Annotated in this window: 197 protein-coding genes (2 of these 197 only partly in view); 114 read left to right on the top strand and 83 right to left on the bottom strand. The window is 33.8% G+C overall.

Going from position 1 to position 230,686, the window contains the following annotated elements; genetic code table 11:
- The 4 genes from AC6CH4_RS04935 to AC6CH4_RS04950 form a co-directional block, all read right to left on the bottom strand.
- Window positions 1–353, bottom strand: the start of a protein-coding gene (locus AC6CH4_RS04935) for a sulfurtransferase (RefSeq protein ID WP_498100701.1). 499 nt of this gene lie to the left of the window's left edge; the window shows 353 of its 852 coding nt (coding positions 1–353); the start codon lies at window positions 351–353; the stop codon falls past the left edge of the window.
- An 11-nt stretch (window positions 354–364) separates the two neighbouring features.
- Window positions 365–1,189: a ThuA domain-containing protein gene (locus AC6CH4_RS04940; RefSeq protein ID WP_498100703.1), complete on the bottom strand. Its 825-nt coding sequence runs from the start codon at window positions 1,187–1,189 to the stop codon at window positions 365–367.
- A gap of 14 nt (window positions 1,190–1,203) precedes the next feature.
- Complete coding sequence (locus AC6CH4_RS04945; protein WP_498100705.1) at window positions 1,204–1,593, bottom strand: DUF1398 domain-containing protein; 390 nt, start codon at window positions 1,591–1,593, stop codon at window positions 1,204–1,206.
- Window positions 1,594–1,731: 138 nt separating this feature from the next.
- Window positions 1,732–2,724, bottom strand: coding sequence for an alpha/beta fold hydrolase (locus AC6CH4_RS04950; protein ID WP_498100707.1), 993 nt, complete (start codon window positions 2,722–2,724; stop codon window positions 1,732–1,734).
- 268 nt (window positions 2,725–2,992) lie between these two features.
- Between AC6CH4_RS04950 and AC6CH4_RS04955 the strand changes: the two genes are divergently transcribed.
- Window positions 2,993–3,685, top strand: coding sequence for a hypothetical protein (locus tag AC6CH4_RS04955; protein WP_498100709.1), 693 nt, complete (start codon window positions 2,993–2,995; stop codon window positions 3,683–3,685).
- A gap of 59 nt (window positions 3,686–3,744) precedes the next feature.
- Here the strand turns inward: AC6CH4_RS04955 and AC6CH4_RS04960 are convergent, their stop codons facing one another.
- Window positions 3,745–4,611: a mechanosensitive ion channel family protein gene (locus AC6CH4_RS04960; RefSeq protein WP_498100711.1), complete on the bottom strand. Its 867-nt coding sequence runs from the start codon at window positions 4,609–4,611 to the stop codon at window positions 3,745–3,747.
- Between the two features lie 372 nt (window positions 4,612–4,983).
- On the opposite strand from AC6CH4_RS04960, the gene AC6CH4_RS04965 reads away from it, so the two are divergent.
- A complete protein-coding gene (locus AC6CH4_RS04965; RefSeq protein ID WP_498100713.1) occupies window positions 4,984–7,977 on the top strand; it encodes a LamG-like jellyroll fold domain-containing protein in 2,994 nt (997 codons plus the stop codon).
- Window positions 7,978–8,057: 80 nt separating this feature from the next.
- Here AC6CH4_RS04965 and AC6CH4_RS04970 read toward each other — a convergent pair whose 3' ends face one another.
- From AC6CH4_RS04970 to AC6CH4_RS04995, 6 genes are all read right to left on the bottom strand, one after another.
- Window positions 8,058–8,495 carry an acyl-CoA thioesterase gene (locus tag AC6CH4_RS04970; protein ID WP_133507135.1) on the bottom strand — a complete coding sequence of 146 codons (438 nt, stop codon included), beginning with the start codon at window positions 8,493–8,495 and terminating at the stop codon, window positions 8,058–8,060.
- A 137-nt stretch (window positions 8,496–8,632) separates the two neighbouring features.
- Window positions 8,633–9,658: a saccharopine dehydrogenase NADP-binding domain-containing protein gene (locus AC6CH4_RS04975; protein ID WP_498100715.1), complete on the bottom strand. Its 1,026-nt coding sequence runs from the start codon at window positions 9,656–9,658 to the stop codon at window positions 8,633–8,635.
- Window positions 9,659–9,759: 101 nt separating this feature from the next.
- The gene (locus tag AC6CH4_RS04980) at window positions 9,760–10,992 is read right to left on the bottom strand and encodes an RNA polymerase sigma factor (protein ID WP_498100717.1); all 1,233 of its coding nucleotides are present in this window, start codon (window positions 10,990–10,992) and stop codon (window positions 9,760–9,762) included.
- Between the two features lie 38 nt (window positions 10,993–11,030).
- Window positions 11,031–11,381: a YciI family protein gene (locus AC6CH4_RS04985; RefSeq protein ID WP_498100719.1), complete on the bottom strand. Its 351-nt coding sequence runs from the start codon at window positions 11,379–11,381 to the stop codon at window positions 11,031–11,033.
- Between the two features lie 45 nt (window positions 11,382–11,426).
- Window positions 11,427–11,879, bottom strand: a complete 453-nt coding sequence (locus AC6CH4_RS04990) for a carboxymuconolactone decarboxylase family protein (RefSeq protein ID WP_498100721.1) — start codon at window positions 11,877–11,879, stop codon at window positions 11,427–11,429.
- 91 nt (window positions 11,880–11,970) lie between these two features.
- Entirely contained in the window at window positions 11,971–13,236 is a 1,266-nt protein-coding gene (locus tag AC6CH4_RS04995; protein ID WP_498100723.1) for a Na+/H+ antiporter, read from the bottom strand.
- A 376-nt stretch (window positions 13,237–13,612) separates the two neighbouring features.
- Between AC6CH4_RS04995 and dnaK the strand changes: the two genes are divergently transcribed.
- Window positions 13,613–15,496, top strand: coding sequence for a molecular chaperone DnaK (gene dnaK, locus AC6CH4_RS05000; RefSeq protein WP_171570502.1), 1,884 nt, complete (start codon window positions 13,613–13,615; stop codon window positions 15,494–15,496).
- 187 nt (window positions 15,497–15,683) lie between these two features.
- Window positions 15,684–16,214: a DUF6252 domain-containing protein gene (locus AC6CH4_RS05005; protein WP_498100725.1), complete on the top strand. Its 531-nt coding sequence runs from the start codon at window positions 15,684–15,686 to the stop codon at window positions 16,212–16,214.
- Window positions 16,215–16,598: 384 nt separating this feature from the next.
- On the opposite strand, the gene AC6CH4_RS05010 is transcribed toward AC6CH4_RS05005, so the two are convergent.
- Window positions 16,599–17,015 (bottom strand): transposase, encoded by a 417-nt coding sequence (locus AC6CH4_RS05010; RefSeq protein WP_498100727.1) that lies wholly within the window; start codon window positions 17,013–17,015, stop codon window positions 16,599–16,601.
- A gap of 172 nt (window positions 17,016–17,187) precedes the next feature.
- Between AC6CH4_RS05010 and corA the strand changes: the two genes are divergently transcribed.
- The 11 genes from corA (at window position 17,188) to AC6CH4_RS05065 (ending at window position 37,396) form a co-directional block, all read left to right on the top strand.
- The gene (gene corA, locus AC6CH4_RS05015) at window positions 17,188–18,258 is read left to right on the top strand and encodes a magnesium/cobalt transporter CorA (RefSeq protein WP_498100729.1); all 1,071 of its coding nucleotides are present in this window, start codon (window positions 17,188–17,190) and stop codon (window positions 18,256–18,258) included.
- A gap of 52 nt (window positions 18,259–18,310) precedes the next feature.
- Window positions 18,311–20,404 carry a phosphate acetyltransferase gene (gene pta, locus AC6CH4_RS05020; RefSeq protein ID WP_498100731.1) on the top strand — a complete coding sequence of 698 codons (2,094 nt, stop codon included), beginning with the start codon at window positions 18,311–18,313 and terminating at the stop codon, window positions 20,402–20,404.
- Between the two features lie 161 nt (window positions 20,405–20,565).
- Complete coding sequence (locus tag AC6CH4_RS05025; RefSeq protein WP_498100733.1) at window positions 20,566–21,750, top strand: acetate/propionate family kinase; 1,185 nt, start codon at window positions 20,566–20,568, stop codon at window positions 21,748–21,750.
- A gap of 96 nt (window positions 21,751–21,846) precedes the next feature.
- Window positions 21,847–24,591: a helix-turn-helix and ligand-binding sensor domain-containing protein gene (locus tag AC6CH4_RS05030; RefSeq protein WP_498100735.1), complete on the top strand. Its 2,745-nt coding sequence runs from the start codon at window positions 21,847–21,849 to the stop codon at window positions 24,589–24,591.
- Window positions 24,592–24,835: 244 nt separating this feature from the next.
- Complete coding sequence (locus AC6CH4_RS05035; protein WP_498100737.1) at window positions 24,836–27,841, top strand: SusC/RagA family TonB-linked outer membrane protein; 3,006 nt, start codon at window positions 24,836–24,838, stop codon at window positions 27,839–27,841.
- A gap of 4 nt (window positions 27,842–27,845) precedes the next feature.
- On the top strand, window positions 27,846–29,306 hold the full coding sequence (locus AC6CH4_RS05040; protein ID WP_498100739.1) for a RagB/SusD family nutrient uptake outer membrane protein: 1,461 nt from the start codon (window positions 27,846–27,848) through the stop codon (window positions 29,304–29,306).
- Between the two features lie 72 nt (window positions 29,307–29,378).
- Complete coding sequence (locus AC6CH4_RS05045) at window positions 29,379–30,752, top strand: glucoamylase family protein (RefSeq protein WP_498100741.1); 1,374 nt, start codon at window positions 29,379–29,381, stop codon at window positions 30,750–30,752.
- Window positions 30,753–30,783: 31 nt separating this feature from the next.
- The gene (gene bglX, locus AC6CH4_RS05050; RefSeq protein WP_498100743.1) at window positions 30,784–33,084 is read left to right on the top strand and encodes a beta-glucosidase BglX; all 2,301 of its coding nucleotides are present in this window, start codon (window positions 30,784–30,786) and stop codon (window positions 33,082–33,084) included.
- 94 nt (window positions 33,085–33,178) lie between these two features.
- Window positions 33,179–33,964 carry a glycerophosphodiester phosphodiesterase family protein gene (locus AC6CH4_RS05055; RefSeq protein WP_498100745.1) on the top strand — a complete coding sequence of 262 codons (786 nt, stop codon included), beginning with the start codon at window positions 33,179–33,181 and terminating at the stop codon, window positions 33,962–33,964.
- Window positions 33,965–33,994: 30 nt separating this feature from the next.
- Window positions 33,995–35,923, top strand: coding sequence for a family 43 glycosylhydrolase (locus tag AC6CH4_RS05060; protein ID WP_498100747.1), 1,929 nt, complete (start codon window positions 33,995–33,997; stop codon window positions 35,921–35,923).
- 84 nt (window positions 35,924–36,007) lie between these two features.
- On the top strand, window positions 36,008–37,396 hold the full coding sequence (locus tag AC6CH4_RS05065; RefSeq protein ID WP_498100749.1) for a M20/M25/M40 family metallo-hydrolase: 1,389 nt from the start codon (window positions 36,008–36,010) through the stop codon (window positions 37,394–37,396).
- 105 nt (window positions 37,397–37,501) lie between these two features.
- On the opposite strand, the gene AC6CH4_RS05070 is transcribed toward AC6CH4_RS05065, so the two are convergent.
- The 16 genes from AC6CH4_RS05070 to AC6CH4_RS05145 form a co-directional block, all read right to left on the bottom strand.
- Window positions 37,502–38,179, bottom strand: a complete 678-nt coding sequence (locus AC6CH4_RS05070) for a YiiX family permuted papain-like enzyme (protein ID WP_498100751.1) — start codon at window positions 38,177–38,179, stop codon at window positions 37,502–37,504.
- Window positions 38,180–38,286: 107 nt separating this feature from the next.
- A complete protein-coding gene (locus tag AC6CH4_RS05075) occupies window positions 38,287–39,189 on the bottom strand; it encodes a hypothetical protein (RefSeq protein WP_498100753.1) in 903 nt (300 codons plus the stop codon).
- A 17-nt stretch (window positions 39,190–39,206) separates the two neighbouring features.
- The gene (gene kdsA, locus AC6CH4_RS05080; protein ID WP_498100755.1) at window positions 39,207–40,025 is read right to left on the bottom strand and encodes a 3-deoxy-8-phosphooctulonate synthase; all 819 of its coding nucleotides are present in this window, start codon (window positions 40,023–40,025) and stop codon (window positions 39,207–39,209) included.
- A gap of 263 nt (window positions 40,026–40,288) precedes the next feature.
- A complete protein-coding gene (locus AC6CH4_RS05085; protein WP_498100757.1) occupies window positions 40,289–41,086 on the bottom strand; it encodes an arylamine N-acetyltransferase family protein in 798 nt (265 codons plus the stop codon).
- A gap of 187 nt (window positions 41,087–41,273) precedes the next feature.
- Complete coding sequence (locus AC6CH4_RS05090) at window positions 41,274–41,906, bottom strand: hypothetical protein (RefSeq protein ID WP_498100759.1); 633 nt, start codon at window positions 41,904–41,906, stop codon at window positions 41,274–41,276.
- Window positions 41,906–42,469: a hypothetical protein gene (locus AC6CH4_RS05095; protein WP_498100761.1), complete on the bottom strand. Its 564-nt coding sequence runs from the start codon at window positions 42,467–42,469 to the stop codon at window positions 41,906–41,908. The genes AC6CH4_RS05090 and AC6CH4_RS05095 overlap by 1 nt, the downstream gene beginning before the upstream one ends.
- Before the next feature lie 26 nt (window positions 42,470–42,495).
- A complete protein-coding gene (locus AC6CH4_RS05100; protein ID WP_498100763.1) occupies window positions 42,496–42,948 on the bottom strand; it encodes a 2-dehydro-3-deoxyphosphooctonate aldolase in 453 nt (150 codons plus the stop codon).
- 143 nt (window positions 42,949–43,091) lie between these two features.
- Complete coding sequence (locus AC6CH4_RS05105) at window positions 43,092–43,769, bottom strand: lysoplasmalogenase (protein ID WP_498100765.1); 678 nt, start codon at window positions 43,767–43,769, stop codon at window positions 43,092–43,094.
- A gap of 9 nt (window positions 43,770–43,778) precedes the next feature.
- Window positions 43,779–45,050 carry a sterol desaturase family protein gene (locus AC6CH4_RS05110; protein WP_498100767.1) on the bottom strand — a complete coding sequence of 424 codons (1,272 nt, stop codon included), beginning with the start codon at window positions 45,048–45,050 and terminating at the stop codon, window positions 43,779–43,781.
- 64 nt (window positions 45,051–45,114) lie between these two features.
- Entirely contained in the window at window positions 45,115–45,390 is a 276-nt protein-coding gene (locus AC6CH4_RS05115; RefSeq protein ID WP_294780715.1) for an ATP-dependent Clp protease adaptor ClpS, read from the bottom strand.
- Between the two features lie 35 nt (window positions 45,391–45,425).
- Window positions 45,426–46,259 carry a 50S ribosomal protein L11 methyltransferase gene (gene prmA / locus AC6CH4_RS05120; protein ID WP_498100769.1) on the bottom strand — a complete coding sequence of 278 codons (834 nt, stop codon included), beginning with the start codon at window positions 46,257–46,259 and terminating at the stop codon, window positions 45,426–45,428.
- 146 nt (window positions 46,260–46,405) lie between these two features.
- A complete protein-coding gene (tpiA, locus tag AC6CH4_RS05125) occupies window positions 46,406–47,158 on the bottom strand; it encodes a triose-phosphate isomerase (protein WP_498100771.1) in 753 nt (250 codons plus the stop codon).
- Between the two features lie 58 nt (window positions 47,159–47,216).
- The gene (locus AC6CH4_RS05130; protein ID WP_498100773.1) at window positions 47,217–47,726 is read right to left on the bottom strand and encodes a TlpA family protein disulfide reductase; all 510 of its coding nucleotides are present in this window, start codon (window positions 47,724–47,726) and stop codon (window positions 47,217–47,219) included.
- A 370-nt stretch (window positions 47,727–48,096) separates the two neighbouring features.
- Complete coding sequence (locus AC6CH4_RS05135; RefSeq protein WP_498100775.1) at window positions 48,097–48,765, bottom strand: alpha/beta hydrolase; 669 nt, start codon at window positions 48,763–48,765, stop codon at window positions 48,097–48,099.
- A gap of 151 nt (window positions 48,766–48,916) precedes the next feature.
- Window positions 48,917–50,017: a BT_3928 family protein gene (locus AC6CH4_RS05140; RefSeq protein WP_498100777.1), complete on the bottom strand. Its 1,101-nt coding sequence runs from the start codon at window positions 50,015–50,017 to the stop codon at window positions 48,917–48,919.
- Between the two features lie 80 nt (window positions 50,018–50,097).
- Window positions 50,098–50,637, bottom strand: a complete 540-nt coding sequence (locus tag AC6CH4_RS05145) for a DUF1599 domain-containing protein (RefSeq protein WP_498100779.1) — start codon at window positions 50,635–50,637, stop codon at window positions 50,098–50,100.
- Window positions 50,638–50,789: 152 nt separating this feature from the next.
- Here AC6CH4_RS05145 and folP point away from each other — a divergent pair, with 152 nt between their 5' ends.
- Together folP and AC6CH4_RS05155 are read left to right on the top strand one after the other, a co-directional pair.
- Entirely contained in the window at window positions 50,790–51,614 is an 825-nt protein-coding gene (gene folP, locus AC6CH4_RS05150) for a dihydropteroate synthase (RefSeq protein WP_498100781.1), read from the top strand.
- A gap of 172 nt (window positions 51,615–51,786) precedes the next feature.
- A complete protein-coding gene (locus AC6CH4_RS05155) occupies window positions 51,787–52,437 on the top strand; it encodes a hypothetical protein (protein ID WP_498100783.1) in 651 nt (216 codons plus the stop codon).
- A 34-nt stretch (window positions 52,438–52,471) separates the two neighbouring features.
- Here AC6CH4_RS05155 and rlmH read toward each other — a convergent pair whose 3' ends face one another.
- The 8 genes from rlmH to AC6CH4_RS05195 all read right to left on the bottom strand — a co-directional run bounded on the left by rlmH (window position 52,472) and on the right by AC6CH4_RS05195 (window position 58,354).
- A complete protein-coding gene (gene rlmH, locus AC6CH4_RS05160) occupies window positions 52,472–52,945 on the bottom strand; it encodes a 23S rRNA (pseudouridine(1915)-N(3))-methyltransferase RlmH (protein ID WP_498100785.1) in 474 nt (157 codons plus the stop codon).
- An 85-nt stretch (window positions 52,946–53,030) separates the two neighbouring features.
- Window positions 53,031–53,333: an antibiotic biosynthesis monooxygenase family protein gene (locus tag AC6CH4_RS05165; protein WP_498100787.1), complete on the bottom strand. Its 303-nt coding sequence runs from the start codon at window positions 53,331–53,333 to the stop codon at window positions 53,031–53,033.
- A gap of 103 nt (window positions 53,334–53,436) precedes the next feature.
- On the bottom strand, window positions 53,437–54,852 hold the full coding sequence (locus AC6CH4_RS05170) for an amidohydrolase family protein (RefSeq protein ID WP_498100789.1): 1,416 nt from the start codon (window positions 54,850–54,852) through the stop codon (window positions 53,437–53,439).
- 196 nt (window positions 54,853–55,048) lie between these two features.
- Window positions 55,049–55,357 carry a hypothetical protein gene (locus AC6CH4_RS05175; RefSeq protein WP_498100791.1) on the bottom strand — a complete coding sequence of 103 codons (309 nt, stop codon included), beginning with the start codon at window positions 55,355–55,357 and terminating at the stop codon, window positions 55,049–55,051.
- A gap of 104 nt (window positions 55,358–55,461) precedes the next feature.
- A complete protein-coding gene (locus tag AC6CH4_RS05180) occupies window positions 55,462–55,746 on the bottom strand; it encodes a GNAT family N-acetyltransferase (protein ID WP_498100793.1) in 285 nt (94 codons plus the stop codon).
- Window positions 55,747–55,766: 20 nt separating this feature from the next.
- Window positions 55,767–56,162: an OsmC family protein gene (locus AC6CH4_RS05185; RefSeq protein WP_498100795.1), complete on the bottom strand. Its 396-nt coding sequence runs from the start codon at window positions 56,160–56,162 to the stop codon at window positions 55,767–55,769.
- Between the two features lie 3 nt (window positions 56,163–56,165).
- Complete coding sequence (locus AC6CH4_RS05190; RefSeq protein WP_498100797.1) at window positions 56,166–57,047, bottom strand: pirin family protein; 882 nt, start codon at window positions 57,045–57,047, stop codon at window positions 56,166–56,168.
- A 206-nt stretch (window positions 57,048–57,253) separates the two neighbouring features.
- On the bottom strand, window positions 57,254–58,354 hold the full coding sequence (locus AC6CH4_RS05195) for a DNA alkylation repair protein (protein ID WP_498100799.1): 1,101 nt from the start codon (window positions 58,352–58,354) through the stop codon (window positions 57,254–57,256).
- A 214-nt stretch (window positions 58,355–58,568) separates the two neighbouring features.
- Between AC6CH4_RS05195 and nadC the strand changes: the two genes are divergently transcribed.
- From nadC to priA, 5 genes are all read left to right on the top strand, one after another.
- Complete coding sequence (gene nadC, locus AC6CH4_RS05200; RefSeq protein ID WP_498100801.1) at window positions 58,569–59,426, top strand: carboxylating nicotinate-nucleotide diphosphorylase; 858 nt, start codon at window positions 58,569–58,571, stop codon at window positions 59,424–59,426.
- A gap of 75 nt (window positions 59,427–59,501) precedes the next feature.
- On the top strand, window positions 59,502–60,425 hold the full coding sequence (locus AC6CH4_RS05205) for a YihY/virulence factor BrkB family protein (protein WP_498100803.1): 924 nt from the start codon (window positions 59,502–59,504) through the stop codon (window positions 60,423–60,425).
- A gap of 1 nt (window position 60,426) precedes the next feature.
- The gene (locus tag AC6CH4_RS05210) at window positions 60,427–60,855 is read left to right on the top strand and encodes a DUF2147 domain-containing protein (protein ID WP_498100806.1); all 429 of its coding nucleotides are present in this window, start codon (window positions 60,427–60,429) and stop codon (window positions 60,853–60,855) included.
- An 8-nt stretch (window positions 60,856–60,863) separates the two neighbouring features.
- Entirely contained in the window at window positions 60,864–61,610 is a 747-nt protein-coding gene (gene bla-B1-FLAV, locus AC6CH4_RS05215) for a subclass B1 metallo-beta-lactamase (protein WP_498100808.1), read from the top strand.
- Between the two features lie 26 nt (window positions 61,611–61,636).
- On the top strand, window positions 61,637–64,084 hold the full coding sequence (priA, locus tag AC6CH4_RS05220) for a replication restart helicase PriA (RefSeq protein WP_498100810.1): 2,448 nt from the start codon (window positions 61,637–61,639) through the stop codon (window positions 64,082–64,084).
- Here priA and AC6CH4_RS05225 read toward each other — a convergent pair whose 3' ends face one another.
- Window positions 64,085–64,783: a LytR/AlgR family response regulator transcription factor gene (locus AC6CH4_RS05225; protein ID WP_056185422.1), complete on the bottom strand. Its 699-nt coding sequence runs from the start codon at window positions 64,781–64,783 to the stop codon at window positions 64,085–64,087.
- 177 nt (window positions 64,784–64,960) lie between these two features.
- On the opposite strand from AC6CH4_RS05225, the gene rpsF reads away from it, so the two are divergent.
- The 10 genes from rpsF to AC6CH4_RS05275 all read left to right on the top strand — a co-directional run bounded on the left by rpsF (window position 64,961) and on the right by AC6CH4_RS05275 (window position 88,490).
- The gene (gene rpsF / locus AC6CH4_RS05230; RefSeq protein WP_007810575.1) at window positions 64,961–65,302 is read left to right on the top strand and encodes a 30S ribosomal protein S6; all 342 of its coding nucleotides are present in this window, start codon (window positions 64,961–64,963) and stop codon (window positions 65,300–65,302) included.
- Window positions 65,303–65,307: 5 nt separating this feature from the next.
- Complete coding sequence (gene rpsR, locus AC6CH4_RS05235) at window positions 65,308–65,604, top strand: 30S ribosomal protein S18 (protein ID WP_002987043.1); 297 nt, start codon at window positions 65,308–65,310, stop codon at window positions 65,602–65,604.
- 66 nt (window positions 65,605–65,670) lie between these two features.
- Window positions 65,671–66,111, top strand: coding sequence for a 50S ribosomal protein L9 (rplI, locus tag AC6CH4_RS05240; protein WP_026982307.1), 441 nt, complete (start codon window positions 65,671–65,673; stop codon window positions 66,109–66,111).
- Between the two features lie 100 nt (window positions 66,112–66,211).
- Window positions 66,212–69,382: an outer membrane beta-barrel protein gene (locus tag AC6CH4_RS05245; protein WP_498100813.1), complete on the top strand. Its 3,171-nt coding sequence runs from the start codon at window positions 66,212–66,214 to the stop codon at window positions 69,380–69,382.
- 113 nt (window positions 69,383–69,495) lie between these two features.
- Window positions 69,496–69,969: a DUF6495 family protein gene (locus AC6CH4_RS05250; protein ID WP_498100815.1), complete on the top strand. Its 474-nt coding sequence runs from the start codon at window positions 69,496–69,498 to the stop codon at window positions 69,967–69,969.
- Between the two features lie 1,213 nt (window positions 69,970–71,182).
- Window positions 71,183–82,630, top strand: a complete 11,448-nt coding sequence (locus AC6CH4_RS05255) for an Ig-like domain-containing protein (protein ID WP_498100817.1) — start codon at window positions 71,183–71,185, stop codon at window positions 82,628–82,630.
- Window positions 82,631–82,677: 47 nt separating this feature from the next.
- Window positions 82,678–83,610 carry a PorP/SprF family type IX secretion system membrane protein gene (locus AC6CH4_RS05260; RefSeq protein WP_498100819.1) on the top strand — a complete coding sequence of 311 codons (933 nt, stop codon included), beginning with the start codon at window positions 82,678–82,680 and terminating at the stop codon, window positions 83,608–83,610.
- 11 nt (window positions 83,611–83,621) lie between these two features.
- A complete protein-coding gene (locus tag AC6CH4_RS05265; protein WP_498100821.1) occupies window positions 83,622–85,556 on the top strand; it encodes an OmpA family protein in 1,935 nt (644 codons plus the stop codon).
- Window positions 85,557–85,801: 245 nt separating this feature from the next.
- Complete coding sequence (gene ligA, locus AC6CH4_RS05270) at window positions 85,802–87,808, top strand: NAD-dependent DNA ligase LigA (protein WP_498100823.1); 2,007 nt, start codon at window positions 85,802–85,804, stop codon at window positions 87,806–87,808.
- Window positions 87,795–88,490 carry a lysoplasmalogenase family protein gene (locus tag AC6CH4_RS05275; RefSeq protein ID WP_498100825.1) on the top strand — a complete coding sequence of 232 codons (696 nt, stop codon included), beginning with the start codon at window positions 87,795–87,797 and terminating at the stop codon, window positions 88,488–88,490. The genes ligA and AC6CH4_RS05275 overlap by 14 nt, the downstream gene beginning before the upstream one ends.
- Here AC6CH4_RS05275 and AC6CH4_RS05280 read toward each other — a convergent pair.
- Window positions 88,476–89,387 (bottom strand): bifunctional metallophosphatase/5'-nucleotidase, encoded by a 912-nt coding sequence (locus AC6CH4_RS05280; protein WP_498100827.1) that lies wholly within the window; start codon window positions 89,385–89,387, stop codon window positions 88,476–88,478. The genes AC6CH4_RS05275 and AC6CH4_RS05280 overlap by 15 nt on opposite strands.
- A gap of 52 nt (window positions 89,388–89,439) precedes the next feature.
- Window positions 89,440–90,219 carry a 5'-nucleotidase C-terminal domain-containing protein gene (locus tag AC6CH4_RS05285; protein WP_498100829.1) on the bottom strand — a complete coding sequence of 260 codons (780 nt, stop codon included), beginning with the start codon at window positions 90,217–90,219 and terminating at the stop codon, window positions 89,440–89,442.
- Window positions 90,220–90,265: 46 nt separating this feature from the next.
- On the opposite strand from AC6CH4_RS05285, the gene AC6CH4_RS05290 reads away from it, so the two are divergent.
- From AC6CH4_RS05290 to AC6CH4_RS05360, 15 genes are all read left to right on the top strand, one after another.
- Window positions 90,266–90,778, top strand: coding sequence for a DUF6913 domain-containing protein (locus AC6CH4_RS05290; protein WP_498100831.1), 513 nt, complete (start codon window positions 90,266–90,268; stop codon window positions 90,776–90,778).
- A 15-nt stretch (window positions 90,779–90,793) separates the two neighbouring features.
- Entirely contained in the window at window positions 90,794–91,681 is an 888-nt protein-coding gene (dapA, locus tag AC6CH4_RS05295; protein WP_192185007.1) for a 4-hydroxy-tetrahydrodipicolinate synthase, read from the top strand.
- Between the two features lie 130 nt (window positions 91,682–91,811).
- Complete coding sequence (locus tag AC6CH4_RS05300; protein ID WP_056185383.1) at window positions 91,812–92,606, top strand: outer membrane protein assembly factor BamD; 795 nt, start codon at window positions 91,812–91,814, stop codon at window positions 92,604–92,606.
- 8 nt (window positions 92,607–92,614) lie between these two features.
- The gene (locus tag AC6CH4_RS05305; RefSeq protein WP_007807938.1) at window positions 92,615–92,932 is read left to right on the top strand and encodes a DNA-directed RNA polymerase subunit omega; all 318 of its coding nucleotides are present in this window, start codon (window positions 92,615–92,617) and stop codon (window positions 92,930–92,932) included.
- A gap of 9 nt (window positions 92,933–92,941) precedes the next feature.
- On the top strand, window positions 92,942–94,156 hold the full coding sequence (gene coaBC / locus AC6CH4_RS05310; protein ID WP_498100833.1) for a bifunctional phosphopantothenoylcysteine decarboxylase/phosphopantothenate--cysteine ligase CoaBC: 1,215 nt from the start codon (window positions 92,942–92,944) through the stop codon (window positions 94,154–94,156).
- 68 nt (window positions 94,157–94,224) lie between these two features.
- On the top strand, window positions 94,225–95,109 hold the full coding sequence (gene porD / locus AC6CH4_RS05315) for a type IX secretion system protein PorD (protein WP_498100835.1): 885 nt from the start codon (window positions 94,225–94,227) through the stop codon (window positions 95,107–95,109).
- A gap of 51 nt (window positions 95,110–95,160) precedes the next feature.
- The gene (recN, locus tag AC6CH4_RS05320; RefSeq protein WP_498100837.1) at window positions 95,161–96,813 is read left to right on the top strand and encodes a DNA repair protein RecN; all 1,653 of its coding nucleotides are present in this window, start codon (window positions 95,161–95,163) and stop codon (window positions 96,811–96,813) included.
- Window positions 96,814–96,920: 107 nt separating this feature from the next.
- Complete coding sequence (gene fabV, locus AC6CH4_RS05325) at window positions 96,921–98,111, top strand: enoyl-ACP reductase FabV (protein ID WP_498100839.1); 1,191 nt, start codon at window positions 96,921–96,923, stop codon at window positions 98,109–98,111.
- A 121-nt stretch (window positions 98,112–98,232) separates the two neighbouring features.
- Window positions 98,233–99,231 (top strand): glycosyltransferase family 2 protein, encoded by a 999-nt coding sequence (locus AC6CH4_RS05330; RefSeq protein ID WP_498101552.1) that lies wholly within the window; start codon window positions 98,233–98,235, stop codon window positions 99,229–99,231.
- 1 nt (window position 99,232) lies between these two features.
- Window positions 99,233–99,829: a dephospho-CoA kinase gene (coaE, locus tag AC6CH4_RS05335; RefSeq protein WP_498100841.1), complete on the top strand. Its 597-nt coding sequence runs from the start codon at window positions 99,233–99,235 to the stop codon at window positions 99,827–99,829.
- A 59-nt stretch (window positions 99,830–99,888) separates the two neighbouring features.
- A complete protein-coding gene (locus tag AC6CH4_RS05340) occupies window positions 99,889–101,475 on the top strand; it encodes a sensor histidine kinase (protein WP_498100843.1) in 1,587 nt (528 codons plus the stop codon).
- A 3-nt stretch (window positions 101,476–101,478) separates the two neighbouring features.
- Window positions 101,479–102,195: a response regulator transcription factor gene (locus tag AC6CH4_RS05345; RefSeq protein ID WP_026985497.1), complete on the top strand. Its 717-nt coding sequence runs from the start codon at window positions 101,479–101,481 to the stop codon at window positions 102,193–102,195.
- 560 nt (window positions 102,196–102,755) lie between these two features.
- Window positions 102,756–104,147 (top strand): RtcB family protein, encoded by a 1,392-nt coding sequence (locus tag AC6CH4_RS05350; protein ID WP_498100845.1) that lies wholly within the window; start codon window positions 102,756–102,758, stop codon window positions 104,145–104,147.
- 12 nt (window positions 104,148–104,159) lie between these two features.
- Entirely contained in the window at window positions 104,160–104,849 is a 690-nt protein-coding gene (gene prfH, locus AC6CH4_RS05355; protein ID WP_498100847.1) for a peptide chain release factor H, read from the top strand.
- Window positions 104,836–105,372, top strand: a complete 537-nt coding sequence (locus tag AC6CH4_RS05360; RefSeq protein ID WP_498100849.1) for a tetratricopeptide repeat protein — start codon at window positions 104,836–104,838, stop codon at window positions 105,370–105,372. The genes prfH and AC6CH4_RS05360 overlap by 14 nt, the downstream gene beginning before the upstream one ends.
- 147 nt (window positions 105,373–105,519) lie before the next feature.
- On the opposite strand, the gene AC6CH4_RS05365 is transcribed toward AC6CH4_RS05360, so the two are convergent.
- The 8 genes from AC6CH4_RS05365 to AC6CH4_RS05400 form a co-directional block, all read right to left on the bottom strand.
- Complete coding sequence (locus AC6CH4_RS05365; protein ID WP_498100851.1) at window positions 105,520–106,266, bottom strand: acyl-[acyl-carrier-protein] thioesterase; 747 nt, start codon at window positions 106,264–106,266, stop codon at window positions 105,520–105,522.
- 61 nt (window positions 106,267–106,327) lie between these two features.
- Window positions 106,328–107,248: a tRNA (adenosine(37)-N6)-dimethylallyltransferase MiaA gene (gene miaA, locus AC6CH4_RS05370; RefSeq protein ID WP_498100853.1), complete on the bottom strand. Its 921-nt coding sequence runs from the start codon at window positions 107,246–107,248 to the stop codon at window positions 106,328–106,330.
- Window positions 107,249–107,401: 153 nt separating this feature from the next.
- Window positions 107,402–108,241 carry an ion transporter gene (locus AC6CH4_RS05375; protein WP_498100855.1) on the bottom strand — a complete coding sequence of 280 codons (840 nt, stop codon included), beginning with the start codon at window positions 108,239–108,241 and terminating at the stop codon, window positions 107,402–107,404.
- Window positions 108,242–108,270: 29 nt separating this feature from the next.
- Window positions 108,271–109,632, bottom strand: a complete 1,362-nt coding sequence (locus AC6CH4_RS05380) for an exonuclease domain-containing protein (RefSeq protein WP_498100857.1) — start codon at window positions 109,630–109,632, stop codon at window positions 108,271–108,273.
- Between the two features lie 102 nt (window positions 109,633–109,734).
- Complete coding sequence (locus AC6CH4_RS05385) at window positions 109,735–110,082, bottom strand: four helix bundle protein (RefSeq protein ID WP_498101554.1); 348 nt, start codon at window positions 110,080–110,082, stop codon at window positions 109,735–109,737.
- 46 nt (window positions 110,083–110,128) lie between these two features.
- Entirely contained in the window at window positions 110,129–110,788 is a 660-nt protein-coding gene (locus AC6CH4_RS05390; RefSeq protein WP_498100859.1) for a YggS family pyridoxal phosphate-dependent enzyme, read from the bottom strand.
- Between the two features lie 11 nt (window positions 110,789–110,799).
- The gene (locus AC6CH4_RS05395) at window positions 110,800–111,687 is read right to left on the bottom strand and encodes a 3-hydroxyacyl-CoA dehydrogenase family protein (RefSeq protein WP_498100861.1); all 888 of its coding nucleotides are present in this window, start codon (window positions 111,685–111,687) and stop codon (window positions 110,800–110,802) included.
- A gap of 89 nt (window positions 111,688–111,776) precedes the next feature.
- Window positions 111,777–112,742 carry a Gfo/Idh/MocA family protein gene (locus tag AC6CH4_RS05400; protein ID WP_498100863.1) on the bottom strand — a complete coding sequence of 322 codons (966 nt, stop codon included), beginning with the start codon at window positions 112,740–112,742 and terminating at the stop codon, window positions 111,777–111,779.
- 143 nt (window positions 112,743–112,885) lie between these two features.
- On the opposite strand from AC6CH4_RS05400, the gene AC6CH4_RS05405 reads away from it, so the two are divergent.
- Window positions 112,886–113,527: a protein-L-isoaspartate(D-aspartate) O-methyltransferase gene (locus AC6CH4_RS05405; protein ID WP_498100865.1), complete on the top strand. Its 642-nt coding sequence runs from the start codon at window positions 112,886–112,888 to the stop codon at window positions 113,525–113,527.
- Window positions 113,528–113,553: 26 nt separating this feature from the next.
- Here AC6CH4_RS05405 and AC6CH4_RS05410 read toward each other — a convergent pair whose 3' ends face one another.
- The 3 genes from AC6CH4_RS05410 to smpB form a co-directional block, all read right to left on the bottom strand.
- Window positions 113,554–114,561, bottom strand: coding sequence for a helix-turn-helix domain-containing protein (locus AC6CH4_RS05410; protein WP_498100867.1), 1,008 nt, complete (start codon window positions 114,559–114,561; stop codon window positions 113,554–113,556).
- Window positions 114,562–114,651: 90 nt separating this feature from the next.
- On the bottom strand, window positions 114,652–115,290 hold the full coding sequence (locus tag AC6CH4_RS05415; protein WP_498100869.1) for a putative periplasmic lipoprotein: 639 nt from the start codon (window positions 115,288–115,290) through the stop codon (window positions 114,652–114,654).
- Between the two features lie 77 nt (window positions 115,291–115,367).
- Window positions 115,368–115,823: an SsrA-binding protein SmpB gene (gene smpB / locus AC6CH4_RS05420; protein WP_073393742.1), complete on the bottom strand. Its 456-nt coding sequence runs from the start codon at window positions 115,821–115,823 to the stop codon at window positions 115,368–115,370.
- Window positions 115,824–115,963: 140 nt separating this feature from the next.
- Between smpB and AC6CH4_RS05425 the strand changes: the two genes are divergently transcribed.
- Both AC6CH4_RS05425 and AC6CH4_RS05430 read left to right on the top strand, forming a co-directional pair.
- Entirely contained in the window at window positions 115,964–116,590 is a 627-nt protein-coding gene (locus AC6CH4_RS05425; protein WP_498100871.1) for a hypothetical protein, read from the top strand.
- Window positions 116,591–116,688: 98 nt separating this feature from the next.
- Complete coding sequence (locus AC6CH4_RS05430; protein ID WP_072971103.1) at window positions 116,689–116,910, top strand: VF530 family protein; 222 nt, start codon at window positions 116,689–116,691, stop codon at window positions 116,908–116,910.
- Here the strand turns inward: AC6CH4_RS05430 and AC6CH4_RS05435 are convergent.
- The 3 genes from AC6CH4_RS05435 to AC6CH4_RS05445 form a co-directional block, all read right to left on the bottom strand.
- Window positions 116,907–117,464, bottom strand: coding sequence for a DUF3575 domain-containing protein (locus tag AC6CH4_RS05435; protein WP_498100873.1), 558 nt, complete (start codon window positions 117,462–117,464; stop codon window positions 116,907–116,909). The two genes, AC6CH4_RS05430 and AC6CH4_RS05435, sit on opposite strands and share 4 nt — an antisense overlap.
- A 117-nt stretch (window positions 117,465–117,581) precedes the next feature.
- A complete protein-coding gene (locus AC6CH4_RS05440) occupies window positions 117,582–118,148 on the bottom strand; it encodes a GNAT family N-acetyltransferase (protein ID WP_498100875.1) in 567 nt (188 codons plus the stop codon).
- A gap of 10 nt (window positions 118,149–118,158) precedes the next feature.
- Complete coding sequence (locus AC6CH4_RS05445) at window positions 118,159–119,010, bottom strand: aldose 1-epimerase family protein (RefSeq protein ID WP_498100877.1); 852 nt, start codon at window positions 119,008–119,010, stop codon at window positions 118,159–118,161.
- A gap of 189 nt (window positions 119,011–119,199) precedes the next feature.
- Between AC6CH4_RS05445 and AC6CH4_RS05450 the strand changes: the two genes are divergently transcribed.
- From AC6CH4_RS05450 to argH, 11 genes are all read left to right on the top strand, one after another.
- Window positions 119,200–121,470, top strand: coding sequence for a M1 family metallopeptidase (locus AC6CH4_RS05450; RefSeq protein WP_498100879.1), 2,271 nt, complete (start codon window positions 119,200–119,202; stop codon window positions 121,468–121,470).
- Between the two features lie 594 nt (window positions 121,471–122,064).
- Window positions 122,065–122,706 carry a GNAT family N-acetyltransferase gene (locus AC6CH4_RS05455; RefSeq protein ID WP_498100881.1) on the top strand — a complete coding sequence of 214 codons (642 nt, stop codon included), beginning with the start codon at window positions 122,065–122,067 and terminating at the stop codon, window positions 122,704–122,706.
- A gap of 65 nt (window positions 122,707–122,771) precedes the next feature.
- Window positions 122,772–123,965, top strand: coding sequence for an argininosuccinate synthase (locus AC6CH4_RS05460; protein ID WP_498100883.1), 1,194 nt, complete (start codon window positions 122,772–122,774; stop codon window positions 123,963–123,965).
- On the top strand, window positions 123,958–124,935 hold the full coding sequence (gene argC, locus AC6CH4_RS05465) for an N-acetyl-gamma-glutamyl-phosphate reductase (protein ID WP_498100885.1): 978 nt from the start codon (window positions 123,958–123,960) through the stop codon (window positions 124,933–124,935). Before AC6CH4_RS05460 ends, argC begins: the two co-directional genes overlap by 8 nt.
- A 160-nt stretch (window positions 124,936–125,095) precedes the next feature.
- Window positions 125,096–126,235: an aspartate aminotransferase family protein gene (locus AC6CH4_RS05470; RefSeq protein WP_498100887.1), complete on the top strand. Its 1,140-nt coding sequence runs from the start codon at window positions 125,096–125,098 to the stop codon at window positions 126,233–126,235.
- A 41-nt stretch (window positions 126,236–126,276) separates the two neighbouring features.
- Window positions 126,277–127,470, top strand: a complete 1,194-nt coding sequence (locus AC6CH4_RS05475; RefSeq protein ID WP_498100889.1) for a glutamate-5-semialdehyde dehydrogenase — start codon at window positions 126,277–126,279, stop codon at window positions 127,468–127,470.
- Window positions 127,471–127,555: 85 nt separating this feature from the next.
- The gene (gene proB / locus AC6CH4_RS05480) at window positions 127,556–128,317 is read left to right on the top strand and encodes a glutamate 5-kinase (protein ID WP_498100891.1); all 762 of its coding nucleotides are present in this window, start codon (window positions 127,556–127,558) and stop codon (window positions 128,315–128,317) included.
- Window positions 128,318–128,385: 68 nt separating this feature from the next.
- A complete protein-coding gene (locus AC6CH4_RS05485) occupies window positions 128,386–129,333 on the top strand; it encodes an N-acetylornithine carbamoyltransferase (protein ID WP_056185276.1) in 948 nt (315 codons plus the stop codon).
- A gap of 86 nt (window positions 129,334–129,419) precedes the next feature.
- Entirely contained in the window at window positions 129,420–130,196 is a 777-nt protein-coding gene (argB, locus tag AC6CH4_RS05490; RefSeq protein ID WP_498100893.1) for an acetylglutamate kinase, read from the top strand.
- Window positions 130,197–130,281: 85 nt separating this feature from the next.
- Window positions 130,282–131,352 (top strand): M20 family metallo-hydrolase, encoded by a 1,071-nt coding sequence (locus AC6CH4_RS05495; RefSeq protein ID WP_498100895.1) that lies wholly within the window; start codon window positions 130,282–130,284, stop codon window positions 131,350–131,352.
- A gap of 263 nt (window positions 131,353–131,615) precedes the next feature.
- Window positions 131,616–132,896: an argininosuccinate lyase gene (argH, locus tag AC6CH4_RS05500; protein WP_498100897.1), complete on the top strand. Its 1,281-nt coding sequence runs from the start codon at window positions 131,616–131,618 to the stop codon at window positions 132,894–132,896.
- Between the two features lie 72 nt (window positions 132,897–132,968).
- Here the strand turns inward: argH and AC6CH4_RS05505 are convergent, their stop codons facing one another.
- Window positions 132,969–134,285 carry a T9SS type A sorting domain-containing protein gene (locus tag AC6CH4_RS05505; protein ID WP_498100899.1) on the bottom strand — a complete coding sequence of 439 codons (1,317 nt, stop codon included), beginning with the start codon at window positions 134,283–134,285 and terminating at the stop codon, window positions 132,969–132,971.
- 226 nt (window positions 134,286–134,511) lie between these two features.
- On the opposite strand from AC6CH4_RS05505, the gene AC6CH4_RS05510 reads away from it, so the two are divergent.
- On the top strand, window positions 134,512–135,513 hold the full coding sequence (locus tag AC6CH4_RS05510) for a DUF2157 domain-containing protein (protein ID WP_498100901.1): 1,002 nt from the start codon (window positions 134,512–134,514) through the stop codon (window positions 135,511–135,513).
- The gene (locus tag AC6CH4_RS05515; RefSeq protein WP_498100903.1) at window positions 135,510–136,676 is read left to right on the top strand and encodes a hypothetical protein; all 1,167 of its coding nucleotides are present in this window, start codon (window positions 135,510–135,512) and stop codon (window positions 136,674–136,676) included. The genes AC6CH4_RS05510 and AC6CH4_RS05515 overlap by 4 nt, the downstream gene beginning before the upstream one ends.
- A 77-nt stretch (window positions 136,677–136,753) precedes the next feature.
- Here the strand turns inward: AC6CH4_RS05515 and ytxJ are convergent, their stop codons facing one another.
- On the bottom strand, window positions 136,754–137,143 hold the full coding sequence (gene ytxJ, locus AC6CH4_RS05520) for a bacillithiol system redox-active protein YtxJ (protein ID WP_498100905.1): 390 nt from the start codon (window positions 137,141–137,143) through the stop codon (window positions 136,754–136,756).
- Window positions 137,144–137,349: 206 nt separating this feature from the next.
- Between ytxJ and clpB the strand changes: the two genes are divergently transcribed.
- From clpB to AC6CH4_RS05540, 4 genes are all read left to right on the top strand, one after another.
- Complete coding sequence (gene clpB / locus AC6CH4_RS05525; protein ID WP_498100907.1) at window positions 137,350–139,953, top strand: ATP-dependent chaperone ClpB; 2,604 nt, start codon at window positions 137,350–137,352, stop codon at window positions 139,951–139,953.
- A gap of 372 nt (window positions 139,954–140,325) precedes the next feature.
- Entirely contained in the window at window positions 140,326–141,216 is an 891-nt protein-coding gene (locus AC6CH4_RS05530) for a DUF808 domain-containing protein (RefSeq protein WP_498100909.1), read from the top strand.
- A 385-nt stretch (window positions 141,217–141,601) separates the two neighbouring features.
- Window positions 141,602–142,012 (top strand): hypothetical protein, encoded by a 411-nt coding sequence (locus AC6CH4_RS05535; protein ID WP_498100911.1) that lies wholly within the window; start codon window positions 141,602–141,604, stop codon window positions 142,010–142,012.
- A 205-nt stretch (window positions 142,013–142,217) separates the two neighbouring features.
- The gene (locus AC6CH4_RS05540; RefSeq protein ID WP_498100913.1) at window positions 142,218–143,105 is read left to right on the top strand and encodes a carbon-nitrogen hydrolase; all 888 of its coding nucleotides are present in this window, start codon (window positions 142,218–142,220) and stop codon (window positions 143,103–143,105) included.
- 114 nt (window positions 143,106–143,219) lie between these two features.
- Here the strand turns inward: AC6CH4_RS05540 and AC6CH4_RS05545 are convergent, their stop codons facing one another.
- Together AC6CH4_RS05545 and AC6CH4_RS05550 are read right to left on the bottom strand one after the other, a co-directional pair.
- Window positions 143,220–144,488, bottom strand: coding sequence for an OmpA family protein (locus AC6CH4_RS05545; protein ID WP_498100915.1), 1,269 nt, complete (start codon window positions 144,486–144,488; stop codon window positions 143,220–143,222).
- A gap of 211 nt (window positions 144,489–144,699) precedes the next feature.
- Entirely contained in the window at window positions 144,700–146,217 is a 1,518-nt protein-coding gene (locus AC6CH4_RS05550) for a choice-of-anchor I family protein (protein WP_498100917.1), read from the bottom strand.
- 186 nt (window positions 146,218–146,403) lie between these two features.
- Between AC6CH4_RS05550 and AC6CH4_RS05555 the strand changes: the two genes are divergently transcribed.
- A complete protein-coding gene (locus tag AC6CH4_RS05555) occupies window positions 146,404–147,444 on the top strand; it encodes an agmatine deiminase family protein (RefSeq protein ID WP_498100919.1) in 1,041 nt (346 codons plus the stop codon).
- A gap of 139 nt (window positions 147,445–147,583) precedes the next feature.
- On the opposite strand, the gene fahA is transcribed toward AC6CH4_RS05555, so the two are convergent.
- Window positions 147,584–148,867: a fumarylacetoacetase gene (gene fahA, locus AC6CH4_RS05560; RefSeq protein ID WP_498100921.1), complete on the bottom strand. Its 1,284-nt coding sequence runs from the start codon at window positions 148,865–148,867 to the stop codon at window positions 147,584–147,586.
- Window positions 148,868–148,975: 108 nt separating this feature from the next.
- Between fahA and glyA the strand changes: the two genes are divergently transcribed.
- The 5 genes from glyA to AC6CH4_RS05585 all read left to right on the top strand — a co-directional run bounded on the left by glyA (window position 148,976) and on the right by AC6CH4_RS05585 (window position 153,353).
- A complete protein-coding gene (gene glyA / locus AC6CH4_RS05565; protein ID WP_498100923.1) occupies window positions 148,976–150,250 on the top strand; it encodes a serine hydroxymethyltransferase in 1,275 nt (424 codons plus the stop codon).
- Between the two features lie 113 nt (window positions 150,251–150,363).
- Entirely contained in the window at window positions 150,364–150,957 is a 594-nt protein-coding gene (locus tag AC6CH4_RS05570; protein ID WP_007810758.1) for a MiaE family protein, read from the top strand.
- Window positions 150,958–151,201: 244 nt separating this feature from the next.
- Complete coding sequence (locus AC6CH4_RS05575) at window positions 151,202–152,242, top strand: GMP reductase (protein ID WP_498100925.1); 1,041 nt, start codon at window positions 151,202–151,204, stop codon at window positions 152,240–152,242.
- A gap of 22 nt (window positions 152,243–152,264) precedes the next feature.
- Window positions 152,265–152,765: a GNAT family N-acetyltransferase gene (locus tag AC6CH4_RS05580; RefSeq protein ID WP_498100927.1), complete on the top strand. Its 501-nt coding sequence runs from the start codon at window positions 152,265–152,267 to the stop codon at window positions 152,763–152,765.
- Window positions 152,766–152,831: 66 nt separating this feature from the next.
- A complete protein-coding gene (locus AC6CH4_RS05585) occupies window positions 152,832–153,353 on the top strand; it encodes a hypothetical protein (RefSeq protein WP_498100929.1) in 522 nt (173 codons plus the stop codon).
- A 163-nt stretch (window positions 153,354–153,516) separates the two neighbouring features.
- On the opposite strand, the gene AC6CH4_RS05590 is transcribed toward AC6CH4_RS05585, so the two are convergent.
- Window positions 153,517–154,095 carry a pentapeptide repeat-containing protein gene (locus AC6CH4_RS05590; protein ID WP_498100931.1) on the bottom strand — a complete coding sequence of 193 codons (579 nt, stop codon included), beginning with the start codon at window positions 154,093–154,095 and terminating at the stop codon, window positions 153,517–153,519.
- Window positions 154,096–154,290: 195 nt separating this feature from the next.
- Here AC6CH4_RS05590 and AC6CH4_RS05595 point away from each other — a divergent pair, with 195 nt between their 5' ends.
- The 5 genes from AC6CH4_RS05595 (at window position 154,291) to AC6CH4_RS05615 (ending at window position 159,591) form a co-directional block, all read left to right on the top strand.
- Complete coding sequence (locus AC6CH4_RS05595) at window positions 154,291–155,562, top strand: BamA/TamA family outer membrane protein (RefSeq protein ID WP_498100933.1); 1,272 nt, start codon at window positions 154,291–154,293, stop codon at window positions 155,560–155,562.
- 154 nt (window positions 155,563–155,716) lie between these two features.
- Entirely contained in the window at window positions 155,717–156,391 is a 675-nt protein-coding gene (locus AC6CH4_RS05600) for a response regulator transcription factor (protein WP_498100935.1), read from the top strand.
- Between the two features lies 1 nt (window position 156,392).
- Window positions 156,393–157,796 (top strand): sensor histidine kinase, encoded by a 1,404-nt coding sequence (locus tag AC6CH4_RS05605; protein WP_498100937.1) that lies wholly within the window; start codon window positions 156,393–156,395, stop codon window positions 157,794–157,796.
- Between the two features lie 77 nt (window positions 157,797–157,873).
- Window positions 157,874–158,596 carry an adenine nucleotide alpha hydrolase family protein gene (locus AC6CH4_RS05610; RefSeq protein WP_498100939.1) on the top strand — a complete coding sequence of 241 codons (723 nt, stop codon included), beginning with the start codon at window positions 157,874–157,876 and terminating at the stop codon, window positions 158,594–158,596.
- A gap of 47 nt (window positions 158,597–158,643) precedes the next feature.
- Window positions 158,644–159,591: a bestrophin family protein gene (locus AC6CH4_RS05615; protein WP_498100941.1), complete on the top strand. Its 948-nt coding sequence runs from the start codon at window positions 158,644–158,646 to the stop codon at window positions 159,589–159,591.
- 63 nt (window positions 159,592–159,654) lie between these two features.
- Here AC6CH4_RS05615 and AC6CH4_RS05620 read toward each other — a convergent pair whose 3' ends face one another.
- Window positions 159,655–161,073, bottom strand: a complete 1,419-nt coding sequence (locus AC6CH4_RS05620) for an aminotransferase-like domain-containing protein (protein WP_498100943.1) — start codon at window positions 161,071–161,073, stop codon at window positions 159,655–159,657.
- A 102-nt stretch (window positions 161,074–161,175) separates the two neighbouring features.
- On the opposite strand from AC6CH4_RS05620, the gene AC6CH4_RS05625 reads away from it, so the two are divergent.
- Both AC6CH4_RS05625 and AC6CH4_RS05630 read left to right on the top strand, forming a co-directional pair.
- Entirely contained in the window at window positions 161,176–162,093 is a 918-nt protein-coding gene (locus AC6CH4_RS05625) for an EamA family transporter (protein WP_498100945.1), read from the top strand.
- A 230-nt stretch (window positions 162,094–162,323) separates the two neighbouring features.
- On the top strand, window positions 162,324–164,585 hold the full coding sequence (locus tag AC6CH4_RS05630) for an acyl-CoA dehydrogenase family protein (RefSeq protein WP_498100947.1): 2,262 nt from the start codon (window positions 162,324–162,326) through the stop codon (window positions 164,583–164,585).
- A 267-nt stretch (window positions 164,586–164,852) separates the two neighbouring features.
- Here AC6CH4_RS05630 and AC6CH4_RS05635 read toward each other — a convergent pair whose 3' ends face one another.
- A complete protein-coding gene (locus tag AC6CH4_RS05635) occupies window positions 164,853–165,197 on the bottom strand; it encodes a 5-carboxymethyl-2-hydroxymuconate Delta-isomerase (RefSeq protein WP_498100949.1) in 345 nt (114 codons plus the stop codon).
- Window positions 165,198–165,407: 210 nt separating this feature from the next.
- Here AC6CH4_RS05635 and susR point away from each other — a divergent pair, with 210 nt between their 5' ends.
- From susR to AC6CH4_RS05655, 4 genes are all read left to right on the top strand, one after another.
- The gene (gene susR / locus AC6CH4_RS05640) at window positions 165,408–167,048 is read left to right on the top strand and encodes a SusR family glycan utilization regulator (protein ID WP_498100951.1); all 1,641 of its coding nucleotides are present in this window, start codon (window positions 165,408–165,410) and stop codon (window positions 167,046–167,048) included.
- 206 nt (window positions 167,049–167,254) lie between these two features.
- Window positions 167,255–169,471, top strand: a complete 2,217-nt coding sequence (locus AC6CH4_RS05645; RefSeq protein ID WP_498100953.1) for a glycoside hydrolase family 3 C-terminal domain-containing protein — start codon at window positions 167,255–167,257, stop codon at window positions 169,469–169,471.
- A gap of 161 nt (window positions 169,472–169,632) precedes the next feature.
- Window positions 169,633–170,283: a DUF1349 domain-containing protein gene (locus AC6CH4_RS05650; RefSeq protein WP_498100955.1), complete on the top strand. Its 651-nt coding sequence runs from the start codon at window positions 169,633–169,635 to the stop codon at window positions 170,281–170,283.
- Window positions 170,284–170,455: 172 nt separating this feature from the next.
- Window positions 170,456–171,598 (top strand): acyltransferase family protein, encoded by a 1,143-nt coding sequence (locus AC6CH4_RS05655; RefSeq protein ID WP_498100957.1) that lies wholly within the window; start codon window positions 170,456–170,458, stop codon window positions 171,596–171,598.
- 137 nt (window positions 171,599–171,735) lie between these two features.
- Here AC6CH4_RS05655 and AC6CH4_RS05660 read toward each other — a convergent pair whose 3' ends face one another.
- Both AC6CH4_RS05660 and AC6CH4_RS05665 read right to left on the bottom strand, forming a co-directional pair.
- Window positions 171,736–172,842 carry an NADH:flavin oxidoreductase gene (locus tag AC6CH4_RS05660; RefSeq protein WP_498100959.1) on the bottom strand — a complete coding sequence of 369 codons (1,107 nt, stop codon included), beginning with the start codon at window positions 172,840–172,842 and terminating at the stop codon, window positions 171,736–171,738.
- A 6-nt stretch (window positions 172,843–172,848) separates the two neighbouring features.
- Window positions 172,849–173,151 carry an ArsR/SmtB family transcription factor gene (locus tag AC6CH4_RS05665; protein ID WP_026985435.1) on the bottom strand — a complete coding sequence of 101 codons (303 nt, stop codon included), beginning with the start codon at window positions 173,149–173,151 and terminating at the stop codon, window positions 172,849–172,851.
- 141 nt (window positions 173,152–173,292) lie between these two features.
- Here AC6CH4_RS05665 and AC6CH4_RS05670 point away from each other — a divergent pair, with 141 nt between their 5' ends.
- The 3 genes from AC6CH4_RS05670 to AC6CH4_RS05680 all read left to right on the top strand — a co-directional run bounded on the left by AC6CH4_RS05670 (window position 173,293) and on the right by AC6CH4_RS05680 (window position 174,819).
- Window positions 173,293–173,790 carry a TlpA family protein disulfide reductase gene (locus AC6CH4_RS05670; protein WP_498100961.1) on the top strand — a complete coding sequence of 166 codons (498 nt, stop codon included), beginning with the start codon at window positions 173,293–173,295 and terminating at the stop codon, window positions 173,788–173,790.
- Window positions 173,791–173,806: 16 nt separating this feature from the next.
- Window positions 173,807–174,283, top strand: coding sequence for a hypothetical protein (locus AC6CH4_RS05675; protein ID WP_498100963.1), 477 nt, complete (start codon window positions 173,807–173,809; stop codon window positions 174,281–174,283).
- Between the two features lie 65 nt (window positions 174,284–174,348).
- Window positions 174,349–174,819 (top strand): hypothetical protein, encoded by a 471-nt coding sequence (locus AC6CH4_RS05680; RefSeq protein ID WP_498100965.1) that lies wholly within the window; start codon window positions 174,349–174,351, stop codon window positions 174,817–174,819.
- 179 nt (window positions 174,820–174,998) lie between these two features.
- On the opposite strand, the gene AC6CH4_RS05685 is transcribed toward AC6CH4_RS05680, so the two are convergent.
- From AC6CH4_RS05685 to AC6CH4_RS05700, 4 genes are read right to left on the bottom strand one after another with little or no spacing between them, the layout of a single operon-like run.
- The gene (locus AC6CH4_RS05685) at window positions 174,999–176,159 is read right to left on the bottom strand and encodes a chromate transporter (protein ID WP_498100967.1); all 1,161 of its coding nucleotides are present in this window, start codon (window positions 176,157–176,159) and stop codon (window positions 174,999–175,001) included.
- A gap of 12 nt (window positions 176,160–176,171) precedes the next feature.
- Window positions 176,172–176,672, bottom strand: a complete 501-nt coding sequence (locus AC6CH4_RS05690) for a hypothetical protein (RefSeq protein ID WP_498100969.1) — start codon at window positions 176,670–176,672, stop codon at window positions 176,172–176,174.
- 56 nt (window positions 176,673–176,728) lie between these two features.
- Window positions 176,729–177,595 (bottom strand): chromate resistance protein ChrB domain-containing protein, encoded by an 867-nt coding sequence (locus tag AC6CH4_RS05695; RefSeq protein WP_498100971.1) that lies wholly within the window; start codon window positions 177,593–177,595, stop codon window positions 176,729–176,731.
- A 9-nt stretch (window positions 177,596–177,604) separates the two neighbouring features.
- A complete protein-coding gene (locus AC6CH4_RS05700; protein ID WP_498100973.1) occupies window positions 177,605–177,988 on the bottom strand; it encodes a hypothetical protein in 384 nt (127 codons plus the stop codon).
- Between the two features lie 221 nt (window positions 177,989–178,209).
- Here AC6CH4_RS05700 and galA point away from each other — a divergent pair, with 221 nt between their 5' ends.
- On the top strand, window positions 178,210–181,035 hold the full coding sequence (galA, locus tag AC6CH4_RS05705) for a beta-galactosidase GalA (RefSeq protein WP_498100975.1): 2,826 nt from the start codon (window positions 178,210–178,212) through the stop codon (window positions 181,033–181,035).
- 105 nt (window positions 181,036–181,140) lie between these two features.
- Here galA and AC6CH4_RS05710 read toward each other — a convergent pair whose 3' ends face one another.
- Together AC6CH4_RS05710 and AC6CH4_RS05715 are read right to left on the bottom strand one after the other, a co-directional pair.
- Window positions 181,141–182,121: an SMP-30/gluconolactonase/LRE family protein gene (locus tag AC6CH4_RS05710; RefSeq protein WP_498100977.1), complete on the bottom strand. Its 981-nt coding sequence runs from the start codon at window positions 182,119–182,121 to the stop codon at window positions 181,141–181,143.
- 100 nt (window positions 182,122–182,221) lie between these two features.
- A complete protein-coding gene (locus tag AC6CH4_RS05715; RefSeq protein WP_498100979.1) occupies window positions 182,222–182,809 on the bottom strand; it encodes a Crp/Fnr family transcriptional regulator in 588 nt (195 codons plus the stop codon).
- A gap of 222 nt (window positions 182,810–183,031) precedes the next feature.
- Here AC6CH4_RS05715 and AC6CH4_RS05720 point away from each other — a divergent pair, with 222 nt between their 5' ends.
- From AC6CH4_RS05720 to AC6CH4_RS05735, 4 genes are all read left to right on the top strand, one after another.
- Entirely contained in the window at window positions 183,032–183,904 is an 873-nt protein-coding gene (locus AC6CH4_RS05720) for a helix-turn-helix domain-containing protein (RefSeq protein ID WP_498100981.1), read from the top strand.
- A 183-nt stretch (window positions 183,905–184,087) separates the two neighbouring features.
- Window positions 184,088–184,501, top strand: coding sequence for a (R)-mandelonitrile lyase (locus tag AC6CH4_RS05725; protein WP_498100983.1), 414 nt, complete (start codon window positions 184,088–184,090; stop codon window positions 184,499–184,501).
- A gap of 32 nt (window positions 184,502–184,533) precedes the next feature.
- On the top strand, window positions 184,534–184,938 hold the full coding sequence (locus AC6CH4_RS05730) for a cupin domain-containing protein (RefSeq protein ID WP_498100985.1): 405 nt from the start codon (window positions 184,534–184,536) through the stop codon (window positions 184,936–184,938).
- 203 nt (window positions 184,939–185,141) lie between these two features.
- Window positions 185,142–186,194: an NAD(P)-dependent alcohol dehydrogenase gene (locus AC6CH4_RS05735; protein WP_498100987.1), complete on the top strand. Its 1,053-nt coding sequence runs from the start codon at window positions 185,142–185,144 to the stop codon at window positions 186,192–186,194.
- 143 nt (window positions 186,195–186,337) lie between these two features.
- Here AC6CH4_RS05735 and AC6CH4_RS05740 read toward each other — a convergent pair whose 3' ends face one another.
- A complete protein-coding gene (locus AC6CH4_RS05740) occupies window positions 186,338–186,925 on the bottom strand; it encodes a DUF4142 domain-containing protein (protein WP_498100989.1) in 588 nt (195 codons plus the stop codon).
- A 545-nt stretch (window positions 186,926–187,470) separates the two neighbouring features.
- Between AC6CH4_RS05740 and AC6CH4_RS05745 the strand changes: the two genes are divergently transcribed.
- The 4 genes from AC6CH4_RS05745 (at window position 187,471) to AC6CH4_RS05760 (ending at window position 189,946) form a co-directional block, all read left to right on the top strand.
- Window positions 187,471–187,701, top strand: coding sequence for a Rho termination factor (locus AC6CH4_RS05745; protein ID WP_498100991.1), 231 nt, complete (start codon window positions 187,471–187,473; stop codon window positions 187,699–187,701).
- 142 nt (window positions 187,702–187,843) lie between these two features.
- Entirely contained in the window at window positions 187,844–188,935 is a 1,092-nt protein-coding gene (locus AC6CH4_RS05750) for a DNA topoisomerase IB (RefSeq protein ID WP_498100993.1), read from the top strand.
- 109 nt (window positions 188,936–189,044) lie between these two features.
- Window positions 189,045–189,206, top strand: coding sequence for a DUF1328 domain-containing protein (locus AC6CH4_RS05755; protein WP_194655776.1), 162 nt, complete (start codon window positions 189,045–189,047; stop codon window positions 189,204–189,206).
- A gap of 95 nt (window positions 189,207–189,301) precedes the next feature.
- A complete protein-coding gene (locus AC6CH4_RS05760; RefSeq protein WP_498100995.1) occupies window positions 189,302–189,946 on the top strand; it encodes a DUF5661 family protein in 645 nt (214 codons plus the stop codon).
- A gap of 74 nt (window positions 189,947–190,020) precedes the next feature.
- Here the strand turns inward: AC6CH4_RS05760 and AC6CH4_RS05765 are convergent, their stop codons facing one another.
- A complete protein-coding gene (locus AC6CH4_RS05765; RefSeq protein WP_498100997.1) occupies window positions 190,021–190,533 on the bottom strand; it encodes a hypothetical protein in 513 nt (170 codons plus the stop codon).
- Between the two features lie 192 nt (window positions 190,534–190,725).
- On the opposite strand from AC6CH4_RS05765, the gene AC6CH4_RS05770 reads away from it, so the two are divergent.
- From AC6CH4_RS05770 to AC6CH4_RS05780, 3 genes are all read left to right on the top strand, one after another.
- Window positions 190,726–191,328, top strand: coding sequence for a YciE/YciF ferroxidase family protein (locus tag AC6CH4_RS05770; RefSeq protein ID WP_498100999.1), 603 nt, complete (start codon window positions 190,726–190,728; stop codon window positions 191,326–191,328).
- A gap of 72 nt (window positions 191,329–191,400) precedes the next feature.
- Window positions 191,401–192,132, top strand: a complete 732-nt coding sequence (locus AC6CH4_RS05775; protein WP_498101001.1) for a DNA-formamidopyrimidine glycosylase family protein — start codon at window positions 191,401–191,403, stop codon at window positions 192,130–192,132.
- Entirely contained in the window at window positions 192,129–192,833 is a 705-nt protein-coding gene (locus AC6CH4_RS05780; protein WP_498101003.1) for a DUF72 domain-containing protein, read from the top strand. Before AC6CH4_RS05775 ends, AC6CH4_RS05780 begins: the two co-directional genes overlap by 4 nt.
- 111 nt (window positions 192,834–192,944) lie before the next feature.
- Here the strand turns inward: AC6CH4_RS05780 and AC6CH4_RS05785 are convergent, their stop codons facing one another.
- Window positions 192,945–193,448 carry a pyridoxamine 5'-phosphate oxidase family protein gene (locus AC6CH4_RS05785; RefSeq protein ID WP_498101005.1) on the bottom strand — a complete coding sequence of 168 codons (504 nt, stop codon included), beginning with the start codon at window positions 193,446–193,448 and terminating at the stop codon, window positions 192,945–192,947.
- Between the two features lie 254 nt (window positions 193,449–193,702).
- Between AC6CH4_RS05785 and AC6CH4_RS05790 the strand changes: the two genes are divergently transcribed.
- Window positions 193,703–194,131, top strand: coding sequence for a response regulator (locus AC6CH4_RS05790; protein ID WP_498101007.1), 429 nt, complete (start codon window positions 193,703–193,705; stop codon window positions 194,129–194,131).
- A gap of 67 nt (window positions 194,132–194,198) precedes the next feature.
- Here AC6CH4_RS05790 and AC6CH4_RS05795 read toward each other — a convergent pair whose 3' ends face one another.
- On the bottom strand, window positions 194,199–196,619 hold the full coding sequence (locus tag AC6CH4_RS05795) for a PAS domain-containing sensor histidine kinase (protein ID WP_498101009.1): 2,421 nt from the start codon (window positions 196,617–196,619) through the stop codon (window positions 194,199–194,201).
- 220 nt (window positions 196,620–196,839) lie between these two features.
- Between AC6CH4_RS05795 and AC6CH4_RS05800 the strand changes: the two genes are divergently transcribed.
- Both AC6CH4_RS05800 and AC6CH4_RS05805 read left to right on the top strand, forming a co-directional pair.
- Window positions 196,840–197,178, top strand: a complete 339-nt coding sequence (locus AC6CH4_RS05800) for a hypothetical protein (protein ID WP_498101011.1) — start codon at window positions 196,840–196,842, stop codon at window positions 197,176–197,178.
- Between the two features lie 334 nt (window positions 197,179–197,512).
- Window positions 197,513–198,334: a hypothetical protein gene (locus AC6CH4_RS05805; protein WP_498101013.1), complete on the top strand. Its 822-nt coding sequence runs from the start codon at window positions 197,513–197,515 to the stop codon at window positions 198,332–198,334.
- Between the two features lie 157 nt (window positions 198,335–198,491).
- On the opposite strand, the gene AC6CH4_RS05810 is transcribed toward AC6CH4_RS05805, so the two are convergent.
- Window positions 198,492–198,755 carry a SemiSWEET family sugar transporter gene (locus tag AC6CH4_RS05810; RefSeq protein ID WP_498101015.1) on the bottom strand — a complete coding sequence of 88 codons (264 nt, stop codon included), beginning with the start codon at window positions 198,753–198,755 and terminating at the stop codon, window positions 198,492–198,494.
- A 91-nt stretch (window positions 198,756–198,846) separates the two neighbouring features.
- Window positions 198,847–199,695: an SDR family oxidoreductase gene (locus AC6CH4_RS05815; RefSeq protein ID WP_498101017.1), complete on the bottom strand. Its 849-nt coding sequence runs from the start codon at window positions 199,693–199,695 to the stop codon at window positions 198,847–198,849.
- A 311-nt stretch (window positions 199,696–200,006) separates the two neighbouring features.
- Here AC6CH4_RS05815 and AC6CH4_RS05820 point away from each other — a divergent pair, with 311 nt between their 5' ends.
- The 5 genes from AC6CH4_RS05820 to AC6CH4_RS05840 all read left to right on the top strand — a co-directional run bounded on the left by AC6CH4_RS05820 (window position 200,007) and on the right by AC6CH4_RS05840 (window position 206,720).
- Window positions 200,007–201,221: a hybrid sensor histidine kinase/response regulator gene (locus tag AC6CH4_RS05820; RefSeq protein ID WP_498101019.1), complete on the top strand. Its 1,215-nt coding sequence runs from the start codon at window positions 200,007–200,009 to the stop codon at window positions 201,219–201,221.
- A gap of 14 nt (window positions 201,222–201,235) precedes the next feature.
- On the top strand, window positions 201,236–204,805 hold the full coding sequence (locus tag AC6CH4_RS05825) for a response regulator (RefSeq protein ID WP_498101021.1): 3,570 nt from the start codon (window positions 201,236–201,238) through the stop codon (window positions 204,803–204,805).
- 156 nt (window positions 204,806–204,961) lie between these two features.
- Window positions 204,962–205,327 carry a response regulator gene (locus AC6CH4_RS05830; RefSeq protein ID WP_498101023.1) on the top strand — a complete coding sequence of 122 codons (366 nt, stop codon included), beginning with the start codon at window positions 204,962–204,964 and terminating at the stop codon, window positions 205,325–205,327.
- 8 nt (window positions 205,328–205,335) lie between these two features.
- Window positions 205,336–206,145 (top strand): CheR family methyltransferase, encoded by an 810-nt coding sequence (locus AC6CH4_RS05835; RefSeq protein ID WP_498101025.1) that lies wholly within the window; start codon window positions 205,336–205,338, stop codon window positions 206,143–206,145.
- Window positions 206,127–206,720 carry a chemotaxis protein CheB gene (locus AC6CH4_RS05840; protein ID WP_498101027.1) on the top strand — a complete coding sequence of 198 codons (594 nt, stop codon included), beginning with the start codon at window positions 206,127–206,129 and terminating at the stop codon, window positions 206,718–206,720. Before AC6CH4_RS05835 ends, AC6CH4_RS05840 begins: the two co-directional genes overlap by 19 nt.
- Here the strand turns inward: AC6CH4_RS05840 and AC6CH4_RS05845 are convergent.
- Complete coding sequence (locus AC6CH4_RS05845; RefSeq protein WP_498101029.1) at window positions 206,717–207,490, bottom strand: porin family protein; 774 nt, start codon at window positions 207,488–207,490, stop codon at window positions 206,717–206,719. The two genes, AC6CH4_RS05840 and AC6CH4_RS05845, sit on opposite strands and share 4 nt — an antisense overlap.
- A 12-nt stretch (window positions 207,491–207,502) precedes the next feature.
- Window positions 207,503–208,624: a hypothetical protein gene (locus AC6CH4_RS05850; RefSeq protein WP_498101031.1), complete on the bottom strand. Its 1,122-nt coding sequence runs from the start codon at window positions 208,622–208,624 to the stop codon at window positions 207,503–207,505.
- A 317-nt stretch (window positions 208,625–208,941) separates the two neighbouring features.
- On the opposite strand from AC6CH4_RS05850, the gene AC6CH4_RS05855 reads away from it, so the two are divergent.
- The 5 genes from AC6CH4_RS05855 to AC6CH4_RS05875 all read left to right on the top strand — a co-directional run bounded on the left by AC6CH4_RS05855 (window position 208,942) and on the right by AC6CH4_RS05875 (window position 217,436).
- Entirely contained in the window at window positions 208,942–209,265 is a 324-nt protein-coding gene (locus AC6CH4_RS05855) for a DUF6660 family protein (RefSeq protein ID WP_498101033.1), read from the top strand.
- A 93-nt stretch (window positions 209,266–209,358) separates the two neighbouring features.
- On the top strand, window positions 209,359–212,502 hold the full coding sequence (locus AC6CH4_RS05860; RefSeq protein ID WP_498101035.1) for an efflux RND transporter permease subunit: 3,144 nt from the start codon (window positions 209,359–209,361) through the stop codon (window positions 212,500–212,502).
- 16 nt (window positions 212,503–212,518) lie between these two features.
- Complete coding sequence (locus tag AC6CH4_RS05865) at window positions 212,519–213,769, top strand: TolC family protein (RefSeq protein WP_498101037.1); 1,251 nt, start codon at window positions 212,519–212,521, stop codon at window positions 213,767–213,769.
- 1 nt (window position 213,770) lies between these two features.
- Window positions 213,771–215,009 (top strand): efflux RND transporter periplasmic adaptor subunit, encoded by a 1,239-nt coding sequence (locus AC6CH4_RS05870; RefSeq protein ID WP_498101039.1) that lies wholly within the window; start codon window positions 213,771–213,773, stop codon window positions 215,007–215,009.
- A gap of 438 nt (window positions 215,010–215,447) precedes the next feature.
- On the top strand, window positions 215,448–217,436 hold the full coding sequence (locus AC6CH4_RS05875) for a heavy metal translocating P-type ATPase (protein ID WP_498101041.1): 1,989 nt from the start codon (window positions 215,448–215,450) through the stop codon (window positions 217,434–217,436).
- A 108-nt stretch (window positions 217,437–217,544) separates the two neighbouring features.
- Here AC6CH4_RS05875 and AC6CH4_RS05880 read toward each other — a convergent pair whose 3' ends face one another.
- From AC6CH4_RS05880 to AC6CH4_RS05895, 4 genes are all read right to left on the bottom strand, one after another.
- Window positions 217,545–218,195, bottom strand: coding sequence for a VOC family protein (locus AC6CH4_RS05880; RefSeq protein WP_498101043.1), 651 nt, complete (start codon window positions 218,193–218,195; stop codon window positions 217,545–217,547).
- A gap of 133 nt (window positions 218,196–218,328) precedes the next feature.
- Window positions 218,329–218,763, bottom strand: coding sequence for a DUF1810 domain-containing protein (locus AC6CH4_RS05885; RefSeq protein WP_498101045.1), 435 nt, complete (start codon window positions 218,761–218,763; stop codon window positions 218,329–218,331).
- Window positions 218,764–219,098: 335 nt separating this feature from the next.
- Entirely contained in the window at window positions 219,099–222,017 is a 2,919-nt protein-coding gene (locus AC6CH4_RS05890) for a PQQ-dependent sugar dehydrogenase (RefSeq protein WP_498101047.1), read from the bottom strand.
- 60 nt (window positions 222,018–222,077) lie between these two features.
- Window positions 222,078–222,449, bottom strand: coding sequence for a winged helix-turn-helix transcriptional regulator (locus AC6CH4_RS05895; protein ID WP_498101049.1), 372 nt, complete (start codon window positions 222,447–222,449; stop codon window positions 222,078–222,080).
- 108 nt (window positions 222,450–222,557) lie between these two features.
- On the opposite strand from AC6CH4_RS05895, the gene AC6CH4_RS05900 reads away from it, so the two are divergent.
- Window positions 222,558–223,169, top strand: coding sequence for an FMN-dependent NADH-azoreductase (locus AC6CH4_RS05900; protein ID WP_498101051.1), 612 nt, complete (start codon window positions 222,558–222,560; stop codon window positions 223,167–223,169).
- An 85-nt stretch (window positions 223,170–223,254) separates the two neighbouring features.
- Here AC6CH4_RS05900 and AC6CH4_RS05905 read toward each other — a convergent pair whose 3' ends face one another.
- Window positions 223,255–224,535 carry an acetyl-CoA C-acetyltransferase gene (locus AC6CH4_RS05905; RefSeq protein ID WP_498101053.1) on the bottom strand — a complete coding sequence of 427 codons (1,281 nt, stop codon included), beginning with the start codon at window positions 224,533–224,535 and terminating at the stop codon, window positions 223,255–223,257.
- A 109-nt stretch (window positions 224,536–224,644) separates the two neighbouring features.
- Window positions 224,645–228,595: a hybrid sensor histidine kinase/response regulator transcription factor gene (locus tag AC6CH4_RS05910; protein WP_498101055.1), complete on the bottom strand. Its 3,951-nt coding sequence runs from the start codon at window positions 228,593–228,595 to the stop codon at window positions 224,645–224,647.
- A gap of 391 nt (window positions 228,596–228,986) precedes the next feature.
- On the opposite strand from AC6CH4_RS05910, the gene AC6CH4_RS05915 reads away from it, so the two are divergent.
- Window positions 228,987–230,686, top strand: partial view of a SusC/RagA family TonB-linked outer membrane protein gene (locus tag AC6CH4_RS05915; protein WP_498101057.1) — the 5' portion only. 1,318 nt of this gene lie beyond the right edge of the window; the window shows 1,700 of its 3,018 coding nt (coding positions 1–1,700); the start codon lies at window positions 228,987–228,989; the stop codon falls past the right edge of the window.

Here is a 230,686-nt window from a genome sequence, read left to right on the forward strand (position 1 = left end):
TGAACTTTTTCATGTCCGATTGCTTTCAGCATCCACCAAAATCTTGCTGCAGCATTTGATCCATTTTTGTCATCGTAAATAATGACGTGACTTATTGGAGAGATTCCGAGTTTGGAAAGTACTTGAGAAAATTTTTCCAAAGAAGGCAAAGGATGTCTTCCGCCATTTGCAGGATTATCGACAGTTGCCAAATCCTTATTCAAATCAACATAATGCGCACCTTTTAAATGTTCGTTTTTATAGTTTTCTTCAGCATTGATTCCGGCTCTGGCATCAATTAAAACAAATTCTGATGCAACCTTTAATTGCAATAAATCTTCAGGATTTATAATAGGAGAAAGTTTGTGTGACATTTTGGAATAATTTATTTTTTTGAATTTCCGAATAATTGTAAAGCATTCAGAATTAATTTATTTTGATTCTCATTTTCAAAAGTATTTGAAAGCGTTTTATTTGTTCCGTGTTCGTAATCAATATCATTATGTCCCATGTTTACATAAAGCATTTTGTACTTTTTATTCGTCCAAACGACTGGATAATAACCATTATGCCAAATTTCATGCGCTTTTGGTCCGGTTCCTAAGGGAAAACTGCTTTCATCAATTGCTAATAGAATTTTGATATCTGGATTTTTTGTCAAATCATTGCTCCATCGGTACCATTCATTGGGCTGTGATGAAAAAGTTTTAGGAATTCCTTTTGTTATCGGATCTTGATTTTCAACTCTTAAAACAGCCGATGTTGGTCGCCAGGTATTGCTTCCGTATTCGCCTGAACCGAGAAAAGTATTATGATACCAATCCCAGTTTTGAGGATAGGAAGAATCGTTTAAGGCAAAGGCCGAAAAATGAAAGCCGATGAAAGCGCCGCCGTTTTCCATATATTTCTGGAAAGCTTCTCTTTGACTTGGTGTTTCTGGTCTTGTGTCTAAAAATAAAACGACTTTATATTGCGCCAAAAACTTAGCATTCAGATTGTCCCAATTACTGGTTGAATCGTATTCAAAATGATTCTCTTCAGCGATTTTTGGAAACCACTTATTCGCTTCGTGAACAAAGCTGATATGTGCCTGATCATTTTTACCGGTATAAAAAGCAATGACATTAAATTTTGCATTTGTTTTTTTAGGCTGCGAAAACCCTAAAAAGCAAATCGAAAGAAGAACAATCAGGATATATTTTTTAGACATATTTTTTATTTGGATTACCCAGGAATTTTTTCGATTAATATTTCATTTCCTGCCAAGTCAAAATAAGTACAAGTCATTTCGATAATATCAACTCTCCATTTTGCTATTCCGCATTGCCCACAATGATTACAAAAAGTCATATAATCACTCTGTCCGTCCTGATGGGCCACTAAAAATTCGATAAAACGTTCTTTATTTACGGTTGCTGAAATTGGTATTAAATTATATTTTTCATCAGAAGCGACAGTATAATTGTTTACACCATAATATTCAGTATGTCCGTCATTTACAAATGTATCATAGCCTTTTACACCTAAAATGATTAAGTCTTGTATATAATTTGGGAAATCTGCTCCGCTTTTTACTTTAGCATGTGCTTCTTTGATTTGTTCTATTGTAAACATATATTTTGAGTTTTAAGGTTATTTAAAAAGGTTGCCACGAATTACACGAATTTACACTAATTTTTTATTTTGATGCCTAGAATTAATTCGTGTAAATTCGTGTAATTCGTGGCAAAAAAAAGTTTGTGGCGAAAAAGATTATTGTTTCAAAAATACAATTAATGGTTTTATAAATTGATCGAAAGATTCAATATGAGGTAAATGTCCTGTGTTTGGTACTTCGACTAATTTTGAATTCGGAATCGCTTTTTGTGTTTTTTTACCCAATTCGGCATAGTTTCCCATTGTTTTTTTGACTTCTTCAGAAACCAGGTTTTTGCCTAAAGCGGTTTTGTCTCTTGTTCCGATAATTAAAAGGGTAGGACTTTTGATGTTTTTAAATTCGTATACAACCGGCTGTGTAAAAATCATATCATATAAAAGTGCCGAATTCCAGGCAACACGATTATAATCCGGAGCTGAAGTCCAGCCGGCGCTAAGCTCGGCCCACTTTTGGAAATCGGCATTCCATTTTCCATCATAATAATTTTCCATTTGATATTTTTTAATAGCCTGATAATTTTGTTTTAATTCTGATTCGTACCACCAATCGACAGGTTTGTAAGGAACAACCAATTTCCAGTCTTCTAAACCAATCGGGTTTTCCAAAACTAATTTTTCGGTAGCTTCAGGATACATCAAAGCAAATCTTGTCGCGAGCATTCCGCCCATCGAATGTCCAAGAATAGTTGTTTTTTCAACTCCTAAATGATCCAATAATTTTTTGGTATTTTCAGCCAGTTGCTGAAAAGTATACTGAAAATTATCTGGTTTGGTTGATTTCCCGAAACCAATCTGATCCGGAACAATGACACGGAAACCTTCTTTAGTTAAGGCTTTAATAGTTGATTCCCAATAAGCTCCGTTGAAGTTTTTACCATGAAGGAGTACAATGTTTTTCTTATTATATTTTTCAGGAATTATATCCATATAAGCCATTTTTAAAGATTGGCGTTGATTGCTTAGCTCTATAAATTTTACAGGAAAGGGATATTCGTAATTCGTTAAGTTAATATCTAAAGGTTTAATATTTCCTTCTTGTGAAAAGCAAAAAAATGGCAAAAGCAGTAAAAGCAGTTTTATAATTTTCATTTTCCAGACAGATTTAGGATTAAGAACTATAAAATTACCGTTAACCATTTTGAAATGCAAAAATTAAAGTCTTAAAGTTATCAGAAAATTAAAATGAAAAATGATTCTATAGTTTGAATATTTATTTGGAATTTAAATTGAATGTAAGAAGTTGATTGCTAAAATATTACACTTAATCGAGTAATGTGGTAATTTGTGGAACTTCTTTTATTAACAAGAAAAATATCCGTAAATTAGAGTAAGAATGTTGTCAGCTAAATTTGGTATTATGAAAAAAACAATACTATTACTCTTGCTCACAGTCCCCACATTTGCCCAGGAAATCAACACATTTGATTTCGCCGTTATAAACTCTACATTAATATCTGCAAATATTGACCTGGATAAAGGGCGGAGCGTTGTTGCAGCCAATGAAAATCAATATTCGGCTTATTTTCAGTATGCTCTCAATATGTGTGATGACGATATTATTTTTGGTGCCGGAATTGATAAATCGGAAATTGACCGAACTTATATTAGTTATATCGGGAAAATTTGCGGTAAGTTTAGAGCTACGATTGGCATTGGTTATCTCGAATCTCGAAGTGGTTATGACGGAACCTTTACTGGTTTTAGTATTTCCTGGCATTTTTCAGAAAACACTTATATTGGGGGAAATCTTGAAAACCTGCATTCGACAAGTGTTGATTATGAAACCGATGAAAGTTTTGACTACTATAAAAAATTGGTTCCTAAGGTTTTTGGAAGCTATGAAATTATTCCCAATGTTATTGTTTTCGGACAATTAAGCAGCAGAGTAAATGATATTGCTTTAAAATATCAGGTTCGTCGTTTTTCAGCTGGCGGATTTTATTCCGGACATGGAGTAGGAGGGATTTTTGGAACCGTTAATTTGGGCCGATTTGCAATTTCCTGCAGTACAACTTTTGATAAAGTGAATTTCGGATTGAAGTTTCAGTAATGTATCAGCCCACGGATTTAACTGAGAGAAACGGATTGTCGCGGATTTTTTTCTTTTAACTACTTTGAGGATTCTTCAGTATTTGTTTTATCTTTTTTCAGTGTAACAACCCTTTGAGGATAAGGAATATCAATATTCGCTTCATCAAAACACTTTTTAATGCTTTGCAGCAAATCACAGTACATTACAAAACCGTCGGTAGAGTTTTTTGCCCAGGCCCAGGCTTTTAATGTTACGCTTGAATCTGCCAATGCCACAACACGTGCCACAACCAAAGGTGCTTTTTGTTTTTTGTTTTCTGCCGTTCGGGTATCAATGAAGAGAGGATGTTTGGCAATTTCTTCTTTCATGATTTCTAGTGCTTTTTCGACATCAGAATCATAACCAATTCCAATTTCTATGATTTTACACGATTTCGTATCATGCATATTTGTGTTGACAATAATTTGATTGCTGATGACCGCATTCGGAATAATGATTCGGTTGTTTTCTGCATCTTTCAAAACGACTTGTCGTAAATTGATATCTTCTACAGTGCCGACAAAATTATTGATGGTGATTTTATCATTGATGCGAAAAGGTTTAAAAATCACTAAAAAAATACCGCTTACGATGTTACTTAAAGCTTGCTGAGAAGCCAAACCGGCAACCAAAGAAATCATACCGGCTCCGGCTAAAACGGAATGACCAATGATTTTAAATTCCGGAATTTGTATTAAAGCAAAGGCAAATCCTAAAAGGTAAATTATAGTTATGATGAGATGTTTTAAAAACTTGAATCCGGTTGCATCATAATCTTTATTGCTTTGTTTTCGGTATAAAAGATACCGAAGTAGTTTATCTGTTACAGCTCCTAAAATAATTGTAGTAATAGCAATAATAGCGATGAAAATAAGGATTCTAAAATCTTTTAAGTAATCGATCATAAGTTTTTATTTTGAGAAAAAAATTCAAAAACAGTTAACACTATTTTTTGGATTTGATAATTTATAACAAAATGAGTTTGGAACTACAGAGAAGCAAAGTTATCAATTCCCCTTTTAATATTATAAAAGATTATTCATTCATAATTGTATGATACTATGTTTGCCGTAATTTTTTTTCATCTTATTTGTTAAAGGAAATGTAAGAAAATAATTGATTTTGTGTTTTTATTTTTTCCAATGCGACAAACACATCTCTTTTATTTCGAAATATTTAATGTATTGATAATTAGAAGTGTAAATGCAGGATAGGACAGGATAGTAGCTCTTTTTCTTATAGGTAAATTGGTAATAACCAATCTAACCTCGTTTATTATGAAAAAAAGTACTTTGACATTTAACCATGTGTTTAAAATTTTTATGATTTGTGGCTTATTTGCCCATCTTGGTAATTTAAATGCACAAACATTAGCATTTCCGGAAGCAACCGGTTTTGGGCGATATACTACAGGCGCAAGAGGTGCTGCAAATCCCCAAATTTATTTAGTGACCAATTTAAATGATAATGGTCCTGGTTCATTTCGTGATGCCGTTAGTCAGGAAGGAAGATTTGTGATATTTCGAGTGGGAGGTATTGTTAATTTACTTTCTCAGGTCGTTGTAGCAAGTAATACCACTATTGCCGGACAAACTGCAACTGGAGAAGGAATCGTATTTCTTGGACCAAGAGTAACATTTACAGGAGCCAATAATACTATAGCGAGATATCTGCGTATTCGTTATGGAGGCACAGCCCAAAATCAGGACGCATCCGGACTTGCCAATGGAGCTAATATGATTTTTGACCACATGACCTTTACCTGGGGTACAGATGAAGTTTTTTCCATTAACTGGGATAGTAAAGGAATAAGTCCCGATAATATAACGATTCAGAATTCTATTATCGGTCAGGGGCTGCATCGCCATAATCATTCCGCGGGTGGGTTAATTCAGCCTTCGGGTGGTAAGATCAGTTTAATTGGAAATTTATACATCTGCAATAAAACGCGTAATAATAAAATAAAAGGCATTAATGAGTTTGTAAACAATGTTGTTTATAATTGGGGGAATTACGGCAATACTTATGGACATACAGAATCAGGAGATGCTTATATTATGGGTGGAGATTCTGCAGGAAGTTCTGATGTAAATATTATCAATAATTACTTTATAGGCGGCCCAAACACAAGCACTTCAGTTACGACACCTTTTAACAGAGGAAATGATAATTTTTCTTTATATGGCGCAGGCAATTATTTTGACAATAATAAAGATGGCGTATTAAATGGTATTTTAGTTCCCGCTGATTTAACAGGATATCCTACCGGAGATGCAGCAACGATTCTGTCAACTCCGTATGATTATCCAATGAAAACGCCAACTTTAACGGCTCAGACCGCCTATGATAAAATAGTTTCCGGTGTTGGAGCTTCTTACCCAAGACGAGATCAGGTAGATAACTTAATGATTTCAGATTTGATGTCTAAAGGAACAACAGCTGCATATGTGTATGTTCAAACGGATTTAACGACACAGTTTGGTTTTATAAACGGAGGTGCAGGACATGTTTACGGTGCGCCAGCTCCATTAGATACAGATAATGATGGTATGCCAGATAACTGGGAAGATGCCAATGGCTTAAATAAAAATAGTGCTGATGCCTTAACAGTTAGTACATCGCATGCACCATATCTAAACATTGAAGTATATATTAATGGATTGACAAATGTAACCCCGCCAAATTTTATTATTCCACCATCAAATATAAATTTCACTAATGTGGCTTCAATAGAGACTCCACCATCTAGTTCGTTGACAATTAACTGGATTGATAGCGCAACAAATGAAAACAACTATATAATAGAACGTTCTGCAAATGGTACAGATTTTACAGTAATTAGTACGCAGGCAGCGAATACTACAAGCTATAATGATACAGGTTTACTTCCAAACACACTTTACTATTATCGTATTAAAGCAATAAATAGTACAGAGTCTTCGGTATATGAAACGGCAACGATAACTACGCCACCTATTCCGTTGCCACCAACTAAAGCAAGTAGCCCGGTTCCGGCTTCAGGATTTAATAATGCAGAACTAACAAGTGGTAACTTAACTTTAAAATGGAGTGGGAGTTCAAATACGGTAACTTATGCTGTATATTTTGGTACATCTTCTTCAAACTTAGCCAAATTAGGAGATGTTGCTTACTCAGCAAATCCATCTTATCAGCTTACTGGTTTAAGTCCTGCTATAAATTATTATTGGCGAATTGATGCTGTAAATGATAAAGGAACATCAATGGGCGATGTATGGAGTTTCAGAGCATTGACACCGGCTCTTGTAGGTCATTGGCCATTTAAAGAAGCTCCTCTAGCCGGAGAGCAAATTACTGATTTAACAAGTTATGCAAATTATGGAGTATTAGATCCGGCTTTTGATAATGCCACCGTAAGGGTTTCCGGAAAGGCAAACAAAGCAATAGATTTTTCAACGTCATCAAATAATAAGCCGATGGTTAGTATTCCAAATCAGGACCACTTATTATTTGACAGAAGTTCCTTTACTGTTTCATTTTGGATGAAAGCAGCACCTGAATCATTGCCAACTTCTTCTTCGACGAGTATTTATGTTTTATGTAAAGGCTCGTTTACAAAAAATACGACAACAGGTGCAACTGGTAAAAGATATAACATAGAGATTAAAGGTGGTCTTTTGCGTTTTGCCATAGATGATGATATCACTAAAAAAGAAGTAACTACCGCGGCGGCCAAATATTTTACAGGAGAATGGGTAAATGTTGTTATTATGAGAGATGTAATCGCTCATAAAATGAGGATATATACAAATGGTGTCTTTTCAGCAGAGCTTGATGAGACTGCTGTTACAGGTATCGCCGAAACAAGTGATTTAATAATTGGAAATATTGGAGAAATTGAATTGTCTTCCGGTACGGCACCTGCAGCTTATAAGGGACAGTTTGATGAACTTCAGATCTTTAATTACCCATTAAATACTACTGAAGTTACTGCCTTATTTACGCAGGAGTTTTTGAGTACGGATAAATTCAGCCAAAATAAAAGTACTACTATTATATATCCAAATCCTGTAAAAGATCAAATTTTTATCCAGATTCCGAATTATAATGTATCTGATGTAACAGCGACTTTGGTAGATATAACCGGAAAAATTATTCTTAAAGAAAAAGTTATTTCTAATGGGAATGGAATTTTTGCATTAAACGTTGCAAATAAAAATATATCGGGAATTTATATTTTAAATGTGTCCGGAGAAAATTTAAACAGCAACTTTAAGATTGTAGCAGAATAATTATTTCAATTAATGTAAAAAAACAAAGCAGCTAAATACTTAGCTGCTTTTGGTTTTATAATTAAAAAATTGAGTTAATTTTAAAGTCCGACAAAGTCATCACTTTTCGGGAAAATACTCAAAGCCTCGATCGCAATTTCAGGAGTTGGAGAAGCTAGTTTACGAAGTTTAGTATCCATCCAGGCGCCATCAACCGTAATGACAGCACAAAGCGTATCATCTTCTCTTCTGAATTCGTGAATGATCGACCAACGAGAAGCATCGGCTTTCATTTTGGATGTTTTGGTGTGAATAAATATCTTGTCTGAAAGTTTTAATTCTTTTCTAAAAACGCATTCTTCTCTAAATAAAACCGGTCCAAAACCTTGTGTTTGCATAACTCTTAAAGTTAAACCCAGTTCTTCCAGGATTTCGATACGGTGTTGTGCACCAAAATCGTAATAAGCACTATGACGAACATGAAAATTAGGGTCAAGATCTGACCAGCGAAAGGAAATTTCTTTAATAAATGAAGCCATTTTTGTATTGTATTTTTAATATTATTAAAGGTTGTTATTGATAAAATAAACTTAGTAAAACAACCCACTTTTTCGGAAATCGAAATTACAAATAAAACCCTAACGGTTTATTATAAAAGGAATAATTGGTTGAAATATTAACTTAATTCAGCCTCCTGGACTGTTGAAATTATTATATCATCTTCATTTAAAGACTGTAAAAAGTCAACTGCATCAAATACTTCTCCTATCGTAGTCACTCCCATTTTTTTTGCTTTGCCTGATACGATTCGATTAACAGTTTCTACAACCAAAGGAGCGGTAACAGCATAGATATCCTGTCCCTGAGCTATTATTGTTCTTTTTTTATTGTTTTTGGTCGCTACAATTTCTATACAAAAATTTTGAGAAGATCTGTTTTTTTCGTCCACAGGTTTGGGTTCAGGTGTTTCTTTATTTCGAAGATCATCTAAAGAATTTTGGCTTAGATAGGTATTGATTGTATTAACATTTAAATGGCGGGAAATGGTAATTATTTCAGATAGAGGTAATGCCACAACTTCTTTAATTCCAATAGGGTTTTTAAAATCCCAGTTTATAGGAAGACCAGGTTGAAGATCTTGCAAACGATTGTCCTTTAAGGTCAATCTTGTGTAGTGATTTCTATCGCCTGTTAATCGTGTTCCTTTTGTTGGGTGCCAGGAATCCAGACCGATGTAAATATTTATCTCATCAATTTGATTCCAATCCTGAGTTATTGCTGAGCTTAACAAATCACCTAATCCACCATAGAAAGCAGCAGCTGGTATAATTAAAGTTTTGGCCAGTTTTGCCTGTTCAGAAAACTGTTCAAAAACATCTAATACCGCTTTTTGCTCAGCACTTAAATCAATGTAATGAGCCTGTAATCTTAATGCAGATTGAATGATTGGTTCAGCTGTATCCAAATAAGGTCCGGCACAATTTATAATAATTTTTGCTTCTGAAAATGCTTCATCTAATGCCTTTGCATCGTTAATATCGGCTGGTTTTATTTTAAACTGGGGATATTCTTTATTCAATAGGATTAATTTTTCCTGATCTCTTCCGGAGAGAATTAGATTATATCCTTGTTTGAGTAGGGCAACAACAATAAATTTCCCGGTATGTCCGTAAGCACCATAAACTGCAATAGTATTTTCCATAAAAAAGTAATGAGTTTGTTAGAAATATCTAAAAAGCTAAAATAGGGTGTATTTGTCAAAGTTTAATTTTAAGAGTCGCTTTTTTTAAAACTAAAAGAATTCTATATTTTAATCAAACTAATATTTTTAATTATAGTTGCCTTATCTGCTGGAGAATTGGTGATTTGTAGTGCCTTTTCAAAATTTTCAACGGCTTTTTGATTGTCAATATCTGTATAAAGATTTCCTAATAACGAATAATAAAAAGGATTTTGAGTAAGATTTAGTTTTTCGGCTTCAATAATGGCTTCTTGTTTGCCATTTGTTTTGGCCAAAGCAAAAGTTCTGTTTAAAGCCGCAATAGGCGAATATTCTAAAAAGAGAAGGTGATTATAAAGCTGCAGGATATTTTGCCATTTTTCGGGAGTGTCTTCTTTCTGCGTGTGCCAATAGGCGATGCTGGCTTCCAGATGATATTTTGAAAGTTCATTTCCTTTTGAAGCCTGAACGAGATAATATTGGCCTTTTTCGATTAATTCCTGATTCCACAATGATTCATCCTGGTCTTGATACAAGATTGTTTCGCCATTTTCGTTTGTTCTGGCATCAAATCTTGAGCTATGAAAACACATTAAAGAAAGTAAGGCGTTTGCGGCCGGGAGATTGGTTGTTGGATTTTCGATTAATAAAAAAGTCAATCGCATGGCTTCAGCACAAAGATCTTTACGGAGAATGGTATTTTGCGAAGTCGAATAATAACCTTCAGAAAATAATAAATACAAAGTTGTTAAAACGGTTTCTAAGCGATTATGGATTTCAGAAATTGTGGGCTGCTCAATTTTAATATTGGCTTCTTTGAGCTTTTCTTTGGCCCGATTGATTCTTTTGTAAATGACTTCTTTATTGGTTAAAAAAGCATCTGATATTTCCTGAATTCCAAATCCGCACAATAAATTTAGTGCCAATGCAATTTGCGCTTCGGCAGAATTTATAGGCTTACAAACGGTAAATATCATGGCTAATTGACTATCATTGATGTTCTTATTTGATAAATCAATTTCGATTTCTTCTGATTTATTTGCTGTGTGCTTTATCTCGACAGAAAGCTTTTGTTCGAAAAGGGCATTTCGTTTCAGGTAATTTTTTGTTTTGTTTTTAGCTACTGTATAAAGCCAGGCCGTTGGGTTTTCAGGAATTCCTTTTATGCTCCAAGTTTCGGTTGCCGCCAGAAAGGTATCGCTTGTAATATCTTCGGCAATTTCGATATTATCGATTCCAAACAAATAACAGAGTACCGAAACTATTTTTCGATACTCTGTTCTGAATAAATTGGGTAAAAGCTGACTTTCTTCCATAATTTTATAAAGTGCAATCAGGAAATAAAACTAAAAAATTAATATGTTGCTGTAACGGCCATACGTATTTCTACATTGCCGCCTAAACCTAATATTGGACATCCATTTGCAATAGCAACGGCTTCGTCATAATTCGCTGCTTTTATCATAATTAATCCACCAATTGATTCTTTGATTTCGACATAAGGTCCATTGATTACGCTTTTATTTGTAGTTACAATTTTTCCTTCTCCATCCCAGCGTTGCAAAGGTTTTGCCAGTTTGTCCTGCGCTGCAATTCCACCCAGCCAATCCTGCCATAATTTTAGAGAATCTTGTAATTCCTGTGGTGAAGGTTGCGTTTCTTTAGTGCTAAAATCTCTGCGAAATATTAATACAAATTCGTTCATAATGTTATTTTTTGATGTTATAAATCAGTTTCTTTTTACGTTTAATTAACCAAATTGGCCCACTTTATAAGTTCCTGGTTCATTAGGAAAAGCAAGATTAATACGGTTCCAGGTATTAATGTTTGTGATAGCTAAAGTTAAATCAATTAATTCCTGTTCTGAAAATTCTTTTGCAGTTTCGTTGTAAACTGAATCTGTTACATCACATTTTGTTAAAGCTTCTGCCCAAGCAAATGCAGCTCTTTCGCGGTTGGTGTAATATCCTGCTTCTCTCCAGGCACTTAATCCGTATAATCTTTGTTCTGTTTCACCTTTGTCACGGGCATCTTTGTAATGCATATCAAGACAATAAGCACATTGATTGATTTGAGAAACCCTGAAAAAAACTAATTCCAAAAGAGCTAATTCAACAGGAGATTTTTTTAGATATCCGCCAATTGGGTAAAGTGTTTTTAATGCGTTTTGTCCTTTTTCGTGAATGTTAATTCGATTTTCCATTTTGTTTAAATTTAATGTTTATAAATGTTGTTATAATGGAATAACAATCGAACTTTTAAAATTGGACAAATTATTTTATTTTTTTTTAAAATTATTTTTCTTCCGCTTCTAAATTTAATTTTTTGACAATCCACGGAAGTGAAAGTCCTTGCCCTACAATGGTTAAAAGAACAACAGCGACAGAAATAAATAATATCGCATTTCGTTGCGGAAGAGGTGTTCCGTCCGGAAGTAATTTTGGTAAACCTAAAGCAATAGCCAAAGAAACAATACCTCGCATTCCGGACCATGCAATAATAAAACTGTTTTTAGAATCGAGTAGGGCATGTTCACTGACTTTTCGCTTCTTTTTATCATTCTTTAGAAAAGATTTTTGCAGATTTATTTTCTGAAGAAAGATCCTTACCATTCTGGTCAATAATGCTACAATAGTTATAATGGCTGCATAACCAATATAAGGCAGAATCATATTGTCATCGATATCTTTAAGAATGTATCGAAAATTAAGTCCGATCAGGATGAAAATTAATCCGTTTAGAATAAAAATAATTACATCCCAAAGGTTTTTTGAATTGTTTTTCACACTTTCAGGAAAGATCTTTTTACTGAAACGTGATATAGCCAAACCTAAACATACTACTGCAATTACCCCGGAAACATGCAGATGTTCTGCAATTAGGTAAGTAACAAAAGGCATTAGAAGCATAAAGCTAACCGTAACATTTATGTTTTTACGAACTTTAGTTAGAATGAAAGCGAGAATTTTAGCCATTATAAAACCAACCAGGAATCCACCGCCTAATAGGAGCACAAACTCCAATGTTGCTTTCCAGATTATAAAAGCAGAACCCATTGCAGTTGCTACAGCAAAACGATAAGCAACCAATGCCGATGCATCATTTATCAAACTTTCACCTTCCAGTATTGTAATCGTTTTTTCGGGTATTCCGAGGCCTTTTGTTACGTTTACGGCAGCAACGGCATCAGTTGCAGAAAGTATGGCTCCAAGTACAAAGGATAACGGCCAGGTCATACCCGGAATCATATAATGGGAAACTACGGCAATCCAAAAAGTCGTTAGAAAAACAAGTGGTATAGCTAAGGTGCTTATCGTGCTAAGATTAGTTTTGAAATGTTTTGGAGAAATATTAAATGAAGCATCATATAATAAAGGAGGAAGAAATATCAGGAATATAATCTCCGGATTGATTTCGATTTCTGCCATTGTGGGAATAAAACCAATTGCAACGCCAACAATCACCAAAAGAATAGGATAGGGGATTTTTGATTTGTCAGCAAATGCAGAAAGTCCAATGACAATAGTCAGAATAAAAATGATGATGGTGTAGTTTTCCATTAAATAGATTTAGTAAATTTTAGGAATAGCTAATTTAATTAAAAAAGATTCTGGTTTTAATTGGAATAAATTTTCTTTTGAAACCGGGACCCCTAGCCCTGATAGAAGCGGTATCCTTTTATGGCGGGGTTCGCCATAAAAGATACGAGCGGATAGCAGGAAACAGCTCCTTAAAATAACAACAATAGCTGTTCATAATGACACGTAAAGTACTGATATGCCACGCCTGTCAGGTTTTAAAAATGTCATGTTGTCAGATGATTTTTAATGTGTCGACATGAAAACTGACAATTTACTTTGGTTTTTTATATTGGCACAAAGATTGACTTATGCCACCTGAGTTATAAAATGTATATCAAAATTAAATATATAAAAAATGGGTAAAATAATCGGAATTGACTTAGGTACGACGAACTCTTGTGTTTCTGTAATGGAAGGTAACGAAGCAGTTGTTATTCCTAACGCAGAAGGAAAAAGAACAACGCCATCTATCATCGCTTTTGTTGAAGGTGGAGAAATTAAAGTAGGTGATCCTGCAAAAAGACAAGCGGTAACGAATCCTACAAAAACGATTGCTTCTATTAAACGTTTTATGGGACACACTTTTGCTGAGACTACAAACGAAGCAAAAAGAGTTTCTTATTCAGTTGTAAAAGGTGACAACAATACACCACGTGTGGATATTGATGGTCGTTTATATACTGCACAGGAATTGTCAGCAATGACTCTTCAAAAAATGAAAAAAACTGCTGAAGACTATTTAGGTCAAACTGTAACTGAAGCGGTTATTACTGTTCCTGCTTACTTTAACGATGCACAACGTCAAGCTACTAAAGAAGCTGGTGAAATTGCTGGTCTTAAAGTTATGCGTATCATTAATGAGCCAACTGCTGCGGCACTTGCTTACGGATTAGATAAAAAAGGAACTGATCAAAAAATTGCTGTTTACGATTTAGGTGGAGGTACATTTGATATCTCTGTTCTTGAATTAGGAGACGGAGTTTTTGAAGTATTGTCTACAAACGGTGATACTCACTTAGGTGGAGATGATTTTGACCACGAAATTATTGACTGGTTAGCTAATGAATTTTTAGCTGAAGAAGGTATTGATTTACGTTTGGATCCAATGTCATTGCAACGTTTGAAAGAAGCTGCAGAGAAAGCAAAAATTGAATTGTCTTCTTCTTCAGAAACTGAAATCAACTTACCATACGTTACAGCTACTGCTTCAGGACCAAAACACTTAGTTAAAAAATTATCAAGAGCTAAATTTGAGCAATTAACTGATTCATTAGTTAAACGTTCTATGGAGCCAGTTGCTAAAGCATTAAAAGATGCAGGTTTATCTACATCTGATATCGACGAAGTAATCCTTGTTGGAGGTTCTACTCGTATGCCAAGAATCGCTGACGAAGTTGAAAAATTCTTTGGTAAAAAAGCATCTAAAGGAGTTAATCCTGATGAGGTTGTTGCTATTGGAGCTGCTATTCAAGGTGGAGTTTTATCTGGAGATGTAAAAGATGTATTGTTACTTGACGTTACACCTTTATCTTTAGGTATCGAAACTATGGGTGGTGTATTGACTAAATTAATCGAGTCTAACACAACTATTCCAACTAAAAAATCACAAGTTTTCTCAACTGCTGCTGATTCTCAACCATCTGTTGAAATTCACGTATTGCAAGGTGAAAGAGCTATGGCGGTTGATAACAAAACTATCGGTCGTTTCCACTTAGATGGTATTCCACCAGCACCAAGAGGAGTTCCTCAAATCGAAGTAACTTTTGATATTGATGCAAATGGTATCATCAAAGTTTCTGCAACTGATAAAGGAACAGGAAAATCTCACGATATCCGTATCGAAGCTTCTTCTGGATTAACAGCTGAAGAAATCGAAAAAATGAAAAAAGATGCTGAAGCTAACGCTGATGCTGACAAAATAGCTAAAGAAAGAGCTGAGAAATTAAACGAAGCTGACAGTATGATTTTCCAAACAGAAAGTCAATTGAAAGAGTTAGGAAGCAAATTAGCTGACGACCACAAAGTTGCTGTAGAGTACGCTTTAACTGAATTGAGAATGGCTCACCAATCTCAAGACATTCCAGCTATTCAAACAGCTCTTGACAACATCAATGCAGCTTGGAAAACAGCTACAGAAGCTATGTATGCTCAAGGTGAACAAGGTCAACAAGCAGCTCCACAACAAGAGCAATCGCAAGGTGACAATGTTGAAGACGTTGAATTCGAAGAAGTAAAATAATTCTTCTTTCACAATAATGAAAAACCGGACTAGAAATAGTCCGGTTTTTTTATGCAGAATAATGACCCAGACTATCTCGTAAAGTGTTAGTTAGAATTATTTGCAAGGAATGAGGATTCCCGTACTTTTTTTACAAGTTTTAGTCTTTAATTTGAAAAAAAATAAACCAAAACTTAACCTAAAAACTATGAAGAAAATTCTCGGAGGATTATTGTTATTATCTATTTTGTTTACAAGCTGCAGTAGTGATGAAAACGATGAAAACAGCTCGGTTTCAGCAACTGTAAACGGAGCAGAATGGAAGCCAACTAAAATTAATAGTGTTACCTTAATTAAAGTGAAAAGTGCAAAAGCGCAACGTTTTGATATTAGTATTCAGGATAACTCTCAAATGTTGTCTTTAGCATGCGGAAGCGACTTAACCACGGCTGATGCCATGCCATTAAAAGACTATATTCTTGATGAGGAAAACGACAAAATTGACGCATTATTTGTTAATACTTATTTGATTGATGGAAATACCTACACAGAGCATTTTGCCCAGAGTGGAAAATTAACAATTACAGCCATGGACCCTGTGAAAAAAACGGTTTCCGGAACTTTTAGTTTTATAGCAAAAAAAGAAGGAGTGTTACAAACTAAAATAGTGACGCCTGATGTTTTTGAGGTAAAAAATGGAGTTTTTACAAATTTATCTTATACTGTATTGTCTGAATAAAACTTTGTATTATATAATTGTGAAACCGAACTAGAAATAGTTCGGTTTTTTTATGGATTTATGTTAGGTGTTAAACCCGACAGGTTTTAAAAACCTGTCGGGTTTGCTGTGCGATAAAACAGGACTGTCTAAGAGTTGTTTTTTTTATGAGATTTTGAGCTAAAACATGTCTGGTTTCTATGCGTTTAAAAAGGTTTATTTATAAATTAAGAAATTCCTCTAATGAATCAAAGTTTTCATTTTTAGTATGAAAAGTTTTTAAACCTTCAATATTTTTAAATAATGAAATGACTTTTTCACGTTTTAATTTTGTTGGCTTTTCAGAAAGACAACTTATATATGAACTCCAAGGATATTCAATTGGATGTTCACAAAATCCATGATTTACTGGATTATAATGGATATATTTATAACTGATTGTAAATAAATGGTATTATCAATTAATTTTCTTTTGAATGGTCTTTCAAATAACGCACCATGTCTATAATAGCCTTTATTTATTGCTTTTGTGTAGGCATTAAATAAATTACCAAAGGATTGATGAGCTGCAATTGTTTTGTTGAATTCATTTTGTTTTCTATTTTGAATAATCTCGTCAAAAGTTTTAATTCTAACCAATAAATGAAAATGATTTTTTAGTAAGCACCACGCTAAAGTATCTGCAATTGGATTAATATGTTTAGCATATAAGGTTAAAAAATATTCATGATTCCTATTCTCTTTAAAAATGTTTTCACTGTTAATACCTCTATTGTAGATATGATAATATTTTCCAAATTCAAGTGGTTCAATTATTTGCATGTTTCAATTCGTTCAGCAAACCCGACAGGTTTTTAAAACCTGTCGGGTTTAATTAAGTAGTACAAATATTACAAATAAAAATATTCAATGCGAAATTTATCCCCATCAAAATGACATTTGTCATTTCCCGTTCGAAATCTTTTTTGTAATATTACTATATAAATCATTTTGAATGAGAAAGATAAAATACAAAAAAGGACGCAAACTGCAACATACTAGTTTAGAGTATACTGGATCTCATAAAGATCATGAATCAGAAATGCAGCTTTTTGTATATGACGATGCTGATGTTATCGAATATGAAAAATTTACCGTTTTTGCCTTAAATACCTGTATTGATTACAGTAAAAATAATTGGCTGAATATTCATGGATTAAATAATCTCGAATTAATCAAAACAATTGGAGCTCATTTTAAGCTGGATGATTTTTTATTGGCCGATATTTTAAACACTACCAAAAGAACCAAATTAGAAGAACAGCAGGATGTTTTATTTTTTAACATAAAATCGCTTTTGCCTTCTGAATATTCTGATGGTCTTAAAGTAGAGCAGTTGAGCTTTATTCTGAAAGATGGAATTCTGATTTCATTTCAGGAGAAAAGAAGTGATTTTTTTACTCATATACGCGAGCGTCTTCGCATGCACGCAGGGATTGTAAGAACAAAAAAAGTAGATTATTTACTGTATTTATTGCTAGATGCGGTAATGGAAAATTTTTACATTACGATAGAAGATGAAGAGGATAATATCGAAGAATTAATTGATTTAACCAAAAAAGGAGCCGATCCGATTATTTTAGAAAAGATTGAAAATCATCGTGATAACTTTAATTTTTTAAAGCGTTCTATCATACCGTTACGTGATTCATTATATTATCTGAAGACTATTAAAGACGATGATACAAACAGTTTAATTCAAAAAGAAACGTTTAATTTTTTCATCAGATTGCATCAAAAAAGTTTAGAGCTTTTAGAACAAATTGATTCGGATATGAGTTCATTAGAAAGTGCTTCTAACTTTTATTTTTCGGAACAAAGCCGAAAAATGAATGAAATTATGAAAACACTGACGATCATTTCTGCCATTTTTATTCCGCTTACCTTTATTGTTGGAGTATATGGAATGAATTTCGAATATATGCCGGAGCTTAAAGAGAGAAACGGCTATTTTATGGTCATGGGAGCTATGTTTTTATTGGTGATAGCCTTGATTATCTATTTCAAAAAAAGACGTTGGTTTTAGTACTTTCCTGATTAAAATTTACAATTACACATTAGTTTCAAAATAATAAATTATGAGTAAAGCGATATATATAGCAACAAGTGATCAGAATAGCGGAAAATCGATTGTTACACTCGGTTTGATGAGTATCTTGATTGGCAAAACAGCTAAAGTGGGCTATTTTAGACCTATTGTAGAAGATTTTGTAGATGGAGAATTAGACAATCATATTGAAACTGTGCTCTCCCATTTTAATTTGGATATAAAGTTTGAAGATGCTTACGCCATTACCAAAAGCAAATTAATCAAGAAAAAAAATAAAGGTAAAATAGGCGAGGTTTTAGATTTAATTATCGAAAAATATAAAAAGCTTGAAGAACGTTTTGATTTTGTTCTCGTGGAGGGAACAAGTTTTACTGGTGAAGGAACTTCCATAGAATTAGATACAAATGTTTTAATTGCAAAAAACCTCGGAATCCCAACTATAATCATTGGTTCCGGTGTTGGTAAAACCTTAGATGAATTAGTTGATAGTTTATATCTTGTTTATGATTCTTTCAAAATAAAAGAAGTTGAGGTCTTGTCCGTTTTTGCGAACAAAGTTCAGCCTGAAAATATCGAATTGGTAACAAAAGGATTGCAGAAAAGTTTACCTGCCAACGTTTTGGTAAACACAATTCCGCTGATTTCCAGTTTGAATAATCCAACTATGCAGGAGATCGTTAATGAGCTTGACGCAAAAGTAATGTTTGGTGAAAACTATCTAAACAATGAAATTGGGCATTTTAGTGTTGGTGCTATGCAGCTGCATAATTATTTAGTCCACTTACATGATAATGCATTGGTAATCACACCCGGAGATCGTTCGGATATTATTCTGGGAGCATTACAAGCTAATGAATCTGCTAATTATCCAACAATTTCAGGAATTATTCTGACCGGAAATATTATTCCGGAACAAAGTATTTTAAAGCTTATTGAAGGACTATCGTCTATTGTTCCCATTATTGCAGTTGAAGGAGGAACTTATAATGTAACAAACAAAATTGGATCGATCAAATCGAAAATTTACGCTAATAATACCCATAAAATAGAAACGTCGATTAATACTTTCGAAAAATACGTAGAGGTCGAGGCTTTGTCTCAAAGAGTAATTACGTTTGAAGCGGAAGGAATGACGCCAAAAATGTTTCAATACAATATGGTGAAACGGGCAAAACAGCATCGTAAACATATTGTTTTGCCTGAAGGAACAGATGAACGAATTATTATTGCGGCTTCAAGATTACTGACCATGGATGTTGTTGACATTTCGATGATTGGTGATAAAAAACAAATAGAAAGTAAAGTTGCCGAACTCGGAATAACTTTTGATTTTTCAAAAATAAAAATCATCAATCCAATTGAATCTGAGTTTTATGAAGATTATGCCAATACTTATTATGAGCTACGAAAAGCCAAAAATGTAAGTATTACTATGGCAAGGGATTTAATGGAAGATGTTTCTTATTTTGGAACGATGATGGTATATAAAGGACACGCTGACGGAATGGTTTCGGGAGCGGCACATACCACACAGCATACCATTTTACCGGCATTACAATTCATTAAAACCAAACCAAATTCATCTGTTGTTTCATCTGTTTTTTTTATGTGTTTAGAAGACAGGGTTTCGGTTTTTGGAGATTGCGCCATTAATCCAAATCCAACGGCAGAGCAATTGGCAGAAATTGCGATTTCATCAGCCGATTCAAGTTCGGCTTTCGGAATTGAACCTAAAATTGCTATGCTTTCGTATTCTTCCGGTACTTCAGGAAAAGGTGATGAGGTAGAGAAAGTTAGAACGGCGACAGAAATAGTAAAACAAAAACGTCCGGACTTAAAAATAGAAGGTCCAATTCAGTATGATGCAGCAGTAGATCGCGCTGTAGGCAAAAGTAAAATGCCCGATTCTGAAGTAGCAGGGCAGGCGAGTGTGCTTATTTTTCCGGATTTAAATACAGGAAACAACACTTACAAAGCCGTTCAGAGAGAAACCGGAGCATTAGCAATCGGACCAATGTTACAAGGTCTAAACAAGCCTGTAAACGATTTAAGCCGCGGTTGTACCGTAGATGATATTATTAATACGGTAGTAATCACAGCAATTCAGGCACAGGGATTATAAGTTATGAATTTTGAGTTATAAGTTATGAGTTCAAAAATCAATAAAAATCTACTTTAATCTGTTCTTAATTCACGTATTATATAAATAATTAAAAATTAAAAAAACGGCTTCTATAAAAGCTCCGTAACTTAGAAACTTAGCGTCTTAGCAACTTTGAAAAAATGAAAATACTAATTATAAACTCAGGAAGTTCATCAATAAAATATCAGTTAATGGTAATGCCAACGAATGAAGTAATTTGTTCCGGTATGATTGATCGTATAGGGTTAGAAACTTCAAATATTACTTTTAAAACAGCTTCTGATTCGATAGAAGAAACATCTCCAATTTCCAATCATAAAGTTGGTTTGCAAAAAGTGGCCAATATGCTTTTGGATGTTGAAAAAGGAGTTATTAAATCAACCTCAGAAATTGCGGCGGTAGGTCATCGCGTAGTGCATGGAGGAAGTGACTTTAGTGATACTGTGAAAATTGATGAAAAGGTAAAAGCAAAAATAAAACAGCTTTTTGAACTGGCTCCATTGCATAATCCCGCTAACTTAGAAGGAATTAATGTTGCTGAGGAAATCTTTAGTTCAGCAGAGCAAATTGCGGTTTTTGATACTGCTTTCCATCAAACAATGCCTGAAGTGGCTTATAAATACGCAATTCCAAATTATCTTTTGACAGAAAATAAAGTCCGTGTGTATGGTTTTCACGGAACAAGCCACAAATATGTTTCTGAAAAAGCAATTGAGTATTTAGAAAACAATTCTAAAATTATTACCATTCATTTGGGAAATGGCTGTAGTATGGCTGCTGTTAAAAACGGAAAATGTATTGACACCACAATGGGTTTTTCTCCTTCAAATGGTCTGATAATGGGGACACGTTCAGGTGACATCGACCAGTCGATCGTTTTTTATATGATTAAAAATCTTGGTTATACAGCTGATGAAGTAAACGCAGTTTTATTAAAACAAAGTGGTATGTTAGGACTTACCGGCTATAGTGATTTGCGTGATATTGAATCCGAAGCTGAAAAAGGAAATAAAGAATGCCAATTGGCTTTGTTAATGAATGCCTACCGTATTAAAAAGTTTATTGGTGCATATACTGCAGCATTAAATGGTTTAGACGCCATTGTTTTTACGGCCGGGATTGGCGAAAATTCTTCTTATATGCGTAAATTAGTTTGTACAGAAATGGAATATTTTGGAATTGAATTGGATGAAGAAAAAAATCAAGTTCGTTCGAAATCTATTCGAGAAATTAATAAACAAAATGCAAAGGCAAAAGTTTTGGTAATTCCAACAGATGAAGAATATGAAATTGCAAATCAGGTTTATCATTTGCTTCAAAATTAAATAACATACGAACTGTAATAAAAAAAGCTTCTCATTTGGGAGGCTTTTTTACTTATTAAATATTTGTCAGTATCTTTGACTATAAAACTGAATATTTTGAAATCGATACTTCTAAAATCACTTTTCTTCTTTTTCATCGCTTCTCAAATTCACGCACAAGAATTACTTCCTTTTGTTGAAAATTATAATAAATCAAATTATCAGGGCGATAATCAAATTTGGAATGTTGTTCAGGGAAAAGATAATGCGATGTATTTTGCCAACAATCATTATTTATTGCGATACGATGGCGTAAAATGGGAAAAATATACATTGCCTAATAAAACTATTATTCGTTCAATTTTGATCGAAGGTGATAAGATTTATTCTGGTTCTTATAAAGAGTTTGGTTACTGGTACAGAAAGGAAGGTAAAATGCATTACGTTTCGATTACTAAAAATCTGCGCTTGTTTGATGAAAAAGATAATGAGGAAATATGGAAAATTTTCAGATTCAATGGTTCTTTATATTTCCAGTCATTCAATGATGTTTTTATTTATAACGGAAAACACATTCAGAAAATTAAATTTCCATTTTTAATCTCGTATTGTTTCGTTGTCGATCAAAATCTTTATGTGGCTTCTGTAGCGAAGGGCATTTTTAAAATGAGCGGATCAAGAATTGCAAACCCAAAAGGATGGAATGTACTTAAAAATTGTGTCGTTCATGCGATCGAAAAATACCAAAACAAGACCTATATATTTACACAAAAAAAAGGAATTTTTACCGTAGAAAAAGAGGGTTTAAAGCCCTGGAATAATCCATTAAATGAAATTTTAAAAAGTTCTACAATTAATGTAGGTAAGTTTACTAAAAACAATAAACTTATTGTAGGTACTGGAAATAGAGGTGTTTTTATTTATGATTTTAAATCTGATACCTATAAAAACATTGACAGAAAAAATGTTTTAATGAATAACTCGATTTTGAGTATTGGTTTTGATAAAGAAAACGATTTATGGCTTGGTTTAGATAATGGAATTGCTCATGTTGAAATCAATTCTCCTATTTCAATATTCTATGATAATTCAGGTGTTTTAGGTTCAGTTTACTCGGTTGCTACAACAAATAAAGGTTATTTAATTGCCACAAACCACGGGGTTTTTGAATTTGATTCGGGTAAGTTCAAAATGATGCCCAATACACAAGGCCAGGCATGGAATATTACCGAAATTAATAACAAATATATTATTGGTCATAACGACGGAACATTTTCCTATGAGAATGGTTCTCTTTCTAAAATAAATAACATTAGTGGTGGTTGGAATTTATCTAAAAGCAGTATTAATAATAATTATTTTCAATCGACATATAGTGGAGTTGTAGTGTATGATAATCTTTCAGATTTCACTCAAAAGAGAGTTATTAATGAACTTTCTAAACCCATAAAATATGTAGCCCAGAACAAAAAGAATGAAATTTGGGCAGCCGATAATTATCGAGGTTTATATCGTGTTGTATATGATGACAATTTTAGAACCAGGAAAGTTGAAAATATCACGCAACAAAGCAAGATTAAAAACGATTTTGGGGTTAAGATATTTGAATTCAGAAAGGAAATTTTATTCGTGATCAATAATTCATGGTACACTTATAACTCGATCACCAACAAACTTGAAGAAAATGAACTATTTAATCAGAATTTTAAAAAAGTTTCTGATGTAATAAGCATAGATGAAGATCATTTTATGGTACTTCAGGATGGAATTTTATATCATATTAAAGCTATCGGAAATAAATTTCTCTGGAATATTATTCAGGCGAAATATTATAAAGGAAAATTAATTAATGATAATTTAAGAATTTTTAAGCATGCAAACCATTATTTGCTAAATCTTGATGATGGCTTTATTTCACTACAATTGAAATATGAGAACAAGCAAAATTCTGCTGTCAGGATTGAATCTTTTAATGATGAAAATTTAACGCCAAATGATTCTAAAATCAAATATAATACTGAATTGCAAATAAATGTCATCTCTGGAATTTATGGAGCCAGCAAACCTAATTTGTTTTATAAACTTGATAATGGGAAGGAATTTATTTCAGTTGCAAACGGATTGATTGTTTTAAATAATTTAAGCAGTGGAGACCATTCTGTAAATGTTTTTAAACATGATGGGGCAAATTACGATAATGTTGTAAGTTTTCAATTTAGTGTTGCAAAACCCTGGTATTTTTCATTTTGGATGATTTTGTTATACTTATTAATAATAGGAGCAGTACTGTTTTTCTATTATAAATGGAATAAACTTCGCTACATGCAAAAATTAAGATTGCAGGCAGAAGAATTAAAACATCAGAGAGAGATTCTTGAAATGGAATTAAAAGCAGAAAATGAATTGAATATGCAGGAATACCAGAAGCATATTTTGGAACTTGAATTGCAAACGAAATCATCTGAAGTTGCCGGAAAATCTTTGTCAATTGCCAAGCAAAGTGAAATGATTGAAAATATTCAGAACATTCTTGATTCTGAAAAAGACTTTAACAAACTTAAAAGCGAAATCAAAAAGGCGATTAAGATTAATGAAGTGAATAAACACGAATGGGAAATTTTTGAAACCAACCTGAATCAGATTCACAACGAGTTTATTATAAGCCTTTCAAAAAAATATCCTCATCTTACTCCTAAAGATATAAAACTGTGTGTTTATCTAAAAATGAATCTTTCTTCCAAGGAAATTGCACCCATGATGAACATATCATTTAGAGGTGTAGAATTACATAGATATCGCCTGCGAAAAAAATTAAATCTCTCTCAGGAAGAAAACCTGTCCAAGTTTTTATTAAGTGTGTAAGATTCGCATTCATATTTTACATTTTTTATATTTTTTACTATTGTTTTTTATATAATTCCAATACATCATTACTACATCATAACGTAGTGTTAATTAAATTTATTTAACATTTATAATATTGATTTTCAATACTGTATAATTGAATTTTAACACAATGATGTAGCTATGTAGTAGTGCTGTTTGATGTACTACAACGTTGTAATTGTTTAATTTGGCTCTACTAACTTAAACGATTACGAACTGTATGAAAAATTTTATTTTTAGCTTTTTAGCGCTCTTATTGCTTCCGGCATATATGTCTGGACAGGCAATCACAGGAAAAGTAGTAGACAGTAGCGGAATGGGAGTTCCCGGAGCAGTTATTAGTGCTCCACAATCCCGTACATCTGTTGATGCTGATTTCGACGGGAATTTTACAATTAATGCAAAAGCAGGAGAACTATTAAAAGTTTCAATGCTTGGATTTGATGCTGTTTCTGTGCCAGCTACTGTGGCTCCAATGACAATAACCTTAAAAGAATCAGGTGATACTGCATTAAAAGAAGTAGTGGTCATCGGATATGGTACAAGAAAGAAAATTGATAATACTTCAGCTGTTAGCTCAATTAAATCTGAAGAAATTACGAAAATGAAAGTGTTGAATGCTTCTCAAGCTATACAAGGTAAGGCTGCGGGAGTCCAGGTATCGACCTCAGATGCGCCAGGAAGTACACCTTCAGTCGTGATCAGGGGAGCCGGTACTGCATTAGGAGGAAGAAATCCTTTATATGTTGTAGATGGTATGCCGACTGAGAATATCAATAACATAAATACTAATGATATTACATCTTATGAGATTTTGAAAGATGCTTCATCATTAGCTATTTACGGAACAAGAGGTGCAAATGGTGTAATTATGATTACAACCAAAAGCGGAAAAGGAAAACTTACTGTAGATGTTGAAAGTTTTGCAGGTGTTAGAACTCCTTTGAAAAAAGTAAAAATGGCAAATAGCGACGAGTATGTTCGCTATAGTAATGCTGCCTTCAGCAACGCTTTTCCACAAGGCAGATTTTCTGCTAATCAGCCTTATAACACTGATTGGCTTGATGAGATCACAAGAACAGGATCTTATACTCAAAACAATATTGCGATTTCAGGATCTTCAGAAAATGTAAAGTACTTTTTTAGTGTTGGAAACTATGAAGAAAAAGGAATTTTGAATGGATCTGATTACGGACGTACTACTATCAGAAACAATAATGAATTCAAGGTTTCTGAAAAAGTTAGAATAAGCCAAAATTTTAGTGTAAGTACTATAAAAAATACACCAATGCCTTTGAGTGCCTTTACTAATGCTTACAGACAATCTCCATTAGTTCCTGTACGTTATGCTGATGGAAAATATGGTGTGCCATTTGTTTCAAATGGAGTTGTAGCTGAAACAGGAGCATCTTTTAATAATGTTGGTAATCCCGTAGCTCAATTGGATTATACGAATGAGCAACAAGAAAGCGTTATTTTGCAAGGAGGTTTAAAATTAGATTGGGATATTATTAAATCTTTAAAATTTACCTCACAGTTTAATGGAGAGTATTATACTTACAACCAATATAATTATGTTGATAATCTAGCGCTTTGGTTATCCGCAGACCCTACTCGTGTAGCATCAGGCTACGATACAAAAAGTTTGAACACAAATACTTTAACGAGAGGAAGAGATGAATACTTCAATTGGAATTTATCTAACTATTTGACTTATAATAAAATTTTTGCAGAAATTCATGATGTAGAAGTTACAGCAGGTATTGAGGCTAATGTACAAGGTACCAGAGAGAAATTAACGATTGATAGAAAAAATGTAAATCCAAATTCTAACTATTGGTCTTTAAAAGATGTAAATGTTGCAAGTGCAGTTACAGGTTATAAAGATGAGGCTTTAAATCAAAGAAGATTAGCCTCTTATTTTGCACGTTTTCAATACAAATTATTAGATAGATATTTAGTTACAGGTACTGTAAGACGCGACGGATCATCACAATTTGCTGAAGACAAACGTTGGGGAACATTCCCATCCGTGGGTTTAGGATGGATTGTATCTAAGGAAAGTTTTTTAAGTAATATTGAACCAATTAATTTATTAAAAATTAGAGGATCATGGGGACGATTAGGAAATCAAAATGTACCACTTAATACTCAGGTATTTACTTCTGGATTAGATTACCCGGATCTCGGTTCAGGTACAACAATTAATTCTCAGGTAGATCCTAATTTATCATGGGAAATTGTTGAGGAGCTTTCAGGAGGTTTTGATTTTGAAGTGTTAAATAATAGATTAAAAGGATCTTTTGATTTGTATGACAAAAAAACAACCAATACAATTTTGAATGTTAAACCATATTCAACTTCAGGAATTACATTGGCTACACCTGCACATGTTGGCGAAGTATCTAATAAAGGATATGAAATTGCATTGCGTTGGGATGACAAAATAAATGATAACTTAAGTTACTGGGTAGGAGGGAATTTTTCTCATAATAAAAATGAGCTTACCGGCCTGAAAAATGTTCAGTTAAATCCAGTTATTGGAGGAAGTTTAGGAAATGGTCAAAATACCAAAATTCTGGATAATACTTCAGTAGGACAGCCATTAGGTAGTTTTTATTTGTATGAATATGCAGGTGTTGACCCGGCAAATGGACAAATGTTGTACTATAAAGCAAATGGTGATAAAGTTGCTCAATCAGGGCTTGATGAACTTAATGACAAAAAATATGTAGGTTCACTTTTACCAACTTCTAATTATGGAGTTTCTTTAGGATTGAATTACAAAAACATTGATTTTTCTGTTGATGGTTATGGAACAGGAGGAGCAAAAGTGTATAATGGTAAAAAAGCGCAACGTTTTGGAGGTGAAAACATAGAAGCTTCAATGACACGTGATTTCTGGACACCAACTAATACAACAGCTTCTAATCCTGCACCTTCTAATGAGACTCCGTTTGCTTCAACTTTTTATCTGGAATCAGCAGATTTCTTTAGAATCAATAACATTACTTTAGGATATAAACTTCCTCTTAAAGATGATCAGTTTATTAGCTTTTGCAGAATATATGTAAACGCGATCAATCCGTTTATTTCTCAAAAATTCTCAGGATTCTCACCAGATGTTACTAGCGATGGTAAACTTGTTGAAGGCACTCAGGGGGTTGAGTTAGATGCTTACCCGGCATTGAGATCGTTTGTTATAGGTGCTAATTTAAAATTTTAATATTATGAAAAGATTATATATATCAATATTTGTACTTTCTGGATTATTTCTTTCCGGTTGTTCAGATGATTTCTTAGATGTAAACCCTACAGAATCGATTCCTGCTGATGTGGAGTTGGTCAATAATGATGCAGGAGCTAATGGTTTTGTTACAGCAATTTACAATCAGTTTTTAGGTTGGGATATGTCTTCTTTCGGTTGGAATGCAGTTTCGAGTATTATTTCAGATGATGCTGATAAAGGTTCTGATCCGGGAGATGCTGGTGGTGATAAAGATCTTATGGATGCTTTAACTTATAATGCTTCAACTCCATCATTTCAATCTACATGGAATGCTAATTATGCAGGAATAAACAGATGTAATCAGGCTTTGGATATTTTCCCTAAGTTAGATAAGGTAACACCTGCTTTAAAAGTTAGACTAGAAGGTGAAGCTAAGTTTATGAGAGCCTTTATGTATTTTACATTAGTAAAAGGATACGGCGGAGTTCCTATTGTAGATCATGTCCCTCTTCCGGTTTCAGAGGAAGATAGACTTATGCAGTTAACCCGTAAAACACCGGCAGAAGTTTATGCTTTTATAGAAAAAGATTTAAATGATGCAATAACAAATTTACCAGATAAATCTGCTTATGGGGCTGAAGACAAAACGCGTGTATCTAAAGGTTCTGCGTATGCTTTGTTAGCAAAAGTAAATTTATATCAAAAGAAATGGCAAAATGTAATTGACAATTGTGATAAAGTAACAGGATACAGTTTAGTAGCAGATTATGCTGCACAATTTAAAAAAGAAGGAGAATTTGGCCCAGAGTCTATTTTTGAGATTGATGGAATTGGAGGAACTTCAAGCCCTGGATTCGGAATTGGAAATTATTCAGTTTCTCAGGCACCGCGTGGTGCCGGAGGTTGGGGTTGGGGTTTTAATACACCAACAGAAGGCTTGGCGAATGCTTATGAAGCAGGCGATGTAAGAAGAGCGGCTACTATTATTTTCAGAGGTTCAGTTTTATACGATGGCAGAGAAATACCGTCAACTGTAGCGAATCCAAGATACAATTACAAAGCCTATTCATCATCTTTTTATAATCAGGAATTTACGGATACAAATCTTAGATACTTAAGATATGCAGAGGTAATATTAATGAAAGCGGAGGCTTTGAACGAATTAGGACAAACATCAGCAGCTATTCCTTTGGTAAATATGATTCGTAAAAGAGCGGGTCTGGGTGATACTCCTTTTACTTCTCAGGCAGATATTAGAAAAGCAATCTGGAAAGAAAGAAGATTAGAATTAGCTTTTGAGCACGACAGATGGTTTGATCTTGTTAGAACAGGACAAGCTGCAGCGGCTATGGCAGCAGATGGAAAAACTTTCATTGTTGGAAAGCATGAATTATGGCCTATTCCTACTTCATTCTTAAGAGAAGCGGGAGCACTTTCTCAACAAAACCCTGGTGGTTACTAATTAAAACTTCAAAATTACTCTCTTCTTTTTTGAAGAGAGTAATTTTTTAAAATAATTTTTTAAAATTTTGCAATGATTAGATTATCAATTCTATTTAGTATTATCACCCTTTTTGGTTGTGGTAAACAGGAAAATAAATCAAAAGAAGTTACTTCTGAAAGTGCTTCTGCAGCACAATTGACAGACGATCAGCTTTTAGATACTGTTCAAAAACAAACTTTTGCTTATTTCTGGGATTATGCCGAACCAAATTCTGGTTTAGCGAGAGAACGTTTTCATCCTGATGGTAATTATCCTGAAAATGATGCCCATATTGTTACAACAGGAGGTTCTGGTTTTGGATTAATGGCTCTTGTTTCGGGTATGTCACGCGGTTATATTACCAAAGAAAAAGGTATTGAAAGACTAAAAAAAATTGCTGATTTTCTTGCAAAAGCTGATCGTTTTCATGGTGCCTGGCCGCATTGGATGGATGGAAATACGGGAAAAGTAAAACCATTCGGAATGAAAGATAATGGAGGGGATTTAGTGGAAACTTCATTTTTGGTTGCAGGAATGATTACGGTTCGTGAATATCTAAAATATGGTTCTGAAAAAGAAAAAGAAGTAGCTCAAAAATACGATGAACTTTGGAAAGGGGTAGACTGGAATTGGTTTACTAATAATAAAAATGTATTGTACTGGCATTGGTCGCCAACTTACGACTGGCAAATGAATTTTCCTTTGCAGGGTTACAATGAATGTTTGATTACTTATGTAATGGCAGCATCTTCGCCAACACATACAATTGATGCAAAAGTATATCACGAAGGTTGGGCCAGAAGTGGTGGAATTGTTTCTTCTAAAACCAAATATAATTTGCCTCTAATTTTAAAACACAATGGAGCAGAAGAATTCGGTGGACCTTTATTTTGGGCACATTATTCTTATTTAGGCTTAGATCCGAATCAATTAAGTGATAAATATGCGAATTATTGGGATCTAAATTCAAATCAGGTAAAAATTGATTACCAATATTGTGTCGAAAATCCAAAAAAGTTTAAAGGTTACGGAGCTGATTATTGGGGATTAACAGCTTCCTATTCTAGAAATCCCGATGGTTCAGTGGGATATGATGCACATATGCCAAGTAATGACAAAGGTGTTATTTCACCAACTGCAGCAATTAGTTCAATTGTATATACACCAAAAGAATCTTTGGCTGTAATTCGAAATTTATACGAGAATCATAAAAAAGAAACTTGGGGAGAAGCCGGATTTTATGATGCAGTAAGTTTACAAAACAACTGGGCAGCAAAAAGATATCTGGCAATCGATCAGGGACCGGAAGTGGTGATGATCGAAAATTACCGTTCAGGTTTATTGTGGAAGCTATTTATGAATGCTCCTGAAGTAAAACAAGGCTTGGTGAAACTTGGATTTAAGTCTGCAAAATACGGATTTTAATAAAAAAATATAATTATAATTAAACGACAGAATGAAAAACAAATTAGTCTTACTTTTTTTAGGATGTGCTGTTTTGGGTTATGCTCAAAAAAAGAACACTAAAAACACAGTAACAATTAAACCAAAATCAGAGTTTGTAGCTGAACTATTATCTAAAATGACTTTAGATGAAAAATTAGGTCAGCTTAATTTACCAACTTCTGGAGATATAACGACAGGACAAGCAAACAGTTCTGATGTGGCTAAAAAAATTGCTGAAGGTAAAGTAGGTGGTTTATTCAATATTAAATCTGTTCAAAAAATTAAAGAGGTACAAAAAATTGCTGTTGAAAAAAGCCGTTTAAAAATTCCATTGATTTTTGGTATGGATGTCATTCACGGTTACGAAACAACATTCCCAATTCCGTTAGGATTATCTTGTACCTGGGATATGAATTTAATCGAAAGAAGTGCACAGATTGCGGCTCAGGAAGCAAGTGCTGATGGAATCAACTGGACATTTTCACCTATGGTTGATATTTCTCGTGATCCGCGTTGGGGAAGAATTTCTGAAGGTTCAGGAGAAGATCCTTATTTAGGAAGCCAAATTGCAAAAGCAATGGTAAACGGGTATCAGCAACATGATCTTTCTAAGAATAATTCGATTATGGCATGTGTAAAACACTTCGCTTTATACGGTGCACCGGAGGCAGGTCGTGATTACAATACTGTTGATATGAGTCATATCAGAATGTTTAATGATTATTTTCCGCCTTACAAGGCGGCAGTTGATGCTGGTGTAGGTTCTGTAATGGCTTCTTTTAACGAAGTAGATGGAATTCCTGCAACTGGAAACAAATGGTTAATGACAGATGTTTTAAGAAAACAATGGGGTTTTAAAGGTTTCGTTGTAACTGACTTTACAGGAATCAACGAAATGATTGAACACGGAATGGGAGACTTACAAGCTGTTTCAGCTTTATCATTAAATGCCGGTGTTGAAATGGATATGGTAGGTGAAGGTTTCTTAACTACTTTGAAAAAATCGTTAGATGAGAAAAAAGTAACGATCGAGCAAATTGATAATGCTGTTAAACTTATTTTGGAAGCGAAATACGATTTAGGATTATTCCATGATCCGTATAAATATTGTGATGAAAAAAGAGCTAAAACGGAAATTTTTACATCAGCAAGCAGAAAAGAAGCACGTCAGATTGCAGCGCAGTCATTGGTTTTATTAAAAAATCAAAATCAGGTATTGCCTCTTAAAAAATCAGGAACTATTGCACTTATAGGACCATTGGCAGATGCTAAAGAAAATATGCCGGGAACCTGGAGTGTAGCTACTAAAATGGAAAATGCAATATCATTATTAGCAGGAATTAAAGAAGTAGCAGGACCTTCTACAAAAGTATTATATGCGAAAGGAAGCAACTTAGATTATAATGAAACTTTTGAAACTAACGCAACAATGTTTGGTAAAACTTTGCACCGCGACAGCCGTTCTAAAGAAGAATTATTAGTAGAAGCTTTAAAAGTAGCGAACCAATCTGATGTAATTGTTGCTGCATTGGGAGAATCTGCAGAAATGAGCGGAGAATCTAGCAGCCGTACGAATCTAGAAATTCCACAAGCTCAAAAAGATTTATTAAATGCCTTATTAAAAACAGGAAAACCAGTTGTTTTAGTTTTATTTGACGGTCGTCCGTTAGTATTAAAAGAAGAAAACGAAACTGTTCCTGCTATTTTAAATGCATGGTTTGCCGGAACTGAAGCAGGTTACGCTATTGCCGATGTTTTATTTGGTGATGTAAATCCTTCCGGAAAATTAACTACAACTTTCCCAAGAAGCGTTGGACAAGTGCCAATTTATTATGCACACAAAAATACAGGAAGACCATTGGCAAATACAGAAGGTAAATTCGAAAAATTCAGATCGAATTATTTAGATGAAAGAAATGAACCATTATTCCCATTTGGTTTCGGATTGAGCTATACCAACTTTGACTATTCAAACCTAAAAATTTCATCAGATAAGATGAATGCCGGCGGAAAATTAAAAGTAACTGTTGATGTAGCAAATACAGGAAATTACGATGGTAAAGAAACCGTTCAATTGTATATCAGAGATTTAGTAGGTTCAGTAACAAGACCAGTTAGAGAATTGAAAAATTTCCAAAAAATAACACTTAAAAAAGGGGAAAAACAGACTGTGAGTTTTGATATTACGGTTGAAGATTTAAAATTTTATAATTCTGATCTACAATTCGTAGCAGAACCTGGACAGTTTGATGTTTTCATTGGTGGAAACTCAGCTGCCGACAAGAAAGTTAGTTTTGAATTAACTAAATAGTTGGTTTGTTAGATTTGTAATTAGCCCTTCGTCTGGTTAACGAAGGGCTTTTTTATAAAAGAGACTTTTTTAAAAAATGATAAATTTTGAAATAATGAAAATTCCTAACGCATTTAAAACATTTCTTTTAGTGCTAATAGCAATTATTTTTCATTCTTGTGGAGTGGAAAAAAACGCCATTGTAGCACATCGTGGAGCATGGAAAAAGAACAATCTTCCTGAAAACTCGATAGCTTCTCTGAGACATGCAATTGATTTAAAACTTCCCGGTTCTGAATTTGACGTTTGGAGAACGGCTGATGATTCTCTAGTAATCAATCATGATGCACATTACAACAAATTACTTATTGAAGCAACAAATTATGCTGACTTAATTCAGTTTAAACTTTCTAACGGAGAAAAGTTACCAACGCTACACGAATATATTACCGAAGGCAAAAAAAATAACAAGCATACTCTTTTGGTTTGCGAAATAAAGCCTTCAGAAATAAGTAAAGAAAGAGGAAAAAAGACGGCCTTAAAAACTATTGAAACAATCAAAAAACTACATGCGGATAAAATGACCTGTTATATAAGTTTTGATTACGAAATCTTAAAGCAAATTAGAGAAGTAGATCAAAAAACGGTGTTACAGTATTTGGAAGGGAATAAATCTCCAAAAGAAGTAAAATTAGATAAGATTTCAGGAGTTGATTATCATTTTTCTGTTTTTAAAAAACATCCGGAATGGATTAAAGAAGCAAAAGAGAATAATGTTATGCTGAATGCCTGGACAGTTAACGAAGCTTCTGACATGGATTGGATTATTGATCATAAATTCGATTATATAACTACAAATGAACCTGAATTATTAAAAGAAAGAATAAAGGAGAAAAAATAATCTTTTAAACTTTCCAAATAAAATGAAACTATGAAAAAAGCATATCAATTCACACTGCCAATTCTATTGTTTTTGATGATTGTCAACAACAATGTTTTCGCTCAAAAAGTGAATATTCCAGGGAAAACAGAATGGTTCGATCCAAATAAACCGGCAACAACTTATTGTAATCCAATTAATATTGGCTACAATTATACGACATACAATCATAACGGAATTCCGGAATCTCGCCGTTCGAGTGCCGATCCAGTTATCATTACTTTTAAAGGAGAATATTATTTATTTGCTACCAATCAGGCAGGTTTCTTTTGGAGTAAAGACATGTCAGATTGGAAATTTGTTTACGGCAGTTTTCAAAGAAAGCCCGGTGATGACGATCAGTGTGCACCAGCGGCGTGGGTTGTAAATGATACTTTATTTTATGTAGGTTCAACCTGGAAAAGAGATCATCCAATCTGGAAAACTGCTGATCCAAAATCAGGGCAATGGTTAAGACATGTTGATAAAGCAATGTTGCCAACCTGGGATCCTGCTATTTTTCAGGATGACGATAAAAAAGTGTATATGTACTACGGTTCAAGCGGAAAACTACCTTTAGTGGGTGTTGAGGTTGATTATAATACTTGGCTTCCAAAAGGAAATCAAGCCGATTATGAAAAATTATACAAAGCTACTGAAGTAGAGGATATTCAGCGTCCGTATGGTCAAATAAAGGAAGTTGCTATTCTGGATCCCTCAAATCACGGTTGGGAGCGTTTCGGTCCAAATAATGACATGGAACCTGCACCATGGGGGAATTTTATTGAAGGAGCGTGGATGACGAAACACAATGGTAAATATTACATGCAATATGGTGCGCCGGCGACTGAATTTAAGGGATATGCCAATGGTGTCCATGTCGGAGACAATCCTTTAGGCCCTTTTACATATCAAAAACACAATCCGATGTCGTACAAACCGGGCGGATTTGTAATTGGAGCCGGACACGGAAATACTTTTGCAGATAATTACGGAAATTATTGGAACACCGGAACTTGTAAGATCTCCATAAAAGATCGTTTTGAGCGTCGTATAGACATGTTTCCGGCAGGATTTGATAAAGATGATGTTATGTACTCCATTACAGCTTACGGTGATTTTCCGATCATCCTGCCAACTTCTCAAAGAAGTCAGGAAAAAGGAGCTTCTTCAGGATGGATGCTACTTTCATATAAAAAGCCAGTCAAGGTTTCTTCTTCTGAAGAATGTATGGAAGTAGAAACACACAGAATGGACAATGGTGGAAAAAAAGTCTATGAGAAATTCTGTTACGGTGCTGAGAATTTAACCGACGAAAATATTCAAACCTATTGGTCAGCGAAAACAGATACGCCTGGCGAATGGCTGCAACTTGATTTAGGCAGACAAATGGAAATAAAGGCCTTGCAAATCAACTATGCAGATCATAAAGCGACGCAATATAATAAGGCTATGGATATTTATTATCAGTATAAAATCTTCATGTCTGATGATGCTGTAAATTGGAAATTGGTGGTTGATAAGTCTCAAAATGCAAAAGATGTTCCGCATGATTATGTAGAGTTGGCAAAGTCAATTAAAGGGCGTTATATAAAAATGGAAAACATTCATAATGCCTCAGGATTGTTTGCAGTTTCAGATTTCAGGGTTTTCGGAAATGGATTGGGAGTAAAACCAAAAGCAGTTTCCGGTTTTAAAGTTACCAGAAACACTAAGGATTCACGAAATGCAATGATTAGCTGGAAAAAACAGCCAGATGCAGTAGGCTACAATATTTATTACGGAATTTCTCCAGATAAATTATACAACAGTATTATGGTCTATGACGAAAGTTCATATGATTTTAGAGGCTTAGACAAAGGCACAAAATATTATTTTGCTATTGAGGCTTTTAATGAAAACGGAATTGGTGTACAAAACAAGTTAATCGAGGTAAAATAATTTAAGAAAAGTTGCATTGAAATCTGTGGCAGGTCTAAAGAATTTTGTTCCTTTGTGCAACAACCCAAAAACATAATTAAACCTATGAAAAAAACGATTCTTTTAACTGTTTTAGTTTTAAACGGATTGACATCTTTTGCACAGTCAAATGATGAAAAAAACATTAAATTATTTTATAAAAAAGCTTTAACTGAGGCAAAATGCTATACTTGGTTAGAGTATTTATCTAATGATATCGGAAGCCGTTTATCAGGTTCTCCAAGTGCAGCAGCAGCGGTGCAATACACTAAATCTCAGTTAGAGGGTTTAGGACTAGATAAAGTATATCTTCAGGAAGTTATGGTACCTCATTGGGTACGTGGCGAAAAAGAAACTGCTTTTATTTTAGATAATAAAACGAAGACTACAGTGCCAATTTGTGCATTAGGAGGATCAGTTGCAACACCAAAAACCGGAATTACTGCTGAAGTTATTGAAGTACAAAGTATCAATGAATTAAAGACTTTAGGAGATAAGGTAAAAGGTAAAATTGTATTTTTCAACAGACCAATGAATCCTGAAAATATTGGAACATTTGAAGCTTATTCAGGTGCAGGAGACCAAAGACGCAGTGGAGCACAGGAAGCGGCTAAACTAGGAGCGGTAGGAACAATTGTTCGTTCTTTGAATTTACGTTTAGATGACTTTCCTCATGCAGGAGCTCAATCTTACGGTGATTTACCAAAAGAGCAATATATTCCGGCAGCGGCAATCAGTACTAATGGCGCTGAATTATTGAGTAAATTATTGAAAAATAATCCAGCTTTAAAATTTTACTTCAAACAATCTTGCGAAACATTACCCGATGTATTATCTCATAATGTAATTGGAGAATTAACAGGAACTGTAACTCCGGAGAATATCATGGTTGTTGGAGGTCACTTAGATTCCTGGGATTTAGCAGATGGTTCTCACGATGATGGAGCAGGGGTAGTGCAAAGTATGGAAGTAGTTCGTATTCTTAAAAACTTAAACTACAAACCGAAAAATACAATTCGTGTAGTTTTATTCATGAATGAAGAAAACGGTGGAAAAGGTGGTGCTAAATATGAAGAAGTTTCAAAACAAAAGAATGAGAATCATATCTTTGCTTTAGAAAGTGATTCTGGCGGATTTACACCAAGAGGATTTTCTATCGAAGCTGATGATGCAAATCTGAAAAAAATACAAGGATTTGCACCTCTTTTTGAGCCATATTACGTTCACAGTTTTATAAAAGGACATGCAGGGTCAGATATTGAGCATTTAACTTCTAAAACGATCGTTAAAGCAGGTTTACAACCTGATTCACAACGTTATTTTGATTATCACCATGCAGCAAACGATAAATTTGATGCAATAAACAAAAGAGAGTTAGAGCTTGGAGCAGCAACCATGACGTCATTAATTTATTTAATTGACCAATCAGGAATTGTTCTGCCAACATCGAATTAAGATTCGAAAAAATAGAATAATAAAAAAAGCGATGAGAAAATCATCGCTTTTTTTATTGAAAATATCTGTGTAAATCTGTTCGACCAGTAAAATCTGCAGGCTATATCAATAAGTATCAATTACAGTTTTTAATAAATCAGAATCAACAAGATCAGAAGGAGCAACCACTTTTTCTTCAAGTGGAACTTCATTTCCATATCTTTCTTTTAATATTTTCTGTACTCTTTCATCAGTCAAATTAAAATCCTTCAATTGTTTCAATTTTGACAGTTCTATTCCGGCACCATTTTTATAGATTTTCCAGACTAATTCAGAACAATAGATTCGGTTATCCGTCCATTCAAAATAAGCATCATATTCCTTGCCTAGAAATTGTTTGCCATACCTTTTCATTTTATCAAGAGTTTCTTCCGTTAAAATAGTACCGGCATTTTTGAGTCTCTTAACCACATATTTATGCTCTTTTCCATGAGCGATCCATTCTCCAAGAGGCGTTATTTTTACAGGCTGTACAGCTTCTAAAACAAATTCTCCACCATTCACAAATAAAATAATTCCACAATGCGAAAATTTCGAGTTTGTTGCAATTCGAACCGCTTCACATTGTTTTGATTCTGACGTCTGGAAAATGATGTCCCCATCATGAATTTTATTAGCAGCACTATTTTCTATTTTTGTTCCAGAAAACGGATTGTTTGGAAAAACCTTCATAGCTACAAACAATGCACATCCAAAACTGAGCAAAAATGTAATTATGGGAAATAGATATTTTGATTTTTTCATTGTTTCATTGTTTGACTTTTATGAATAAAGTATGATTTAGCAAATAAATGGCAAAAAAAATAGTTACCAAAATGATAACTATTTTTAAATATATTTTAGGAGAAATATTAGATTCTGAAAATTCCGCCTACAGCAATAATTCTTTGAAAAAAGAAAAAGTCTTGCGAAGCTTTGTCTTCATTACTAACTGTAGTCCTAATATCCTGCATATTAATATAACCGCTTTTTAGCTCACCCTGAAGGTAAAAATGTTTAAAGAAGGTAAAGTTGATTCCTGCTTTTGCAGATAGACCATATCCTGAAATGTGAAAATCGTCATGACGTTCTTTCCCTAAAAGAGTTGTATTGGTTTTAGGATATAAAACTCCGGCACCTAAACCTTCAGTTAAGTTAATCTGAACCTTATCTATATTTGGTAAACCAAACCATTTCGAAATATCATCATGTCTGGAAACCTCAGTATTAATATAGTTCAAACCATCTGTATGTTCGTACATTAAAAAAGCAGTACCACTCTGAGTAGCACCTTTCTCAAAACCACCTTCCTGGGCGCCACCTTGAGACATATCTACAGGTGTATTATTGTACTGTCCATTGTAAATAGATCCAGCCTGATCAGCAGGTAAATTAATATCACCAGTAACATTAGCTATTTGATTTTGTGTCATCACATATTTCATGTGATCCCAACCAATAGAAACGCTGTAATGGTCGTTAAAGAAATATCCCATTCTAAAATTAGTTTGCGGGATTGTCATGTTTGCCGGATTTACATAATCAATATGATATCCTTTTGGCTTATCATGAGCTTTCATATCAGCAACCGTAAAGTTGTAATCTTTTCCTCTGAAATTTACATCAGATTTGGTATAACTATCCCTGTTTCCTCCCCAGGAAACGAAAAATTTACCTTTGTTATGTGCTGTGTATTTTTCTACTGCGATTTCTTCCTGAGCAAAAGTGTTTAATGAAAAACACATCAAGAAGAAAAATAAAATATTTGTTTTCAATGAACGTGTATTAAAAATTAGAATGAATTAACTGTTTTTCTAATGGCAACCAATTTGGTCATTAAACCTTCAAAATAGTCTAAATGAAGCATATTAGCACCATCACTTTTTGCATTAGCAGGGTCAAAATGAGTTTCGATAAAAATACCGTCAACACCCACAGCAATACCCGCTTTGGCAACAGTTTCAATCATATCTGGTCTTCCTCCCGTAACACCGGCAGTTTGGTTAGGTTGTTGCAACGAGTGTGTTACATCCAAAACCGTAGACGCATATTGTTGCATAGTAGGAATTCCTCTAAAATCAACAATCATATCCTGGTAACCAAACATAGTACCACGATCTGTAATCATAACATTCTCATTATGACAATCTAATACTTTTTGTACGGCATGCTTCATGCTTTCCGGACTCATAAATTGTCCTTTTTTCAAATTTACTACTTTTCCTGTGTTAGCTGCAGCTACAACAAGATCAGTTTGGCGTACTAAGAAAGCCGGAATTTGCAATACATCTACATATTGCGCTGCCATATCAGCATCTTGATTTGTATGAATATCTGTTACAGTTGGAACGTGAAAAGTCTCTGAAACTTTTCTTAAAATTTTTAATGCTTTTTCATCACCAATTCCAGAAAAACTATCAATTCTCGAGCGATTGGCTTTTTTAAAGGATCCTTTAAATACATAAGGAATTTGAAGTTTGTCGGTAATACCAACTAATTTTTCAGCAATTCTAAGAGCCATTTCTTCTCCTTCAATGGCACAAGGCCCCGCCAATAAAAAGAAATTCCCACTTTCAGTATGCTTAATTTGTGGAATATGTTGTATGTTCATAATATGATTTTTTGACAGTGCAAAGGTAGTTATGATTTATCAATAGCAGATGAAGATTTAAGTTTTTTTTAAGAAGCTGATCCTGCTATCCATTGCAATCTTTTTCTCCAAATCCTTTTTTTATTGGTCTTTGCAGGAGCTTCCTCCGGTCGCTCTGCAAAAACCATAAAAAATAGGCTTTCTCAAAAAAGGATTTCCACTTCTATCAGGGCTAGGAGTTTAGTGGAATTACGATTTTTTAAGAAGTTTTGATTTTTTAAGCTTTAAGACTTTAACTTCAAATTAAATTCTGACTCCAAAATATCTTGCAATTGATTTTCTTCAAAAGAAATCATTTCTGTAATTCCGTTTATCACAGATTTTAAGGAATTTTTAGATAATATTTTTTTGCCCAACGGATTTTGTAAAACCACAATTAATTTTTGGGTAAAAACCGAATCCGGATGCGAGTAATTGTAATAATTGGCAGGTTTAAAATCGATCCATCTTTGTGGCGTCAAATCAAACGAATATAAATTCGACCATTCTTCTCCGATGAGGATTTGAAGTAAAAACTCATTTTCTTCTGTTTTAATCAAAGTAAAAGTGTCAGAATCATGCTGAACCTCAGTTGCCATTTCGCTTAGTTTCAAAGGTTTTCTGATGCTGTTTCCGCCAAACCCTAAATCAATCAGATATTCCTCATTTTCAATTGTGGCAATAATTCCCAAATGTGTTTTAGCATTTTGTCCCGGATTTACCAACGGACGTGCCGCAACATAATAATGCAGAATCCCGATTTCCTGCAAAGCCAATGAAAACAAACCGTTGATCTGATAACAGTAACCACCTCGTTTTTTATTCACAATTTGATCTACAATAGCATCACCATTTAACGATATAACTTTCCCGGCCTGCACATCAATGTTTTCAAAAGGCACACTGAACAATTGAGAACGCATTAATTTTGTAATACCTTCAATAGTCAATTCAATTTCTTCCGAAAAATTGATTCTGTCTAAGTATTGTGGTAATTCGAAACTTTCTGCTTCAATTTTATATTGATTTTTTGATTGTGTCATTTTAATTTTTTTGATTTTTCAGAAATGCTTCTAGTAAAATCAAAATTAAAGCATTTATATAAGTAGAAGGAAGAGTTTAACTTATTTTTAGGGGATTTCCAAGATTGGCCTTCAATAAATTTGCCCTCTCAATAATCTAAATATCTTGTAGTATAGTAATTTGTTTTGCTTTTAATTTAATAAAACTTTAATCATTATTGATTTCTTTTTTCTTTAAAAGAGTTTTAACAACTCCATACAAAACATTGGTATTCCAATCGTTTAAATAACTATAACCACGATTTACATTAACTGCATCGTCTTTAGAATAAATGGCAAAATAAGTAGTGTAACTTCTGGTTCTAACTTTTTCCCATGGTATAAATTCATTTTTAGGTTTTAAAGATGCAGTACTTAAAATAGTCAAACCGTCTTTAGTAACGATCACTTCACCGATTTTAATGTCTTCTCCTACTTCGTGTTTTTGGATGCATTTTGTTGCTATTTCTTTGAAATAAAGTTCCCATAAAGAGTCTAAAATTTCATTGCAAAGCTTATGATATTCATCTTTCTTTCTCCCAAAATAAGTTTTAAAATTGATCTTAATAATTTGATTATCATTATTACGAATCGAAATAACATATTCTCTCCCGAAAACGAATTTATATCTCATGAATTTTACTCCAAAATTATATTCAGCTATTTCATCTTTTTGAAAAGTGATAAAGGAATTATTTTTTAAATCTTTGCTGTCAAATTTTATTTGATTGTGCTCTAAGATTAGTTTTCTAGGATAATTGTCTGTAATCCCTCTTCGAATTGTAAATTCTTTTGAATCCATTATAAACTAGATTTTCTCCATTTATACAACATTGCTCTTTTGCGATTATCAATATCATTTATTCTAAAACCAGTAACATCTTCAATTTTATAAACTACAGGTCCCTCATCCTGGCCAAGTTTACCAACACAATTTAAAATAAAGTCGCTTTCTGAAACTTCAATAACAAATCCCGAAAAATAATCAGAGTTATTAATTTCAATACTTGTAATAATATCCAAATTGCCTTCCATTTGTTTGATAATTTCATAATCCCAATTATCATTATCAGAAATAGCAATATTAATTTTTTCTTCTTTTTCTATCTCTTTCGAATAATCAATAACGACTTGCATAGCCTTTGCATAATCATCATTAAAATCAACATTTTGAATTGCTGAAATCTGAGCTATGATTTGTCCGTCAGGTTTTCCGAAACTTGTATAATGCTGAATTTTGACAAGAGTTTCATTAAAATCAATAACATAACCACACCAAAACTTATCATCGTCACGATATTTCCAAACTCCTATTAATTCTTTATTTAATTTTGATCTTTCTAATATTTGATTAAAAATACTCACTTTTATTTTTTGTCTTTTTAGTTATTTTACTCTTTCTTCAAACTCAATCCCATCGGAACCATCAAAATACCTTTTTCATACACATTCAAATAAAGCGTAATAGGCTTCTTTTGCCCTTGCCAGGTTAATTCATATACATTCAGGAATCCTGCTCCCATATCGCTTCTTTTGGTTGGAAAAGGACAACAGGTTTCTAATCTTTTATAAGTAATTTTTTCACCATTTGGTCCTGCAAGAGCATTTAGAAAACGGGTTTCATTTAAAGTTTCATTTCTAGTATTTTGATAAAAAATATTCACGGGATAATCAGGATTATAGCCGTACTTTTTGTCTTTGCTAAAAAGCGTAATAGCAAATGTATTGTCTTTCTTCAAAATTAAATCGGGAGCGCTGTCATCTACATTTTTCAATGTCGATTTTGTGCTCACACAGGAAGTTGCAATTATAAGTAAAATGATAAAAAATGCTATTTTTTTCATGGTTTAAGGTATTGGTCGTACAAATGTAAAAGTAAAATAGTTTTTGCTTTAGATAAAATGATTAAAATTAATCAGCGAAATCTGCGTGCAAAAATAAACTAACGAAAATCCGTTTAATGTGTGTCATCTGCATTCCATGAAAGCTATTCTGCTTTTTTAGGATTCAGTTTTAATATACCAACTACAATCAGATATTGTGCCATAAGATAAGTCAGCATAATTAAAAATGAACTTCTTTCGATTGGTGCATAAAATTTATTCATTGCCAAAATACTATCTGAAATAACAAAGGCAATTGCGCCAATGAAAATGTATTTATTTCCTGGGTTTTTCCAAACAAAAAAACCATTAAAAGCAAATAAAACCATGATAGAAATAACGCTCGCATATACAGTAACAGGTATTTTTAAATCGCCCAAAAAAGGTAATAAAACAGAAAGCATTCCAATTAAATAAAGTGCAATTATAAAACTTCCAATTCCGAAAATAATACTGTTTTTTCGAGCCCTAGTTTTTATTTGATTATTAAAAACAACACAAAATATAACATGTGAAATTAAAAATGATATAAGGCCGAGAATAAAATAGATTTCGGCAATATCTGCAAAAAGTAAAATAACGTCTCCTATCCATGAAAACAGCAAAGCTACTAAGAGTGTATTTTTAGTGGGAAACTTTCGATATAGATATACTCCAAAGCCTAAAATTGGAATTAAGGCAGGTTTTAAAAATAAATCAAGAGTTTCATATCCTACAAGTAAAATAAGCAGATAAAGCAAGCTAAATGCGACATAGGTTTTAAAAATGATGGAGTTTCTCATAATTTGGGGTTATGAATTTAATATTTGGTTTTGAATAGTTCTAAAGTCTATTGTAATAAAATAAACAGAAGCTAAAAAAGACAAGCTTAAATAGCTTAAAATAATATAATTTGAGGCAAAGAAAGTTTGATTTAAGCCAAACCAATCTCCGTAATAAGATATAATGGCAATAGCGATCAAGAAACGTAATCCTTCCCAATAGACAGCATATTTGCTTTTATCCATCAATTCTGAGTAGCTGTAGATGGTGACTAAAATAAAAAAGCCATAAATAAAGATATTAGGTAAACCAATTTTGGCAATATTATCAAACAAATAGGTCACAAATAAAAGTGTTATTAATACTTGAGCGACTGACCAAGAAATAAGTTTTTGAGAGTTTTGCGTTCCATATTTTTCAAAATCATAAACATTCTCAATTTTGTGAACAGGATATTTTTCTTCAAAATTTTCCGGACGCCAGCCAGTTGGTTTAAACCAGATCGTAAGCTTGTCTTTCCAGTTTTCTGCACGCCAGGCATCTTTAATCAATAAGGCAAGATGTTGAAAATTAATTTTAATCGGATTCCAGGTATGAGCCGGTCTTGTGATTCCGAAAACCGGTGGAACATGATCTAATTCGGCCTGAAAAGTACCAAAAAGCTTATCCCAAAAAATAAATATCTGTGAGTGATTTTTATCTAAATATTCAGGATTTATGGCATGATGTACGCGATGATGCGAAGGAGTTACCAGAATATTTTCCAGAAAACCCATTTTTTTGATGTGTTTGGTATGGTACCAAAACTGCAGAAATAAATGCAGCGGCAAAGTAATTGCAATTACAGAAGCCGGAACGCCTAATAATGCGGCCGGAATCAATAAAAAAGTAAACAGATTAGCTAAACTCGCAATGGGCTGGCGTAAGGCGCAAGCTAAATTAAATTCTTCACTACTATGGTGAATCGCATGTTTGTTCCAAAAGAAATTAATTTGATGTGCCAGTCGATGACTCCAATACCCATAAAAATCGATGACAAAAAAAGCAATACAATAGGAGAGGATATTAACTTCAAGATGGTAAATAGCAATATTAGAAACCAGCCATTCGTAGGAAATAAAAGTCAGGCTTAAACCCAGGACATCCTTCACAGAATTAGTGATTCCGGAGCTAATACTCGATACGCTGTCTATTACAGGAGCAGTGTCTTCTTTTTTATAGATGCCGTAAATTTTTTCAATTATAATTAAAACCAAAAAAATAGGCGTGGCAATAATTAATATTTTCCCGTATTCTTCCATAAAAAAACATTCTATTTTATTTCAAATATAGAATAAAATAGAATGTTTTTTAAATTATTTACAATTAAACAATTTCGGCGCTAAGTCCAGCTTCCAAAAGCTGTGTACATTGAGGTTTTAGCTTGTCTATTGGCCCGGTTTTTACCGTGCATTTTCCGTTGTAATGTACAATTAAGGAACATTGTTCTGCTTGTTCAGCCGTGTGACTGCAAACACGCATTAAAGTATCAATTACGTGATCAAAAGTGTTTACATCGTCATTATAAACAATGATTTCGTTGTTGAAACCAACTGCTTCTTTTTCACGAACTCTTTCTCTTACTTTCTCTTTAGTACTCATGTTTTTAGGTTTTTGTACTGTTGTAATTACTATAACTAATTTACGTATTTTAATGAAACCCAGTTGTTTCTTTGAAATTTTTTAACATAAGTTAATCCTTTATCGGTGCATGAAGCATCGATAAACGGAATATCTTCTTCATAGAAACCACTAAAAAGAATAATTCCTTTTGGATTCAAACAATCAACATAACTTTGCATATCATTCAATAAGATATTTCTATTGATGTTGGCAATAATCAAATCGTATTTTTTACCAGCTAATAAAGTAGCATCGCCTTCATAAACGGTGATGTGTTTGCAGTTATTGCGTTCTGCATTTTCGATAGAATTCAAATAACACCAATTGTCAATATCAATGGCATCTATTGGCTGAGCACCTTTCATTTCAGCTAAAATGGCTAAAATTGCAGTTCCACAACCCATGTCTAGAGTCTTTAAACCTTCAACATCCATTTCTAGTAAATGCTGAATCATCATGTGTGTTGTTTCATGATGCCCGGTTCCGAAACTCATTTTTGGTTCGATTACAATATCAAATTCAGCATCAGTTTTTGGATGAAAAGGAGCACGAACGTGACATTTTCCGTCTACATCAATTGCTTCAAAATTCTTCTCCCATTCTTCGTTCCAGTTTACCTGATCGATTTCTTCAACCGTATATTCAATTTTAAATTCTTCCGAGTCTAAAATATAAATGTCATCCAGAATGTTTTCATCCCATAAATCTTTTTTCACATAAGCCGAAATTCCAGTTTCTGTTTCTGTAAAAGTCTCAAACGCTTTTTCGCCTAATTCAGCAATTAAAATTTCTGATCCCGGTTCTTTTGGCTCAATCGTAAAATGGTATCCTAAATATATATTTGACATAAATAATTTTTTTGCAAAGGTAACAATAGAAAGCAGAAGTTGCTTATCTCGGAGAACATTATTAATTTAAGAATTATTTAAAGCACAAAAAAAAGCGTTCGCATAGCGAACGCTTTTATATGACAATTAGATATCAAAATCTAAAATTAAATAGCCGTTACAATTGCTAAGAAATCATCTGCTTTTAAAGCAGCGCCTCCAATTAAACCACCGTCTACGTCTGGTTTACCAAAGATTTCTTTTGCGTTGTCTGGTTTTACAGAACCACCGTATAAAATAGAAACTTCGTCAGCGATTGCAGCTCCAAAAGCTTTACGGATTGTTTCTCTGATAAATTCGTGCATTTCCTGAGCTTGTTCCGGCGAAGCAGTTTCTCCGGTTCCAATTGCCCAAACGGGTTCGTAAGCTAAAACAACTTTTGACCAGGATTCTTTTGTAATATGGAAGATACCATCACGCAATTGATTTTCAACAATATTGAAATGATTTCCTGATTGACGATCTTTTAATTCTTCTCCAAAACAGAAAATTAAAGTCATATCATGTTTCAAAGCTGTATCTACTTTGTTTGCGATTAATGCATCAGTTTCATGAAAAATAGCACGACGCTCAGAGTGACCTAGAATTACTGTATTTACACCAATGCTAGTTAACATGTCGGCAGAAATTTCTCCTGTAAAAGCACCACCTTCAGCCTGGTGTACGTTTTGTGCAGCAACTCCAATTGTTGTGTTTTTAACTTTAGCAACTGCTGCTTGTAAGTTTACAAATGTTGGTGCAACAATTACCTGAGCAGTTGTTTGTGCAGGTATTTTTGTAATTAATTCACTTAATAATTCTTGAGTTTGTTCTGCGTTTTTATGCATTTTCCAGTTTCCTGCAACAATCTTTTTTCTCATTTTGGTAGTTTTTATTATTCTTTTAATTTTTGTTTTTTGTGGTAATTTATAAAGCTGTTTAAGCTTGTTTTAAACTTTTTAAAGTTTCATTTATTTTATCAAAATCAGTTTCAATAGCTCGGTATAAAACGATTTTTCCTGTTTTGTCAATGATAATATATCTTGGAATCCAGTCCAGATCAATTGCTTTTCCAAAAACACCTTTCATACCATCATTCATCATAAAATGATCGCCTTTTAATTCGTGTTTTTCAATACCAATTTTCCATTTTTCAGCCGTTTTATCAGCAGAAAGAAATAGGTAAGAAACATCTGGATTGTTGGCTTGTAAGTCTTTTACTTTTGGCATTGCTTTTACGCAGTCTCCACACCATGAGGCCCAAACTTCGATTACCAAAGTTTTTCCTTTATATTTTTTTAAAATGTTTTTGAAAGAAATCTGACCTCCATCAACAGTTAATAACTTTTCAGATAACGCTTCTTTAGAAAAGCTTGTTTTTTCCGTTTTCTGAGCTTGAGAACATGAAAAAGTAATAAATGCAATTACAATCAGGGCTATTTGTTTCATACTTAGATAAATTTTGTTTTTAATAGAATAATATACCGCTCATCATTTCTTGTGATTCAGAAATACGGATAATTCATGCCGAACAAAGTTAAACAAACAAATTGAAAGCTAAATAGAGATTAACAAAATTTGAAGAGTCGTTTATTTTGTAACAAAACTGAAAATTTCGGTTAGAAAAACGCGATTGAAATCGTAATAGTTAGTTTGAAAAATGAAAATTTTTGGAAATGATCTTCTAATGAGGTAAAATTTTGAACGTATTTTTTGTTTTTGAGTAAATTTTAAAATTGAAAAACGTCAGATTTCAACAAAAAAGTCTTCAATAAAATTTTATTTATTGAAGACTTTTAAAATATTTTTTGTGGAATTATTAATTCAAATCATAATTACCATTTGCCCATTTTTTACAAGGAGCAATCCATAAATCTAATGCTTTGTACAAAAAGCCGTGCTTCAGATTGGTATTCAATTCGATTTCTTTAAAATGATTTATTTTGAGTTTGGAAGTTTCTTTTCTTTTAATTGCTGAAACGCCGTAAATATCTGATTTTTCATAAATGGTTAAAATGTTTCCACAGTAATTGATATCCGGAATTTGTTCTATATCGGTATCCATAAAACAACCTATAAAAACAAAATTCATATCTGGATTAGCCACAAAAGTCGAGACATATTGTGCAATATAACCGCCTTTCGAAGTTCCGATTACAGTTATTTTATTTGGAGGTACGCCTTTTTTAAGCAATTTATTAACCTGTTTGGCTATTTTTTCAGCGTAGTCATAAACATTAGTGTTTTTCTTTCTGATTTCACTGTAAACAATAAAATTGTCTTTTCTGAAGGAAGCTAAGATCTCGTTGTATTCTGCTTTCCCATATTCCGGATTTGCGGTATTCAAATCATTTTCTTCAATAAATTTATTGTGTAAAAAGAATATATATAGTTGATTTTGTTTTGGTGTTTTTTCCTGGCTGAAAGATGTAAAAATATAAAATACGGTAAATATAGAAGTAAATAAGAACTTTAGTGATGGTTTCATAGATTGCTTTGCTTTCTTGGGATAATTGTACCAAAAATATAAAACAAAAAACATAATTTAATATTTTTCGTACGAAATGTTTTGACAAAGAAAAACGCCAATTTAACTACAGGAATAGAAAAATTGGCGTTATTATATTTATTTGAAAATATTACAATTTCAAATCATCAACATCATTATAATGCACTTTCTGAATAACAGTTCCGTTGTGTAAAACAACAATACTAGGATTGGCTCTTTCAATCGTTTTTAGAGCCGTTGCATCACAGAAATAAAAATCAACATTTAAGCCGTACTGTTTTTTAGCTTTTGCAATTTCATCAGCTCCTGAAGCTGTCATAGCAACTACTTTGTAGCCTTTAGCTTTTGCTTCTTTGTTTAAACCTTCTAACTTTTTCATTCCCGCTGGTTCAGATAAAGCCAAATCATAAGTAACAAAAAGTAATAATTTTGGCTCTTTTAAAAGTTCCTCTTTATAGTCAGAATCGTCTTTTGTCATCGTGAAATCATGAATTGGCGGAACATAACCTTCTGTAATCACTTTGTCTTTTCTGTCAACAAAAGTCGCTCCTGCAGGAATATTCATTAGATCTTTTTCACCAAATTCTTTATCAACGCCGTTTACTTTGTAGATGAAAATCATTTCAACTACAGACTTTGGAGCACCTTCTGGAATTTCCATTCCTTTTTCTATATTAGTTCCTACTTTGTAAGGACGGAAATCTTTAATCGGATTGTGATTCAAAACCCAAAACGCCATAAATGCACATAAAGCAACGCTTACATAAACGGCAAAATTGGTTTGTGGAGTTGAAAATAATGGTTTTACTAATTTCTGATTAAAGAATAAAATCAAAATAAAGAAAAGCAATACCACATCTTTTGTGAATGATTGCCAAGGCGTCAAATGCAAAGCATCTCCAAAACATCCGCAATCTTTTACCACATCAAAATAAGCAGAGTAGAAGGTAAGGAAGGTAAAGAAAACGATTAAAATCAATAAAGCCCAAATCGTAGTTCTTGTTTTATAACCCACCAATAACATTACGCCTAAAACCACTTCTAAAATTACTAAAAAGATAGCTAAGCCTAAAGCCAATGGCTCTAAAAACGGCATATTGAAAACCGGTTCGCTAAAATATTCAGCCAGTTTATAGGAGAAACCAACCGGATCATTTAGTTTTATTAATCCTGAAATGATAAATAATACGCCGACAAATATTCGGGAGAATTGAGTAATGATGTTTTTCATAGTTTGAGGTTATTAAAAATTCCAATTTTTAAATTCCAAATAGTAGGGATTGGAATTTGGAATTTTATCTTTTGAATTTTTTATTTCAATGGGTTTAAAATCAAAGCAAAAACCGCATAATTAATCATATCCTGATAATTAGCATCGATGCCTTCCGAAACTAAAGTTTTACCTTTATTGTCTTCAATTTGTTTTACGCGAAGTATTTTTTGAAGAATCAAATCAGTCAACGAGCTTACACGCATATCACGCCAGGCCTCGCCATAATCATGATTTTTGGCTTCCATTAACTCTTTGGTCAGTTTAATTTTAGCGTCGTATAATTTGGTTGCTTTTTCAACATCTAAATCTGGCTGATCAGCAACGCCCAATTCTAACTGAATCAGAGCCATAATCGAATAATTGATGATTCCGATGAATTCTCCTTTTTCATCTTCATCTACTTTACGGATTTCGGTTTCCTGTAAACTTCTGATTCTTTGTGCTTTTATGAATATCTGATCGGTTAGCGAAGGCAGTCTTAAAATTCTCCATGCACTACCATAATCTTTCATTTTGTTGATATATAGTGTACGGCAAACCGTAATTACATTATCAAATTCAAGGGAAGTATTCTTCATTTATTGCTGTATATTTGCTAAAATTTCTTCAAAAATAAGGATAATTTTTTAAGAGTTTCAAGTTTCAGGTTTTCTTTGTTTCAAGTTTTTTCTAAACAAAGTGTTAATGCTATAACTTGAAACTTGAAACCTGAAACAAAAATAACTAACAGATGCTGATTAACTGCAAAGGTCAACTTATTGATTTGTCAATTCCTAAAGTAATGGGAATTTTAAATGTGACGCCGAATTCCTTTTTTGACGGAGGAAAGTATAAAAATGAAGAGGAGATCATCGCTCAGGTAGGTAAAATGCTTTCAGAAGGGGCGACATTTATAGATATTGGTGCTTATTCGAGTAAACCAAGTGCCGAATTTGTAACCGAAGTTGAAGAAATTGAACGTATTGTTCCGGTAATTGAATTGATTTTAAAACATTTTCCTGAAGCTTTATTATCGATAGATACTTTTAGGGCTGAAGTTGTAAAAGCAAGTATAGAAAGCGGCGCATCAATTATAAACGATATTGCAGCAGGAGAATTAGACGATAAAATGTTTGATGTAATTGCAGCATACAATGTTCCGTATATAATGATGCATATGCGTGGGAATCCGCAAACCATGCAGACTTTGGCGCAATATGATGATATTGTAAAAGAAATGCTTTTTTATTTTTCTGAAAAAGTAAAAAAGGCAAGGAACCTTGGAATTAATGATTTAATCTTAGACCCAGGTTTCGGTTTTGCCAAAACAACCGATCAGAATTATGAAGTTTTACAAAAAATGGAACTTTTTAATTTATTAGAATTGCCAGTTTTAGCTGGGGTTTCAAGAAAATCCATGATTTATAAAACGTTGCATACTACAGCGCAAGATGCGTTAAATGGAACAACAGTTTTGAATACAATTGCGTTAACAAAAGGTGCAAAAATTCTGCGTGTGCATGATGTAAAAGAGGCGGTGGAATGTGTGACTTTGTTTGAGAAAATGAATTTGTAAAATCTCCGCGTATTTTAAACACATAGAAACATAGATTTTTATGTGTTTAAAAAAGAATACAAAAAGAAACATGTTTCTCACACATAACTTATGTGTCTTAATGCAAATGAAATGCCTTTTCTAAGTTTACAAAATCTATGTTTCTATGTGTTTAAAATTTAAATTTTAGTTTATGAAATACTTAAGTTTCCTGTTAGTGGTTTTTCTTTTTTCATGTGAAGGAAAAAAAGACGTCTTACTCCCAAAAGCAAATGTTTCAATTGTAAAAGACGTTCAAGATTATTCGCCAATTTATATCTTTTTCAAAACAGAAGGCAAAGACACAATCGCCGAAGTAAACAGAAAAAACAGTATCATCTCAACCAACTGGATTTTCAATATTGACAAGCGTTTGCCTTTGAGATTAGTGATTCCGGAAGTAATGAAACTACAGGAAAAAAAGCGAGGAGAGAAAGCCCACAAAAATGAAAAAGCACAAAATTATTATTCTTACGCAGATTCTATTGGAAAGAATTTAGCTTTTTTGCCTTTCACGAAAGTGTACTATAAAATGGAGAATGTTAGCAAAAATATTAGCCAGTTATATTTTAGAAAAAATGGAATGATAGAATATAGAGGAAGAAAAACGTATGATTTTTCTAAAAATAATCTGAAACCTTTTTTGGACAGCTTAGTGATAAATCCGAAAGCTGAAATTATATTTTCATACGATAAAAATATGCTTTATGGAGATTATATTCAGTGTAAAACCTTGGTAAAAACTATAATTGATAAAAAGATTCCATTTGTTTTTATAAGTGAAGAAGAAGAATTTATCTACTAAAACTGAATACTAAAAACTTCGACTCTATACTTTCTTATTGGTGATGATAAGGTTCATTTCTTAAAATAGTAAAACCGCGATACAACTGTTCGATAAAAAACAAACGAACCATTTGATGTGAAAACGTCATCAGCGAAAGTGAAATTTTTCCCTGAGCTTTGCTGTAGACCATATCTGAAAAACCGTAAGGGCCACCAATAACGAAAACTAAAGTTTTAATTCCGGAATTCATTTTCTTTTGTAATTCTTCAGAAAAACCAACGCTGGAGAAGTTTTTTCCGTTTTCATCCAATAAAATCAATTGATCTGTCGGAGAAAGTTTAGACAAAATCAATTCGCCTTCTTTTTCCTTTTGCTGACTTTCAGATAAGTTCTTTACGTTTTTGATATCGGGAATAATTTCCAAATCAAATTTGATATAAAACGACAAACGTTTGGTATAATCGTCGATTAATGTCTGCAACGATTTATTGTCGGTTTTGCCAATGGCGATAAGTTTGATGTTCATCTGATAAATTATTTTTTGCCATGAATTGCGCGAATTTAAAAAAAAAGAATCGGTGATAATCCGTTCAATCCGTAAAATCTGTGGGCTATTTTCTATTCTCAAAAACGGTTTCGAAATGTTCTACAATCGGAAATGGCTCATAATAATTGTGCAAAATCTTCTTCCATTCTAAATAAGGTTCAGAATTTCTAAAGCCTACTGTATGATCTTCAAGTGTATTCCAATCAACTAATAAAAGATACTTGTTTTCTATTTCAAGACATTTCCGTAGTGTGTGGCCTAAATATCCATCAACTGAAGAGATATATTGACTTGCCTTTGCAAAATCAACTTCGAATTGAGTTAATAAATCTCGTTTAATATAAAGAAAAGCGGCTTCCAGGATCATATTTAATAGGATTACAAATTTATTTTTTATCTGCTGAATCTGCTAAATCTGCGTGAGATAATTTTAGCACGCAGATTTAGCAGATTCAGCAGATTTTATTATTTTAGTTTTTAGAAAATTTATCTTCAAAAGTTTTAAATCTTGCATCCAAATCTTTCAATAATTGTTTTTTTACCGATGCATCCTGAATAAAACTATAATTGATGCTATTGTAAACATATTGTTTTATGGTCGCATACGAAACATCAGGATATCTTTTTGTCAATAAAACATATTGTTCTGTCATATTGGTTCTCAAGATTCCAGCATCATCTGTACTAATTACAATTGGCACATTAAATTCTTTGTAAAGCGTGAACGGATGACGACCGTCTTTTACTTTCAAAATAAATTCATTGCTTGCCAGATTAATCTCAATCGGAATATTGTTTTTGGCCATATAGCGCAACAGATCATATGAGTTTTGTTCGTATGCGATATCAACTCCGTGTCCAATTCTGTTTGCGCCCGCAATATGAATCGCATCATTAATATGCCAGGTTAAATCTTCCGGCTGAACCAAACCTAAAGTAAGTTCACCTGCATGCAGCGTGTATTTTACATCTGGAAATTTAGCGTGACAATATTTAAACATAACCATGTGCAACCAATAATCCTTCATAGAATTTTCGCCATGTTCAGGTGAAACGATGTTTACACCGGCAACCAATTTGCTATCGTTTGCCGAGATAAAAGCAATAGTCAAATTCTTGAATAAATCAACCGGATCCATAAAACGAAGGACAAAGTTTTGATAACGCATCGTAAATTTCTCGTCGTCGATTTTTAAGTCTTTGTGCAATTTTGCGATGAAATTAGTATTGAAATCGATCGCATATTTTTTGGCTTCTTTATGCTGAATACTTTTATACAATTCATCTAAAAGTTTTATTACCGCTTTTTCATCTTTTTGAGTGGAAGCCTGACGTAGTTTTGAATTAAAATCGGTTAAGTCAGAAACATTCATATCGCACGGAATCGTTGATAATTGTGTTTCGATGTAACTTACATTTTCTGCAATGGCACGTTTTTTTAATTCGAGCATTCCTTCTGCAAAGTGACCTTGGATAGTAGGCTCGAATTTTTGAAAAGAGTCAAAAAACAAATCATCAGAAGGTACGGAACCATTATAATCTTTAGCTGACCAGGTTTGCATTACTAGTTGCTGATAGAAAGATAATTTTCCTTCGTTTTTGAGAGAAGAGAAAATTTGCCAATTGCCTTTTGAAGGTTTTATTTTAGCGACTTCCATTGTTTCTAAATTCAGATAAAAATCTTCTGCAATGGCTCTTTCCAAAAGCGGTTCTGTATAAATTGATCCCGAAAAATGATGATGTAAATCGCCTCCTTTAGGCATTTGTTGAAAAAAAGCTGTTAAGAGAGCTTCGTTGTTTCTAATTTTTTCTAAATAGTTGTCAACTGTTTGAGAAAAGCCGATTTGCGCTATAAAAAAACAGAAAAGTGTAATTATCCTCGTCATACTCTAAGTTTAAATTACATGCAAATGTAAGGCTTTTCGAGGAGATTTGAAAATGTGTTTTGCTTTGCGTTGATTTTACCGCAAAGTTCACAAAGGTTTTACGCAAAGAGCGCTAAGTTTTTTTTGAGATTTTTGGAGAAGTTCGCTAAGCTATAAGATAATAAATAGGAGTGGTAGAGTCAGAATTAAATATTTATTATAAATCATTTATTTTATTTTCTAGCATTTGAAGTTTTAAATCTTGCGTTTTAATTAGTATTTCTAAAGTTTTAATTTGGGTATTTAGTAATTGTATTTCCATATCTTTCGTCTCAAATCTTATAGTTATTTCTTTCATGAATTCAGCTAAATTTCTAAAAGTTTCAGTCATAGCAATAGTTTTTTCTTTTTCACTTTGGACAAATTCCATTGTACTTTTAAATTGTGAATGAATTGTATTAAACTCTTCTTCAGTTGCAAATTTGAAAATTTTGTAATCTTCTTTCAGTTTTTCTAATTCTTCCATTTGAATGTTTTTATAAAAATATTAAATATTAAAAAATAAGACGTACAGCTGTACGTCTCTATATTAAAATCTCAGAAGCTTAGTAGCTTAGAATCTTAGCGACTTTAAGAAAAAAGTACATCCCTAATTTCCTCAGTCTTATCAAAAACACTTTTTGCAAAAGGGCAAAGCGGAATAATTTTCAAGTTATTATTTCTTGCATAATCTACTGTAGCCATAAGTAATTTTTTGCCAACACCTTTTCCGTTGAATTCTTCGCTAACTTCCGTGTGGTCGATGATGAATTTTGAATCTCCAGCCCAGGTGTAAGTCATTTTTCCAGCTTCTTTTCCGTCTTCTACAGCTTCAAAATGACCTCTTTTTATATCGTTGATTTGTTTTATTTCCATGATTGTTTATTTAAGATTATTTATACTAGAGAAGTTTCTATTTTAATTGTATTTATGAGTGTTTTATGAACCGGACAACTATTTGCGATTTTCAAAATTCGTTGCTTTTGCGCATCGTCTACATTACCTGTGATTAGGATTTTTGTTGAAAGCAAAGAAACGGTATGTTCTTCATTTTTTTCAAAGTCAACCCAAATTGCGAGCTCTGAAACATCCCATCCTTTGCGGTCAATATACATTCGTAACGTAATTAAAGTACAGGAAGCCAGAGATGAAGCCAGAAGTTCAAACGGACTAAACCCTAAATTTTTTCCGCCCATTTCCTGTGGTTCATCTGAAATCAGAATATTGCCACTTTTAGATGTTATTTCAGTACGATATTTTCGTGTATCGATTTGTGCTTTAATGGTATCCATAAATTATTTGATTCTTGGTTCAGGTAATGGGACAAACTCGGTTTCGCCCGGAACTTTCGGGAAAGTTTGTTCTGTCCAGTCTTTTTTTGCTTTTTCGATGAGCTCTTTATCTGAAGAAACAAAATTCCAAAAGATAAAATGTTCTTCAGGAAATGGCTGTCCACCAAAAATATAAACAGTAGAGTTTTCTGCAATTTCAAACTCACATAAAGTACTATCATTGGTTATCAGAATCTGTTTTGGATCGTAAACATGCTCGCCGCTTTTAATGCTTCCTTCCAAAATATACAATCCGCTTTCGCCGAATAAATCTTTTCCAATATTGATTTTTTTAGCCTCTTTACTTTTAATTTCAATAAAATAAAGTGGACTATAAACTGGAACTGGAGATTTTTTTCCGAAAGCTTCTCCGGCAATTAGTTTATACGAAACACCATCTTCTTCCCATTTCGGAATATCATCTGCTTCAACATGTGCAAAATTCGGATCCATTTGTTCCAATTCTTTTGGAAGTGCTACCCAAATTTGTAAACCGTGCAGCATTTTATCAGAATGTCTTAAATACTCCGGAGTTCTTTCAGAATGTACAATTCCTTTTCCGGCCGTCATCCAGTTTACAGCGCCTGGTTTTATTTCTAATTCGGTTCCTAAACTATCTCGGTGCATGATGCTTCCTTCAAACAAAAATGTCAATGTTGAAAGGCCAATATGAGGATGCGGAGGAACATCCATATTTTCATGATCACTTAAATGAGCAGGTCCCATATGGTCGATAAATACAAATGGTCCGACAGCTCTTTTTTCACGGAAGGGCAATAATCTGCCTACCATAAAATTGCCAATATTGGCAGAACGTTCTTCGATAATTAAACTGATATTTGACATGGTTATTTTTGATTTGAAAACAAAATTACAGTGGTAACTGCGATCTGTAACTTAATTTAGATTAAGAAAATTGTTTTTAAGTGTTAACTATAAAAGTAAGAAATAGAATTTTAAAGAATCTATTTGAAATGAAAATATAACACGAATTAAACGAATTAACACCAATAGATTAGTGAAAATTGGTGTAATTTGTGTTTGTTTTTTAATTACCTAATCAATTCAAATTCCAAAGCCTCACTTTCTGTTCCATTAATAATAACAGACAATTGATGCATTCCGGTATGGAAAACACGAGTTGTAATTAATTTAAAAGATTGATTTCTTTCGACTTTGGTTAATTGATTAGACTGGTAGATTTTCTCACTGATTTTAAAGACTTTTTTAGCCAGATGCCCTTTTGATTTTTTATAATGAATCGCGTATTCTAAACGAATGGTTTTGGCTTCACTATTTTTATTATTTAAGTGAAATTGAAACTGTAAATATTCTCCAATTTTGACTTTTGGCGTTTTGATTTCGAAATTTGAAAGTTCGATATTGGTACTTTCTAAACCATAGTGACTCAGTATTTCAGGATGTCCTTGTTTTAGTAAAGTACGGCAACCGTGTTTTATAATTCCATCCGTTTCTTTACTGATGTCTTTCCATTTTTGAGCAATTTCAAGTACAATTTCCGGATTATCTTTTACAATATCATTCAGGTTATTGGCTACGCTTCGGCGAACATATTCTGAAGGATCATTTTTTAAATTCTCTAAAATAGGCAGAATCGAAGTTGGATCTTTCTTTAAAAACGGAATTGCCATTGCCCATGGTAATCTCGGGCGAGAGCCTTCGCTGGACAATCTGCGTACATGATGATTTTCATGCAACGACCATTTTCTCATTTCATCGATCATCTTTTCTTTATATTTTAAAATGAAAGGACGAACAGCAAATTCACAACTGATAAATTGTGTAATGGACACAAAGGCTTTCGCTGAGGTTTTAAAATCGTCTAAACCGTACTTTTCGATATAATCGGCAAAGAAAATGAACGCCAGGTTGCCATCAGTAAAACTGTTTTTCTTTAAGGTTTTAATTATTTTGTCAATTAAAGCAACGGCTTCCGGAAAATTTTCAGGCATAAATTGATGCAAAACAACTGTCGTATGTTTCATGCGGTCTTTCCATTCTTTTTGCGCAAAATCGCCGTCGTAAATCGCTTCAATAAATTTTTGTTTGTTGAACGTCGGGTGCACTTCGGCGACAGCCTGACCAAATTTTTCGTAAAAAGAAACTGAGTAAATATCTTTAATTAATCCCATGATTTTGTTTGAATGAACCTCAAAGATATTTAATGTTCTTTAATTTTTGAACCATTAAGGGATTAAGTTTGGTAACTGTAAATGCTAAATTTTTCTTGATATCTTAATGGTGAAAAAAAGAGATAATTAAGATATTAATTGACTTTTCGTGTTAAAGGAACTTTTAAATCCCCAAAATAAGTCCTACTTTAGCATCTTATAAAATTTAAGAAAAATGATTAGCGAAGCACAATTTCAAACCGAATTACAACTATTGATCAGCAATGCAATTCGAGAAGATGTAGGTCCGGGAGATTATAGTTCATTAGCCTGTATTCCTGATACAGCACACGGACAAGCTAAATTATTGGTAAAAGATCAGGGAATTATTGCTGGTGTTGCATTGGCAAAAATGATTTTTGAATTTGTTGATCCAAAATTAAAAATGAAAACTTTTATTGAAGATGGAACACATGTAGAATATGGCGATGTGGTTTTTGAAGTTTCAGGAAGTTCACAGTCTATTTTAAAGTCCGAAAGAGTGGTTTTGAATACGATGCAACGTATGTCTGCAATTGCTACAAAAACCAGTCAATTAATGCAACTTTTAGAAGGAACTGGCGCTAAAATATTAGATACTCGTAAAACAACTCCAAACTTTAGAGTGGCTGAAAAATGGGCTGTAAAAATAGGAGGAGGCGAAAATCATCGTTATGCTTTGTATGATATGATTATGCTAAAAGACAATCATATTGACTTTGCTGGCGGAATTACGCTTGCTATAAAGAAAACAAAAGATTATTTAAAAGCGAATAATTTGGATTTAAAGATCATTGTGGAAGCAAGAAATTTAGATGAAATTCGTGAAATTTTGCTAAGTGATGGTGTCCACAGAATTCTGATCGATAATTTTAACTATGAAGATACTAAAACGGCTGTAGCATTAATCGGTAAAAAATGCCAAACAGAATCATCTGGAAATATCAACGAAAAAACCATTCGCGAATACGGTCTTTGTGGTGTAAATTATATTTCATCCGGGGCTTTGACGCATTCGATTTATAACATGGATTTGAGCTTAAAAGCTTTTTAAAGAGTTATGAGTTATAAGTTATGAGTTTGAGAATAATCTAAAATCTAAACTCAACAATCTAAAATCAAAAATAATATGTCTCAAGAGATAGAAGATCGGATTGAAAAAGTACCCGTTGTACGTTCGTTAGCCCGGCTTTTAAAGAAAATAAAATTGCCTTGGTTAGAAGGATTCTCGTTATACGATTTGCTTGAAATGTATACGCTCGGAATTCTGGAAGGAGCATTTTCGTATCACGCAAGCGCCGTTTCGTTTAGCTTTTTTATGGCGCTGTTTCCTTTTGCGCTATTTATTTTAAACTTGATTCCCTATATTCCAATTGAAGGTTTTCAGGATGATTTTCTGCAGTTTGTTCAGCAGGGAGTTCCGCCAAATACTTACGATGCAATTAGTAAAATTATCAGTGATATTTTAAATAATAGTCACTCTGGATTACTTTCTTCTGGATTTTTGCTTTCTATTTTTTTGATGTCCAATGGTATTAATGGAATTTTAAGTGGTTTTGAATCATCGAAACATGTTTTTGATAAACGTGGTTTCTTTAGTCAGTATTTAGTGGCTTTGGCAATATCACTTGTAATGACGATTATTTTGTTTGTGACGGTGGCTACAATTGTCGTTTTTGAGGTATTTATTCAAAAAACAATTATTCAGGATGTGTTGAGTGATCGTATTCCGCTCATTATTTTAGGACGATATTTGTTCGTTATTTTAATGATTTTGATAACATCTTCAATATTATTACGTTATGGTACAAAACAGTACAATAAAGTGCCATTTATTAGCATAGGATCTGTTTTTACAACGATCTTAATTGTTATATCTTCGTTCTTTTTTGGGATTTGGGTTATAAAATTCTCAAAATATAACGAACTTTATGGTTCTATTGGGACATTATTAATTCTAATGTTTTACATTTGGATTAACTGTATGATTCTGCTTTTAGGGTTCGAATTGAATGCTTCAATCAGAAAATTAAAACAAAAAAAAAATAAATAGTATGAAAAATTGGATGTTAGCAATTGGTGTTTTTTTTCTAACAATAAGCACTATTCAGGCGCAAAGTGTCATTGGAAAATGGAAAACGATTGATGATGAAACGGGCGAGGCAAAATCGGTAGTAGAGGTTTACGAAAAATCAGGTAAGATATACGGCAAAGTGGTAGAGATACTTCGTGCTGATCATAAAAAGGATGTGTGCGTTAAATGTGAAGGAGCAGAAAAAAACAAACCAATTTTAGGAATGGTTATCATTAACGGACTTAAAAAAGATGGTTCTGAATATAATGGAGGAACAATTTTGGATCCTACAAATGGTAAAAAATACAAATGTTATATTGAGTTAGAATCTGCTGATAAATTAAAACTTCGTGGTTATGTTGGAATTTCTATCATGGGAAGAACACAATATTGGACACGAGTGAAATAAAAAGAAATATGCGAAAATTAGCTTCGATAATTTTATTCTTAGCAATACTATCCAATAGTTTTGGACAATCTAAGAATTCGCCATTACAAATAAGTCATCTTACAGGTGACTTTTATGTTTATAAAACATTTCATGATTATAAAGGAACTTTGATTTCTGCTAATGCCCTATATCTTGTTACGGATAAGGGTGTTGTTTTATTTGATGCGCCCTGGGATCAAACGCAGTTTCAACCATTGTTAGATACTATAAAAGCAAGGCATAATAAAGAAGTTATTATGTGTTTTGCAACGCATTCTCATGAAGACCGTGCAGGAGGTTTGGGTTTTTACGGACAAAAAGGAATTAAAACTTATACTATAAAAGCAACGGATCAAATTCTTAAAGAGAAGAATGAAAAAAGAGCAGAATTTGTAATTTCCAATGATACTACATTTAGAGTTGGACAGTATTCTTTTGAGGTATATTATCCGGGAAAAGGACATGCTTCGGATAATATTGTAGTTTGGTTTGAAAAAGAAAAATTGCTTTATGGAGGTTGTTTTATCAAGAGCGCAGAAGCAAAAGATTTAGGGTATTTGGGTGACGCAAATGTAAAAGAGTGGGAGAAATCCATTAAAAAAGTGCAATCTAAATTTAAGAGCCCTAAATATATCATAACCGGCCATGATGATTGGAAAGACCTGACCTCTTTAAGTCATACTTTGAAATTAGTTCAGGAATATAATGCTGAAAAACTTTCGAATAAAAAATAATTCTCTAAATCCCATAAAAAAAGCACATGTTTTTTGTCGAAGTTATTTTACCACTTTCCTTAGTTAAACCCCTTACTTATCGTGTTTCTGAGGCTGAATTCCATTTTATAAAAAAAGGAATGCGGGTGGCGGTGCCTATTAAAAATAAAATCTATACAGGACTTGTTTTAGATATTCATGAAAATGCTCCGAATTTATATGAAGCCAAAGAGATTCATCAGATCTTAGACGAAAAACCAATTGCTACAGAAACCCAGATTAAACACTGGCTTTGGGTAGCGAACTATTATATGTGCGGTATTGGTGATGTCTATCGTGGCGCTTTTCCAAGTGGATTATTACTGGAAAGTGAAACTATTATTTCGCATAAAGTCGATATTATTGTCAATCAAAATGAACTTTCTGATGAAGAATATCTGGTTTACGAAGCTTTACAACAACAGAGTTCTTTAAAAGTTCAGGAGATTATTTCAATTTTGAACAAAAAGAATATTCTTCCGGTTCTTCAAAAATTAATGGAAAAGGATATCATTATTTTAGAAGAGGAAATAAAAGAAAATTACAAGCCGAAGTTGATTCGATATGTAAAATTGCATTCAAAATATGAATCAGATAACGGTTTAAGTGAATTATTAGAAGAACTGAAAAGTGCCAGGAAACAAAAAGAAATTGTTTTGGCTTATTTTCAAATTAGTGCCTCAGAAAAGAAGCCAATTACAGTTAAGAAATTGACAGAGGTTTCAACTTCAACTTCAACAATTGTAAAGGCATTAGTTGAAAAAGAGATTTTTGAAGAATATTATTTGCAACACGACAGAGTTTCTTTTGATGGAAATGCTTCAGAAAAACAATTATTGTTAAGTGATGCCCAGCAAGCGGCATATATTGAAATTAAAAATAGTTTATTAGAAAAAGAAGTTTGTCTTCTTCATGGTGTTACATCAAGCGGAAAAACAGAAATATACATTAAATTAATTGAAGAATATTTAGAAACAGGAAAACAAGTTTTATATCTGTTGCCTGAAATTGCATTAACAACCCAGTTAGTTTCGCGTTTGCGACTTCATTTTGGCGATAAAGTTGCAGTTTTTCATTCGAAGTACAGTAACAATGAAAGAGTGGAGGTTTGGAAAAAGACGCTGGAAAATTCAGATAAAGCTCAAATTGTAATAGGAGCAAGGTCGGCTTTGTTTTTACCGTTTAATAATCTCGGATTATTGATTGTTGATGAAGAACATGAGCAGACTTTTAAACAAACAGATCCGGCTCCCAGATATCACGCTCGTGATTCAGCAATTGTTTTGGCTAATTTTCATAATGCCAAAGTGCTTTTAGGATCAGCAACTCCAAGTATTGAAACGTATTTTAATACACAAATTGAGAAGTTTGGTTTAGTTACAATTACGGAACGTTATAATAATGTTCGAATGCCGGAAGTTCTTTTGGTTGATTTAAAAGACAAGCATTTTAGAAAAAGAATGACAGGGCATTTTAGCGATCTTTTAATCGAAGAAATTGCGGAAGCTTTGTCTTTGGGCGAACAGGTTATTTTGTTTCAAAACAGAAGAGGATATTCCCCTATAATAGAATGTCTCACTTGCGGCCATGTACCTCATTGTCAGCAATGCGATGTGAGTTTGACTTTTCATAAACATAAAAATCAATTACGTTGTCATTATTGTGGATATTCAATAGCAAAACCAACGCACTGCCATAGTTGTTCAAGTATTGATTTGACCACAAAAGGTTTCGGAACGGAACAAATTGAACAAGAGTTAATTTCTCTTTTTCCGAAAGCCAAAACCGGAAGAATGGATCAGGATACTACGCGTGGAAAATTTGGTTTTGAAAAGATCATTGATACTTTTAAAAACAGAGAAATTGATATTTTGGTCGGAACTCAAATGTTGGCTAAAGGATTGGATTTTGACAACGTAAGTCTGGTCGGAATTATGAATGCCGATAATATGTTGCATCATCCTGATTTTAGGGCTTTTGAACGCAGTTTTCAGATGATGACACAAGTTGCAGGAAGAGCGGGAAGGTCAGAAAAACAAGGAAAAGTTGTGATTCAAACCTACAATCCAAATCACAATACCATTCAGCAGGTTACAACACATAATTATATAGGTATGTATAAGGAGCAATTATACGACCGACAAATCTATAAATATCCGCCTTATTTCAGAATTATAAAGCTAACGTTAAAGCACAAAGATTTCGATAAATTGAAAGAAGGATCGATGTGGTTGTATCAGGTTTTGAGTCAGAATTTAAATATGCCGGTTTTAGGACCGGAAGAACCATTAATCAGCAGAATCAGAAATGAATATATCAGAACTATTTTGATTAAGATTCCGCAGAACCAGAATTTAGGAAACACAAAAAAAACTATTCAGAAAATGTTGAATAGTTTTGAGGCTGTTGCTCAATACAGAGCTATAAAGGTTATTGCCAATGTCGATTTTTATTAATTACGACGATGTTGACAATGCTTTAACTAAATCTTCTTTTTTGTTTCGGCTTAATGGAATTTTTGTGATTCCAATTTCGGCAAATTTGCTGTTAAAGCGCTCTACCTTATCAATATTAATAATATAGGATTTGTGTACACGAATAAATTTGTCTTTTGATAAATCATTTTCAAAAGATTTCATTGTAGAAAGAACTAAGTTGCTATCGTCTTCTGTAACTACTCTTACATAATCCCCAAAAGCTTCAATCCATTTAATTTTAGATGTGAAAATTTTAAGTTTTTTAAGATTACTTTTGATGAAGATATGCTCGCCTTCTTCTTCTTTTACCTCTTTTTTGAGTAAATGCATGTCGATTGCTCTTTTTACAGAAGCATTAAAACGGTCAACGGCAATAGGTTTCTGAAGGTAATCAGTGGCATCATAGTCGAAAGCTTTTAAGGCATATTCAGCTTTAGAGGTAATAAATATAATTTGAGGCTTCGTTTTTAATCCGTCAAGGAAGTCAAAACCATTAATAACAGGCATTTCAATATCTAGGAATATTAGATCGATATTATTTAAAGAGATACAACTTTTTGCTTCTATTGCATTAGAAAAATCCCCGATTAAGTGCAAACCTGGGTGATTATTAACTAATTTTGCAATAATTGTCCTCTGTATAGAACTATCATCTACAACAACACAGTTTAGTTTCATAACATTAAAATTTATAATAAATTCAGGATAGCAATAGTAAATGTATTATTTTTCTAGGAAAAAAACTAAACTTGAGCCTTATTTTTTACATTACATCGAATAAAGCTAAAAAAGTGTTGTATATATAAAAATAATGGTTACTTTTGCACCCAATTTTAACAAATAAATATTGTATTTATGAATCATTATGAAACTGTTTTCATTTTAAATCCCGTTTTATCTGAGGTTCAGGTGAAGGAAACAGTAACGAAATTTGAAGAATTTCTTACTAGTAGAGGAGCTGAAATGGTATCGAAAGAGGATTGGGGTCTGAAAAAAATGGCTTACGAAATCCAAAACAAAAAAAGTGGTTTTTACCATTTATTCGAATTCAAAGTAGCTGGAGAAGTTCTAATTGCTTTTGAAACTGAATTTAGACGTGACGAAAGAGTTATGCGTTTCTTAACTGTAAGTTTAGACAAACATGCTATTTCATGGGCTGAAAGAAGAAGAGCCAAATTAAAATCTACTAAAGCTTAATTATTATGTCTACAATAGAGCAATCTGCAAAAGGAAAAAAAGACGGGGATATCAGATATTTAACGCCTTTAAACATTGAAACTAACAAAACTAAAAAGTACTGTCGTTTCAAAAAATCAGGAATCAAATATATCGATTATAAAGATGCTGATTTCTTATTGAAATTCGTTAATGAGCAAGGAAAAATTCTTCCTCGTCGTTTAACTGGAACTTCATTGAAATACCAAAGAAAAGTTTCTGTAGCTGTGAAAAGAGCGCGTCACTTAGCTTTAATGCCATACGTGGCCGATTTATTAAAATAATATTAAAAGAATAGTTGTTGGTTTCCGGTAAGATGGAACCTAACTTCTCAAATAAAGGACAACAACATGGAACTTATCTTAAAACAAGACGTACAAAACTTAGGTTTTAAAGATGACGTAGTATCAGTTAAAGCTGGTTACGGTCGTAACTTTTTAATTCCTCAAGGATTCGCGCAATTAGCTACACCTTCTGCAAAGAAAGTTTTAGCTGAAAACCTAAAACAAAGAGCTCATAAAGAAGCTAAAGTTGTTGCTGATGCGAAAGCATTAGCTGAAACTTTAAAAGCTCTTGAAATTAAACTTACTGCAAAAGCTGGTGGAGAGAAACTTTTTGGTTCTATCACAAACATCGACATTGCTGAAGCTTTAGAGAAATCGGGTAACGCTATTGATAGAAAATTCATCACTAGTGGTATCGTAAAACGTACTGGAAAATATTCTGCTAGCATCCGTTTACACAGAGATGTTATCGTTGACTTACCATACGAGATTATCGCTGAAAAATAACATTTTGTTAACTTCTTGTTAATAAAATATAAAAACCACTCTTTGGAGTGGTTTTTTTTTGCCTAATTTTGAAAGTAATAACTCACTCAAAATCAGGAAAATGAAAAAAATATTTGCATTATTGTTATGTTTGCTGGCCTTAACCGTGGCTACAGGGCAAACCACGACTTCGAGTATTAAGGGGATAGTAAAAAGTTCTACGAATGAACTATTGCCTGGTGCTACTATTTTAGCAATTCATACTCCAACAGGAGGTAAATATTCAGCTGTTTCAAATGAAGATGGAAGGTTTAATATTTTAAATATGAGAATTGGAGGCCCGTACAAAATCACAGTAACTTTTGTGGGCTTTCAGGATCAGGAATATAATGATATATATCTTGATCTGGGAAAACCTTTTAATATTGATGTAGTCTTGGCAGATGCAAGTCAGGCATTAGAAGAAGTTAAAATTGTATCTAAAGATAAGGTTTTTAAAAGTGGAAAAACTGGTGCTGAAACTACAATTGGCCGAAGAGAATTAACATCTTTACCGACAATTTCAAGATCGGCTGAAGATTTTACCCGTTTAGAACCTACAGCGAGTGGAGGTTCCTTTGGTGGAAGAAACGATCAGTACAATAATTACTCTTTAAATGGAGCTGTATTTAATAATCCGTTTGGTTTAGATGCTGCAACTCCTGGAGGACAAACAGGTGCTCAGCCTATTTCATTGGATGCAATTGAACAAATTCAGGTCGCCACTGCGCCTTACGATGTAACACTATCAGGTTTTACAGGAGCTTCTGTAAATGCGGTTACAAAATCAGGGACAAATGAATTTCATGGTACTGCTTATGCATTTTACAGAAATCAGGATTTAACTGGAAGTAAAATTAAAGGTGAAAAAATATTTGTGCCGACATTAGAGCAGACTCAGGCAGGTTTTAGTTTAGGTGCCCCAATTATTAAAGACAAATTATTCATTTTTGGAAATTTCGAAATTGATAAACGAAGTGATTTAGGATCAAACTTCGTAGCCAATAATAATGATGGTATAACCGGAATTAATGAATCACGAGTTTTAGAATCTGATTTAATTGCGGTTTCAAATGCATTGGCTTCTTTAGGATATGATACTGGTGCTTATCAGGGTTTCATACATGAATCTAATTCTAATAAGGGAATTATTAAAGTAGACTGGAATATAAATGACAATCATAAATTGGCTGTAATTTATAATTTCTTAGATGCATCAAAAGATAAACCGGCTCACCCAACAGCTTTAGGTTTTAGAGGTCCAAATGCTTCAATATTGCAATTTAGGAACTCAGGATATCAAATCAATAATAATTTAAGTTCATTTTTAGTTGAGCTGAATTCTAAATTCAGTGAAAAAATATCAAATAAATTACAGGCAGGGTATTCACACTTTAATGATTACAGAGTGCCATTTTCAGTTCCGGCTCCTGTAATTAATATTCAGGATGGTGCAGGTTCTAATTATATTATTGCCGGGCATGAACCATTTTCAATTAATAATACTTTGGACCAGAAAGTAATTCAGATTACTAATAATTTGACTTATACGGTGGGGAAACATGTGTTTACTTTTGGAGCTTCTTTTGAAAAATTCGGATTTAAAAATTCTTTCAATTTAGCCGGCTATGATAATTTTGGAAATCCAAATGGTTATGCGGGAACTTTTTTTACGCCTTATTTTACAACACAAGACTTTTTAAATGATGCAGCTCTACCATATGCTACAAGTATTGTGGCGCAAAATCTTCAATATGCACAAGATACATTTAATACAAAAAGTCAATTTGAAGTTGGAGCAGATGGGGGTTGGAAATTGGCTGAATTAAACGTAGGTCAATTGGCATTTTATGCACAGGATGATATTAGCTTAAATGATGATTTTAAATTGTCTTTAGGTTTAAGAATAGACAAACCATTGTATTTTAATACGGCTGATTTGATTCAGAAATATATAGATACGGATAATGGAGGTGCGGGCAGAGACAACAGTATTGATTATTATGATCCGCAAACTGGTCAGGCAGTAAAACTAATATCGACAGATTTACCAAGTGACAGAATTTTATGGTCACCAAGAATTGGTTTCAATTGGGATGTTAAAGGTGATGCAACTTCACAGCTTCGTGGAGGTTCAGGTATTTTTACAGGAAGAATCCCTTTTGTATGGTTAGGAAATCAGGTAAGTGGTGCCGACGACAGTTTCTTGCAGATAATGGATCCGGATTATAAATGGCCACAAGTCTGGAGAACGAGTTTAGGGTTTGATCACAGATTTGAAAGCAATTATATTGTAACATTAGATTTGTCTTATAATAAGGATATTAATGCAGTCCATGTTCAGAACTGGGGATTGAAAGACCCGACAGGAACCTTAGCGGGTGTAGATAACAGATTAATTTATACAGCAGCAGATAAAGGAGCAAATAATGCATATGTAATGACTAATTCAGATAAAGGAAGTGCTTTTAATGCAACGGTTAAATTACAGAAGACATTTGAAAATGGTTTGTATGCCAGTGTTGCTTATAATTATTTGAAATCAAAAGATGTTAACTCTATCGAGGCAGAAATAACTGGGGATGCTTTTGCTTTTAATCCTGCACTTGGAAATGTAAATAATGATGTATTGTCTAATTCTAAATATGGGGATAATCACCGTTTTATTGGGGTTGCTTCTAAAAAATGGAAATATGGACATGACAAATGGGCAACAACGGTTTCAACATTCTTAGAATATGCTCAGGGAGGACGTTTTAATTATACATATGGAGGAGATATTAATGGAGATGGTTCATCCGTAAATGATTTAATATATATCCCTACGACTGCTGAAATTGGCCAAATGACTTTTAGTGGGGCTGGTCAGGCCGAGGCATTTGATAAATTCATTGCTCAGGATAAATACATGAAAGACAGAAGAGGGCAATATGCAGAACGTTATGGCGCTATATCTCCATGGAGAGGAAGATGCGATTTAAAGTTGTTGCAGGATTATAATTTTAGAGTTTCATCGGCTTCTGAGAAAAAGAATACCATTCAATTTAGTATCGATATTTTGAATTTTGGAAATTTAATAAATTCAGATTGGGGAGTTGTGCAGGTTCCAACCAGCGTTCAGCCAATAGGAGTGACTGTTGCAGGAAATACACCAACTTATACTTTTAATAATACACCAACTAAAACCTTTAGTTATGACGCTAGCTTAACCTCAAGATGGCAAATGCAATTTGGTATCAGATACATTTTCTAGTAAAGAAAAAAAAGTTATAAATTTGCCCTCGCATTTGCGAGGGCTTTTTTTTGAATAATAATAACAGAAAAAATGATAAGGCTCTTTTTAGCATGTTTAAAGAAAAGAAATAAATGAAATACGCAAGACTTACAAAAGAGCAATTTGATGAATTGCACGCAGAATTTGCTAGCTTTTTAGCCACTCAGGCTATTGATAAAGCAGAATGGGATTCTCTTAAAATAAATAAACCTGAAGTGGCTGAACAAGAACTGGATGTTTTCTCTGATTTGATTTGGGAAGGTGTTTTGTCCAGAGCAGAATTTTTAGAACATTTTTCTAAAAACCATATTTTCTTGTTTCAATGTTTTGAAACACATGTTCAGTCAATAGTATTAAAATCATTGGTTACGGAAACTGATTTTCTAACTAAAGAGGGGTTGCAATGGTTAAGTGATAATATGTTTACTGAGACGATTGAAATGAAAGTTGGAAAGAAAGTATTTACCGAAGATAGAAATGCATCTATTTTTGAATTGATTCAGCAGGGAGCTTTTTTAAGCGATGGACAATTATTTAAACAAATTAATACTATTTTGGAATCTTAATTCAAAAATAAATTGAATAAATAGGCAAGCAATAAAGTCAATTGTTTGCCTATTTTTTTTGTTTTTAACTTTTGTTTAATTTTTTATGTTTTTTTTACCCCGTATTTCTACGTGTTTTTTTAGAATAATGATAGAAATTTTACGTTTGCTGCTGTTTTATTCGTTTATACAGTTAAATGTCTTTGTTTAAGTAAATTACGATTAACGAAAAACTATTTTTATAAGTTTTTTCTTTCTATTTTATGGTATTCGTAAAGATGTTTATTTTTTTTTGTGATATTTATAACACTCATTTTTTGTTGAAAATCCTTGATTTTTATGGTGTTTCAGAGCCTTATTTGACATTTTTCATTTTTCTTATTAAATAAAATAAGAATTTTATTCTTGTTTTATATTTTCATTTTAACTAATTTTAGTAAAAGAAAGATTAAACAAAAATATTTTTTATCAGATAATAAAATTTAGTTTTGATCTTCCTTAAATGAAATAAAATATACTTAATTTTTATTGCCTTAGAGTTTAAAGTTTTTTTTAAAATAACTTAATTAATTTGCTTATGGAATTGACATTTACTCTACTCCTCAAATTTACATTTGGTCTTATTATTTTAGCCTTATTTTTTATTCTTACAGATAGAATTAAGGTTATTCAAAAAGCAAATTTTAATTTAATTATTAACGTTTTTCAAAAAAGCCAATATTACGTCAGCTTTTTATTAACAAACCCCAATTGGAGGCTTTGTTAATAAGGTATTGTCGTAATTCTTTTATGGATAATCCTCGCATTAAATAGTGTTTCAGCTTTAGAATTGCATAAATTTCTAAATAAAAAAATTAAATTGTCTAATCAACTATTTTATAAAAATTGAAACATACTCTTTATTTAATAGAATTCCCCAAATTCTACTTCTAAACAAAATTTTCTTTCCGAAAATTAACTTCCTAACAAGTCATTCTATTTATTTGGAAAATTGATTTATATCAATATTCCACCAAAGTTTTTGAGACATTTTTTATTCAAAAGAATAAGAAGTGGTCTTTGTGTACTTCTGTATACGTAATGTTTTTTTAATGAAATGAAATTTAAAATAACAGTCGACTAGTGTTTTAAATCTTATTTTAAGTAACTGATTATTAACGTTTTTTAAAATTGCCTAAGCATATGTGCTTATCGCAACAGGTATTTTATTGTCCATTTTCTAATCTTCCAAATTATGAAAAAAAATTTTACTTTTTGTAATCTCTCCTATCAGAAGAGATTATTCGGGCTATTATTTTTATTCCTTTTATGTAGTAATGCCTATTCTCAGACTGTTTGTAGACCAATATCTCAAACAAATAGTCAATCAGGTTTATTATGTTTAGGTTTAGACGTAGATAATCCGACAAGAGCCTTCGACAATGATCCGGGCTTAACTACTTTCGCGACGCTCCAAAATGCAGTCGGATTACTTTGTGTCGTCCAGGAGACCATGACACTTAACCAGACTGTTAAAGCTGGAGATCAAATTGTACTGTATTTAGGTACAGGAAATGGTTTGTTGAATGTTGGATTGTTGTCCAATGTCTCTATTCAAACTAAACTTTCAGGAACAGATGTAGGTCCAAGAGTGGCACTAAATAGCCCGCTTTTGAATCTAAATTTGCTTTCAGGCAATGCCATCGGAGAAGTCAGATACACTGTGCCGGGTGATGCTAATCAAGTTCAAATTCAGGTTGGTGGTCTTTTGAGTCTCCTTGTAAACTTAAGAATTTATGATGTTCGTTTAGATTTTGCAAAACCAACCGTTACGGGAGGTTTAAACCAAACAATTTGCTCAGGAGCATCAGCGACATTAACAGCTACGCCAGTGGCAGGAACGTCTTTAGCCTGGTATAGTTCAACTAGTGCTACAACAGCTTTAGCAACAGGAAATTCTTATTCTACTCCAAACTTAACTGCAGGAACTACATATTATATAGGCGTAGAACGAGCAGCAGGATGCGAGGGTAATGATCGTGTACCAGTTGTTGTTAATGTTTCAAACCCTGTTGCACCTGCGGTTAGCTCTTCGGGAACTGTAGTATGCTCAAGTGGTGCGACACAACAAACAAATTTATCCTTAATTAACCCAATTCCGGGAACTACTTACAATTGGTATAATCAAGGAGCAGGGGGTACACTTTTAGCTTCAGGAACAACTTATTCTCCAACAGTGCCATTAGGAACAACTAGTTTTTATGTTGAGGCTGCTATAGGAAGCTGTTTAAGCCCTACACGAACTCAGGTTGATGTAACTTCGAACGCTGTTCCAGCTGTACCAACGGTTTTAACGCAAAGTGTTACTATTCAATCAGGACAAAATGCTATATTAAATGCCGAAACTTCTCAGGCAGGAGTTACATTAAACTGGTATGATGTTGCAATCGGAGGAACCGCACTTGCTACAAATACAGGCATTTATACAACTCCGATTTTAACAGCTACAAAAACTTATTATGTTGAAGCTCAGAGTGCAGCAGGAAGCTGTGTAAGTGCAACGAGAGCTCCTGTCACAGTAACAGTTATACCATCTGCTTTAGGAGGTTGTTTAGAAGCAGGCAGTCAACAAACAGCTCAAAATGGTTTATGCTTATTATGTAGCAGTACAAACCCTAATAATTCTGTTGACGGAAACCCTGCAACAGCAGCAAGTTTAACCATTCCTGTTGGCTTACTAAATGGATGGGTTCAACAGACTTTACAATTTAATAATCCTGGTAAAGCAGGCGATATTGTTGATGTAGAATTAGCATTACCAGGTGGACTTGCAGATGTTCAATTATTAAGTGCCGTTAGTTTGGCGACTTATAATGGAGCAACTTATAATAATGATAGAGTATCGGTTAATAATCCACTAATAACTTTACAATTATTATCGGGTAATCGTTTTAGAGCGAGTGTAGTTGCAGGAGCCAATTTTGATCGTGTCGAAATACGATTAGGAGGTCTAGCGACACTTTTGACAACTGTAGATATTTTTCAGGCAACTTACAGATATAAAGCACCTACTATAACAGGTAACACAACTATTTGTGGAGGACTTACAACAACACTAACGGCTGATACCTCTTTAGGAGAAACTATAAAATGGTATGATGCATTAACAGGAGGAAATTTATTAGTTAGTACAGCAGCTTATACAACTCCTGCGCTGACTGCTAATACAACTTATTATGTAGAAGTTACTCGTAATGGTTGTGTGAATAGCGAAAGAAATCCAGTCCTAGTTACCGTCAATAATCCAGTAGCGCCAGCATCTGTTGTCGCTTCTCCTTTAAATATATGTAATGGAGATGCAACAACGATAACGATACAGTCACCAGTTGTAGGTACCACCTATAATTGGTATGACGCTGCTTCAGGTGGAAACTTAGTATTTACAGGTACCTCTTTTTCGACACCAACACTAACTGCTTCTACAACTTATCATGTTGAGGCTGTCATTGGAAGTTGTCTTAGTACGTCGCGTACACCGGTAACTGTAAATGTAAATCCACGACCTGCAGCGCCTGTTCCTGTATCTTCTAATGTAATTATTCAGTCAGGTCAGAGTGTGATGCTGGCAGTTACAAGTAATCCTGGATTTGCATATACATGGTATGATGCTCCAACTGGAGGAACTGTTTTGCAAGCTACTGGCAGTAGTACTTATGTACCTGCACCGGTGTTAACTGCAAATAAAACTTTTTATGTTGAGGCAAGAGATTTACTATCAAATTGTGTGAGTAGTTCAAGAGCTGTAATTAATGTAACAGTAATTAATGCAATTAGTAATTGTTTACAACCAAATTTTCAAACAACATCTACTGATGGTTTGTTATGTTTGTTATGTACTTCTACCAATCCTGGTAATTCTGTTGATGGAAATATAAATACAGCTGCAACCCTTTTTACTCCTATTGCAGCAGCTGGTGCATATATACAACAGCAGTTAACTTTTCCTACTCCGGGTCAGGCTGGAGATATTATAGATATTGAATTAGAATTACCTGGAGGACTTGCCGATGTTTCATTATTGGGAGGAGGAATTAGTTTAGCAACCTATAATGGAGTAACTTATAATAATGACAGATTTTTGTTAACTAATAATTTGTTAAGCTTACAGTTATTATCAGGAAATAAATTTAAAGCTAGTTTTACTGCGACAGCGGCATTTGATAAACTTGAAATTCGTATAGGCGGAGGACTTGCTACTTTATTGACGACTTTAAATATTTACGGAGCTTCTTACAGATTTCCAAATGCAACAATAACCGGAGCAGCCGCACCGATTTGTTCAGGACAAACTGCAACATTAGCCGCATCTTCAACAGGAACAGAAACATTTACATGGTATGATGCTCCAACCGGGGGAAGCTTAGTAGCTGTTAGTCCAACTCTTCCATTAACTGCAACTACAACTTATTATTTAGAGGCAACACGAGGAGGAACTTGTGTTAATAGTGTTCGTCAGCCAGTTACTATTAATGTATTATCTATTCCAACAGCTACGGATATTACAATTACTAGTCCTTTGACAGCTTCTTGTGCCGGAGGCATTGTATTGACTCCAACCTCTGCTTTATCAGGGGCTACTTTTAAATATTATACAGATCAAAATAAAACACAAGAAATTACTACAGGAACTATAGCTGGAGTAACTTATGTTAAAGACGGTACAACAGGAGCACTAACTATTAGCGGACTAAATGCTTTGAATGCTCCTTATACTTATTATGTTTCGGTACTTAACGAAGGTACGTGTGAAAACGTAAACGGAACATTAAAAGAAGTAATAGTTAATTTTCCAACAGTTACACCTTTAGTAGTAATAGGTACACCTTTAGTAGGTTGTGGAAGTGCTAATTTAGCAGATGCTATTACAGGTTTTGATACTGCTGTAAATACATATACTTTCTTTAATCCGTCAAATGTGGTAATTACGGCAGAAGCTGCCGCAAATATAACAACTAGTGGTGTTTATTCGGTTCAGGCCCAGGCTACAGGATCGAATTGTCCATCAGCAATAGCGACCATAAATGTGACTATTAATCAATTACCAACTTTGACTGTAGATCCTGCACAATCAGTGGCAGTTGGAACTGATGTAACATTAAATGCGACATCAAATGGTACTATAGCATGGTATGACCCTCAGGGAAATGCACTTACAGGCTCACCATCATTTACTACCGGGGCACTTAATACCCCTGGTATCTATACGTATACAGTAGTAGCTACTTTGGGAACTTGTTCCAGAACAGGAACTCTTTCTATAAATGTTAGAAATCCTAATGATTGTCAATCCTTAACTGAACGCGTTTATGCTAATGGCCAATCATCTGGTTCAATTATAACAGGCGGTGTAATTAATGCAGCCAACGCGATTGATGGAAATCCACAAACCTATTCAACTATTGCAACTGGTATTGGACTTTTAGGAATTGGTACAACCTGGCAAAATTTAACATGGCCGGCAAATATTGTAAAAGGAACTCCGGTAACTATTAAGTTAGGATCTGAATACAGTGGTGTAGCTTTAGCTCAAAATTTATCAGTAATTGGTACCAAGGCCGGTGTTGATATTGGAACTATGCAATCTGTTTCAGGATCATTATTAAATTTATTATCAGGAGATAATACATATGAATTCACTTTTGTTCCGGCAAATGCTGCAGGACCACAAGATTATGATGGAATCAGAATTCAGTCAGCATCACTTGTAAGTGTGGCACAAAATACCAAAGTGTTTGATGCTTATTATGAGAGATCAGTTGCAACTGTAGCTTGTACACCTGGTGATATTCAGGATATATTTTATGGAGCTACAGATTTAGGACTTCCTGTAGGAGCACTAACCGCAACAGTAGGAGTAAGTGATGCATGGAATATTGCTGATAATGATGTAACGACTTTCGCAACAATGTACAGTGGCGTAGGTGCACTTGCAGCAGCAGATTTAATGGTAGATTTCAAAACCCCGTCTATTGTAAGTGATACTTTAAGAATTGTGATTTCGAAACCAGCTGTACTTTTAGATGTTAATTTACTTACTGGTTTCACTATTCAACGTTATTTGGGTAACGTTGCTGTTGGAGCACCAATTCAAAATACAAGTACATTATTGAGTTTAAGATTATTGCCAGGAAATACCATGGCAGTAGCTCTGGTATCTTCGCCAACAGAATCATATGACCGCGTTAGAATTCGTTTTGGAGGAGTTGCAGGCGTATTAGAGTTTTTAAGAGTTCATACTATTGAACGAGTAGCAAATACCTCGGTTATAGGTGGAGATCCTGATAACAAAGTTACAGTTTGTCCAGGAACAAATGTTACGCTTCAAATACCAGAGGAGGCCTGCTCAACATATCTTTGGTACGATGCGCCTACAGGAGGAGCAGTCGTAGCAAGTGGTGTTACTTATACAGTTCCGACTACATTACCAGCAGGAATCTATAAATATTATGTACAGCCAGTACGTTACGGTTGTGAATCATTTGCAAGAGGAGAAGTAACTATTGAAGTAAGACCTTCAAGCCCTGTTAATGCTTTAGCTAATATTACTTTAAATGGAGGTACAGCAACTACAATTTGTGCACCAACAGGCACTGTTAGTTTAGCGACAGTTTTAACCGGAACTCCTGCTATAACGAACCCTGTTTATCACTGGTATAGTTTTAATGGAACAACCAGTCAATTAATTGCAGGTGAAATTACCAATCAATTAATTGTGAATGGTTTGATTCCGGGAACCTATACTTATTTTGTAGGTGTTAGTGGAGATAATTATTGTGAAACTGCAGAAGCAGATAGAAAACAAATTACATTCACAATATTAAGACCTTCAGATCAAAACGATCTTTCAGTTTCTGACGTATCTATTTGTCATGACTTACCTGTAATCTTAACACCAACAGCGAGTTTATTAACAAATACAATATTCTATTGGTATCTGGATGCTAATAAAACACAGCCTATTGCAAGTGGATCGACTATTGGTGGGGTAACTTATACAATTAGTCCTCTAGGAGTGTTAACAGCAACAGGGATAACACTTGCAATGAGCCCTATTTCATATTATGTTGGGGTTTCAAGTGATACAACTTGTGAAAATATTGCAGGAACACTTCAAACTGCTACAGTAATTATAACTGATCCTGGCACGCCAGTAATTACAGATACAGCTCAGGAATTCTGTTTGGTAAATGCGCCAACTTTTGCAAGTATCAATGTGAGTCCAGCGGTTGCTGCCAATATCGTCTGGTACGATGCTTTGACCGGAGGAAACTTGATTGCCTCTACAACAACACTTACTACCGGTACTTATTATGCCGCGATAAAAGATCCAATTACAAATTGTGAAAGCGCAGTAAGACTAGCCATTGCGATCAGCGTAACTGATCCAGGTACACCCGTAATTACAGATACTGCTCAGGAATTCTGTTTGGTAAACGCGCCAACTTTTGCAAGTATCAATGTAAGTCCAGCGGTTGCTGCCAATATCGTCTGGTACGATGCTTTGACCGGAGGAAACTTGATTGCCTCCACAACAGCACTTACTACCGGAACCTATTATGCCGCGATAAAAGATCCGACAACTACTTGTGAGAGTAATGTTAGATTAGCCATTGCAATTAGCGTAACTGATCCTGGAACACCAGTAATTACAGATACTGCTCAGGAATTCTGTTTGGTAAACGCACCAACTTTTGCAACTATTAATGTAAGTCCAGCGGTTGCTGCCAATATCGTTTGGTATGATGCCTTGACAGGAGGGAACTTGATTCCATCCACAACAGCACTTACTACCGGAACCTATTATGCTGCGATAAAAGATCCGACAACTACTTGCGAGAGTAATGTTAGACTTGCAATTGCGATTAGTGTAACTGATCCTGGAACACCAGTAATTACAGATACTGCTCAGGAATTCTGTTTGGTAAATGCGCCAACTTTTGCAACTATCAACGTAAGTCCAGCGGTTGCTGCCAATATTGTTTGGTACGATGCATTAACTGGTGGAAATTTAATTCCATCCACAACAGCACTTACAACAGGAACCTATTATGCAGCGATAAAAGATCCGACAACTACTTGCGAGAGTAATGTTAGACTTGCAATTGCGATTAGTGTAACTGATCCTGGAACACCAATAATTACAGATACTGCACAGGAATTCTGTTTGGTAAACTCGCCAACTTTTGCAACTATTAACGTGAGTCCAGCGGTTGCTGCCAATATTGTGTGGTATGATGCCTTGACAGGAGGAAACTTAATTCCATCCACAACAGCACTTACTACGGGCACTTATTATGCTGCGATAAAAGATCCGACAACTACTTGTGAGAGTAATGTTAGATTAGCCATTGCGATTAGTGTAACTGATCCTGGAACACCAGTAATTACAGATACAGCACAGGAATTCTGTTTGGTAAACGCGCCAACTTTTGCAACTATCAACGTGAGTCCAGCGGTTGCTGCCAATATTGTTTGGTATGATGCTTTGACAGGAGGAAACTTGATTCCATCAACTACAGCGCTTACAACAGGAACCTATTATGCAGCGATAAAAGATCCGACAACTACTTGCGAGAGTAATGTTAGACTTGCAATTGCGATTAGTGTAACTGATCCTGGCACGCCAGTAATTACAGATACTGCTCAGGAATTCTGTTTAATAAACGCGCCAACTTTTGCAACTATCAACGTAAGTCCAGCGGTTGTGGCGAATATTGTTTGGTATGATGCCTTGACAGGAGGAAACTTGATTCCATCCACAACAGCACTTACAACTGGAACCTATTATGCCGCGATAAAAGATCCGACAACTACTTGCGAGAGTAATGTTAGGTTAGCCATTGCAATCAGTGTAACTGATCCTGGCACGCCAGTAATTACAGATACAGCACAGGAATTCTGTTTGGTAAACTCGCCAACTTTTGCAACTATTAACGTGAGTCCAGCGGTTGCTGCCAATATTGTTTGGTACGATGCCTTGACAGGTGGGAATTTGATTCCATCAACTACAGCACTTACTACGGGCACTTATTATGCTGCGATAAAAGATCCGACAACTACTTGTGAGAGTAATGTTAGACTTGCAATTGCGATTAGTGTAACTGATCCTGGAACACCAGTAATTACAGATACAGCACAGGAATTCTGTTTGGTAAACGCGCCAACTTTTGCAACTATCAACGTAAGTCCAGCGGTTGCTGCCAATATTGTTTGGTATGATGCTTTGACAGGAGGAAACTTGATTCCATCAACTACAGCGCTTACAACAGGAACCTATTATGCAGCGATAAAAGATCCGACAACTACTTGCGAGAGTAATGTTAGGTTAGCAATTGCAATCAGCGTAACTGATCCTGGCACGCCAGTAATTACAGATACAGCACAGGAATTTTGTTTGGTAAATGCACCAACTTTTGCAACTATCAACGTAAGTCCAGCTACAAATATTGTTTGGTATGATGCCTTGACAGGAGGAAACTTGATTCCATCCACAACAGCACTTACAACTGGAACCTATTATGCAGCGATAAAAGATCCGACAACTACTTGCGAGAGTAATGTTAGACTTGCAATTGCGATTAGTGTAACTGATCCTGGCACGCCAGTAATTACAGATACAGCTCAGGAATTCTGTTTGGTAAACGCACCAACTTTTGCAACTATTAATGTAAGTCCAGCGGTTGCTGCCAATATCGTTTGGTATGATGCCTTGACAGGAGGGAACTTGATTGCCTCCACAACAGCACTTACTACCGGAACCTATTATGCTGCAATAAAAGATCCGACAACTACTTGTGAGAGTAATGTTAGATTAGCCATTGCGATTAGCGTAACTGATCCTGGCACGCCAGTGATTACAGATACTGCTCAGGAATTCTGTTTGGTAAATGCACCAACTTTTGCAAGTATCAATGTGAGTCCAGCAGTTGCTGCCAATATCGTTTGGTATGATGCCTTGACAGGAGGGAACTTGATTCCATCCACAACAGCACTTACTACCGGAACCTATTATGCCGCGATAAAAGATCCGACAACTACTTGCGAGAGTAATGTTAGATTGGCCATTGCGATTAGTGTAACTGATCCTGGCACACCAGTAATTACAGATACCGCTCAGGAATTCTGTTTGGTAAATGCGCCAACTTTTGCAACTATCGACGTAAGTCCAGCTACAAATATTGTTTGGTACGATGCATTAACTGGTGGAAACTTGATTGCCGCCACAACAGCACTTACTACCGGAACCTATTATGCTGCAATAAAAGATCCGACAACTACTTGTGAGAGTAATGTTAGACTTGCCATTGCGATTAGCGTAACTGATCCTGGAACACCAACAACATCAGATAATACACAAGATTTCTGTTTGGTAAATGCGCCAACAGTTGCTAATATTCAGGTGAATGAAGCAAATGTAGTTTGGTACAACACTCAAACATTGGGAACAGTAATTCCAATAACTACAGCTTTAGTAAATGGTATTTATTATGGAGCTATAAAAGACCCTGTAACAGGTTGTGAAAGCACTACAAGATTGCAGGTAACAATTATTATCAGTGATCCATTAACACCAACGACATCAGATAATACACAAGATTTCTGTTTGGTAAATGCGCGAACAGTTGCCAATATTCAGGTTAATGAAGCAAATGTAGTTTGGTACAGCACTCAAACAGGTGGAACTGCATTAGCTGCAACAACTGCTTTAACAACCGGAGTTTATTATGGAGCTATAAAAGATCCTGTAACAGGTTGTGAAAGCTCAGTTCGCTTACAAGTTACAATCAATGTAACTGATCCGGGAACGCCAACTACGACAGATAATACACAAGATTTCTGTTTAATTAATGCGCCAACAATTGCTAATATCCAAGTGAATGAAGCAAATGTAATTTGGTTTAGCACTCAAGCAGGAGGAACAGCAATTCCGGTAACAACAGCTTTAGCAAATGGTATTTATTACGGAGCTATTTTAGATCCGGTAACAAATTGTGAAAGTGCAATCAGATTACAAGTTACTATTAACTTAACTAATCCGGCAACACCTACAACAACAAATGCTTCTCAAAGTTTCTGTATTACTAGCGCACCAACGGTTGCAAATATTCAGGTAAATGAGGCAAATGTAGTTTGGTATAGCACTTTAACTGGAGGAATAGCGCTTGCATCAACAACAGCCTTAACAAACGGAATTTATTACGGAGCCATTAAAGATCCTGTAACAGGTTGTGAAAGTACTGTTCGTTTGCAAGTAACAGTGAACATAAACAATCCTGCTGCAACTCCAACTACAAATAATGCAACTCAAAACTTCTGTTCGTTAAATGCACCAACAGTTGCTAATATTCAGGTTAATCAAACAAATGTAGTTTGGTATAACACAGCAACAGGCGGAACAGCATTACCAGCAACAACAGCTTTGGTTACGGGAACTTATTATGGAGCTGTTTCAAGTGCAATTGGTTGTGAGAACCCAGTAAGATTGGCAGTTTTAGTGAATGTGAATACTCCGGGTGTTATAACAACACCAAGAACAACACAAACATTCTGCTTGTCAAAATTACCAACTCTTGCAAGTATATTGGTAAATGAAACAAATGTAGTATGGTATTCTTCAGCAACTGGTGGAATCCCGTTAGCAGCAAATACGCAGCTTACAGCTGGAACTTATTATGCAGGTGCTCTTAACAATACTACAAATGGCTGCGAAAGTGCTACAAGATTAGGAGTAACAATTAATTTCGAAAACGATGCTTTGGTTCAACTTGCAACTACCGACGATACACCATGTGTTTTCCAGGGAGTTACTTATTCGATCGCAAACGGAAAATCAAACTATGTTTGGTCAGTTACAAACGGAACAATTACTTCTGGCGGAGGAACCGCTGATGGTTCTGCGACTATTTCATGGTCTGATATTGGACCAGGTAAAGTTACAGTTACTTACATAAACAATTGTGACGAAACTGTAACTAAGTCATTGAATGTTACGGTTGCTACTTGTTCCGATTTAACAATTACCAACACAGTGAGTAATCCGACTCCAAATTTTGGAGAACAGATAACATTTACGGTAACGGTTAATAATGTTGGACAAGGTAATTTTATAAATACAGTAGTCAGTGATTTACTACCGAGCGGTTATGATTTGGTAAGTACCAATACAACTGCTGGAACCTATGATCCGGTAACTTCACTTTGGACAATTCCAACTTTAAATGCTGGCCAAAGTGTTACACTTACTATTGTTGCAGAAGTATTATCAGGTGGTGATTACCTAAGCGTTGCAACTGTTGAAATTTCAACTCCTTTAGATGTTAATGCAGCAAACAATTCAGCTTCAGTTTCTGTTGATCCAATTTGTTTGACAGTTTATAATGAGTTTACTCCAAACAATGACGGAGCAAATGATCTTTTCAGAATTGACTGTATAGAATCATATCCAAATAATGAGTTAAAAGTTTATAACAGATATGGATCATTAGTTTACAGCAAACAACATTATGAAAATGATTGGAACGGAACTGCCAATGTATCTGGGGTTATTAATAGAGGAGATATGTTGCCAACAGGTACTTATTTTTATGTGATAGACATTGGAGAAGGAACGGTTAAAAAAGGATGGTTATCTATAATGAGATAAGCAAACTGTATTAATCATCTAATTAATTAAACTAAATAAGTATCGTTATGAAACTATATATAAAATCATTAGAAACATATTTAATCCTAATATGTTCTTTTATCACGGTGTGTGTCAGTGCACAACAAGATCCGGAGTACACGCAATATATGTACAACACTATGGCGGTAAATCCAGCTTATGCTGGGTCTACCGGCAATTTAGAAGCAGCACTTTTATATCGCTCTCAATGGATAGGAATTGATGGAGCGCCAGAAACACAATCGTTTTCTATTCATTCGCCACTTCGTAATGAGAACGTGGGTTTGGGACTTAGTGTTGTCAATGACAAAATTGGTCCTTCAAATGAACTGTATCTTGATGGAAACTTTTCTTATTCAATTCCTTTGGGATATGAAAAAAGATTAGCCTTTGGTCTAAAAGCAGGTATGAGAATGTTAAATGTGGATTGGTCAAAAGGGAGATATTACGATCCAAATGATGTTTTGTTAAATCAAAACATTGATAATCAGGCAAAATTAGCCGTTGGAGCGGGGATTTATTATTATACTGATAAATGGTATTTAGGGCTTTCAGTTCCGAGTTTTATTCAAAGTACTTATTACGATGATGTGCAGGAATCGATTGACTACGACCGTTTGCATTATTATTTGATGGGAGGTTATGTTTTTGATTTGAATCCAAATTTAAAATTCAAACCCGCATTTTTAGTAAAAGCAGTAACCGGAGCTCCAATTACTGCTGATATTTCCGCGAATTTTATGATTGCCGAGAAGTTTGTAATAGGAGGGTCTTACAGAACAGATGATTCGATAAGCATCCTTGCAGGTTTTCAAATATCTAAAAGTTTTTATATCGGATACGCTTTCGATTACACCGTTAGCGATCTGAATAAATACAACGATGGCTCGCACGAAATCATCTTGCGTTATCAGTTTAACAAAGGCGAAAGTAAAATTAAATCTCCTCGATTCTTCTAAAAGTACAACCTATGAAAAAATTATATATCCTAAGTTTAGTTCTGAGTTTTACATTGAGTTTTGCTCAGACTAATTTAAAAAAGGCTGATGCTCTGTTTAGAAATTATGCTTACGTTGATGCTTCAAAAGCATACGAAGAAATTTTACAGAATATCAAAAGCCCAACAGCTCAAACGTTAAAAAACGCTGCCGATTCGTATTATTTTATTTCTGATGCCAGAAATGCCTTAAAATGGTACAAAAAACTATATGAAGTGCAAGGCAATAATTTAACTGATATTTACTATCTGCGCTATATCCAGTCACTAAAAGGTGTAATGGATTATGATGAAGCAGATAAAATGACAAAAGAATATCTGACGAAAAAAGGAGATCAAAAAGAAATTAATCGCTATGTTGCTCAAAAGGCGAAAACAGACAGTTTGTCTAAAGCAAAATCGCTGTACACAGTTAGAAATCTTGATATTAATACGAGTAAATCTGATTTTGGAGCTACTTTTTTTCAAGAGAGAATTGTGTTTACTTCAGCAAGAGATACTACAAAGTTCAGCGAAAAGTTGTACACCTGGAACAATCAGCCTTTTTTAAATTTGTATGTTGCCGAAAGAAATCCTGCAGATGGAAGTTTATTTAACGAAACAGTATTCCTTCCAAATGTAATGACCAAATATCACGAAGCAACTGCCTCTTTTGATGCTGCCGGTAAAACAATTTATTATTCGACAAACATCGTTAAAAAGAACAAATTAATTATCGATGAGACCAAAACGAATAACTTTCAAATCGTTAAAGGTGATATTGTCAATAATAAATTAGAAAATCCGCAAAAGGTTTTCTTTGATAGTAATGATTATTCCGTTGGGCATCCTTCCTTAAGTGAAGATGGAAAATGGCTTTTCTTTGCTTCAGATATGCCTGATGGTATAGGTGAAACCGATTTATATTATGTGAAAATCGCAGCTGATGGAACAATGAGTTCTCCAGTAAATCTGGGACCAAAAATCAACACTATCGGAAATGATCTTTTCCCATTTTTTCACAATGGAAATCTTTATTTTTCTTCTGATGGGCATTATGGTTATGGAGATTTAGATGTTTACGAAAGTAAATTATTAGCTGACGGAACATTCTCAGATCCTGTAAATTTAGGAGCTCCAATAAATAGCAACAAAGATGATTTTTCTTTTATAATTGATAGCGCCGATAACTATGGATATGTTTCTTCGAACAGAGAAGGAGGGAAAGGTGATGATGATATTTATTTTTTCACTAAAGGAAAACCTGTTTGTAATCAGACTATTTCTGGTATGGCAACAGATCGTAAAACAAAATTACCTCTTGCTGATGTAACGATTATGGGATATAATTCCTATAGTGATGTTCTTGGTGAAACAAAAACGAACTATGAAGGTAAATATGCGTTAGTAGTTCCGTGTGGAAAGGTTGTCAAAATGATTGCTGCGAAACCAAATTACAGTAGTGATGAGAAAACCGTTGAAACTACCAATGAAAATGAAGGCGAAATTAAAGATGTTAACTTCGAATTGAGTAATTACGATGACTTGGTAGTCAAGAAAAAAGGGGTTGAAAAAGTTGATGTTAACCCAATTTACTTTGATTACGATAAATACGATATTACACCTCTTGCAATAGAAGAGTTAACAAAAGTGGTTTTTATCATGAAAAAATTTCCAAACATCAGAATAAAAATAGAGTCACATACGGATTCCCGTGGAAAAGATTCTTACAATCTGAAACTTTCAGATAATAGAGCGAAGTCAACAAGAGATTATATTGTTTCACAGGATATTGATGCGTCCCGAATTGAAAGCGCAATTGGTTATGGGGAAAGCCGATTGATTAATAAATGTAAAAACGGAGTGAAATGCAGTGAAAATGAACATTTGTTAAATAGACGTTCCGACTTTGTCATTATTCAAAAATAGTTTTATGATTTAGATCTAATTATTTGATAATCAGTGAAAAATTATAGAGCGAAAAAACCATTTGGAAGTTGGTTTTGTTTAATTCTTTTTTAAGAATAGTGGACAAGAAGAAAATCAAGTTGCATCGTTTTGCAACTTGATTTTTGATTTTTTAAAACTTTTGTTTTTTGATGTTTTTCAGCAAAATAATTCTAATTTTGATATTCAGTTATTCAACATTACAATCCGCATTATTTTAATATTTTATGAGTATTCAAGAAACAATTCAGGCTTTACGAGACGAACTTAATCAGCACAATTACAATTATTATGTGCTGGATAACGCCACAATTTCAGATTACGATTTTGACATTAAATTAAAACAGCTTCAGGATCTGGAGGAAAAAAATCCTGATTTTTTTGATGAACATTCGCCAACGCAACGTGTCGGCGGAACTGTTACCAAGAATTTTAAAACTATTGCGCATCAATATCGTATGTATTCTTTGGATAATTCTTATTCCAAAGAAGATTTACTGGATTGGGAAAACCGAATTCAAAGAGTTCTGGGAAATGTAAAATTAGAATATACTTGTGAATTAAAGTATGACGGAGCTTCTATTAGTATTACATATGAAAATGGAAAATTAGTTCAGGCCTTAACTCGTGGAGATGGTTTTCAGGGAGATGAGGTTACAAATAACATTAAAACAATAAAATCGGTTCCTTTACGACTTAAAGGAAATTATCCGGATAAATTCGATATCCGTGGTGAAATTATTCTGCCTTTAAAAGGTTTTGAAAAAATGAATCAGGAATTAATTGAGATTGGAGAAACTCCATACTCAAATCCGAGAAATACAGCTTCGGGAAGTTTAAAATTACAAGATAGTGCTGAGGTTGCTAAACGCCCTTTAGAGTGTTTATTATATTCTGTAACAAGCAATAATTTACCTTTTTCTACTCAAATTGAAGGATTAGAGTCTGCCCGAAATTGGGGTTTTAAAGTACCAAGCGAGGCAAAGTTAGTCAATAGTATGCATGATGTCTTCGAATTTATTGATTATTGGGATATTCATCGTCATAAATTGCCATACGAAACAGATGGTGTCGTTATAAAAGTAAACAGTATTCAGCATCAACAAGAATTAGGTTATACAGCAAAATCTCCACGTTGGGCTATTGCATATAAATTTAAATCGGAACAAGTTTCGACTAAATTAAAATCAATATCTTATCAGGTCGGACGCACGGGGGCAATTACTCCTGTTGCAAATTTAGAACCAGTACAATTGGCCGGAACAATTGTAAAAAGAGCTTCCTTGCACAATGCGGATCAAATTGAGAAATTAGATATCAGAATAAATGATACTGTTTTTGTTGAAAAAGGAGGCGAGATTATTCCGAAGATTATCGCTGTTGATTTAGAGCAGCGCCCTGAAAATTCAGAAAAAACAGCATATATTACACATTGTCCGGAATGTCAGACAGAATTAGTTCGTACAGAAGGTGAGGCAAACCATTATTGTCCAAATTTTTACGGATGTCCGCCGCAGATTATTGGACGAATTCAACATTATATTTCACGAAAAGCAATGGATATTGAAGGGCTTGGTGGGGAAACCGTCGCGTTACTTTTCAAAAATGGTTTGGTTCATAATTACGCTGATTTATACGAACTGAAAGTTGCTGATATATTGCATTTAGAAAGAATGGCGCAAAAATCAGCTGAGAACCTGGTAAATGGTGTTGAGAAATCAAAAGAAATACCGTTTGAAAGTGTTTTGTTTGCGCTCGGAATCCGTTTTGTTGGTGAAACGGTCGCTAAAAAATTAGCGAAACATTATAAAAATATTGATGTACTAAGCAAGGCTTCTTTAATGGAATTAATTTTGGTTGATGAAATTGGAGAACGAATTGCAAAAAGTGTAATCGAGTTTTTTGAAAATGAAGAAAACAAAAGAATAATTGAGCGCCTGAAAAATTATGGAGTTCAATTTGAAATAGTAGAAAAAATCAATCCAAATGCTACTGAAAAATTCATCGGAAAAACTTTTGTTGTTTCAGGAGTTTTTGCTCAGTTTTCGAGAGATGAATTAAAGAAAACAATCGAAGATAATGGTGGAAAAGTTGGAAGTTCCATTTCTGCAAAAACAGATTTTGTTGTTGCAGGAGATAATATGGGACCAGCCAAATTAGAAAAAGCGAATAAATTAAATATTCCGATATTATCTGAGGAAGATTTTATAACCAAATTGAATGAAAGCGAATAAACCGTCGTTGATTTTGTATTTTCTGGCATTACTGTTTACTATCATTTTTGATTGGACAGAGCAGGAATATATAGCAATTTATGCCAAGGCTATTGTCTTACCTGCAATATTTTTCTATTTTTTTGTTAGCAGTGAATTTAAAATAGGAAAAACAGAAGCCTTTATTTTTTTATTTTGTTTTATCGGCCAGGTATTTGACTTAATGGATGTTGAGGTATCAGAAATTGGCGGGGTTTTAAGTTTCTTAGTGGTGTATCTGCTTCTTTTAAAAATTTTTATTGCAGAGCGAGAAAAAGTTATACTAAACAAGAAAGACATCTTGCCAACATCAATAGTGGTAATATTTATTGTTTATTTATTGGTTTCTGTTCTAAGTCTGCAGTCAGACAATATGAAAAAATTCAATACACTTTATACTTTTTACGGTATTGTTCTTAGTGTTTTAAGTTATTTCTGCTTTGTACGATATATTACAAAAGGTACACACATTGCTTTGATAGCGTCCTTAATGGCAGTCTGCTATATATTTTCAGATATATTTTATATTTTCAATGAATATTTTTCGTACTCTGTTGTCCTTGTTTTAATTCGCGATGTAACGCAAATATTAGGTTATTATTTTATGGTTGAATATTTTCTTGAAAGATCAAAAGCACAGAAAAAAGTATTATACAATAATTGATTTCCCTTGGTTTGTATGTGCTTTGTCTTTATTGAAATAAAAATCAATTCGACCTAAATTAATTCCATAGCAACCTACCTGATTTATTAACACATTTTCACCAGCTTTATTCTTGACAATTGTTGGTTTATCCAAAAATGTATGCGTGTGTCCACCAATAATCAAATCTATATCCTGCGTCAATTCGGCTAATTTCAAATCACAAATTTTAGATTGGTCATCTCTGTAACTATAACCTAAGTGAGAAAGACAAATAACCAAGTCGCATTTTTCTTCTTTTTTCAGTAATTGTGTCATGTCCTGTGCAATTTCTACAGGATCATTGTAAACGGTTTCTTTGTACATTTTTTTATCGACTAAACCGTCAAGTTCAATTCCTAATCCAAAAACTCCAACTTTAATTCCGTTTTTATTGAAGATTTTGTACGGTTTTACAAGACCATTCATTACGGTATTTTTAAAATCATAATTAGAATTGATAAATTCAAAAGTTGCATGAGGCATTTGTGCATACAAGCCATCAAGGCCGTTATCGAAATCATGGTTTCCTATAGTTGATGCATCATATTTCATCATACTCATCAGTTTAAATTCAAGCTCGCCTCCATAATAATTAAAATAAGGAGTTCCTTGAAAAATGTCACCTGCATCTAACAAGAGTACATTTGGATTTTCTTTACGAATAGCTTCAATCAAAGTTGCTCTTCGAGAAACACCACCTTTATTTGCATTACGCGGATCATCAGCCGGAAAAGGATCTATATGGCTGTGAACATCATTCGTATGCAAAATAGTTAAGTGCTTAATATCGTTAGTTTCAAAACTACTTAATGACAAACCTAAACTTAATAGGGCAGTACTTGCAGCTGTTTTTTCGATAAATTCTCTTCTTTTCATTGTATATATTTTTTGCCTAAACGCAGTAATTTAATTTTTGTGTAGTAATGATTTATTCGACTGTAATTCGAACATCGGTTTTAACAGGGATAGTATCAACTTCTTTGAAATAATCAATCAATACGTTTCTGATTTTATAATTCAGATCAAACTTTTGAGTTGCTTTTAGAAAAAAGTTCATATTGTCGCCTCCGTTAGCTAAATAATCATTAGTAACCACGTAATACGTTTTATTAACATCAATAGGTTTTCCCTGAATCAGGATGTTTTTGGCGGTATTGTCTTTTGATATCGTAAAGGTCATACCAGATAATGGTTGTGGTTTTTTCTCTTTAATAATATAGCTTGCAATTTCAAGAATTTGATTGCCGCTTAATGCAACAACAATCAAACTGTTTTCAAAAGGCATAATTTCGTACGCCGTTCTTGTTGTTACATTTCCTTTGGGTAAAATTGCACGAATTCCACCATGGTTTAATAAGCACAAATCGATATCTTTTTTCTCACGCGCTTTAAAAACTAAATTTCCTCTTTGTAAACAAACATCGGCCATTAAATTTCCAATTGTTGTTTGCCATTTTCCAGTGCTTTTATCAAGAGTTTCAGGAGAATAAGCCAAAATACTATCTAAATCTCTATTAATATGATCGCGATAAGGTTTGATGAAATTTTCAATTTCGGGAGTTTCGCTGCCTTTTTCTGTTATCGGAAGTTGTTTTCCTTCTATCTTCGTCAGATTATAATTTTTCTGACTGCAGGAGAATATAAAAAAAAGTGTTAAGAATATAACAAAAAGTTTTAAAAATCCGTTATACTTTTTTAGTTTTACCATCTTAAATGCGACTTAAATAATTAATTTTGTAATTGGTAAAAGTACTATGTTTTTAAATTATATAAAGGAATTTTTTGTAAAAAAATCATTAAAAAATAACCTGCATATTGTCAAAAACGAAGCCTTTACAAGCAATGTACAAACTATTGGTTTATTGATAGATGAAAGTGAATTTCTCCATTCAAAGGAGTTAACTAAAGAGTTCGTTCTTCAGGGAATTGCTCCTGAAAACATAAAAATTGTTGCGTACAGAGATAAATTTGAGAAGAAAAAAGAGTACTCAAGGCTTACTTTTGGTAAAAAACATATCAACTGGAAAGCAGAGCCAACAGAAGAATTTTTGACTGAATTTATTGAAACAGGATTTGATCTTTTGATTAGTTATTATGAAATCGAAAAGCCAATTTTGATGCTGATAACTGCAAAATCAAAAGCGAAGTTTAAGGTAGGGTTTTCTTCGGTCGATAAAAGATTAAATCGATGGATGATTGATACCGAAATGAGAAATTATAAACTATTCGTTTCCGAATTGTTTAAGTATTTAAAAAGTATAAAATAAATTATAAACTAGAATATGCAATCATTAATAGGAACTGGTGTTGCGCTCGTAACTCCATTTAAAAAAGACTTTTCAGTTGATATCGAAGCTTTACAACGCATCGTTAATTTTTCGATTGATGGAGGAGTTGAATATCTTGTAGTTATGGGAACAACGGCAGAAAATGCTACTTTAACACAAGCCGAAAAAGAATTAGTTATAAAAACAGTAATTGATACCAACAAGGGAAGATTGCCTTTGGTTCTTGGTGTTGGTGGTAATAATACAATGCAGATTGTTGAGGAATTAAAGACGGGTGATTTTTCTGCTTTTGAAGCGATTCTTTCTGTTTCACCTTATTATAATAAGCCAACTCAGGAAGGAATTTATCAACATTTTAAAGCGATTGCAGAAGCATCTCCAATTCCGGTAATTTTATACAACGTTCCGGGAAGAACATCTAGTAATATGTTGCCTGCAACGGTAGTTCGACTGGCGAATGATTTCAGTAATGTTGTAGCCATAAAAGAAGCAGCAGGCGATATGGCACAGGCTTTACAATTGCTAAAAAATGCACCAAAAGATTTTCTTGTTATTTCTGGTGATGATATGATTGCTTTGCCAATTGTTTTGGCTGGTGGAGCAGGTGTAATATCAGTTATCGGGCAGGGATTTCCTAAAGAATTTTCAGAAATGATCCGTTTAGGTCTGAACAGAAAAGTAAATGAAGCTTTTAAAACACAGTATTTTTTATCAGATTGTATTGATATGATTTTTGAGCAGGGAAATCCAGCCGGAATCAAACAAGTGTTTCAAGCGCTTGGTATTGCTGATAATACAGTGCGTTTGCCTTTAGTAGCTGTTGATGATTCATTGGCAGAAAGATTGAATAAATTTGTTAAAAACAGCATTAAATTAGAGTAAAATTATCGGTATTTTATTATACCAAAAAATATTTTGTAGTAGCTAAATTAATAACTAAATTTGCCACCGGAACTTCGGTGTGATTTTGCTTTGGCATAATTGTCTAAGAAATCATAATAAAAGTAAGAAAATGAAAAAAATAGTATCTCTATTAATTGTTGTTGTCCTTTTTTGTTCTTGTAGTGATTACCAAAAGGTATTGAAAAATGAAGATGTTGCGGCAAAATTTGAAATGGCAACAAAGATGTATGATGCAGGAAAATATTCAAAAGCAATTCGTCTTTTTGAACAATTGGCACCAGCATATAGAGGTAAACCTCAGGCTGAAAAGCTTTTTTATATGTTTTCACAATCTTATTACAAAACACAACAGTATTATTTAGCTGGTTATCAGTTTGAAAGTTTTGTTTCAGGCTATCCACGTAGTGAAAAAGTACAGGAAGCAGCATTTTTAGGAGCTTACAGTTATTCAAAATTAGCGCCGGTTTACAGTTTAGATCAGGCTGATACGGTAAAAGCTTTGGAGAAATTGCAAGCATTTATTGATAACTATCCAAATTCAGAATACATCGCACAGGCTAATGAGACTGTCAAAGTACTGAATGGTAAATTAGAGAAAAAAGCATACGAGAATGCTAAAGGATATAATACTATTTCAGATTATAAATCTGCATTAGTGGCTTTTGATAATTTTATTGCTGATTTTCCGGGAACACCTTTAAAAGAAGATGCGTTGTTCTACAAATACGATTCGGCATATCAATTGGCAATAAACAGTATTCCTGCAAAAATGGAAGAGCGTTTAAATATCGCTAAAGTTGCTTATAATAACTTATTGAAGTACAAAAGCGACACAAAATATAAAAAACAAGCTGACGAAATGTACGCCAGAGTTGAAACAGATTTACAAAAATTTACTAAATAAATAAAGTCATGGATTTAAAAAAGACGAATGCTCCTGTAAATACAATAACATACAATAAAACGGTTATTGAAGAGCCAACAGGAAATGTGTATGAAGCAATTACCATTATGGCTAAAAGAGCAAACCAAATTAATTCTGAAATCAAAAAAGAATTAACTGAAAAATTAGAAGAGTTTGCTACTTATAATGACAGTCTTGAAGAAGTTTTTGAAAATAAAGAACAAATTGAAGTTTCTAAATTTTACGAAAAATTACCAAAACCACACGCTTTAGCTGTTCAGGAATGGTTAGACGGAAAAACTTACCACAGAGGTTCAAACAAATAATATAGTATAATGTCAGTTTTAAACGGGAAGAAAATTTTACTGGGAGTTTCTGGTGGAATTGCAGCCTATAAAACAGCCTCATTAGTACGACTCTTTATAAAAGCAGGTGCACATGTCCAAGTGATAATGACACCTGCTTCTAAGGATTTTGTAACTCCACTTACGTTATCTACGTTATCAAAAAATCCTGTACACTCTACTTTCTTTAATCAGGATGATGAAGATGCTGTTTGGAACAATCACGTTGAATTAGGACTTTGGGCTGATTTAATGTTAATTGCTCCGGCAACTGCCAATACATTATCTAAGATGGCTACAGGAAACTGTGACAACCTTCTTATTGCAACTTATTTATCGGCTAAATGTCCTGTCTATTTTGCTCCGGCAATGGATCTGGATATGTACAAACATCCTTCCACTTTATCTAGTTTCGCTGCTTTAAAACAATTTGGTAATACTATGATTCCTGCTGAAAATGGTGAACTTGCCAGTGGTTTGTCCGGAGAAGGAAGAATGGCGGAGCCAGAAAATATTATTTCTTTTTTAGAGGCTGATTTAGAAAGTAAATTGCCTTTAAAAGGAAAAAAAATACTAATTACCGCCGGACCAACATACGAAGCGATAGATCCTGTACGTTTTATTGGAAACCATTCTTCAGGAAAAATGGGTTTTGATATTGCCAATGAAGCTGCAAAATTAGGCGCGCAAGTGATTTTGGTTACGGGCCCGACTCATTTTAAAGCTAAAAATAGTTTAGTCGAAGTTGTAAATGTGGTTTCTGCACAAGAAATGTATGATGCATGTCATTTACATTATAATCAGGTTGATGTTGCTATTGCAGCAGCTGCAGTTGCTGACTACAAACCGAAAGTCGTTGCTTTACAGAAAATTAAAAAAGCGGCAGACGAGTTTTCAATTGAGCTTGAAAAAACAAAAGATATTTTAGCATCATTGGGAGCGATTAAAAAAGAGCAGTTTTTAATTGGATTTGCTTTAGAAACTCAAAATGAAATTGAAAATGCTAAGCTGAAAATTCAGAAAAAAAACTTAGATTTGATTGTTCTTAATTCTTTACAGGATGAAGGCGCAGGTTTTAAAAAAGAAACCAATAAAGTTACTTTTATTGATAAAAATTTTAAAATTGAGCCAATGGAATTAAAATCAAAAGAATCAGTAGCAGTTGATATTTTAAACAAAGTGATTTCGCATTTTGCAAAATTATAAGTGATTTTAAGGTTCAGAATAAGTATCAGTATTATTTATATTTACGCCAAGGCAAATAGTATCTTTCTATGAAAAAAATAGTTACTCTTTTAGTATTTTTAATTTTTGGCTTTACACAAGCACAACAGCTAAATTGCACTGTAACTATTAATACTGAAAGGCTGCCAAATCCTAATCAGCAAGTATTTAAAACACTTCAAACTTCCTTATCTGAGTTTGTAAACAAAACAGATTGGACAGGATCAGTATTAAAACAAAACGAACGTATCAATTGTTCGATGTATATCACTTTGTCATCAAATAATTCTGATCAGTTTTCCGGAACAATTCAGATACAATCATCCAGATTGATTTTTAATTCAACATATTCTTCTCCTATATTCAATTTTAACGACAAAGATTTTAGTTTTCGCTATACAGAATACGAACCGTTGTTGTTCAACCCTACTACTTTTGACTCAAATCTGGTGTCTGTGATTTCTTTTTATAGCTATTTAATTTTGGGTATGGATGCAGATTCGTTCCAAATGGGAGCAGGAAATCAATATCTGGAAACTGCTCAAAATATTGCAAATGTCGCACAACAGGGCGGTTATAAAGGTTGGAGCCAGGCTGACGGAATCCAGAATCGTTATTATTTAATAACAGATATGATTTCGCCAATGTATAGTGATTTACGTCAGGTTACTTTTTTATATCATAGTGGTTTGGATAAGATGAGTGATGATTTAAAAGGTGCTAAAGAAAGAATTAAATCTTCAATACTTCTTATTGGAAAATTTAATTCGGTTAAACCGAATGCTTTTTTGACTCGGGTATTTTTTGATGCAAAATCGGATGAAATTGTTTCTGTTTTTTCAGGTGGCCCAAGTATTACAGTGAGTGATCTGTCCGATGTTTTGAATAAAGTGTCGCCTCTTAATTCTACCAAATGGTCGCAAATTAAATATTAATTGATTTTCGATTTACTATTTCATTAATTTCTATTATTTACATTTTATCTTATGATTACTTCACTGTCGATTAAAAACTACGCTCTGATTGAAAAATTATCAATTGATTTTTCAAAAGGCTTTTCTATAATTACAGGTGAGACAGGCGCAGGGAAATCGATCATTCTGGGTGCTTTAGGATTAGTTTTAGGAAAAAGAGCCGATTTGACTTCCTTAAAAAATAAAGAAGAGAAATGTATTATAGAGGCACAGTTTGAAATCTCTAAATACAACTTAAAAGAGTTTTTTGAAGCAAATGATCTTGATTATGAAGATGACACTATTATAAGACGTGAAATTTTGCCTTCAGGAAAATCTCGTGCTTTTATCAATGATAGCCCGGTAAATCTTCAGGAATTGCAAGATTTAAGTTTGTTTTTGATTGATATTCATTCGCAACAGCAAACTCAGGAATTATCAGATGAAACTGTTCAGTTTAAAATAATTGACGCAATAGCCAATAATGCTGAAACTATTTTAGAGTATCAAAAGTTGCTTAAAGCTTATAAGTCGGATAAATCAAAATTAAACGCTTTGTTGAAAAAACAAAGTGATTCAAGGAAAGAGCAGGAATACAATACTTTTCTATTGAATGAATTGATTGCTGCTAAGTTAAAATCCGGCGAACAGGAAGAACTGGAAGCGGAATTTGAAAAGCTGAATAACGTCGAAGTTATAAAAGAATCAATAGATAAATCTCTGGTTATTGCAAATGAGGAGCAATTTGGAGTTTTTCATAATCTGAATGAAATAAAAGCATCTCTTCAAAAAATCGCCCCATTTTCGACAGAATATCAAAGTTTATTTGAAAGAATAACAAGCGTGGCAATTGAATTTGATGATGTTTCAAGAGAGTTGCAAAACGCTTCGGAGAAATTATTAAATGATCCAGAAAGACTTGAACTTACAAATCAAAAATTGCAATTGATTTATAATTTGCAAAAGAAACATCAGGTAATTTCTGTAGATGAATTATTGCAAATTCAGGCCAATTTAGAAAACGCTGTTATAGAATTGGGTAATATCGAAGAAGAAATCGCTTTATTGACAAATTCAATAGCGCAAAAAGTACAGGAACTAGATAGTTTTTCAGCTACAATCCATCAGAATAGAGCAAATGCAATTCCAGTTTTATCGAATAAACTAATTTCGATTTTAGAAACGTTAGGGATGCCAAATGTTCGCTTCAATATTGAACTTTTACCATCGGAAAACTATTTTCAAAATGGAAAGGACGAATTGCAATTTTTATTCTCAGCAAATAAAGGAACCGATTTTGGATTGCTGAAAAAAGTAGCTTCTGGAGGGGAGATGTCACGTATTATGCTGGCTGTAAAAGCAATTTTGGCACAATATTCAAAATTACCAACTTTAATTTTTGATGAAATTGATACTGGAGTTTCAGGAGAAATTGCAATCAGAATGGGAGAGATCATGAAAGAAATGAGTAAGAATATGCAAATCTTTGCTATTACACACCTACCGCAAATAGCAGCAAAAGGAGATTCGCACTTCAAAGTGTTTAAGTCAACAGTTGGTGACGATACACAATCAGAATTAAAGCTTCTGTCTCAGGACGAAAGAGTTATCGAAATTGCTCAGATGTTATCCGGTGCAGTTGTCTCTGATTCGGCTTTAAATCATGCCAAAGCCTTGTTGAACTAAAGAAATACTTTATATTTGTCATCTTAAAACTAATTCAATAAACGTAAATAAGCGGATCATTTACCTCACTTTAATGATTAGCAAATGAACGAATAAACAATAAAAATATGATTATAGAACCTAGAATGAGAGGATTTATTTGCTTGACAGCCCACCCAAAAGGAGCCGAGCAAAATGTTAAAAATCAAATAGAATATATAAAATCAAAAGGAGCAATTGCAGGTGCGAAAAAGGTATTAGTGATTGGTGCTTCAACCGGTTTCGGATTGGCTTCAAGAATTACAAGTGCTTTTGGATCTGATGCAGCTACAATTGGAGTGTTTTTTGAAAAACCGCCAGTTGAAGGAAAAACAGCTTCTCCGGGATGGTATAATTCTGCAGCTTTTGAAGCTGAAGCTCACAAAGCAGGTTTATATGCAAAAAGTATCAATGGAGATGCTTTTTCAAATGAAATAAAAAGACAAACACTGGATTTAATTAAAGCTGATTTAGGTCAGGTAGATTTAGTTATTTACAGTTTGGCTTCACCAGTACGAACAAACCCTAATACAGGAGTGCTACATCGCTCGACTTTAAAACCAATCGGACAAACTTTTACTAATAAAACGGTAGATTTTCATACAGGAAATGTTACTGAGGTTTCTATCGCTCCTGCAAATGAGGAAGATATTGAAAACACTGTTGCCGTAATGGGCGGTGAAGACTGGGCTATGTGGATGGATGCTTTAAAAGATGAAAATTTGTTAGCTCCAGGTGCTGTAACAGTTGCTTATTCTTATATCGGACCATCATTAACGGAAGCGGTTTACCGTAAAGGTACAATCGGACGTGCTAAAGACCATTTAGAGGCTACTGCTTTCTCTATCACTGATAGTTTGAAATCTATCGGCGGACAAGCGTATGTTTCTGTAAACAAAGCTTTGGTTACTCAGGCTAGTTCTGCAATTCCTGTAATCCCGTTATATATTTCTCTTTTATATAAAATTATGAAAGAAGAAGGAATCCACGAAGGTTGTATTGAACAAATTCAACGTTTATTCCAAGACAGATTATACACAGGATCACCTGTTCCTGTAGATGACAAAGGAAGAATCAGAATCGATGATTGGGAAATGCGTGATGATGTTCAGGCAAAAGTAGCTAAACTTTGGGAAGAAGCTACAACAGAAACGTTGCCGGCTATTGGAGACTTGGCAGGATACAGAAATGATTTCTTAAATTTATTTGGATTTGAATTTGCCGGAGTTGATTATAAAGCTGAAGCAAATGAAGTTGTAAATATTGAAAGTATCAAATAATAACTTACTACTATAAATAAAAACCATCAACCTAAAGTTGGTGGTTTTTTTATGAATATAACATATCTTTGTTAAAATTTTGAAATTAAAAAATTGCCACTTTAATACCGCACATCCCATTATGATTTTTTCTTTAATTATACCCGTGTATAATCGTCCAGATGAAGTTGATGAGCTTTTAGAAAGCCTCTCAAAATCTGATTATAATGAACCTTTTGAAATTGTTCTTGTTGAAGATGGTTCGTCGATTCCATGTAAAGATGTGGTGATGACCTATCAGGGAAAATTGAATATCTCTTATTATTTTAAGGAAAATTCAGGGCCGGGAGATTCAAGAAACTTTGGAATGCAAAAAGCAAGAGGTGATTATTTTATCATTTTTGATTCAGATTGTATTATTCCGCCCAATTATTTATCAGAAGTCCGCAAAGCTTTAAACGAAGAATATGTGGATTGTTTTGGTGGCCCGGATAAAGCTTTAGATAGTTTTTCTAATATTCAAAAAGCGATTAATTTTGCAATGACTTCATTTTTGACTACCGGTGGAATTCGAGGCGGATCTGAAAAAATCAATAAATTTCAGCCAAGAAGTTTCAATATGGGAATTTCTAAAAAAGCTTTTGAAGCATCAAATGGATTTGGTAATATTCACCCTGGTGAAGATCCGGATTTATCAATTCGTTTATGGAATTTAGGTTTTGAAACAAGGTTGTTTTCAGGAGCCTATGTTTATCATAAACGAAGAATTGATTGGGGAAAATTCTCTGTTCAGGTACATAAGTTTGGAATTGCAAGACCGATATTAAATAGCTGGTATCCTGAACATAATAAGTTAACTTTTTTCTTTCCTACTTTCTTTATACTCGGTTTATTATTAGCTTTTTTACTGTTAATTTTCAATATTGATATTTTATTACAATTATATTTCGTATATTTCGTTATAATATTTCTTACAGCAAGTATACAGAATAAAAGCATTAAAATTGGATACTTGTCAGTAATTGCGGTGTGGAAACAGTTTTATGGGTATGGAACGGGATTTTTAGAATCATTTGTAAAAATTATTCTTCTTAAGAAAAAACCGCAAGCCGCTTTCCCTCGTATGTTTTTTAAAATATAATATGACAAAAGTTATCGGTTTGACAGGGGGCATTGGCAGTGGAAAAACAACTATTGCTAATTATTTTGCAGAAATGGGAGTTCCTGTTTATATAGCTGATAATGGTTCAAGAGCTGTAATGCAATTAGATCCTGTTATAAAAGAAGTGAAAAATGTATTTGGAGAAATTGTTTTTGAAAATGATGTTTTAAACAGAGCTAAACTTGCTGAGATTGTCTTTAATGATAAGGAAAAATTAGCAAAATTAAATGCTATTGTACACCCAGCTGTAAAAAAAGATTTTGAGGTATGGTTATTGCAGCACAAAAATTATGAATATGTAATTTATGAGGCTGCTATTTTGTTTGAAAGTGGGCGATATAAAGAATGTGATTTCATAATAACAGTTACCGCACCTGAAGAAATTAGAATTAATAGGGTCTTAAAGCGAGATAATGCCACCCGATCGCAAGTTTTAAGCAGAATGCAAATGCAATGGAAGGATGAAGATCGAATTTCTAAGAGCAATTTTGTTATTAATAACGTAAATCTTAAAATTGCTAAAGAAGAAGTTGTTAAAATTCTTAAAATTTTAGATATTAAACAAAATCAGTCTTAAATGTTAATATTTGGTTAATGTATTATTTAGTATATTGTTAAAATATTAATTTTGTTTCGATGAATAAATTATTTTTTAGAATACTTGTTTTGCTTATGAGCTTGTCCTTAATAGGGATTATTCTGGTTCAGGTATTTTGGTTCAACTCTTCTTTCAAAAATAATGATGAACAATTTAAATATCACGTTACTCAGGTAATTGGTAATGTTGCTGATAAACTTGAGCAGCAAGAAGAATACAGTTTTTATGACAAATATAATCGTATAAAAGATAGTACTGGTAAAATTCCTAAAAAAGAAGATTTACTGGAAGTTCTTTATGTACAGAGAAATACCAAAACAAATAAAACAATTGTATATTCTAATACACTTACCTCTGAAGATTATGATATAAGTGGTTCATTGTTTAATAAAAAATTCAGTAGTGAAAGGTTTAAGAATTTTAGTTCGAAACGCGTAACTGAGGTATATAATAACAACAATGGTATTGATAATAATGCTTTAGGCCAAAGTATTATTCCAGATTTGAAAATTGAAAAATCAGGTAGTTTAGATATTTTAAATAAAGTACAACAACAAATTCAATATAAAGATATTGCTTCTTTAACGCCAATTGAAGGAAGAATTACAAAGGATAAACTTTATAAATTATTAAAGAAAGAATTGGAAGAATATGGTGTTAAAACCAAATTTGAATTCGGTGTTCTTAATAGTGGTTTGCCAACAAAAGTAAAATCGGACGGATTTCATTTTGATAAAGATGCAAGTTATCATATTCCGATATATACTGATAATGAAGGTAATAGTAAATATGAATTATATATTACGTTTCCTTATAAAAAGAAATTTTTATTATCAGAATTATTAAGTATTACAATATTGTCAATCGTTTTTACACTGATTATAATAATTGCGTATACCAGTGCATTAAACCAATTGTTGCGCCAAAAACATATTTCTGAAATTAAAACGGATTTTATTAACAATATGACGCATGAGTTTAAAACTCCAATTGCAACAATAAATTTGGCGTTGGACGCTATTAAAAACCCGAAGATTATTGAAGATAAAGAAAAGGTTTTTAGATATCTTCAAATGATCAGAGATGAAAATAAAAGGATGCATGCTCAGGTTGAAAACGTTCTTCGTATTTCTAAATTGGAAAAAAGAGAATTGGATATTACAAAAGAACCAACTGCGATTCATGATATTATTGATGATGCAATTGAACATGTAAATTTAATTTTAGAAGATAAACATGGTACAGTTGTAAAACATCTAAATGCTTCAAGAACAACATGTTTGGTAAATGAAGTGCATTTTACAAACGTATTGGTAAATATATTAGAGAATGCCATAAAGTATTCTCCGGATGTTCCTGAAATTGAAATTTTTACAGAAAACATAAAGGATATGATTCTGATAAAAGTGAAGGACAATGGATTAGGAATGAGTAAAGTTGCTCAAAAAAGAGTTTTTGAGAAATTTTACAGAGAGCATACTGGAGATTTGCATAACGTAAAAGGACATGGTTTAGGTCTTGCTTATGTAAAAAGAATAGTTGAAGATCACAATGGTCAAGTATATGTTGAAAGCGAAAAAGGAAAAGGTAGCACCTTTATAATAAAAATACCATTAATAAATTAAAATATGGAAAATAATAACAAAAGAATACTTTTAGTAGAAGATGACCTTAATTTTGGGGCAGTTCTTAAAGATTATCTAATGTTAAATGACTTTGAAGTTACTTTAGCTAAAAACGGTATGGAAGGTTTCGAAAAATTCAAGAAAGATGTATATGATTTATGTATTCTTGATGTAATGATGCCTTATAAAGATGGTTATACTTTAGCCAAAGAAATTAGAGAAAAGAATAGCGAAGTGCCTATCATTTTCCTGACTGCAAAGTCTATGAAAGAAGATGTATTAAAAGGTTATAAAGCTGGGGCTGATGATTATTTGAATAAGCCTTTTGATTCTGAAGTTTTATTGATGAAAATCAAAGCTATTATTCAAAGAAAATCTGCAGATACAAAAGCAGAGCAAGTACAGTTTGAGTTTAACATTGGTAAATTTCACTTAAATTCTAAACTTAGATTTTTGACTTTCGAAAACGACGAGCCAATTAAACTATCTCCAAAAGAGAATGAATTGCTTAAAATGTTAATTCTTCATGAAAATGATTTAATGCCAAGAGAATTAGCATTAACAAAGATCTGGAGAGATGACAACTACTTTACTTCAAGAAGTATGGACGTTTACATCGCTAAACTTAGAAAATATCTAAAAGCTGATGAAGATGTTGAAATCTTAAACATTCATGGAGAAGGTTTCAGGTTAGTTGTTAAAAGCAAAGTGACAGAATAACAAAATTCGCCAAACGAATAAAAATAGTAAAGCTCTGAGAAATCAGGGCTTTTTTTATGCCTTTATTTTTTTTAAAGTTTAAAAAGGTAGAATTTTTTTAAACTTTCCCATTGAAGTTATATGATTCTTGTTATCAGTTATATAGGTTTATTTTTGATGCCGAATTTTGTTGTGAAAAATATTTCACATGAATTTTCTTTAAAATAAATTAGGAAATTCAAAAAACAATTATGAATATTTGCAGACGAAAAAAATAATAACCCTATAAAACGAAGAGAAATGTTTGTACTTACATCAACATCACAAAGCTTCACACCAAACGGATTTGGTGGAGCGCTTCTTCGTGGCTTATTTCAATCCTAGAAATTCATTTTTAGATATATAAAAAAGCCCGAAGACATTTAGTTTCGGGCTTTTTTTATTCTAGACACTTCAAATTTTCCCGAAAGAGAGTTTTAATATTTACCTGAAAGGGTAAAAGATTCCGCACGCTTATGTTTGTTCAAATTCAATTTTGAAAACATTCGTTTGCAAAAAAAAACAAGATTTAATAAAAATTTATGGGAAATAAATTATCCGGAAAAGACCTGATTAAATTAGGCTTTCCGAAAAATAATTCAATAAACATCGCCTTAGGGCAAATAAACAGATATAGAAAAAGAGAAAAAAAAGAATCTATTCTAACAGAGGCTAAAGAGGTTTTGCTTGATCCTGAAAAATATGAGGGACACGGAACCTGGGGAAAAGTGGCTGAAGGCTTGATAAATCCGGTTCATGTAAGAATGCATCAGCTGAAAAATACACGAGCACCTTTCACCATTTTTGGCGAAAATGAAATTGATCAACAAGCTAAATTTCAGTTGTATGATTCATTAAAACTGCCAATTTCAGTGGCTGGAGCTTTAATGCCAGATGCACATTCAGGTTATGGATTACCAATTGGCGGAGTTTTGGCAACAGATAATGCAGTGATTCCGTATGGAGTGGGAGTAGACATTGGGTGCCGAATGAGTCTTTCAATTTTTGATTTACCGGCTTCTTATTTCAAGGGAAAAGAGCACCAATTAGAAGCAATTCTGAAAGAGAACACCAAATTCGGAATGTATGAAGTTCATGCTTCCAGAGTAGATCATGAAGTATTTTACAAAAGTGAATTTCAGGATATTCCGTTATTAAAAAATCTTTTGCCAAAAGCGTATAAGCAATTAGGAAGTTCCGGTGGTGGAAACCATTTTGTAGAATTTGGAATTGCAAAAATTGATAATCCTGAAAATGAATGGAAGTTAGGGGTAGGAGAATATTTTGCCGTTCTGTCGCATAGTGGCTCACGTGGTTTAGGTGCTAATATTGCCAAACATTATACTTACTTGGCAACAAAGCAATGTCCCTTACCTAAAAATGTACAGCACTTGGCTTGGTTAGACTTGAATACACATGACGGCCAGGAATATTGGCTGGCAATGAATTTGGCAGGAGAATATGCAAAAGCTTGTCATGATGATATTCATAGAAGAATTGCCAAAGCGATTGGAAAAAGAGTAGTGGTTACAATAGAAAATCATCACAACTTTGCATGGAAAGAAATGGTAAATGGCCAGGAATGTATTATACACAGAAAAGGAGCAACACCAGCGGCAGAAGGTCAATTGGGAATTATTCCAGGTTCGATGACAGCACCTGGTTATATTGTGAAAGGAAAAGGAAATGCTGAAAGTTTAAATTCTGCTTCGCATGGAGCAGGACGTCTGTTTTCGAGAGCGAAATGTAAAAGCACTTTCACACAAAGCGAAATTAAAAAAGTTTTGAAAGCCAACGATGTAACCTTAATTGGAGGAAATATTGATGAGGCTCCAATGGCTTACAAAGACATTACAAAAGTGATGGCTAATCAGACGGATTTGGTTGAAGTTCTGGGAACTTTCACTCCAAAAATTGTTAGAATGGACCGATAAAAAGAAATTATAATGGAAAAAATAATTCAGATAACAGCGGGTCGCGGACCTGCAGAATGCACTTGGGTTGTCGCCCAGGTGCTTAAAAAAGTTTTGGAAGAAGCTCAAGCAGAACAGCTAGAAACTGTTCTGCTGCAGCGAGAAGCTGGTCAGGAAAATGGAACTGTTGAAACAGCTTCAATTGCTATAAAGGGAAAAAATGCAGCTCAATTTGTAAGTTCATGGATTGGAACAATTCAGTGGATTGGCCAAAGTCAGTTTAGAAAAATGCATAAACGCAAAAACTGGTTTATTGGCATTTTTGAGATTGAACCTCAAAATAACGGATCAGTTTCAGAAAATGATATTCAATATCAGGCCATGCGAAGTTCTGGCGCTGGCGGGCAGCACGTAAATAAAGTGAGTTCAGCAATAAGAGCAACTCATATTCCAACCGGAATTGCCGTAGTTTCAATGGACAGCCGTTCGCAACACCAAAACAAAAAACTGGCAACAGAAAGATTATTAAGAAAATTAGAAGACAAAAAACTTGTACAGCTTAAGAATCATGTAGGGAAACAATGGGAGAACCAACTCAATATTGAGCGAGGAAATCCTGTGAGAGTTTTTACCGGAAGTGATTTCAAAAAGAATAAAGTGGAGAAAAGTTACAAAGGAACTCGTCAGAAATTAAAACAAGATTTACGAAATGAAAACAATTGATAAATACCTCTTTCAGGCTTTGGATAATTATCCGTATTCGCTTGAAGAAACGATTGAATCTCTAGATTATGCTTTTTCATATGATACAAAAAACACAATGGTTTTGTGTTTGTATGGAAGAATCCAGGCAGAACAATTATGGAATTATGAAGAAGCGAAAAATTATTTTCAGGAAGCTTTAGCTATCAATATTCATGCACTTGAAGTATATCCGCATTATTTGCAGACTTTAATTTTGAATGAAGATTATGAAGAAGCGCAAAAGTTGATTGATTTTGCTTTAACAATAAGAGGAATTAATAAATCTGATATTTATGTAAAGAAAGCTATTCTTTTAGAAGCACAACGAGAGTTTAAAAAAGCATTAAAAGAAATTAAAAATGCTAAACTTACAATTTTACAGTTTGCTTTTGACTCAGATGTTATTGATGTTGAAAAACGTATCAAAGGCAAAATTGAGTTGCTTGAAAAGAAAAAGAATCCGAAGAAATTGAAGAAAGATTCAAAAAAGAAATCAAATTAAATTTGATTAAAATAGAATACGATGCAATTTAAAATTGAATTGCATCGTATTTTTGTTTTTTTTTGCCCACTAGTTACACGAATTTCTACTGTTTTTAAATTTAAAATCTGTGACAATCCGCTTAATCTGTTAAATCTGTGGGCTATTTTATTTCCAATGCAATTCTAAAGCAAAACAAGTTTTTTCTCCTTTTGTAATGCTGAATGTTGCAGTTGTGTGATCATCATCTTCACTTTCATGAATTACGACATTATCTTTTAATGAAAGCTCTTTCATGAAATTCATTTCAAAGCTATTAACTTCTTGTTTCATAATTCTTTTTGGATCAACATGATCAAGACACCATTCTAAATATTTCACATTATTAACGTGATTTACAATGTCTAAATCAGATAAATAAACTGTTTTTTCAAATACAGCTTCTTTTTCATGGTTGATATTGATTTTAGAAAAACCTTCAGAAGTAGCTCTATTCTCAGGGAATAATTCAAAATGTTCATAGGGTAAAGCCAACGCTTCCGGACGGCGTAATTGTGTATTAAAAACAGCCCAATAGGTTTCGCAACCTACAATTTTCTTTCCGTTTACATACATTTCTAATGCACGAACAGAACGTGAATTTTCTAAGCTGTTGATCCATGTTTTTACAGTTACAACATCTTGCCATTTTGGCAATTCTGAAATCTCAACTCTCATTCGGCTTAAAACCCAGGCTTGGTGAAATTCCTGCATATCAAAAAAACTGATGCCTCCAACTTCAGAATGTGCAGCTGCGGTTAATTGTAAAATATTACACAAATCAGTATATTTTAAAAAACCGTTTGGTGTGCATTGTGTGAAATTGATTTCCCAGTCTTTGCTTAAAACTGATGTGAAATTTGGAGATATTGGCATTATTGTAATTTTAGATTTATTTTAGAGAATAGAATAAAGAGTATAAAAAAGACTTTTGATTTTACTTTATAAGATTTTCTATGTAATTGGTGATATTTTTTCTATCTGTTGCATAATCAAACCATTTCGTATTTTCGTTTCTTTTGAACCACGTCAATTGTCTTTTGGAAAATCTTCTGGTATTTTTCTTGATTTCTTCGATGGCAAATGGCAGGGTGAAATCTCCGTCAAAATAACTAAATAATTCTCTATAACCGACCGTTTGAAGTGCATTTAACGCTTTATTAGGATACAAAGTTTTTGCTTCATCCAATAAACCTTCGTTCATCATAATATCAACGCGCTGGTTAATACGATCATAAATTATTTTTCTGTCTGCTTCTAAACCAATTAAAACAGGAGTGAAATTTCGGTTGTTTTTCTTTTGATTTAAAAAAGAAGAATATGGTTTTTGAGTTCCGATGCAAACTTCTACAAAACGCATCATTCGCTGTGGATTTTGAAGTGTTTGTGGATTTTCTAAAGTTATTTTTTGAAAATAATCTGGATCTAAACGTTGCAATTGCTCTTGTAAATACGTAATTCCAAGTTTTTCATAATTTGAATTTACTTCAGAACGAACTTCCGGATTGATTTCGGGAAATTCATCAAATCCTTTTAAAAGAGCATCTACATATAATCCTGAACCACCAATTAAAATGGTAAAATCATTCTTTTGAAATAATTCTTCTAATTTTAAAAGTGCTTCTTTTTCGTAATCACCAACTGTATAATTTTCAAAAATGGATTTATTTTGAATAAAATGATGTGTGGCGGAATTTAACTCCTCCTGATTTGGAACGGCTGTTCCGATCGTCATTTCTCTAAAAAATTGACGGCTGTCACAGGATATTATTTCACAATTGAAATGTTGTGCCAAAGCAATACTTAAGGCTGTTTTGCCTATAGCTGTTGGTCCGACAATAGTAATTAAGTATTTCATATTTTTCTAGCCCAGATGGGAATGGAAACCCCGGACTTATAGTTGTTCGTTTTTTTTGGGACAAAAGAGCGACCAGCGGAAGCTCCTTTTATGCCTTAAAAAAACAACAAATATAAGGAGGAGTTATAATGTACAGCTGGAATAGCTTCTAAATTAATTACTAGGTAATTCTGTTCCGCATTCGTAGCAATATTTAGCATTGTCAAAGTGAACTTGCGAATTACAGTTTTTGCAAGTCTTCTTTCCGCTTACTGTATTGTTTTTTAGACTGTTTTTGGCAAATTCAGCAGTCACAATTCCGGTTGGAACCGCTATAATTCCATAACCCAAAATCATAACGAATGAAGCGACGAATTGACCTAAGGGAGTCATAGGTGAAATGTCACCATAACCGACTGTTGTCAAGGTTACTATAGTCCAATAGATACTGATTGGTATACTTGTGAAACCACTTTCTTTGCCTTCTATCAGATACATAACAGAACCGATAATTACGGTACTAATTAATACGAAATAGATAAAAACAAGAATTTTTTCTTTACTGGCCTCAATTGCCTCACGCAGTTGTACAGATTGATGTGAAATTTGAGGAATGTGAAGTATTTTGAATAATCGGAAAAAACGTAAGGCTCTTATGACTGATAAAATACTTGCTCCCGGAAAAAATATGGATAGATACATGGGTAGTACGGCAAGTAAATCAATAATACCATAAAAGCTAAAAATATATTTTACCGGTTTTTGAATCGAGATAATACGTAAAATATACTCGATGGTAAAAAAGACAGTGATAATCCATTCACAAATAATGAGTTGGGAATGGTATTTTTGGTTGATTCCCTGAACGGTTTCCATCATGACCAAAAGCACACTCAGTAAAATTAATCCGAGTAAAACTAAATCGAAAAGTCTTCCTAAAACGGTATCTGTTCCGTAAAGAATTACTTTGATTTTTTCTCGAAAGCTTTCGTATCTGGATTTCATTTTTGTCATATCACTAAGATAAAGAAAATTAGGGTATTTTAAAAATGAAGAATTTTAAGAGACTTGCTTTTGCGCATGTAATTTTGAATTATGTTTTTTACATCGCGATTGTTTTGCATCGGGATTAAAATGTTTTTTAGAATTTCGATATTTGTAACTTGATAATTTAAATCGTAAAAAGCATAACCTTTATAAATGCCATTTTCGATTAAAACAGCGCTTCGTTCGTTTACATTTCGACCTCTGTCAATAAGAATCATGCTTTTATTTTCGAAACTGTGCTCAGAGATGAATTGTTGTACTCTTAGGTTATAAGCTTCAGGTGAAACTTCGCCAATACAGGCACCATCACATTCTTTTATTTTATATTGAAAACACTCTTTCTTAGTTTGATATAAACCAGTTAATTTTTGGCACAAATGATATTTTGCAGTGAATTTGAAAAGCATATTTTTACCTTCCTGTAAAGAAGCAAATGAGGTAATCTCTTTTTTGCGGCCGTCAGCATTTTGAAGTTTTATATTCAAATAACCATTTGAATCTTTTTCTGCATATAAAGCAAATGGAAAAACTGTCTTCTTCTGTGAACGATTGTGTCTGGGACGGTTTATTTTTACTTCTTCACTTTCTTTTAAAAGCGCAATTAATTCGCTTCCGGTTTCATCATAAGTTATGGTGAAAACTTCAGCCTGGATTTTTTTACTTTTTGTTGTGATTCCGGTAAAATGTTGATTTACCCTTTTTCTGATATTCTGACTTTTCCCTATATATATTAAAGTTCCGCCTTCGTTATGGATGTAGTAAACACCTGTTTTAGTTGGCATTTGCCCCACTAAATCTAATAATTTTGGTGCAATACCTTTTTCGACTTCCAGTTTTATAAAATCTTTTACAATTGTTTTTTCAAGATCTTTTTCTAAAAGCATCTTAAACAACTTTGTAGTTGCCATGGCGTCTCCACTGGCACGATGACGGTCTGCCATTGGGATTCCGAGTGCACGAACTAATTTTCCTAAACTATAAGAAGGTTGTTCCGGAATTAACTTTTTAGCTAATTCGACTGTACAAAGTGTTCTTGCTTCAAAGTCATACCCTAAACGTCTGAATTCGGTACGTAAAATTCGATAATCAAAAGAAGCGTTGTGTGCTACAATAATACAATCAGAAGTGATTTCTATTATTCGTTTTGCAACTTCAAAGAATTTGGGAGCAGAACGCAACATAGCATTATTTATTCCGGTTAATTTCACCACAAAAGGCTGAATCGGAATTTCGGGATTAACCAAACTAATGAATTGATCAACTACTTCATGGCCATCAAATTTATAAATGGCGATTTCGGTAATTCCTTCTTCATTGAACTGGCCTCCAGTGGTTTCTATGTCTAGTATTGCGTACATTTTCAATGTCAATTTCAAAAATCAATGGCAATGGCAATTTCAAAAATCAATTTCAATTTCTGAAAATTGTTGTTGTTATTGCCATTGTCATTGTAATTGAATTTATTTTTTATTAATTATCATTTTTGATGAAATCGCAATTAATTGTTCAACTTCAATTAGAAGTTTATTGCGCTTATCATTATCGCCTTCTTTTATGTAATCTAAAATTTTCAATGAGTTTCTGGATTCTTTTAGCTCTTTTACAACTAATGAAACTTTGAAAACAAAATCTTTATCAGTTATTGTTCCCTGTGCTTCTCCAAAATTTAATGATACACTTCCAGAAGATCTAATCAATTGATTTTTATAATATTCATTTTCAAATATCTTTTCTAATTGTCTTGTAAAGAAAATACATTCTCCTGCAAATCTCACCAACCTATCTTCAAAATTGAAAATTTTCTCCATTAATACTATTGTAATTGACTTTTGATATGTCATTGATTTTTGACATTTAGCGTCCTCCAAAAATGCTGCTTCCAATTCTTACCATTGTGCTTCCGCAATCAATAGCAAGTTGATAATCTCCGGACATTCCCATTGAGATTGTGTTTAATTGTAAATTTTCAGTTTCAATTTTTCGAATCGAATCAAAAATTGACTTTAAATGTGTAAATTCTTTTTTAATTTGGTTTTGATTTTCTGTAAATGTTGCCATTCCCATTAACCCTAAGATACGAATGTTTTTCATCTCTTTGAACTCAAATGAAGATAAAAGTTGATTTAATTCATTTTCATCCAAACCAAACTTCGATTCTTCTTCGGCAATATATATTTGAAGCAAACAATCTATAATTCGATTGTTTTTTAAAGCCTGCTTGTTTATTTCCTGCAATAATTTCAAACTATCAACTCCATGAATCAAACTCACAAATGGTGCCATAAATTTGACTTTATTCGATTGAACGTGACCAATCATATGCCATTGAATGTCTTTTGGCATTTGTTCCCATTTATCCGTCATTTCCTGGATTTTGTTTTCTCCAAAAATACGTTGGCCTGCTTCGTAAGCTTGCATCAAGTCTGAAACGGGTTTGGTTTTAGAAACTGCAACCAAAGTAACATGTTCTGATAATGTGGATTTGATTGTATTTAAATTCGATTGAATCGACATGATATTATTTTTTATAAAAATTGCTTAGAGATTTTCTCTGCTTTTTTACTTTCACTATAATCGTAAAAACCTTCGCCAGATTTTACGCCTAATTTCCCTGCTCTTACCATATTCACTAAAAGTGGGCAAGGAGCGTATTTAGGGTTTTTGAAACCTTCGTACATTACATTTAGAATAGCCAAACAAACATCAAGACCAATAAAATCAGCCAATTGAAGCGGTCCCATTGGGTGTCCCATTCCTAATTTCATCACCGTGTCAATTTCATAAACTCCGGCTACTTTATTGTATAACGTTTCGATTGCTTCGTTTAGCATTGGCATTAAAATTCTGTTGGCCACAAAACCAGGATAATCGTTTACTTCAACTGGAGTTTTTCCCAGTTTTACAGATAGGTCCATAATAATTTTAGTGACTTCATTGCTGGTATTGTATCCGCGAATGATTTCGACCAATTTCATAATCGGCACCGGATTCATAAAATGCATTCCGATAACTCGTTCAGGATGTGCTACAACTGCTCCGATTTGTGTAATGGATATAGAAGAAGTGTTCGTTGCTAAAATGGTATTATGAGAACAAGCTTCGTTTAATTGCTTGAAGATGTTTAGTTTTAATTCAACATTTTCTGTTGCAGCTTCAACCACTAAATCAACGCCGACAACACCGTCTTTTATATCGGTATAAGTAATAATATTAGTAATTGTTTTAGCTACATCTTCCTGAGTGATTGTTCCCTTGGAAAGCATTCTGTCTAAATTAGCGGCAATAGTTGCCATTCCTTTATCTAATGATTTTTCAGAAACATCAATTAATTTTACGGTAAAACCACTTTGTGCAAAAGTATGAGCGATTCCGTTACCCATTGTTCCTGCACCAATTACAGCTATAGTTTTCATTTAAATTCAGGTATTTTATTTATGATTTTAGCCACGAATTCACCAATTTATACGTGAATTCGTGGCTAATTTTATTTTTTTAAATTATATTATTTATCGAAACAATCAATAATCTGATACGCTACACGTAAAGCGTCTGTAGCTTGTTCTAAAGTTACAACTGGGGTAGTATCTGTATTGATAGCATTTGCAAAGGATTCTAATTCATCTAAAATGGCATTGTTTTGCTCCACATCAGGATTGGTAAAATAGATTTGTTTTTTTACACCTTCAGCATTTTGAAGAATCATATCAAAATCTCCAGGAACTTCCGGGGCATCTTTCATACGAACCACTTCACATTTTTTTTCTAAAAAGTCAACTGAAATATAGGCGTCTTTTTGAAAAAAACGTGTTTTACGCATATTTTTCATCGAAATTCTGCTCGCCGTTAAGTTCGCTACACAACCATTTTCGAATTCAATTCGGGCATTCGCAATATCCGGAGTATCACTGATAACTGAAACACCACTTGCATTGATATTTTTTACTTTTGAATTTACAACACTCAAAATGGCATCAATATCATGAATCATTAAATCTAAAACTACAGGAACATCCGTACCACGTGGATTAAACTCAGCCAAACGATGCGTTTCAATAAACATCGGATTTTCGATCATGTTTTTTGTTGCAATAAAAGCAGGATTAAAACGCTCCACATGACCAACTTGCCCTTTTACATTGTATTCTTTGGCTAAAGCAATAATTTCTTCAGCTTCTTCTACAGTGTTGGCAATTGGTTTTTCTATAAAGATATGTTTTCCCGATTTAATGGCTACCTTAGCACATTTATAATGTGAAAGCGTTGGTGTTACAATATCGATTACATCCACAGCGTGGATTAATTTTGCAATAGTGTTGAAGTTTTTATAGCCAAATTCTTTTGAAATTCTTTCGGCATTTTCTTGATTTTCGTCGTAAAATCCAACTAATTCGTATTTGTCAGATTGTTGTAATAAGCGTAAATGTATCTTACCTAAGTGACCAGCACCTAAAACTCCTACTTTTAACATGAGAATGTATTTTAAACAAAAATATAATTTATTTGTTGAAAGTAAAAGTTAATACAATAAAGATTTAGCGATTTAATAATTAAAAATCAATATTTGATTTCTTTTTTACTTTCTTATTTTTGCCAAAATAAAACCTACCCATTTTGAAAGACACTGCCAAACATCAAGGACTTCGTAATCAATTAGTAAGCACTTTAGAACAAAAGGGAATTACTGATAAAGCAGTTTTGGATGCGATAAAAAAAATCCCAAGACATCTTTTTCTGAATTCAAGTTTTGAAGATTATGCTTATCAGGATAAGGCATTTCCTATAGGAGCAGGACAAACTATTTCACAGCCCTACACTGTCGCTTTTCAATCGCAGTTGTTAGAAGTTAAAAAAGAACACAAAATTTTAGAAATTGGAACAGGTTCAGGTTATCAAACTGCTGTTTTGTTTATGCTTGGTGCTAAAGTGTACAGCATTGAAAGACAAAATGAACTGTTTAAAGCAACCTCTAATCTGTTTCCGAAATTAAATATTCGTCCAAAGCATCTTTCTTTTGGAGATGGTTATAAAGGTTTACCAAATCATGCTCCATTTGATAGCATTATTGTTACGGCCGGGGCTCCTTTTATTCCTCAACCTTTAATGGCACAGTTAAAAATAGGAGGAAGGCTGGTTATTCCCTTAGGTGAAGATGTACAAATTATGACTTTACTAATTCGTAAAAATGAAACGCAATTTGAGAAACATGAGTTTGGAGAATTTCGATTTGTTCCTTTATTAGAAGATAAAAATTAGAAAAAAGCCCAATTAGTTGGGCTTTTTTATTTTGAAACTAATTCAATTGCGCGAAGTAAATTTTCTTTTTCGATTCGAAGAATAAAATTCACAAAAAGAGAGGAGTCATTTTTATTTTGACATTCCTCCAGAATAGATAAATACTCTTCTATTTGATCTTTGTTTCCTTTTATAGTGGCAAAAACAAAAGTGTTCTCAAGTAGTATCCAGTTCATTATCAAATTAGCAATTTGTATGTTTCCATTTTCAAAAGGACTGATTTTTATGAATTTTAAATATGCTTCAGACGCTAAAAGTATTGGGTGTAAATTGGTTTTATTGCTGTCGTACCAATTAAAAAACAAATTCATTTCCCGCACAATTAAAGGATCGTTTTTATATTTTCCAGAATTTTCGGGTTTGATTCCTCTTAAAATTAAATTGTGAATTGTAAGTAATTCTTTTTCAGATATGGAAACTTTTTTCTGATTTAAATCTTTAATGTAACCCACAGTTTCCTGAAGATTTACAGCTTCTAAGTGCTCATACATACTTTTTCCGGAAATTGTTAATCCTTCATTGATTACTGATTTAGTTTCTTGAAATGTTAATGAGTTTCCATTTACGCGATTACTCTCTGAAATAAATTCCAGTTCCAATATTTTTGAAATTCGATGTAAATCGAAATGTTGAAAAGATTGTATTTGTTTTTTTAGAATTTCAATTTCATCTAAAATTAATTGTATAGTGGATAAAACCCCAGAACTGATAACCTTTTTATTATTTTGAATTTCTTGCTCAACCAGAAGCAATGCTTTTAATGCAAATTCATCGTCTCCAATTTCATATAAGATTTTTTCCTTTAACCATGAAATCATTAAAGTTTCAAAGTCAATTTCTAAGAGTTGAGAAAGTCTGAAAATTTGCTCTCTCGTAGGTTTTCTTGTCCCCGACTCAAATTTACTTATTAATGCCTGGTCAATTCCGAGAAGTTGTGCTACTTCACGGGTTTTTAAGCCTTTTTGCTCTCTTGCATTTTTAAGCAGTGTTTTCATTTTTGCAGAAATGATTTAAAATGTCTTGACAAAATTAGTCATTTTAAGGATTGTAAAAAAAGCAATATTCTAAATATTGCTTTTAAATATTTATTTTGGTAATGATCCGTCTTTTTTCATTTCGCCAACAACGGCTTGCATAATTGCGTCTACAGTTTGCCCTAAATCCGTCACATATTCAGATTTCGTAGTTCCTGTCCAGATTAGTTTATTTTGTTTTAATGAAAAGATGTTAGTTTCTACCATATAGGATGTAGTTTCCTGATAATAGCCCGGATCGTAGAAATTTGGAGAATACATTCCGTACCAGTTTCCAAATCCATACCCATACATTCCTGTATATGCTCCATCAAATCCTCCATAATACATTCCAGTATAAGTTCCGGGAACGTAGTTTGTTTCTTTATCAGTACTTACTAAACGCATCGTAACAACGCCATCAAAATTTTCATCGTGTAAAATTTTTAATTTTTGTTCCTGAGTAAGTTGTTTAGTGCTTTCATTTAAATATTGATAAGAAGTTTTAAATATTTGATTACTGGCTGCAATCCTATTTTCTGTAATTCTTCTGGAAGCTTCATCTTTTACTAAAGCAACAACTAAGACTTTTTTAAAGTGCTCCTGTGCAACAGTCACATCAGGATCTCTCCAGCTATTTACAATTGATGTATTACTGCCACAACTTGAAAGTGTCAGTACGGCGATTAACAAAACTAAGTATTTTTTCATATTTTATAGTTAAATTGTTTATATAAAATTAACTATAAAATATTAATAAACACCACTTTAGGATGAATTAAAGCGACTTAATTATAAGCTTTTTTAATTCGGTCTAAGTCACGTTTTGTATCTTGTTCTTTCAAAGATTCACGTTTGTCGTAGTTTTTCTTTCCTTTGCAAAGGCCTATTTGTAATTTAGCTAAACCTTTTTCATTTGTAAACAACTTTAGCGGAACAATAGTAAGTCCTTTTGCCTGTACACTTTTATGAAGGCTTTTTAACTCTTTTTTATTCAGAAGTAATTTTCTTTCACTTCTCGACTTATGATTGAATTGATTTCCAAAAGAATATTCTTCAATATAAGTATTGATGGCAAAAAGTTCAAGATTACTAAATTCGCAAAAGCTTTCGGTAATATTAGCTTTCCCTAAACGTATAGATTTGATTTCTGTTCCGGATAAAACGATTCCGGCAGTATAAGTGTCGATTATCTCGTAATCGAATCGAGCTCTTTTATTAAGTATATTGACTGTTTTTAACATAGTTGCAAATGTAAAACAAAATTAAAAAACTTTAATGCTATCTAAGATAATTAAAGATTTTTTTTAATCTATGATTTAGATCATGTTTAAGGAAAAAACTTACATATAAGTTTGTTGAATAATTTAAAACAAACTCAAACATGAAAAAAATTTTATCATTAGTTGGTATTGTGTTGATTGGTTTAACCGCAAAAGCACAAGATGCAAATCAAGGTTTAAAAGGAGCATGGTTTGCTACTTCTCAAATTGGCTATCAGCAAACTAAAACAGGTGATTTTAAAAATACAAACGTAAGTATACTGCCCGTTGTTGGTACATTTGTCACACCATCATTAGCAGTTGGAGCTGGATTAGGATTTATTAATATGAAATCGGAATCAAATACAGGAACCGCTGCAAAAACAGATTTAATCGTAATTGAACCATTAGCAAGAAAATATTGGAATGTTGCCGGTTCTTTATATTTCTTCGGACAGTTAGCTGCTCCAATTATTACTGGAAAAGAAAAGGAAAGTGACTTAAAAGTAAATCAGGTTGGTTTAGCTTTATCAGGTGGATTTGATTATTTTGTGACTAAAAGTTTCTCAGTCGAGTTTTCTTATGATTTAGCAAATTTTACTTCTACGACTTTAGATCCAAAAGTTGGAGAAAAAACTACTGTTACTAATTTTGGGTTAGCTCACGTGGCAAATGTTGACTCAGCTTATTTGGTAGGCAATCCAAATTTAACTACCCCACTTTCTTTCGGATTTAAATTCATATTTTAATAACAGTTGATTGAATTTAAATTCAATTCGTTAATTTTGTAAAAAGGAAGACCGTACTTTTTGGAGTACGGTCTTTACTATTATTTTAAATATATAAAATGCAAAATCAATCAAAAGATCCTTTACACGGAATTACACTTCAATCAATATTAGAAAAGCTTGTAGCTTATTATGGTTTTGATACATTATCGGAATTAATTCCGATAAAATGTTTTACCTCAAATCCGAGTATAAAATCCAGCTTGACCTTTTTACGTAAAACAGATTGGGCTCGTAAAAAAGTGGAAGATCTATATATAAAATCCCTTTCTAAATTTTAGTTTAATTTATAAGAGATCATTACACCTCCACGGTATGGAAGCCATTCACCACTTTTATTCCAATTCTCAGCTTTGTCATATCTACCTGGAGTTCCATCATTATAGTAGCCATGATAAAAGCCCTGATGCCAGCCACCTCCCGCAAAAATATCTAATAAAAATTTGTCGTTTAATTTGATATTATATCCAATGGTAACTCCTAATCTATATCCAAATCCGTGTTCATAATTATTGCTATCCCAGTAATTCCATTTTTGTATGTCATAAATGTCACCACCAATATGGCCACCAACATAAAATCCGTTGTATTTTTCTTTAAAATGGTAACGAATTTCCGGGGTTAAAGTGACAAATTTCATAGGATTATGACCATTTACAGATTCCCAGAAAGAAGCCATTACATCAACGCTAAAAGTAGTTTTTTCACCAATACTTGTTTCTACTCCTATATTTGGAATAGCTACTAACGCAGAGACACCATTAAATTTTAGATAAGTTTGACTTTGACTTTGAATAGAAAAGAAAAGAACAAAAAGGATAAGTATTTTTTTCATAAAAATAAGTTTTCGGAATTCGAAATAAGGTTTAGTCATTTATTTCGCGTGCAAATATAACGCAATAGACCGGTTTGCTATTGTGGAAAAAGTATATTTAACAAGATTTATTTTTTATCAGAAACTAGTGAATTTGTATTTGTTTAGTAATGAGTAAATTACCTTATCAAGAAAACGACCTTCATAAAATTCAGATTCTTTAAAATGGGCTTCTTTAATAAAACCACATTTTTGTAATACTTTTTCTGAGGCTAAATTTTCAGGATCAATTACCGCTTCAATTGAATGTAATTTCAGATCATCAAAACCATATCTGATTAATTTATTTACAGCTTCAGGAATAATTCCTTTTCCGTGAAATTCAGGCAATAGCATATAGCCTATTTCAGCACGATAATTTTCAGGCTGCATTCTGTAATAGCCTATAATTCCTAGCAATTTTGAGCTATCTTTTAAAGTGATACCCCAGTTGATTCCAATATTTGTTATGATTTTATCTTCGATCATAGCAATATGTTCCAAAGCATCTTCAGTGGTTTTTACCAAAGGTCTTGGAATATATTTCATGGTTTCGGGATTTGAACGCAATTCAAAAACTTCATTTACATCGTCATTGGTAATTCTTCTTAAAAGTAAACGTTCCGTTTCTATAATTGGAAATGGAGAAAAGTTGAATTCTAGCATTTTTTAGATTTTATAATATTTGTATACTGAATTTTGAAGTGAATGTCTGATTTGCATCCAAAATTAATATTCCTTCTTTTTCGAATAAATCTCCTGAATTAACAGCTGTATCAGAATATCCTAACCAAGGTTCAATACATATAAATGGAGCTTGTTCTTTTGTCCATATTCCTAAACTTGGAAAATCTTCAAAATCCACTTTTATATAAGGTTTTGAATTTTCAAGAATTGTAAGCGAATTTGATGCTAACGTTTTAAAAATTAACGCATCATTTTCAAACAATTTATAATTTAATGGGACTAAACTATTTGTTGTTTCTAAAACTTCAGTTTTATTCGAAATTAAATCATTCTCAAGAAGATAATATTTCAAAACTTCTTCTCTTTCAAATTTTAATGCATAATTCTCAAAATTCTCTGGTAAAGCAATTGCCGGATGCGCTCCTATTGAAAAAGGCATTTTAGTTTCATTTTTATTAATTACTTTATATTGAATATCTAAAGTGCTTTCATTAAGTGTATAGATGAGTTGTAATTCAAATTCAAAAGGATATTTTTTCAGCGTTTCAACATTTGATTGTAAAGAAAATGTAGCACTATTTTCTGTATTATCAATCAATTGAAATTCCATGTCACGTGCAAAACCATGTCTAGGTAATTGATATTCTTTTCCGTTTACTGTATATAAATTGTTTTTTAACGTACCTACGATCGGAAAAAGAACCGGAGAATGCTTTCCCCAAAAATCAGGGTTACCTTCCCATATAAATTCCTTATTTTGAGTGTTCTTTAATGAGGATAATTCTGCTCCAGAATGTTTTATAGAAGCTTTAAGCATTGAATTTGAAATAGTTGTGTCCAAGATGATAGAGTTGAATGGAAAAATAGTTTTTATCTAACGGTAAATATATTTTATAAAATTTAGTTTTTGAAGGAAATAGCTTAAATTATTTTTTTGATAAAATTTTGATAAAAATCAATTTTAACCTTAAACTTCTTTCTGTAAATAGCTTTTTTTTTCATTAATTTGCTACATAAACAGCTAAAAAATATGAAAAAACAATTCTCAAAAGCCATATTAACCATGGCTTTGTTTGTAGGGATTACTTCTGTTTGGGCGCAACAAATCCCAGCTTCAACAGCAGCAAACCCAGTAAATAATTATAATTATCATGATGCTTTTGCACCTCATTTTTATACAAAAAACGGTACATCAACCCGTTCTGCCAGTGGTCAGCCTGGAGTTGAATATTGGCAAAACAGAGCTGATTATCAAATTACAGCAAAATTAAATGCTGTGAAAAATGAAATTGTTGGTACTGACGAAATAACTTATACCAATAATAGCCCTGATAAATTATCATTTGTTTGGTTAAACTTAGAACAAAATTTATTTAAGGAAGATTCAAGAGGAAATGCTGTTGTACCCTTAACTGGAAGTCGAAATGGAGCGCAGGGTCAGGTTTTTGATGGAGGAAATAAAATAAAATCTGTAAAAGTAATTTCTGGTGGAAAAACTAAGGTTGAAACTGATGCAAAATTCATTGTTACGGATACCAGAATGCAAATTTTTCTTCCACAAGAATTGGCTTCAAAAGGAGGATCGATAAAAATCAAAATTGAATTCTCATTTATAGCACCTTTTGAAGGATCTGACAGAATGGGGGTTTTAGAAACTAAAAATGGAAAAATCTTCACGATTGCACAATGGTATCCACGTATGTGTGTGTATGATGATGTAAGGGGGTGGAATACTGCACCATATTTAGGAGCTTCTGAGTTTTATCTGGAGTATGGTAATTTTGATGTAAAAATTACAGTCCCTGCAAATCACTATGTTGTAGGTTCAGGGGAGTTGTTAAACGGAGCAGAAGTCTTACCTGCAGAACAGTTTAAACGTTATAAAGCTGCTTCACAAAGCGATAAAACTGTAATGATTCGTACTGCGGAAGAAGTTGCTGCTACAGCAAATACAAATGCAACAGCCGAGAAAACATGGCATTATCAAATTAAAAATGCCCGCGATTTTTCCTGGGCATCATCACCGGCTTTTATCTTAGACGGGGCAAAAATAAACTTGCCAAGTGGTAAAAAATCATTAGCTTTATCTGCATATCCAGTTGAAAGTGCAGGAAATGACGCTTATGGCCGTTCGACAGAATATGTTAAATCGTCTATAGAAAATTATTCAAAAAGATGGTTTGAATATCCTTATCCGGCTGCGACAAACGTAGCAGGAAATGAAGGTGGTATGGAATATCCCGGTATTGTTTTCTGTGGATGGAAATCTAAAGGTGATGATTTATGGGGTGTTACGGATCACGAATTTGGACATATTTGGTTCCCTATGATTGTAGGATCAAACGAACGTTTATTTGCCTGGATGGATGAAGGTTTTAATACTTTTATTAACTCTGTGAGTTCTTTTGATTTTAATAACGGAGAATACAAACAAAAACCTTCAGATCTTCATGAAGATGTGGAGTATTTAACTAGTCCAAAATTGGAGCCTATTATGAGTTCTCCTGACAATATGAAGGAAGCTAATATTGGTGTTTTATGTTATGTAAAACCCGGTGCAGGATTGACAATTTTGAGAGAACAAATTTTAGGGCAGGAACGTTTTGATAAAGCATTACGTACTTATGTTGAACGTTGGGCTTACAAACATCCGACTCCTGACGATTTTTTCAGAACAATTGAAAATGTTGCCGGAGAAGATTTAAGCTGGTTCTGGAGAAGTTGGTTTGTAAATAACTGGAGATTTGATCAGGGAATCAATTCGATTAAATATGTAAAAAACGATCCGTCAAAAGGAGTTGTAATTACGGTTGAAAATTTTGATAAAATGCCAATGCCAATTATTTTGGATGTGAAAACAAAAAGCGGAAAAGTAACCAGAGTTAAATTGCCCGTTGAAATTTGGCAGCGTAACAATGAATGGTCTTTCAAACATAATTCTACAGAAGAGATTGAAAGTGTAACACTAGATCCTGATCATGTTTTTCCAGATTATAATGAAAGCAATAATGTTTGGACGGCAACAAAAGGAATAGTAGAGAAAGATATCATTTTAGATGCTTATGTTGGGATTTACTCGACTGCAAAAGCACCTTTAAAAATTGAAATTACAGAGAAAAGCAGCGTTCTTAGTGTAGAAATAACAAACTATCCGAAATTTTCTGTTGAGCCGGTTGCTGGAGAAAAAGATACTTTTCAATCAAAAAGCGCGGGTCTAAAATTCAAATTTAATGAAGCTAAAACAGGATTTGATATGATCGTTTTAGGAAATGGACAAGTGATTCCGTTTACAAAGAATTAATAACGAAAAAATAAATGATTTAAAACCCGATAGTTATAGTAGCTATCGGGTTTTTTGGTTTGCCTTGTTTCAGGTTTCAAGCCCATGTTTGTTCTAGGTTGTTGGATCACATTACTTTAGTTTGGAATTTTATGATAATATAATTAGAAAAAAAACTCAGAACCTTACTAACTTAGAATCTTAGTGTCTTACAAAAATAACATTACATTAAAAAAATGTTAGAATTTTATTTTTTTGTTTTGGAAATAAAAAAATAGTGTACTTTTGCACCGATGAATAAAATAAGTTTACATACAACTTCTTTGTCACGGACAAACTCTCCTGTAACTTCTCCCGAAGTACGGATGCTATCTCTATAGTATTCACAGAGTTTTTCGCCGCGTATTTATTTATATTCATTTTTCATTTTGAAATCATCTAATTTGTCCATTGGACAAACATATCCTAAAAGTATATATTATTTTGTGAATTTTCTAAATCAAGTTTTTGGTTTTGAGAATGTTACTTCTATTTTATCTAATTTTATTGGATTGATTTTTGGATTTCAAACTAAACAGTACGTTTTAATTTTTAACTCTAACTTCAACTATTGAAATGAAAATCTCTATTGTTGTAACTCAGGAAGAACACTTCAAATTCGCACAGGAAATTTGCGATACAATAGAATCATCTGCCTTGTTAAGAGGTACGGGGATTGCTAAAAGAACTCCTGAGTACATTCAGAAAAAAATGTCGAACGGTGATGCGATGATTGCTCTGGCAGATGGAAAATTTGCAGGTTTTTGTTATATCGAAAGTTGGCAGCACGGAAAATTCGTGGCACATTCTGGCTTAATTGTACATCCGGATTACAGAAGTTTAGGTTTGGCTAAAAAAATCAAATCAAAAGTTTTTGATTATTCTCTCAAAAGATACCCAGATGCTAAAATATTCGGAATCACAACTGGTTTAGCTGTAATGAAAATCAATTCTGATTTAGGGTACAAACCTGTTCCTTTCTCTGAATTAACGACCGATCCAAGTTTTTGGTCGGGCTGTAAAACCTGTACCAATTACGAGATTCTAAAAAGCAAAGAAAACAAAATGTGTCTTTGCACCGGAATGTTGTACGACCCAAAAGAAAAACAAAAAGATCCGCCAAGACATCCTTTTAATGAGGCTGTTTTGAATAGATTAAAGAAAATAAAACAAGCTTTATTCTTAAATAAAATTATGTCTTTTATTTTTTTGCCATAAGAATACCAATAAAAAAGAAATCTCAAACTTGCTAAATACGAAAGTATTAGCCTAAATTATATAAAATGAAAAAAGTTGTATTAGCTTATAGTGGAGGATTAGATACCTCGTATTGTTTGAAATATTTAAAAAATGAAAAAGGATACGAAGTTCACACCGTACTTGTAGATACAGGAGGATTTGATGCTGAAGAATTATCAGCAATTGAAAAAAGAGCCTACGAATTAGGAAGCGCACAACACGCAAATCTTACAATCGTAGATAAATATTATGATAAAGCTATAAAATATTTGATTTTCGGAAATGTATTAAAAAACAATACATATCCATTATCAGTGAGTGCAGAGCGTGTTTTTCAGGCAATCGAGGCTATTAAATATGCTAAAAAAGTAGGAGCAAGCGCTATCGCACACGGAAGTACCGGTGCAGGAAATGATCAGATTCGTTTTGATTTGATTTTCCAGACTATTGCTCCGGAAATTGAAATTATTACACCAATTAGAGATCTAAAACTTTCAAGACAGGAAGAAGTAGATTATTTAGCTCAAAATGGCGTTCATTATTCTTGGGAAAAAGCGCAATATTCGATCAATAAAGGACTTTGGGGAACTAGTGTTGGAGGTAAGGAAACCTTGACTTCGAGCCAGCCATTGCCAAGTGATGCCTATCCGTCACAATTAAAAAAAGAAGGCGAAGAGAAAGTAAGATTGCATTTTGAGCAAGGAGAATTAGTTGGATTAAACGGTATAATGGATAAACCTTCTAATAACATTGTTGCTCTTGAAAAATTGGCAAATGCTTTCGCCATTGGAAGAGATATTCATGTTGGCGATACCATTATCGGAATTAAAGGAAGAGTAGGTTTTGAAGCTGCAGCTCCATTAATTATTATTAAAGCACATCATTTATTAGAAAAACATACGCTTGGAAAATGGCAACAATACTGGAAAGAACAATTAGGAAACTGGTATGGAATGTTATTCCACGAAGGTCAGTTTTTAGATCCTGTTATGCGTAACATCGAAACATTTTTGCAAGATACTCAAAAGACTGTAAATGGTGTTGTAACTGTTTCTTTAAAACCGTATCATTTTTCGCTTGACGGAATTGAATCTGATAATGATTTAATGAATACTGGTTTCGGTCAATACGGAGAAATGAACAACGCCTGGACGTCTGACGATGCAAAAGGATTTATTAAGATTTTAGGAAATGCTCAAAACATATTTTCATCTGTAAATCATTTAGATCATGATTAATGTCGGAATAATTGGTGGTTCAGGCTATACGGCAGGAGAACTGATCAGAATATTAATGTTTCATCCCAATGTAAACATCGATTTTGTTTACAGCACTACTAATGCGGGTAAACCACTTTCTGTGGCGCACCAAGATTTGATGGGGGATATTGAAATGAATTTTACTGACACCATCAATCCAGATGTAAATGTTGTTTTCTTATGTTTAGGACATGGAAAATCTATTTCATTTTTGAAGGAAAATCAATTTGCAAGTCATACCAAAATCATTGATTTAGGAAATGATTTCAGATTGAATAAAGACGCTCATTTCGAAGGAAAAGATTTTATTTACGGTTTGCCGGAACTGAATAAAGCGGATATTAAAAAAGCAAATTATATTGCAAATCCAGGATGTTTTGCGACGGCTATTCAATTGGCATTATTGCCTTTAGCGAAACATAATTTATTGAATAACGATGTTCATATTAATGCCACAACCGGAAGTACCGGCGCAGGAGTTGGACTTTCAGAAACTTCACATTTTAGTTGGAGGAATAATAATATGTCGCATTACAAAGCTTTTGAACACCAACATTTAGGAGAAATCTCAGAAAGTTTAGTTCAATTGCAGGATGATTTTGAAAGTGAATTGCTTTTCATTCCGAATAGAGGAGATTTTCCAAGAGGAATTTTCGCAACCTTATACACACTATCCGACGATAGTTTGGAACAATTGGTTGCTAAATACGAAGATTTCTATAAAAACGAACCGTTTGTAACGGTAACAACGACAAACATCAATATGAAACAAGTCGTGCAAACAAATAAATGTATCATCAGTTTATTGAAAAAAGGAAACCGGGTTTTAATCACTTCAATTATTGATAACTTAACCAAAGGTGCTTCAGGACAAGCGATTCAAAATATGAATTTAATGTTTGGATTAGAAGAAACCACCGGTTTACATTTGAAACCAAGCGGATTTTAGGAAAAAATGTTTCAGGTTTCAGGTTTCAAGTTTCACGTTCTGTACGAAACTTGACACATGGAAGATGAAACTCAAATCAGTTTCAAGTTTTAAGTTACAAGTTTCACGTTCTGTGGCAACTTGAAACCTGAAACCTGAAACAAAATAAACAAAAAACAAAATGAATTTATTTAACGTATACCCACTTTATGACATAACACCTGTAAAAGCAGTAGATTGCACAATTACAGACAATAATGGAGTGGAATATTTAGACTTATATAGCGGACATGGTGTAATTTCGATTGGCCATACGCAACCTGATTATGTAGCCAAATTGAAAGATCAATTGGATCACTTAGGATTTTATTCGAATGCTATTCAGAATCCTTTACAGGTTGAATTGGCTCAGAAATTAGGAAAACTTTCCGGATTAGAAGATTATGAATTGTTTTTATGCAGTTCTGGAGCTGAAGCAAACGAAAATGCTTTAAAATTAGCTTCTTTCCATAACGGAAAATCAAGAGTTGTAGCTTTTGATAATTCTTTCCACGGAAGAACTTCTGCGGCTGTAGCTGTTACTGATAATAAAAAGATTGTTGCGCCAATTAATGCACAGCAAGTAGTTACTTTTTTACCATTAAATCAAATAGGTTTAGTAGAAGCTGAATTGGCAAAAGGTGATGTAACTGCAGTAATTATTGAAGGAATTCAGGGAGTTGGAGGTTTAGACCAGGGAACAACAGAATTTTTTCAGGCTTTAGAAAAAGTATGTAAAAAACATGATGTGGTTTTGATTTTGGATGAAGTACAGTCAGGATATGGAAGAAGTGGTAAATTCTTCGCTTTTCAACATCACGGAATCAACGCTGATATTATTTCAGTTGCAAAAGGAATGGGGAACGGTTTTCCGGTTGGAGCCATTTTAATTTCTCCAAAATTTGAAGCAAGTTTCGGATTACTAGGAACTACTTTCGGCGGAAGCCATTTATCTTGTGCGGCTGGAATTGCAGTTTTAGATGTAATTGAAAAATTAAAATTGATTGATAACGTAAACGAAGTTTATGAATATTTCTTAGAAAAAATTAAACAGGTTCCTGGAATCAAACAAGTAAAAGGAAAAGGATTAATGCTTGGAGTTGAATTTGATTTTGATGTATCTGCTTTAAGAAAGAAATTAATTATCGAGAAACATATTTTTACAGGAAGTGCAAACAACAAAAATCTGTTAAGAATTTTACCGCCGCTTACTGTAAAGAAATCTGATATTGATACCTTTATTGTAGCTTTAAAAGAGAGTTTGGAAGAACTTCAAAAATAGTTCTGACAAACAACCAAAAAACAACCAACCAACTATAAATTATGAATCCATTATCAATTGAAAAACGCAATCTGGTTTTGCGCTCCATGGCAAAGCTTGTCGAACAGGAGCGGAGTCAAATTATTCTAACGAATCAGGAAGATTTGCTGGCTTATGACGGTTCAGATCTGGCGATGGAAGAACGCTTGAAAGTAGATAATAAAAAGGTTGATGAGATGATTTTATCATTGAATCAATTGGCTTCACAAGAAGATCCGGTTGGAGTGGAACGTTTTCATTTTGTTCATGATAATGGAATTAAAGTGATTAATAAAACTGCCGCTTTTGGTACAATCCTAATCATTTATGAATCGCGCCCGGATGTTACGATTGAAGCAGGCGGAATTGCCTTCAAATCCGGAAATAAGATTTTATTGAAAGGTGGAAAAGAGTCTTTACGATCAAATTTGAAAATTGTTGCTTTATGGCATCAGGCTTTAGAAGAAAATGGAGTTTCGAAAGATTGGGTTGAATATCTGAATTACAATCGCACAGAAACACAGGCTTTCTTAGAAAAACCAACTCAAAAAGTAGATTTAATTGTTCCGAGAGGAGGAGAAAAATTAATTGAGTTTGTGAAACAGCACGCAACTTGCCCTGTAATCGTTAGCGGTCGTGGAAACAATTTTGTGTACGTTCATGAAAATGCTGATACCGATTTGGCTTTAAAAGTAATTTTAAATGCTAAAACTTCTAAAATTTCAGCCTGTAATGCTTTAGACAAAGTTTTAATAGATTCAAGATTACCAAATTTTGAAGGTTTTACAGCAATGTTAATTGAAGCTCTAACTGAATCTAAAGTTGAAATCATCGTTGATAAATCATTAGAAAATTTCGAAAATACAGAGACACTTCAAAGTGAAGATATCTGGTACGAAGAATTTTTGGATTATAAAATTGTTATCGGAACAATTGATTCTGAAGAACATGCAATTGAAAAAATCAACAAATATTGTGGAGGACATTCAGCAGCGATTATTACAAAAGGCGAAAAAAATGCAAAGCAATTTATGGAATCTATTGACGCCGCTGCAGTTTATCACAATGCCTCAACACGTTTTACAGACGGGGGGCAATTTGGTTTAGGCGGAGAATTAGCTATAAGCACAGACAAGTTGCATCAAAGAGGACCAATTGGACTTCAGCATTTGGTAACAAACAAATGGTATGTATACGGAGAAGGGCAAATTAGATAATTGAGATAATTAGATAATTAGATAATTTTGATTTGAGGTTAAAAAAACTTAGTGCCTTTGTGCCTTCGTGGCAAAAAACAAAAAAATGAGCAAAAAAAGGATTTTATTAAAAATAGGGAGTAATACTTTAACGAAGGAAACCAATCATATTTCGCGGGGAAAGATTGAAGATATTGGTATGCAGATTGCCGCTTTAAACAAAGATTACGAATTTGTAATTGTAAGTTCAGGAGCCATTGCAGCCGCAAAACAGTTTGTGAAGCTGGAAAGTAAAGGCAAAGAAATTGCATTGAAACAAGCATTAGCCTCAATCGGTCAGCCCCATTTAATGCGGATTTTTCATGAAAATTTCAGTGATTTAGGTTTGTTGACATCGCAATGTTTGTTATCTTATTCTGATTTTGAAAAGCAGCAATCGAAAGTAAATATTGTCAATACGATTAATGTTTTGGTAGAGAATAATTACATTCCGATTATCAATGAAAATGATACTGTTGCCACAGATGAGATTAGATTTGGAGATAACGATAAATTGGCAGCATTAACAGCGGTTCTTTTAAATGTTGATATTCTGATTATTGCAACCAATACAAACGGTATTTATACCAAGAATTCGATTCACGATGAAAATCCGGAAACGATTAAATTAGTCAATGATTTACAGATTTTAGAAAAAGAAATCGGAGAGTCAAAATCATCACACGGAACGGGCGGAATGCAATCAAAAATCGAAGCAGCCGGAATCGCAAAAGCAGCAAACATAGAAACCTGGATCGTAAACGGATTAAACGATAATTTTATTTTAAAAGCATTAAAGGATGAAATTCCTTTTACAAAGATTGTATAAAAAAGTTTATTTGTTTAACCGTTAATTTGGTTAATCGATTAGAAAATAAACAATTAAACAAAAAAGATATGAACTATATTTCAATTCAAGATATCAACTCATTATCAAAGTGGGTAAAAAGCGCATTAAAAATCAAAAAGAATCCGCTTAAAAATCAAAGTTTAGGAAAAAATAAAACACTAGGAATGTTATTCTTTAACCCGAGTTTAAGAACGCGTTTGAGTACTCAAAAAGCGGCTTTGAACTTAGGAATGAATGTGATGGTAATGAACTTTACCAATGAAGGCTGGACATTAGAGTTTGAAGATGGAGCTGTTATGAATTCTGGTGCATCAGAGCACATTAAAGAAGCTGCCGAAGTAGTTTCTCAATATTGTGATATTATCGCTATTCGTGCTTTCGCTGGTCTGGCTGACAAAGAAAAAGATTATGCTGAAACCGTTATTTCAGGATTCTTGAAACACGCAACTGTGCCAATCGTTAATATGGAAAGTGCCGTTCGTCATCCGTTACAATCTTTGGCTGATGCTATTACAATGGAAGAATACAAAACGAAACACAAACCAAAAGTGGTACTTTCATGGGCGCCACATCCAAAAGCTTTGCCACAGGCTGTGGCTAATTCATTTGTAGAAATGATGCAAATGCAAAAAGACATGGATTTTGTGATCACTCATCCGGAAGGTTACGAATTGAGTCCGGAAATTACAAAAGATTGTAAAATTGAATACGACCAAAATAAAGCTTTCGAAAATGCTGATTTTGTTTACGTAAAAAACTGGAGCAACTTCAATGATTACGGAAAAGTAACTAACATCGATCCAAGCTGGACAGTTACTGCTGAAAAAATGGCTTTAACCAACAACGGAAAGTTCATGCATTGTCTTCCGGTTCGTCGTAACGTAATTGTAAGCGACGAAGTTATTGACAGCGAAAATTCAATCGTAATTCAGCAAGCGAATAACAGAACATATTCAGCACAATTAGTTTTACAAAAGATTTTGAAAAAATTATAATTTTTTAAGGGACTAAGGTTCTAAGTTTCTAAGAAACTGCCGAGTAAAAACCTTAGTCCCTTAGAATCTTAGCAACTTAGAACCTAATGAAAGAAGTTACCGTAATAAAAATTGGTGGAAATATAATTGACAATCCAACTGAATTAGAACAGTTTTTAACTGATTTTTCTAAGATTGAAGGATATAAAGTTTTAGTTCACGGCGGTGGAAAATCAGCCACAAAAATGGCGCAGAGTATTGGTCTGGTTCCTCAAATGATTGACGGACGCCGAATTACGGATGCTCCAATGCTTGATGTTGTGGTTATGATTTATGCAGGACAAATCAATAAAGATATTGTAGCACAATTACAGGCAAAAGAGAATAATGCAATGGGGTTTTCCGGAGCTGACGGGAATTTAATTCAGTCAGTAAAAAGAAACCATCCAACAATTGATTACGGATTTGTTGGCGATGTAAAAAAAGTGAATACAGCTTTGTTAAAAACATTGCTTGAAAACGGAATCGTTCCTGTTTTCTGTGCTATCACACACGATAAAAATGGTCAGTTATTAAACACAAATGCCGATACCATTGCAAGTGAACTATCAATAGCATTGTCTGAAGTTTTTGATGTTACACTAACATATTGTTTTGAAAAACAAGGCGTTTTACAAGATTCTGAAGATGATTCTTCAGTAATTACAGAAATAAACGAAGCGTTATATAATAAGCTAAAGGAAGAAAAAGTAATCCATTCCGGAATGATTCCGAAATTGGACAATTGCTTCAACAGCTTGTCAAGAGGTGTTCAAAAAATCAAAATTGGGCATCATAAAATGCTCCAAAATCCAAATGTATTGCATACGACGATAACATTATAGACGAAAAAGTTGCTAAGTTTCTAAGAAACCAAGACTTTTGCAGTCTTAGAACCTCAGAATCTTAGTACCTCAGTACCTAACAAAAATGAAGAATATAGAAACGCTTACCAAAGAAGCCATACAACTATTAAGAAACCTAATTGAAACCCCTTCATTTTCAAGTGAAGAAGATCAAACAGCACTTTTAATAGAAAATTGGTTCAATCAAAACGAAATTCCTTTTAAAAGAGAAAACAATAATGTGTGGGCTTTCAATAAATATTTCGACGAAAACAAACCAACACTTTTACTGAATTCTCACCATGATACGGTTAAACCAAATCAGGCTTATACAAACGATCCGTTTAAAGCAATTGAAAAAGACGGAAAATTATTCGGTTTAGGAAGTAATGATGCCGGAGGCTGTTTGGTGTCGCTTTTGGCAACTTTTGTTCATTTTTATGAGAATCAAAACTTGTCACATAATTTGGTAATTGTGGCTTCCGCCGAAGAAGAAAGCAGCGGAAAAAATGGTTTAAACAGTGTTTTAAAACATTTACCAGAACTAGATTGCGCCATTGTTGGAGAACCAACTTTAATGCAATTGGCTGTTGCTGAAAAAGGCCTATTAGTTTTAGATGTAAAAGTAAAAGGTACAGCAAGCCATGCCGCGCATCAAAATGATGATAATTCATTATACAAAGCAATTCCGGTAATGGAATGGTTTAAAAACTATAAATTCGATAAAATCTCTGATGTTTTAGGTCCTGTAAAAATGACTGTAACACAGATTAGCGCAGGAAAACAGCATAATGTTGTACCGTCAGAATGTGATTTGGTTATTGACATTCGTGTAAACGATTGTTATTCAAATACGGAGATTTTAGAGGTTGTAAAAGCCAATGTAAATGCTGAAGTAACGCCGAGATCAATGCATTTAAATGCTTCGTCTATTCCAATTGTACACGGTTTGGTTCAGGCCGGAATCGCTTTGGGAAGAACAACTTACGGATCGCCAACACTTTCAGATCAATCCGTTTTAAGCTGCCAGTCTTTAAAATTAGGACCTGGAGAAACATTGCGGTCCCATTCAGCAGACGAATTTATTTTCATCAACGAAATTGAAGAAGGAGTCGACTTGTATATCAAAATACTGAGCGATTTCTTTAAATTATAAAATTATTTAGGAGCTAATCCCGCTATCCGTTACAAACGAAGTTCACTGAACTCCGATTGAAATAAAAATTAAGTGAAGTAATCTTTTGTGCCTCCCGAAGCCTCGGGACCGGCACAAAAGGATTTCCACTACTATCGGGGCTAGAAACACGAACAGTATAAACAATGACATCCAGAGTAAATTAGAAAACATGAACTTTAGAAGATCTAACAATCTAAGAAGTCTAAAAATCTAACAATCTAAGAAGTCTAAAAATCTAAGTTATGAAACTTTGGGAAAAAGGAATACCGACAGACAAACAAATCGAACATTTCACCGTAGGAAACGATCGTGAATTAGATTTAGTTTTGGCAAAATACGATGCTTTAGGTTCAATTGCACATGCTAAAATGCTGGGTCAAATTGGATTGTTGACTGAAGAAGAAACAACTTCTTTGGTTGATGCATTGACTGACATAATCGCTGATATTGCCGTTGGAAATTTCGAAATCGAAGACAGTTTTGAAGACGTACATTCTAAAATCGAATATTTATTAACCGTAAAACTAGGCGATGCCGGAAAGAAAATCCACACCGCGCGTTCTCGTAACGATCAGGTTTTGGTAGATGTTCATTTGTATTTAAAAGATGAATTAAAAGCTTTAAAAGAACAGGTTAAAACCTTGTTTGATTTGTTAATGGAATCGGCAGAAAAACATCAAAATGTTTTATTGCCAGGTTATACGCATTTGCAAATCGCCATGCCATCATCTTTCGGAATGTGGTTTTCTGCTTACGCTGAAAGTTTAATAGATGATGTTACAATGTTAAACGCAGCGTCGAAAATTGTCGATCAAAATCCGTTAGGATCTGCTGCAGGTTACGGAAGTTCGTTTCCAATCAACAGAACTTTTACGACTCAGGAATTAGGTTTTGAAACATTGAAATACAATGCAGTTGCGGCGCAAATGAGCCGTGGTAAAGCGGAGAAAACAGTAGCATTTGCTATGAGCAGTGTTGCCGCAACCCTGTCTAAATTCGCCATGGACGTTTGTTTGTATATGAGTCAGAACTTTGATTTTATCAGTTTGCCGGCACATCTTACAACAGGTTCCAGTATTATGCCTCATAAAAAAAATCCTGATGTATTTGAATTGATCAGAGGGAAATGCAATAAAATTCAGGCTCTTCCTTATGAAATCACTTTAATTACAAACAATTTGCCAAGCGGTTATCACAGAGATTTACAGCTTTTAAAAGAAGGTTTGTTTCCTGCGCTACAAAACTTAAAAGCGTGTTTGGATATTGCGATTTTCTCCGTAAAAGATATTACAGTGAAAGACAATATTTTAAAAGATAAAAAATACGATTATTTGTTTACAGTAGATACTTTAAACGAAATGGTGGTTGCCGGAATGCCTTTTAGAGATGCATACAAAGCCGTTGCAGAACAATTGGAAGCGGGAACATATCAATCTCCAAAAGAGACAAAACACACACACGAAGGCAGCATCAATAATTTGTGTTTAGATGCTATTAAGAATAAAATGAAAGCTGCTTTGTAATAGAATTGGCTTCAAATATAAAAAAACCGATTTGCTGAATTGCGAATCGGTTTTTTTGTATTTAGTTAAGATCTAGTTTTTTATAAATTTGAAAGTTTTTATTCTGTTATCAATTTGAATTTTACAGATATAATTTCCTTTTGCTAAGCTGCCCATATTCAATTCTATTTTTTCATCAGTAGTAATGTTTTTTGAATTTGAATACACTTTGGAGCCATTTGCAGAAAATACAGTTATATTGGCAGTTCCATTTTCTTTATTTGAAAACTGAATATTTAATAAACTATCTATAACGGTTGGGTAATATTTTAAATCTAAATCAAGACCCGATTTATCATTTACTCCTAAATTAGTACAGCTCGAAGAAATTTTTCCATCAGCAGCTACTTGAAGTGTGGCTCCCGCACCGCAAGAAGTATTCGTTACATAACCTGCAACATCTGCTACAGGAATTGTTGTGTAAGTATAAGAAGGTTTTGCAACTGCGTCGCCATAATTTGCCGGAGCTTTAAGGCTACTCACGAATGTTGCGCCCGCGACACCTCCGTCTGTACTTATGTAGTTTTTAAATGCAGTACCAATTTTAGCAAAATCTGTTCCTTCAACGTAGCAAGTAGAATTTTTATCACCTCCACCTAAACCAATGGCTAATGATCCAGATACTGATGTATTATAATAACAGTTAAGAATATGAAGTTCTGCGTTTCTAGCGCGAGGCATACGTTCTTTGCATCCTTCTGCCCAATAACAATTTTTGAAAGAGATACTGTAATGCCCATCGGCAGGATAATCTGTTTTGCTTGAACCAACTAGATCCGTAAATCTATGATCATCTGCTCCGCCGGAACCTCCAGCTTTTGGAGCTTTTAAGTAGGTAAACTTACACCATGAAATTGTGACATTGTCCGCTGCTCCTTTGTTGTCAAAATTCCCATCCATTCCGTCCTGAAATTCACAATGATCTACCCAAATATTGGTTGCTTCTGAAGTCAGATTGTCACGCCCGTCAACATCATAAGCACCCGGGCCTTCAAATATTAGATTTCGTATAATTATATTATTTGAACCTGGTTTTAAGCTCAAGATTCCAGATCCCGCAGCCGTTTGATCTGTGTTGACCAATTTTGCACCGGGTAATCCAATAATAGTTTTGTCGTTAACTAATACACTAGTATAGGAACATGCAATAGTTCCGGAAACCAAAATAACCTGAGGAGTAGTTAGTTTTAATTTTGCCGTTAAATCAGCATAAGTGGTAACAGTTACCGGACTGGCATTTCCGCCTCCGGTTGCGGCAGCTCCAAAGCCTTCTGGTGCCAACATGAAGTAATTTTGCGCAGAAAGGTTGGTTAAACCAAATGCGAAAATAATTAAAAATAGTTTTTTCATTTTAAGTGAATGTTTGGTTTGTGATTGAGTAAAGTGGTTTTAATGTAATCGATTACACGAATGTAATAATAAAAATGAAATGTTATTATTTTTTTGTAAAATATTATGCTTTTGCAGTTTATATGCCCTTTTGGACCAATTAAAACAGAAAGATTTTATTTACAATAACAAGCTTCATTGAATCAAAAAAAGACTATTTTTGATTTGCTATTTATAAAACCAAAACATGAATAAATTTGATGACCAGTCGACTAAATCGCTTCTGGATAAGAATCTAATTACTGACAATCAATATCAGGAAATTACGGCTTACCGAAATCTGAATATTTTCTCATTAAATGCAGAACTGAAACTTTTTCTGTATTTATCTGTTTTACTTTTTACTTCCGGAATCGGAATTTTGATTTATAAAAATATTGACAGCATTGGTCATGTTGCAATTCTCTCTATATTACTTATAATTATCGGTGTTTGTTTTTACTATTGCTTTAAAAATTCCAAAGGATTTCAAAAAACAGAAACTAATTTTGAGAGCCCAATTTTAGAGTATTTGGTTCTGGCAGCAAACATTCTCACTTGCATCTTTATTGGTTATTTACAATTTCAATACAAACCTTTTGGAACACATTACGGATTGGCAACTTTAATTCCAACGCTGGTCAGTTTCTTTTGTGCCTATTATTTTGATAATAAAAGTGTTTTGACTATTGCGATTACTGGTACAGCGGCTTATATCGGACTTTCGGTAACGCCTCAGGATTTATTGCATAATGATTTTTATTCAAATCCAAGCCTGAGTTATTCGGCCATTATATTGGGAGGTTTACTTATTTTGTATACACATTATAGTTCCAGAATAAATTTAAAAACTCATTTTAATATTATCTATTTAACTTTTGCCTTGCATTTAATAAGCATAGCATCAATTAGCAATTTGGTAGATGATTATAATCATGACGGTATTTGGATGCTTTTTGGATTAGTTTTAGCAGGGTCATCGTATTATTTTTACAAAATAAGTCATGAAATTAAGGCGATGTCTTTGTATGTTTTTATGATTGTTTACGCCTATATCGGTTTAAATATATTTGTATTTCGATTTTTCGAATTTATTGATTTTTCTGATGTATGGATGTTATTTGTTTTCATATTACCAGCCTATTTCATCGGCTCAATAATATTGTTTATTAAACTGATTAAAAAATTCCATAAAGAAGTAACCGAATGATAGCACACGATAAACAATTATTAAGAGATTTAGCTTTGTGGGAAGAGGCAAATTCTTTACAACACGCTGGTTTCATAAGTAAAGAGCAAAAAGATTTAATTAAAAAACAATTGCCAGATTTTAAAGATCACAAGAATATTCTGGTACGATTAGGATTTTTTGTTTTGGGATCATTTTTATACGGATCAATATGCGGAGCGATTTCAATGATTGGACTGGCGGGCGAAGAATCTTATTTCAAAATCTGTTGTTATATTTTTGCAATAGTTGGATTTGTTGGAGCAGAGTTTTTAGCCAATCAAAAATATTACGGACATGGTTTAGATGATGCTTTTATTCTCGGAGCTATTTTAAACGTAGGTTTTGCTATTGGAATTTCAACAGACGGATATGAATTGATAATTGCTGTTTTTATGGCAATCACAGCCTTCGTAATGTACAGGCGATATTTGCATTTACCTTCATTATTGGTATTTTGTCTGGCGTCGTCAGCAGTTTTATTTTACGGTTTGTTTGAATTTGGTGAAATCGGAAAAACAATTTTGCCTTTTGTAGCAATGTTATTTTCGGCTGGTTTTTACTTCTTTACTAAAAAATCAATTCAAACTCTTACTGAAAGTTATTATTACAAAGGCCTATTATTGGCTAATAGTTTTTGCTTAGTACTTTTTTATCTTTCGTGTAATTATCTGGTAGTAAGGGAACTTTCAATAATGCTTTTAGGAAATGAAATTCTTCCGGGAACTGATATTCCATTTGCGTATTTCTTTTATGCTTTCACACTGATTGTTCCGATTCTTTATTTGGTACAAGCCTTAAAAACAAAAGACAGAATAATGCTTTGGATCAGTTTTCTGGCTATTGCATTTTCAATTTATACCATCCGATTTTATTACTCAGTTTTGCCAATAGAAGTGGCATTAACACTTGGCGGAGTAGTTTTATTTGTAATAGCGTATTTCTCAATAAAGAAATTAAAAGAGAAAGAAAGCGGTTTGACTTTTAAACCAGACAGAATCAATAATTCAAACGCACTTTTAAATGCTGAAGCCATAATTGTAGCATCAACCTTCGGAATGAAACCAGGAGTAAAGCCACAAGATTCTCCAATGGAATTTGGAGGAGGAGGCTATAGTGGAGGCGGTTCAGAAGGAAGTTTTTAAAAAGAATTGCCACAGATTAAAAGATTAAAAATGATTTTTTCTAAATCTTTAAAATCTTTTAATCTGTGGCAAAAAAACTAAACTTTACTTTTCAACGCCTCAGCATTAATATCACTATGAGAAACATCATAAACCGCTTTTCCGTTCTTAATTAAGATAAGCTGTGGCGATTCATGATAAACACCAAACTTACTTGCAATTTCATTTGAAACATCGCGATGTTCAATTAAATCTAAAAAGAAAGCATCAACAGTTTCATCTAAATCATATTCTCTTTCGAATTGTTTTAACGCAAAACGGCTAATGCTGCATCTAGTACTGTGCTTAAAAATTACAATAGGCTTAACACTAGACATTGTCTCTATATCATTTAACTGTGCTAAATTTGTAAGAGAAATCCAGTTCACATTACCTTTTTGTGACTCAGAATTCTCTGAATTTCCGAAGATAGAATTTAAAAAACTCATATTTTGACTGTGTTTATGACTTTTTGTCGTTAAAAATTAGCTAAAAAGCTGTTTTTAGTGACTTTTTGTCTGTATTTTTAGATTGGAATATAATTTGAAAGTTCATCAACAAAATTACACCATTTAAAATTAAAAGGAGGATTCAATAAATTCGAATTTTAATGGTATCGATTATTAAATGAAAATCAAACCTAAATATTAGATATATGAACATAAATAAATTTACAACTAAATCGCAGGAAGCCATTCAGCTTTCACAGCAACTGGCACAACGATACGGACAGCAACAAATAGAAAATGAACACATTTTTAAAGCCATTTTTGAGGTAGATGAAAATGTTGCTCCTTTTATTTTGAAAAAACTGAACGTAAATGTGTCGTTATTTTTACAAATATTAGATTCAACTATTCAGAGCTTTCCAAAAGTATCCGGAGGTGATGTTATGCTTTCAAGAGATGCCAATAAAGCGCTAAACGAGGCTGAAATCATTGCACAAAAAATGAACGACGAATATGTTTCGATCGAACATTTAATTTTGGCTATTTTCGATTCAAAAAGTAAAGTTGCCCAAATTTTAAAAGATCAGGGCGTTACCGGAAAAGCCTTAAAAGCAACTATTGAAGAACTTAGAAAAGGGGAAAGAGTAACATCAGCTTCAGCTGAAGAAACGTATAATGCCTTAAATAAATATGCTAAAAATTTAAATGAATTAGCTCGCGAGGGAAAATTGGATCCGGTTATTGGTCGTGATGAAGAAATTCGTCGTGTACTGCAAATTCTTACCCGAAGAACCAAAAATAACCCAATGTTAGTTGGAGAGCCAGGAGTTGGTAAAACCGCTATTGCAGAAGGCTTGGCGCACAGAATTGTAGATGGCGACGTGCCTGAAAACCTAAAAGATAAAATCGTTTTCTCTTTAGACATGGGAGCATTGATTGCCGGTGCAAAATACAAAGGAGAATTTGAAGAAAGATTAAAATCGGTAGTAAAGGAAGTTACTGCTGCCGAAGGAGATATTGTTTTATTCATTGATGAAATTCACACCCTTGTTGGTGCAGGTGGAGGTGAAGGTGCTATGGACGCAGCTAATATCCTAAAACCAGCTTTGGCTCGTGGAGAGTTGAGAGCGATTGGAGCAACAACTTTAGATGAATATCAAAAATATTTTGAGAAGGATAAAGCCTTAGAACGTCGTTTTCAAAAGGTTCTGGTAGATGAACCGGATACAGAGAGTGCGATTTCGATTTTACGTGGTATCAAAGAAAAATACGAAACACATCATAAAGTTCAAATTAAAGATGAGGCTATTATTGCCGCTGTTGAACTTTCACAACGTTATATTACGAATCGTTTTTTACCGGATAAAGCTATCGATTTGATGGATGAAGCTGCCTCTAAACTGCGTATGGAAATCAATTCAAAACCAGAAGAATTAGATGTTTTGGATCGTAAAATCATGCAGTTGGAAATCGAAATTGAAGCTATCAAACGTGAAAAAGAAGAAAGTAAACTGAAGATTTTAGGAATGGATTTGGCTAATCTGAAAGAAGAGCGAAACGAAATCTACACCAAATGGAAATCTGAAAAAGATGTTGTTGACGGAATTCAGTCCGTAAAACAAGAAATTGAAGATTTTAAATATGAAGCAGAACGCGCAGAACGCGAAGGTGACTACGGAAAAGTAGCCGAAATTCGTTACGGAAAAATTAAAGAAGCACAAGAACGTCTAGATGTTTTATTGAAACAATTACAGGAATACCAATCAGGTAATTCTTTAATTAAAGAAGAAGTTACTCGCGAAGATATTGCCGAAGTTGTAGCAAAATGGACCGGAATTCCGGTAATGAAAATGCTTCAGACAGAACGAGAAAAACTCCTTCATTTGGAAGATGAATTACACAGAAGGGTAGTAGGTCAGGAAGAAGCAATAGAAGCCGTGAGTGATGCTGTTCGCAGAAGCCGTGCCGGTTTACAGGATATGAAAAAACCTGTTGGAACATTCTTATTTTTAGGAACAACCGGAGTTGGTAAAACAGAATTGGCAAAAGCTTTGGCAGAATATCTTTTTGATGACGAAAATGCCATGACCCGTATTGATATGAGTGAGTATCAGGAACGTCACAGTGTGAGCCGTTTGGTTGGTGCGCCTCCGGGATATGTGGGTTATGATGAAGGTGGGCAATTGACAGAAGCCGTTCGCAGAAAACCATATTCTGTAATTTTGTTAGATGAGATTGAAAAAGCGCATCCCGATACTTTCAATATTCTATTGCAAGTCTTAGATGAAGGGCGTTTGACAGACAACAAAGGACGTTTAGCCGATTTCAAAAACACCATTATCATCATGACATCCAACATGGGAAGTCAGATTATACAAGAGAAATTTGAGAACTTAAAAGGTGGTATTGAGGCCGCAACAGAAGCTGCAAAAGTCGAAGTTTTAGGGTTGTTGAAACAAACCGTTCGTCCGGAATTTATAAATCGTATTGACGAAATCGTAATGTTTACGCCATTAACAGTCGATAATATTTCGAGAATTGTAAGTTTACAATTGAAGAGTGTTAGCAAAATGCTGGCCTTACAAGGTATTACAATGGATGCAACTCCTGAAGGAATCAAATACCTTTCAGATAAAGGTTACGATCCTGAGTTTGGGGCAAGACCGGTAAAACGTGTAATTCAAAGAGAGGTTTTGAATCAATTGTCTAAAGAAATACTGGCTGGAAATATTACAACAGACAGTATTATTTTAATTGATGCTTTTGATGGGAAATTGGTTTTCAGAAACCAAACACAGACTGTAGAATAATGTTTAAAAATAATTTGAGAAACACCAGTTTTTATAACTGGTGTTTTTTTTTGCAATAAAATTAAATCCGTGAATGATGAAACTTTTTTTTAAAGTTTTATAAAAAAAATCAAGTATAAATGCTCAATTTTACAGTAATTAAAATCATTAATAACTAACATAAAATCAATGCTATGAACAATATTTTTAGAGGATTAATCGCAGGTTACGGAGCAAAAAAATTAGGCGGAGGATGTTTTGGAACAATCTTAGTCTTTATAATTATCTGGGTACTTTTGGGACAATGCAGCTAATTTTTTAGCTAAAAATTGAATCAAAAGTAGTAGATTCGCGCTACCAAATTAAGAGAATCACAAAATAAATACAATTATAATGGCATCAGGTTTTTTCGTACTATTAGATGATATTGCAGCAATTATGGACGATGTTGCAGTAATGAGTAAAGTTGCAGCAAAAAAAACTGCTGGAATTTTAGGAGACGATCTAGCTGTTAATGCCGAAAAAGCATCAGGATTTGCTTCTTCGAGAGAACTTCCGGTATTATGGGCAATCAGTAAAGGATCATTACTCAATAAAGTAATTATTTTACCAATCGCCTTTTTATTAAGTGCTTTTTTTCCAATTGCAATTATTGTAGTTTTAGTTCTTGGTGGTTTGTTTTTGGCTTATGAAGGAGCCGAAAAAATATACGAATTTATATTTCCTCATTCGCATGAAGAATCCGAAGGAATAACGGAAGAAACCTTTACCGAAGAACAAATTCTTGAAATGGAAAAAGGAAAAATAAAATCAGCCATAGTAACTGATTTTATCCTTTCTGTTGAAATAGTAATCATCGCTTTAGGAACCGTAATTGGTAAACCTATTTCACAGCAAATTATAGTAGTTTCTATAATTGCAATTATCGCAACTATCGGCGTTTACGGTATTGTAGCATTAATTGTTCGTATGGACGAGGCAGGTTTTAAGCTTATTCAAATCAGTAGAAAAGAGAAGAGTATTTTGAAATTTATAGGAAACATATTAGTAAGAGCGCTTCCATTAGTGATAAAAGCTTTAACTGTAATTGGTACAATTGCGTTATTATTAGTTGCCGGAGGTATCTTCGTACATTATATTCCATTTTTCCATCATTTATCACCTAAAATTAATCTTCCTGATATTATAAAAGAATTTGTAGTAGGTCTGGCTTTAGGTCTTGTGGTCCTGGTAATAGTAAATTTGATAAAAAAAATACTTCCCAAAAAAGCTGCTAAAGCATAAATTTAAACGGTATTAAAAATATACAAAACATCAGTCGAAAGGCTGGTGTTTTTTTTTGAAGCAGAAAAATCAGTTTCCAAAACAAGACCTGTCCCGCTATTCGCTTGTATCTTTTTATTCGCAGAAAAAGCGAATAAAAAGGATACCGCTCCAAATGAAATTCACTGAACTCCGATGAAAATAAATGCTAAGTGAAGTAATCGGGGCTAGGCTAAAAGTTTTAGCTTCATAAGAAATAATGGTAGTTGCGTAAAATTTTTTCAAGAAGCAATATGTTGATATATAATTGTTTAATCTGTTCTTAAAAATATTTAACATTTTGTGTAAGCAACTAATGCAACGCATTCGCATCTTCATAGTAATTAACAATTAATTATTATTTTATATGAAAAGTTTTAAAATTAAATCAGTTTTAGTAGTATTATTTTTATCAACTGTATTGTTTTCATGCAGTAACGACGATGACAAAGCACCTGCAAAAGAAACCACAAAAAATGCTTTTGCATCAGAAGTTAAAGGTCCGGCCACCGGAAAAGTAAACGACGAATTGAGCTATGAAGTAACTTTTACAGCAGACAATGCTTGTGGAGTATTTAATCAATTTACTGAAGCAACAATTGGAACAGAAAAAGGATTACAAGTTGAAGTAAAATACCCATCTGAAGTTTGTACATTACAAGTTCCAACACCGCAAAAAGCAGTTTACAAATTCAAATCAGCAGTAAAAGGAACTTTTGATATTAAATTTAAAAAATCAGAAACTGAATTTATTACTCAGAAGGTCGTTATTGAATAATACCGTCTTAGGAAATAAAATTTAGGTTTAAAGCCATTTTACAAATATTTAATTCATTTAAAATAGAATCAAATAATTGTAAAATGGTTTTCTTTTTTTAGATCAGTAATTAAAGTGAATAAATATAATCTTTGCGAACTTTGCGATTAATCCCACTTTGTCATTCCTCTAAAAATTACTATTTTTGCACTCTAAATTTTATGTCATGCCGAAAAGAAAATATAAAATAGCCGTTGTTCAGTTAAACCTGAACGACGTAGCCGAAAATAATCTTAAAAAATGTATCAGTTGGGTAAAAGACGCTGCTAATAAAGGAGCAGAAGTAATCCTATTACCAGAATTATATAGCAGTCATTATTTTTGCCAAAGTGAAGATGTAGATAATTTTGCTTTGGCAGAACCATTGTACAGCACTTCCTTTATTGCTTTTAGCGAATTGGCAAAAGAATTAGGAGTAGTTATAATTGTTCCTTTCTTCGAAAAAAGAATGGCCGGAATTTATCATAACAGCGCCTATATTATTGATACTGATGGAACAGAAGCTGGTTTATACCGTAAAATGCACATTCCGGACGATCCTCATTTCTACGAAAAATTCTATTTTACTCCTGGAGATTTAGGTTTTCAGGCTATTGAAACAAAAAAAGGGAAAGTCGGAACACTTATTTGTTGGGATCAATGGTATCCGGAAGCAGCTCGTATCACAGCTTTAAAAGGGGCTGAAGTATTGTTTTATCCAACAGCGATTGGATGGCATCCAAAAGAAAAGGAACAATACGGAGAAAATCAATACGGTGCGTGGATGAATGTAATGAAAGGTCATGCAGTTGCAAATGGTGTTTTCGTTGCAGCGGCTAACCGAATTGGTTTAGAGCAATACATCGAAGGAACTGACGGAATCCAATTTTGGGGAGCATCATTTATAGCAGGACCACAAGGTGAAATTTTAGCACAGGCTTCTCACGATCAGGAAGAAATCCTAATTGCCGAAGTTGATTTGGATTTACAAGAAAATGTACGTCAAAACTGGCCATTCTTCAGAGACAGGAGAATCGATGCTTTTGGTGATATTACAAAAAGAGCAATCGACTAATTAAGTTTTAAAATATAAAAGTAAAAAAGGACAAATGTAAATTTGTCCTTTTTTTATGAAAAAAAAGGCTGTTTCAAATATTTGAAACAGCCTTTTGCAAATTATATATAGAAATTATTTCACTTGGAAAGTAACTCTTCTTACGATTTGACGAGCTTCTTTTGAGTTTTTGTTTACAGAAGTATCTTCTCCGTTAGCAATTACATTCAATCTTGAAGCATCAATTCCAGCATTTGTAGCCACTTTTTTCACTGATTCAGCTCTTTTTCTTGATAATTCAGTGTTGTAACTTGAACTTCCAATTTCGTCAGCATATCCTATGATATCTGCGGTTTTACCTGGATTGTTTTTCAAATATTTCACTAAGAAATCAACACCAGATAACGAAGCATTAGTTGGTTTAGAAGAATTAAAGTCGAAATATACATTTACATATCCACCGTTAATTAACTCTTCTACAGTATTATTTGTTACACTATCGCTGCCGCTGCCTTTTTTGGCGTACGTTTTGTCTAAATAGCTTTCTAATTCATCAGGAACACCATTTTGGTTTGTATCTATAGATTGTCCTTTTGTATTTACAGCAACGCCTGTAATTGAGTTAGGCTCTAAATCATATAAATCAGCTACACCATCTTTGTCTGTATCTAAAAGACCAGTTTCAATTAGTCCAACTCTTTGTTCTAACTCATCATATCTGTCTTCCTCACCAACCCAGTCAGCATGTTTTTCATTTTTACCTAAGTAAAAAGTAAGACCTACTGAAGCGTTTAATAAAACTCCATCAAAAGCCCCGGTTTTTGTAGATCCCATTCCATCAAAATTCCAGTTTTGTTTTCCATTTACAATTCCGGTAAGATCTCCAGTCAAAGCCACTCTATTGCTTAATTTTACCTGGCCAGTTAATCCTAAAATTCCGTGACCTACATAATCCTGCCCACCATATCCTGTTTCAGTACTTATTTGAGCTACACCGATACCACCATGAGCTAAAATACCAATTGTATTAGTCCAGGTTTCAAAATTTAAGGCTCTACCAATATTTACAACACCTTGTAAACTTGCTCTTACGTAACGGCTTTCAAATGCAGGAGTGTCATCTCTTTCTGTAAATTGGTCATATCCAACATCTAGTTTAGCACCAAATTTAGGACTGAACATGTATCTTACACCTAAATCTGCGTGAAACGGATTTAGTGTTGCAGTTTGATAACCTGGTGTCATAGTTCTGGTTGGTTTGTTAACACCACCATTCAATTCGATTGACCATTGATTATAATCAGGTTTATCAATTGAAGTCACAGTTGAAGTTGTTGTCATATCCTGTGCACTTGCTGCGAATGACAGAATTAATAACGATAATGAAGCTAATTTTTTTTTCATGATATTTAAATTTAAGTTGGTTTTTTACTTTGTTTTATTTTAACTCATGACAAAATTATGCTTCGACTTTTAGATTGTGTTGTATATGCTGTTACATAATTCCCACCTTTTAGCTTTTATTTGTGTGTAATTGTTAATGAAATCTAAATTTAAAGCATAAAAAAAGGGCAAAACATTTTATTTTGCCCTTTTCTCAAATTGATGATTGAAACTATTTTAAATCTGGCTGATAGATCTTTATGGTTCCGTCACCTTCGCTACTCACCACTAAAAGACTTCTTTTTGTTGGACTTTTAGAGGCTGGAATAAATAAAACTCCTTCTGGTGCATCTCCTGTTTTTACAGTCTGTAAATATTGTGGAGATGTAGGATTTGTCACATCATACGTCATGAAAACGTCAGATCTTTCTAAACCTACAAACAAAATATTCTGATTTCCCATTTTAACTACTTTCACTGCTTCTGGCTCAGAACCTTTATCATCACTACGTTTATCATCATAAGCTCCCAGCTCCTGACTTTTTTTGTCTGCATCATTTTTGCTGTCATAAACAATTTTTCCAGTGTTTCCATTCCAAATAGAGAAAGAACGAGCTCCAAAACTTATCATTTCGTCCAAATCTCCATCACCATCTGCATCTCCCATATCAGCAACAAGATTTAATCTTCCTAAATTTGGTTCTAATTTTAAAGTGGCAGCATCAGGAAAAACAGTTGCGTCCAGTTTCATGTCTTTCATTCTTTTAACATCAGTATAAGCTGTGTATTCTCTTGTATCACCTTCGTTAGCTGTTACAAAATAAGAAACATTATTAGCAGAAAAGTGACTAATAGCATCTGGCATAAACATACCTTTTAGTTTCCATGGACTAAAGGCTACTTTATCATCTTTATCACTTACATCAATAGCGTTGTCAGCTGTATTGTAATCTTTAAATCCTAAAGGATAAATGGCAGTAATAGTTTTTGAAGCTAAATCTACTTTGGCAACACCATTATTCTCTTGCAGAGTTACCCAAGCTGTTTTAGAATCATCTGATATAGTAATGTATTCTGGTTCAATATCCTGTGCAAAACTTTTTGCATAAGATGAAACTCTGAATCCGTCTTTTTTCAAAGTCGCTGCCTGAGAGCTGAAAGATGCAAAATCTAATGTTGTAGCAGTGTAAGTGCTTGTTTCAATAATAGAAATTGTTCCGTTTGGATCTTGAGAATAATCGGTATTTGGTTCACCTTCATTAGCAGTCATAAGATATTTGCCGTCAGGCGAAAAAGTAATCATATCCGGCAATGCGCCTACCGTTACTTGTTTAATTAAACTATAATCTGAAGTATTAAAAATTACAACTTTTCCGTTTCCTTGTTTATTTGTGGTTGATTCTAAAGCAACAGCTAATTTTCCGTCAAAGACATCAACACTATTCGAAGCTCCTTCGTAAGGAGTTAGATCAATTTTACCAATTTTAACTGGCTTAGTAGGATCTGAAATATCAATTACATCAATTTGATTCGTTCCGCTATTGTTTACCGTAAAAAGTCTTTTTGTTTTTTCATCATAGGTAGAAATTTCTGCTGCTGCTTCACCACCAATAGTGATAGAGCCAATTTCTTTAAAAGTAGCAGGATTTTCGTTTACTACAACTTCTGGTTCATTGTTTGAATTTTCGTCATTATTACAACTCGTCATAATTAAAAGAGCGGTTAATAGTGAGATAGTTACTTTTTTCATTTTATTAGTTTTTAGTTTCGCCAAAAGTAATTAGCAGATCTTGGCTGCATATTAAGCCTTCATTATTTAATCTTTAACTTAATTTATGACAGATATTTTGGCTTAATTCTGGTGGATTTCCAACAGACTGTTTTATAATCCTTTTGAATGATTATCTTTGTACTCTTTCAAATTTAGAACCTCTTTATGTCAACAAGTAATAGAAGATTTCCAGCAGAATGGGAAAAACAACAAGGAATTGTTTTATGTTTTCCGCACAATGGTAATGATTGGCCAGGAAAATACGAAGCTGTTCAATGGGCTTTTGTAGAATTTATTAAAAAAGTAGCCACTTTTGAAACTGTTTTTTTGGTCGTAGCTGATGAAAAACTGAAAGAAAAAGTAAATGAAATGCTAGAAAGAGCACGTGTTAATCTTACGAATGTTTCTTTCATAATTCATAAAACAAACAGAAGCTGGATGCGTGATTCCGGACCAATTATTGTAAAAAATGGTTCAAAAAGAGAAGCCTTGAATTTCAATTTTAATGGTTGGGCAAAATATAAAAACTATCAATTAGATAAATTTGTTCCGGGCAAAATTGCCGATTTTATTGATGTTCCGTTAACACAGGTTATGTATAAGGGAAAACCAGTAATTGTTGAAGGCGGTGCAATTGATGTAAACGGAAAAGGAACTTTACTAACTTCTGAGGAATGTTTAATGCATCCGACAATTCAGGTTAGAAATAAAAATTTCACAAAAGAAGATTACGAAGCTGTTTTTAAAGAATATCTTGGAGTTACAAACGTAATTTGGTTGGGTGACGGAATAGAAGGGGACGATACACACGGTCATATAGATGATTTATGCCGATTTGTAAATGAAGATACAATCGTAACTATTGTTGAAACAGATAGAAATGATTCAAACTACAAACCATTACAGGATAATCTTAAACGCTTGCAAAATGCAAAACTAGAAGACGGAAAATCTCCAACAATTGTTGCATTGCCAATGCCAAAACGTGTCGATTTTGAAGATTTAAGGTTGCCGGCAAGCTACGCTAACTTCTTAATTCTAAATAAATGTGTTTTAGTACCAACGTTTAACGATAGCAATGATCGTGTGGCTTTAAACATATTATCAGAATGTTTCCCTGATCGTGAAGTAATAGGAATCAGTTGTATTGATTTTATCTGGGGATTCGGAACATTACATTGTTTAAGCCAGCAGATTCCGGCTTAGTTAATAGCCACGAAGGCACAAAACCACGAAGTTTTTAAACTATAATCTTGGCAAAAGAACAAATAAAAAAGCTTGTTAGAACTAACTAACAAGCTTTTTTATTTATATACATTAACAATTAATGTGTTTTATCTTCTCTTCATGGTCTGATAAAAGGAGGCAATAATTGACTGCAAACTTCTCCAAAACCGATTCTTACTTCTGCATTTTCACAAAAACCCTTGATGATTACCGTGTCATTATCTTCGATAAATTTACGTTCGCTGCCATCTTTTAATTTTATCGGATTTTTTCCTCCCCAGGTCAATTCTAACATAGAGCCAAAACTATCAGGAGTTGGACCGGAAATAGTTCCTGAACCCATCATATCGCCAGAATTTACACGACATCCGTTTGAGGTATGATGTGCTAATTGCTGTGCCATAGACCAATATAAATACTTGAAGTTTGATTTTGACACTACAGTTTCTTCCTGATCTTCAGGTTGTATTGAAACTTCTAAATGAATATCAAATGTCTTTTTCCCTTTAGTTTGTAAATAAGGAAGCGGAGACGGATCTTGTTTTGGTCCTTTAGTTCTAAAAGGTTCCAAAGCATCCATTGTTACAATCCATGGAGAAATTGAGGTTGCAAAGTTTTTAGCTAAGAAGGGGCCAAGAGGTACATATTCCCATTTCTGGATATCGCGCGCGCTCCAGTCATTCAATAAAACCATTCCGAAAATATAATCTTCAGCTTCGTAAGTTGGGATATTTTCTCCCATTACATTAACATCAGTCGTGATAAAAGCAGTTTCTAATTCAAAATCTACTAAACGAGATGGCCCAAAAACAGGATATTTTTCTCCAGCTGGTAAAGTTTGTCCCATTGGTCGGTGTACCGGAATTCCTGAGGGAACAATAGTAGAGCTTCTTCCGTGGTAACCAACGGGAATGTGCAACCAGTTTGGTAATAAAGCATTTTCAGGATCACGGAACATTTTTCCAACGTTCGTAGCATGTTCTTTACTAGAATAAAAATCAGTGTAATCACCAATTAATACAGGTAATTGCATCTCTACATCATCAATTTTAAAAATAACAATATCGCGATCTTTTGTTGAATCTCTAAGTTGTGGGTTGGTAGCATCAAATATGTCTGCGATACGGTTTCGAACCAAACGCCATGTTTTTTTTCCGTCAGAAATAAAATCATTTAGCGTGTCCTGCATGAACATATCATCAGTTAAATCTATTCCTTCAAAATAGTTTAATTGTTGTAAAGCCCCTAAATCTATAGCGTAATCGCCAATTCTTGTTCCTACTGTAACGACATTTTCTTTAGTAAGAAATACACCGAAAGGAATATTCTGTATAGGGAAGTCACTATTTTCTGGTACTTCTAACCATGATTTTCTTTTGGTATCGTTTGCGGTTATTGGCATGTGTATGTTAATTATTTGTTGAAAAATTCTATGTCAAATATATCATAATCTAACAGTATCACAAACGTTTTTTTGTATTTTTGCATCAAATTAACGAAAAACGAAAAAATGCAACGCGACGAACAAATTTTTGACCTTATACTAGAGGAACAAGACAGACAAATTCACGGATTAGAACTTATCGCTTCTGAGAACTTTGTAAGCGACGAAGTAATGGAAGCAGCTGGTTCTGTTTTAACTAATAAATATGCTGAGGGATATCCTGGCAAAAGATACTACGGCGGTTGCGAAGTAGTTGACGTTATTGAGCAAATTGCAATTGACAGAGCTAAAGAATTATTTGGTGCTGAATACGCAAACGTACAGCCTCACTCAGGTTCTCAGGCAAATACAGCCGTTTACCATGCCTGTTTAAATCCTGGTGATACTATTTTAGGTTTCGATTTATCTCACGGTGGCCACTTAACTCACGGTTCTCCTGTAAACTTTTCAGGTCGTTTATATCGTCCTGTTTTTTACGGTGTTGATGCTGAAACTGGTCGTTTAGATTATGATAAAATTCAGGAAATTGCAACTAAAGAACAACCAAAATTAATCATCGCGGGAGCTTCTGCTTATTCTCGTGATATGGATTTTGCACGTTTCAGAGAAATTGCTGACAGCGTAGGAGCAATCTTATTTGCTGATATTTCTCACCCTGCAGGTTTAATTGCTAAAGGATTGATGAATGACCCAATTCCACATTGTCATATTGTTTCTACAACAACTCACAAAACTTTACGTGGACCACGCGGAGGTTTGATTTTGATGGGGAAAGATTTTGAAAACCCACAAGGTTTGAAAACTCCAAAAGGAGAAATCAGAATGATGTCATCTTTATTAGATCTTGCTGTTTTTCCAGGAAATCAAGGTGGACCTTTAATGCACATTATCGCTGCTAAAGCGGTTGCTTTTGGTGAAGCATTAAAAGATGAGTTCTTTACATACGCTATGCAATTGCAAAAAAATGCAAATGCTATGGCAGATGCTTTTGTAAAAAGAGGATACCAAATTATCTCTGGAGGAACTGATAATCACATGATGCTTATTGACTTAAGAAATAAAAATATTTCTGGTAAAGAAGCGGAGAATGCATTAGTAAAAGCTGAAATTACAGTAAATAAAAATATGGTTCCTTTTGATGATAAATCACCATTTATCACGTCTGGAATTCGTGTTGGAACAGCTGCAATCACAACTCGTGGTTTAGTTGAAGAAGATATGGAAACTATCGTAGCTTTAATCGATAAAGTATTGGCTGATCATACAAATGAAGCAGTTATCGAAGAAGTAGCTAACGAAGTAAACGAAATGATGAGCGAAAGACCGATTTTCGTATACTAAAATCAGTCATAAAGTCTTAAAGTCGAAGGTCGAAAGTCTTGAAATAGAATATTAATTCTATTTTAGTTTTGATCTTCGACTTTTTTTGACTTTCTAACTTTAAGACTTAAAAGATGGGCGTACTAAGATTACAACTTCCAACAGACCCGAGATGGGTAAATATTGTAGAAAAAAATATTGAGGAAATCTTGACCGATCACGCTTGGTGCGAGCAAAAAGCAGCAACAAACGCAATCACTATAATTACAAACAACTCTGAACATCAGGATTTAGTGAAAGATTTATTGGCTTTAGCCAAAGAAGAAATCGATCATTTTGAACAGGTTCATAATATAATCATCAAAAGAGGATTGAAATTAGGACGCGAGCGTAAAGACGATTATGTAAATGAATTGTATTTATATATGAAGAAAAGCGGGGACGGAAGCCGTGTTTCTGGTTTGGTAGAAAGATTATTATTCTCTGCCATGATTGAAGCCAGAAGTTGCGAACGTTTTAAAGTCTTATCTGAAAATATTCAGGATGAAGAATTAGCTGTTTTCTATAGAGAATTAATGGAAAGCGAAGCCGGACATTATACAACGTTCATTACTTACGCAAGAAAATACGGAGTTGGAATCGATGTTGAAAAACGCTGGAGAGAATGGCTTGCTTACGAAGAATCAATCATTTCGAATTACGGAAAAGGAGAAACTATTCACGGATAGTTTAATTTAAATTCCAATTTTTAAATTCCAAATTCCAAAATTGGAACCTAAACTTCGTGAACCTTTGTGCAATCTTGGTGAGTCTCTGTGAAATTTCCATGGGTTACTGTGGAATTTATAAATAATCTAAAATCAACAATCTAAAATGTAATTTTGTTGATAAATGGATGATTAGTTTTCTATTGATTTTAAAGACGCCATTTTCAAAATTAATATCTTTGAGAGTAACAGAAAATTTAAAGCCATGAGAATAGAAACTGATCTGAAATTGGGATTTAAAGATGTAATGATTCGTCCGAAAAGATCAACACTAAAAAGTCGATCTGAAGTCTCTCTGGAACGAAATTTTAAATTTTTGCATAGCACTACAATCTGGATAGGAATTCCGATTATGGCTGCCAATATGGATACCGTTGGAACTTTTGAAATGGCTAAAGTTTTGGCCAAAGAAAAGCTCTTTACAGCTATTCATAAACACTATTCGCCTCAGGAATGGAACGATTTTTTAAAAGGTCAACCAGAAGATTTCTACGATTATATTGCCATAAGTACGGGAACGGGCAAGGAAGATTTTGCTAAAATCGGGCAAGTTATAACAGCAAATCCTTTACTTAAATTCATTTGTATTGATGTGGCTAACGGTTACTCCGAGCATTTTGTTCAGTTTTTAAAACAAACCCGTAAACAATATCCGGATAAAGTTATTATTGCCGGAAATGTAGTTACAGGCGAAATGGTTGAAGAATTGCTTTTGGCTGGAGCCGACATAGTAAAAGTTGGAATTGGTCCCGGATCTGTTTGTACAACCCGTGTAAAAACTGGTGTTGGATATCCACAACTTTCAGCGATTATCGAATGCGCTGATGCCGCTCACGGCTTAGGCGGACATATTATTAGTGACGGTGGATGCAGTACTCCAGGTGATGTAGCCAAAGCATTTGGGGCAGGTTCTGATTTTGTTATGCTTGGCGGAATGTTAGCCGGACATACGGAGAGTGGAGGAGAGTTAATCGAAATTAGCGGCGAAAAATTCAAACAATTTTACGGAATGAGTTCAACAACCGCCATGGATAAACATGTAGGTGGTGTGGCAGAATACAGAGCAAGCGAAGGAAAAACAGTTGAGGTTCCTTTTAAAGGTAAAGTAATTAATACAGTTTTGGATATTTTGGGAGGATTGAGAAGCGCTTGTACTTATGTTGGTGCTTCACGTTTAAAAGAACTCACCAAACGAACTACTTTTATACGAGTTAGCGAACAGGAAAATCAGGTTTTTACTAAATAATAAAAAGCATTTTAAATACAATATGATTACAATTTCAGAAGCAGCTATTAGTGATATTAAACAAATTCAAAATATAGTACATATAACCTGGCCAATTACTTATGGTGAAATTCTATCAAAAAAACAATTGGATTATATGTTAGATCTTTTTTATTCTGATGAAGCGCTAACCCTTCAATACAATAAAAAAGAGCAATTATTTTATATGATTTATGAAGGTGAAACTAATTTAGGCTTTATCGGAATAGAACATAACTACAGTGATAAAGCTTTAACCAAAATTCATAAAATATACCTTTTGCCTGAAACACAAGGAAAGGGAATAGGTAAAAAGGTTATAGATGAAATAGCTGAACTAGCTTTAGATAATAATTCAACATCATTAATTTTAAATGTAAACCGATTTAATACTGCTTTAGGTTTTTATAAAAAAATAGGTTTTGAAATCGTTGATGAAGTCAATATTGATATTGGAAAAGGATATTTGATGGAAGATTATGTGATGAAGAAAGGTTTAAACTAATCTTTTAAAAGTAATTTTTTACTTGTTAATTTTTATTTTAAATTTGTCAGAAAATGATTGATTTAAATGAAAGAGATAATTTTAGGAATAGTATTTAGTATTATTACAGGAGTAATTTCATCTTATTTGTTTTTGATGTACTTTCTAAATAAAAAAAGAGTGAAGATTGAGATTTCATCCTATATCAGTAAAGTAACTTTTGAAGGGCAAACGAACTACTTTTTTAAGTTTATAAATAAAACAAATTCTGAAATATTTGATATTAGAATTGAACCTACCTTTTATAAACAAGTAGGAGGTGTTGGCGGAATGAACATTCAGGGAAAAGATATTCCCTTAAAGGATAATTTTATTTCATATATTCCTTGCAAGAAAAAGAGCGATGCAAACAGTTTACACGCTACAAGGGTTAGAACAACGGAAGATCTTGAATCTAATTGGAGGGATACATCATCATATATAAGGCTCACTGTAATTGCAAAACACTCTTTATCTGGTTTTACAGATATATTTGTGAAAGATTTTTATTCAAAGGATGCAATTACAACTAGAAAATTTAAGACAGGCGATAATCTAGATGTTGTGTAAGTTTTAACATATTAAACTTGTTAGCATTCTAAATATTTAATAATATTGCTATATAATTAATTTAAAATTATTTATCATGAAAAGAGACGTTATAGTAGGGTAATTTCCTAAGCAAAAAAATATATTAATCATAGCCAGTTTTATACTGGCTTTTTTTATTTCATTAAGTCACAATCACATCATGCTTAAACAACAACCCCTTCAATTCTTTCAAAGCAAAAACAGCTTTTTTCAATTTCGTTTTTGAAGGATCAATCGTGTAATTGTAACTGGTTCTAAAGTCGGCTTTGTTGGCAATTGCTTTGTCAAACTCAGAACGGTATAAATCACAATTATCAAAAAGAACACTTGTAAGGTCTGTGGACATAAAATCTACGGCAATTAAGCTGCAATTGGTAAAAGTTGTGCCTTTGATTTTTAAGGTATAAAACTTCGAAAAATCCAGTATGCAATCGTAAAAATTAACTTCAAATATTAATTTATCGCACATTGCAAAATTGACTTCTTTAATTTCGCATCGATTAAAAGTGGCTGTTCTAAAGGCTACATAATTGATTTTGGTTTCATTAAAGATGCAGTCGTTAAAAATACAATCAATAAAGGTAACGGCTAAAAAAGTACAGGCAGAAAAGTTGCAGTTATTAAAAACACAACATTCAAAATCTTTGAAATTAAGACTGTCTCTGTCATAAACAATACTATCATATTCTTTATCAAGAAAATATTCAGACTCTTTTTTCAATGTTGTTTTTTGATGATTATTTGAGAGTGAAAAGATAATAATTACCCCAATAATTGACGTCTTTTAAATCATCTATTTTTAAATTGTTGTAAAATTTTTCATTTTAATTTAAAAGAATATTCGGCTAAAATGTTGAAAATAAGGCTTATATTTACAATAAGATTGAACCGTTATTTCAAAAAATAAAACTTTAAGATGGTAAAATTTTTAAAAAATAATCGCTTCCCGAAGAAATTTAAAATCTTAGGATTGTTATTTTTTATACATTTTGCTTCTATTGCCCAAACCGATTCTATTACTTCTGAACTTTGTCCTCCCAAAACAATATTAGAAATCTTCAAAAAGAAAGATTCTATTTATGTTGTTAAACCCATAAAAAACAGCTTCTTTTTAATTATTCCGGCAATAGGTTCTCAGCCTGCCACAGGATTCTTCTACGGAGCGGTCGCTCAATATACTTTTAAGGGAAAAGAAAAAGCTGATAAATATTCGATCGCAAATCTTGGAATAACCTACACCACAAAAAAGCAATGGCTGGTGAATGTCAAAAACAATATTTTATTAAAAAATAATAAGATCTTCTTAAGCGGTGATTATCGATTGTATATATTTTCGCAACCCAACTACGGTTTAGGTACAAATATTATTCCGCCCGCTCGGGACAAGGAACCCGGCTTCAGTATTGATTCAATTGCACAAGCTATGGATTATAATTATTTTAAATTTCATCAGGCTGCTTCTTTTGAAGTAAGGAAGAATTTTTATGTTGGCGGCGGAATCAATATTGATTGGTATTCAAGTATTGTAGATAAAGAGCTGGATTTGGCGAACGGAAAAACCACATATCATTATGACTATAGTCAAAAGTACGGATTTAATAATTTGGAATATTTTTTGACTGGTGTTAGTCTAAATTTGGTATACGATTCCAGGGATAATCAGGTTAATGCAAGTCGCGGATGGTTTGCGAACTTAAATTATCGTATTAATCCAGTATTGTTTAAAAATCAGGAAAATAGTAATGTTCTTTATGCGGAGTATCGCAACTTTATTCCGCTTTCTCAAAAAAATGAACGTTATATTTTGGCACTTTGGACCTATGGACAATTTGTGACGAGTGGAAAAGTTCCTTATTTAAATTTACCGGCAATTGGGTGGGATCAGCGTAGTCGAAGCGGAGAAGGATATACACAGGGATTATTCAGAGGAACAAACTTAGTCTATCTGGCTAGTGAATTCAGGTTTCCAATTACCTGCAATCAAATGTTCAGCGGAGTTGTATTTACGAATTTTGTAACAACAAGTAATCCGGATACTAATACAAAACTCTTTCAATCCGTTCAGCCTGCTGCCGGTGTAGGTTTGAGAATTTTAATAGATAAAGCAACCCGAACCAATTTGATTGTTGATCAGGCTTGGGGAAATAGTTCTAAAGGCTTTTATTTAAATGCTGGTGAAACCTTTTAAAATAAGACTTCGTTGTTATTGTATCTATTAATAACGAGAACTTCATTTTTTCCGCTTCAAAATTGATTTCTTCATAATTAATTCATAATTATAAATTATTGTGGTTTCTATTTTAATCTCAATTGTTATTTTTGTTAATAATACCTGTATTTAAATGAAATTACTCATAGTCGAAGACGAACCAAATCTGTTGTCCATTTTACGCAAAGGATTCGCTGAAAACAATAATGATGTCAGCGTTGCTCTTGATGGTAAAACGGCTTTAGAAATGATTGAGAACTATACTTTTGATGTGGTAATTTTAGATGTAATGTTGCCCGATATTAACGGAATCGAAATTTGCAGAAGACTGCGTGCCAATAAAAATTTTGTTCCTGTTTTGCTTTTGACGGCACTTGGAACTTCAGAAAATATTGTAACAGGATTAAATGCCGGTGCAGATGACTATGTCGTAAAACCCTTTAAATTTGGTGAGCTCGATGCGAGAGTTAACGCGCTGTACCGAAGAGCCAATCAGGAAACTGAAAAAGTGGATTCCATAATAATTAGCGATTTAGAAATAAACAGCAAATCTAAAACCGTTAAAAGAAACGGAGAATCGATTGTTTTAACTGCAAAGGAATTTAAGCTACTGTATTATTTAGCCAAAAATAGTGGCAGAATCGTATCCCGTGACCAGATTTTAGATAATGTGTGGGATATCAATTTTGATATGAATACCAATGTTGTCGATGTTTACATCAATTATTTAAGAAAAAAAATAGACAAACCTTTTGCAACCAAACTGATTCATACCATGAAGGGGTTAGGTTATGTTATACAGCCATAAAATGGATATAAGAAAAAAAATTACTTTTACTTATGTTGCCCTTTCTACTTTTAGTACACTTTTATTGTGTGTTCTAGTTTTTGTGTTGTTTCGCGAAAATAATAGATATCATTTTTTAAAACGTTTAGAAGACAGAGCTAAAATTGTGGCTTCAATTCATTTTCAGAAAGATCCTGAAAAAATAAAATACTATAGTAATCTTAAAAAAAATGGACTGGAAGAACTTATTGAGGAAGAAGAATATGTTCTTAAAATAAACAGCGCTAACAGCTTTGAGTATAATACTAAATTAAATTTACCCAACAAGTTTTACTCCAATATTCTGGAAACCGGAAAGGATTATTTTGAAATTAACAGCAAGTATTACTTAGGTCAGGTTTTTACAGAAAATAATCAAAAATATATTGTAATTGTTGGCGCACGCGACCGCAGAGGAAAAACAACAACAATATATATTGTGAAAATATTGCTTTTTGGCGGAATCGGATTTGTGATTCTGGCCTTCTTTTTAGGTCGTTTTCTCGCAAAACGTGTTATTAACCCAGTAGCAAGAATTATAAAAGAAGTAAACCGAATCAGTGCTTCTAATCTTCATAACAGATTGCCTGACGTTAAGAATTCTGATGAAATTTCAGATCTTACGCATACTTTTAATGACATGTTGGACCGATTAGAAACGTCGTTTGAAATTCAGGCGAACTTTATCAATAATGCTTCCCACGAATTAAAAACACCGATTACAACGATTATTGCGGAATCTGAAATTATGCTTTTAAAAGAAAGGGAAGTTCCGGAATACATTCAATCTTTAGAAAATATTTATAGTCAGGCCTCAAGATTAGGAAATCTAACCGAGAGTTTACTAAAATTAACTCAAACTGGTTATGACGGAAAAAAACAGGTTCTCGATATTGCCAGAATTGATGAATTATTAATGGATGTAAAATCGGATTTAGATAAAATTTATCCGGACAACCGTGTTAGTATTAAACTTAATTTTGCTCCAAAAGATTCTAATTTGTTTTTAATTCCGTGCAACAAACCTCTTTTAGAATTAGCAATCAATAATATCATTACAAACGGAGTAAAATATTCTGATAATAATGAAGTATTTGTTACGCTATCTGCCAATAAAGACTGGATTAAAATTGCTATTAACGATATTGGAATCGGAATTCCCCCAGAAGATATTCCGCACTTATATGAACCTTTTTTCAGAGGGAAAATTGCAGCTAAATATATTGGTTACGGTTTAGGTCTTCCTTTGGCCTCTAAAATTATACGAATGCACGATGGTGAAATACAAGTGCAATCGGAACAAAACAAGGGAACTATTGTAACGATCATTTTTAAGAAAGAGATCGCTAAAAAAGCCAACATTAGAATTTCTAATGTTGAATCTTAGGAAATTCTAATTTTACTTTAAGATCCGTCTAATTTAAGAGGAGTTATTTTGTATGTATAAACTAAACAATTATACATATGAAAAATTTCCTTATACCAACGACTTTAGAAGAAGATACGATCAGCGCTGTAAAATCGGCTATTAATCAGGCAAGAAATACCAATTGCGAGATTATTTTAATGATGGTTTCAGATACTCCTGATACTTTTTCATCTTCACAATTTTTGCGCGAAATGAGAGTTAGCCTAACTTCAAGTCAGGAAGTAGTTCTTGAAACTTGCAGATATATTATAGAGCATACCCCAAACTGCAAAATTAAAATTCATAATCAATACGGACTTTCGGCTCCAATTTTTAAAGGAATTACTGAAGCTTTTGATGTGAAATTGATTGTTTTGACGCAATCTTATAAACAAGAAACAAAACGAGTTCATCAATATTTGATGCAATTGGCCGGAAATCAAAAATGCCCGATTTTACATTTAGGGAACGAGCAATTTAAAGAAGATTTTAATAAAGCACTTTATATCGAGAACGCTAGCGGTAATATGCATGTTAAAGATATTCAGCAGTATCTAAGTGAAAATTTTTCATTTGAGATCGTAAGCCAGACTTCCAATTTTGATGACAACTACGAAGCATTTGCACCTTATTTGTCAGAAGCTATTACAAAATACGACATCGATTTGTTAGTAGAAACACGTAAAAGCGAAAAAATCAAATTCAAAAAAAATAAAAAAGAAAATAGCAACGATAGATTGGGACTTCCTGTTTTGTCGCTATACGAAGAATTAGCATAAGCTACATCGCTTCAAAATAAATACAAATTTAATTAAAAGCCGAAAATATGTTATTAAAGAAAAGAATTCCAATGAGGTACGTTCTCGGGAAAATTAAAGTAGAATTGGCACTGGTAATGACTTACACTATTTTGTTTGAGATTTTTCATTACTATTTTATAAACCTGCCAGTAGATATTCCAATTGCTATTCCAACAATGATTGGAACCATTATATCTTTATTATTAGCTTTTAAATCTAATCAGGCGTATGACAGATGGTGGGAAGCCCGAATTGTCTGGGGTGCAATTGTAAATGATTCAAGAACCTTAATTCGTCAGGTACTGACATTTTATAAAGACCCTGATTTTTCTGTTGAAGCAAGCGAATTCAAAGAAAATTTTGCAAAAAGACAAATTGCATGGTGTTATAGTTTAGGTCAGGCACTTCGAAATAAAGATGCTATAAAACCGCTTAAAGGTTTAGTTAGTGATGAAGAAATGAAATTTATTAAAAACCATCAAAACGTTCCAAATGCGATTTTAATGTTGCATGCGCGAGATCTTAGAAATGCTAAAAATGACAAAAGCATTAATATGTATCAGCAAGTAGAAATCGACAATACTTTATCAAGATTATGTGATCATATGGGTAAATGTGAAAGAATTAAAAATACCATTTTTCCAACAACATACAGCATGTATATCAGATTAACATTGTGTCTGTTTATTTTATTGTTGCCATTTGGATTAACCAGTGTTTTGAGCTGGTTTGCTATTCCGTTGATTACAGCGATTGCTGCAGCTTTCTTTTTGATTGAAAGAATGGCAATTCACCTGCAGGATCCGTTTGAAAACAGACCAACAGATACACCTGTTACGGCCATTGCAAATACAATTGAAAAAAATATAATACAAATGCTTAATGAATATCAAAGTGAATTTGACATCATTAAAGAATTTGATCTTAAACCGGAAACCAAAGAAGCAAAAGCAGAAGCTTACTTTGTTTTGTAATTAAATGTTGGAATTAGATTAGTTAGGGCCAGACAACATAACTGTTGTCTGGTTTTTTTTATTTTAAGAATGCAGCAGTTTCCCCAGAGTTTTAATAGATTCTCGCAATTCGTTGGTCCACGGCAAACCAAAACTCAAGCGCATACAATTGGAGAATTGATCCTGAAAAGAGAAAATTCTTCCCGGTGCAAAGCTAATATTGTGTTTCATGGCCAAATGATAAAATGCCGCTGTGTCTATATTTTTGTCCAATTCAATCCAAAGAAAAAATCCACCTTGTGGCTGACTTACCTTGGTTCCAGTCGGAAAAGATTCTAAAACTGTGTTGATGTAATTAGTGCAGTTATGATTCAGAATCTGGCGAATTTTTCGAAGGTGATTTTCATAACGCCCATTTTTCAGAAAATCGCCCACAACTTCATGTGTTATAGTAGGTGAGGAGAGTGTGTGGTAAATTTTATTTCGCAATATCTGTTTTTTAAATTTTCCTGGCGAAACCCAACCTACGCGATATCCAGGAGCCAGAGTTTTTGATACTGAACTGCAGCAAAGTACAATACCGCTTTCGTCATACGTTTTGCAATTGGTCGGTCGGCTGGAGCCAAAATATAAATCACCGTGAATATCATCTTCAATTAGCGGAACATTGTAAAATTCCATCAATTTAACTACTTCTATTTTATGTTCAACAGGCATCATACTTCCGGATGGATTACTAAAATTACTCATCAATAAACAAAGCTTGATCTTTTTTGTAGCAAGTGCTTTTTTTAAAGCTTCCAGTTCAATTCCGGTAGTCATATTCGTGGGCAATTCCATAATATACAAACCCAATGATTTTGCCAATTGCAAAATTCCAAAATAAGCCGGACTCTCTGTAATAATAGTATCTCCGGGTTTGGTTAGCGTCATCAGACAATGTGATATCGCACTAGTACAGCCTGGAGTTGTAATAATGTCATTTTCGGTCAGTGAACCTCCCCAGGTAAAAGACCAACGCGCAATTTCTCTTCTCAAATTAAGATTTCCCTGCACCTGTTCATAACTCGTTCCGCTATTTGGAAGCTGACGCGTCGCCTGAATAATTCCTTTGTTTAATTTAGCAATAGGAAGAAGCTCATTCGAAGGAAATCCCAAAGAAAGCATCGTAATATTTTTATCCGTCATATTACCATAAACCTGATCAATTAAATCTTCACGGTCAATATTCAGACATTTTAAATCAGGACTACTTGGACTAGGTTCCGTAATAATTCGGGCCGAAGTATTGCTTACATAATAACCAGATTGTGGTCTTGATTCGATCAAAGATCTGCTTTCCACTTCATAATAAGCCTTACTCACTGTGCTCATACTGTAACCCGTTTCGGCACAGACTTCACGTATTGATGGCAATTTATCGCCAACATTCAAAACCCCTGATTTTATCTGCTTTTCGATTCGGTCAGCAAACTGTTGATATAAGTAATTTGAATTTTTCATAAAAAAAAAACTGTTATGGTGCAATTTACAAAAACTGTATCTGTATTGCTGTTTTATTTTTAAGAAATTTGCTTTAATAGAAAACTAAACAAAAAAACAATCGTGAAAACAACAAAATATTACTTAGCAGCCATAACTTGTTTTGCAATCTGGGGATTTTTTAGTCTGGCTCTAAAGCCAATTCATGAATATCCTTCTTTAGATATTTTATTTTACCGCGTTTTTAGTTGTAGTATTTTGATGTTGCTTATTGTTTTTGCTTTTAAGAGAAAAAAAGTAGCAGAAACACTTACAATTTTTAAGGCATTATCAACTTCAGAAAAACGTAAAGCAATTTTATTGAATATTGGCGGAAGCGCTTTTCTAATGTTAAACTGGTTCACCTTTATTTATGTGATGAATCATGTAAGTGTAAAAGCAACGTCGCTGGCCTATTTGGTTTGTCCCATTTTAACCACTTTACTGGCTTATTTCCTTTTAAAAGAAAAACTAAGTAAAACACAATGGATTTCTGTTGGTTTAAGTGTTTCCGGTTGTTTGTTATTGTCTTACACCGCAATTATGGATATGTTTTTCAGTATTATTATTGGTTTTACTTATGCTTGTTATTTGGTAAGTCAGCGTATAAATAAAGGTTTTGATAAGTTTATTATTTTGACTTTTCATATTACATTGGCGGCCTTGTTTTTATTGCCATTTTATCCGGCATACAGCGGGCCAGTTCCAACCGAATTTAAGTTTTATTTCTGTATCGAAACCATTGCAATTTTGTTTACTATATTTCCTTTGTTCCTGAATCTTTATGCACTTTCAGGTATTAATTCATCAACAGTAGGAATGCTTTTAAATATCAATCCAATGATTGCTTTTTGTTTAGCGAGCTTTGTTTTTCATGAACACATTAGTGCTTTGCAAATTGCAGCATACAGCATCATCTTTATAGCGGTTATCGTTTTTAATTCACACCATATTTTTGCATTAAAACAAAAATATATCCTGTCATCTAAAGATTCGATTTAATGTAATTGGCATACTTTTTATTGGTTTAAAAATAAATTACCAGAATCTTAACAGGATGTTAAAGCAGGAATGAGTATTTTCATTCCTGCTTTTTTATTAAAGTAAAGTAGTCAAGAATTTCACTAATTTTCACGAATTAATTCAATTAATGCCCCCTGCAATTCGTGAAAATTAGTGAAATTCTTGGCAACATTTTTTTTAATTATATTTCTAAAACGATTCTATATTTTATGAAAAATACCAAACTTCAAGCCTTTATTCCGTTGTTCTATTTAGTATGGTCCGATGATTTGTTAACTCAAAAAGAGTTTGCAACAATTCAGCAGTTTATCAATGATTTGGTTTGGCTTTCGCCGGAAGAAAAACAACAACTTCTTTCTAAAGTTGATATTTCAAATCCGCCTTCGCGAAATGAACTCACACAATGGAAATTGGATATAGAGAAAAGCATTCAGGATAAATCTTCCATAAAATCTATTTTTGATATTGCAGAGGCACTTTCAGAAAAAGATTTAGATCTTTCGACAGTAAAACCTGAATTTATAAAGCTTGAAAATGATCTCGGAATTTTAGGTGAAGAAGTAATTCAGAATTTCAAAACAAAAGCCAGTTCTTTTACAGCCAATTCTCAAACCACTTCTAATTTTGATATTCAGAAAATAACCGAGCTTCTGGATGGCAAAGAAGCCGCCATTATCAAAAAAGTTAAATCGGTAATTTCCAGACCTGAATTTGCTTATGAAACGTCAACAGATATCAATGTTTACCGCCAAACGGTTTATAATTGGTGTAAAATTTTAGCCGAAGAAAATCTCGGAAACATGGCCTATCCAAAACAATATGGTGGAGGAGAGAACATAGCCGATTATTTTGCCATTATGGAAACCCTGAGTTATCACGATTTAAGTTTGGTGATCAAATTTGGTGTTCAGTTTGGTCTTTGGGGAATGAGCGTACAATCACTTGGAACCGAAAAACATTATGCGAAATATTTAAGAGATATTGGTTCGTTGAAAATTCCGGGTTGTTTTGCGATGACCGAAACGCACCATGGTTCAAACGTAAAAGGATTAGAAACAACGGCAACATACAATCATAACGATCAGACTTTTACGATTCATACCCCAAATAAAAATGCACAAAAAGAATATATTGGCAACGCCGCGGTTCACGGACAAATGGCAACCGTTTTCGCCAAATTAATTATTGAGGATCACGATTATGGTGTAAATGCCTTCGTAGTTCCGTTGCGTGATACAAATGGAAATACGTTAAACGGTATTACCATTGGCGATTGTGGTCATAAAATGGGTTTAAATGGTGTTGATAACGGAACAATTTCGTTTGATAATGTCGTAATTCCGAAGGAAAATATGCTCGATCGTTTCGCTTCTGTAAATGATAAAGGCGAATTTGAAAGTCCGATTCCGAGTGATAACAGAAGATTCTTTACAATGCTAGGAACTTTAGTTGGAGGCCGAATCGGGATTCCGCGTTCTGCCTTAGCCGCGGCGAAATCAGGCTTGACAATTGCCATTCGATACAGTGATCAAAGAAGACAATTTGGTCCGGAAGGTGGTTCTGAAGTTCCGATTTTAAATTACAGAATGCATCAGCGAAGACTGCTTCCGCCATTGGCAAAAACATATGCCGTTCATTTTGCCTTGCAATATCTAACGAATAGATTTTTGAATAAAACCGAAGATGAAATGCAGGAAATCGAAGCTTTGGCGGCCGGAATGAAATCCTATTCAACCTGGAGTACCAGAGATATTTTGCAGGAATGTCGCGAGGCTTGCGGTGGAAAAGGATATTTATCTGAAAACCGAATTGATGATTTAAAAAATGACACTGAAATATACACGACTTTTGAAGGTGATAATACCGTTTTGATGCAATTGGTAGCGAAAAATCGTTTATCAGAATTCAGAAAAGCTTTTGGTGAAATGGGTTCATTGGGGATTATTAATTATGTCTATGAAAATGCAAAAGTGGCTATTACCGAAAAAAATCCGATAGCAACCCGCAGAACAGATGATGAACATTTACTGGACGATCAATTTCATTTACAAGCTTTTATTCACAGAGAAAAAACAATTTTAGCATCGGCAGCACAACGCATTAAAAAATTAGTTGATGGCGGTTTAGAACCGTATGATGCTTTTAATGTGGTACAACATCAAATGATAGATGTTGCTCAGGCTTATCTGGAAAGAGTAGTTTTAGAACAATTTCAGGCAGCGATTAAAACGGTTGAGGATGAAAAATCAAAAACAATATTGACGAAACTGAATCAGTTGTATGCGCTTTCGCAATTAGAAAAAAACAAAGGCTGGTATCTTGAAGATGGTTATATGGAAGCAGTAAAAACCAAAGCAATCCGTAAAATGGTCAATCAGCTTTGTTGGGATATTCGCCCGGATGCTGTCGCTTTGGTAAATGCTTTTGATATTCCGGAAAGCTGTCTCGCTGCACCAATTGCTGTTAATTGAGAATATAGAATATAGATTATAGAAAATAGATTTCAGCTTTGTCAAAGTATTAAACTTTGACAAAGCTTTTTTTTAAGCATTTTGTCATCCTGACGAAGGAAGGATCACACTAGAAACTCGACAAAGATTGGCGATATACTTTGCGGAGCCAATATTGTCATCCTGACGAAGGAAGGATCACAATATTGAGGTTATTAGATTCTTATTGTATAAGGTGGTTTTACAGCAAACAACAAAATGATATAAATTTTGTTATATCATAAAAACTTAAATCATAGTTTTATTAAAATAACTCGCCTTCTCAAAATCTTTAATATTGATTGATATGACTGGGACTTCAGCCAAGATATTGTTTAATGAAGTTACAATCACTTTTGATAATTTAGCTTTTTGATCCGCATTTCGGCCTTCCATAATATATCCAAATACATGAATGAAATCTTCCAGCGTATTTCCGTTATTATAATACGAAAAAGGATTAATGCGGACTTTTATTTCAGAAGGAACAAAAAGATCGGTTGATAAAGCTGCGTTAAAAACTTCCTGCATGACTTCATCGGCAGATTTTAATCGGATCACGTTTTCAGAACAATCAATAACAAAATGTGGCATGATGATGTAGTTTTAATTTAGGAAAATCTTGTTCTAACAAAATTATAAAAACATTGTTGGGATTTCTTTAAAATGAATTTTTTATAAGAGATTTTATATATTTTTTTTGTTTTAAAATTTTGGATTTTGAAAAAAGTGTGCGTTTATAAATAATTCAAATTAATTGCACCACTTTATTATATTTGTAGGTATCATTTATCTTTATTTAGTTTGAAAAATTATTTGTTATTTCTTTTATTGGTTCTTTTAGGTAACCCGGTTCATGCATCAGATAGTACAGCTACTATTTTGGATAAGCTAAACGATGCATTAAGAAATAAACAGCGTTATGTTCAGCTGAAAGAGGAACGTATTTTAAACTTCAAAAAAATTAAATCAGAAGATTTAACCAAAGAGCAGGAGTATAACTACAACAAAACTTTATACACAGAATATCAAAAATTCAATTCAGATTCGGCTATCTTCTATGTCAAAAAGAATCTAAAAATTGCCGAAGAACTTCAAAACAAGGATTTAGCGAATTTAGCGCAGATACAACTAGTAACGCTTTATTCCTCTTCAGGAAAATATAGGGAATCAGAAGCGCTTATCAAAAGCATAGACAAGAAAACATTGTCCAAAGCTTTGCTTCCCAATTATTATGTAGCTTATCGTGAGTTTTTTGAGCATTATGCTGCCAATAGTTACAGCATTCAATACATGCAGCAGATTCAAAAATACCGTGATTCTTTATTGATGGTTTTAGATCCTAATTCTTTAAATTATAAAATCAATAAAATTCAGCAGGGAATGTACCTCAAAATGGGTACAGCTCAAAAACAATTAAAAGCCTTATTGGAAAATACTAAAGAAGATAATCCGCAGTATGCGATGATTACTTATCTTTTGGGAAGTATTTACGAAAAATCCCATCAATTAGAATTACGAAAAAAATATTACGCGCTTTCTGCTACAGCCGATTTAAAAAATGCCAATAAGGATAATGCTTCTCTCCAGGAATTGGCGTTGGTTTTTTATGAAATTGGAGATGTAGATATGGCATATAAATTAACGCAATCGGCGATTGAAGATGCACTTTATTGCAATGTTCAGTTTCGTACGCTTTTAATGTCAGAGGTTTATTCGATTATAAATACGGTTTATTTAGAAAGAGAAGCAAAACGAAAAACGGAATTGCAGCTTTATCTTTTATGTATTAGTTTGTTATCGGCATTTTTGATTGTGGCCGTAATTTACGTTTACAAACAGATGAAAAAAGTATCCAGAATTCGTGGGGAACTGTTTGAAACCAGTCAAAAATTAGCTGAATTAAACAAAGATATTACCGAAACCAATAATCAGCTTCAGGAGCGTAATGCACAGTTATCAGAATCAAATCATATTAAAGAGGAATATATTGCGCATTTCTTCAGTCTTTGTTCGGCTTACATCAATAAATTAGAAAACTATCGCATTATTTTAAACAAAAAAGCGACGGCAAAACAATTTGATGAAATCTATAGAATGCTTAAATCAACAACTTTGGTTGATAATGAGTTGGAAGAATTATACAAGAATTTTGATATTATCTTTTTGAACTTGTATCCAACCTTTGTAAAAGATTTTAATGATTTGCTTATTAAAGAAGAACAGATTGTTTTGAAACAAGGAGAATTGCTAAATACTGAACTTCGCATTTTTGCACTAATACGACTTGGGATTACCGATAGTGTAAAAATTGCTGCTTTTCTTCGTTACTCATTAAGCACTATTTACAACTATCGCACCAGAGCCCGAAATAAAGCGGCAGTTTCCCGAAATGATTTTGAAGAAATGGTCATTAAAATCGGTTTAATCTCATTGAAAATGTAACGATTTATTTTAAATCCACTACTTTTTTCACCGCTTTAAAAACATCAAATAACTGATAATCATTGTTTTAATTTTTTATTTCACTACTTTTTTTCGTGTAAAATTCTAACACAAACTATAACGTTTTAGCTTTACAATATTATTATAAGGTACTTTTGACTAAAAGTCCCCGCTTGTAAATTAAATGCTTTAATAAATTAATAGTTATGTTTAAAAACGTTAAAACTCTTCTTGTTCTACTTATGTTGAGTTCGTTTGGGATGAATGCCCAAAACAGTGTTCCGGTTTATCTGGATGATAAAAAGCCAATTAACGAACGTGTAGAAGATGCGCTTTCGAAAATGACAACTGCGGAAAAAATCGCCATGATTCATGCACAATCTAAATTCAGTTCGCCAGGTGTAAAACGTTTGGGAATTCCGGAAAACTGGATGACTGACGGACCACACGGAATTCGTACGGAAGTTAAATGGGACGAATGGGATCAGGCAGGCTGGACAAATGATTCTTGTATTGCATTTCCGGCACTTACAGCACTTTCTGCAACATGGAACAAAGAATTGGCTTCTTTATACGGAAAGTCAATTGGAGAAGAAGCACGTTATCGTAACAAAAATGTATTATTAGGTCCTGGAGTAAATATTTACAGAACACCATTAAACGGTCGTAACTTCGAATATATGGGAGAAGATCCTTTCCTGACTTCAAAAATGGTTGTTCCTTATATTAAAGGAGTTCAATCGAATGGAGTGGCTGCCTGTGTAAAACATTTTGCTTTAAATAATCAGGAAACAAACCGTAATACGGTAAACGTAATAGTTGATGATCGTGCGTTGTACGAAATTTATTTGCCAGCTTTTAAAGCGGCTGTACAAGAAGGAGATGCCTGGGCGATTATGGGATCTTACAATAAATACAAAGGACAGCAATGTTGCCACAATGAGTTTTTATTGAATGACATTCTTCGTGGAGAATGGGGTTTCAAAGGTGTTGTAATCTCAGATTGGGGTGGTGTTCATGATACCAAACAAGCGATTCATAATGGTTTGGATATGGAATTTGGCTCCTGGACAAATGGACTTTCCTGGGGGACAAGTAACGCTTATGATAACTATTATTTGGCAAAACCATATTCAGAAATGATTAGAAAAGAAGAAATTGGAACTAAGGAATTAGACGAAAAAGTGCGTCGCATTCTGCGTTTGTCTTTCTTAACAACTATGAATAAAAACAGACCTTTTGGATCTTTTGGAACGGAAGAACATGCTAAAGCAGGTTTGAAAATTGCTGAAGAAGGAATCGTATTGCTTCAAAATAACAACAACATTTTGCCAATCAATCTTTCTAAAACGAAAAAGATTGCTGTTATTGGAGAAAATGCAATCAAAATGATGACTGTTGGTGGAGGAAGTTCTTCATTGAAAGCAAGATATGAAATTACACCGCTTGAAGGATTGAAGAAAAGAATTGGAAATCAGGCTGAAATCGTTTATGCCCGTGGTTACGTTGGAGATCCGACAAGTAAATACAATGGAGTTGTGGCAAAAGTGAGTTTAGAAGACAAACGTTCTCCTGCTGAATTAACTGCTGAGGCTTTAAAAGTAGCTAAAGATGCCGATGTTGTTCTTTTTATTGGAGGGCTAAACAAAAGTGACAGTCAGGATGCTGAAGGACATGATCGTAAAGGATTAGAGCTTTCTTACGGTCAGGATAAATTAATCAGTGAATTGGCGAAAGTAAATAAAAATATAGTGTATGTAAATATTTCTGGAAATGCTGTGGCAATGCCGTGGGTAAAGGAAGTTCCGGGAATTGTACAAGGATGGTTTTTAGGTACTGAAGCCGGAAATGCTCTGGCTGCAGTTTTAGTTGGAGATGTAAATCCTTCAGGAAAATTGACTTTTACTTTCCCTGTAAAATTAGCTGATAATGGAGCTCACGCTTTAGGAGATTTTCCTGGCGGAGATGAAGTAACTTATAAAGAAAGCATTTTTGTGGGTTACCGTTGGGCTGACAAACAAAAAGTTAAACCTTTATTCTCATTTGGTCACGGTTTAAGTTATACGACTTTTGAATACGGAAAAGTGACTGCAGACAAAAAACAAATGTCGGCTGGAGATCAGATTACATTTTCTGTAAAAGTAAAAAATACAGGAAGCAGAGAAGGTTCTGAAGTAGTTCAGCTTTACATCAGTGATTTAAAATCTTCTTTGGTTCGTCCAATAAAAGAATTAAAAGGTTTTGAGAAAGTTTCGTTAAAAGCGGGAGAAGAAAAAATAGTAACTTTTACTGTTGACAAAACAGCTTTGAGTTTCTTCGACGATAAAAAACACGACTGGGTTGCTGAACCGGGGGCTTTTGAAGCGATCATTGGGGCATCATCTACAGATATAAAATCTAAAGTGAATTTTTCACTTCAATAATTTCATTAATTTTCTAAATTGGTTGGTTGTAAAGCTGCAATGGTAAAATGTTGCAGCTTTGCTTTTTCAATTAGTTGGATGTAAAAATGTTAGATGTTAAAAGTTTAAAATTGTTATACTTAATTTTCTTAATATCTTAATGATTCAAAATATAAAATGACATGAAAAATATTCTACTTGCTGTTATCACTTTATTTGTAGCGCAAAACCTTTCCGCGCAAAGCCTGAACAAAATGCAATGGTTTAATGAACCTGAAAAATGGGAAATTAAAAACAATGCTTTAATTATGAATGTAACCGCGAGCAGCGATTATTGGCGTATCTCGCATTATGGATTTACAGTTGATGATGCACCGTTTTACTACGCAACTTATGGTGGAGAATTTGAAGCCAAAGTAAAAATAACAGGTAATTATATCGCCCGTTTTGATCAAATGGGATTAATGATTCGTATTGATGAAAAAAACTACATTAAAACCGGTGTAGAATTCGTTGACGGAAAGTTCAATATCAGTACAGTCGTAACGCACGAGAAAAGCGACTGGAGTGTAACAACACTAGATAAAGCTCCACCATTTGTGTGGATAAAAGTAGTGAGAAGATTAGATGCTGTTGAAGTGTTTTTCTCTTATGACGATAAAAATTATATACTGACCAGAAACGCACCGTTACAAGATAATACGCCAGTAATGGTTGGTTTAATGGCCGCATCGCCAGACGGAAAAGGTTTTGAAGCTAAATTTGAAAATTTTAAAGTAACGCATTTACCGGATCAAAGAAGATTGGAATGGCTTAAGAATCATCAGGAATAGATAATTAGATAATTGAGGTAATTAGAAAATTAGATAATTATGTAGTTTTACGCAAAGCTTTGCGAACTTTTTACCAATTTTACCTTGCGATCTTCGTGTATAACCTTTGCGAACTTTGCGGTTAAATATAGACAATCAAAAAACTAACCTTTAAAACCAAAATAAATATTTTATGAGTTCAATTTCTACCGATTTTAAACCAAAAAAGCATTACGAAATTCTTGACGGTCTGCGTGGAGTAGCCGCAATTTTAGTTGTCGCCTTTCATATTTTCGAAGCGCATGGCGGAGGAAGTCGATTTAAACAAATTATTAATCACGGTTATTTAGCAGTCGATTTCTTTTTTCTTTTGTCCGGATTTGTAGTAGCGTATGCTTACGACGACCGCTGGGCGAAAATGACGCAATGGGAATTTTACAAACGACGCTTAATCCGCCTGCAGCCCATGGTCATTATGGGAATGATTATTGGCGCCATATTTTACTATTTTCAGGCTTCCGATATTTTATTTCCGCAAATTGCCGGAATGGAAGTTTGGAAGGTAATTTTAACGATGGTTATCGGATTTACATTGCTTCCAATTCCGCCATCTTTGGAAATTAGAGGCTGGGGCGAAATGCACCCGCTTGACGGGCCGGCCTGGTCACTTTTCTTCGAATATATTGCTAACATTTTATACGCTGTCTTATTCCGTAAATTCTCGAATAAAGTAATGACCATTTTTGTATTGATATTCGCCGGAATGTTAATTAACTACACTGTTTTCGGACCAAAAGGAGATGTTATTGGTGGATGGTCTCTGAATTTAGAACAGATGAATATTGGTTTTACCCGTTTGTTATATCCATTTTTTGCAGGCGTTTTACTTTGCCGTCTAGGAAAATTAATTCACATAAAAGGCGCTTTTTGGGTTTGTAGTTTAATGATTTCAGCAGTGCTTATTATTCCAAGAATCGGAGATAAAAACAGCTTATGGATGAACGGTTTATACGAATCTTTCTGCATTATTTTAGTATTTCCTCTAATTGTTGCGATCGGAGCAGGAAGCGAAATTAAAAGTGCTTTGTCTGCTAAAATATGCAAACTTTTAGGTGATATATCGTATCCAATTTATATCACACATTACCCGCTTATTTATTGGTATTTTGCATGGGTTGTTGATAATAAAAAAACATTGGAAGATGGTTACGTTGTAGGGATAGGGGTTTTAATTACCAGCATTGTAATTGCTTATTTATGCTTAAAATTATACGATGAACCGGTTAGAAACCGGCTTCAGAATAAATTCCAAAAACGAAGAGTCGTTACGGAATAAACAATATTGAATTTCTGATTTGTTAGTTAGATTCAAAAAAGGGAGGAAACATAATTTGTTTTCTCCCTTTTATATTTAAATTATAAATTTAATCAGCGTTAATCTGTATAGATCCGTTTAATCGTGGCCAATTTTACTTATTCTAAAACTAATGCTCCCAAAGCTTCTTTACTGAAACCTTTCAACTCATCCATTTTACCGGTTTTGATTTTCGCAACCCAATTTGGATCAGATAAAAGTGGTCTTCCCACGGCAACCAAATCAAAATCACCTCTGTCAAAACGTATGTTTAATTCTTCCAAAGAAGTTGGTTCTGAACTTTCTCCTGCAAATGCTCCAAAGAAATCACTTGAAAGTCCAACAGAACCTACCGTAATAGTTGGTGCTCCGGTTACTTTTTTAGCCCATCCTGCAAAGTTCAAATCAGAGTCCTCAAATTCAGGTTCCCAGAAACGACGTTGTGAACAGTGTAAAATATCAACACCGGCGTCAACAAGAGGAGTAAGCCACGCTTCTAATTCTTGTGGATTTTTAGCCAGTTTATAATTATAATCAGAAGGTTTGAATTGAGAAAAACGCATGATAACAGCGAAATCTTCTCCTACTTGTTTTCTTACTTCTTTTACGACTTCAATAGCAAAACGATTACGTTCCGGCAATGTTTTTCCGCCATAAATATCGGTACGTAAATTCGTTTCAGCCCTAAAGAACTGATCGATCAAATATCCGTGAGCTCCGTGAATTTCAACGGTATCAAAACCTAATTTTTTAGCATCTGCAGCAGCTTGTCCGAAAGCAAGAATAGTATCTTCAATGTCTTTCTCAGTCATCGTGATTCCATTTCTAAAATCAGGTCGGTTTAAGCCAGAAGGACCTTCAAAAGGAACGGGTGGAATCCATCCTGAATGGTGATTGTCCATAATTCCCATATGCCAGATTTGTGGTCCCATTTTTCCGCCTGCAGCGTGAACTTCATCAATGACGTTTTTCCATCCTTTTAGTGCTGCATCTCCATGAAAATGAGGTACATTGGCATCATTTGATGATGAAGGTCTGTCGATCACAGTTCCTTCAGATAATATTAATCCAACTTCACCTTCAGCTCTTTTTTGGTAATAAGAAGCTACTTCATCAGTTGGAATTCCGTTTGGCGAAAAGGAACGTGTCATTGGCGCCATTACGATTCTATTTTTAAGATTTAACGTTTTTAAGTTAAATGGCGAAAACAGGTTGTTTGTACTCATAGTAATTTACAAATTAGTTTGAATTAATTTACTGAGTGCTTCAAAGGCACCTTCGTTGCGTTTGTAGTATGTCCATTGTCCTACGCGTTTGGCTTCTATAAAACCGGCGCGTTGTAAAATCGACAAATATTCAGAAACTGTCGATTGCGTCAGGCCCGCTTTGGCTTGTATTTGCCCGACACAAACACCGTGTTCAAATCCTGCATGCTGGAGTTGATCCGGAAAATGTATTTCGGGTTCTTTTAACCATTCCAGCATTTGTAATCTGGATTTGTTTGACAGCGCCTTAAAGATTTCTATTTGTTCCATGGCGCAAATATATCGACTTTTCCCGATATGTCAATTAAAAGAAAATTATTTAGGAAAATTTTATGAAGAAGGGAAGAATTATCAATAAGTATTTATATTTGCGTTTATATAATGATAACCCCAAATTTATCAATGATTATTATGAAAAAAACTTTACTTATTTTGGCATTTTTATGTTCTGTTCTAAATTCCAATGCTCAAGTTGTTGGCCTTGAAGTGGGAGATATTGCACCAGAAATCGATCTTCCGGATACAAAAGGAAATAATGTAGCTCTAACTTCTTTAAGGGGAGATTTAGTTTTAATTGACTTTTGGGCTTCATGGTGTGGACCATGCACAAAGGAACATCCGGAATTGATAAAATTATATAATACTTATCCGGGTAAATTATCCATTTACAGTGTTTCAATGGATACTAAAAAACCACTTTGGTTAGGAGCTATTGCCAAACAAAAACTTCCCTGGATACAAGTAAGTGATCTTAAATATTGGAAATCTCCCGCTGCTGTAGATTATATGCTCCAATCTGTACCATTAAACTTTTTAATAGACAAAAACGGAATTATTCTTGCTAAAAATATTCATGGAAATGCTTTGAATGAAATGGTGAAAAGTATATTGGCGCCACAGCAAAACTAGAAGGAAATTATATCAAATGGAATCAAAACTCAGTATATCAGAATTCCGTGAAAAATTAAAAGATACAACTGAAATTGGTTCTCCAAAATTAAAATTGAGTCCGTTCGGTGTTTTTTTTAATCTTTTTGGTGGAAAATCAAAGCCTTTTTATGGACTTTTTGATGATAAGAGTTTTCGTTTAACAATGAATTATACAACATCACCAACATTTTTTATAATTAACGGAACGTACAAAAACAGAAATAGAACTTTTATTATCAATTATAATATCGAATCAAGCCCAAAGTTTTATTTAGTTTGGATTAAATTTTTTCCAATTATAGCTTTAGTTCTAATCAATATATCATTCTTTTTTTCTGAGGTACAGAAGGAAGTATTTATATTACCCAATATAGCTCTCATATTTATGCTTTTCTTCTCTCGATGGGATATAAAACGGAAAAGAAAAAATATAGAACAAAAGTTTATTGAAATTTTTGAGATTATAAAATAACATAAACGTTTTCAGGTTTGGTAAAAACTGAAATAAATTATTTAACCTATGAATAAAGTTTTTTAATGGAATCAAAACTTAGTTTGCTAGAATTCCGTGAAAGATTAAAAAACAATACTGAAATTGGTTCTCCAAAAGTAGTATTGGGGCAGATTAGAGTATTTCCAATATCCGGCCCAATTAAACCTTTTTATGGATTTTTTGATGATAAAAGTTTTAGTTTAACTGTAAATTCAAAAAAATCAGCAACAAATTTTGTGGTGAGAGGAAAATATGAGAACGTTAATAATAGACTTAGCGTTGATTATATTGTGGAATCACGCAATAAATATCGGCAATTATGGGCGTATTATTCTCCAATAATTCTAATTCTGGCAATTAATATATTTTTTCTGTTTTTTGAGAGAGGGCTCAGAAGAGCGTCTACTATTGTGAATTTGTTTTTACTTTTTATGGCTTTTTATTCGAGATGGAATGAGGAGAGAAAAAGGAAAAAATTAGAGCAAAAGTTTATCAGTATTTTTGAAATTAGATAAGATTTGTATGGTAAGCTTAGCGAATTAATTTTACCGCAAAGATCGCAAAGTTTTTTTGTGTGTTTGTAGCTGGCTTTATTAAGTTCGCAAAGCTGTATGTGACTAACTTTGCAAACCTTGCGTAATCCCTTTGCGAACCTTGTGGTTAAACTAAATGATCCAAACCTGAAACCTCCCATTTATATAAATTTTATAATTAAACCAACAGCAGCAGCAATAAGTATAATATAGGGTTCCGCTATATTTTTGACATACAGTAAAGTGGCAATTGTTGTAACGGCTATAAAAGCAGTTGGAATATCAATTATAGTGCGGGAAGCAATTACAAAAACAGATCCTACCAATGCCCCAATAACGGCCGCTGTAATACCATCAACAAATGATTTAACCGATTTATTTTTGGCAATTTTATGAAAAGAAGGTGCCATTGCGACGGTAAATAAATAACAAGGCAAAAATGTCGCCAAAGCAGCAACCAAAGCCCCAGGAAATCCGTCAACCAAATAGCCAATAAAACCTACTGTAATAACTACAGGACCAGGCGTAATCATTGCAACTGCAACAGAATCCAGAAATTGCTGTTCTGTCAGCCAATGATTTTCAGTTACAACACCTGAATGTAAAAAGGGTACAATGGCTAAACCGCTTCCAAATACAAATGTTCCTGCCTGGGCAAAGAAGATCGCAATTTTGAGTAGTGTTGTGTTTTCATAATTCCAAAAAGGAATTTGTAGAAACAATATTGAATTTATAGCTTTTGAGTTTAACCATTTCGGCGGTGCTTTTATAAGCATATACAAAAAACCGGCAGCAATAAATAGTAAAACAGGTTCTTGCTGCGTTATAAAAGTTACGCCAAGAGCAATGAGAAAAAACAACCACAATAGCCAATTTATTTTAAAAGACTCTATGTTGAATTTACCTATAGATTTTACGGTAAGTTTATATGAACTTACCATTATAAGGCCAATTACAGCTGCACCAACGCCATAAAACACAGCCTGAATCCAGGATAATTCTCCATATAATTTGTATACGATTCCTAAAAGAACAACCATTAAAAAGGAAGGCAGGACAAATGCAAATCCGATTAAAGTAGCGCCTAATAATCGATAATGTACAAAACCAATATAGATACCTAATTGTGCGGCCAAAGGGCCTGGAGCTAATTGTGCCAAAGCTAAGCCTTGTTTGTATTCTTCTTCAGAGATCCATTGGCGATTTTCCACTAAGTCTTTGTGCATATAGCCTACAAGAGCAACCGGACCACCAAAACCTACTGTGCCTAGTTTTAAAAAATACAAGGTTAATTCTCTTAATGAATATTTTGAATCTGCCATTGATATAGGTTTTTAAAATGCAATTCCAAATTGAAAACCAACTGTAAATGTCGCCGGATGATCATTACCAAATCTAACCGGAAGCGGAACTGCGACAAAATAACTGCAATTGTCACTTTTGATAACAGTTTTATTTAAAACGGGAGTAAAACCATATCTTCCGCTGCTTTCAAAGGCTGCTCTTCCGGCAAAAGTATAGCCTTTTCCTAATGCCACTAAAACGCCGGGATGGAATAATAAATTGGTAACTTTATCACTGGCGCCCTGTACTTTTATATTCGGAACAACTTCTAAAGAGAAACCTATTTTTGAACTTTTCCAGATATTGATTCCGGTTGGAAAACCAACGGCATAATAATCCCTGAAATTTACATTGGTTTGCTCATTACTTATCGTTACAATGGGATGCATGATTCCAAAATAGCCAGTTATTTTCGGATAAACTGTTTGAGAAAAAGCATTGAAGGTAAAAGAGAATAAAGCGGTTAATAGAATGTGTTTAAATGAAATCATAATAGTTTTTGTTGATAAAACAAAACTATATAGACTTAGTAGATATAAATAGAATCTTATTTACCTTTTGTATTTGGTTTACTTTTCATTGCATTTTTTCTATAAGAAGAAGGATTTTTACCTGTATGCAATTTGAAAATTCGAGTAAAATGACTTTGATCTGAAAAGCCTGTCATATAAGCGATTTCAGTTAAGGTATAAGTTGAATTTTGAATTAGGCTTATGGCTTTTTCGATGCGTAATTTCCGAACATATTCTCCAAAATTCAAATCTTCAAAATATTTCGAAAATTCTCTTGATAAATAAGAAGGGTTGAGTTCTAAATCACTTGAAATTTTCTTCAGATCAAAAGCAAACTGAGTATCAATCTGATCCTGAATTATTTCTTTTAAATCTTTAACCCACGAAGGTGTTTTTTGATTTGATTTTTTTTCTGCTAAGAATTTGTTGTAAACCTCATGAAGCAGATTCTCGAACGGACTATTTTGCAAATGATTTTGTTTATACAAATGAGTTGCCCAGCTGTAAAGTGCGTCATAAATAACCATTCCACTTGTTAATAATTCGGCATCGTTGGTGATATTATGCGAAAGCCCGGCAGAAATCGCCCAGAGTCCCGCCGATTCTTTTGCAATTTCATGTTGATCAGTATCGGCACCACGAACAATTTTTGCCATTATCAAAATAGCAGGATCTTTAATTTCATGCTTTTTTACAATGTAGTCAAAAGTACATTCTTCGTTGTAATGCGTATATTCTACATTGGGAATATCAAACGGAATCGCATTTAATGCTTCAACTTTAGTCAAAACTTCATCAAAAGGGACATAAATGAATTCGGCATCCGGATCGACAAATTTTTTGATTAGCCAAGGGCATGCAATTCTGTCAATTTTCGGTCTTTCTCTGGTAATCCATTTCATTAGCGAGGGTTAATTCATTTCTTCAGTAATATCTCTCACACCTCCAAAACTGGTTTTTAGCAGCTCCCTTACCTGAAACTGTGTTTTATTTCGGGTAATGCTGTTCCATTCCTTAAAATCATAAACGTGAATTTGTTTCGCATACGGATTGGTCACGAAAGAAAGTCGCGAAATGGAATATTTAAAATATTTTAATTCGTGCGAAATATGTCGGTTTGGAACGACAATAAGTATGGTTTCAAAATCTAGAAAATTCTTTGGAACATCTGGTCTTTCAGTTAATCCAAGATGGTCAAAAAAAGCAATTATTTTTTGATCATTTAATTTATCTATTTTTTCATCAATACGCTTAATGGTGCTAAGAAGCGTATTTTCGTCTTTTATAACACTCATGATTAAATTTGGTTTTGTTAAATTTCAATATAAAATTACGTCAAAACAATAAGATTTGGTAAAGAACCGCTGATAGAATGATTCTAAATTTTTAACGTCTAATTTTCAGGTATTATTGTTTGAGATAAAGATCATCTTTTGATAAAATACTATTAATCTATCCCGTTTTAAAAATCTAATTTTAGAGCTATCTACTAATCATATCTGTAACCACATTATTCATGAAAACTATTTTTCCAAAGAAAATTTTATCCTGTTTTATTTTTTTGATTTCGTTTTGTACTTCGGCACAAAATAAATCAGAGAGAGAATTGACTTTAATTGATAAAGACTGGCGTTTTTCGTTTGGTCATTTATATGATACTCAAAAAGATTTTGGACATGCCGAAGGTTATTTCTCCTATTTGACAAAAACCGGTTTCGGAGATGGACCAGCAGCATCAGGTTTTGACGATCGTGCATGGAGAAAATTAGATCTTCCGCACGATTGGGCTGTAGAACAATCGTTCAGTGAGAAAGCAAGTTTTAGCCACGGATTTAAAACAGCCGGAAAAGGTTTTCCTGAAAAAAGTATTGGTTGGTATAGAAAGAAAATTAATATTCCGGAAAGCGATAAAGGCCGAATTATTTCCTTAAAGTTTGATGGTGTTTTTAGAAATTCAAAGGTGTTTTTTAACGGCTATTTCCTCGGGACAGAAAAAAGTGGTTATAATGGATTTGAGTACGATGTCACGGCTTATGTGAATTATGGAGGAGAAAATACAATTGTCGTTCGGGTTGATGCTTCAATGGAGGAAGGCTGGTTCTATGAAGGCGCGGGAATTTACAGACACGTTTATCTTCAGAAAACAAATCCGATTCATATAGTTTCAAATGGAACTTATGTTATTTCGGAAATCAAAAATGATAATGCTGAAATTACAGCTGAAGTGACTATTGAAAATAAAGGAAACGATAAAAGTTCAGTGGAAATTATTCAAACTATTTTGGATAAGGAAGGAAAACAAATTACTTCTGTTTCTGAAAATGTTCAGGCTCCTGAATTTTATAAAACAGCTAATTTTATTTCAAAATTAAATGTAAAAAATCCATTATTATGGGATATTGAGAATCCGAATTTATATCGTTTAGAAACTCAAATTAAGCAAAATGGAAAAATAATTGATCGTTATGAAACGCCTTTCGGAATGAGAACTATGAATTTTGATGCTGAAAAAGGTTTTTTTCTGAATGGAAAATCGGTTAAACTAAAAGGAACCAATAATCATCAGGATCATGCAGGAATCGGTACGGCTTTGCCAGACGAATTACAGTATTATCGCATCAGGAAACTGAAAGAAATGGGTTCGAATGCCTATCGTTGTTCACATCATCCGCCAACTCCCGAATTACTTAAAGCCTGCGATGAATTGGGAATGTTAGTTATTGATGAAACCCGTTTAATGGGAATTAACGATTATCATTTGAATGATTTGAAGCGAATGATCGAGCGTGATCGAAATCATCCGAGTATTTTTTGTTGGTCGGTTGGAAATGAAGAATGGAATATTGAGGGTAATATCGTTGGTGAACGCGTTACGAATGTGATGCAGGGATTTGCTAAAAGCATAGATGCAACAAGACCGGTAACAGTTGGAATCAGCAGCGGTTTTAAAAGTGGGATTTCTTCGGTAGTCGAAATTATGGGCTATAATTATTTAGGAAACGGCGATATCGATGCGCATCGAAATGAGTTCAAACAGCAACCCGGAATGGGAACGGAGGAAGGTTCAACCTTTGCAACACGAGGTATTTATTTTACTGATGATGTAAAACATTATCAAAGTGCATATGATAAAAAACCTCGTCCAACATTTTACAGCATCGAAGAAGGATGGAAGTTTTATGCCGAAAGACCCTATTTGGCCGGAGTATTTTTTTGGACCGGTTTCGATTATCGCGGAGAACCAACTCCTTATGGATGGCCATCGGTAACCTCTTATTTTGGAATGATGGATGTTTGCGGTTTCCCGAAAGATAATGTGTTTTATTTGAAATCGTGGTGGGGAACTGAACCTGTTTTACATCTTTTGCCACATTGGAACTGGAGTGGAATGGAAGGAAAAGAAATTGACGTTTGGGCTTATTCCAATTGTGATGAAGTCGAACTTTTTCTCAACAAAAAAAGTCTCGGAAAGAAGAAAATGGAGCAAAATAGTCATTTAGAATGGAAAGTGAAATATGAACCAGGAACATTGGAAGCGATTGGTTTTAAAAACGGGAAAAAAGTTCTGATGGAAGTTCAAAAAACAACAGGAAGCTCTGAAAATATTAAACTTTCTATTGACAAAGAAAATCATCCTAACCCAAATGTGATAGTGGTAACGGCCGAATTGACTGATAAAAAAGGATTGCATGTACCAACTGCAAACGATGAAATTACGTTTTCAATAAAAGGCGGAAAAATTCTTGGAGTCGGAAATGGGAACCCAACTTCTTTAGAGAGCGATAAATTTATTGATAACACTAACCTTATTGCTATAAATAATTTTCAGGAGAAGAAATTAGTTTCAGCAGATCTGTCAAATAAAATTGAAGACGATAATGATGCTGATTGGAATGTAGCTTTTAAAGACAGAGATTATAAAAAGCAAGCTCCGGCTTATGTTTACAAAGGAAATTTTGAGTTGAAAAATAACTCAGATTCTAATATCGTAACATTCTTCTACAAGAAAATAGGAAAAGAAGCTGTAATTTTTGTAAACGGAAATAAGGTCGAACCAAGTAAAGACGATGCGCAAAAATACATTTTAAATAATGCCATTTTAAAAGAAGGAAAAAACACGATTTACATTGCAACAACACCATTACAAAAAATAAAAGACTGGGATGTAATGAACACCGATCCTGGAATTATTCAGGTAGTAACTCCAGCTGAATCCTGGAAAAGAAAACTCTTTAACGGTTATGCACAAATTATCATTCAGAAAGATGAAAATGCTAGAGAAGTAGTTTTGACTGCTTCTACAAAAGGATTACAATCAGGAAATTTGGTTTTGAAAAGATAGTTTCAGCCTCTACATTTTAAACCCGACAGGTTTTTAAAACCTGTCGGGTTTACTTTGCGCAAACTTTGCGTGAGGTTAAACCTAAAACCTAAAACCTGAAACCAATTACTTTATCCTCTGAATCGTATAACTAGACTGTGTTTTATCTCCTGCCAATAATTTCCCCAATTTAGAATTAACAACATAAACATTTCCATCAGAAGCCAAAGCTGCCGTTGTTGGAAATTCTTCTTTTCCAATATTGGTTTCACTTATTTTTGAAGCATTTGCCCAGTTGTTCGTGCTTGAAAAAGTATAGGTTTTACCCAGACCGAGTCCATTTTCAACCACTACTAAATTATTGTTTTTATCTAATTCAATACCATCCGGAGCGCTGAATGTTGTTCCTGTAACGGTAGTAATAACTGCAGGATTAGAAAGTGATATTTTAAATAACTTAGAATCATCGGTTTTTACAGCCAATAAATAACCATCGGGATGGAAAACGATTCCGTTTAAACCAAATTGATTGGGAGCGGGCTGAAATAAAGCATTCGTTAAAAATAAAGAGGCAATATAATTGTCATCAATCTTATAAATATTTGGAGAAAACGAATCGGTAATGTAAATGTTGCCTTTAGCATCTACAGCTATATCATTAAGACAGGATCCCGCATTTGGTGTGAAATTTTTCAACTCAATTTCTTTGATTAATTCACCTGATGTAAGATTGAAAATGCTCACTGTAGCAATACTTCCGGCGCTGGTGGGAGTACTTTTTTGAGAAATTCCCAAATCAGCATTAGCAACTATTAAGCGGTTTCGGATTTCATCCGTATAAATTCCGGTTGGTAAAACCAGTTTGCTGCTCGTGGCAAAAACGGTCGCTTCGCCTTTTGCATTCAGTACATAAACAGCTCCTTTATACAAGGAACTAAACAGAAATCTTTCATTTTTAGAATCGTAATCAATTCCTTCAGGGTAAAGTCCGATGTCAGTTATGGTGTATTTGCTTTGAAAAGAGGCGGAAGCGGTTCCTGATTTTTTTTCGCTGTCACAAGCCACGAAAAGAATTGAAAGTGCAGTAATTAAAATAGTATTTTTCATTTTTATAAATTAAAATTTTTTGTCCTTATTGACACTGCAAATCTGGGACAGAATAGTAAAAATAAAAATGAACTGGTTTAGGAAATAAGGTTGAACTAGTTTAACTTTTTGTGGCTTTTCGATTGCGAATTTTGCTTAGGTATTCGGTACTAAAACCCAAATACGACGCCAATGCATATTGCGGAACACGTTTTGCAATTGCCGAATATTTGCTCATGAATTCATCATAACGTTCTTCAGCCGTTTTAGTAAAATTGGATAAAAGTCTTTTTTGATGAAAAGCCAGAGAACGCTGTGTAATAATACGTTCGAATTTTTCAAGTTTAGGTATTTCCTGAAGAAATCTTTGCTCGTCTTCATAAGCAATCTGAATAAGAACTGAATCTTCAAGAGCTTCAACAAATAAAGTTGCGGGTTCCTGATAAATTAAACTGCTGTAGTCAGAAATCCACCAATCTTCTATAGCAAATGATAAGGTGTGTTCTTTCCCTTCATTATCGACTAAATAACCTCTGAAAGCGCCTTTTACTACATAACTTTTATGTTGGCATACAAAACCCGGCTGCACAATAAATTGTCTTTTTTTAACCCTGGTGATTTTCAAAAAAGAAGCCAGATGCGTTTTTTCATCATCTGTCAAATCAACATATCTGGAGATATAATCTATAACGGGTTGCAAGTCTTTCATGTAACAAAGATAAATTTTTTGTTTCAGGTTTCAAGTTTCAGGTTTCAGGTTGTCTAACCGCAAAGTTCGCAAGGATTTACGCAAGGCACACAAAGGGAAATTTAGCGACCTTTGCGTAACCCTTTGTGACCTTTGCGGTTAAGTCCTTCCCAACCTGAAACCTGAAAAACAAAAGAAACCTGAAACAAACTTTTTTTTATTTGATTTTCATAACTTTGCAAAATGAAAGAGCAATTAGATTTTCAGGCTTCAGAAGTTGGTATAAACGATTTAAAGCTGAAAGGTTTTAAAGTATACGAAATTAATGGTGATGTGAGTAAAATTCCGACTTATAACCGTAGGGATTTTTACAAAATTTGTATAAATACCAGTAAAAGCCTCGTACATTACGCGGATCGTGGCATTGAGGTTGACGGAACTATTTTGTTCTTCGGAAATCCACATATTCCGTATTCCTGGGATACCCTTTCACCTTCTTATGAAGGTTATGCCTGTGTTTTTACCGAAGATTTTTTAAGAGTAAAAGATCGTTCAGAAAGTCTTCATGAATCGCCTTTGTTTAAAATAGGAGGGACACCAATTTTCTCTTTAACAGCTGAACAAAAGTTGTTTATAGATTCATTATTTCAAAAAATGATCGAAGAACAGGAAACAGATTATGTTTTTAAAGATGACTTAATCCGTAATTATATCAATTTGATTCTGCATGAATCAATGAAAATGCAGCCGTCAGAAAATTTCTTTAAACACAAAAATGCTTCGGCAAGAATCACTTCGTTATTTCTGGAGCTTTTAGAAAGACAATTTCCGGTTGAGACAAAAGATCAGCCGTTGATATTGAAAACACCGCAAGATTATGCGCAAAGCCTTGCTGTGCATGTAAATCACCTCAATCGTTCGGTAAAAGAAGTGACCGGAAAACCTACTACAGCCCATATTACAGAACGAATTATCGGCGAAGCCAAAGCTTTATTACAACATACAGACTGGAGCATTGCAGATATCGGTTATTCACTCGGATTTGAATATCCAAGCTATTTTAATAATTACTTTAAAAGACTCACCGGAACAATTCCGAAATCGTTAAGAATGTAAAATTGTTTCATATTCTTAATTTTTTGTTTGATTATCATTATCTGAGGTCGGTTTTACTAAAGTAAATTTGCATCGAAATAATTAGTATTAATCCTTTATCGGTTTTTTATACACTAAATCTAACTTCTTAAAGCGCATTCTTGCTTTCTGATTTAGTTGTACCGATAGTAAAAACAAATAATTATGAAAACTTCAGAAAATCAATTAAACGAAATTTTCCCTAAAGGCGATTTAGCTTCGGCAGATTACTTTACAGGAAATGCCTGGGTTAAAATGCTGGTGCCAAACGACCCGGTTCTAAATACTGCAGTTGGTAATGTCGTTTTCGAACCCGGCGCAAGAAATAACTGGCATACCCATCCCGGCGGACAAATTTTGATTGTTACACACGGAACAGGATATTATCAGGAAGTAGGGAAACCTATTCAGTTGCTACAAGCAGGAGATGTTGTCAATATTCCGCCTGAACTTAAACACTGGCATGGTGCATCCCCAAACAGCGAATTTACCCACATTGCCATCAGCACCAATACCCAAACAGGAATTGTAGATTGGTTAGAACCTGTAACCGATGAGCAATACAATAGCTTTAATTAAAAAACTAAACCAAACTCAAAAAATAAATAGTTATGTCAACAAATTATGCAACGGTTATAGAAGAAGGAAAAGTCCCTAATACATACATGACAGGTGACGTTTCTTATAAAAAACAATCCAGCAATATTCATCCCGAAAATACAATGATTAAAGAAGTTACTTTCGAGCCTTGTGCAAGAAGTAACTGGCATATTAATTCAAGTCTTCATTTGCTTATTGCAAAAGAAGGTGTGGGCTATTATCAGGAAAAAGGAAGCGCAGTTCGCCTGATTCATAAAGACGAAGTGATTACAATTTTACCAGGAATTGAACATTGGTATGGTGCAACTCCGTTTAGAAAATTTTCCTATGTAGCAATTATAACGGAAATCGACAAAGGACATGGTGTATGGCTTGACAGCGTTACTGATGAGGAATATCACAGTTTTGGAAGTTAAATTAATTAGATAATTAGGTAATTAGAAAATTAGATAATTAGATAATTCTGAACTTAACCTGAGACAATCTTGTCATCCCGTGGAACGAGGGATCGCACTAGATATTCCGTTCCTATAAGTTGTCAATCTTTGTGACTTCGTGTCTTTGTGGCAGATGCCAAGCAACCTGAAACCTGAAACAAATAAAACCTGAAACAAATATCATGGAAACAAAAAACGTAAAAGCCTTTGGTACAGAAGCTGCTGAGGCACCATTAAAAACATTAGACATCAAACGCAGAGCCGTACAGGCACATGACGTAGAAATAGAAATTTTGTATTGTGGAATCTGCCATTCCGACTTACATTCAGCGAGAAATGAGTGGCATGGGACTATTTATCCAATTGTTCCTGGCCATGAAATTGTGGGCAGAGTGGTAAAAGTGGGCGATCATGTAAAGAATTTTACAGTAGGTCAATTGGCTGGAGTTGGGTGTATGGTTGATTCTTGCAGAGAATGTGAACAATGTAAAGAAGGTTTGGAACAATTTTGTGATGCCGGAAATATATTAACGTTCAATTCACCAGACGCTCATTTAGGCGGACAAACTTTTGGAGGTTACTCTCAAAGTATTGTGGTTGATGAAAACTATGTATTGCACATTTCAGATAAATTAGACCTTGCAGGAGTTGCTCCTTTGTTATGCGCAGGAATCACAACGTATTCTCCACTGAAACACTGGAAAGTTGGTCCCGGTCAAAAAGTTGGAATTGTCGGAATAGGTGGTTTAGGTCATATGGGAATCAAATTGGCAAAAGCAATGGGGGCTCATGTAGTGGTTTTCACTACATCATTATCTAAAACCGAAGATGCAAAACGTTTGGGTGCTGATGAAGTTGTTTTATCAACAGATCCCGAACAAATGGCGAAACATGCTAAAACATTACACTTTATTTTAGATTGTGTATCAGCAGAGCATAATATAGATTCGTATTTAAATTTACTTAAAGTAGATGGAAATTTAGTATTAGTTGGCGCTCCAATGGAACCACTTCCTGTAACCTCATTCAGCCTTATTTTAGGAAGAAGAAGTTTTGCCGGATCTGCCATCGGTGGAATCGCAGAAACTCAGGAAATGCTTGACTTCTGTGCAGAACATAATATTACTGCTGATATTGAAATAATCGGCGTAAACGAAGTAAATGACGCTTACGAAAGATTATTAAAAGGAGATATTAAATATCGTTTTGTGATTGATATGGCTTCTTTAAAGTAGCTAAGTATCTAAGATTCTAAGTGACTAAGAAAAAAACTTAGAACCTTAGTATCTCAGAATCTTAGCAACTCAAAAAGAAAACCCCTTAAGCAATTCAACTCTTAAGGGGTTTTTAAAATAAATAATAACCAATTAAATTTATTTTACTTTTTGTCTAAATTTTGTTTTAGCAATTTGGCGTGTTCTAAATGCGCGGTCAATCCGGCAATATTATTAGAAGCCCATGTTCTTACGTCTGCATCTTTTGCATCCTTAGACGCTTCTTCAAGTTTTTTGATTGCTTTTTCGTGACCGTCAATCATCATGTCAGCGAATTTTTTATCAAAATCAGCACCTGATTTTTCGTTTAGTTTTTTGTATTCTTCCTGGCCGTCTTCAGTAAGAGAAGTTGGTAAAGTAAAGTTTTTTGCCTGAGCCAAGGCGCTTACTTCAGAAGCGGCTTTAGTGTGATCGTCAACTAACATTTTTCCAAATTTTTTAACTTCAGGATTAGTTCCTTTAGTTTGTGCCAGTTTTCCGATTTCGATTTCAGCTAAATTAACTTCAGCCTGATCCACTAAAAATTCAGAATCATCTTCTTTACTATCTATAGAGTCAAATTTAGCCTCGTTTGCATCTTCAGCTACTTCTTTTGGATCTTCTTGTTTGGTTTCGTTTTTACAAGAATTTAGAAATATAATAATAAGTCCTGCTCCTAATATTACTTTTCCGGCTAATAGTATCTTTTTCATGATTTTATAGTTTTAATGTTATGTGGTAAAATTATTGAGATGGTATGAAGAATATCTTACAGCATTATTAAATAATGTTACAGGATTCAAAGATGAGGTTTTTCAGAAATTTATATCAATTGCGGTTTTCCGTAAGGAAGTATGATAATTAAATGATAATATTTGAAAAACAGAATTTTAACTTAAATAAAATCGAAAAAATGATTAATGTTATTTTATGGCTGATATTAACTATAGTTAGTATATTGGGGAATCTTTAGAGGATGTTTTTTGAGATCAAATCTTATAAAAATCTAGAATTTAATGCCGATATAATTAATGAAAAGACTTGTAATCTGGAAATTGATTTATATTTTCAAAAATATAACTGACACTTTTTATATTTAAAACTAAAATCCCAATTCCTTTAAGAATTGGGATTTTTTTATGCTTAAGCTTTAAAGTTAATTATGAAAATTATTAAAAGAATTATATAACAGGTTGAAACTATTTTATTTTGAAATTTGGTATACCAAACATTCAATTTTAAACCTAAATTTCAAATCATGCATGCAAGTACTAAAAGCGACTATCACGGACTTTTGAAGGAAGGATATAGCAAAGGAAAATCAGCAGAAGTTTCTAATACAAGAGATTCTGATGCAAAGGGTGAAAAAACAAAACCATACGAAGAATGGACTAAAGAAGAATTGTATCAGGAAGCTATAAAAGCGGGTATTCCGGGACGTTCTTACATGAGTAAAAAAAATTTGATTCACTCTTTGAAGAAAAATTAAAGAAGAAAAATTAAAAAAATGTCACAGATTCCACAGATTTTCATGAATTATGAAAATGAAAATGTTGTTGAAAAATCTTTTAAATCTGTGCAATCTGTGGCAAAAACATCCGCTTGACGGAAACTAAAAAAATCTAATAAACATGAATACAACAGCAACAGCCAAAGCTGAAAAATTAGTGAAACAATTAATTAAAACGCCGCATTTGGTGCTGGAAAAATTAGATTTAGTATATATAAACAATCAGCAATTGACTATTGAAAGATGTCAATGTGAAAAAGGTTTCATGTATAAAAAAAATGGGCGTTGCATTAAGCAAAAAAGTGAATTGAAACGTATTAATAGTTTGGTATTACCGCCAGCGTGGCAAAATGTACAGATTTCAGATTTGCCAAATGCACATTTACAGGCCGTTGGTTTAGACGATAGAAACAGAAAACAATACAGATATCATCCGAAGTGGAATTTAATCAGAAATCAGACTAAATTCTATAAAATAGCAGAATTTGGATCAAAGTTACCCATTATAAGAAAACAAGTTGATAAGGATTTAGAAGGAAAAGAATGGGGAAGAGAGAAAGTAGTGGCTTTAGTGATTCGGTTAATGGAGGAAACCCATATTAGAATTGGGAATGAAAAATACGCCAAAGACAATAAATCGTACGGACTTTCTACTTTGCGTAAACGCCATATTAACATTGATAAAAATTCACTCCGATTTGAATTTGTCGGAAAAAAGGGAATTCAACATACTATTACAACTAAAAATAAACAACTTATAAAATTAGTAAGTCGCTGTGAGGAAATTCCGGGTTGGGAAGTTTTCAAATATTATGATAAAAACGGCGAAAAAACGGTTTTAGACAGTCATATGGTAAATGAATATTTGCATACAATTTCTGGTGAATATTTTAGTGCAAAAGACTTTAGAACCTGGGCAGCTTCGATTATATTTTTTGAAACTTTAATGGAAATGGGAACCACATCTGAAGAAAAAGAAATAAAAAAGAATATACTGGAAGCCTATGATATCACAGCAGAAGCATTAGGAAATACCAGAAATGTTTGCAAGAATTATTACGTTCATCCTTTGCTGGTTTCAACTTATGAAGATGGCTCCATTCAGCACTATTTTGACAGGGTGAAAAAGAGCCGCAGCAATCAGAAATACTTTTCGAGAACCGAAATTGCTTTTTCTGAGTTAATACAAAATTATCAGCTCAATTTATTGTAAATCAGTAGTTATAGAGCTATAAATATAATGTTTAGAGTTAATGTTTATCTTTTAAAAACATGAAATTTGAGTAACAAACAAAAATCATATTAATTTAAAAATCAAGCTTATGTTACGTTGGACTGTCATTTTTATTATTCTGGCCATAGTGGCAGGAATATTCGGTTTTGGTGGAATCGCCGCCGGAGCAGCAAGTATAGCTAAAGTATTATTCTTTATATTCATAGTATTATTTCTTTTATCGCTTATTGGTGGCCGAAGAAGTATTTAGTCTATATCGCTCAGTAAATTAAAAACGAACTTTAAAACGGCACATATATTTCGGTAAATGTGTCGTTTCTATTTTAAAAATAAAAAATAAACAATATGGGAACTCAAAGCGGTGCTTATCAGGATGTTTATATCAAACGAGACGACGAAATGGTAAGTTTAAAAAATGATGTAACAGATTTTTGTGAAAAATATATAAAACCTGTTCATCCTGAAAATTGGGATTGGTCAGTTCGTGATTTTGAAAATCCCGAAAATGACCCAACAATTGATGAGGCGAGAGCAATAGGGAATGTGGTTTATAAGGATTTGAAAAGTAAAGAAACAGATGTTGATCTCTCGACAATGAATAATGTAAAAGCAATTGAAGCCTATTTGAATCCGGATAGTAAACATGAGGAATTTAATATGGAAGAATTCGCCTTTGCCTTAAAAGTTGAACTGGAACACGGAAGAATAAAGGATGTAAATGTAACCAACAATCATCCGTTTTTAACCGCTATGATTGCATTGGCGCATATGACAGAGAGTTTGACGTATTACAAAAGATTAAAAGTGATGGAGGCCGAAGGTGAAATTTATGAAATCATGCGTAAAATTGAAACTTCAGACGTAGGTAAAGAAGAATGGTACAAAGAATTAGGTAAAGCCGAACAAGAATTGAATGAAGCGAGAGCAGGGCTTGCACAACGCCTGGAAAAAATGGATGATATTCCTGCTTTAGAGAAAATTGGAGATTAATTGTAGTATTTTAAAAAGATAAAAAAAAACCGTTAAGTAAATTAACGGTTTTCTTGTTTTTAGCTTTTCTGACTTTAGAATTTTCTCGGATCATTTGCCGGATAATCTTCTTCAGAATCTTCTTCTTCAATTTCCTCCTCATCAAATTCATCTTCGTCTTCATCATCATCTTCATCAATATCTTCCAGATCGTCAATTTCATTGAAGTCGCCGTCTTCGCGTTCACGAATATCCGAAGGATTATCCAGTTCATCAACGGCGGGATCAAGATCAGCATCTACTGCATCGTCATATAAATCATCACTATTATGAATTAGATCTTTTTTAGAGTGAAAATCATCGTCAAGATTCTCAATATCTTCCTTTTCATAAGACATTTCATCCGGATTAATCCCATTTGGATTATGACCATTTCTAACGGTGTAGCCACGTTCTGCAATCGTAGCGTTATCGTCGTCAGTTTCTTTCATGTCGTCGATATCATACAGTTCTTCGTTCATCAGTCTGTTTTTATCGGCAGTATTTAGATTTTGGTTTCGTGGGTCTCTATTACTGGTTGTACTGTTTTTTTGTTCTGTAGTATTCATAATATAAAGTTTTTATAGTATTAGTATTTTACAAATCTAACCCCGAACCTATAGGATTTTCTTACAACATTTTTAAATGTAATTGTATAATTAACAGGTGTTTAGAATGAAATTTAATCAAATAATGATATAACTACATGAAGATATGTGTAGAGTAATTTTAAAAAATATTAACCCATATAAATTATTATTATGAAAACTGCAACGAATAAAAAAGAAACAACTGCAAAAACAACTGCAAAATCTACTTCAACTACAAAAACTGCGACTAAAGCAGGAGTTACAAAACCAAAGTCTGATGCTGCATCAGGACTAACCGAATTATTTGAAGATGGATTAAAAGACATTTACTGGGCTGAGAAAGCTTTGACAAAAGCACTTTCAAAAATGGCTAAAAATGCAACATCAAAAGAACTTATTGATGCCTTAAACAATCATTTGACAGAAACAGAAGGTCAAATAAGCCGTTTAGAGCAGGTTTTTGAACTTGCCGGACAAAAAGCCACAGCAAAAAAATGTGATGCAATGGCGGGCTTAATTGAAGAAGGAAACGGAATTCTGGAAGAAACTGAAATTGGCGTTGTTCGCGATGCCGGAATAATTGCCGCCTGCCAGAAAATTGAGCATTATGAAATTGCTACTTATGGTACCTTAAGACAATTTGCAGAAACATTAGGAATGTCAGAAGCTGCCTCTTTATTAGAGCAAACGCTTGAAGAAGAAAAAGGGGCTGACAAAGCATTGACAATTGTTGCTGTAAACGCCGTAAACTTTGAAGCTGCAGAAGCAAATTAAGTTTTTTGAAAATACAATATAAAAGTGCAGTTCTTAAACTGCACTTTTTAATTATAATTTAAAAGCCATATTATGCCCGAAGGTCCATCTATAGTGATACTAAAAGAAGAAGTGCAACAATTTACAGGAAAAAAAATCATCGAAGTTTCCGGAAATAGTGCTATTGATATTCAGCGCCTTAAAGACAAAACTATATTGGAGTTTAAAACCTGGGGAAAACATTTTTTAATTTGTTTTGAAGGATTTACCGTCAAGATTCACATGCTGATGTTTGGAACGTATCGGGTCAATGAGCGAAAGGAAACAACACCAAGATTGAGTCTGATTTTTTCTGATGGAGAAATCAATTTTTATACCTGTTCGATAAAAATTCTGGAAGGTGATATTAATGAGTATTATGATTGGAGCGAAGATGTAATGAACGACGATTGGGATCCAAAAAAAGCAAAACAAAGTCTGGAGAAAATCCCAAATGAAATGATTTGTGATGCGATGTTAGATCAGAACATATTTGCCGGAGTAGGGAATATCATTAAAAATGAAGTTTTGTACCGATGCCACATTCATCCGGAATCTTTGGTGGGTAAAATTCCGTTTGATTATCTTAATGAGATTATTTCAGAATGTTCTATTTATAGTTTCGAATTTCTTTATTGGAAGAAAAAATATGAATTAAAAAAGCACTGGGAAGCTCATACAAAAAAAGTCTGTTTGCGTTGTAATTTACCACTGATAAAAAAATATACCGGTCACAGAAAAAGACGAAGTTTTTTCTGTACTAATTGTCAAAACCTGCACACATGAAAAATGAAATTCAAATAGGATGCTCCAGCTTTAATAACCGATTTTGGAAAGGCATTTTCTATCCGGAAAACTTGCCTGCTTCAAAATGGTTTGACTTTTATTGCCAGCACTTTGATACATATGAGTTTAACGGAAGTTTTTATAGATTTCCAACAGTAAAAGTATTCGAAAACTGGTATAATAAAGCACCGGAAAATTTTACATTTTCAGTCAAAGCACACAAAGAAATTACGCACATTAAAAAGTTTATTAATTGTGAAGATTTGATTTCTGAATTCTACCAAATTTGCAAATTGGGTTTTAAAGATAAACTAGGAGCGGTTTTATTTCAATTTCCACCAAGTTATAAGTTTAGCCCCGAAAATCTGCAGTTAATTATCCAAAACCTGAATCCGGAATTCAAAAACGTGATTGAGTTTCGACATGAAAGCTGGTGGATTCCAGAAGTTTGGAATGCTTTTTTAGCAAATAATATTACGTTTTGCAGCGTTAGTCATCCGCAATTGCCCAAAACTATTTTCACTAATTTCCCTTTGGTATTTGTTAGATTTCATGGCGTTCCCAAAATGTTTTATTCGAGTTATGATACTGAGGAATTACTTCAGATCAAAAAAGAAATAGCTTTAAAACCAGGATTTGTGTATTTTAATAATACTGCAAGTGATGCTGGCATTTTGAATGCTTTGGAGTTTAAGGGATAAGCTTAACCGCAAAGTTCGCAAAGGGTTTACGCAAAGGACACAAAGAAAAATACTAAAATCTTTGCGAACGTTGCGTAAACCCTTTGCGAACTTTGCTGTTTAAATAATAAATTATTCCAACGTTAAATTACCCTCAATTCCGTCATCCATAGTTTTACCGGTTACAAGGGCAGCTGCCATTTTTGCAATAGCAACCATTGAACCGTTTTTGTTATTCCAATAATAACCATCTTCAGGAACGACTTTAATAACACTTAAATTTGGATCATCTTCGCCGCCTGGCATCCAGACTTTAACAATCGGATTCCATAATTCTTTTATTGTTTCGCGATCGTAAGAGATAGTCGCAGTTCCGTGTAAGGTCAGAAATTTATCATGCGGTTCAGAAAAGAAAATCTCAACTTGTGGATTAAGGCTGATTTCTGCATTTTGGCTACTGTTTCTATCTGATAAAAACCAAAGCTGACCCAAATCATCAATTTTTTGCACAGACATTGGTCGCGATTGTAATCTGTATTCATTGTAGGTACAAAACATACATGTTTTTATGTTTTCTGCAAGATCTTTTATTTTATCTACAGCAAATTCGTTCGTAAGGTCTTTATGATCTCCCATGACATTTATTTTTTAATTAATAATTTTTTAAATAGTTGTAAGTGTCTTATTTACTATGAGTTATGTTGTTTTTTGTAAAGACTAAGTTTATTAAAGTAAAATTGCTTTTTATATATTATTTTGGGTTATATAATTTACTTTATTACTTATGAGATTACAACCACTAATTTTAATGCGAGGATTTGTAAACAAAGTTATAAATCTATAAATTTGACCTATCTTTGATCAAACTTAAATAGTTTCACTTTAATACCATGACAAATTTGACGATATTTTACACGGATGATGATGAAGACGATTTGAGCATTTTTGCAGATGCTGTAGAGTCATTACCAGAAAAAATACAACTAAAAACTTATAATGGAGGAGATAAATTGCTTGTAGCAATTTATAATCCGCCACCTACACCACACGTCGTTTTTTTAGACCTGAATATGCCTGGTAAAAATGGTTTTGATGTTTTGACAGAAATAAGAAAATCGGAGAAAAAGGATATTCCTGTTATTATTTTTTCAACTTCTAATGAACCTGGTATTATAGAAAAATGCCGTTTGTTAGGAGCGAATTTATTTATAACTAAGCCTGTTTTAATGAAAGATATTGTAAAATCTATCGAACATGCATTAGGAATTAATTGGAAAGAATTTGTTCCGGACACTAAAAATTTTGTGTACAAATCTTAAAACATTAAAAGAATTATAGCAAAATAAAAAACACATAAGTACTAACGCTTATGTGTTTTTTATTTTGCTATAATTCAGGTAAATAAATTTCGAACGTGGCGCCTTTGCCTTTTTCACTGTGTGCTGTAATAACACCTTTATGATTTTCAACAATTTTTTTCACAATTGCTAAACCAATTCCGGTACCAGAAAATTCACTTTCAGTATTTAATCTCTGGAAAACTTCAAAGATTCTCTCTTTATATTCATCAGCAAAACCAATTCCGTTATCAGAAATAGTCAAATGATAATACATTTTTTCTGGGTAAGTAACCGGAATTCCAATCTCTTTTCCTTTGATTCTATTGGCTTTAACTTCAATATAGGGCGTTTCTTCTTTTTTAGAAAATTTCAGGGAATTTCCAATAAGATTGTGGAGTAATTGTCTAAACTGAAAAGGAATAACAGTTGCTTCTCCTAAAGGATCAAAAGCGATTACTCCATTTGTTTCCTCAATACGTTCAGAGAAATCGCTTTGTATTTCTTCTGCAATTTCGTCCAGATTTGTCTTTACATATACCCTGTCGGCAGAATTGGTTCTGGAGTAAGCGAGGAGATCTTGTATCAAAGTTTGCATTCTTTTAGACGAAACTTCAATTCTGTTTAAATAAGTTTTGGCTTTCGCCGAAATATTTTCATCGTCCAAATCGGCTAAACGACTGGCAAAAGTTTGAATTTTTCGTAGTGGTTCCTGCAGGTCATGACTCGAAATATAGGCAAAAGACTGCAGCTCGATATTCATGTTTATTAAATCTTTATTTTTAAGTTCGAGTTGTGCAGTTCGTTCATAAACCTCTTTTTCGAGTTTGTCGGTAAAGTTTTTCTGTTCGTGAATATCAGTGCTGGTTCCAACCCACATCTGTATATTGCCTTCTTCGTCTTTTTGAGCGATAGCACGGCTTAATTGCCATCTGTATTCGCCATCATAACGACGGAAACGATGTTCCAGCAAAAAGTCGTTTCCGGTTTTTATCGATTCCATCCATTTGTTTATGTTTAGCTCACGATCATCAGGATGTACAATCTGCAACCAGCCGTCTTTATCAATTTCTTTTTCAGATAAACCAGAAAAAGTATAGACCGATTTATTGAAATAATTTAGATTTCCCATTCCATCACCAGTCCAGATAAATTGAGGCATAGAATCGGCAAGAAGTCTGAATTTCTCCTCGCTTTTCATTAATACCTGCTGGCTGTTTTTTTCATCGGTAATATCCATAATTGTACCAATCATTTGTACTGGTTCGGCATTATCATCAAAAAATAGTTTACCGTGCGCTTTAATCCAGGCAGTAGTATTATCAGGCTTTATAATTCGGGCTTCATATTTATAAATACTGGTTTTGAGCGCGACCTTGTAGGCTTTTTCTAAAATTGAAATATCATCGGGATGAATTTGATGTAATATATCCGGTCGGGTTAACTTTTTGTTTTTTTTATGGCCAAAAAGAGTTGGCAAATTTTCAGAATAAATTAATTCCTGAGTAGGGACATTTAACTCCCAGGTCACAATTTGGGCAATTTCAGCAGCTAATCGGGCTCTTTGTTCCGCATCTTCAAGTTTCTTGCGGGCATCAACCTGTGCTGTTACATCATTAGCGACAGCTACAATCCCGGAAATCGTTCCGTCCGGTTCTTTTAAAGCTTCATAAACAAAATTGATATATACGTCTTCGATTTGCCCTTCACGAGGCAATTTTACAAGTCGTTCATGCGCTTCAAATTTTTCACCCGTTTGGTATACATTTTCAAGAATAGTTTCTAAACCCTGGCCTTGTGCTTCCGGAAGCGCTTCAAAAATAGGTTTATTTTGTACTTCATCATTTTTTCTTCCCCATAATTCGAGCATAAGATCATTGGCAATTTCAACAACAAATTTTGGTCCTCTAAAAATGCACATGGCACTCGGCGTTTGTAAAATGTTATTAAGATAACGCGTATTGCTTTCTTCGAGCTTTTTAAACATTTTTACTTTGTCTGTTGTTTCATTACAAATAACTAAGACTCCGTCAATCTTTCCTGAATCATTATTTACGGGACTATAACTGAAAGTCCAGTAAACATCTTCCATTTTTCCGTTGCGATATATGGGTAGAAATTGGTCTTCATGCCAAGTTGCTTCGCCTTCAGTAAGCACCTGATCGATTAAGGGTTTAATAAAATCCCAGATCTCAGGCCAGAAATCGGCTCCTTTTTCTCCTAAAATAAAAGGATGCTTTCCTTCCTTTCCAAGACTTGGACGATAAGCATCATTATAAAAGCAAATATGTTCCGGTCCCCAAAATAAAAACATGGGAAATTTGGAGTTTAAAAGAATTCCTAAAGTAGTACGTAAGCTTTGTGGCCACGATTTAACCGGACCTACAGCAGTTTTACTCCAGTCTTTGGCACGTGTTAGGGCACCCATTTCACCACCTCTGGCCAGAAAATCCTGATTTACCTTGGTCATTCAAATTTTGGTTTTTATTATAAGGAATAAATCGTTTTTTTTAATAAAACTTCTAAAATCATTTTTAGAGAATTTAAATTTAGTAAAATAATTATTGATTTGATTTCGGCTTTTTTAATTGAGGTAAGATTTAAATCTATTGAGTTAATTTTATTTGGGATCAATGATGAAATTTGATGAAACAAGGATTTACAAAACAATCTCGCTTAAAACTTAAGTCATGAAAAAAGAACAAAAACACGAAACCGATTATATTAAGAAATATCAGGAAGAAGGTTACACTGCAAATTTTTTGTTTGAAAACGGCTGCCTGTTAGACTCAGAAACAAAATACGCTTACAAACCAGAAGAAATTTTTATAGTTGCCCACCATCGCTACGAAGGTATGAGCGATCCTGACGATATGTCTATTTTATATGTAATAGAAACCGGTGATCAAAAAAAAGGAACTCATTTAATAGGATACGGTCCAACGGCGGATTTAGAAGAAGCGGAATTCTTTAAGGACATTCCCGAGGAAAATTATTCTGTTAATGCAGATATCCATAAACTTACGTAAGATAATTTAAGTAGGTATTTTTATTTTGCTGAGAAGCAGCTGTTTTCGGATTTTTCTGAAGACAGCTGTTTTTTTTTTGAGGTTCTGAGGAACTAAGGTTCTAAGGTTAGGAAAATTAGATTTACTGTATTTTATTTATAAAAAAACCTTAGAACCTTAGTTCCTTAGTTCCTCAGAACCTTCCTCCTAATAATTATGAAAATTCTCTCCAAAATTGTGTAATAATTTGATTTGCAATATGTACGAACTTTGAAATATCAAAATAACAAAGTAAAAACCAATAATAGGTTTGTAGTACATTATACTAAACCACTTTTATTTAAACCAGACCAACATGAAAAAACTATACTTAAATACTGGAGGATTCAATGCTATTTTTAATGACCTTAAAGAAAGTCTTGATGGTGAGTTATCAGTAAGCAACAATGAATACACATTAAATATAAAATCAAAATGGGCGAGAGGCACCATCAAAGCGGTACGTTTTGAAAAAGAAATGTCATACCTGAATTTTGATCTTGTATTTAATCATGATGTGACTTTAAGTATAGAATCACTTCAAACAGCTCCTGTATTTTTTGCTTATTGCGAAAAAGGAACCTTGACACATAGTTTTGGTGCAAATGGAACGCAAAGAAAAATTAAAAAGAATCAGACAGCGGTTTTAAATAATACATCTGTTATAAATAGTGTGTTGTTTTTTGAAAGCCATAAACCTATTCAGTTTTCATTAGTTGGAATGCCGACAATAGCTTCTGTTGAAGGAGATAAAATCGAAATGGTTTCTCAGCTTAAAAAAAGGTTTACTACAGATTCCGGACAGTTTTTATATATCGGAACTAAAAATCAAAAAATTGCTGAAAAATTACAAGAACTAAATAATATACCTCAAAAAGGAATTGTTAGAAGCTTACTTCAAAAAAGTCTGTTAAACAATATTTTAGAGATGGAGATAGCCCAACATAGTTACAATTACATGAATACTTTTGAGCCAATAGTGAATTTGGCTAACAGACAAATTAATGAAATCAGAAGAATTTCGAATATTAATTTTGCTGATGTAATCAGTGCTGCAAGCCGAAACTATCTGCCGCGTATTTTCAAAGAAAAATATCACTTTTCATTTAAACCATACAATCAAAAATTAGCTAGCTAATAAGCATCACATATTCTTAACTTACTAGTATGAAAAAACAGCTTTTATAACAAGCTGTTTTTTTTATTTAAAGGTACTAAGCTGCTAAGGTTCTGAGGCACTAAGATTTTTCACCATAAGTTTAATACCTTAGCATCTCAGAACCTTAGTACCTTTTTCAAGATTCCTTTTCATAATAAATAATAAAATAAACCATAAGCAGGTTCAGACAAAAAGAAACACTGTTGGTAATTATTATAGGAAGATCATTTTTGAGAATGCCATAAATAATCCATACCAAAATTCCGAAAGTCAGGATGCTAAAAGTCTTCAACGAAATCGCTTTAACTTTTTTAGTTTTCCAAACTTTCAAGATCTGAGGAATCACGGATATTGTAACACAAGTCCCTGCAAATAATCCGATAATATCTATATAGTTCATTTTTTTAAGTTGCTAAGGTTCTGAGATGCTAAGATTCTAAGTTTTTAGTCTCAGTCTCAAAGTGAAGAAACCTGAAACCTGAAACAAAAATCTACCCCCCAACGAGTTCTCCACCATTAATATGAATAAACTGGCCGGTAATATAACTACTGTCTTCGCAGGCTAAAAACACATACGCAGGGGCAACTTCTGAGGGCTGACCAGCTCTTTCCATTGGATTATCTTTTCCGAAATCGGCTAATTTATCAAAACTGGCAACAATCAATGGCGTCCAGATTGGTCCTGGAGCAACACCGTTTACTCTTATTTTCTTTTTGGCAAGCATCGACGATAGCGATCTTGTGAAACTTACGATGGCGCCTTTTGTACTCGCATAATCGGCTAAATGTTCGCTACCGCGATAAGCTGTAACTGAACTTGTATTTACAATAGTGTCGCCTTCTTTTAAAAAAGGTAACGCTGCTTTTGTGATATAGAAATACGGATAAATATTAGTTTCAAAAGTTTTATGAAGCTGCGAAGCTGTTATTTTCTCCAGTTCATTTTGAGGGAATTGTGTTGCGGCGTTATTAACTATAATATTTAGTTTTTTGAAATGGGTATGGCATTTTTTTACAGCACTTTTGCAGAATTTTTCATCTTTCAAATCACCGCTTATTAGTAAACATTCCTTTCCTTCTTTCTCAATTAAGGCCTTTGTTTCAAGTGCATCTTTATCTTCTTTAAGGTAAACAATGGCAATATTAGCACCTTCTCTGGCAAAATGAACGGCTACACTTCGGCCGATACCGCTATCGCCTCCGGTTATAAAAGCAACTTTCCCCAATAATTTACCACTTCCTACATAGTTTTCTCTAATAATTTCCGGCTCCGGATGCATTAAATGTTCGTTACCTGGAAGCTCTTGTTTTTGTTCCGGAAATGTTTTTGTCTTTTTCATAATTCATAATTTAGAACAAGTATTCAAGCTCTAAAATAGAAAGAGATAAGAGAATAGGTTGACTGAATTGATTTTAAGATTGTCTCAATAAAAAATATTTAAGATCTAAACATGGATATTCTGTAAAATAGACATGGGAATTATGTAACTAATTTTTCATGCAATAAAAGAGCTTGCATTATAATTTTTATAAATTTGGGAGTTACACCGAAACGAGTAATCAACGTTTCGGATTTCATAAACAAACAAATATTTATCTGAATCGAATTTTAAACTAACAATTTTAATTCATAACGCTTTACCCCAACAGCATGGTATTAATTGTAGACGATATAAGAGCAAATATAATTGCCTTAAAAAAGACATTAGAATTGCACGATATCGATGTTGACACTGCTGAATCAGGAGAGGAAGCCCTGAAAAAAATCCTCAAGACGAATTACTGTCTGATCATCATGGACGTTCAGATGCCTGGACTTGATGGTTTTGAAGTGGTCAAAATTCTTTCCGGAAACAAACGCACTAAAGATATTCCAGTCATTTTTCTTTCGGCATTAAATATTGAAAAGAAATACATTTTTAAAGGTTATGAAACCGGTGCCGTAGAATACATTACCAAACCTGTAGATTCTGATTTACTTATTCTTAAAGTAAAAACATTCATAAAAATTTACGAGCAGCAAAATGAATTAAAAGGCATGAAAGATCTTCTTTCCAAAGAAATTAAAATTAGGAAAGAAGCGCAGGATAACCTCGAAATAAAGATTGCTGAAAGAACCAGAGAACTGGTTTTGAAAAACGAAGAACTGGAACTTAGAAACCACGAATTGCAGCAATTTTCCTGGGTAGTTTCGCATGATTTGAATGAACCCATCCGGAAAATCCAAATCTTCATAAAAATCATCAAAGAGCTTTATCTAACTACTGATGAAAAAGCAATAGATTATGTAGATCGTACGATTAAATCGGCAGAAAGAATGCAGACTTTAATTACCGATTTGCTGGCATACTCAAGATTGTCATCGCAGGTAAAACCTGAAACGACCGACTTAAATGAGGTGCTACAGGAAGTGCTTTCAGATTTCGATTATCTGATTGAGCGCAAAAATGCAACAATCAAAACCACTGAACTTCCAACTATAGATAGTATTCCAAGTCAGTTGCGACAGGTTTTCCAAAATCTAATTGGAAATGCACTTAAATTTTCCGGAAATACGGATAAACCGGTAATCGAAATTACATCTGAAATCATTGCAGAAAAATCTTTTGAAAGTCCGGCTTCGGCAGATGGAAAATTTTGCCGAATAACAGTAAAAGATAACGGAATTGGTTTCGATGAAATTTACCTTGATCGTATCTTCATTATTTTTCAGAGTTTAAACGACCGACAGAAATACGAAGGAACCGGAATTGGTCTGGCAATCGCCAAAAAAATTATCGAAAAACACAACGGATTAATCACAGCAAAAAGTCAAATAGGAGAAGGTGCAAGTTTTATTATTGTCCTGCCATTAAAATACGAATAATTATAATTTAAAAGATGAAGAACAACTTTAAACGGAATTTATTAATCAGTTCATTTGTTTCATTAGTAGTATTAATGATCAGTTCTACTGCTTCTTATCTGAGCATCAAAAGTCTGCTTGATAGCAATTTTTGGGTAAAACATACCCAGGAAGTAATTTATAATCTAAACGAAGGTTCAGCGATACTTACAGAGGCGCAAACCAGCATGCGTGGTTATTTGATTACCGGCAACGAGCAGTTTGTAGCAAGATATGAGGATTCTGAAAGAAGATCTAATAATTATTTTGATAAATTAGAGAAGCTTACCGTTGATAATCCTTCACAACAAAAAGAATTAGCGATATTAAAGGATCTTAGATCTAATTTTTTTAAATATCTGAACAATCAGATTGTAAAAAAACGAATAGGTAAGAATGTGCTTTATTTTGATCTCGATGAAGGGAGAAAGATGATGGATGAATTGCGTAATCGAATTAAAATTGTAGAAACTACTGAACAAGCACTTTTAAAAGAACGAAACGAAACGTCAGACCTTTACGGTACTTACAGTATTGTTTTAATTATCGTTGCTTTTATCATTGCGTTTATTATTTCGATTGTCTTTTTATTTAGAATTTTAAAAGATTACAATGAGCGTTTACTACTTCAAAATGAATTGGAGAAAAAAGATAGAGAAACTGCCGAAAGAATTGAAGCAATCAGCATGATCGCCAGTAATATTTCGAGCGGTAATTATGATATTCGTGTCGATGATACCCAATCTGATGCATTGGGAAGCGTAGGAGAATCTTTAAATAATATGGGTATTTCGCTAAAATCGTCTTTCGAATTATTATCGCAGAAAGAATGGATGCAAACCGGAGTTGCAAGTCTTAATAATGTGATGCTTGGAGATAAAACACTTCAAAAACTATCAAAAGATGTTATTGAGTTTTTATGTAATTATACGAATAGCAGTGCCGGAGTTTTATATGTATTAGAAGGAGATGAACTTCATTTTTCTGGTGGATACAGCTATATACCAGGCAAAAATCGTCAACATATTCAAAAAGGGGAAGGTTTGATTGGACAGGCTATTATTTCTAAAGAACTGCTTGAGTTAAAAGTTTTATCACCAGAGGATATACAGATTAATTATGCTTTGGGCCAAATAAAACCAACTCATATTGTAGCTCTTCCTTTGTTGGATACCAGGGTTGAAGGCGCAATCGAGCTGGCTAGTATTTACGGATTCTCGAATCTTCAAATAGAATTTTTAAAGACAATTGCCAACAACATCGGAATTGCGATTAAATCGACTCAGAATAGAAAAAGAGTGATGGAGCTGTTGGAAGAAACCAAATCACAGTCAGAAGAGTTACAGGCACAACATACGGAACTAGAGGCAATAAATGCTGAACTTGAAGCGCAAACAGAAAAACTTCAGGCATCAGAAGAAGAATTGCGCGTTCAACAGGAAGAACTGGAGCAAACTAACGAAGAATTGTCTGAAAGAAGTGTTTTATTGGAAGAAAAAAATAATGAAATTCAGAAGAAATCTGAAGCATTAGAATTGACAACTCGTTATAAATCAGAATTCCTTGCTAATATGTCCCATGAATTGAGAACACCACTGAATTCAATTTTACTTTTAAGCCGATTGTTATCTGAAAATAACAATAAAAGCATGGTTGCTGAGGAGATTGAATTTGCAAAAGTGATTCAAAGTTCAGGAAATAGTTTGTTAGGTTTAATTGATGAAATTCTGGATTTATCGAAAATTGAAGCCGGAAAAATGGATCTTGAATTTTTAGATGTTTCGACAAAAGAAATTACTGAAAATCTTTGGAATCTGTTTAGCCACGTGGCAAAAGAGAAAAACATTAAGTTTGAAATCATTGCTAAAGAAGCGCCAATTGTCATCAAAACAGATAAAATGCGTTTGGAACAAATTCTTAAAAACCTGATTTCGAATGCTATTAAATTCACCGATAAAGGATCAGTAAGTTTAGAAATTAAGGTAAATACCGACGATGATAAAATTATTTGTTTTATAGTAAAAGATACCGGAATCGGAATTCCGTTAGGTAAACAACCTTTAATTTTTGAGGCTTTCCAACAAGCAGATGGTTCTACCAAACGTAAATACGGCGGAACAGGTTTAGGACTGTCAATTAGCCGTGAATTGGCGAAGTTGCTAAGAGGAGAAATCATTTTGCATAGTAAAGAAAATGAGGGAAGTACTTTTACATTGTGTATTCCCGTTTTTGGATCTGCCGTTAAAAAAGCTGAAATAGAAACAATGCCTCCATTAGAAATTGTTGCGACTGAAGAGATTGAGACTGAAAAACCTAAAAATAAATATTTAAGTGCTGTAATTCCTGATGAAATTGAAGACGACAGAAATTCAATTGTAGAAGGCGATAAAACAATTTTGATTGTTGAAGACGATATCAATTTTGCAAAATCGCTTTTAAATTTCACCCGTAAAAAAGGATATAAGGGAGTTGTTTCTGTTAGAGGTGATTATGCCTTAAATTTTGCTTTGCTATACAAACCTGTTGGTGTTTTATTGGATATTGAACTTCCGATAAAAAGCGGATGGGAAGTTTTGGAGGAATTAAAAAACAATTATTACACCAAACATATTCCGGTTCACATTATGTCATCACATAAACTGAAACAGGAAAGTTTACTAAAAGGAGCGGTAGATTTCTTAGATAAACCAGTGGCTTTTGATAAAATTCCGGAAGTTTTTCTTCGAATAGAAAGTATCATTAATAAAGAAGCGCAAAAAGTACTTATCATAGAAGATAATCCGAAACACGCTAAAGCATTGTCCTATTTCTTAGAAACATATAATATCAATTCTGAAATAAAGAGTGAAGTTTCTGAAGGACTAGATGCACTAAATAAAAAAGAGATTGACTGTGTTATTCTGGATATGGGAATTCCGGATAAGCAAGCCTATGAAATTTTAGAAGGAGTAAAGAAAAATCCGGGTCTTGAAAATCTGCCTGTAATTGTCTTTACAGGAAAAAGCTTGTCGATTAAAGAAGAAGTGAAAATTAAAAAATATGCCGATTCAATTATTGTAAAAACGGCACATTCGTATCAGAGAATGCTGGATGAGGTTTCTCTTTTCCTTCATTTGGTGGAAGATAAAAAAGATCCAAAAGACAAAAAGGAAAGTCATAAAAAGCTAAATTTACTTAATAATATCCTTTTTGAGAAAAAGGTATTAATTGTAGATGATGATGTTCGTAATATTTATTCGTTGACCAAAGCTTTAGAAGTATTCAAAATGAATGTAATTACGGCTTTTGACGGAAAAGAAGCAATCAAAATTCTGGAAGAACATCCCGACACGGACATCGTTTTATTAGACATGATGATGCCAAATATGGATGGTTACGAAACAGCCGAAAAAATACGCAGCATGCCTAAATTCCTGAATTTACCGCTGATTGCCGTTACAGCAAAAGCAATGACAGGTGACAGGGAAAAATGCATCAAAGCAGGAGCATCAGATTACATTACAAAACCAGTAGATATTGATCAGCTGCTCTCGTTATTACGCGTTTGGCTGTACGACAAAATATAAAAAAGAAAGTTGCTACAACTCGAGCGATAGCGAACAGGCGAGGCAATTACACGATTTTCAAAAATTTTAAAAATGAATTAAATATTAAATTCGTGAAAATTAGTGTAATTCGTGGCTAAAAAAAATAAAAACAAACCAAATTAAAAGCAGGCGAATATGAATAAAAAAAGACTCTTAATTATTGATGATGATTCTAGAAATATTTTTGCTTTAGAAAACACTTTACGTGCCAGATCATTCGATTGTTTGTCTTGTTTAAGTGCCGAAGAAGCTTTAAAATTACTAGAATCTGAAGAACAAATTGATGCCGTTTTAATCGACATGATGATGCCGGAAATGGATGGCTATGAAGCAATTCCACTGATAAAAGCGATTCCGTCACGACGATCGACTTATGTTATAGCGGTAACAGCCCAGGCGATGACGGGCGATAAAGAAAAATGTTTAGAGGCTGGGGCAGATGCGTATATTTCGAAACCAGTTGATGTAGATAAATTGCTTCAGGTGCTGAAGGAAATATGAAATGAGTTATGATTGAGGATATCGAGTTAGAGACACTTATAAATGATGTTTACGAATATTATGGTTTTGATTTTGGAAGTTATTCCAGAGCTTCACTGAAAAGACGTGTGAACAGAATCTATCATTTAGATGGATTTACCCATTTTCATGAGTTTCTTTCGAAAGTTCGATATGATCCGGAATATTATAAAAGAATGGTAGATGAAATCACGGTAAATGTAACCGAGATGTTTCGCGATCCTGCTTTTTATACCGTTTTGCGAAAAGAAATTCTTCCGTTGTTAGGAACCAAACCTTTCATTAGATTATGGCACGCAGGCTGCTCTACAGGCGAAGAAGTCTATTCGATGGCTATTATGCTAAAGGAAGCAGGTTTACTTCATAAATCGCTTATTTATGCTACAGATATTAATGCTTCAGTATTAGAGACAGCCAAAAAAGGTATTTTCCCATTGCGAATGATGAAAGAATATTCAGAAAACTATCGTGATGCGGGTGGTCTCGAAGATTTTTCAAGTTATTATACTGCTAATTATGGGATTGCAAAATTTAATGAAGAACTCGCTGAAAAGATGGTTTATTCACAGCATAATTTAGTGTCGGATACTTCATTTAATGAATTTGATATGATTTTATGCCGCAATGTTTTAATTTATTTTGACAATGATCTCCAAAAAAGAGTCATTAATTTATTTGACGAAAGTTTGGCCGTTTTGGGATTCCTTGCTTTAGGGACAAAAGAAACCATAAAATATTCGATTTCCACAACTAATTACAAACAGTTTGATAAAGAAAAGATATGGAGAAAAGTGAAGTAATATCAGGCTGTAAATTGGTGATAATAGGTGGATCGGCAGGAAGCTTAAATGCATTAATGCAAATCTTACCGGAGTTGCCGAAATTAAATGGTTTTGCCATCGTAATTGTAGTGCATCGAAAAAGTACTGACGAACAGACACTAGAAGATTTAATTAGCTTAAAATCAAGTGTGCCATTAAAACTTGTTGAAGATAAAACACCACTAGTTCCGGGTTTTGTTTATGTTGCGCCTTCAAACTATCATTTATTATTTGAGAAAAATGACTTGTTGGCACTGGATACTTCTGAAAAAATAAATTTTAGCCGACCAAGTATTGATGTTTCTTTTGAATCAGCAGCAGAAATTTATGGAGAAGCTTTAGTAGGTATTTTGTTATCCGGTTCAAATACTGATGGAACTCTGGGATTACAGGCTATTCAGGCTCATGGAGGCACTCTTGTGGTTCAAAGTCCGCTGGTGGCTGAAATGCCTTTTATGCCAAACAATGCCATTTTGTATACAGAACCCCATTTTATTTTGCAAAATCATGAAATATTAAGATTGATTGTTTCTATCAATAATCCTGGTAGTTAATTTTTAGGTTTTGGCGCTTCTTCCTCAGGTAAAATAACACGGTTTAATTCGGCTTCTTTTTCTGCTTTTTTTCTGGCTGCTTTTCCGCGGCCAATTGGTATTCCGGCTGTGACGTACAAAGATCTGTTAAATTGTTCAGGGCCATCTCCCTTCATTACCGGAACCAATCCGTAGTAATACTGAACCGTCATATTCAATCCGTTTCCAACATTCATATGATAACCGGCACCAAGTGCAATACCAGCGTCAATTACATGTATTTGATCTCTGATATTGTGTTTATAAACCACTTCATCACCATCATATTCTTTCCGGAATTTATCGAATGCTTTGGCCAATAATCCTAATTGCGGACCCGTTTTTAAATAAATATTATTTTTGAACTGATATTTAATTAAAATCGGAACATTAAAATAACGGATTTCACGATCAACACTTCCGCCGGCAAAAGTATTGTCCAGATTAGCATCACCTAAAGAATACACAGGCATACCGTGAGCACCCATGGGAGATTTTACAATTACACCGGTATTAATCATCCAGGCTGGATTTTTTTTAGACCGGATATCGAAATAAAATCCAAGATTAAATCCCACTTCAGTACCCGAGGTTTCCATATTCGAAATCGTCGAAAAATTGATACCGCCATCCAGACCAAATTCTAAAAAAGGAGAATTCAGTTTGTCTCCAAAAAGCAAAGAAATTAAAACTTGTGATTGTGCTGAAGTAATACAAAAAAAAGTGACAAGTAATATTAAACCTTTTCTCATAAAATTGATGGATTAAAGTCCAAAACGATACTGAAGACTTCCTAACGCTTGCGTACGACTGCCTAAGAAACCAACTTCAGCTCGAAACATTAAATGTTTACTGAATTGATATTGAGATCCAACGATAAAATTCCACATATCTTTAGGTCTTTTTTGCAGCGAATATTGTACAGATGAATCTGAAGCAGTACTCAAGGCTCCATCTAATGTGCTTAAAAATGTTCCGGCTCTTTCAAGCGCACGATTTGCAGTATTATGTTTGGCAACATTCACGGGATTTTTTTGCTCAGTCGGCGTTAGGCCATCCCACCAGTTATCTACTTTTGTTTGATTTTCAGAAACTTTTGCAAGACCGCTATCTACTTTTACCTGGGCATCAGATAAATCTATAAAATCAGACAGAGGTAAATCTCCATTAGTATCCCCGTTAATATGTACTCTAAAGGCTCCAACCCAAACCGCAACATTGGTTTCAGGTTTGTTAAATTTAAAAGTTTTACCTAATCTTGGTCCAAAAACATAAGAGAATGCAGGTTTATCCAAAGAGCTAATATCAGTCCAGGCCATATTCATATCAAGTGCCAGCCAGCCTCCACCAATACCAATTGTTGGTGTCATACCCAAACCAAAGGTTGTTGCATCAAAGTTAGCTTTAGTACTAAAACTTGCAATTTGAGACCAGTTATTATCGGCATCCGGAACATAAATTCCAGCATTAATTTTAGTGGCAGTTTTGGCTTTTCCAAAAATTCCATAAATATTCAGGAAAGGAAGCAGCCAAATATCAGGTCTGATTGTTAAGGCACCAGCTTCTACGGTAGATTTGTCAAAACGAACGATTTCATCTAAGTTATATTGGGGACCATGATTGAACCCAATATTTAAATCATTTATAATAATTTCAGATTCCTGCCAAAAATAATTTACAGAGATTCCTGCAGAATAAGGTAATTTATATCCTTTTTGGGCAACTTTTTCTCCCCAGATTGGTAAGGCGTATGGATACTTTTCGACTTTAAGACTATCTTTCAGTTGTTCATTTTTTTTACCAACTATTTTGTCGGTATAAACTTGACCGAATATTTGCATGCTAAAGAATAATAATGTGGCGGATATTAGCGTATTATATTTCATTGACTTGTAGTGTTAAAATTAATTAATAAAACTGCTTAGAAAAAATAGGTACTAATGTTATTATTATGAGGAAGGTATGCTATGTTTCTGGCTTGTAGTTAAATAAGAATTTTGTGTTGTAAAATTAGAACTAGGTGTAGTATGTTAATTATTGTTAAAGTTAAATAAAATTTCTTACGATTTCTAATCTTTTTTCAGAAAGTATAAATTCAAATAAAAATATATTTCCTGCATTTCTCAAAAAGAGGATTTTTTTGCAAACATCATTTTCAATATTTTAGATTTTTTGTAACAGAATATATATTATTTTTACATCTATGAAATGGATAGCAATACTCTTATCAATTTATTTGATGGCACTTTCAAATATGCCTTGTGCAGATATGGAAGTGGATAGTGCCGCGCATAAAACTGCTCAATTTTCATCTGAAAATAATCATTCACATGATAAAGAAAATGATTTATGTTCTCCATTTTGTGCCTGTAATTGCTGTGGGGCACAGGTTTTAAGTTATCAGACTTCTGAAAGTTTTGAGTTTCCTGTTGCTTTTACCATTATTTCAAAAGCTTTACCTAGTTATATTTCTGTTTTTACTTCCAATTTCTACGGAAGCATTTGGCAACCTCCGCAAATAGCATAATGATGCCCGGCTAGTCCGGATTAGAGTGTTGTGGATTTTCCACAAAATAAACAGACAAACTTTGTCTGATTTCTCACGTCATTATAGAATCAAATGTTAGATAAAATTATACAGTTCAGTATAAAGAATAAGTTCTTTATACTGCTATTTACCCTTGTATTAATAGCTTGGGGAAGTTATTCGCTTAAAAATTTGCCGTTGGATGCCTTGCCTGATGTTACTAATAATCAGGTGCAGATCATTACAACAGCACCGACTTTGGCCAGTCAGGAAGTCGAGCAATTAATTACTTATCCGTTGGAACAGGCTGTAAAAACAGTTCCGGATGTTATAGAACTCCGCAGTATTTCCCGCTTTGGATTATCAGTCGTAACCGTCGTTTTTGAAGACGATGTCGATATTTATTGGGCCAGGGAACAAATATTCCAACGCCTAAAACAAGCAGAAGAAAATATTCCGGCTTATGCCGGATCGCCAGAATTAGCGCCTATTACCACTGGTTTGGGAGAAATTTATCAATATGATGTTTACGCCAAAAAAGGCTATGAAAATCAATTTGATGCAGTGAAATTAAGAACGATTCAGGACTGGATTATTATTCCGCAATTACAGGGAATTAAAGGCGTTGCCGATATCAGTACCTGGGGAGGAAAACTGAAACAATACGAAATTGCAGTCAATCCAAATACGCTTAATAGTCTTGGAGTTACCATTACCGAAATTTTTGATGCTTTAGAAAAAAACAATCAAAATACCGGAGGCGCTTATATTGAAAAAGATCAGTATGCGTATTTTATCCGTGGTGTCGGAATGGCAAAAGGAATTAATGATCTTGGAAATGTGGTTGTAAAAAACCGAAACGGTTCACCCGTTTTAGTCCGTGATGTTGCCAAAGTTCGCGAAGGAATCGCTTTGCGTTACGGAGCATCAACCAAAGACGGAAAAGGAGAGATCGTTTCTGGATTGGTTTTGATGTTGAAGGGGGAAAACTCCAGCGCAGTCGTCAATCGAATTCATGAAAGAATGATTCAGATTAATAAAAGCCTGCCCGAAGGCGTGGTTGCCGAAGCTTTTATTGACAGAGGGAAATTAGTCGACAATGCCATTGGAACAGTTACTAAAAATCTTTTAGAAGGGGCGCTAATTGTCATTTTTGTTCTGATTTTATTTCTGGGGAATCTTCGCGCCGGACTGATTGTCGCTTCTGTAATTCCGCTTGCCATGCTTTTTGCCGTTATTTTGATGAATGCCTTTGGCGTAAGCGGAAACTTAATGAGTCTGGGAGCAATTGATTTCGGTATCATAGTCGACGGAGCTGTTATTATTGTAGAAGCAACGATGCATCATCTGCAAAAACTCAAAAGGAAAAGGGATTTAACGCAGGACGAAATGGACATTGAAGTCTACAATTCGGCTTCAAAAATCCGAAATAGCGCTGCCTTTGGAGAAATCATTATTTTGATCGTTTATTTGCCAATTTTGGCTTTAATCGGTACCGAAGGCAAGATGTTCAAACCAATGGCAATGACGGTTGGGTTTGCCGTAATTGGCGCTTTTGTGCTTTCATTGACCTATGTGCCGATGATGAGTGCGTTATTTTTATCCAAAAACACAGAACACAAATCCAATTTCAGTGATCGAATGATGGTTTGGCTGGAGAATTTATATACACCATTTTTAGATAAAGCACTTCAGTTTAAAAAGATAGTTTTAGGGATCTCAATTGGTTTATTTGCCATTGCATGGTTCGTTTTTAATAGTATGGGAGGCGAATTTATTCCGACAATTGAAGAAGGCGATTTGGCTATAAATGCGACCATTATGACAGGAAGTTCGCTTACGCAGATGGTAGAAACGACTACTAAATATGAGAAGTTACTGAAAGCGAAGTTCCCGGAAATCAAAACGATTGTCACCAAAATTGGAAGCGGCGAAATTCCAACCGATCCAATGCCTATTGAAAGCGGTGACTTGATTATTGTATTGAAAGACAAAAAAGAGTGGAAAGGCAAATACGATAATTGGGAAGATTTGGCCAACGCCATGAAAGAAGAAATGGAAATTATTCCGGGCGCCAATATTGAGATTTCGCAGCCCATTCAAATGCGTTTTAACGAATTAATGACGGGAAGCCGAAGCGATATTGCCATTAAAATCTTTGGAGATGATTTAGAAATTCTGGATGCAAAAGCAGCGGAATTAATTTCGAAGATTAAAAACATTAAAGGAATCGGAGACTTAAAAGCCGATAAAGTAACAGGTTTACCGCAAATTACAATCAAATACGATTACAATAAAATTGCTTTATACGGATTGAATATTTCAGATATCAACCAGATTATTCGTTCGTCATTTGCGGGAGAAAGTGCCGGTAAAATCTATGAAGAAAGCAAAAGATTTGATGTTGTCGTGAGAATGAATCAGGATAATCGTGCTGATATAAACGATGTGAGCAATTTGTTTATTCCGCTTCCAAACGGCCAACAGGTTCCGCTTTCTCAGGTAGCTTCTGTTGATTATGAGCAAGGTCCGGTTCAGGTAACACGTGAAGATGGAAAACGCCGAATCTCCGTCGGATTAAATGTCCGTGGACGCGATATTAAAAGTGTTGTGGAGGAAATTCAGCAAAAACTGGATAAGGATTTTAATCTTCCTGCAGGTTATTATGTTACCTACGGTGGGCAATTTGAGAATTTAATCGAAGCCACAAAACGACTTTCGGTAGCGCTTCCCATTGCATTGGGATTAATACTGATCTTGTTGTATTTGACTTTCAACAGTTTCAAACAAGCCGCCTTGATTTTTACCGCAATTCCCTTATCGGCAATTGGCGGTGTTTTTGCGCTTTTATTGCGTGGAATGCCGTTTAGTATTTCAGCCGGAATTGGTTTTATTGCTTTGTTCGGAATAGCTGTTTTAAACGGAATTGTGCTGATTTCGTATTTCAATCAATTAAAAACAGAAGGAATCGAAGATCCATTGCAAAGAGTTTTAATCGGAACCAAAACCAGATTGCGTCCGGTTTTAATGACAGCAGCAGTGGCTTCGTTAGGATTTTTACCAATGGCATTATCAACAAGCGGCGGAGCAGAGGTACAGAAACCTTTGGCAACAGTTGTTATTGGAGGCCTGGTTTCAGCGACATTATTGACCTTAATCGTTTTACCTATCCTGTATTTATTGTTGGAGCGTGGAATTAACCGCAAAGAGCGCAAAGATTTACGCGAAGAACACTAAGAAAAAATTAAAGAAAATGAAAGACTCAAAATATAAATTCAACACAAACTCCTTTGCGAACTTTGCGCAAAAAACCTTGCGAACTTTGCGGTTAAGCACGTTCCTATTGATTAGCACGTTTGCACAAGCCCAACAAGTAATCAGTCTGGAAAAAGCAATAGAACTCGCCAAATCAAACAACATCGACTTAAAAATTGCCGATAAAGAAATCGAAAAACAAACCGTTCTAAAAAAGACCGCTTTTCAGGCAGATCCGCTCCAGGTGCAATATCAGGGAGGGCAATTCAACAGCGCTGATTTTGACCATAACGTCTCAATTCAGCAATACTTTCCAATCGGGAATATTACAAAAGCGAACCGTCAATTACAGGAAGAATTGGTAAAATTGGCCGAAAAACGAAAAGCTCTGTCCTCTTATGAAGTTGAAAAAGCCGTTACATTGGCGTATTATCAATATTTATACGGTGTTTCTATTCAGAAATTAAACTCGGAATTAAATACCATTTACACAAAATTTCTAAAGAATGCCGAATTGCGTTTTCAAACCGGAGAAAGCGGGAACATTGAAGTCATCAGCGCTAAAGCGAAAGTAAAAGAAATTGAAACGCAGAAAGCACAATTAGAATATGATTTGGCGATTTATCAAAAGCAATTGCAGTTTTTTGTACAAACGGATGAAAATATAATTCCCGATGAAAAAACGACTTTGCAATATTCAGTTATAAAACAAGAAGGAAATTCGAAAGCAGAAGGTTTATTAACGGATTATTATCAACAGCAAATCTCGGTTTATCAAAAAGAAACCAACACTTACAAAGCGATGAGAACGCCCAAGGTAGGATTGGGGTATTTTGCACAAACTATCAACACCGAATCGTTATTTCAGGGTTTTACGGCAGGATTACAGATTCCGTTATTTGGCGGTGTGAATACCGCAAAAACTCAGGCATCGGCGATTAATATTGCGCAATCACAATTAGCTTTGGATAAAAGTAGATTAACCTTAAATCTGCAACAACAGGAATTGCAAAACAACTTTGCAAAGCAGCAAAAAGCTTTAGATTATTATCAGAATGAAGGCTTGCAATATGCTGATCAGATCATCAGTACGACTCAAAAAAGTTATGCTAATGGTGATATGAGTTATTGGTCGTATATCAGCTTTTTAAATCAGGCGATTGATATTAAAAAGCAATATGCCGAAGCGACTCATAATTACAATCAAAGTGCCATCGAACTTCAATTTCCAACCATCAAAAACAATTAAAATGAAGATAAATTTAACCGCAGATTTAACCGCAAAGGTCGCAAGGATTTTTACGAAAAGTTGGCAAAGGATAGGAGCTTACTGCCTATTGTTTATTGCCTATAGCATAGTAATCAGCTGCAATGAAAAGAAAGAGGAAGAAACACACGAAGAAGAAAAATCGCAGACAGAAGTTTCTTTAACTGCTTCCCAATACAAAACAATCGGAATTGAAACGGGATTTGTTGAAGATCGAAACCTCAATAAAGTCATAAAAGCTAATGGTTATACTACTGTTCCACCTCAAAATTCTGCTGAAGTTTCGACTTTAATTGGAGGAACTGTGAAAGATATTTTTGTTTTGGAAGGTACTTTTGTCAATAAAGGAAAAGTTTTGGCAACCATTCAAAATCTGGAAGTAATCGAAATGCAGGAGGAATTTCATTCGGCTACAGCCAATATTGAATATTTGCAATTGGAATACAATCGACAGAAAACATTGAGCGATGAAAATGTAAATCCCAGGAAAACGTTTCAGGAAGTAAAAGCAAAATTAGCAGCAGAAAGAGCAAGATTACAAGCAGCAAAAAATAAATTAGATGCTTTGCATGTCAGCACAAAGGGGAGCACTTCTTTAGTTCCAATTGTAGCACCAATAAATGGTTATGTGGGTAAAATAAGCATTGCAAAAGGCGCTTATGCCCAAACCGGAGTTTCATTGTTTGAGGTGGTGGACAATAGCCAAATGCATTTGGATCTGAATGTTTACGAGAAAGATTTAGGTTCTATTTCTGTTGGTCAGGTAATTGATTTTGTGTTGACAAATCAGTCTAATAAATCAATTAAAGGAAAGATTTTCGGAATCAATAAATCCTTTTCAAATGAAAGTAAAACGGTTGCCGTTCACGCCAAAATCGAATCGGCTGATGCAAAAGGACTGATTCCGGGAATGTATGTTTCGGCCAATATCAATATCACAAACGCGACTGTTCCTGCTTTACCAAAAGATGCTGTAGTTCGAAATGCCGATAAATATTTTGTTTTTGTTGAAGAAGGTGAACACCAGGAAAAATCAGAGAATAAAGAAAATCGCGAGAAAGAGATTCATTTTAAAGCCATAGAAGTTATTCCGGGAACTACAGATTTAGGTTTTACCGAAGTGAAGTTTGTAGATGAAATTGCCCCAAATGCTAAAATCGTTACAGAAGGTGCTTTTTATTTATTGTCTGCTATGAAGGGTGGAGGTGAACATGAGCATTAATCTTTTTTGCCACTAAGGCACTAAGTTTTTTAAGGCTGGTGTGAAATAATCGCGCAAAGGCGCAGAGGCGCAAAGTTTTTTTAAGTTTAAATGCTGAATTGCCTTCTGCTTTAGCTGGAGGTAACAAATTGAAATTGTTAAAATGGCTTTAGCCAAAATGCGCGTTTTTGGCTAAAGCCATTTCAAATTTGACATCATTAACCTCCAGCTAAAGCGGGAGGCAATTCAAATAAAAACTTTGCGCCTCTGCGTCTTTGCGCGATTAAATAAAAATTATTAGGCAAAAACAATTGCCTTAAAAGATGTAACTTTAGAAAGTGTTTCAATTGGCACTCGGATAATGCAAATTTATACGGATTTATATCCAATCCAATTGTCAACCTGAAACCTGAAACCTGAAACTTGAAACATGAAACAAAGAAAACCTGAAACTTTCCTATGGAACATACAGAAGAAAAAATAATAAAAAAGAAAGCAAACCAATCCGGATGCTGTTCAGCACACGAAGAGCATCATCATTCCGAGGAAGACGGACATGATCACGATCACGAACATGCAGCTGAGGGGAGTTTATTTCAAATGTTTTTGCCTGCAATAATTTCCTTTATTTTATTGCTCATCGGAATTGGGTTTGATAATTATTTTCCGCAAAACTGGTTTTCGGGTTATGTTAGAATCGGCTGGTATATTGTCGCTTATTTGCCCGTTGGACTTCCGGTTTTGAAAGAAGCTTACGAAAGCATTACGAAAGGCGATGTGTTTTCAGAGTTTTTCCTGATGTGTATTGCTACAATCGGTGCTTTTGCCATTGGAGAATATCCTGAAGGTGTTGCAGTTATGCTGTTTTATACGATTGGAGAAAATTTTCAGGGCTTAGCAGTCGCCAGAGCAAAATCGAATATTAAAAGTTTGTTGGATCAACGCCCGGATGAAGTTACTATTTTAGAAAATAATGTGGCGACAAAAGTCAAAGCTAGTGATGTCAAAATCGGTTCGATTATTCAACTTAAATCGGGAGAAAAACTAGGTTTAGACGGAGAATTATTGTCGGATACCGCATCGTTTAATACAGCTGCACTTACAGGCGAGAGTAAACCATCTACAAAGGTAAAAGGAGAAACCGTGCTGGCCGGAATGATCAACGAAAATACCATTGCACAGGTTAAAGTTACGACTGATTATAAAGACAGTAAATTGTCTAAGATTCTTGAAATGGTTCAGAATGCCACGGCCAAAAAAGCACCAGCTGAATTGTTTATCCGAAAATTTGCTAAAATTTACACCCCAATTGTAGTGTATTTAGCGATTGCCATTTGTTTGTTGCCAATGCTTTTTGTAGACAATTATGTTTTTAGCGACTGGCTTTACAGAGCTTTGGTTTTCTTAGTAATTTCTTGTCCATGTGCTTTGGTAATTAGTATTCCGCTTGGGTATTTTGGCGGAATTGGCGCTGCAAGTAAAAACGGAATTCTGTTTAAAGGCAGTAATTTTCTAGACAGTATTTCGACAATTCAGAACGTTGTGATGGATAAAACCGGAACCATGACTGAAGGTGTTTTTAAGGTTCAGGAAGTGATTATTTCTGAGGATTTTGATAAAGAAGAGATTTTAAAACTCGTTAATGTTTTAGAAAGTCAAAGTACACATCCGGTAGCAACCGCAATTCATAATCATGTAGGTAATATTGATTCTTCAATTGAATTGAAAAACGTAGAAGAAATTTCCGGACACGGTTTAAAAGCGGAGATTAAAGGAAAAGAACTTCACGTAGGGAATTTCAAATTGATGGATAAATTCAATATAAAATACGATCTGGATCCCAATTCAGTTGTTTATACGACAATTGCCATTGCTTATGATGGGAAATTTGCCGGTTATTTAACCATTGCGGACGAAATTAAAGAAGATGCTCAGGAAACAGTTCGCAAACTAAAAGCATTAGGCGTTAAAGTAACGATGCTGAGTGGTGACAAAACCAATGTCGTTCAATTTGTAGCAGATAAACTCGGAATTGCAAAAGCCTTTGGGGATCTGCTTCCGGAAGACAAAGTCAATAAATTAAACGAAATCAAAGCCAAAAACGAAACCGTAGCATTTGTTGGCGACGGCGTAAACGATGCTCCGGTTATTGCTTTAAGTACTGTCGGAATTGCGATGGGAGGCTTAGGAAGTGACGCCACAATTGAAACTGCCGATATTGTTATTCAGGATGACAGACCAAGTAAAATTCCGATGGCCATAAACATCGGAAAACAAACCAAAAAAATTGTCTGGCAGAATATTACTTTGGCCTTTGTAGTAAAAGCGTTTGTATTGATCTTAGGCGCCGGCGGACTTGCAACAATGTGGGAAGCTGTTTTCGCTGATGTTGGAGTGGCTTTACTGGCGATTTTAAATGCGGTTCGAATTCAGAAGATGAAGTTTTAGAAACTTTTAAATGGATAATATTAAAGCCCAATTTATTAATTTGAATTGGGCTTTTCTATTTTGTAAATTTATTAAAAACAATGCTAAGCGTTGAAATGAGAAAACGCATTAGAAGTTTAATTCAATTTTGGCTCCTTTATTTTCAATTATTATTCCTGTTTTATTGCTTTTAGAAGGCATTTGAGTTGGATACCAATTACGGTTGGGCTTTACAATGATCAGTAAACCTTCATCATCTCCAATTGCAGCAAAAGTTTCACTATTAAAATTTTTTTCAAAAAACAGCAAATCATGACCTTCTATTAATTGTTTTCCCAATTCCATTGGATCTTCATGGACAATACCAATTTCGCTAATATTTAAAATCGATTTAGAACTGAATTCCTTTATTTGAAAATTATCTAAATCATGTCTTGCAATAAATTCCAGTAAATTGCCATTATTGTCATAAAAATAAATAGCGTTTGCATTCCAGGTTTCAAAATTTGCAATCACTCGTTTGTTTTCAATCAGTATTAAATCTATTTTGTCGGCGCACCATTTAATCGCTTCTTCAAGTTTATTTTCCGGGATATTAAAAGCGAAGTGATAAATAGAATCAAATTCAGGATTTTCAATAAATTTTAAAACAGAACTTCCTACCTGAATTATAAGTGAATTTAATCCCTTTTCCATGATTTTAAGGTCAAGAACGTCTTTATAAAATAGTTCCGTTTCTTTAATATTGTTTGTTTGAAGTTGAATATATTCTAATTTCATAATGGTATTTGTTAAGAAGACCAGACCTTTTTTTATTTCAAACAAATTTAAAGAACGATTATTTTAAATTTATAGAAAAATTATTTTATACATTGATACAGGAATAGTAAATTATTATGAAAGTGTATTAAAATTAAAGATTACTATACAGCAATTGCAGCGTATGAAAATCAGATGAGCCATCAAAATATTTATGAAGGGCCTCCTGAAAAATCGGCTCTGTATTTTGAATACTGGCGAATAAGGTCAGACAGGATTGCAATTTTTCATCATCGGGGTTTCCGAATATTTCTGTTGCTGTTTTTTCTTCTGTTTTGATTAATTCTTCTGTAATTTCAACAAGATGTTTTCCCAGAATTGGATGTTCCAGAAAAGCTATGGCTTCATCTGCATTTCTAATTTCATAGAATTTGGAAGTATCACAGGATCCAAATCCTTTAATCTGAGGAAAAACAAACCACATCCAGGGAGATTCTTTTTTACCTTTTTTAATTTCAGAAAGAGCTGAAAGATATAACTTGTTCTGCGCATCTAAAAAACGCATTAGTTCATTGTTATTGTAAGCCATTATGTACTGATTTTATTTGGGGATCAGACCATAAAACTACAGAAAATATGTTTAGTTGTATATTTTCACATCTTTTTTTACTGCTATTTTTTTAAAAATAAAGAATACAAAAAAATGAAGGCTTTCTTTAAAATAAAATGCATTAAAAAAACCTAATTATTGAGAATTTTAAGTGCTGTTTTTTATTTCGGTGGGGTATTTCTTAAGTATTACTTTATGGACACAAGTAATCTTAAATGAGGATTTTTAAAATCAAATAAAATGCTACGTCTGCATTTTGTAAGTCGGAATGCAGACGTAGCATTTAAGGCATGCTTTTTATTAAATTATTTTACTTATTGTTTACTAATCGGTATCGATTTGCTGGTTTCATTTGTTTTTATAAAATAGATTCCGCTGGCATGTTCTGATATCGAAATCACATTTCCTGATCCTTGTTTTACTTTTATTCCTAAAGGAGAAAACACCGTCCATTCGAGTTCTTTTGATAAATGAAATATTCCAGTTGACGGATTTGGAAAGACCCTTATTTTGTTTATTTCTTTATCAGGAATTTCAACTCCAAGATGACAGTCATGAACCATATACGAAATTTCTTTTGTGTTGCTGCCAGTTGTATTGGTAACTGTCAATGAAACTTCCTTAGTACCCTCATTACTATACAAAACACTGTGCGGACCAACTCCCGTAGCAGTTGCAGGCTGTGCACCATCCCCAAAATTCCATGCATAAGTATCTACTGTTCCGATTGAAACTGATGTAAAAGTAACAGCTGTGTTCATACATCCCATTTGCGGATTAACTTCAAAATCGGCTATAGGAGCGGCGGTACTACCGTTCAGGACAAATTCCATTTTGTTTATATTGATGTCGTTTTCCTCAAAATATAAAGTAATGGTATGAACACCTTGCGTTAGCGCTATATTTGGTAGTGCAAGAGTTTGCCATGCCTGAAATCCTCCTGTATTTGGAATATTTACTGATCCGGTAATATTTACACCATCGACTTCAAGATGTAGTTTTCTCGTATTATAAGGCGTTGAAATTCTTAGATTAATAGTATAATTTCCTGTGGTATTTACTCTTGCTGTATATTTCAGCCATTCATCTTTTGCCACATAGGCCAAATTAAAACCACCTTCATTACAAGCTTCTGTACCTACGCCGTCTCCAGCTCTGTAAGCCGTGTCTCCACCGCCATTTTTATCCAGAAAGGCATTTGGGCCAACATCGTAATTTTCGGCTTCAATTATGCCGGGAATCTGCGCAATGGTCCCCAAATAGGGTGCGTTAGGAAGCGTAGTTGCGGTATAAAAGGCAGTGTAGGTAATTGTCCCGGCAGCTGGTGCCTTAAAAGTTTGATTCGCCATTCCGCCCTGACTCCAATGGTCAAAATCATAACGGATATTACCAACATATTGTGGAGTAGGAGCGTTTAAAGTCTGCAAGGCTGCATTTGCAACAACTTGTTTCGTCGACGGTGCAACAACTGCTTTTTGATTGAATTCTAAATTCAGAAAGGCCGGAGAACTTGTTACAGTAACATCAACTAAATTAGGTTTGATATCAACAAAAGTCGAAGCGGTTAAACCATTACTGTCTGTAACTTTCACCGTAAAACGATACCAGACATTTGGCGTTTTTTCTCCTTGATTAGAAGCAGTAAAATCCCCAGATTTAACACCTTGAGGACTTGCTCCCGGGTGCGAATGTCCGGCACCGGGAACATCTTCGTGAAAAAGATCAATACTCCATGAAAAAGCACTTGCAGGCAAAGTTCCGTCTTCGGTATCGGTGGCTGTGGCTTCAAAATGAACGACATCATCTGCATTCCATTTTAATGAAGGCAATGGAGAAATTAGTGTAACTGTTGGGGGATTTGTAAAAGGTGTTACTGTTAATGTCGCAGAATTACTGGTGACATTTCCTGCTGTATTGGTAACAATAACTTTATAAGCTCCTGCATTCGCAGTTGTAACGTTTGGAATGGTATAACTTGCCCCGGTGGCTCCATTAATATTTACATTATTAAACTGCCATTGATAGGTAAGTCCTGTACCACTTGCAGAAACGGTAAAAGTTACCGGAGAAGTTTCCATGATTGCCTGAGATATCGGATGATTCACTATCGTTGGAGCTGCAGTTTCAATATAATCAAGTTTGATTAAAGCACCGTTATTTCCGTAAGCGCAGTAATAAATGTAGCCATCGTTTCCGAGCATCATCCCTAATGCATATTGCTGTGGGGCTACAAAGAATGTAGTTGAAACCGGATCTGCAATATTAGGATCAAAAGATCTGATTTCTGTTTTTACATAATCTTTAATGATAAATTTTCCCTGAAGATTTGGGTAGCGGGAAACGGTCGGATTATAAAGTACGCCGTTGGTTAAAGCATTTCCTATACTTCCGGTGGCGTAAGTAAATATGGGATTGGTAAATAAATTGGTCTCCGTTTGCTTTCCGTCGCCTCCCTGAGGATGCCCCCAGGCATAATTACGAATGGTAGGATTGCTGATTTCATTTATTTCTTCCCAGGAAGTTCCAACATCTAAAACAAACAATTTATTGGCAGTTACGTTCGGAACCAGTCTCCACGGATTTCTAAAGCCATAAACCCAGATGCTTTGTCTTTGTACAGAACCGCTTCCATAAAAAGGATTTCCGGGTGCAGGCAATCCGTCTTCGGTAAGTCGGAGAATTTTTCCTTTATAGGTGTCTAAATCCTGAGAGTTAGTGTTTTGCTGACTATCTCCAACGGTAACATAAAGAAAACCGTTGAAGAATTTTAGATCACCACCATTATGAAACCCGCCACCGATAGGTTCTAATAGCAAAATTTCCTGTCGGCTCACCACCTGGTTGGCATTGTCTATTTTAACTCTTTCAATACGATGTCTGACAACACCACCGTCAATGATTGAATAAAAGACATAAATAAAACCGTTGGTGGCAAAATTGGGATGTAGGGTTAGTCCAAGTAAACCCTGCTCGGCATCTGTCACGGTTGTGACTGTAAAAACCTGTGAAACGGTATTGTTTTGAAATACTTTAACAATACCTGCTCTTTCTGCAATAAAAATTCTCCCGTCAGCTGATTGTTCTAACGAAAGTCCTTCTTTGATAACTGCTGTAGGAGAGAGGTTTTGTGTAATGTATTGAGAATAAGTCTGCGATGCAATCAATAAAATGAATGCTTGCAGTAAAAAGAGTAATTGTCGCCTTACAGGCGCGGAATGTAGGTTTTTTTTCATAACTATTCAGAAAGATTAATAATTTGGGCAACCAAATTTAATCTTTTTCTGCCTAATTATTTAATTCCCAATAATTTCTTTCCGGTGTAAGGTTCCCCAATCTTTTAAAGCCATAATTACATCCGTTAAAGTATGGCTGTGTTCTGTTCTTGCATATTCAACAGTTGGCGGAAAAGTATCATAAACTGTTCTTGTTACCAGTTTGTTTATTTCTAAATCTTTAAGTTCTTTAGAAAGCATTTTATCTGTAATTCCGTTGATGTCTTTAGAAATCTCCTTAAATCGTTTCGGCCTGTTTGATAATGAAATCAAAATGGGTAACTTCCATCTTCCGCTTAAAACTTCTAATGCATCCCTTACAGGCAATAAAGCCGCAAGGCATTCTTCTGTTTGATGGCCTAATTCTCTTGTTTTTTCGCTCTTTGTTTTCATATTTATATGGTTACTATCCCCAATGATAGCGCTATCCTTTAGTATAGTACTATAAAAGAGATAGCAAATGTAGATAAGTTTGTATTGTCAAACAAAATAAATATGATCATGAGTAAAAGAATTTTGAATATAGTAACGAGCATCAAAGGAGATGCTTCGTTTAGTAATAAATTATCCAATGCTATTTTGGAGAAACTGAAAGCAGAACATAATGAAGTTCAGATGCAAACACTCGATCTTTCCAAAACACCTTTACCATACCTGACTGATCTGCATATAAGTGCAATTTATGTACCAGCAGAGCTTCATACAGAAGCGCAAAAAGACGCTCTTAAGTATTCAGATGCAGCAGTAAAAGATCTTTTGGAGGCTGATATTGTTGTAATTGGTGTACCGCTTTATAATTTTGGAATTCCGGCCGTATTAAAAGGCTGGATTGATCAGGTGGCAAGGGCAGGAAAGACCTTTAGTTATGATGAGAACGGACCAAAAGGATTATTGACAGATAAAAAAGTATTTTTATCTATTGCTTCCGGAGCTATATTTTCTGAAGGACCTTATAAAAGCTATGACTTTTCAGAATCGTATTTGCGTACGGTATTAGGTTTTTTAGGAATTACGGATATTACAACTTTCAGAGTAGAAGGAACTGCGATTCCTGATTTTGCAGAGAGTGCTTTGCCGAAGGCTTTGGCAAGTGTGGAAGAATTTGTTTTTTAAAAAACACTAATTTTTTGGATTTCATAAGTAAACCCGACAGGTTTTTGAAACCTGTCGGGTTTGAAATATCTTGTCAATACCGAATTTATTTTTCAATAATCATTGTAATTCCTTGTCCGCCTGCGGCACAAATTGAAATAAATCCTTTTCCGGAACCTTTTTCGTTTAATAATTTGGCCATAACGCCAATAATTCTTCCACCTGTTGCGGCAAAAGGGTGTGCGGCTGCCAAACTGCTTCCTTTTACATTTAGTTTTTCTCGGTCTATTGCACCAAGTGCTTTCTTTAAACCTAATTGTGCACTCAATTCAGGGCTTTCCCAAATTTTTAAAGTGGCTAAAACCTGCGCAGCAAACGCTTCGTGAATTTCATAATAATCGAAATCCTGTAAAGTCAGTCCGGCTTTTTCGAGCATTCTGCTTGCAGCAAATAAAGGTGCTAGTAATAGATTTTGCTGATTTTTGACATATTCGATAGCAGCAACTTCAGCAAAAGTAATATAAGCCAAAATGGGAAGTCCGCGCTCTTTTGCCCATTCTTCACTTGCTAAAAGTACGCAGGATGCGCCGTCCGTAAGCGGTGTTGAATTTCCTGCCGTTAATGTTCCGTTTACTTTGTCAAAGGCAGGTTTTAATTTGGCTAATTTTTCAATCGAACTGTCTTTTCTAAGATTATTGTCTTTATCCAATCCGTTGAAAGGGGTGATCATATCATCAAAAAAACCTTCGTCATAGGCTTTTGCCATATTTAAATGACTTTTAAGCGCCAGATTATCCTGATCTTCTCGGGATATTTGGTAATGTTTAGCCGTGATTTCAGTATGTCCTCCCATTGAAAGTCCGGTTTGTGATTCTTCATTTCTCGGAACCAAAGGTGTTAAATCGGCTGGACGAAGTTTCAAAAACGTTTTGATTTTTTCTCCCAATGATTTCGCTTGTCGTGCATTAAGCAGAATTTTTCTCAGTTTTTCACTTACCGCGATGGGCATATCGCTTATAGAATCAACTCCACCGGCAATTCCGGATTCGATTTGACCCAAAGCAATTTTATTGGCGATGTAAATAGCACTTTCAATTCCCGTATCGCAGGCTTGCTGTAAGTCGCAGGCAGGAGTTGCAGGATCGAGAGTTGTTTTCATCACACATTCCCGAATCAAATTGCTGTCATAAGTATGTTTGATTACGGCACCTCCAACGACTTCACCTAATAACTGTCCTTTTAAATTGTATTTATCAATAAGACCGTTTAAGGCTGCGGTCATCATTTCCTGGTTTCCAACATTGGCGTAAGCCGTATTTGCCCTTGCGAAAGGAATTCGGTTATAACCGACAATGGCTACTTTTCTGATTGTATTGCTATTATTCATCTTTAGAATTAGATTTGTTTTTGAAGATTAAAGATAATTAGAAAATGTGGCAATTAGATAATTATTAGCATCACAATTATCTCATTATCTAATTGGCACATTGGCACATTTACTTGTTCATCGCAATATAATCTGAAGGCGACATCGAAAAATGCTTTTGAAAGTTCCTGCCAAAGCTTGTCTGCGACTTATAACCCACCATTTCGGCAATTTCATACATTTTGTAATTTTCATTTAGAAGCAATTCTGCGGCTCTTTTTAAACGTACTATATTGATCAGTTCATTCGGGCTTAAGTTCGAGATATCTTTGATTTTTCGGTATAAAGTTGAACGGCTCATATTCATGATTTCGGCCAATGATTCGACGCTTAAATCTGGATCGGTGATGTTTTTAAGGATTTCATCATCCAATTTTTTTAGGAATTTTTCATCGGTTTTATTGTGTGCAATGCTTTTGATGTGCGAAAGTGGAGAACTGGCATAATAATTCATGATTTGCTTTCTGTTTTCAATTAAATTATTAGTTTGAACTTTTAAATAGTCCATCGAAAACGGTTTTGCAATATAAGCGTCAGCACCCACTTCTAAACCGTCAATTTGTGATTTAAGGGAATTTTTGGCTGTCAATAAAATTACCGGAATATGACTAGTTTCGAGATTGGTTTTAATCTCCTTGCACATTTCTATTCCGTCCATAACCGGCATGGAGACATCACTGATAACCAGCTGAATGTTTTCGTTATGAATGATTTTTAAAGCATTCTCTCCATTATCCGCTTTTAAAATCGTGTATGTTGACGCTAATTCGGCTGTAATGAAATTCAGCAAATCTTCATTGTCTTCGACAATTAAAATTTGTGATTTTTCATTTTTGGATTCTGTTTCAATTTTTTCAATTTTAGTCTGAACCTGCTCTTTTTCAGAATCGGTATAAAACATAAATTCTTCTTTTTGATGCAAAGGAACAATCAGTTCAAAAACATTTAATTCCGAATCCGGAATCAATTGTAAATTTCCATTGTGTAATTGTGTTAACGAATGCGCTAATGAAAGTCCAATTCCGGTTCCGGAAGTCGAATCCATATTATCAACTCTGAAAAACGGCTCGAAAATTTTGTCTTTTAATTGAAACGGAATCAAATCCCCATCGTTTTTAACCACCAAAGTCAGTTTTTTGTCGTCTCTAAATAAGGATATTGAAACCTTATCTTTAGAATATTTAATGGCATTACTGATTAAATTGCTCAGGATTTTTTTGAAAGCTTCTTTATCCACAAAAGCAAAGATGTCTTTTTCGCCCAATTCGAGTTCAAAATCAATTCCTTTTTCTTCAATTAACGGACTGAATCTTAAATGTAAATTTCGAACCTGAGAAGAAATATTCGCTTCCACGAAAGTGAGTTTCAATCCGCCAATTTCTGATTTTCTGAAGTCTAATAATTCGTTTACCAATTTCAATAATCTCGAAGTATTTTTCTTCATTATAGAAAGATTCTGAGGCACTTCAGGTGATTGATGTTCCATCACCAAAAGTTTCTCCAAAGGGCCTTTTATAAGCGTTAATGGTGTTCTTATTTCGTGTGCTACATTAGTAAAAAAGTCAATTTTAGCCTGATAGATTTCCTTTTCTTTTTCGTCGTTCAGATGCTTTATTTTTCGGTTATTTTTAATCTGTGTCAGATTTTGCGAATAACGAATGATGTAATAAAACGAACCGCAAATCAAAAGAAAATAGAAGAAATAAGCATAAGAACTCGCCCAAAACGGTGGCAGAATTACGATTTTTAGTTCCACTTCCTTACTCCAGACACCAAAACTATTCAGCGATTTTACTTTAAAAACATAATCTCCGGGCGCCAGTTCTGTAAAGAAAACTTTATTGTTTCTTTCGAGATAAACCCAGTCATTGTTAACGTTTTCCAGTTTATACCAATATTCTGTCAGTTCTGGGGCTGTGAAATTTAAAGAAGCAAATTCAAGATTAAATGACGATTGATCATTGTTGAGTTCGAGTTCGTCAAGATGCGAAATAGATTGTTTTATAGGAGAATCATTTTCATTCGCATCAACATCTTTATTATTGATCTGAAGATTGGTAATGAAAATTGAAGGCGTGTATTTGTTTTTGGTAAAATTCTTCGGATTGAAACTGATCATTCCGTTTAGATTTCCAAAATACATATCACCATTTGTATCTCTAAAAGCAGAACTGTAATTAAACTGATCGCTCAATAAACCATTGGCGGTGGTGTAGATTTTGATGTTTTTATGATTCGGATTAAACTTCACCAAACCTTTAGAAGTGGTCAGCCATAAATTTCTGGCTTCATCTTCTAAAATAGAATAAACCACACTGCTCGGAAGTCCGTTTTTAGTAGTAAACTTTTTGAAGGTTCTGGTTTTTTTATCAAATAAATTCAAACCATTTTCAGTGGCAAACCATAAGTTTTTATGGCTGTCTTCAAAAATAGAATTGATAGAATTATTGCTAATACCGTTCGGATTTTTATAATCATATATAAAAACCTCTTTTTTATGTGTTTTTGAATTATAAAAAAATAAACCATCCCTGTAACTTCCTGCCCAATAATTTCCATCACTATCTTCTTTAAAAACAGTATAATGAGTTGTTTCAGGAAACATTTTTAAGATATCAAAGTTGTCTTTTTGCTCATTATAACAATAAATTCCCATCGTGGTAACGACCATTAAATCTTTATTTTTTGTTTCTGCAAAAGAAAAAATAAAGTTGCTTCTCAAACCTGTTGAAGAATTATTGGCACTGTAATGCTTTATAACAAGACCTGATTTCCGATCCAAAACATCTAAACCATGTTCAAAAGTCCCAACCCAGATTTTGTCTTTTCGAGGCAATAAACCATGAATGTTATAATAGGAAACACCGCTTTTGCTTCCGTTTGGCAAATACGAAGTAAACTTTCCTGTTTTAGGATTAAAGCGATTTAAGCCGGCATCTTCGGTACCAATCCAAAGGTCGCCGGTATCATCTTTATGGATTTCCCTTACGGCGCTTCCTGTGATGGAATTCTGATTTTTCTGTGGAAAATATTTCTTGAATTGTGTGTATTGTTTCTGATGATAGTTGATTCCGCCAAAATAAGTACCAATCCATATTCCGTTTTCTTTATCAATTGTAATAGAGTAGGCGGCATTGTCTGAAATCGCATACGGATCGTTGTAGTTTTTTTTGAGATTAATGCTCGTTTTTGTTTTAAGATTATAAACGTAAACACCGGATTCGCTGGCAATCCAAAGTGCTTCATTGTCTTTTTTTCTGAACTGACGCACAAAAACAGGTTCTTTGGTGCTGAATTTCAAATCAGAAGTAGTTTTGTTTTTTCGATTATAAAGTAATACGCCGTGATCTTGCGTTCCAATCAAAATATTTTCGGAATCTAATGCATAAATTGTGGTAATCCTGAAATTAGCTTTATTGGAAGGCGGTGTTAAAACGATATTTTCAAATGAAAGACTTTCCTCAGAATAATGATAGATAGTGTTTAGAGAAGAAGCCCAAATTTCGCCTTTTGAATCCCTGGTGATTGAGGTTGCAATAAAATATTTGTTGGGACTAAAAGTTTTGGTTTCTTTCTTGATTGGCGCGTATTTGTACAATATATTGCCTGAAATAAACCAAATATTTCCCTTTTGATCATGATTAATATCGTTGATTCTGTCATTTATAGCTTCGTTCAAAACTGTAAATTGATCTGTTTTCTTGTCATACTGATACAAACCTTTATCAGTTCCTACCCAAATAGTGCCCTGATAGGCGTGCAACGATTGTATGTAATTGCTTCCGAGACTGTGAATGGGATCGTTTTGACTTCTGTACGTTTTAAAATGATAGCCATCAAATCTGTTCAGACCATCTTTAGTTCCAAACCACATAAAACCGTCTTCATCCTGAATGGAGGTGATTACAGTATTGTTTGAAAGTCCTTCTTCAACCTGAAAATGTTTAAAATAATATTCCTGTGCGTGAATAAAATTGGTCAAAAAAATCGAAAAAAATATAAAAAGAAAGAATTTACGCATTGTTATAATTTTTATTGAAAAAATGGGTTTCTGCAAATCGTGTCAATCTTATTCCAAATGTTGCAAGAATTTTATTTTTAGTCAAAATAGATACAATTTGAATCATTTGAGAGAGATATTGACACAAATGAATCATTTTATTTTGAATTAAAATCATCTACTTTGAATTTTCAAATAAATCAAATTGATAATTTTTAAGCAAAAAAAATATGCTATCAATAAAATAATGTTTGAAAAAATACATCATTAATAATTTAACAGAACAATGAACCCATTCTTACTAAAGAACAATATTACTTATTTTTTTGTTCGAATACCGGACGATTAAAATTTTTAATAATGAAAAGTTAACCAACCAAAAAAAATGAAAACTATCTAAAATGAAAAATCAATGAAAACAAAGTTCACTCAAATTTTAAAGCAGAGATATTACCTCTTGTTTTTCTTTAGTTTATTATTACAACAAACGTATGCGCAGGAGCAAATTACGATTACAGGAACAGTTACTTCAGAAACAGGAGATCCAATTCCTTTTGCGAATGTTTTAATAAAAAATACAGCAAACGGTGCTGCTACCGACTTTGACGGAAAATATTCTATTGTAGCCAAATCAAACCAAACTTTGATTTTTAGTTCGCAAGGATACAAAACCATAGAAACGGCTATTAACAATCGAATCACTGTAAATGCTTCTTTAACAGAAGATGCAATGAAACTTGATGAGATTGTCGTTGTAGGTTATGGTTCACAGCAGAAAAAAGATCTTACAGGAGCAGTTTCACTGGTAAAAGCAGACGAAATTACGAAAAGACAGGTTACAACTGTTGCTGATGGATTGCAAGGTTTAGTTACAGGTGTAAAAGTTCGTGGTGGCGGTCGTCCGGGACAGGAAGCCAATATCGAAATTCGTGGTTTAAAAAATCTTCAGAGTTCTAATCCATTATATGTAATTGATGGTTTAGTGACATCGGCCAATAGGGATTTTAATCCAAATGATATCGAAAGTATTCAGGTTTTAAAAGATGCATCTGCAGCAGCTATTTACGGTTCAAGAGCAGCAAATGGTGTTATCATTATTACAACCAAAAAAGGTAAGAAAGGTCCGCTTCAGGTTGAAGTTTCGGCAAAAACAAGTTTTACCACTATGCCAAGATATGATTTAATGGGAACTGAAGAGTTTACCAAATTAAACAATCAGGCTTATGATAATGCCGGATTTCAGAGACAAAACCTTAATATGGCAGTAAACACAGACTGGCAGGATGAAGTTTTTGAAACGGGAATGATTCAGGATTACAATGCCAGTTTTGCAGGAGGTGGAGAAAATTCTACTTTTTTCATGTCGGCTAATTATTTTGGAAATCAGGGAACTGTTGTGGGAACTGATTTTGACAGAATATCATTTCGTGTCAATTCAAGTGGTTCAAAAGGGATTTTCAGTATTGGAGAAAACCTGGCCATCAGTAATTCTAAAACAGATGAAATGTCCGGGAATCCAATTATTGATGTATACAGATTAACGCCTACAATTCCGGTTTACGATGCTTCTAATCCAGGAGGATACGGTTATGGAAAACAGGGTGTTGCTGATACTTTTGGTACAAATCCTTTGGCAATTGCAGATTTCGCCAATACTACAAATGAAAATTTCAGAATTAGAGGAAACGTCTGGTCAGAAATAAAATTTGCACCATGGTTAAAATACCGTTTCAATTTTGGATATGAAACCAGTGTTGACTCTTATGAATTTTTAAGAAAAATTGGTAACTGGTCATTAAACCAGCCGCCAGATCAATCGTACACAGATCAAAATAGAGGAAGATCACAAACATTCTTATATGAAAATACACTGAACTTCAAGAAAGAATTTGGCAAACATGACATCACTATTTTAGTAGGTCAGACTTTTCAAAAAGACACTTATGATCAAATTTACGGAACAAAGAGAAATCTTCCGATAAATTCAGCGACAGGTCAGTATTACACTGTTCTAAATCAGGGAGATTCTCCGGTAGTAGGAGGGTTTATTAATGAAGCTGCTTTGACATCTTATTTAGGAAGATTAGAGTACAATTATGATAATCGCTATTT

This window comes from Flavobacterium sp. GQ95 (genome assembly GCF_059758655.1).

Coding starts and splice junctions, on each gene's coding strand:
- AC6CH4_RS05890 (WP_498101047.1), bottom strand. CDS start 222,017: ATGAAAAAAAACCTACATTCCGCGCCTGTAAGGCGACAATTACTCTTT.
- AC6CH4_RS05110 (WP_498100767.1), bottom strand. CDS start 45,050: ATGGAAGAATACGGGAAAATATTAATTATTGCCACGCCTATTTTTTTG.
- AC6CH4_RS05865 (WP_498101037.1), top strand. CDS start 212,519: ATGAAAGACTCAAAATATAAATTCAACACAAACTCCTTTGCGAACTTT.
- AC6CH4_RS05820 (WP_498101019.1), top strand. CDS start 200,007: ATGGTATTAATTGTAGACGATATAAGAGCAAATATAATTGCCTTAAAA.
- AC6CH4_RS05615 (WP_498100941.1), top strand. CDS start 158,644: ATGTTATTAAAGAAAAGAATTCCAATGAGGTACGTTCTCGGGAAAATT.
- AC6CH4_RS05395 (WP_498100861.1), bottom strand. CDS start 111,687: ATGAAAACTATAGCTGTAATTGGTGCAGGAACAATGGGTAACGGAATC.
- AC6CH4_RS05715 (WP_498100979.1), bottom strand. CDS start 182,809: ATGAAAGACTTGCAACCCGTTATAGATTATATCTCCAGATATGTTGAT.
- AC6CH4_RS04985 (WP_498100719.1), bottom strand. CDS start 11,381: ATGAACGAATTTGTATTAATATTTCGCAGAGATTTTAGCACTAAAGAA.
- AC6CH4_RS05065 (WP_498100749.1), top strand. CDS start 36,008: ATGAAAAAAACGATTCTTTTAACTGTTTTAGTTTTAAACGGATTGACA.
- AC6CH4_RS04970 (WP_133507135.1), bottom strand. CDS start 8,495: ATGGCTTCATTTATTAAAGAAATTTCCTTTCGCTGGTCAGATCTTGAC.
- AC6CH4_RS05060 (WP_498100747.1), top strand. CDS start 33,995: ATGAAAAAAGCATATCAATTCACACTGCCAATTCTATTGTTTTTGATG.
- glyA (WP_498100923.1), top strand. CDS start 148,976: ATGCAACGCGACGAACAAATTTTTGACCTTATACTAGAGGAACAAGAC.
- AC6CH4_RS05135 (WP_498100775.1), bottom strand. CDS start 48,765: ATGAAACCATCACTAAAGTTCTTATTTACTTCTATATTTACCGTATTT.
- AC6CH4_RS05245 (WP_498100813.1), top strand. CDS start 66,212: ATGAAAAAAATATTTGCATTATTGTTATGTTTGCTGGCCTTAACCGTG.
- AC6CH4_RS05265 (WP_498100821.1), top strand. CDS start 83,622: ATGAAAAAATTATATATCCTAAGTTTAGTTCTGAGTTTTACATTGAGT.
- AC6CH4_RS05730 (WP_498100985.1), top strand. CDS start 184,534: ATGTCAACAAATTATGCAACGGTTATAGAAGAAGGAAAAGTCCCTAAT.
- AC6CH4_RS05765 (WP_498100997.1), bottom strand. CDS start 190,533: ATGAATACTACAGAACAAAAAAACAGTACAACCAGTAATAGAGACCCA.
- argB (WP_498100893.1), top strand. CDS start 129,420: ATGAAAGAAGTTACCGTAATAAAAATTGGTGGAAATATAATTGACAAT.
- AC6CH4_RS05090 (WP_498100759.1), bottom strand. CDS start 41,906: ATGGATTCAAAAGAATTTACAATTCGAAGAGGGATTACAGACAATTAT.
- tpiA (WP_498100771.1), bottom strand. CDS start 47,158: ATGAGAAAAAAGATTGTTGCAGGAAACTGGAAAATGCATAAAAACGCA.
- AC6CH4_RS05360 (WP_498100849.1), top strand. CDS start 104,836: ATGAAAACAATTGATAAATACCTCTTTCAGGCTTTGGATAATTATCCG.
- AC6CH4_RS05250 (WP_498100815.1), top strand. CDS start 69,496: ATGAAATACGCAAGACTTACAAAAGAGCAATTTGATGAATTGCACGCA.
- AC6CH4_RS05045 (WP_498100741.1), top strand. CDS start 29,379: ATGATTAGATTATCAATTCTATTTAGTATTATCACCCTTTTTGGTTGT.
- AC6CH4_RS04980 (WP_498100717.1), bottom strand. CDS start 10,992: ATGGAAGAAAGTCAGCTTTTACCCAATTTATTCAGAACAGAGTATCGA.
- AC6CH4_RS05485 (WP_056185276.1), top strand. CDS start 128,386: ATGAACTATATTTCAATTCAAGATATCAACTCATTATCAAAGTGGGTA.
- AC6CH4_RS05515 (WP_498100903.1), top strand. CDS start 135,510: ATGATAGCACACGATAAACAATTATTAAGAGATTTAGCTTTGTGGGAA.
- AC6CH4_RS05025 (WP_498100733.1), top strand. CDS start 20,566: ATGAAAATACTAATTATAAACTCAGGAAGTTCATCAATAAAATATCAG.
- AC6CH4_RS05750 (WP_498100993.1), top strand. CDS start 187,844: ATGAATACAACAGCAACAGCCAAAGCTGAAAAATTAGTGAAACAATTA.
- AC6CH4_RS04975 (WP_498100715.1), bottom strand. CDS start 9,658: ATGGAAAATACTATTGCAGTTTATGGTGCTTACGGACATACCGGGAAA.
- AC6CH4_RS05875 (WP_498101041.1), top strand. CDS start 215,448: ATGGAACATACAGAAGAAAAAATAATAAAAAAGAAAGCAAACCAATCC.
- AC6CH4_RS05385 (WP_498101554.1), bottom strand. CDS start 110,082: ATGGAGAAAATTTTCAATTTTGAAGATAGGTTGGTGAGATTTGCAGGA.
- AC6CH4_RS05655 (WP_498100957.1), top strand. CDS start 170,456: ATGAGTTCAATTTCTACCGATTTTAAACCAAAAAAGCATTACGAAATT.
- AC6CH4_RS05470 (WP_498100887.1), top strand. CDS start 125,096: ATGAATTTATTTAACGTATACCCACTTTATGACATAACACCTGTAAAA.
- AC6CH4_RS05665 (WP_026985435.1), bottom strand. CDS start 173,151: ATGGAACAAATAGAAATCTTTAAGGCGCTGTCAAACAAATCCAGATTA.
- nadC (WP_498100801.1), top strand. CDS start 58,569: ATGATTAGCGAAGCACAATTTCAAACCGAATTACAACTATTGATCAGC.
- AC6CH4_RS05555 (WP_498100919.1), top strand. CDS start 146,404: ATGTCAACAAGTAATAGAAGATTTCCAGCAGAATGGGAAAAACAACAA.
- clpB (WP_498100907.1), top strand. CDS start 137,350: ATGAACATAAATAAATTTACAACTAAATCGCAGGAAGCCATTCAGCTT.
- argC (WP_498100885.1), top strand. CDS start 123,958: ATGATTAATGTCGGAATAATTGGTGGTTCAGGCTATACGGCAGGAGAA.
- AC6CH4_RS05085 (WP_498100757.1), bottom strand. CDS start 41,086: ATGACACAATCAAAAAATCAATATAAAATTGAAGCAGAAAGTTTCGAA.
- AC6CH4_RS05720 (WP_498100981.1), top strand. CDS start 183,032: ATGAAAGAGCAATTAGATTTTCAGGCTTCAGAAGTTGGTATAAACGAT.
- AC6CH4_RS05830 (WP_498101023.1), top strand. CDS start 204,962: ATGAATAAAAAAAGACTCTTAATTATTGATGATGATTCTAGAAATATT.
- AC6CH4_RS05745 (WP_498100991.1), top strand. CDS start 187,471: ATGCATGCAAGTACTAAAAGCGACTATCACGGACTTTTGAAGGAAGGA.
- AC6CH4_RS05785 (WP_498101005.1), bottom strand. CDS start 193,448: ATGGGAGATCATAAAGACCTTACGAACGAATTTGCTGTAGATAAAATA.
- AC6CH4_RS05630 (WP_498100947.1), top strand. CDS start 162,324: ATGAAAAATACCAAACTTCAAGCCTTTATTCCGTTGTTCTATTTAGTA.
- AC6CH4_RS05910 (WP_498101055.1), bottom strand. CDS start 228,595: ATGCGTAAATTCTTTCTTTTTATATTTTTTTCGATTTTTTTGACCAAT.
- AC6CH4_RS05430 (WP_072971103.1), top strand. CDS start 116,689: ATGCAAAATCAATCAAAAGATCCTTTACACGGAATTACACTTCAATCA.
- AC6CH4_RS05255 (WP_498100817.1), top strand. CDS start 71,183: ATGAAAAAAAATTTTACTTTTTGTAATCTCTCCTATCAGAAGAGATTA.
- AC6CH4_RS05795 (WP_498101009.1), bottom strand. CDS start 196,619: ATGACCAAGGTAAATCAGGATTTTCTGGCCAGAGGTGGTGAAATGGGT.
- AC6CH4_RS05645 (WP_498100953.1), top strand. CDS start 167,255: ATGTTTAAAAACGTTAAAACTCTTCTTGTTCTACTTATGTTGAGTTCG.
- prfH (WP_498100847.1), top strand. CDS start 104,160: ATGGAAAAAATAATTCAGATAACAGCGGGTCGCGGACCTGCAGAATGC.
- AC6CH4_RS05260 (WP_498100819.1), top strand. CDS start 82,678: ATGAAACTATATATAAAATCATTAGAAACATATTTAATCCTAATATGT.
- prmA (WP_498100769.1), bottom strand. CDS start 46,259: ATGTCAAATATATATTTAGGATACCATTTTACGATTGAGCCAAAAGAA.
- AC6CH4_RS05545 (WP_498100915.1), bottom strand. CDS start 144,488: ATGAAAAAAAAATTAGCTTCATTATCGTTATTAATTCTGTCATTCGCA.
- coaBC (WP_498100833.1), top strand. CDS start 92,942: ATGTCAGTTTTAAACGGGAAGAAAATTTTACTGGGAGTTTCTGGTGGA.
- galA (WP_498100975.1), top strand. CDS start 178,210: ATGAAAACTATTTTTCCAAAGAAAATTTTATCCTGTTTTATTTTTTTG.
- rlmH (WP_498100785.1), bottom strand. CDS start 52,945: ATGAACATCAAACTTATCGCCATTGGCAAAACCGACAATAAATCGTTG.
- AC6CH4_RS05195 (WP_498100799.1), bottom strand. CDS start 58,354: ATGGGATTAATTAAAGATATTTACTCAGTTTCTTTTTACGAAAAATTT.
- AC6CH4_RS05410 (WP_498100867.1), bottom strand. CDS start 114,561: ATGAAAACACTGCTTAAAAATGCAAGAGAGCAAAAAGGCTTAAAAACC.
- AC6CH4_RS05810 (WP_498101015.1), bottom strand. CDS start 198,755: ATGAACTATATAGATATTATCGGATTATTTGCAGGGACTTGTGTTACA.
- AC6CH4_RS05535 (WP_498100911.1), top strand. CDS start 141,602: ATGAAAAGTTTTAAAATTAAATCAGTTTTAGTAGTATTATTTTTATCA.
- AC6CH4_RS05550 (WP_498100917.1), bottom strand. CDS start 146,217: ATGAAAAAAGTAACTATCTCACTATTAACCGCTCTTTTAATTATGACG.
- miaA (WP_498100853.1), bottom strand. CDS start 107,248: ATGAAATACTTAATTACTATTGTCGGACCAACAGCTATAGGCAAAACA.
- AC6CH4_RS05345 (WP_026985497.1), top strand. CDS start 101,479: ATGGAAAATAATAACAAAAGAATACTTTTAGTAGAAGATGACCTTAAT.
- ytxJ (WP_498100905.1), bottom strand. CDS start 137,143: ATGAGTTTTTTAAATTCTATCTTCGGAAATTCAGAGAATTCTGAGTCA.
- AC6CH4_RS05850 (WP_498101031.1), bottom strand. CDS start 208,624: ATGAAATATAATACGCTAATATCCGCCACATTATTATTCTTTAGCATG.
- AC6CH4_RS04950 (WP_498100707.1), bottom strand. CDS start 2,724: ATGAAAATTATAAAACTGCTTTTACTGCTTTTGCCATTTTTTTGCTTT.
- AC6CH4_RS04965 (WP_498100713.1), top strand. CDS start 4,984: ATGAAAAAAAGTACTTTGACATTTAACCATGTGTTTAAAATTTTTATG.
- AC6CH4_RS05495 (WP_498100895.1), top strand. CDS start 130,282: ATGAAGAATATAGAAACGCTTACCAAAGAAGCCATACAACTATTAAGA.
- fahA (WP_498100921.1), bottom strand. CDS start 148,867: ATGCCAATAACCGCAAACGATACCAAAAGAAAATCATGGTTAGAAGTA.
- fabV (WP_498100839.1), top strand. CDS start 96,921: ATGATTATAGAACCTAGAATGAGAGGATTTATTTGCTTGACAGCCCAC.
- recN (WP_498100837.1), top strand. CDS start 95,161: ATGATTACTTCACTGTCGATTAAAAACTACGCTCTGATTGAAAAATTA.
- AC6CH4_RS05620 (WP_498100943.1), bottom strand. CDS start 161,073: ATGAAAAATTCAAATTACTTATATCAACAGTTTGCTGACCGAATCGAA.
- AC6CH4_RS05475 (WP_498100889.1), top strand. CDS start 126,277: ATGAATCCATTATCAATTGAAAAACGCAATCTGGTTTTGCGCTCCATG.
- AC6CH4_RS05210 (WP_498100806.1), top strand. CDS start 60,427: ATGAAAAATTGGATGTTAGCAATTGGTGTTTTTTTTCTAACAATAAGC.
- AC6CH4_RS05440 (WP_498100875.1), bottom strand. CDS start 118,148: ATGCTAGAATTCAACTTTTCTCCATTTCCAATTATAGAAACGGAACGT.
- AC6CH4_RS05185 (WP_498100795.1), bottom strand. CDS start 56,162: ATGGATACCATTAAAGCACAAATCGATACACGAAAATATCGTACTGAA.
- argH (WP_498100897.1), top strand. CDS start 131,616: ATGAAACTTTGGGAAAAAGGAATACCGACAGACAAACAAATCGAACAT.
- AC6CH4_RS05350 (WP_498100845.1), top strand. CDS start 102,756: ATGGGAAATAAATTATCCGGAAAAGACCTGATTAAATTAGGCTTTCCG.
- AC6CH4_RS05870 (WP_498101039.1), top strand. CDS start 213,771: ATGAAGATAAATTTAACCGCAGATTTAACCGCAAAGGTCGCAAGGATT.
- ligA (WP_498100823.1), top strand. CDS start 85,802: ATGAGTATTCAAGAAACAATTCAGGCTTTACGAGACGAACTTAATCAG.
- priA (WP_498100810.1), top strand. CDS start 61,637: ATGTTTTTTGTCGAAGTTATTTTACCACTTTCCTTAGTTAAACCCCTT.
- AC6CH4_RS05660 (WP_498100959.1), bottom strand. CDS start 172,842: ATGAGTACAAACAACCTGTTTTCGCCATTTAACTTAAAAACGTTAAAT.
- AC6CH4_RS05900 (WP_498101051.1), top strand. CDS start 222,558: ATGAGTAAAAGAATTTTGAATATAGTAACGAGCATCAAAGGAGATGCT.
- AC6CH4_RS05425 (WP_498100871.1), top strand. CDS start 115,964: ATGAAAAAAATTTTATCATTAGTTGGTATTGTGTTGATTGGTTTAACC.
- kdsA (WP_498100755.1), bottom strand. CDS start 40,025: ATGAACATACAACATATTCCACAAATTAAGCATACTGAAAGTGGGAAT.
- AC6CH4_RS05225 (WP_056185422.1), bottom strand. CDS start 64,783: ATGAAACTAAACTGTGTTGTTGTAGATGATAGTTCTATACAGAGGACA.
- AC6CH4_RS05145 (WP_498100779.1), bottom strand. CDS start 50,637: ATGAAGAATACTTCCCTTGAATTTGATAATGTAATTACGGTTTGCCGT.
- AC6CH4_RS05845 (WP_498101029.1), bottom strand. CDS start 207,490: ATGAGAAAAGGTTTAATATTACTTGTCACTTTTTTTTGTATTACTTCA.
- AC6CH4_RS05300 (WP_056185383.1), top strand. CDS start 91,812: ATGAAAAAAATAGTATCTCTATTAATTGTTGTTGTCCTTTTTTGTTCT.
- AC6CH4_RS05505 (WP_498100899.1), bottom strand. CDS start 134,285: ATGAAAAAACTATTTTTAATTATTTTCGCATTTGGTTTAACCAACCTT.
- AC6CH4_RS05035 (WP_498100737.1), top strand. CDS start 24,836: ATGAAAAATTTTATTTTTAGCTTTTTAGCGCTCTTATTGCTTCCGGCA.
- AC6CH4_RS05690 (WP_498100969.1), bottom strand. CDS start 176,672: ATGATTTCATTTAAACACATTCTATTAACCGCTTTATTCTCTTTTACC.
- AC6CH4_RS05580 (WP_498100927.1), top strand. CDS start 152,265: ATGATTACAATTTCAGAAGCAGCTATTAGTGATATTAAACAAATTCAA.
- AC6CH4_RS05605 (WP_498100937.1), top strand. CDS start 156,393: ATGGATATAAGAAAAAAAATTACTTTTACTTATGTTGCCCTTTCTACT.
- AC6CH4_RS05530 (WP_498100909.1), top strand. CDS start 140,326: ATGGCATCAGGTTTTTTCGTACTATTAGATGATATTGCAGCAATTATG.
- AC6CH4_RS05775 (WP_498101001.1), top strand. CDS start 191,401: ATGCCCGAAGGTCCATCTATAGTGATACTAAAAGAAGAAGTGCAACAA.
- AC6CH4_RS05700 (WP_498100973.1), bottom strand. CDS start 177,988: ATGAGTGTTATAAAAGACGAAAATACGCTTCTTAGCACCATTAAGCGT.
- dnaK (WP_171570502.1), top strand. CDS start 13,613: ATGGGTAAAATAATCGGAATTGACTTAGGTACGACGAACTCTTGTGTT.
- AC6CH4_RS05070 (WP_498100751.1), bottom strand. CDS start 38,179: ATGAAAAAATCAAAATATCTATTTCCCATAATTACATTTTTGCTCAGT.
- dapA (WP_192185007.1), top strand. CDS start 90,794: ATGCAATCATTAATAGGAACTGGTGTTGCGCTCGTAACTCCATTTAAA.
- AC6CH4_RS05670 (WP_498100961.1), top strand. CDS start 173,293: ATGAAAAAAACTTTACTTATTTTGGCATTTTTATGTTCTGTTCTAAAT.
- rplI (WP_026982307.1), top strand. CDS start 65,671: ATGGAACTTATCTTAAAACAAGACGTACAAAACTTAGGTTTTAAAGAT.
- corA (WP_498100729.1), top strand. CDS start 17,188: ATGAGAAAGATAAAATACAAAAAAGGACGCAAACTGCAACATACTAGT.
- AC6CH4_RS05595 (WP_498100933.1), top strand. CDS start 154,291: ATGGTAAAATTTTTAAAAAATAATCGCTTCCCGAAGAAATTTAAAATC.
- AC6CH4_RS05880 (WP_498101043.1), bottom strand. CDS start 218,195: ATGAAATTAGAATATATTCAACTTCAAACAAACAATATTAAAGAAACG.
- AC6CH4_RS05610 (WP_498100939.1), top strand. CDS start 157,874: ATGAAAAATTTCCTTATACCAACGACTTTAGAAGAAGATACGATCAGC.
- AC6CH4_RS05725 (WP_498100983.1), top strand. CDS start 184,088: ATGAAAACTTCAGAAAATCAATTAAACGAAATTTTCCCTAAAGGCGAT.
- AC6CH4_RS05380 (WP_498100857.1), bottom strand. CDS start 109,632: ATGTACGCAATACTAGACATAGAAACCACTGGAGGCCAGTTCAATGAA.
- AC6CH4_RS05305 (WP_007807938.1), top strand. CDS start 92,615: ATGGATTTAAAAAAGACGAATGCTCCTGTAAATACAATAACATACAAT.
- AC6CH4_RS05180 (WP_498100793.1), bottom strand. CDS start 55,746: ATGGAAATAAAACAAATCAACGATATAAAAAGAGGTCATTTTGAAGCT.
- AC6CH4_RS05190 (WP_498100797.1), bottom strand. CDS start 57,047: ATGTCAAATATCAGTTTAATTATCGAAGAACGTTCTGCCAATATTGGC.
- AC6CH4_RS05755 (WP_194655776.1), top strand. CDS start 189,045: ATGTTACGTTGGACTGTCATTTTTATTATTCTGGCCATAGTGGCAGGA.
- AC6CH4_RS05010 (WP_498100727.1), bottom strand. CDS start 17,015: ATGCAAATAATTGAACCACTTGAATTTGGAAAATATTATCATATCTAC.
- AC6CH4_RS05885 (WP_498101045.1), bottom strand. CDS start 218,763: ATGGCTTACAATAACAATGAACTAATGCGTTTTTTAGATGCGCAGAAC.
- AC6CH4_RS04945 (WP_498100705.1), bottom strand. CDS start 1,593: ATGTTTACAATAGAACAAATCAAAGAAGCACATGCTAAAGTAAAAAGC.
- folP (WP_498100781.1), top strand. CDS start 50,790: ATGCTGATTAACTGCAAAGGTCAACTTATTGATTTGTCAATTCCTAAA.
- bla-B1-FLAV (WP_498100808.1), top strand. CDS start 60,864: ATGCGAAAATTAGCTTCGATAATTTTATTCTTAGCAATACTATCCAAT.
- AC6CH4_RS05290 (WP_498100831.1), top strand. CDS start 90,266: ATGTTTTTAAATTATATAAAGGAATTTTTTGTAAAAAAATCATTAAAA.
- AC6CH4_RS05400 (WP_498100863.1), bottom strand. CDS start 112,742: ATGTTAAAAGTAGGAGTTTTAGGTGCTGGTCACTTAGGTAAGATACAT.
- AC6CH4_RS04940 (WP_498100703.1), bottom strand. CDS start 1,189: ATGTCTAAAAAATATATCCTGATTGTTCTTCTTTCGATTTGCTTTTTA.
- AC6CH4_RS05115 (WP_294780715.1), bottom strand. CDS start 45,390: ATGAGTACTAAAGAGAAAGTAAGAGAAAGAGTTCGTGAAAAAGAAGCA.
- coaE (WP_498100841.1), top strand. CDS start 99,233: ATGACAAAAGTTATCGGTTTGACAGGGGGCATTGGCAGTGGAAAAACA.
- AC6CH4_RS05675 (WP_498100963.1), top strand. CDS start 173,807: ATGGAATCAAAACTCAGTATATCAGAATTCCGTGAAAAATTAAAAGAT.
- AC6CH4_RS05710 (WP_498100977.1), bottom strand. CDS start 182,121: ATGAAAAATACTATTTTAATTACTGCACTTTCAATTCTTTTCGTGGCT.
- AC6CH4_RS05855 (WP_498101033.1), top strand. CDS start 208,942: ATGAAATGGATAGCAATACTCTTATCAATTTATTTGATGGCACTTTCA.
- AC6CH4_RS05275 (WP_498100825.1), top strand. CDS start 87,795: ATGAAAGCGAATAAACCGTCGTTGATTTTGTATTTTCTGGCATTACTG.
- AC6CH4_RS05390 (WP_498100859.1), bottom strand. CDS start 110,788: ATGTCGATTCAATCGAATTTAAATACAATCAAATCCACATTATCAGAA.
- AC6CH4_RS05770 (WP_498100999.1), top strand. CDS start 190,726: ATGAAAACTGCAACGAATAAAAAAGAAACAACTGCAAAAACAACTGCA.
- AC6CH4_RS05510 (WP_498100901.1), top strand. CDS start 134,512: ATGAATAAATTTGATGACCAGTCGACTAAATCGCTTCTGGATAAGAAT.
- AC6CH4_RS05860 (WP_498101035.1), top strand. CDS start 209,359: ATGTTAGATAAAATTATACAGTTCAGTATAAAGAATAAGTTCTTTATA.
- AC6CH4_RS05140 (WP_498100777.1), bottom strand. CDS start 50,017: ATGAAAAACATCATTACTCAATTCTCCCGAATATTTGTCGGCGTATTA.
- AC6CH4_RS05540 (WP_498100913.1), top strand. CDS start 142,218: ATGCCGAAAAGAAAATATAAAATAGCCGTTGTTCAGTTAAACCTGAAC.
- AC6CH4_RS04955 (WP_498100709.1), top strand. CDS start 2,993: ATGAAAAAAACAATACTATTACTCTTGCTCACAGTCCCCACATTTGCC.
- AC6CH4_RS04960 (WP_498100711.1), bottom strand. CDS start 4,611: ATGATCGATTACTTAAAAGATTTTAGAATCCTTATTTTCATCGCTATT.
- AC6CH4_RS05680 (WP_498100965.1), top strand. CDS start 174,349: ATGGAATCAAAACTTAGTTTGCTAGAATTCCGTGAAAGATTAAAAAAC.
- AC6CH4_RS05285 (WP_498100829.1), bottom strand. CDS start 90,219: ATGGTAAAACTAAAAAAGTATAACGGATTTTTAAAACTTTTTGTTATA.
- AC6CH4_RS05460 (WP_498100883.1), top strand. CDS start 122,772: ATGAAAAAAGTTGTATTAGCTTATAGTGGAGGATTAGATACCTCGTAT.
- AC6CH4_RS05835 (WP_498101025.1), top strand. CDS start 205,336: ATGATTGAGGATATCGAGTTAGAGACACTTATAAATGATGTTTACGAA.
- AC6CH4_RS05155 (WP_498100783.1), top strand. CDS start 51,787: ATGAAATACTTAAGTTTCCTGTTAGTGGTTTTTCTTTTTTCATGTGAA.
- AC6CH4_RS05905 (WP_498101053.1), bottom strand. CDS start 224,535: ATGAATAATAGCAATACAATCAGAAAAGTAGCCATTGTCGGTTATAAC.
- AC6CH4_RS05175 (WP_498100791.1), bottom strand. CDS start 55,357: ATGGAAGAATTAGAAAAACTGAAAGAAGATTACAAAATTTTCAAATTT.
- AC6CH4_RS05165 (WP_498100787.1), bottom strand. CDS start 53,333: ATGATCCTGGAAGCCGCTTTTCTTTATATTAAACGAGATTTATTAACT.
- AC6CH4_RS05825 (WP_498101021.1), top strand. CDS start 201,236: ATGAAGAACAACTTTAAACGGAATTTATTAATCAGTTCATTTGTTTCA.
- AC6CH4_RS05805 (WP_498101013.1), top strand. CDS start 197,513: ATGAAAAAACTATACTTAAATACTGGAGGATTCAATGCTATTTTTAAT.
- pta (WP_498100731.1), top strand. CDS start 18,311: ATGAGTAAAGCGATATATATAGCAACAAGTGATCAGAATAGCGGAAAA.
- AC6CH4_RS05570 (WP_007810758.1), top strand. CDS start 150,364: ATGGGCGTACTAAGATTACAACTTCCAACAGACCCGAGATGGGTAAAT.
- AC6CH4_RS05695 (WP_498100971.1), bottom strand. CDS start 177,595: ATGAAATGGATTACCAGAGAAAGACCGAAAATTGACAGAATTGCATGC.
- AC6CH4_RS05435 (WP_498100873.1), bottom strand. CDS start 117,464: ATGAAAAAAATACTTATCCTTTTTGTTCTTTTCTTTTCTATTCAAAGT.
- AC6CH4_RS05740 (WP_498100989.1), bottom strand. CDS start 186,925: ATGAAAAAGATACTATTAGCCGGAAAAGTAATATTAGGAGCAGGACTT.
- AC6CH4_RS05415 (WP_498100869.1), bottom strand. CDS start 115,290: ATGAAAAAATACTTAGTTTTGTTAATCGCCGTACTGACACTTTCAAGT.
- AC6CH4_RS05375 (WP_498100855.1), bottom strand. CDS start 108,241: ATGACAAAAATGAAATCCAGATACGAAAGCTTTCGAGAAAAAATCAAA.
- AC6CH4_RS05650 (WP_498100955.1), top strand. CDS start 169,633: ATGAAAAATATTCTACTTGCTGTTATCACTTTATTTGTAGCGCAAAAC.
- AC6CH4_RS04995 (WP_498100723.1), bottom strand. CDS start 13,236: ATGGAAAACTACACCATCATCATTTTTATTCTGACTATTGTCATTGGA.
- AC6CH4_RS05005 (WP_498100725.1), top strand. CDS start 15,684: ATGAAGAAAATTCTCGGAGGATTATTGTTATTATCTATTTTGTTTACA.
- AC6CH4_RS05760 (WP_498100995.1), top strand. CDS start 189,302: ATGGGAACTCAAAGCGGTGCTTATCAGGATGTTTATATCAAACGAGAC.
- porD (WP_498100835.1), top strand. CDS start 94,225: ATGAAAAAAATAGTTACTCTTTTAGTATTTTTAATTTTTGGCTTTACA.
- AC6CH4_RS05365 (WP_498100851.1), bottom strand. CDS start 106,266: ATGCCAATATCTCCAAATTTCACATCAGTTTTAAGCAAAGACTGGGAA.
- AC6CH4_RS05450 (WP_498100879.1), top strand. CDS start 119,200: ATGAAAAAACAATTCTCAAAAGCCATATTAACCATGGCTTTGTTTGTA.
- AC6CH4_RS05455 (WP_498100881.1), top strand. CDS start 122,065: ATGAAAATCTCTATTGTTGTAACTCAGGAAGAACACTTCAAATTCGCA.
- smpB (WP_073393742.1), bottom strand. CDS start 115,823: ATGTTAAAAACAGTCAATATACTTAATAAAAGAGCTCGATTCGATTAC.
- AC6CH4_RS05040 (WP_498100739.1), top strand. CDS start 27,846: ATGAAAAGATTATATATATCAATATTTGTACTTTCTGGATTATTTCTT.
- AC6CH4_RS05790 (WP_498101007.1), top strand. CDS start 193,703: ATGACAAATTTGACGATATTTTACACGGATGATGATGAAGACGATTTG.
- AC6CH4_RS05735 (WP_498100987.1), top strand. CDS start 185,142: ATGGAAACAAAAAACGTAAAAGCCTTTGGTACAGAAGCTGCTGAGGCA.
- AC6CH4_RS05340 (WP_498100843.1), top strand. CDS start 99,889: ATGAATAAATTATTTTTTAGAATACTTGTTTTGCTTATGAGCTTGTCC.
- AC6CH4_RS05330 (WP_498101552.1), top strand. CDS start 98,233: ATGATTTTTTCTTTAATTATACCCGTGTATAATCGTCCAGATGAAGTT.
- AC6CH4_RS05635 (WP_498100949.1), bottom strand. CDS start 165,197: ATGCCACATTTTGTTATTGATTGTTCTGAAAACGTGATCCGATTAAAA.
- AC6CH4_RS04990 (WP_498100721.1), bottom strand. CDS start 11,879: ATGGAAAATCGAATTAACATTCACGAAAAAGGACAAAACGCATTAAAA.
- AC6CH4_RS05055 (WP_498100745.1), top strand. CDS start 33,179: ATGAAAATTCCTAACGCATTTAAAACATTTCTTTTAGTGCTAATAGCA.
- AC6CH4_RS05170 (WP_498100789.1), bottom strand. CDS start 54,852: ATGACGAGGATAATTACACTTTTCTGTTTTTTTATAGCGCAAATCGGC.
- rpsR (WP_002987043.1), top strand. CDS start 65,308: ATGTCTACAATAGAGCAATCTGCAAAAGGAAAAAAAGACGGGGATATC.
- AC6CH4_RS05600 (WP_498100935.1), top strand. CDS start 155,717: ATGAAATTACTCATAGTCGAAGACGAACCAAATCTGTTGTCCATTTTA.
- AC6CH4_RS05205 (WP_498100803.1), top strand. CDS start 59,502: ATGTCTCAAGAGATAGAAGATCGGATTGAAAAAGTACCCGTTGTACGT.
- AC6CH4_RS05840 (WP_498101027.1), top strand. CDS start 206,127: ATGGAGAAAAGTGAAGTAATATCAGGCTGTAAATTGGTGATAATAGGT.
- AC6CH4_RS05685 (WP_498100967.1), bottom strand. CDS start 176,159: ATGGCAGATTCAAAATATTCATTAAGAGAATTAACCTTGTATTTTTTA.
- AC6CH4_RS05800 (WP_498101011.1), top strand. CDS start 196,840: ATGAAAAAAGAACAAAAACACGAAACCGATTATATTAAGAAATATCAG.
- proB (WP_498100891.1), top strand. CDS start 127,556: ATGAGCAAAAAAAGGATTTTATTAAAAATAGGGAGTAATACTTTAACG.
- AC6CH4_RS05895 (WP_498101049.1), bottom strand. CDS start 222,449: ATGAAAACAAAGAGCGAAAAAACAAGAGAATTAGGCCATCAAACAGAA.
- AC6CH4_RS05575 (WP_498100925.1), top strand. CDS start 151,202: ATGAGAATAGAAACTGATCTGAAATTGGGATTTAAAGATGTAATGATT.
- AC6CH4_RS05130 (WP_498100773.1), bottom strand. CDS start 47,726: ATGAAACAAATAGCCCTGATTGTAATTGCATTTATTACTTTTTCATGT.
- AC6CH4_RS05100 (WP_498100763.1), bottom strand. CDS start 42,948: ATGAAAAAAATAGCATTTTTTATCATTTTACTTATAATTGCAACTTCC.
- AC6CH4_RS05105 (WP_498100765.1), bottom strand. CDS start 43,769: ATGAGAAACTCCATCATTTTTAAAACCTATGTCGCATTTAGCTTGCTT.
- AC6CH4_RS05280 (WP_498100827.1), bottom strand. CDS start 89,387: ATGAAAAGAAGAGAATTTATCGAAAAAACAGCTGCAAGTACTGCCCTA.
- AC6CH4_RS05815 (WP_498101017.1), bottom strand. CDS start 199,695: ATGAAAAAGACAAAAACATTTCCGGAACAAAAACAAGAGCTTCCAGGT.
- bglX (WP_498100743.1), top strand. CDS start 30,784: ATGAAAAACAAATTAGTCTTACTTTTTTTAGGATGTGCTGTTTTGGGT.
- rpsF (WP_007810575.1), top strand. CDS start 64,961: ATGAATCATTATGAAACTGTTTTCATTTTAAATCCCGTTTTATCTGAG.
- AC6CH4_RS05780 (WP_498101003.1), top strand. CDS start 192,129: ATGAAAAATGAAATTCAAATAGGATGCTCCAGCTTTAATAACCGATTT.
- AC6CH4_RS05585 (WP_498100929.1), top strand. CDS start 152,832: ATGAAAGAGATAATTTTAGGAATAGTATTTAGTATTATTACAGGAGTA.